The following is a 188,500-nucleotide window of genomic DNA, read 5'->3' on the forward strand; positions in this document are numbered from 1 at the left end:
GTCTACGTCCAGGACGAGGCGACCGGTCAGGCCGTCTACGAGGCGCCGGACAGCGACGCCGTGCCGGCCCTCGTGGACGCCTTGGCGGAGCGGCTCGACGCAGACCGCGGGACCGACCCGCTGGTGCGTGGCGCGATGGCGCATCTCAACCTCGTCATGGTCCATCCCTTCCGCGACGGCAACGGCCGGATGGCCCGCGCCCTGCAGACCCTCGTGCTCGCCCAGGACGACGTCCTCGAACCGAGCTTCTCGAGCATCGAGGAGTGGCTCGGCCGCAACACCGAGGACTACTACCGCGTGCTCGCCGCCACGGGCCATGGCGCGTGGCGGCCTGAGCGCGACGCCCACCTCTGGGTCAAGTTCTGTCTGCGCGCGCACCACATGCAGGCGCAGACGCAGGCGCGGCGCTTCCGCGAGGCTGAGGAACTCTGGAGTGCCATCGACGCGCTCGTCACCGACCACGGGTTGCCGGAGCGCACCGCCGACCTGCTCTTCGACGCCGTCCGGGGTGCGCGCATCCAGCGACCGTCGTACGCCCGTCGCGCCGGCCTCGAGGACCGGACGGCCACCCGCGACCTCGGACGGCTGGTCGACGCCGGCCTGCTCCACCCGTACGGGCAGACCCGAGGCCGCTACTACGAGGCGACCGAGCGGCTGATGCACCCGTTTCTCGCTATGCGCTCCGGACGACGGCCACTCGAGGACCCGTTCCCCGAGCTCATGGACGAGATCCGGCGAGCATCGCCACCGGTCACCGAAGCACGGACCGTCTGACTGCCCGAGCCGGCCAGTACGGTCCGCGCGTGATCACCACCGGGGTCGACCTGGCGACGGAGCCCGTGAAGACGGGGATGGCGACGATCCGGTGGGGCACCGACGGCGCGGTGCTGACAGACCTTCGTCTCGGCGTGGACGACGGTGCGATTGTCGACGCGGCGGCGACGTCGACGAAGCTCGGCCTCGACTGCCCGCTCGGCTGGCCCGACGTGTTCGTCGAGATGCTGACGAGGCACCACACCGACCACCTCGAGCCCCACGCGCTGGACGACGCCGACTGGCGCCGTGGTCTGGCCAACCGCGCCACCGACGTGGCGGTCACGCAGACGACGGGGCTGCGACCGCTCAGCGTGGCCGCGGACCGTATCGGCCTGACCGCGATGCGGGCGGCCAACCTCCTCGGCCGGCTCGCCGCCGCGGGCTCGCCTGTCGACCGTGCGGGCACGGGCGTCGTCGTCGAGGTCTACCCCGCGGCGTCTCTTGCGGTCTGGGGTCTCGGCTCCCGCGGGTACAAGGGCAGTTCTCGGACGGCGGCGCTCGGGGCGCTCGTCGACGGCCTCCTGGAGGCCGCGCCGTGGCTGTGGCTCGGTGAGCACGAGGACCTCTGCCGGCGGCGTGACGACGCCTTCGACGCGCTGGTCGCTGCACTGACCGCCCGCGCGGCCGCGCTCGGGCTCACGTCCGCGCCGACAGACACGCCTGCGAGGGCCCGCGCCCGGCGCGAGGGCTGGATCGCCGTGCCGACGTCCGCGCTCAGGGACCTCAGCTCCTAAAGTCTTTGAGGGAGCCTCGTCAGGCGTAGGGCGAGCGTGGTACGGACGATCAGTTGTGCCGGGGGCTACCAATGTCACGTCACCACACCGGCCAGGGAGGGTGCAGGCGGAGACGACCGTGACGCTGCACCGCCTCGACGAAGACTTCTCAGAGACGTTGTGACCGCCGACCACGGAGACGAGGGTCCAGGACCCCCTCCTGATCCGCTCAGGTCGTGCGGACGAGCCTGAGCCCTTGTCGACCCACCTGCGGCGACGGCTGGCCCTCCGGCGCGAGTGACGGCGCCACCGTCGTCATCGCCAGCCCGAAGGTGAGGTCGTGCACGTCCTCAGGGCGGAGGCCGAGCGCATCGGCGACGTCGCGCGTCGTCGTCCCGCTCTCCCGGAGAGCGTCGAAGACGATACGCAGGACCTTGGACCGCTCGCGGGCGATGCCCGCCGGCTCACCTGCCCTGTACCCCATCTGGGTCAGGCGTACGCAGTTCTGACGGTAGGTCCAGTCGCTCATCCGCCCCGCCGCGTGAAGGCTCCGGTTGAGCGCCATAGCTGAGACCCCGAAATACGCCTTGCTGCGGACGACCTGCGGCGCGGCGACCTCCCGACCGACGCGGGTGCGGAGCTCCTCCACCGGCATGAGCAGTGCCGCGGCGAACTGGTCCGCCTCGCGCTCGAGGTCACCACCCCCGGAGCGTGAGTGCAGCACGAGGTGCCCCAGCTCGTGCGCGAGGTCGAAGCGGGCCCGCTCCGGCGTCTTCGACGTCGTCAGGAAGACGTACGGCGCCCCGTCGTGCCACACGCTGAAGGCGTCGACCTCCGCCGCGCCGGCGGGCAGGGTCAGGACCCGTACGCCATGGGCCTCGGCGAGGTGGACGAGGTTCGGCACCGGTCCCGTCGGCCGGCCCCACCGCCCCCGTAGTGCCGACGCAGCACGCACCGGGTCGTCGTGGTCGAGCTCCGGCAGATCGACGTCCGGCACCGTGAAGCGCTCGAGCAACCAGGCGTAGAGCTCGATCCCGATGCGCCCCGCCGCGGTGGCCGCGGCACGCTGCCCGGCGGAGGTCCGCCGGCGGGCGCGGAAGGCGACGCGCTCGTCGTCGACGAGGTCCAGGGCGGGACGCCGGAGGAACTCGCTCGGCACGTCCAGGGCCTCGGCCAGGGCCTCGCCGGCCTTGGCAGGGGCGCCCTCCCGCTCGTACGTGCTGACGGTGCGCGGGGTGACACCCAACGTCCGGGCGAGCGAGGTCATCGTCAACCCGCGCCGCTGCCGCGCGATGGTGACGCGGGAGGGGTCGATGGGCTGCGACTCAGCGGCGCCCGACCCGGACCTCGACATCGCCGTCTCCCTCACCGTCGTCACCTGCATCCCGCGCCGACCCCACGTCGGGTCCGAAGGTCAGCGGCGGCAGGAGGATGCGCTCCACCCAGCCGGTGACGTGACCAGTCTCGTCGACGCGGACCGGCAGGGACAGCTCGGCCCTGAGCTGCTGCGGATCCTCGTCACTGAGGTAGTGCAGGAGGATCCACGTCTGCACGCCGTCGGTGCGCTCGGCGGAGGGATCCGCGACGACCCTGACGTCGAGGGGCAGCGCCATCTGCTCGTTGATGTTGACCGCCTGGACGGTCGACCGACCTCGAGCTCGAGCGGTCTGCGGCGTCACCTCGACCTCTCCCGTCCCCCGGTCGCCCCGTGCGACGAGGACCGCCGTGGTGCGGTCAGGGCTCAGCACACGCGGGGAGTTCCGGACGTCGTCGGGCACCCAGTCGAGCTGGACCTCCAACTCGCGTCGAAGCGTCTCGACGGTGGCCAGCCAGCGCAGGATGCCGGCGGCCGTCACGGGGTGGTGCTCGGTCGCCTGCTGTGCGGACGTCTGCCCCGCTTCGAGCGCCATGATGAGCACGCCCCGCGCGAGACCCAGCTCCTCGAGCCGACGGTCGACGTCGCGCCCGCTGACGACGCGGACGGCGCCCTCTCCCTGCGGCACTGCGGTCATGAGACCTCCCCGTGGTGTGGAGCCACAGCCTCTCACCAGAGTGCGCAGAACCAGAAGACCAGCAGGTCAGCGCGCGTGTCGCCGCACGATGTCTGCAGCCGTGAGGTGCCACGACGCCCCGCCTCGCCACCGACGGGGCGTCACGCAGGACCGCTGGCCGGTCGCCCCAAGGCATCCTTGATGTGCTGAACGGGCATGTTTCTCGAGGTATCGGCGGAGACGGACGGTCGGCAGCGACCGGCAGGATGCGCCCATGACCGACGCCCGCCGCCTCGTCGACAAGCTCTGGTCGTACTGCAATGTCCTGCGCGACGACGGCGTCGGCACCATCGAGTACACCGAGCAGCTGACGTACCTGCTCTTCCTCAAGATGGCCCACGAGCGCGACGAGCGGGCCAACCCCTTCGCCAGCCGCGACAGCGCGCCGAAGCAGCGCATCGTGCCGAAGGAGCTGTCCTGGCAGACGCTCCTCGACGCGGAGGGGCAGGACCTCGAGGACACCTACTCGCGCATCCTCCGGGAGCTGGGCCGCGAGCGCGGCGTCCTCGGAACCGTGTTCCGCAAGGCGCAGAACCGCATCCAGGACCCGGCGAAGCTGCGGCGCCTCGTCGTCGACCTCATCGACAAGGAGGCGTGGTCGGGCACCGGCACCGACATCAAGGGCGACGCGTACGAGGAGCTGCTCTCCCGTGGCGCCGAGGACGTGAAGTCCGGTGCTGGGCAGTACTTCACCCCACGGCCGCTCATCGAGGCCGTCGTCGACTGCGTCGACCCGACCGTCACCGACACGGTCATCGACCCTGCGGCCGGGACCGGCGGCTTCCTGCTCGCCGCCCACGAGCACGTCGCTCAGGCGCCGGCGTCCCGGGACTACACGCCGCCGCAGCGCAAGCATCTGGACGAGACACTCGTCTTCGGCACGGAGCTGGTCGACGGCACCGCACGCCTGGCGGCCATGAACCTGCTGCTGCACGGCATCGGCAAGCTCGGCGGAAAGAGCCCGGTCGACGTCCGCGACTCGCTCATCGCACCGCCGTCGAGACGCGCGACCGTCGTCCTCTCGAACCCGCCCTTCGGGCGGAAGTCGTCTCTGACCATGGTCGGCGCGGACGGCCGCGAGGTGCGGGAGGACCGGGAGATCGAGCGCCAGGACTTCGTGGCGACGACGTCGAACAAGCAGCTCAACTTCGTGCAGCACATCATGAGCCTGCTCGAGATCGACGGGCGTGCCGCCGTCGTCCTCCCCGACAACGTGCTCTTCGAGGGCGGCGCCGGCGAGGTGCTGCGACGACGCCTGGTGCGCGACTTCGACCTCCACACGATGCTGCGGCTGCCGACGGGCATCCGACGCGCAGGGCGTCAAGGCGAACGTGCTCTTCTTCGACAAGCGGCAGGCGCGCAGCGACGAGCGGCCGTGGACCGAGCGGCTGTGGGTCTACGACCTGCGGACCAACCAGCACTTCACGCTCAAGCAGAACCCGCTGCGGCGCCACCTCGACGACTTCGTCGAGTCCTACAAGCCCGGACGACCGCGGGCGGAGCGCGAGGAGAGCGCGCGCTTCCGCTCCTTCGCCCACGACGAGCTCGTGGCGCGCGACAAGGCCAACCTCGACATCACCTGGCTGCGCGACGCCTCGCTCGAGGACCTCGACGCGCTGCCCGCGCCCGAGGTCATCGCCCGCGAGATCGTCGAGGACCTCACCGCGGCGCTGGCCGAGTTCGAGGCGGTGGCAGCGGCTCTCGAGGCGTCGGCGGCCGAGCGCGAGGCCCCGTCACCTGTCGCTGACTGACCGCGAGGAGCGGTGTGCTGAGGACGCGGCCCACCGCGTCCTCAGCACACCGCTCCCCCGCCCGGGTGTCCGATCCACCCCGCCGACGCGCACGCGGGCGGACACGACCCCGCCGTCGCGCCGCGCGTGCGCCAAGATGCCCGCCGTGACCACCCCGGCCGGCGTGCGCGCGCCCGACCTGCGCATCCCCGCGGAGCTGCTGCCCGCCGACGGCCGCTTCGGGTCGGGGCCGAGCAAGGTCCGCCCGGCGCAGGTCGCGGCGCTCACCGGGATCGCGCGGACCGTCGTCGGCACCTCGCACCGGCAGGCGCCCGTCAAGGACCTCGTCCGCCGCGCCCGCGAGGGCCTCGCCGCGCTGCTGGGCGCCCCCGACGGGCACGAGGTCGTCCTCGGGAACGGCGGGTCGACGCTCTTCTGGGACGTCCTCACCGTCGGGCTCGTCCGCGAGCGCGCGCAGGCCTGCGTCTACGGCGAGTTCACGGCCAAGCTCGCCACCGCCCTCGCCGCCGCCCCGTTCCTCGCTGAGCCCGACGTCGTCCGGGCGCCCCACGGGTCGCTCGCCGTCCCGGAGGTCCGCGCGGGCGTCGACACGTACGCCTACGCCCACAACGAGACGTCCACCGGCGTCGTGGCCCCCGTGGTCCGGCCGGCGGGCGCCGACGACGACGCGCTCGTCGTCGTCGACGCGACGTCGGCCGCCGGCGGCGTGCCCGTCGACCTGGCCGAGACCGACGTCTACTACCTGGCCCCGCAGAAGACGCTGGCCTCCGACGGCGGGCTGTGGCTCGCCGTCTGCTCCCCCGCCGCGCTGGCGCGGGCCGAGGAGGTCGCGGCGCTCGGCCGCTGGACGCCGGCGTCCCTGTCCTTCCCGCTGGCCCTCGAGGCGAGCCGCAAGGAGCAGACGCTCAACACGCCGGCCGTCGTCACCCTCGCCCTCCTCGTCGACCAGCTCGAGTGGCTGCTCGAGCAGGGCGGCCTCGCCTGGGCCGCCGAGCGCACGGCGGCCTCCAGCGGCCACCTCTACGCGTGGGCGCAGGAGCGGGAGTGGGCCCGGCCCTTCGTGGCCGACCCGGCGCACCGCTCCCCGGTCGTCGGCACGGTCGACGTGGTCGCGCCGGTCGACGCCACGGCCGTGCGCGCGGTGCTGCGCGCCAACGGCGTCGTCGACGTCGACCCCTACCGCGCGCTCGGGCCCGACCAGCTGCGCGTCGGCATGTTCCCCGCCGTCGAGCCCGCCGACGTGCAGGCCCTCACGGCGTGCGTCGACTGGGTCGTGGAGGCCCTGTCGTGAGGGGCCCCGGCCCGAGCGGTCGCCACGGCCGACGTCGCAGCCCCGCCCCCGGCGGCGCCGCGCGGGCCCGCATGGCCGTGCGCCGCGCCGAGCGGGCCTCGCGCGCCGGAGCGGCCTGCGCCGAGCAGGGCTCGGCGCGGGGGGCGGCCGCGGCCCCGGTCCGTAGGCTGCCCGACATGTCCCGCACCGCAGCGTGGGCGGTGGACGGCGCCCGCTTCGTCCTCCAGCGCCTCGTCCTCCGCCCGCTCGTGCGGTCGGTGGTCTCCGTCGAGGTCGAGGGCGCCGAGCGGGTCCGCGACCTGCCGACGCCCTTCGTCGTCGTCGCCAACCACTCGAGCCACCTCGACGCGCCGCTCGTCCTCGGGGCGCTGCCGCCGCGCGTGAGCCAGCGGCTCGCCGTCGCCGCGGCGGCCGACTACTTCTTCGACGCGCGGTGGCGCGCGCGCATCACGGGCCTCGTCTTCAACGCCTTCCCCGTCGACCGCGGGGGCACGCGGGGCAGCCACCGCGGCCTCGCCGCCCAGCTGCTCGACGAGGGCGTGCCCCTGCTCCTCTTCCCCGAGGGCACCCGCTCGCGCGACGGCTCCATGGCCCCCTTCAAGGTCGGCGCCGCCGCCCTCGCCGTCACGCGCGGCGTCCCGGTCGTGCCGGTCGGCCTCGTGGGGGCCTACGCCGCGATGCCGCGCGGGCGCAGCTGGCCGCTGCCCGGGCGCCCGCCCGTGCGGGTCGTCGTCGGCGAGCCGCTGCACCCGCGCGAGGGCGAGAACGCCCGAGCCCTCACCCAGCGGGTGGCGCTCGCGGTCGAGCGGCTCGTGCACGGGCAGGACGAGGCCGACGGCGAGGGCGAGGGCGGCCCGGGCGTCGTCGCCGTCGTCGAGACCGAGGCGCGGCGAGCCGCCGACCCTGCGGAGGCGTCCCTCCCTCCGCAGGGTGAGGCCTCCGGTGACCCGGACGACGCCTCGACGGCGCCCGACCCGGGCCGCGACGAGGGGCGCCCCGGCGCGGGGGCATCATGAGCCCCATGGACGACGCGGCGCCGCAGACCACCCCCCTCGACGCCCCCGGGCGCTCGCCGCGCACCGACCAGGCCGCGCAGGACGCCCGGGAGGGCGACGGCGGCAGCGGCGTCCAGCACATGAAGTGGTGGGGCTGGGGCCGCGAGGGCGTCAGCTTCGACCACCGCGACAAGCCGAAGCTGCAGCCCTTCGTCCTCGAGAAGGTCGGCGTCGACCTCGACACCCCGGGCCGCCCCGCGCTCGACTTCGACGAGCTGCCGGTGCCGGACAGCCGCGCCCCCGAGGAGCTGCTCGCGGCGCTGCGGACGGCGGCCGGCGACGGCCACGTGCACACCGGCGCCATGGAGCGCGTCGTCCACACCTACGGCAAGAGCCTGCGCGACCTGCTGCGCCTGCGCGCGGGCGACCTGCCCCGCACGCCCGACGTCGTCGTCTACCCCGGGGACGAGGACGCCGTCCGCGCCGTCGTCGACGCCGTGGCGGACGCCGGCGCCGTGCTCATCCCCTTCGGCGGCGGCAGCAGCATCTCCGGCAGCCTGCACCCGCGCGCCGACGAGCAGCGCCCCGTCGTCTCCCTCGACCTGGGCCGGATGAACCGGGTGCTCGAGGTCGACGAGCACTCGCGCCTGGCGCGCGTGCAGGCCGGCGTCCTCGGCCCCGACCTCGAGGACCAGCTCGGCGCGCGCGGCTGGACGATGGGCCACGTCCCCGACTCCTTCACGCACTCGACGCTCGGCGGCTGGATCGCCACGCGCTCGTCCGGGGCGCAGTCCGACAAGTACGGCGACATCGCCGACCTCACCCGCGCGCTCCGCGTCGTCCAGCCGGGCCGCACCGTCGCCACCCGCCCGGTGCCGAGCGAGGCCACGGGCCCGAGCGTCCGCGACATGCTCATCGGCTCCGAGGGGCGCCTCGGCGTCATCACCGAGGCGTGGGTGCAGGTCCACCGACTGCCCGAGAACCGGCAGATCCTGGGCTACTTCTACCCCTCGTTCGAGGCGGGCCTGGCCGCCATGCGCGACATCGCCGCGAGCGACGCCTCCACCGTGCTCACGCGGGTGTCGGACGCGAACGAGACGGCGTTCTCCTTCGCCACCGGCAAGCGCAGCCGCGGCGTCTCCCACCTCGTCAGCTCCGGGCTCAAGACCGTGCTGAAGCGCCGCGGGTGGGACCTCGACGCGATCTGCCTGTCCTTCGTCGGCTTCGAGGGCGGCGCCGACGCGGTCAAGGCCAACCAGGCGATCGTGAAGAAGATCGTCAAGGCCCACGGCGGGATCGTCGTCGGCAAGGGCCCGGGCACGCTCTACGACCAGAAGAAGTTCGACACGCCCTACATCCGCGACTACATCCTCGACCGCGGCGCCCTCGCCGACGTCTCGGACACCGCGGCGTCCTGGTCGACCCTCCTGCCGCTGTACCGCCACGTGCGCGAGCAGGCCGACCGCGCCTTCGCCCGCGTGGGCGTCAAGGGCTGGATCATGTGCCACCTGTCGCACAGCTACCACGGCGGCGCGTGCCTGTACTTCACCTTCGCGTTCCAGCAGGTGAGCGAGACGCCGCTCGTGGAGTACGACGTCGTCAAGGGCGCCGTCCAGCAGGCCTTCGTCGACGCCGGCGGCACCCTCTCGCACCACCACGCCGTCGGCACCGAGCACGCGCAGTGGCTCGCGGAGGACATCTCCCCCGCCGGGCGCGCGATGCTCGGCGAGCTCTTCGCCGCGGTGGACCCGCAGGGGCAGATGAACCCCGGCGCGATCGTCGACTGACGCTCCGCCGCCTCGGACCCTCTCCTCGGACTTCGTAGCCCTTCTCCGCTCAAGAGGGCCTCCGGGACGGAGTTCGTAGCCTTTTTCCCCCGCCAGAGGCGCCGGAGACGGACTTCGTAGCCCTTCTTCGTCAGGGGAGGGCGGCCAGCGCCCCGGCGCCGAGGCGGTGGACGACGTCGACCCGGTCGAGCCCCTCGGGCCGGTGGGTGAGCAGCAGGACGCCGCGACCGGAGGCGGCGTCGAGCAGGTCGGCCACGAGGGCCTCGGCGGTCGGCTCGTCGAGGCCCTCGGTGGGCTCGTCGAGGACGAGCACCGCCGGGTCGACGAGGAGGGCCCGCGCCGCGGCGAGACGACGGCGCTCGCCCCCCGAGACGACGCCCTCGCCGAGCCACGTCCCGAGCCCCGCGGGCAGGCGGGAGAGCCACTCCCCCAGCCGGACCCGCTCGAGGACGGCGACGAGCTCGGCGTCCGTCGCGGCGGGGCGGGCGAGCCGGAGGTTCTCCCGCACGGTCGAGGCGAAGAGGTGGTCGCCGTGGTCGCCGACGACCGCGACGCGGCGGCGGACGTCGTCCCCGGCCAGCGCGCGGACGTCGACGCCGCCGAGCCGCACCGCGCCCGCGCGCGCGTCGAGCAGGCGGGTGAGGACGGCGACGAGCGTCGACTTGCCCGAGCCCGACGGGCCGAGGAGCGCGACGCGGCCGCCGTCGGGGACGTCGAGGTCGAGGCCGTCCAGTGCCGCGGGGCGCGCCGGGTCCCAGCCGGCGACGAGGCCCCGCACCTCCAGCGCGGACGAGACCGGCAGCGGGGCAGGTGACGTCGGTTCCGCGACGACGACGGGCGCCGTCGCGAGCGCGTCGAGCCGGGCCCGGGCCTGGCGCGCGCGCCGGGCCGCGAGCGCGGCGTCGACGAGCTGCTGGGCGGGCTCGGTGAGCGCGAGGACGACGAGCACGAGGACGGCGGCGGCCTCGACGCCGAGGGCGCCGTCGCGCAGCGCCGCGGCCACGGCGGCCGCGACGCCGACGACGGCCGCCCCCACGCCGGCGTGGCCGAGCGCCGTCGCGAGGCCCGCCTCCCGGGCGCTGCGGGCCTCGGCCGCGGCGAGCGCGGCGCTGCGGCGCGCGGGGAGCGCGAGCGCCGTGGCCTCGCCGCGGACGGCGAGCTCCTCGGCGCCGTCGAGCGTCTCGGTGACGGCGTCGACGACCTCGGCGCGCGCCCCGGCGACGGCGGCCTCGCGCCGACCCGCCATGCGGTCTGCCACGAGCGGTGAGACGACGGCGGCGAGCAGGATCCCGACGAGGACCGCGGCCCCCGCCGCGGGCGCGAGCGCCGTCGCGACGCCGACCACGACGACGAGCGGCACGGCCGCCGCGAGCGCCGGCAGCCGCCCGCGCAGGAGGCCGTCGACCCGGGCGTCGACGTCGTCGACCACGCGGGCGAGCAGCGCCCCCCGCCGCTGCGGCCCGGGCCCGGGCACGCGCGGCACGAGCGCCGCGTAGACCTGCGAGCGCCACGCGCCGAGGCGGGCGAAGGCGACCTCGTGGCTGACGAGACGCTCGAGGTAGCGCAGCAGCGGCCGCGCGACGGCGGACCCGCGGACGAGGACGACCGCCGTCGACAGGCTCAGCACGGGCGGCAGGTCCGACGCCCGGACGAGGAGCCACGCGGCCGCGCCGGTGAGCACGAGCCCGGACACCCACGACGACGCCCCGAGCGCGACGGCGGTGCCCGGCCGGCCCGAGGCCCAGCGCCAGACCCGCCCTGCGCGCCCACCGGCCGCAGCGGTCGTCCCCCGCACCTCGTCGACACCGTGTCGCCGGGACGGGGTCCCGGACGGCGAGGTGTCGACGAAGTGCCCGGAAGAGGCACCCCGCGAAGGCGAGGTGTCGACGAAGTGCCCGGAAGAGGCACCCCCCGAGGGCGATGTGTCGACAGAGTGCGGGGTGGGGGCGACGACGTCGACAGCGCGGTCGACGGCGGCGAGCAGGGCACGGCGGTGCGAGACGACGAGCACCGCGCAGCCGCGGGTGGCGGCCTCGTGCAGGCGCGCGACGACGACGGCCTCGGCGTCGGCGTCGAGGTGGGCGGTCGGCTCGTCGAGCAGCAGCACGACGGGGCGCCGGGCCGCGAGCGCCAGCGCGCGGGCGAGCGCCAGGCGCTGGCGCTGCCCGGACGACAGGCCCGCGCCGCCCTCGCCGAGCGGCGTCGCGAGGCCCTCCGGCAGGGCGGCGACCTCGGCGGCGAGGCGGACGTCGGCGAGGGCCGCCCAGCGCTCGTCGTCCGTGGCGAGGGGCGCGAGGGCGTCGGCGACGGTGCGCGCGTGCGGCAGCGTCGGCCGCTGCGGGACGTGGACGACCCCGCCCCCGACACCACCTCCGCCTCCGGCGGCAGGACCGCCGACGGCGACCGAGCCGGCGACCACCGGCTGGACCCCGGCGAGCACCCGCAGCGCCGTCGTCTTGCCGGCGCCCGAGGGGCCGCGCAGCGCGACGAGCTCGCCGGCACGCACGGCGAGGTGCGGCAGGTCGAGCGCGTCGACGACGGCGCCGGGGTGCCGCACGCGGACGCCCGCGGCGGCGAGCGACGGCTCGCCCGTCACCGGAGCGGGGCGTGCCAAGGCGGCGCCCCCGCCCGCGAGCACCGCATCCACCTCGTCGACGACGGCGGTCGCGTCGGCGGCGGCGTGGAAGCGGGCGCCCACCTCGCGCAGCGGCCGGTAGGCCTCCGGCGCGAGGAGGATGACGAGGAGGGCGGGCAGGAGGTCCATCGAGCCGGCGGCGACCCGCAGGCCCGCCTCGACGGCGACGAGGCCGACGGACAGCGTCCCGACGAGGTCGAGCGCCGTCGAGGACAGGAAGGCGAGGCGCAGCACCCGCGTCGTCTCGGCGGCCTGCCGGCGCGTCATGTCCGCGACGACGGCGACCTGGCGCTGCGCGCGACTGAAGAGCCGCAGCGTCGGCAGCCCCTGGACGACGTCGAGGAAGTGCCCGGCCAGGCGCTGCGTCGCCTCCCACCGCTGCTGCGCGCGCTCGGCGGTCGCCCACCCGACGAGGGCGGCGAACACCGGGACGAGCGGCAGCGTGACGAGCACGACGAGCGCGGACGCCGGGTCCACGAGCAGCATGGCGAGCACGACGAGCGGCGGCACGACGGCCGCGACGACGAGCGAGGGCAGGTACCCGTCGAACCACGGCCGCAGCGCGTCGACGCCGCCCGTGAGCAGCGCACCGAGCCGCGACGGCCCGTGCTGCGCCACCCACGCGGGGCCGCGCCGGACCACCGCCGCGAGGACGGCCCGCCGCACCTCGTCGACGGCGACCGCCCCGGTCCGCGTCGTCAGCACCCGCTCGGCCCAGGAGAGCACCGCCCGCAGCAGGAGCCCGGCGGCGAGCAGGGCGAGCCAGCCGTCGACGCCCAGGGCGGGCCGCTCCCCCGCTCGCCCCGGGTCCGCCAGGGCGACGAGCGCGGTGACGAGCCCCGCGAGGACGCCCGCCAGCGCGACCGTGACGAGCGCCTGCAGCGCCGACGCGACGACGACGGCCGCCACCCACGGACGGGCGCCCGGCGCCTGCCGCAGCAGCCGCGGGTCGACCGGGCCGCGCGGCCGACGACGGGCCGCGGGTCCGGCAGCGCCCTCGGCGCCGCCGCTCACGTCGCCACCCGCTCGCTGGCCACGCGCTGGCGGAGCACCCAGTACGAGAAGGCCTGGTAGGCCACGACTCCCGGCAGGACGAGCACCCCGGCCCAGCTGATGAGCCGGAGAGCCGAGTCCGTGGCCGACGCCGAGGCGAGGGTCAGCGACCACGCCGGGTCGAGCGTGCTGGCGAGGACGACGCCGTCGGCGATCTGCGCCGTCAGCGCCGCGATGACGCCGGCGGCGACGACGACGGCCGTGCCCGCGAAGGCGGCGGCCTCGCGGCGCCGGGCCACGAGCAGCGCGACCACGGCGAGCACCGCGGCGGCGCCGGTCTCGAGGACGGCAGGCCCGCTGCCGACGAGAGCCGTCACCAGGGCGACGACGGTCAGCGCACCCGCGCCGACGCCCGCGACGACGACCGCCGTGCGCCGCGCCCGCACCCGGAGCGGCCCCGTCGTCCGCAGGCCGATGAAGGTGGCGCCGAGCAGCAGCGCCGCGCTGACGGCGACCACGGCACCGGCCAGCGCCTCCCACGAGGCGAGCGGCGCGAGGGTCCGCGCGAAGCCCGCCCCGAGGCCCCCCGCGGACGTCACCTCGCCGTCGGCCCCGAGCGCGAGGCCGCGGGCGAGGACGGTGAGGAGCGCGCCGAAGAGGGCGACGACGCCGAGCGACGTCGCGGCGAGCCACGCGTCGCACCGCCGGCGCCACGCGGCGCCGGCGTGCTTGCCGCGGAACTCCAGCGCGACGCCGCGGCCCGCCAGCAGGAGCAGGACGAGCACGAAGGGCAGGAAGAGTCCGGACATGAGCGCCGCGTACCAGTCGGGGAAGGCGGCGAAGGTGACGCCGACGGCCGCGACGAGCCACACCTCGTTGCCGTCCCAGAACGGGCCGATGGTGCGGACGGCCGCCGAGCGCTCGTGGTCGTCCCGGCCCAGCAGGGGGGCGAGCGCGCCGACGCCGAAGTCGAAGCCCTCGAGGACGAAGAAGAGCACCCAGCACAGCACGACGAGGGCGAACCAGACGGTGACGAGGTCCACGGCGGTCTCCGAGCTCGAGGCGGGTCAGCGGTGAGGGGTCAGCAGGGGGGGTCAGTAGCTGGGCGCGAGGTCGCCCTGGCGGCGGCCGCCCGGCGCGCCCTCGCCGTCGGCGGCCGGCTCGTCGCCGCCGTGGCCGTCGCCGCCGTGGCCGTCGGCGTCGTCCCGCTCGCCGCCGGAGAGGGCGCCGGTGTCGAGGTCCTGCCGCGTGATGTGGAGCACGAGACGGGTCCACACGACGGCGATGACGCCGTAGACGACCGTGAAGGCAGCGAGCGCGGCGAGCGCCTCGCCGGCGGTGAGGCCCGGCGAGATCCCGTCCTCGGTGCGGGTGAGCCCGAAGGCGAGCCACGGCTGGCGGGCCGTCTCGGTGAAGACCCAGCCGAAGGTGCCGGCGGCGGCGGGCAGCAGGGGCAGCACCGGCAGGAGGCGCAGCGCGCGGCGCACCCATCGGTTCCCGACGGGGAGCTGGCGCCCGCGCCGGGTCGCCCAGAGGTAGGCGGCGGCGATCGCCGCGGCGGCCATCCCGATGCCGATCATGGCGCGGAAGGACCAGTAGGCCATCCACACGACGGGCGCGTAGTCGCCCGGGCCGAACTGCGCGGCGTACTGGGCCTGGAGGTCGTCGATGCCCTGGACGATCGCCGTCGGGTCGCCCACGGCGAGGACCGACAGCAGGTACGGGACGTCGAGGCTGAAGAACGGCTCGCCGCCCCCCGGCCGACCGATGGCGAAGATCGAGAAGGGGGCGCCGGCCGTCGTCGTGTAGAGGGCCTCGGCGGCCGCCATCTTCATGGGCTGCACCTGCGTCATGACCTTGCCGAGGACGTCGCCCGTCAGCGCCGTGAGGGCGCCGCCGGAGAGCGTGAGCCAGGCGCCGACCCGGGCGAGGGTGCCGAAGGCGAGCCGCTGCTCGTGGTCGTCGCCGTCCTCGGGCTCGCCCGGCTCGCCGAGGCCGGAGGCCGTCGGCACGTGCACCCAGCGGCGCCAGGCGCCGACGGCGAGGAGCAGGGCGCCGCCGAGCATGGCCGCGCCGGCGATCGTGTGCGGGAACGCCGCGAGGTTCACGGGGTTGGTCATGAGGCCGAGGAAGGAGTCGAGGCGGGCCCGGCCGCGCTCGGCGTCCCAGGTGTAGGCCACCGGGTTCTGCATGAAGGCGTTGGCCGCGAGGATGACGAACGCCGAGATGAGGGTCCCGACGGCGACGACCCAGATCGTCGCGAGGTGCAGGCGCCGCGGCAGGCGGTCCCAGCCGAAGTACCAGAGCCCGAGGAAGGTCGCCTCGAGGAAGAAGGCGAGCATCCCCTCGATGGCCAGCGTGGGCCCGAAGACGTCGCCGTAGGCGCGGGCGAAGTCGCTCCAGCCCAGGCCGAACTGGAACTCCTGCACGAGCCCCGTGACGACGCCGACCGCGAAGGTGACGAGGAGCAGCTTGCCGACGAGCAGCGTGAGGCGGCGGTACCGCTCGCGCCCCGTCCGGTGCCAGGCCGTGTGCAGCCCGGCCGTCACCGCGGCGAGCGTGATCGACAGCGGCACGAACAGGTAGTGGTAGATCGTCACGACCGCGAACTGCAGCCGCGTGATGTCGAGCACGTCGAGCGCCATGGCCGGTCCGTCCTGCCCGTCGGGGGAGTCCCGAGCGCCCTCTACGACGCTCGCCGTAGATACTACGCACCGTCGTACGTCGGCTTGCGTACGGGGTGCGGCGTACGACGAGCGGTCGTCGTCAGCCTCATGGCGGCGGTACGCTCGCCCGATGGCCGGGACGGGACTGGGAGACCTCGAGCGCGAGGTCATGGCGCAGCTGTGGGGCGCGCGCGAGCCGATGACGGTGCGCCAGGTGCACGAGAGCCTCAGCGCCGGACGCTCCCTCGCCTACACGACCGTGATGACGGTGCTCGACCGCCTGGCGAAGAAGGGCGTCGTCCGCCAGGAGCGAGCCGACCGCGCCTACCGCTACGCCCCCGTGCAGACCCGCGAGGAGATGACGGCGGCGCTCATGCTCGACGCTCTCGGGGCCGCGCCCGACGACGCCGCGCGCGACGCCGCGCTCGTGCACTTCGTCGGCCGGGTCGGGCCCGAGGGGGCCGCCGCGCTGCGCGCGGCCCTCGAGGCCTCCCGCCCCGCCTGAGCCCGGCCGCGCGCGCGTGACGTCGATCGCGCTGGGCGCCCTCGGCCTCGCGCTGTCGCTGCTCGTCCCCGAGGCCCTGGCGCGCGCCCGGTGGACGGCGAGGGTGCCGCGCGCGTCCGTCCTGCTGTGGCAGGCCGTGACCCTCGCCTCGGTCCTGTCGGCGGTCGGCGTCGTGCTCGTCGGCCCCGAGGAGCTCGTCCGGGCGCTCGACACCGGGCCGGACGTCGAGGCCTGGGCGCTCGTGGGAGCCCTGCTCGTCGCCGCGCTCATCACCGCCCGCCTGCTCGTGTCGCTGGCCGGCGTCATGGTGCACTCGCGGCGGCGGCGGGCGCGGCACGCCCAGCTCGTCGACCTCCTCGACCGCGCCGAGCAGCACGCCGACCTCGAGACCCCGGGCGCCGCGCCGCTCCGCGTCCTCGACGGGCCCCTGCCGCTCGCCTACTGCCTGCCGGGCCGCTCGCCGCGCGTCGTCGTCAGCGGGGCCGCGCTCGACGCCCTGAGCAGCGACCAGGTCCGCGCCGTCATCGCGCACGAGCAGGCGCACCTGCGCGCCCGGCACGACCTCGTCCTCGAGTCCTTCACGGCCGTCCACCGCGCCGTCCCCGCGCCGCTGCGCAGCCGCACCGCCCTCGACGCCGTCCACCTGCTGCTCGAGATGGCGGCGGACGACGTCGCGCGCGCCCGCTCCGGGGCGGGGCCGCTGCGCGAGGCGCTCGTGACGATGACGTCCACCGGCGACCTCGCGACCACCGCGACCGACGGCCCGCCCGCCGGGGAGGCCGCCGACCGCGACCGGCGGCTCGAGCGCCTGCGCGGGGCCGCGCCGACGTCGTCGCGCCTGCGCGCCGGCGTCCTGTCCCTCGCGGTCGCCGTGCTCGTGCTGCCGACGGTCTTCCTCGTCTGGCCCTGGCTCGTCGACGCCCTCGCCGCGGCGCCGCTCCTCGGCCGCTGAGCGCCCGGGGCCGCTCCCCCGGCGTCCTGCCGACGAAGCGCCCCGCAGCGCACCCCCTCACGGCGATGTCTCGACGACGTGCCCCCTCAGCACCCCTCCTCACGGCGTCGCGTCGACGACGTGCCGCCCTGAGCGTCCTCGGACGGCGATCTGTCGACGGAGTGCGGCGGCGGTGCGGTCAGTCGGAGGTGATGTCCCCGGCGGCCCGGCCCACGCGGGTCGTGCCCGGCCGGGCGGCGCCGATCCAGCCGACGGGCGCCTCCCCCGCTGCGGACGGCGCGTCGTCGGAGCCCGCCTCGGCCACGACGTCCGCGCTCGCCGGTGCGCCCGACGCGTCGTCGGCGGCGACCTCCGACGGCTCGGCACCTGCTCCGGTACCGCCGTCGCGCAGGTGGACGTCGAAGAAGGCGAGGATGCGGCGCCGCGCGTCGGCGGAGGCCTCGTGGTCGTGCGAGAGGCCCATGACCCGGCGCATGAGCGGCACGAGCGGCGAGGTGTCCGCCGTCCGCGTGATGAAGCCGTGCTGCGCGTCGGCGTACTCGTGCACGTCGTGCGGGACGCCGGCGCGGTCGAGCGCCGCGGCGACCCGGGCGGCGCCCCCTGCGAGCATCTTGTCCTTCCCGCCGAAGCTGGCGACGACCGGGCACGCCCCCTCGACGGCGCGGTCGAGGGCGGCGTCGTCGTCCGGGAGGATCCCGTAGTTGACCGACGCCGCCGACCACCCCGGGCGCCCGGCGAGCAGGAGCGCGAACCCGCCGCCCATGCAGAACCCGATGACGCCCACGGTGCCGGTGCAGTCCTCGCGCGCGGCGAGCGCGGCCCGCGCCGCCTCGATCCGCGCGAAGGCGGGCCCCTCGCCGCGGCTCACCTGCTGCAGCGTGCGCGCGACGCACGGCACCCGCCCCCAGCCCTGCGTGCGCCCGTCCTTCGCGTAGAGGTCGGGGAGCATCGCGACGTACCCGGCGGCGGCGAGCCAGTCGGCCTGGTCGCGCATGTCGTCGGACATGCCGAACGCGTCGTGGACGACGACGACGCCCGGCCACGGCCCCGGGTCGCGCCGCGTCGCCGGCGGCGTCGAGACGTACGCCGGCATGCCCGTGGCGCTGTCGCCGTCGGGGCCGGGGACCGTGGTCGTCGTCATGCGGGCACCCTCGTCCGCTCGTCCCCGCCGCGCACCCCAGGGCCGGCGCCGGCGCGTCGCCCCCACGCCCCCCGGCCCGGGAGGGCGACGTGTGGCCATATCGCCCTACACCCACCACCAGGAGGGCGACGTGTGGCCATATCGCCCCGCACCCGTCCCCCGTGAGGGCGATGTGTGGCCATATCGCTCTACGGGCCGGGCGCGAGGGCGACATGGCCACACGTCGCCCCTCCGGAGCGCCTCACCAGGGCGACATGGCCACACGTCGCCCTCGGGGGGTGCGCCGGAGCCGGCGGTTCAGGCGGCGCTGCGGGACGCGCGGCCGCCGGCGGCGTCGAGGGACTCGCGGGCCGCGGCGCCCTCGTCGGGGTGCAGCACCTGCAGGTGCGGCTGCTCGCGCAGCGAGTACCGGATGCGCAGGTGGTCGCGGCGCTGCACCCAGAGCACGGCGCCGGCGACGGCGACCAGCGCCGAGATGCCGCCGACGTAGATCGTCCACCGCGCGCCGAAGACGTCGCCGACGAGCCCGATGAGCGGCGACCCGATGGGCGTGCCGCCCATGAAGATCATCATGTAGAGCGCCATCACCCGGCCGCGCATGGCCGGGTCCGTCGTCGACTGCACGTAGGTGTTGGCGGCCGTCATCATCGTCAGGCTCGACAGGCCGACGGGGATGAGCGAGAGGGCGAAGGAGGTGTACGTCGGCATGCTCGCGGCCACGAGCGAGGCGACGCCGAAGGCGCCCGCCGCCCCGAAGACGAGCCGCAGGCGCGGCACGTCCCGCCGCGCGGCGAGCAGGGCGCCCGACAGCGATCCGATGGCGAGGATGGACCCCAGGACGCCGTACTCCGTGGCGCCCTTGTCGAAGACCTGCGTCGCGACGAGCCCCGTCGTCAGCTGGTAGTTCATGCCGAGGGTTCCGACGGTGCCGATGACGACGAGGATGACGACGACGTCGGGCCGTCGGCGCACGTACCGCAGCCCCTCGCGCACCTGCCCCTTGCCCTTGCGGGCCGCCGGGAAGGAGTGCAGCTCCGAGGTCCGCAGGCACCCGACGGCGACGACCGTCGCCGCGAACGACACGGCGTTGATGAGGAAGACCGGACCGGTGCCGAAGGCGGCGATGAGCAGGCCGGCGACGCCGGGGCCGATCAGCCGGGCGCCGTTGAAGGACGCGCTGTTGAGGCCGATGGCGTTGCCGAGGTGGTCGGGCGGCACGAGCGCCGCGACGAAGGTCTGCCGCGCCGGGGCGTCGAAGGCGGTCGTCAGCCCGAGGAGGGTCGCGAGGGCGTACACGTGCCACAGCTCAGCCTGCTGCGTGACGACGAGCAGGCCCAGCACGAGGCCCCACAGGCCGGAGAGGCCCTGGGTCCACATGAGCAGCTTCCGCTTGTCGAAGCGGTCGGCGACGACGCCGGCGTAGGGGCCCAGCAGGAGCATGGGCAGGAATTGCAGCCCGGTGGTGATGCCCACGGCCACACCGGAGCCCGCCGTCAGCACCTGGAGGACCAGCCAGTCCTGGGCGACGCGCTGCATCCAGGTGCCGACGTTGCTGACGAGGGCGCCGGCGGCCCAGATGCGGTAGTTGCGGATGTGCAGGGAGCGGAAGGTCGCGCTCACGGGGCCACCACCCGCCGCAGGATCTGCGCCGCCTCGGCGAGGACGGCGCGCTCGTGGGGGGTCAGCCCGGCGAGGCGCTTGGTCAGCCACTGGTCGCGACGTCGTCGGGTGGCCTGCAGGAGCTCCCTGCCCGCGGTCGTCGTCTCGACGAGCACCTGGCGGCGGTCGTCGGGGTGCGGGCGGCGGGCGACGAGGCCGGCCTCCACCAGGGCGGCGAGCGAGCGCGTCATCGACGGCGGCTGCACGTGCTCGGCCTCGGCGAGCGCGCTGGGCGTCATCGGCTCCAGGCGCTCCAAGAGCGCGAGGACGGAGTACTGGCTGTCGGGCAGGGCGTCGTCGGCGCGCTCGGCGCGGATGCGGCGCACCGAGCGCATGAGCGCGACGCGCAGGTCGGCCGCGAGGACGGAGGGGCCGGTGCCGGGGGCGCTTCGTCGCGCCGTCCCGCCGTCGCCCGCGGGGGCGCGCTCGGCGGGGCGGGTGCGGAGCTGCTGGGGCACGTCGTGAGCGTAGGTCATTACCCGGGCTAACGACATCCGGGACGACGGGCATTCCCGCCCGGCGGGCGGCTGCTCCACCGGCGCTACCGTCTCCCCGTGAGGTTCGCGCGCCTGCCCATGGAGGAGCGGCCGACGCCGCCCGCGCCGCGGACCGACGACCGGGTCGCCGCGCTCGCCGGGTCGGCGGTCTGGGCGGTCTCCCTCGTCGTCGTGCTCGTCCAGCGCGACGCGCTGCTCGCCGACGACCGCGGCTGGTGGGTGTGGTGCTGCGTCGCCGGCCTCGCCCTCGGGCTCGTCGGCCTCCTGCACCTGCAGCGCCGCGAGATCAAGCACCGCACCGCGGTCCGCCGGGCCCGACGCGAGGCGCGGGCGGCCGCCCGCGAGGTGCCCGCCGGTCCCGCGCGCCCGTCCACGACCGCCGCGCCCGCCTCCTCTCCCGCGCCCGCGGTCTCCGACGGCGAGGCCGCCCCCGCCCCCGAGCCGAGCAGCTGACCCGGCGGCTCCCGCCCGGCCGGCCCCGCCGTCCCTAGGGTGGGCCGCGTGACCGACCTCGGCGCCGTCTTCCTGCCCCAGCTCCCGCCCGAGCGCCTGCGCGAGGTCGCGCTGGCGGCCGACGCCTCCGGCCTCGACGAGCTGTGGCTGTGGGAGGACTGCTTCCGCGAGGCGGGCGTCTCCACCGCGGCCGCCGCCCTGGCGTGGACCGAGCGGGTGCGGGTCGGCGTCGGCCTGCTGCCCGTGCCGCTGCGCAACGTCGCGCTGGCCGCCATGGAGATGGCGGTGCTGCACCGCACCTTCCCCGGCCGCGCCGAGATGGTCGTCGGCCACGGCGTGCAGTCGTGGATGGGGCAGGTCGGCGCGAGGCCCGCCTCCCCGCTGACCCTCCTCGGCGAGCACCTCGACGCGCTGCGCCGCCTGCTCGCGGGCGAGGAGGTGACGACGTCGGGCCGCTACGTGCAGCTCGACGGCGTCCGCCTCGACTGGTCGCCGCTCGGCCCCGTGCGGGTCCTCGCCGGCGCCGAGGGGGCGAAGACGCTGGAGCTCTCCGGCCGCGCCGCCGACGGCACCGTCCTCGTGGCCGGCACGACCCCGGAGCGCCAGCGGGCCGCGCGCGAGCGCATCGACGCCGGCCGCGCCGCCGCGGGCCGCGAGGACCACCACCGCGTCGTCACCTACCTGCTCACCGCGACGGGCCCCGACGCCCACGAGCGGATGGCGCGCAGCCGCGCCGAGTGGGACCTCCCCGACGCCGACGACGTGGCCGCCGCCGGGACCGCCGAGCAGGTGGCCGACGCCGTCCGCCGCCTCGGCGACGCGGGCGCCGACGTCGTCGTCCTCCAGCCGACGGCCGACGACCCCGACCCCGCGGGCTTCGCCGCCTGGGCCGGGGAGCAGGTGCGCCCGCTCCTGCACTGACGGACGGGGCGGCGACTCGACCGGGCGGGCAGGCGGGGGAGCCGACTCGCACAGCCGGGCACACGCACCAGGAGCGCTTGGTGACGAGCGCCCGGAGCGGGTGGCGGCGCGGGCGCGGCAGGCACATCAGGCCGGCGCCCCGACCCCAGCACGCCCCAGCCGAAGCGCGCCGAGCCAGTGCCCGAGCGCCCGCGCCACCACCCGCGGACCCGATCCCGTGCGACCCCGCCCGCACCGGACCCACGCAGGAGCGGGTGGCGGCACGGGCTCCGCTGGCACGTCAGGCCGGCGCCCCGACCCCAGCGCGCCCCAGCCGAAGAGCGCCGGGCCAGTGCCCGAGCGCCCGCGGCGCCACCCGCGGACCCAGCCGAGGCGGATGACCGACGCGGCAGGCGAGGACGCCCGGACGAGGACAGCGCCGTCGTCGGGGAGGATGGGGGCGACCACCCACGACAGGACGAGTGATGAGCACCAGCGCCCCTGCCCTCGCCGAGCCCGAGGCCGCGATCCCCGCGGACGCGCCCGACGCGCCGAGCCGCCACGCGGCGGTGCGGCGGACCTTCGCCGTCATCAGCCACCCGGACGCCGGGAAGTCGACGCTGACGGAGGCGCTGGCGCTGCACACGGGCGCGGTGACGCGCGCGGGGCACGTGAAGGGCAAGGCCGGGCGCGCGGGCGTCGTCTCGGACTGGCAGGAGATGGAGCAGCAGCGCGGCATCTCGATCTCGTCGGCGGTCCTGCAGCTGGACCACCACGGGCACGTGCTGAACCTCGTGGACACCCCGGGGCACGCGGACTTCTCGGAGGACACCTACCGGGTCCTCGCGGCGGTCGACTGCGCGATCATGCTCGTGGACGCGGCGCGGGGCATGGAGCGGCAGACGCGCAAGCTCTTCGACGTCTGCAAGCACCGGGGCCTGCCGGTGCTCACGGTCATCAACAAGTGGGACCGCCCGGGGCGCGAAGCGCTCGAGCTCATGGACGAGGTCGCGCAGGTCACGGGCATGACGCCGACGCCGCTGACCTGGCCGGTGGGCGTCGCGGGCGACTTCCGCGGCGTCGTCGACCGGCGCACCGGCGGGTACACGCGCTACACGCGCACGCCGGGCGGGGCGACGATCGCCGAGCAGGAGCACCTGTCGCCGGAGCAGGCCCTCGAGCGCGAGGGCGAGACGTGGACGACCGCCGTCGAGGAGGCCGAGCTCCTCGCCGTCGAGAACGGCGACCACGACGAGGAGGCCTTCCTCGCCGGACGCACGACGCCGGTGCTCTTCGCCGCGGCGGTGCTGAACTTCGGCGTCGACCACCTGCTCGAGACGCTGCTCGAGCACGCGCCGGCGCCCGCCCCGCGACCCGACGTCGCCGGCGCCCCTCGGGCCCTCGACACGGGCTTCTCCGGCCAGGTGTTCAAGATCCAGTCGGGCACGGACCGCGCGCACCGCGACCGCGTGGCGCTCGTCCGCGTGTGCTCGGGGCACTTCGAGCGCGGGACGCCGCTGACGGTCGCGCGCACCGGCCGCACGCTGACGACGAAGCACGCGCAGCACCTGCAGGGGGCCTCGCGGACGAGCATCGAGGAGAGCTGGCCGGGCGACGTCGTCGGGCTCGTCGGCGCCTCCGGCATCGAGGTGGGCGACACGCTGCACGCGCGCGGGGCGGTGGAGTACCCGCCGATCCCCTCGTTCGCGCCGGAGCACTTCGTCGTCGCGCGGCCGGCGGACCTCTCGCGGAGCAAGCAGTTCCACAAGGGCATCGCCGAGCTCGACGCCGAGGGCGTCGTCCAGGTGCTGCGCTCGGACCTGCGGGGCGAGCAGGCGCCCGTGCTGGCGGCCGTCGGCCCGCTGCAGCTCGAGGTGGCCTCGCACCGGATGGCGGGCGACTTCAGCTGCCCCATCAGGACGGAGCCGCTGTCCTACAGCGTCGCCCGGCGGACGACGGGCGAGCACGTGCAGGCGCTCACCCAGCAGCGCGGCACGGAGGTGCTCGAGCGCCGCGACGGCGACCTGCTCGCCGTCTTCACCGACGTGTGGCGCATGAACGGCGTCGTGCGCGAGCTGCCCGGCGTCGTCCTCGAGCCCCTCGTCGCCGACACGACCGGCTGACCGCACACCGATCTGCGCGGCGCCGCCGCACGGCGGCGCCGAGGCTCCTGACCTCCGGCGATCTTGCACCAGGGGCGAGCAGCGGTCCGATGCGCAGGTAGCTGTGCGGCGACGCGGTCCTGCCACCGCCCCGACCACCAGCCCGACGACCGACCGGAGGGGACGTGGACGTGCTCGCCGGGCTCCTCGTCCTGGCCGTGACCGCCGCGGCGATCCTGCTCGTGCTGCGCCTCGTGCGCCCCGACGCGATCGAGCGGCGGGGGCGCAACGCGTGGGTCGGCATCCGCACGGGGACGACCCTGCGCTCGGAGGCGGCCTGGGTCGCGGCCCACCGCGCCGCCTGGCCGCTCGTGCGAGGGGGTTCCCTCGCGGCGCTCGCGGCGCTGGCGCTGCTCGGCGTCGCGTGGCTCGCGACGGGCCGCGGCGAGGACCTGCTGGGCCTCGGGAGCGTCGGCGTGATGCTCGTGTGGGTGGCACCCCTGCTCGCCTCGATCGGCCCGGCGCACGAGGCGGCCCGCGCCGCGGAGGACGACGAGCACTGACGCCCCGCCTCGGGCGCCGTCGGGGAGGACGGACCCCGCGGCTGCAGGAGCGCCGACCCGCTGACCTGCGGCGACGCTCCGTGACCGGAGGTTCGTCCTCCCCGGCGGCGGGCCGTCAGGCGCCGGGGCCGTCCAGCGCCACGTCGACGAGCAGCGTCCAGGGCTCTGGCGAGCCCACCGGTGCGGGCAGGCCCGCGGCGAGCAGCGCCTCGGCGAGCGCCGACCGCGCACCCCAGGCCCCGGCCGCCAGGGCGAGGACCCGCCCGGCGCCGCGGGCGTCGACCGCGTGCGCGGTGACGGCGCCGTCGGCGTCCTCGAGCCAGGCGTCGACCGCCTCGCCGTCGACGACGAGCCGGTCGTGCAGGGCGAGCCGCACCCGCTCGACGCCGGGCCCGCCGGCCAGCCGCAGGAGCGCGCGGACGTCGTCGGGCAGCGGCACCGCCCGCCCGTCGCCGTCGACGCGGCCCGGCACCTCCTCGGTCGCGAGCCCCAGCCCGAGGGCGTCCGCGACGGCCTCCGCCCCTCCGCGCGGGACGACGAGCGCCGGCCCGCACGCCGGGTGCGCCGCGCGGAGGGGGTCGTCGACGACGACGACGTCCTCGGCCGGGCGGCGCACGGCCCGTCCGCCGTCGACCGCGGCGAGGCGCTCGAGGTCGTCGGACGCACCCTCCAGCGGCGGCCCGTGGCCGACCCGGTGCGCCAGCGCCGCCCACGCGGTGAGCAGGTCGGCGGGCGCCGGGTCACCGAGCGGGTCGAGCACGGCCGCCCAGGCGCGCAGGTCCCCGAGGTCGGCCCAGTCGCGCGCCACGCCCGCGGCGGCGCCCCAGGCGGGCGGCAGCGCCCGGGCCGCCCCCGAGGCGGGCGCGAGGAGCGCCCGCAGGGCGGGGTCGGCGTCCGGCGCCGCCGTGGGGCCGGGAGCGCGGCCGTCCGAGGTGGCCGAGCGGTCGCCGACGAGGGCGGTCCCCACGGCGACGGCGGTGGGCGACGGCACCTCGAGGGTCTCCCCCGCCGGTCCGCGCAGCCGCAGCCTCGGGTGCAGCCGCCCGCCCGCACGAGGGTCGCCCAGGGCCGCGGCGAGCAGGGCGACGACGCCGTCGGCGGCGTCGAGCGGGACGTCCCCGGGGCCGACCGCAGCGCCGACCGCGGGGCCGACCACGAGGTCGAGGTCGCGCACCAGGGCCACCTCGTCGGCGACCCAGCCCCCCGCGCCGTCGAGCGCGTCGAGGACGAGGTCGAGCCACTCCGGGGCGGCGTCGGCCAGCGCCCCCGGCGGGTCGTCGAGGTCGACGTCGTCCCACACGAGGAGCCCGGCGGACGCCGTGACGCCGGCCGCCGCCAGCACGGCCGCCGGCCAGCGGTCGAGCAGGTCGGTGGCGACCGGCGCGACCTCTTCGGGGTCGAGCGCCGCCTCCGCCGGGGAGCCGGGCACCACGAGCGACGCCGCGGGCGCGAGCTCGTCGCCGTCGTCGCGCAGCGGGAGGTCGAGCAGCCAGGCACGGGCGCCCGCCACCACGCCCACGGGCCACGGGTCCGCCCCACCGTCACGAGGGCCGTCGCCGGGTGCGTCGTCGGGCAGGTCGTCGGCGAGCCAGCCGAGCACGACGTCGGCGAGCGCGTCGACGACGTCGTCCGGGTCGGCGTCGCCGGGCCCGCCGCCGTCCCCGTCGTGATCCTCGTCCGCGAGACCCAGGCCGAGCACGAGCGCGTCGAGGTCGTCCTCGGCGAGGGCGTCGGCGACGGCGAGGACGGCGCTCCCGGTCGCGGGGTCGTCGAGGAGCGTGCGGGCCCCCGCGGGCGCGGCGCCGAGCCGCTCCAGCAGCGCGGCCGCCGCCCGGTCCTCGGCGGCGCGGGGGTCGACGAGCCGCAGCCCGTGCTCGACGAGCAGGGCCCCGACCGCCCGGTCGGCCGGCTCGGGGCCCGCGAGGGCGTCGACGGCGGGGCCGGCCAGGAGCGCGCCCCGGCCCCCCCGTGCCCAGCGCCCGCCGACGAGCGGGACGGGCAGCGCCGACAGGGCCTCGCGGGCGCGCTGGTCGAGGGCCAGCGGCGCGAGGGCGCCGGCGACGGCGCGCCACCCGGGCAGCCCGCCGCCCTGCCCGTCCTCCGCGGTCGGCTCGGCGAGGCCGGCCTCGCCCGCGCCCGTGAGGTCCTCCCCCGGGGCCGGGAGGGGCCAGCCGTCCACGAGGTCGGCGAGCGGCAGCCGCCCGACGCCCATCGCCGTCAGGGCCTCGCGGTGCCGCCGCGGGGAGGCCACGAGCGCGGGCTCGGCCACGGCGAGGGCGGCCAGCGCCGCCGCGTCGGGCTCGACCCCGCCGTCCTCGAGCGCGAGGGCGCGGGCGCCCGGCAGCAGGCGGGTCCCGCCGGCCGCGGGCGCGAGCAGCGGGACGTCGGGCAGCACGCGCTCGAGCGCCCTCCGCAGCGCGGCGTCCACCCAGCCCGCCGACGGGCCGACGGGCACGAGGTCGAGCGGGTCGGGCAGCTCCGGCGGCGCCGGGGGCTCGTCGGCGCGCCCGGGCCGGTCGGCGGGGTCCTCGGCGGGGCGCGGCGGCTCCGCGACGTCGTCGCCCTCCCCCGCGCGCCCGCCGCCGGCGTCGGCCCGCTCGGCCGCGACGAGGGCGAGGAGGTCGGCGTAGGCCGCCCCGGCCGCGGCGAGGACGGCCTCCGCCGCCGGGCCGGGCTCGACGTGGCGCCGGGTCGGCTCGAGCGGCAGCCCGGCCACGAAGACGGCGGGCCAGGGCAGCGGCTCGTCGGTGGGCGTCGGCGCCAGGAGGACGCCCGCGCCGACCGAGGGGCCGGCGCCGCCGTCGAGCCGCCCCAGGGCCGCGGCGAGCGGGTCGGAGGGCGCGGGAGGACGCCGGGGCAGGGCCCACGCCAGCGCCCACCGGGGGTCGGCGCGCTCCTCGGCGGGACGCCCCGCGAGCGCCGCCGCCTCGTGGGTGCCGCTGCGGCGCAGCACGACCCAGCGGTCGGCCACGTCACGGAGCACCCGGTCGGCGACGCCGGGCCGCTCCACGCGGACCTCGCCCAGCGCCGGCAGCGCCAGCAGGAGGAGGTCGTCGACGGCGTCGAGCAGCGCGCCGACCGGGGCGACGGCGTCCGGGCGCAGCGGGAGGACGACGACGGTCGACCAGCCCCGGTCGAGCAGCGCGGCCGCCTCGTCGCCCCCGGGCACGTCGTCGGGGCCGACCGCGAAGGGGGTCCGCAGCACCGGCAGCGAGCCGCCCCGGCGCGCGACCTCGGCGGCGAGCTCACCGCCGGCGGCGGACGCGGCCCCGTGGACGGCGGCGTCCGCCCGGCGCCGGTCGAAGCCGACGCCGCCCGCCGCCGTCAGCAGCGCGGGCGCGTCGCTCACCCCTAGGACGGCCGTGAAGCCGACGCCGAAGCGCCCGACCACGCCCTCCAGCGGGGGGCCGTCGCCCGCGCCCGGCTCGGGGCGCTTGGTCGAGGCGCGCAGGCCCGACAGGGCCCGCACGCCGGCGGCGTCGAGCGGTGCGCCGCCGCTCGCCGCGAGCAGCACGGGGACCCCGTCAGCGGCGGAGGAGAGCCGCAGCAGCAGCCGCCCGCGCCCCGCCTCCCCGCCGCGGACGGCGGCGTCGGCGGCGTTCTGCGCCAGCTCGACGACGACGCGGTCGCGGTACCCGCCGAGCGCGAGCTCCTCCTCCGCGTTGGCGTCCTCCCGCAGCCGGTCGGGCGAGGCCGTCCAGGCCGCGAGCGTGCGCGACCGCAGTCGGGCGCAGCCGAAGGGGTCGTCCCGGTCCGCGGGTCCGGGGTCGCCCTCGGGGCGGGAGCCGTCGGGACGACCGGCGTCCTCGGAGGGACCGGCGTCGTCGGAGGACCCGGGCGAGCGCACCGCGCCGGTCAGGCGACCGGCACGACGTCGAGGACCTGGTCGTCGACGACGGGAGCCGGCACCTGCTCGCGCCGCACCTCGACGTCGGTCTCGCTGTGTGCGCCGCAGCCGTGGTCGACGCTGACGACCGTGCCGTCGGACGGCGACCACCCGTTGGCGCAGACGCCGAACACCTGGCGCATGGCCCCCGGCAGCGGCAGGAAGAACCCGCAACTGCCGCAGCCCGCGGCCGACGCCTTCGCGCTCTCCGCGCCGGGGCCGTGCTCGCCGTCGTACCAGCGCTGCGCCGCCTCGGCGCGCCCGTCGCGGGACAGCACCCGGCGCCGGCCGAGCCCGAGCTCGTGGAAGCCGACGGCGTCGACGTCCTCCTCGCCCGTGGCGGTGAAGCCCGGGACGAGCCGCTCGTCGTCCTCCACGCGCGGCAGGACGTCGGCCGGGCCCACGTCGCCGGGCTGGAGCCGCTCGGCCCAGGGCAGCCACGCCGGCGCGAGGACGGAGCCCTCGCCGGCGAGCAGCTCGGCCTCGCACACCGTGGCGACGCGGGCCCGCGGCGCCCGCGCGAGCGTCACCGCCCAGCGCCAGCCCTGGTAGCCCGCTGCGGTGCAGGCGAAGTCGTGCGTGAGGAGGCGGTCGTCCTCGACGCGGACGCCGAGGTGCTCGCCCACGAGGACCTCGCCGCGGGGGCCGCGGCCGGCCACGGCCTCGGCGGCCTCGCGCGCCAGGTCCACCGCCCCGGCGAGCACGGCGTCGGAGGCGGGGGCGCGGCGCCGGCGGGGAGGCACGCCTCAGCCCTCCAGGTCGTCGGCGACGCGGCGCAGCACGGTCGCGACCTTGCGACCCGCGCTGCGGTCGGGGTAGCGGCCGCGGTGCAGCTGGTTGGAGACGCCGTCGAGGAGGCGGATGAGGTCCTCGACGACGACGGCCATGTCCTCGGGGCCGCGGCGCGTGCCCGACGTCACGGTGGCGGGGGCCTGGAGCACCCGCACGGAGAGCGCCTGCTTGCCGCGGCGCCCGTCGGCCACGCCGAACTCGACTCTCGCGCCCGGGGAGACGGTCGTCCCCGCGGGCAGCGCCGAGGCGTGGAGGAAGACCTCGTCCCCGTCCTCGGCCGCGATGAAGCCGAACCCGCGCTCGGCGTCGAACCACTTGACCCTGCCTGTCGGCACCCTCGTCCGTCCTCGCGTCGTCCTGGGCCGGGCGGCTCCCCGCGGTGGGCGCCCGACCCCTGCCAGGGGCCGGCGACCCCGGCGCGGGCCCGCTCCGGCGTGCACCCGCCAGGCTAACCCTCCCGAGCGGCTAGCGTCGGGCCGCGCCGACCACGGCGCCCGCCACCGCTGCCCCGCCGACCCGAGCCCCGCCCCCGCGCCCCACCTGCCGAGCCCGTCCCTCCCGAGCCCCCGGAGCCCTGCGCATGCGCCGCCCGCCCCCGCCCGCCCCGTCGTCGCCCCCGGTGCAGCCGGTCGTCCTCGGCGGGGACATCGGCGCGTACAGCCTCGCGCGCGCGGCCCACGAGGCCTACGGCGTGCGCACGGTCGTCGTCTCGAGCGCCGCCACGGGCCCGGTGCGGCGCTCCCGCGTCGTCGACCACGTCGTCGTGCCGGGCGTGGACGCGCCCGAGGTCGCCGTCGCGGCGCTCCACCGGGTCGCCGACGAGCACGCCGCGTCCGGCTCCGGCGCGCCGCTGCTCCTGCTCGGCAGCGCCGACCGCGCCGTGCGGCTCCTCGTCGAGCAGCGCGCGCACCTCGAGGACCGCTTCGTCCTGCCCTACGTGGGCCGCGAGCTGCTCGACCGGATGACCGACAAGGAGGGCTTCGGCGCCGTCTGCGCCGAGCTGGGCATCCCCTCCCCCCGCACCGTCGTCGTCGACGTCCAGCGCGACGCGCGCGCCACGGGCGGGCCGGGCGTCGACGTCGGCCGCACCGTCGGCGGCGGGGCGCCGCTCACCTTCCCCGTCATCGCCAAGGCGGCGAGCACGACGGCGTACGCCGGCGTCTCCTTCCCCGGCAAGCAGAAGGTCTTCACCGTGCGCGACGCCGTGGAGCTCGACGACCTCGTCGACGTCCTGGCCCGCGCGGGCTACCGCGGCACCTTCCTCGTGCAGGACCTCGTGCCCGGCGACGACTCGGGGATGCGGATCCTCACCTGCTACAGCGACCGGTCGGCCCGGGTGCGGTTCTCCTCCTTCGGCCGCGTCCTGCTCGAGGAGCACACGCCCGGCGCGCTGGGCAACCCCGCCGGCATCGTCACGGGCGGGGGCGCGGAGGTGGCCGAGCAGGCCCGCCGCCTCCTCGAGCACGTGGGGTGGACGGGCTACGCGAACTTCGACCTCAAGGTCGACCCGCGCGACGGCCGCGCCGTCTTCTTCGAGCTCAACCCCCGCCTCGGGCGCAGCAACTACTACGTGACGGCGAGCGGCCGGAACCCCGTCGAGCTCTACGTGCGCGAGCACCTGCAGGGGCTCGACCCCCTGCCGCCCGGCGCACCGGAGCTGGCGGACGCCGAGCGCCTCTACACGGTGCTGCCCCCGGCGCTGCTGCTGCGCTACGTCGCCGACCCGGCGCTGCGGGCGCACGTCCGCGGGCTCGTGCGCTCCGGCCGCGCCGTCGACCCCCTGCGCTACGGCCCCGAGCGCGACCCGCGCCGGCTCGCCTACGTGGCGGCCGCGCACCTCAACCAGGTGCGCAAGTACCGCCGCCACTACCCGCTGGAGCGGGCGCGGGAGATCCGGGCCGAGGCCGAGGAGCTCGTGCGACGGGGCGCCGCGTGAGCCCCTCCCCGGACGACGCCGCCCCGCAGGACGCCGCCCCCGACGACACCGCCTCCGACCCCGCTTCGGGGACCTCGGCGGGCGAGCACCCGCTCGTCGGCGTCGTCGGCGGCGTCGGCCCGCTCGCGACGGTGAGCTTCCTCGACGCCGTCGTGCGGCTCACCGAGGCCGAGCGCGACCAGGACCACGTCGACCTCGTCGTCCTCCAGCACGCGACGATCCCCGACCGCACGGCCCACATCCTCGGCGCCTCCGCCGAGGACCCGGGGCCGGTCATGGCCGAGGACGCCCGGCGCCTGGAGCGCTGGGGCGCCGGCTTCGTCGTCGTGCCCTGCAACACCGCGCACCACTACACGGCGCAGATCGCCGCAGCCGTGGACGTCCCGGTCGTGAGCATCGTCGGCGAGACGACGGCGGCCGCCGTGGCGCGGCGGCCCGGGCTGCGCGCCGCCGCGGTGCTGGCGACCGAGGGCACCGTGGCGGCCGGGGTCTACCAGCGCGCCCTCGAGGCCGCCGGCGTGCGCGCCCTCGTGCCCGACGCCGCCGGGCAGGCCGTCGTCACGAGCGCCATCTACGACGGCGTGAAGGCGGGCGCGGCGGTGGACCTGCCGGCCCTGCTCGCCGTCGCCGAGGGGCTCCTCGCGCAGGGGGCGGAGGTGGTCCTCCTCGGCTGCACCGAGCTGTCCGTCGTCGCCGAGGGCGCGGGGCTGCTCGACGACCCGCGCTTCGTCGACTCCCTCGACGCCCTGGCCCGCAGCACGATCACGCGGGCCGGTCACCGGCTGCGCGAGCGACGCGCGCCCGACCCGGCCGCGGCCGGGCGCTAGGCGCTCCGGCGGCGGGCCGCCCAGGGCTCGAGCCACGCCGGGAAGGCCTCGAGGTCGGGCAGGACGACGTCGGCCCCGAGCGCCTCCAGCGCGGCGGGGCCGTGCGCGCCCGTCGCCACCGCCACGGCGGCCGCCCCGGCGGCCCGGGCGGCGTCGACGTCGGCCGGGTGGTCGCCGACGTAGACGACCGCCCCCTGCTCGAGGAGGGCGCCCGCCTTCGCGACGCCGAAGCGGTCCCCCGCCACCGCGTCCACGAGGTCGTCCAGACCCGCCCGCGCGAGCACCCGCCCGACGGCCTCGCCCCGCTTCGCGCTGACGACGACGGCCCGGCCGCCCCCGGCGACCACCGCCTCCAGGGCGGCGCGGGCGTGCGGCATCGGCCCGACGAGCGGGTGGCCGCCCTCGCCGTCGGGGCGCCGGTCCTGCGCGCGGTAGCGCGCGGCGAGGTCCTCGAGCAGCGCCGGGGTGGCCCGCCCGGGCGGCACGAGCGCGGCGAGCGTCCCCGCCAGCGGGAGGCCGCGCGCGGCCTCGGCGGCGGCCTCGTCGAAGGGGAGGCCGACCTCGCCGAGGGCGGCGCGCAGGCACGCGCTGATGCGGGGGCCGGAGTCGACGAGCGTCTGGTCGAGGTCGAAGCCGACGACGGGGCCCTCGCCCCGGCGCCGGCCCGCGGAGGGCTCCGGAGTCGCTGCGCGCACCGGCACCACCCTACGGAGGACGCCGAGGCCGACCCGGACGGGGCTGGGAGACGATCCGGACGTCAGCGGACACACCGGGCGACAGATCTCACGGACCGTCACCGCCGGGTGCGCAGCGCGGCTGAGGAGAACCTGCCAGCACCCTTGACGGACGCCGAGAGGTGGGGTCCCCTACGTCCGGAAGGGTGACGCAGCGCGACCGCGCGGTCACCCGCCGTGCTGGCCTGCGCCGGCGTCCCCACCGGCCCCCGGGCCGGACCGCTCCCACCAGGAGGCTCCCCCCGTGCACCCTCGCCCCTCCCCCGGCGCGCGCTCGCGCCGCGCCGCCGCGGTGCTGACCGGCCTCGGCCTGGTCGTCGCCACCGTCGGCAGCGTCGGCCCCGCCGTCGCCTCGCCGGTCGCGCCCGTCGGCGACGCCGCCGCGGCGGCGGCCGGCTTCACCGACGGCCGCTACGTCGTGACCCTGCTGCAGGAGCCCGCCGCCACCTACGAGGGTGGCGTCGCCGGCCTGGAGGCGACCAAGCCCGCCGAGGGCGAGAAGCTCGACGCCGAGAGCCCCGCCGTCCAGCGCTACCAGGAGCACCTCGAGACGGAGCAGGAGGAGGTCGCCGAGGTCGTCGACGCCGAGCCCGAGTACCAGTACACGGCGGCAGTCAACGGCTTCTCGGCCGACCTCACGGCCGAGCAGGCGGCCACTCTCGCGCTGCAGCGCGGCGTGGTGTCGGTCCAGCGCGACGAGGCGCGGTCGCTCGACACGATCGACAGCCCGGCGTTCCTCGGCCTGACCGGCGAGGACGGCGTCTGGGCCCAGCTCGGCGGCCCGGACGCCACGGGCGAGGGCGTCGTCGTCGGCGTCATCGACTCCGGGATCACGCCGGAGAACCCCTCCTTCGCCGGCGAGCCCGTCACGGCCACGCAGCCGGGCGAGGTCGGCAGCACGTTCCGCACGGCCGAGGGCAACATCGGTGTCGTCAAGGCTGACGGCGATGTCTTCGAGGGCGCGTGCGAAACAGGCCCGAGCTTCACGGCAGACCTCTGCAACGACAAGCTCGTCTCGGCGCGGTTCTTCGCCGACGGCTTCGTCACCAACGTCGAGCCCGAGGACTACGCCGAGTTCGAGACCCTCTCGCCGCGCGACGGCGACGGCCACGGCACGCACACGGCCAGCACCGCGGCCGGCAACGACGGCGTCGCGATGGCGGTGGGCGGTCGCCTCTTCGGCGAGGGGTCCGGCATGGCCCCGGGTGCGAAGCTGGCGACCTACAAGGTCTGCTTCGAGGACACCGACGAGGACACCGGAGGCTGCTACACCTCCGACTCCGTCGCGGCGATCGACCAGGCCGTCCTCGACGGGGTCGACGTCCTCAACTACTCGATCTCGGGCGCGCTCGACACGTCCTACGACGCGGTCGAGCTGGCGTTCCTCGGCGCCGCCTCCGCGGGCGTCTTCGTCGCCGCCTCGGCCGGCAACTCAGGTCCGACGACCTCCACCGTCGCTCACAACAGCCCCTGGCTGACGACCGTCGCCGCGAGCACGCACCACTACTTCTACGGCACCGTGCGGACCGGTGACGGCGAGCTGTACCGCGGCATCTCGGTGACCGACGAGCTGCCCGACGGCGCGCCCGCCCTTCTCGCCGCAGACGTGGCCGCCACGGGTGTTGCCACCGACCGGGCGCGCCTGTGCTACCCGGGCTCGCTCGACCCGGCGCAGGTCGGGGGCACCGTCGTCGTCTGCGACCGCGGCACCATCGCGCGCGTCGACAAGTCACTCGCCGTCGAGCAGGCCGGCGGCGTGGGCATGGTCCTCGCCAACACCTCGCCGTCGAGCCTCGACGCGGACGTGCACTACGTGCCGACCGTCCACGTCGACGAGGTCGTCGGCGCGGCCATCAAGGCCTATGTCCGCGAGGCGGACGCACCGACGATCTCCCTGCTCTCCGGCGACCAGACCGGTCAGGAGCCTCAGGAGGCGCCGGTCATCGCCGGCTTCTCGAGTCGCGGGCCCGCCCTCGCGCACGAGGGAGACCTCCTCAAGCCGGACATCTCAGCGCCCGGCGTCAGCGTCCTCGCCGCCGTCGCCCCTGGACCGAATGAGGGCCGGGACTTCGACTTCCTCTCGGGCACCTCGATGTCGAGCCCCCATGTCGCGGGGCTCGGCGCGCTGATCCTCGGCGAGAACCCCGAGTGGAGCCCCATGGCCGTCAAGTCGGCGATGATGACGACGGCCTACGACCTCAAGAACGAGGACGGCACGCCGGACACCAACCACTTCAACGGCGGTGCGGGGCACGTCGACCCGACCCGCTTCCTCGAGCCCGGGCTGGTCTACGAGTCCGACGTCGACGACTGGCTGTCCTTCCTCGAGAACACCGAGGAGATCGACTTCGGCATCCCGGGCATCGACCCCATCGACGACCCGAGCGACCTCAACCAGCCCTCCATCGCCGTCGGCACGCTGGCCGGTCGCCAGACCGTCGAGCGCACCGTGACCGCGACGACCCCCGGTCTGTACCGCGTGCAGGCCGACATGCCGGGCTTCGACGTCCGGGTGACCCCCCGCATCCTCAACTTCACCCGCGAAGGGCAGAGCAAGTCCTTCGAGGTGCGCATCACGCGCACCACGGCCCCGCTCGACGCCTACGGCCAGGGCAGCCTGACGTGGCAGGGCCGCGGTCTCTCGGTGCGCTCGCCGATCGTCGCCCGTCCCACCGGGGTCGCGGCCCCGACCGAGGTCTCCGCGTCGGTCGCGGACGGGGAGGTCTCCTACGACGTCCGGCCGTCCACGTCGGAGCCCGTCGGCGTCGAGGTCGACGGCTTCGTCCCGGCGACCCGCACCAGCGGCGACGTCGCCTCCGGCGTGCGCCTCACGCCGCTGCAGACGAACGCGTCGACGGACATCTACCCCGTCGACGTGCCGGAGGGCGCCTCGGTCGTCCGCTTCGACCTCACGGCGGGGGAGGGCGCCGACGACCTGGACCTCTACGTCACGAACACCGCCGGCGCGGGGATCGCCAGCAGCGCCACCGGCTCGGCCGACGAGCGGGTGACAGTGCGTGACCCCGCACCGGGCCGCTACCTGGTGCACGTCCACGCCTTCTCGACGGCGCGCTCAGGCGGGGCCTACGACCTCGACACGTTCGTCGTGGCCGGGCCGGAGGGCAACGCCTCGACGTCGCCCAACCCGTTCGTCAACCGCCCCTCGTACCCCCGCCCTCTGACCGTGAGCTGGGACGGTCTTGAGGTCGGCACGCGCTACCTCGGCGCCGTCCGCTACGAGGGCGCTTCGGTCGAGACGCTCGTCGCCCTCGACTGACCTCCCACCGGCCCCGCGCCGGGACCGCTGCACGCGGACGGCCCGTTCCGAGCTCGCGCTCGGGGCGGGCCGTCCGCGCGTCCGGGCCCGCCCGCCCCACCGGCGGGGGCGGCTGCCCGGGTGGCGGAGGGCCGGCTCGCCTAGCGTGGGGCGGATGCCTCCCCCGCCCCCTCCCGCCGCCGGACGCGCCCGCGAGCCGCGCAGCCTCGCGGACGACCTGCGCGGGCGCGGCGAGGACGCGCTCGTCGCGCTGCTGCGGGGCCGCCCCGACCTGGCGACGCCGGTGCCCGCGGACACCGGCGCGCTGGCGGTGCGGGCGAGCACCCGGCACAGCGTCCAGCGGGCCGTCGACGCGCGCAGCCGCGCCGAGCTCGACGTGCTCGCGGCCGTCGTCGTCCTCACCGCCGGCGGCGGGTCGACGGGCACCGCCGCGGTGGCCGCCGCGTGCGGGCTGCCGCAGACGCGCACCGCCCCCGTGCTGGCCCGTCTGCGCGAGCTCGCGCTGCTGTGGGGCACGCCCCGGTCGCACACCGGCGTCGGCGTCCTCGCGGACGCCCTCGGCCCGCACCCGGCGGGCCTCGGCCCCGCGCTGCTCGACCTGCTCGAGCAGACGCCCGCCGCCCGGCCGCGCGCCGAGGCGCTCGGGCGCCTCCTCGACGTCCCGGCGGTCGAGGGCGCGGCCGGCCTGTCGGCCCGGCTCGCCGACCCCGCCGGGCTCGCCGCCCTGCTCAGGGCGGCGCCCGAGGGGACCCGCGAGCTCCTCGGCCGCCTCGACGCGGGCGGACCCGTGGGGCAGGTCTCCCGCGCCCGCCGGGAGGTCGACGCCGCGGACGAGGCCGACGACGTCGCCCCCCTGGACTGGCTGCTCGCGCGGGCGCTGCTCGTGCCCGTGGGCGACAGCCGCGTCGTCCTGCCCCGCGAGGTCGGGCTGGCGCTCCGGGAAGGCCGCGTGCTGCGCGAGCCGGCCGCCCTCGAGCCGCCGCCCCTGCCGGGCCGGCCGGCACCCGCGGGGCGCCGCGACGCGCTCGCCGGCGGCGCCGCGGCCGAGGCCGTCCGCCTGGTCGACGCCCTCGGGCGCGCCTGGGAGCAGCGCCCGGCGCCGCTGCTGCGCGCCGGCGGCGTCGGCGTCCGCGAGCTCGCCCGCACGGCCGCCGAGCTGGAGGTCGACGCGGGCACGGCCGCTCTCGTCGTCGAGGTCGCCGCCGCGGCCGGGCTCGTCGCCGAGGACGGCGAGGCCGACCCCGCCTGGGCGCCGACGCCGCGCTACGACGCCTGGGCCGACGGCACCACCGGGGAGCGGTGGACGGCGCTCGCGTCCGCCTGGGCGGCGATGCCCCGCCTGCCCTCGCTCGTGGGCGACCGCGACGACCGCGGCAGCGCCCGCGCCGCTCTCTCCGACGCCGTCGCCCGCCCGCAGGCGCCCGTCGTCCGCGCGCTCCTCCTGTCCGCCCTGGCCGAGGTCCCGGACGGCGAGGGCGCCGACCCCGAGGACCTCGCCGGGCGCCTGGCGTGGCAGCGCCCGCGGTGGGCCCCGGCCCGCGACGCCGCCCTGCTGCGCGTGCTGCTCGAGGAGGCCGCCTGGCTGGGCGTCGTCGCCTCGGGCGCCCTCTCGGCCGCCGGGCGGGCGCTGCTCGGCGACGACGGCGCGCCCGGCCCGGACGACGAGGCCGCCGCCGCGCGGCGCCGCGCGGCGGCCGCCGTCCTCGACGAGGCCCTGCCCGCCCCGGTCACCGAGGTGCTCCTGCAGGCCGACCTCACCGCGGTGGCCCCCGGCCCCCTCGAGCGCGACCTCGAGCTCGAGCTGTCCCTCGCCGCCGACGTCGACTCCCGCGGCGGCGCGACGGTGTACCGCTTCGACGGCGGCACCGTGCGCCGCGCGCTCGACGCGGGGCGGACGGCCGACGACCTGCTCACCTTCCTCGCCCGCGTCTCGGCCACGCCCGTGCCGCAGCCGCTGGAGTACCTCGTGCGCGACGTGGCCCGCCGCCACGGGCGCGTGCGGGTCGGCTCGGCGGGCGCGTACCTGCGCAGCGACGACGAGGCCTCGCTCGCCGAGCTGCTCGCGGAGCGGCGCGCGGCCCCCCTCGGCCTCCGGCGGCTGGCTCCCACGGTGCTCGTCGCCCGCGCGGACGCCGCCGAGGTGCTGCGCGTGCTGCGCACCCTCGGCCTCGCGCCGGCCGCCGAGTCCGTCGACGGCGCCCTCGTGCTCGACCGTCCGACCGCCCGCCGCACGCCCCCGCGGCGGCCGCCCCGCCCGGCGCCCACGCAGGTCGCGCCCGACGAGGCGACCGCGCGCAGCGTCGTCGCCGCCCTGCGCGCCGGCGACGAGGCGGTGGCGGCGGCGCCCGCCCCGCCGCCGGGCGCGCCGCTGGTGCCGCCCGCCGACCCTGCCGTGTCGCTCTCCGAGCTGCGCCGCGCCGCGGCCGACCGGCGCCCGGTGTGGGTGGGCGTCGTCGACACGACCGGCGGGCCGAGCAAGGTCCACGCCCAGCCGCTGCAGGTCGAGGGCGGGCGCATCACCGTGCGCGACCTCACGACCGGCGCCGTGCGGGTGCTGTCGGTGCACCGGGTGACGGGGACGGCGCCGGGCTGAGGCCTCCGCCGGGCCGGCCGGCGGGCCGTCTCCGGCCCGCCGCCGGAGCGGGCGACGGCGGTAGCGTCACGGGCGTCCACCCCGTCGGGGCCGCAGGACCCGCGGCGGCCCCAGGAGCGAGGAGCAGCCGTGAGCCACCCGGACTACCCGTACGGCCCCGACGCGCCGGGGACGCCGCCGCGCAGCCCGTGGCCGGGCACCGGGGGCGGTGCGCCCGACGGCGACGACCGGCGCCCTGCACGGGAGGACGGCGCCCCGGATGGCGGCGCGGCGGCCGGCACGCCGCAGCAGGGAGGCGGTCAGGGCACCGGTGGAGGGGCCTCCGCGTGGGGCCGCGACGCCGGCGGCCCGCCCCCTCCCCCGCCGAGCCCGGACCCCTGGCGCTCGGACCCGCGCGGCTCGGAGGGGGGACGCACGTCCCCGGGAGCCTCCGACCCGAGGTCCTCCCAGCCGGGGTACTCCCAGCCGGGGTACTCCCAGCCGGGGTACTCCGGGCCGGGCTACTCCGACCCGGGGCGCTGGGGCGGGGGCTCCGACGTGGCGCGCTACGGCGGGGACCACGGCGACAGCCGGTACGACGGCGGCACGCCGCCCGGCGGCGGTCTGCCGACGTCGACGCTCGTCCTGCTCGTCGTCTCCGGCCTCGCCGTCTTCACCGGCGTCGCGACCCTCGCCGGGGTGCCGGCGCTCGTCATCGGCGTCGTCGCCGCCACGAGCGCGTCCACCGACCGGGCGCGCGCGGAGCGGCTCACGCGCACGGGCTGGCTCGTCTTCGTCGGCGTCATCGCGGCCGTCGTCGTGCTCGCCGTCCTGGCGCTCGTGCTCTTCCTCGTCATCGGCGGCGGGCTGATCAGCGCAGGGGCCGGGGGCTTCTAGCCCTCCCCGGGCCCGGACGTCCCGGGCCCGGACCTCCCGGGCCCAGACCTCTCGGGCGGACGCGCGCGACCGGTGCGGGAAGGACGGGCGGCGCGCGGCGGTTGGACCGTTCAGCCGCCGGCCCCCCGCACGCCGGCACGTCCAGCACCGTCCCCAGCAGCACCGGAAGGACGCCCGTGAGCGACGGCCCCCTCATCGTCCAGAGCGACAAGACCCTCCTGCTCGAGGTCGACCACCCCGACGCGCCCGCCTGCCGGAAGGCCATCGCGCCGTTCGCCGAGCTCGAGCGCGCCCCCGAGCACGTCCACACCTACCGGCTGACGCCGCTGGGCCTGTGGAACGCCCGGGCCGCGGGCCACGACGCCGAGCAGGTCGTCGACGTCCTGCTCGAGCACTCGCGCTACCCCGTGCCGCACGCGCTGCTCGTCGACGTCGCCGAGACGATGGACCGGTACGGCCGGCTCCAGCTCGTCGACGCCCCCGGCCACGGCCTCGTCCTGCACGCCACGGACGTGCCGGTGCTCGAGGAGGTGCTGCGGAGCAAGAAGGTGGCGCCGCTCGTCGGCGATCGCATCGACGAGGCGACCGTCGCCGTCCACCCCAGCGAGCGCGGCAACCTCAAGCAGGTGCTGCTCAAGCTGGGCTGGCCGGCCGAGGACCTGGCCGGGTACGTCGACGGCGAGGCGCACCCCATCGACCTCGACACGAGCGGCTGGGACCTGCGGCCGTACCAGGCCGAGGCCGTCGACGGGTTCTGGGACGGCGGCTCGGGCGTCGTCGTCCTCCCCTGCGGTGCGGGCAAGACCCTCGTCGGCGCGGGCGCCATGGCCAAGGCGCGCGCGACGACGCTCATCCTCGTGACGAACACCGTCTCCGCGCGGCAGTGGAAGGACGAGCTGGTCAAGCGGACGTCCCTCACCGAGGACGAGATCGGCGAGTACTCGGGCACCCGCAAGGAGGTGCGCCCGGTCACCATCGCCACCTACCAGGTGCTGACGACGCGCCGGAAGGGCGTCTACCCGCACCTGGAGCTGCTCGACGCCCGCGACTGGGGCCTCATCGTCTACGACGAGGTCCACCTCCTGCCGGCGCCGATCTTCCGCATGACGGCGGACCTGCAGGCCCGCCGCCGGCTCGGGCTGACGGCGACGCTCGTTCGCGAGGACGGCCGCGAGGGCGAGGTCTTCTCCCTCATCGGGCCCAAGCGCTACGACGCGCCGTGGAAGGACATCGAGTCGCAGGGCTACATCGCCCCGGCCGACTGCGTCGAGGTGCGGGTGACGCTGCCCGACAGCGAGCGCCTCCTCTACGCGACCGCGGAGCCGGACGAGCGCTACCGGCTGTGCGCGACGACGGAGTCCAAGACCCGCGTCGTCCAGCGCGTCGTCGAGGCGAGCAAGGGCGAGCAGGTGCTCGTCATCGGCCAGTACATCGACCAGCTCGACGACCTCGGCGAGCGCCTCGGCGCGCCCGTCATCAAGGGCGAGACGTCGGTGGCCGAGCGCCAGCGCCTCTTCCAGGCCTTCCGGGAGGGCGAGCTGCACGTCCTCGTCGTCTCCAAGGTGGCCAACTTCTCCATCGACCTGCCCGAGGCCTCCGTGGCCGTGCAGGTGAGCGGGTCCTTCGGCTCCCGGCAGGAGGAGGCGCAGCGCCTCGGCCGCCTCCTGCGCCCCAAGGGCGACGGGCGCACCGCCCGCTTCTACACCGTCGTCTCCCGCGACACCCTCGACCAGGACTTCGCCGCCCACCGGCAGCGCTTCCTCGCCGAGCAGGGCTACGCCTACCGGATCCTCGACGGCGACGACGTCCTCGCCGGCTCGCTGGAGGCCGACGGCGCCTGACGGGTCCGTCTCCCGACCTCGGTGGTGGACCTCGTGGGAGACGCCACCTCCGTGGTGGATCTCGTGGGACGACACGCCGTCGCGCGGCCCACGAGGTCCACCGCGGCGGGGGTGGTGGACCTCGTGGGCGCGGGCCGTCGCTCCGCCGGCGACCGGTGGTCGCCCAGCGACGACCTCCGCGGTCACAGGGCGCGCCGCACGAGGGCCGGGACCACCGACGGTGCGAGGGTGTCCCGCCAGGTGCACCGCACCACGTCGTGGCCGAGGGCGACGAGGGCGTTGGTGCGCCACCGGTCGCGGTAGACGGCCTCGGGCGTCGAGTGGGGGTCCGCGCCGTCCGCCTCCAGCAGCAGGAGTCCTCGACGCTCGCTCCGCCGACGGCGGAACGCCATGTCGCCGCGCGCCAGGAGCACTCCGTGCTCGTCGCGGACCTCGACCTGGAGGTCGTCCGGCGGGACGCCGCCGTCGTGGCACCGCAGGCGGACGCGGCTCTCGAGCACCGACTCCGCCCGGGCGTCCGCGAGCGCCCACAGGTCGCCGACGACGACGCAGCCGGGCCGGCCCGCGCAGAGGAGCGACGCCGCGACGAGCTCCTCGGCGTCGCCGCTGCGCAGGAGGCCGTCCAGGAGCGCGAGCGCGTCCGGGCGCTCGAGGCGCGGCACGAGGTCGGCCACGGTGCGGACCCGCGAGGTCGTCGGCAGCCCGCCCAGGTCGACCACGTGGTCGACCGGCGGGTCCCACCGGTGGACGACGAGGGGCCGTGACCCCACCTGGACGGGCGCACGCCGGGCGACGTGCACCCGGCTCGTCGGTGGTCCGGGCGGCAAGCCGTGCAGCACCGCCGCGGTGGGGCCCGCCACCACCGCTCCCTCGACCGCCAGCACGGCGGCGCGAGCCCACGACCGCTGGAGGGCGAGCCCCCGGCGGTGCGTCTCGACGAGCAGGACGCCGGGGAGGAGCCGGCGCCACTCCTGCCGGCGGACCATGGTCCGGACCGCCTCCACCGACGCGCCTGCCGCCACCACGTCGTGGCGGGTGACGACACCGTCCTGGCCGGCGGCGAGGCGCTCGAGCGCGGGGAGCGCCGTCCGGGCTGAGGGGTGCAGGGCACGGACGTCCACGACCGGGAGCGTCCCGGCCCACCGCTGCCGAGCGGCCCCGACCGCGTCACCGGTGGACGGCCGGCCTCGCGCGTCCGCCTGTGCGCGCCACCGCGACACCCCGCCCCACGAGGTCCACCACCGGCATCGCGGTCGACCTCGTGGGGCAGGCGACGGCGTGCCGCCCCACGAGGTCCACCTCCGAGAGCGTCAGGCCGGGACGACGTCCACGCCGACGACGCGGCGGTCGGCGGTGGTGACCGGGTGCGCGGCGCCGGTGAGCTCGACCTGCGCGGTGAGCTCGACGTCCGCGCACGACGGGCCGACGCGCAGCTCGAGGGCGCCGGGCTCGACGACGCGGGTCATCGAGCGGTCGGTGAAGGCCACGCGCGTCGTCGGCACGTCGAGGACGACCTCGGCGGCCTGCCCGGCCTCCAGCTCCACCCGCGCGTAGCCGAGCAGCTGGGTGATCGGCCGCGTGACGGACGCGACGGGGTCGCTCGCGTAGAGCTGGACGACGTCGGCGCCAGCGCGGTCCCCGGTGTTGCGGACCGTCACCGAGACCTGGAGGGCGCCGTCCGTGGGCACCTCGGTCTGCGCGACGCGCAGGTCGCTGCGCTCGAAGGTCGTGTACGAGAGCCCGAACCCGAAGGGCCGCACGGGCTTGGTGTCGATGTTGCTCACCGAGCTGGCCGCACCCAGCTTGGGGTGCAGGTAGGAGTACGGCTGCGCGCCGACCGAGCGGGGCAGCGAGACGGGCAGGCGCCCCGAGGGGTTGACCCGGCCGGACAGCACGCCCGCGACGGCGCCGGCGCCCTCCTGGCCGGGGAAGAAGGCCTGCACGACGGCGGCGCAGCGCTCCAGCGCCCAGTCGACGGCGTAAGGACGGCCGGTGAGCAGCACCGCGACCACGGGCCGGCCGGTGTCGAGCAGGGCCTCGAGCAGCTCGCGCTGGACGCCGGGCAGGTCGAGCGACTCGGCGTCGCACCCCTCCCCCGACGTGCCGCGGCCGAAGAGCCCGGCGCGGTCGCCGAGCACGGCGACGACGACGTCGGCCCCCTGCGCCTCCTCGACCGCCGCGGCGATCCCCGAGACGTCGGCCGTGTCGACGTCGCAGCCGCGGGCGTACGAGGTCGTCGCGCCGGTGAGCTCGCCGCGCAGCGCCGCGAGCAGCGACGGCGCGTCGAGCCCCAGCTCGACCCCCGGGTGCTGGGCCAGCACGTGGTTGGCGAAGCTGTAGCAGCCGAACAGCGCTGGCACCTCGTCGGCGTTCGGCCCGACGACGGCGACGCGGCGCTCCGCGGCCGGGTCGAGCGGCAGCACGCCGTCGTTGGAGAGGAGGACCACGCCCTCCTCGGCGATGCGGCGGGCGAGGTCGCGGTGGGCGGGCGGGTCGAGGTCGACCTCGCCGACCGCGTCGGGGTCGAAGGTCGCGTCGAGCAGGCCGAGGCGCTCCTTCTGCGCGAGGACGCGGCGCAACGCCCGGTCGACGAGCGCCTCGTCGGTGAGCCCGTCGCGGACCCGGGCCGCCAGCGGCTCGAGGTAGGCCGTGCCCGTGGGCAGCTCGACGTCGATGCCGGCCGCCAGCGCCTGCGCCGCAGCGTCGCCCGGGTCGCCGGCCACGCCGTGCAGCGACTGCAGGAAGGCGATCGCGAAGTAGTCGGCGACGACGGTGCCCGTGAAGCCCCACTCCCCGCGCAGCAGGTCGGTGAGCAGGGAGGCGTCCGCCGCGACGGGGACGCCGTCGACCTCCGCGTAGGAGTTCATGACCGAGTCGACGCCGCCGTCGAGGACGGCCATCTCGAAGGGCGGCAGCAGGACGTCGGCGACCTCGCGCGGCCCGGCGTGCACCGGCGCGAGGTTGCGGCCCGCGCGGCTGTTGGAGTACCCGACGAAGTGCTTGAGCGTCGCGACGACGCCGGTCGACTGCACGCCGCGCACGTACGCCGTCGCGACGGTGCCGACGACGTAGGGGTCCTCGGCGATGCACTCCTCGACGCGGCCCCACCGGGCGTCGCGGACGACGTCGAGCACCGGCGCGAGGCCCTGGTGGACCCCGAGGGAGCGCATGGACTCCCCGATGGCCGCGCCCATCTCCTCCACGAGCTCGGGGTGGAAGGTGGCCCCCCACGTCAGCGGCGCCGGGAAGGTGGTGGCCTTCCACGCCGCCAGGCCGGTGAGGCACTCCTCGTGGACCAGCGCGGGGATGCCGGGGCGGGTGCTCTCGACGAGCCACCGCTGGCGCGCCGCGAGCGTGCGGGCGCCGGCCACCGGGTCGACGGGCGCCGTGCCGAAGGGCCGCGTCAGCTGCCCGAGCCCGCGGGCGGCGAAGGACTCGAACTCGGCGTCCTCGGACTGCATGGCGTCCTGCATGGGGGCGACGTCGCCGCCCTCGCCGTCGCCGCCCTTGCCCTCCCAGAGGCCGACCAGCTGGGCGAGCTTCTCCTCGAGCGTCAGGGACGCCAGGAGCTCCTCCACGCGGGGCGACGCCGGGACGTCGGTGGTGCTGGCGGAGGGCGTGGTGTCGGTGCTCATGGGGTCCTTCCGGAAAGGGATGCGGGCGCGGGGCGCGACGGTACGGCTCCTCAGCCCTTCACGGCGCCCTGCAGGCCGTTGACGATGCGTCGCTGCATGGCCAGGAAGAAGACGAGGGCGGGGATCATCGCGAGGGACGTGAAGGCGAGGACCCCTGCAGTGTCCTGCGCGTACTGCGTGGAGAAGCTCGCCACGCCGAGGGGCAGCGTCTGGGACGCCGGGTCGGACAGCACGAGCAGCGGCAGCAGGTAGGCGTTCCACGACGCGACGAAGGCCAGGACGCCGACCGTCACGAGCCCCGGGCCCGACAGGGGCAAGAGGATGCGCCAGAAGAAGCCGATCCGCGAGGCGCCGTCGATGGCGGCCGCCTCCTCGAGCTCCTTCGGCAGCGCCGCGAGGAACGGCCGCAGGATGACGACCGTCAGCGGCAGCGCGAAGGCGGCCTGCGGGAGCGCGACGCCCCACACCGTGTTGGTGAGCTGGAGGTCCCGGACGAGCAGGAACAGCGGGATGATCGCCACGGTCAGGGGGAAGAGCAGCCCGAGGGTGAAGACGAGCGCCAGCGCCTCCCGCCCCTTGAACCGGTAGCGGGCCAGCGGGTAGGCCGCCATGACGCCGAGCACCGAGACGACGACCGTCGTGATGAGCGCGACGAGCGTCGAGTTCAGCGTGTAGCGCCAGAAGCTGCCCGACGTGAGCACGCGCACGTAGTTGTCGACGACCCACGGGCTCGGCAGGCCCACCGGGTCCGCCGCGAGCTGCGCGTTGGAGCGGAAGCCGCCCAGGAAGGCGTAGGCCACGGGCGCGACCGTCACGACGACCACGAGCGCGGCCACGGCGTAGACCAGGGGCCCGCCGCCGCCGAAGGAGCGACGGCGCCCGCGGCGGCGCGGCTCGGGCTGCAGCGGGACGGGCCGTCCGGGGGCTGGCGTCGTCGTGGGGGCGCTCATCGCGCGGCCCTCCTCGGCTTCGGCGCCGCCTCGTTGTCACGGCGCAGGACGAAGGTCTGGTACAGGACGGCGAGCACGAGCGAGATGACGAAGAGCAGGACGGCGACGGCTGAGGCGTAGCCGTACAGCCCGCGCTCGGTGCCCTGGTTGATGAGGTAGATCGCCATCGTCACCGTCGAGTTCGCGGGGCCGCCGCCGGTGAGGATCCACACCATGTCGAAGAGCTGGAGCGAGCCGATCATCGACAGGAAGCCCCAGGTGCGGATCGTCGGCCCGAGCAGCGGGATGGTGACCCGGCGCTGGACCTGCCACCACGAGGCGCCGTCGAGCTGCGCGGCCTCGTAGACGTCCTCGGGCACGCCCTGCAGGCCGGCGAGGAAGAGGATGACGGCGAGGCCGAGGTACTTCCACGTGAGGACGACCATCACGGTCCCGAGGGCGACGTCCGGGTCGCCCAGCCACAGCTGGGTCAGCCCGCCGAGGCCCACGCCCTCGACGACGGCGTCCACGAGGCCGTTCGGCTGCAGGAGCAGCACCCACACCACGCCGGCGACGACCTCGGCGAGGACGTACGGCATGAAGATGACGACGCGCAGGAAGCCGCGGCCGCGGATGTCCCGGTTGAGCAGGAGCGCGATCGCGAGGCCCAGGGGCAGCTGGATCGCGATGGACAGCGCGATGATGACGAAGTTGTTCACCACCGCGCCGGTGAAGACGGTGTCGCCGAGGGCCCGCGTGTAGTTGTCGAGCCCGACGAAGTCGTCGAGCGGCCCGAGGCCGTTCCAGTCGAAGACGGAGTAGCGCACGGCCTGCAGCACCGGGACCACGATGAACAGGCCCAGGAGGACGAGCGCCGGGCCGGTGAAGAAGGCGATCTCGAGGCGCGTGCGCGTCCTCGCGGACAGCCGCGAGGACGAGCGCCGCCGCCCGCCCCCCGACGGGCGCGCGGGCGCCGCCGACCGGTCGGACCGGTCGGCAGCGCCCGCGGCACCGCGGGAGGAGGCGGCGACGTGGGCGCCCGTGGGGCGGGGGGTCACGTCGTCCGCCTCCCGCTCAGTCGGTGCCGGCCGCGGCCTGGACCGCGTCGACGACGTCCTGCGGGCTCGCCTGCCCGGCGAAGAGCAGCGCGATCTCGTCGTTCATGGCTCCGCCGACGTTCTCGCCGAAGGCCGTGTCGAAGTACAGCTGCACGTAGGGCGCGCTGTCGCGGTACTCGAGCAGGTCGGCCAGGGCCGGGTCCGAGACGGCGTCGTTGGCGGCCGGGTTGGTCGGCAGCCCCATGTCGCGCTCGGCGAAGCCGATCTGCACCTCGTCGGACAGCAGGTACTCGAGGAAGTCGGTGCAGATGGCCGGCGCGTCGGCCGAGCACGCCCACGCGTCACCGCCGCCGAGGGCGGCCTCCGGGTCGCCCTCGCCGCCCGCGACCGCCGGGAAGGGGAACCAGCCGGTCTTCTCGCCCAGGCCCTCGTTGTCCTCGGTGAGGCCCTGCATGACGCCGGGCTCCCAGTGGCCGGCCAGCTCCATGGCCACCTGCTCGGTGGCGAGCAGGCCCGAGGCGCTCGCGGGTCCCTGCTGCGCCGGGGTGGCGAGGAAGCCCTCGTTGAAGGGCTCGGTCTCGATGAGGCCCTGGAGGTCCTCGCCCGCCGCGACGAAGCACGGGTCGGAGAAGTCGAGGGAGGTGACGGCGTCCTCGAGGACGTCCTGGCCGCACTCGCGCAGCGCCGTGTAGTACCAGTAGTGCGCCGCGGGCCACTTGTCGCCGGCGCCCACGGAGATGGGCTGGATCCCGGCGTCCTTGAGGGCCTGGACGGCGGCGTCCAGCTCCTCCATCGTCTGCGGCGGCTCCGTGATGCCCGCCTGCTCGAAGAGGTCGGTGTTGTACCAGAACCCGACGACGCCGACCGAGAACGGCAGGGCGTAGGTCTGGCCGTCGATCTGCCAGCCGTTGACCGAGCTGCCGATGGTCTCGATCGTCTCAGGCAGCTCGTCGGACAGGTCCATCGTCAGGCCCGCCTCGACGTGGTCGGCGAGCTCGCCGCCCCCGCGCTCCATGTAGACGTCGGGGGTGTCGCCGGTCTGGAAGGCGGCGTCGAGGCGCGTGAGCATGTCCTCGTGCGCCAGGGCGCTGATCTCGATCGTGGTGCCCGGGTTGGCGGCCTCGAAGTCCGCGGCGACCTGCTCGTAGTAGGCCTTGCCGGGGTCGGTGTTCGAGTTGTGCCACCAGGTGAGCGTGCTGCCGTCGGCGTCGCTGCCGCCGGAGTCGCCGCCGCCGCAGGCGGTCAGCGCGGTGGCGGTCGCCAGGAGCGCGACGGCCGTGAGGGCTCGGTTCCTCGCCATGGGGTGCATGTCCTTCGTCGTCGTCGACCGGTGGAGGAGCGCGGAGAGCATGCGACGCGCGCAGCGCGGGTGTCAAACGTTTTCGATAACGGTTTCAACGCAGAGGCGGAGCGCTACTGTGCGGCCGTGACCGACCTCTGGCAGCGCGCGACGGCGCCCGCTGACCCCCCGCGCGTGACGATCACGGACGTCGCGCGCCTCGCGGGCGTGTCCGTGGCGACGGTGTCCAAGGTGGTGAACGGCCGCTACGGCGTCGCCGCCGGCACGGTGGAGCGCGTCCGGGGCGTCATCGCCGAGGTCGGCTACGAGACGAGCCTCGTCGCGCGCAGCCTGCGCAGCCACCGCACGGGCGTGCTCGGCATCCTCGTCGCCGAGTTCGAGCCCTTCAGCACCGAGATCCTCAAGGGCGCGGCCCGGGCCCTCGCGGGCACGGGGTTCGAGGTGCTCGCCTACGCCGGCGGCGGGCGGGCCGAGGAGGACGCCGGCTGGGAGCGCCGCTCCCTGTCCCGGCTCGGCGGCACGCTCATCGACGGCGCCGTCCTCGTGACACCCACCGTGGTGGGCGCCCCCGGCGGCGTGCCCGTCGTCGCCATCGACCCCCACGCCGGGCCCAGCGACGTGCCGACGGTCGACGCCGACAACGTGCGCGGGGCGTGCCTCGCGACCGAGCACCTCCTGGAGCTCGGGCACCGGCGCATCGCCTTCCTCGGCGGCCGCCCCGGCCTGGAGTCCGCGCGGCTGCGCGAGGAGGGGTTCCGCTCCGCGATGGCCGAGGCCGGGGTGCCCGTCGACCCGGCGCTCGTGCGGGTCGCCGGCTACCGCCCGCAGACGACGCAGGGACCGGCCCGGGAGCTCCTCGCGGGGCCGGACCGCCCGACCGCCGTCTTCGCCGCCAACGACGTCTCCGCCATCGCCACCATGGAGGTCGCCCGTGACCTCGGGCTGTCGGTGCCGGACGACGTGTCCGTCGTCGGCTTCGACAACGTCCCCGAGGCGGCGCTGGCGCAGCCGCCCCTGACGACCGTGGCCCAGCCGATGCAGGCGATGGGCACGGCGGCCGTGGAGCTCCTCGTGCGCCGCCTGACGGGCTCGCCCGACGACGCGCCCGACGGCGGCACGCACGTCCGTCTGCCCACCGAGCTCGTCGTCCGCGGCTCGACGCGACCGCTCTGACTCCCCCGCGGGGGACGGCCCCGCCGCGACCTCGCGCCCCCGCCCCCCGCCCCTGCCGCACCGACGAGGAGGCCGCCGTGCCCGCCCCGCACCGCTCCCCCGCCCCGGACGCCTCGCTCGCCCACCGCCGCGCCGACGCCGTGCTCGCGGTGCGCGACGCGGAGGGCGCGCCGCTCGCCCACGCCGACGTCGTCGTCGAGCAGGTCCGCCCCGCGCTGGCGCTGGGGAACATCGGCTTCGACCTCGTCGGCTTCGCGAACGGCGAGGAGGAGGCCGACCCCGGCAGCCCCTTCGGCGGCGCCGCGCCGTCGCGGGGCGCGCACCTGGCCGAGCTCTTCCTCGGGCTCTACGACACCGCCACGCTGCCCTTCTACTGGGGCGGCTTCGAGCCGGTCCGCGGTCGACCGGACACCGCGCGGCTCCTCGCCACCGCCCGGTGGCTCGCCGACCGCGGGGTCCGGCTCAAGGGCCACCCGCTCGTCTGGCACACCGTGACCGCCGACTGGCTGCGCGACCTGCCGACCGACGAGGTCGAGGAGGCCCAGCGGGCGCGCATCCGCCGCGAGGTCGGCGACTTCGCCGGCCTCGTCGACACGTGGGACGCCATCAACGAGGTGGTGATCATGCCGGTGTTCGCCAACGAGGAGCACACGAACGGCATCACCCGCCTGTGCCGCGAGCGCGGGCGCATCGCGACGGTGCGGATGGCCTTCGAGGAGGCGCGGGGGGTGAACCCGCGGGCGACCCTGCTGCTCAACGACTTCGACATGTCGACGGCCTACGAGTGCCTGGTCGAGGGCGTGCTCGAGGCGGGCGTGCAGGTGGACGCGCTCGGCCTGCAGAGCCACATGCACCAGGGGTACTGGGGCGAGGAGCGCACGCTCGAGGTCCTCGAGCGCTTCTCCCGGTACGGCCTGCCGATCCACATGACCGAGTCCACCCTGCTGTCCGGCGACCTCATGCCCCCCGAGGTCGAGGACCTCAACGACTTCCGACCCGCCGCCTGGCCCTCGACGCCCGAGGGCGAGGAGCGGCAGGCGGACGAGCTGGTGCGCCACTACCGCACCCTCGCCTCCCACCCCTCCGTCGAGGCCATCACCTACTGGGGACTGACGGACGAGGGCGCCTGGCTCGGCGCCCCCGTCGGGCTCGTGCGCGCGGACGGGACGACGAAGCCGTCCTACGACGCCCTGCGCGACCTCGTGCGGGGCGAGTGGTGGCTGCCGCCCACGACGCTGCGCACCGACGGCGAGGGTCGCGTCGGCGTCGCGGGGCACCTCGGCGACTACCGGCTGACGCACCGGGGCGCCGGCGCCGACCTCGCGCTGGCGGAGGCGGGCGCGACGACGGTCGAGGTCGCGCTCCCGCGCTGACGCCCGGGGCCCCGCCCGGCGCGACCCGCAGCGGACGCACAGGCGACTCCCAGGCGAGGGGGAGGCACCCGCCAGGCCGGGCGCGCACACTGGCGGGCATGAGCACAGGACCGGCCGAGGCGCGGCTCCTCGTCGTCGACGACGAGCCGAACATCCGCGAGCTGCTGTCCACCTCGCTCCGCTTCGCCGGGTTCGAGGTTCACACGGCGGAGGACGGGCACGAGGCGCTGCGCCAGGCCGAGCGCGTGCGCCCGGACCTGCTCGTCCTCGACGTGATGATGCCGGACCTCGACGGGTTCGCCGTCACCAAGCGGCTGCGCGAGCGCGGGCGCGACACCCCCGTCCTCTTCCTCACCGCGAAGGACGACCTCGCCGACCGGGTGCAAGGCCTCACCGTCGGCGGCGACGACTACGTCACCAAGCCCTTCAGCCTCGAGGAGGTCGTGGCCCGCATCCGCGCCATCCTGCGGCGGACGGGCGGCGGCGCCGCCGCGGCGCCGGGGCGGCTCGTCTTCGCCGACCTGGAGATGGACGAGGACAGCCACGAGGTGCGCCGCGGCGGGCGCGACGTCGAGCTCTCCCCCACCGAGTTCAAGCTGCTGCGCTACCTCATGCTCAACCCGAACCGGGTGCTGTCGAAGTCGCAGATCCTCGACCACGTGTGGAACTACGACTTCAACGGCGAGGCGGGCATCGTCGAGTCCTACATCTCCTACCTGCGCCGCAAGGTCGACACCGGCACAGGCCTCGACGGCCAGCCCGTGCACCCGCTGATCCACACCCGTCGCGGCGTCGGGTACGTGCTGCGCCTGCCGCCCGAGGCGGCGTGAGCCCCACCCGGTACGCCCAGCTGGCCGGGCGCCTGCCCGAGCCGGTGCGCCGCCGGCTCCCCGCCGAGCCGCCGCAGCCGGTCGTCGACGACGACGGCGTCGAGCGTCGCCCGCCGGCCGCGCGCTGGGCCGACCAGTTCCCGCTGAGTACCAAGCTCGTCGTGCTCGTCGCGGCGCTCCTCCTGCTCGCGCTGCTCATCACCGGCGTCGCGACGACGTCCCTCCTGCGCGCCGTCCTCGTCGGCAACGTCGACGACCAGCTGCGCGCGCAGAGCGCCACGACCCTCGACCTGCAGACGCTCGTCGCGCGGCAGCGCGCCGGCGAGGAGTCCGCCGTGCCCACGGACTACGCGCTCCTGCTGTCCACGGGGGTGCCGGGCCAGGTGACCGTCCTCGCCGCCCCGGCCGTGGGCAGCCCCGAGGTCGGCGACGTCGACCTCGAGGAGGCCCGCGAGCGCGACCGGCAGCCGTACCGGGCCGAGGGCACGGACGGTAGCGACTGGCGCGTCGTCTCGGTGCCCGTGACGTGGCGGCCGACGGGCGAGGACCTCGTGCTCTCCATCGGCTACCCGCTGCGCAGCGTCGACGCCGCCGTGGCCCGCACCCGGGCGCTCTTCTGGCTCGTCGCCCTCGCCGTGCTCGTCGCCGCGGCGCTCGCCGGGAGGGTGGCGGTCCGCCGCTCGCTGCGGCCGCTGCGCGAGGTCGAGGCCGTCGCGGTGGCCTACGGCGCCGGCGACACGAGCCGGCGCGTGCCCGACGCGTGGCCGGGCACGGAGGTGGGCCGCCTCGGCGGCGCCGTCAACGCCATGCTCGAGCGGATCGAGAGCGCGCTCGCCGCGCGCGAGGCCTCCGAGGCGCGCATGCGCCGCTTCGTCGCGGACGCCAGCCACGAGCTGCGGACGCCGCTCGCGACCATCCGCGGCTTCGCCGAGCTCCACCGGCAGGGCGCCGTCCGCGACCCCGAGCAGGTCGGGGCCGCCTTCGGCCGCATCGAGACGGAGTCCGCGCGCCTCGGGTCGCTCGTCGAGGACCTCCTGGCCCTCACCCGCCTCGACGAGCAGCGGCCCCTGCGCCGCGACCCCGTCGACCTCCTCGTCATCGCGGGCGACGCCGTGCACGACCTGCGCGCGCTCGCTCCGGACCGGCCGGCGCGCCTCGTCGGGCTGGACGGCTCGCCCGCGCCCGCCCCGGCGCCGGTGACGGGCGACGACGCCCGTCTGCGGCAGGTCCTCACCAACCTCGTCGGCAACGCCGTCCGGCACACGCCCGCCGGCACGCCGCTGGAGATCGGGGTGGGCGTGCGCCGCCACGAGGGCGGCGCCTGGGCCACCTGGCAGGTCGTCGACCACGGCGCCGGCATCCCGCCCGAGGAGGCCGAGCGCGTCTTCGAGCGCTTCTACCGCTCGGACGCCTCGCGCACGCGCGGCACCGGGGGCGGCAGCGGGCTCGGCCTCGCCATCGTGGCCGCGCTCGTGCGGGCGCACGGCGGCGCCGCCCGCGTCGTCGCGACGCCGGGCGGGGGGACGACCGTCGAGGTCGCCCTGCCCGCTGAGGAGCCGGCCGACGAGCTCCCCGAGGCCGAGGACCACGAGGCCCTCGACCTCGACGGCCCCGACGTCCCTGACCAGGCCGACCGGACGCCCCGGGGTTCATAGGGAACGTCCAGGCTGCGTCCTGGGTGCGTGCACCCTCGGGGTCTCTACTGGGTCCATCGCCCGGGGCGCCCTGCCGCCGGGCCGCGCTCCAGCCGCAGGAGGACGACGTGACCCACTCGACCCAGCACCGCAACGGCACCGACGACGGCGCCTCGGGGCCCTACGGCCGACCGACCTCCGGCCACGACGCCCACGACGCCTACGGCCGCGACCCGTACGGCCGCGCCCCCTACGACGGCGCCCCCCACGACGGCGCCGGAGCCCCCTCCGACCGCTACGCGGGGACGCCGACCGGCGGCCGCCCGAGCGACCGGGGCGCCGGCAGCCCCTGGCCGGGCGGGGCCGACGACCGCGGCGCGGCCGGCCGCCCCGGCCAGGGCGAGGGCCCCGCCTGGTACGGCGGCGCGACGCCCCCGCCCGCCGCCCCCGGTGACGGGTCCCCCTCCGGCGGGCGGGCGCCCCGCGACCGCCGCCGCCCGGGCTGGGGCGCGCTCGTGGCGGTCGGGGTCGTGGCCGCGCTCGTCGGCGGCGGGGCGGCCGTGGGCGTCGGCGCCCTCGCGGGCCCCTCGAGCACCTCGAGCACGACGGCCGCCCTGGCCCCCTCCTCGAGCTCCTCGTCCTCGGGGAGCAGCAGCGCGCCGGCGACGACGGACGCGGTCGACTGGCAGGCCGTGTCGCGCCGGGTGGCGCCGAGCGTCGTCGCCATCCAGGTGGCGAGCCAGACCGCCCAGGGCGAGGGCTCCGGCGTCGTGCTCGACGACCAGGGCCACGTCCTCACGAACTACCACGTCGTCAACGGCGCGGGCAGCGGCGCGCAGATGCGCGTCGTCCTCCCGGACGGACGCGTGTACGACGACGTCACCGTGGTGGGCCAGGACGCGGCGACCGACCTCGCCGTCATCCAGATCGCGAACCCGCCCTCGGACCTCCGGCCGGCCACCCTGGGCGACTCCTCCGCCGTCGAGGTCGGGCAGCCCGTCATGGCCGTCGGCAACCCGCTGGGCCTGTCCGACACCGTGACCACGGGCATCGTCTCGGCGCTCGACCGCCCCGTGACGACGACGCAGGAGAGCACCGGCCAGCAGTCGCAGCAGCAGCTGCCCTTCGGCTTCCAGCAGCAGCAGCAGGCCCCGCCGGAGCAGGTCGTCACCAACGCCATCCAGACCGACGCGGCGATCAACCCGGGCAACTCCGGCGGCGCTCTCGTGGACGCCGCGGGCGACGTCATCGGCATCAACTCGTCCATCGCCAGCACGGGCCAGCAGGCCGGCTCCATCGGCCTGGGCTTCGCCATCCCGTCGAACGAGGCGAAGCGCATCGCGACCGAGCTGATCCAGGACGGCGCGGCCGACCACGCCTGGCTGGGCGTGACCCTCACGGACACGACGGCCACCGCCGACGGCACCACCCGCCTCGCCGCCGGCATCCAGTCGGTCACCGACGGGACGCCCGCGGCGGACGCCGGCCTGCGGGCGGGCGACGCCGTCACCGCCATCGACGGCCAGCCCGTCGAGGGCGCCGAGTCCCTCACGGCGCAGCTGCGCGAGCGGGCCCCCGGCACGACGGTGACGCTCGCCGTCGTCCGCGACGGCGCGCAGAGCTCCGTGCAGGCGACGCTCGGCACCCGCGAGGACTGACGGGTCCGGACGGGTCGCCGCGCGGCCCGCGCGACGACGAGGAGCCCCCGGTGCACGCCGCCGGGGGCTCCTCGGCGTCCGGGGCTCCTCGGCGTCCGGGGCTCCTCGGCGTCCGGGGCTCCCCGGGCGTCGGTCACTGGCCCCGGGGGGCCTGTGGACGACGCCTGCGGGGCCCCGACGGGCGCCCCTAGCGTCCCGGCGCAGCGGGACCGCACCGGTCCCCCGAGCCCAGGAGGCGCCGTGAGCAGGTTCGAGGTCGACAGCAGCCAGGTGCAGCAGGCGAGCGCGGCGGTCCGCGCGTCGTCGTCCGCGCTGGCCGGGGAGGTGGACCGGATGATGCGGTCCCTCCTCGACCTGCAGGGCAGCTGGAAGGGGCAGGCGTCCAGCCAGTTCCAGGCCGTCGTGGCGGACTGGCGGGGCACCCAGGAGCGGGTCCGCGCCTCGCTGGACCAGGTGAACGCGGCCCTGGCCGCGGCGGGCACCTCCTACGCCGAGGTCGAGGAGCGCAACGCCCGGATGTTCGCGCTCTGACCGACGCGCCTCCGACCGCGCGGCCCGGGCCCGGCGGCCCGGGCCGGGCGGGTCGGGGCCGGGCGGGTCGGGGCCGGGCGGTTCGGGGCGGGTCGGGGCCGGGCGGCTCGGGGCGGGTCGGGGCCGGGCGGGTCGACACTGGACGGGCCGGGGCCGGACGGGTCGGCTCGGGCCGACCCGTGCCCCGGGGCGGACGTATCCTGGCGGGCGATGAGCCCCTCCGCCGCACCGACCGCCCGCACGGGCGCCGTCGCGCTCGGCATGCCCCCGGTGCGCCGGCCGCCGCGCGACGCCCGCGACCCGGCCGCCCGGGCGGCCGCCACGGCGGGGCGCCCCGCCGTCCCCGGGCTGGTGGACCCCTCGGGCCGCACGGCGGTCGACCTGCGGGTCTCCCTCACCGACCGCTGCAACCTGCGCTGCGGGTACTGCATGCCGCCGGAGGGCCTGGAGTGGATGCCGTCCGGTGACCTGCTCACCGACGACGAGGTCGTCCGGCTCGTGCGCCTGGCCGTGGAGCGGCTGGGCGTGCGGGAGGTGCGGTACACCGGGGGCGAGCCGCTGCTGCGCCGCGGCCTCGAGCGGGTGGTGGCTGCGACCACGGCGCTCCGCACGGCCGACGGCGAGCCCGTCGAGGCGTCGCTGACGACCAACGCCCTGGGCCTCGAGCGCCGCGCCGCCGGGCTGGCCGCCGCGGGCCTGCGGCGCGTCAACGTCTCGCTCGACACGCTGCGGCCCGAGCGCTTCGCTCAGATCACCCGGCGCGACCGGCACGCCGACGTCCTGGCGGGCGCAGCCGCGGCGGCGGCCGCGGGCATCAGCCCCGTCAAGGTCAACGCCGTCCTGCTGCCGGGGGTCAACGACGACGAGGCGCCCGAGCTGCTGGCCTGGTGCCTCGCCTCCGGCTACGAGCTGCGCGTCATCGAGCAGATGCCGCTCGACGCCCAGGGCGCCTGGACGCGCGAGGGTCTCGTGACGGCCGACGACGTCCTCGCGAGCCTGCGCACGGCCTACGACCTCGAGGCCGACGACCCCGCCGCGCGCGGCGGCTCCCCCGCCCAGACCTGGTGGGTGCGGGCGCGGGGCGCCGACCCGTCGACGGCTCCGCTGGGGCGCGTCGGGGTCATCGCGTCCGTCACCCGGCAGTTCTGCGGCGCCTGCGACCGCACCCGCCTCACCGCCGACGGCCAGGTGCGCAGCTGCCTGTTCTCCACCTCGGAGACCGACCTGCGGGGCCTGCTGCGCGCGGGCGCCGACGACGACGAGGTCGCCGACGTCTGGCGTGCCGCCATGTGGGGCAAGGCGCCGGCCCACGGCATCGGCGAGGCCGAGCCCCTGACGACCAGCGGCTTCGCGCGCGCGTCCCGGCCCATGAGCGCGATCGGCGGGTGAGGCGGACGTGACCTCGCCGACCCCCGGGCACGCACCCGTCGCCAGCCCCTCCGGCGGCCCCGCCGCGGACGGCGTGCGGCTCCGCGTGCGCCTGTACGCCGGCGCCGCCGCGGCCGCGGGCACGGAGGAGGACGTCGTCGACGTCCTCGCCGGCGAGGCCGGCGCGGTGCCCGACGTCGACGACCTGCGCCGCGCCCTGGCCCGCCGCCACCCCGCCCTCGCCCCCGTGCTCGAGGTGGCCACCGTGCTCGTCGGCGAGGTCGCCGCCGGGCCGCACGACCCGGTCGTCGTCGGCCCGCAGCTCGCGGGGGCCCCACTCCCCGTCGTCGACGTGCTGCCGCCCTTCGCCGGTGGCTGAGGCGCCGTCCGGGGGCGCCCGCGGGCAGGTCGTCGAGGTCGTCGTCGTCGCGGCCGACGACCCCCGGCACCGCGCGCTCGTGCGCGACGCGGAGGTCGAGCTGCAGCGGCGCTACGGGGAGGGGGCGCTCGAGCCGCCCGAGGGGGCCTCGCACCCGGACCCGGCCGACGTCGTCCACCTGCTCGCGGTCGCGGGGGACGTGGCGCTGGGCTGCGCCGTCGTCGCGCCGCTGGCCGTGGTGGGCCCGGGCGTCGGCGAGGTCAAGCGCCTCTTCGTCCCCGCCACGGCGCGGCGCCGCGGGGTCGCCACGGCCCTGCTGCGCGCGGCGGAGGAGGCCGCGCGCGGCCGCGGGCTGCGCGCGCTGCACCTCGTGACGGGCACCCTGCAGCCGGAGGCGATCGCCCTCTACGAGCGGGAGGGGTGGTCGCCCGTCCCCCCGTACGCCTGGGCCGACGACCCGATGACGCGGACCTTCGGCAAGAGCCTCACCGCCGGACCGGGCTGACGGGCGGGAGCCGGCGCGGGGGCGGTCGTCCCGGCGCTCAGGGCATGCCCACCCACTCGGCCCCGCCGTCGGCGAGCACCTGGCGCTTCCACACCGGCAGGCGCGCCTTCACCTCCTCGACGACCTCCTCGCAGGCGGCGAAGGCCTCGCGCCGGTGCGCGGCGGCCACCGCGACGGCGAAGGCGACGTCGCCGACCTCGAGCGCCCCGGTGCGGTGGCTGACGGCGAGGGCGTCGACGGGGTGGGCGGCGAGCACCTCGCGAGCCACCTCCTCGACCACGCGCCCCGCGCTCGGGTGGGCCGAGTACTCCAGGCGCGCGACGCGGGCGCCGTGGTCGTGGTCGCGCACGACGCCCCCGAAGGTCACGACGGCGCCCGCGGCGGGGTCCTCGACGGCGTCCGCGTGCTCGGCGACGGACAGCGCGTCCTCGGTGACGACGGCCCGGGCCAGGCGCCGGGCCGGCGGCGCGACCCGCGAGGAGTCCCGCGGCGCCCTGGCGCCGCCCGCGGCCCGGGGGTCGCCGACCGGCGGCCCGGCGACGTCAGCGGCGACGTCGGCGGCGGCGTGGGCGTCGGCGTGGGCGTCGGCGGTGCTGGCGACGGAGCCGGCGGCGGGGGTCTCGGGCGTGCTCACCCCTCCACGGTAGGCGCGCGGCGGACGGCCGACCCGACCCCGCCGTCGCCCGGGCCCGGGCCCACCACGGCTCGACCGGTGGAGGGCTCGCTCAGCGGCCGCCGCCGAGCGCGGCCGCCTCGAGGCCGTGGACGACGAGGGGCCACCACGGCGGGGCGCCGCACGCGCGCCCGGCGTCCGTCGCCGCGACGAGGCGCGCCTCGTCGCCGTCGGCCAGGACGACGTCGTCCGGGGTCCCGGCCACCAGGGCGATGTGGCGCCACCGCGAGGCCGGGGCGCGGCGCCCGCCGGCCGCCACGGGCCGGTGCCGGGAGAAGCCGAGCGGACGGCCACGGCCGACGACCGGCAGCGCCCACCGGTCCGGCCCGGCGCCGGCCGGCCCGGCGCCGTCCTGCCCGGCGCCGTCCTGCCCGGCGCCGCCCTGCCCGCCGACGCGAGGCCGCCGCAGCAGGACGCGGCGCTCGCCGTCGACGACGAGGCCGCGGACGCCCCGCGTCGTCGCGGCCGGCGAGGGCTCGACGCTGACCACGAGGTCGACGTGGACCTCGTCGCCTCCCGGGCGCACCTCCACCCAGCTGCCGAGCACCTGCTGGCCGCGCCGCTTCGGCACCCGCAGGCCGCTGGCGACGAGCCGCCGCAGCAACTCCCCGGCCGGCACGAGCGTCGCCCCCGCGGCCTGCAGGTCCGCCAGCCGCTCCGACGGCACGTCGTAGTGGTCGCCCTCGAAGCCGCGCGCGGGGATGCCGACGCGCCGGGCGAAGGCGTGCAGCTCGTCGAGCGAGACGTCGCTGACGAGGTGGGACCACTCGCGCCCGTGCGCCGGCCAGCGCGGGGGGTCGACGAGCACGGCCACCGGCCGACCTTACGTCCACCCCTCGCGGGCGCCCCCCGCCGTCCGCCGCCCCCACAGGGCGATGTGTGGCCATGTCGCCCTTCCACCACCCCTGCCAGCGGCGACGTGTGGCCATGTCGCCCCCGCAGGCGGCCCGAGGGCGACATGGCCACACGTCGCCTCCCGGACGGCCAGCCGAGGGCCACATGGCCACACGTCGCCTCCCGGACGGCGAGCCGAGGGCCACATGGCCACACATCGCCCCCTGGTCGGGGGAAGAGCGGGGGACGGGACGCCGCGAGGGCGGCACCCCGGTGGGGTGCCGCCCTCGTGGGACGTGCTGCTGCTCGCGCAGCGGTGCCGGGCGGGGCCCGGCGGGCGGGATCAGAAGTCCATGCCGCCCATGCCGCCGTCGGCCCCGGCGCCGGCGCCGGCCGACGCCTTCTCGGGCTTGTCGGCGATGACCGCCTCGGTGGTGAGGAACAGGGCCGCGATGGAGGCCGCGTTCTGCAGCGCCGAGCGGGTGACCTTCACCGGGTCGTTGATGCCCGTGGCGAGCATGTCGACGTACTCGCCGGTGGCGGCGTTGAGGCCGTGGCCGACCTCGAGGTTGCGCACCTTCTCCGCCACGACGCCGCCCTCGAGACCGGCGTTGATCGCGATCTGCTTGAGCGGGGCCTCGACGGCCACCTTGACGATGTTCGCGCCGGTCGCCTCGTCGCCCGTGAGCGAGAGGGTCTCGAACGCGCCCTTGCCCGCCTGAATGAGGGCGACGCCGCCGCCGGCGACGATGCCCTCCTCGACGGCCGCCTTCGCGTTGCGGACGGCGTCCTCGATGCGGTGCTTGCGCTCCTTGAGCTCGACCTCGGTGGCCGCGCCCGCCTTGATGACGGCGACGCCGCCGGCGAGCTTGGCGAGGCGCTCCTGAAGCTTCTCGCGGTCGTAGTCGGAGTCGCTGCGCTCGATCTCGGCGCGGATCTCGTTGACCCGGCCCTGGATCTGGTCGGTGTCGCCCGCACCCTCGACGATGGTGGTCTCGTCCTTGGTGATGGTGACCTTGCGCGCCTGGCCGAGGAGCTCGAGGCCGGTGCTCTCGAGCTTGAGGCCCACCGTCTCGGAGATGACCTGGCCGCCGGTGAGGATGGCCATGTCCTGCAGCATCGCCTTGCGGCGGTCGCCGAAGCCCGGCGCCTTGACGGCGGCGGAGCGGAAGATGCCGCGGATCTTGTTGACGACCAGCGTGGCCAGGGCCTCGCCGTCGACGTCCTCGGAGATGATGACGAGCGGCTTGCCCGACTGCGTGACCTTCTCCAGCAGCGGGAGCAGGTCCTTGATCGAGGAGATCTTGCCCTCGTTGAAGAGGATGTACGGGTCCTCGAGCACGGCCTCCATGCGCTCGGAGTCCGTGACGAAGTAGGGCGAGATGTAGCCCTTGTCGAAGCGCATGCCCTCGGTGAGCTCGAGCTCCAGGCCGAAGGTGTTGCTCTCCTCGACCGTGATCACGCCCTCCTTGCCGACCTTGTCCATGGCCTCGGCGATGAGCTCGCCGATGGACGCGTCGCCGGCGGAGATGCCCGCGGTCGCCGCGATCTGCTCGCGGGTCTCGACCTCGGTGGCGGAGGAGAGGAGCTGCTGCGAGACGGCCTCGACGGCGCGCTCGATGCCCTTCTTCAGCGCCATCGGGTTGGCGCCGGCGGCGACGTTGCGCAGGCCCTCGCGGACCATGGCCTGGGCCAGGACGGTGGCGGTGGTGGTGCCGTCGCCCGCGACGTCGTCCGTCTTCTTGGCGACCTCCTTGACGAGCTCGGCCCCGATCTTCTCGTACGGGTCCTCGAGCTCGATCTCCTTGGCGATGGAGACGCCGTCGTTCGTGATGGTGGGGGCGCCCCACTTCTTCTCGAGCACCACGTTGCGGCCCTTGGGGCCGAGCGTGACCTTCACGGCGTCGGCGAGCTGGTTCATGCCGCGCTCGAGACCGCGACGGGCGTCCTCGTCGAACGAGATGATCTTGGCCATGCTGGGGGTTTCCTCCCGGTGACGGGTGGGGCGGCCGGCCGGTGCCCGCGACGGACGGGTCGCGCGCGCGCCGGTCACGTCCCGGCGCGCCCACGGCCCTCACCTGACGACCGAGGTCCGTTGTCACTCTCGTGCGAGAGTGCCAGCCCCCATGATGAGCACTCTCCCCCCTCGAGTGCAAACGACCGGGGCGCGCGGACGACGTCGACGGGCGGACGACGCGAGCACCCCGGACGCGACGACGCCGCCGCCCCGGTGGGGCGACGGCGTCGGAGCGGCGGCCCTGCTCGGGCGCCGGAGGGGTGCGGGGTGCCTCAGGAGGCGGGGCGGACGGCCTCGGCCTGCGGGCCCTTCTGGCCCTGCCCGACCTCGAACTCGACCTGCTGGCCCTCCTCGAGGGAGCGGTAGCCGTCCATCTGGATGGCCGACCAGTGCACGAAGACGTCGGGGCCGCCGCCGTCGACGGTGATGAAGCCGTACCCCTTCTCGGCGTTGAACCACTTCACGGTGCCCTGAGCCATGGTGCTACTCCTGTGTCGCTGTGTGCGGGTTCGAGGCCCGGGGAGGGCATCGGGTCTCACGCTCGCGTGGCTCGCGATGGTTCCGACGTGCGGGCCGTCCGTACGGGTGCGCGGTGGACCGGTGCTCATCGAACTGCTCGACCGGCGCCGAGAGTAGCGGCTGGCCCTGGCCGTGGCGAGGGTCGAGAGGCGCCTACCCGCCGAGCGAGAACCACGCGCTGACGGCGAGCGCGGCGAGCGCCGCGAGCACGACGACGACGAGCACGGGGGCGGCGCGGCGCCAGGGCCCGGTCCGGGCCCGGTGGGCTCCCTGGCGGCGGGGCTCGCCCGCCGGCTCGTCGAGCTCGTCGCGGGGCGGCCCGGGGACAGCCACGCCCGTCAGCTCCGCGCGCCCAGCCGGCGCTCGGTGCGCGAGCGCTGGCGCTGGCTGCGCATGCGGCGCAGCCGCTTGACGAGCATCGGGTCGTGGGCGAGCGCCTCCGGGGAGTCCAGCAGCGCGTTGAGCACCTGGTAGTAGTGCGTGGCCGACAGGTCGAAGAGCTCGCGGACCGCCTGCTCCTTCGCGCCCGCGTAGCGCCACCACTGGCGCTCGAAGGCGAGGATCTCCGCGTCCCGCGGCGAGAGCCCGCCGGCGGTCGCGCCGGGGGCGGACGTCTCGGCGGTCGCGCCCGCGCCGGTGGCTGCCTCGTCCACTCCGGTCTCCTCCCGCGCTCCCCGACGTCGCTCGTCGGCGCCGAGCCCGCACCCTACGCCGCGAACCACACCGGTGTGGTTCTCCCGGCCGTCCAGGAACCCGCCCGCCCGGGGCCGGCCCGGCGCGCCGCCTGCCCCGCCCCTACCGTGGCCGCGTGCTGGAGACGGACGGGACGTCGGAGCCCGGCCCGACGGCCGGTCAGCAGGAGCAGCCCGGCCCGCCGCCCGCGGCGCTCGCGCCCGCGCGGCGGGCCGGCGTCGACCTGGCGGTGGTCCACCCCGCCTGGTGGTCGGCGCTGGCCCCGGCGGGGGCGGACCTCGTGCGCGCCCTCGAGGCCGTGGCGGACGACGTCGCGGCCGGCCGGGAGGTCCTCCCCCGCGGCGACCGGGTGCTGCGCGCGCTCGCGCAGGCCCCGCAGGCCGTGCGCGTCCTCGTCGTCGGCCAGGACCCCTACCCCACCCCGGGCCACGCCGTCGGGCTGTCCTTCTCGGTGGAGCCGGACGTGCGCCCGCTGCCCCCGACGCTGCGGAACCTCCTCGCCGAGCGGGACGCCGACACGGGCCTGCCGCCCGCGTCCACCGGCGACCTCACGGCCTGGGCGGGGCGCGGCGTCCTCCTGCTCAACCGCGTCCTCACCGTCGAGGCCGGCCGGTCGGGCTCCCACCGCGGGCGGGGCTGGGAGCGGGTGACCGAGGAGGTGGTCCGCGCCCTCGCGGCGCGCGGCGGCCCGCTCGTCGCCGTCCTCTGGGGCCGGGACGCTCAGGCGCTGCGCCCGGCCCTGGGCGGCACCGCCGTCGTGGAGAGCGCGCACCCGAGCCCGCTGTCCGCGCGGCGCGGCTTCACGGGCTCGCGGCCCTTCTCCGCCGTCGACGCCGCCCTGGCGGCGCAGGGCGCCGGGCCGGTGGACTGGTCCCTGCCGGCCTGACCCGTCCGCGCACCGCCCGAGCCCTCACCCGCCCGAGCCCTCGCCCGCCAGGGCCCTCACCCGGCAGGGCCCGCCCCGGGGCGGGGGACGGCGAGGCAGTGGACGGCGAGCGACAGGGGGCACCGGGACGGCCGCGGCCGGGCCTGAGCGGGGCGCTCAGCTGCGCAGCGGCGTCTCCCGGCGGCGCCGGGAAGCCTGGTCCAGGCCCCGCTCGACGGGGGCGGCGACCGAGTCCCCGAGCGACGCGCCGGCCCCGATGGCGAGGGCGATGGCCCCGGCCTGGCCGAGCAGCACGAGCCCGGAGATGACGGTGCCGCCGGTGAGCTCGACGAGGGCGGTGTAGATCGTCAGCCCCGGCAGCAGCATGATCGTCCCGGGCACGACGACGGCGAGCGGGGTGGCGCGGCGGCGCAGCGCGGCGACGCGCCCGACGGCGCCGACGACGAGCGCCGCCACGAGGGTGCCGAGGGCCCGCGGGCCGCCCGGGTCGCTGGCCGCGAGCAGCGCCACCTGCCCGGCCGCCGCCGCCACCGCCGTCACGAGGAGCAGGCGCGGGGGCGTGCGGTAGGCCACCGCCGCGGCGCCCGCGCCCAGGGCGGTCGAGACCAGCACGACGGGCAGCGGGGTGAGCGCGCCGCCGACGGCCGCCCCCACGGCGTCGGGGTCGACGCCCGGCACGCCCGCGCGGCGGGCGACGTCGAGGGCGAGGACGACGCCGCCGAGGACGGCCGCCGTCGTCATGAGGACTGTGACGAGCCGCGCGGCCGCCGTCACGGGGAAGCCGCGCAGCGCGTCCTCGACGGCCGCCACGAAGGTGCCGCCGGGCAGGAGCACCACGATGCCGCTGGCCACGACGAGCGCCGAGGGCGGCACCTGGCCCGCCAGCGAGGGGGGCAGGGCCTCGGCCGCGAGGGTGAGCAGCGAGGACAGCGACCCGGCGATGAACGCCCCGGCGCCGACGGTGAAGAAGGCCGGCGCCCCGGCGCGCGACATGGCCCGCGCGCCCGCGTCGACGGCGAGCGCCATGACGAAGCCCGTCAGGAGGGCCAGCGGTCCGCCGCCGAGCCGCGCGACGACGGCGACGGCGAGCAGGCCCCACGCCACCTGCACCATCCAGCGCCGGTAGGGGCGGGGGCTGCTCTCGACCTCGGCGAGGCGGACGGCGACGTCGGCGCGCTCGAGGCGGCCCTCGACCAGGTCGAGGACGAGGGCGTGGGCGGCCGACAGGCGGGCGTACTCCGTGCCGGTGGAGCGGACGACCTGCAGGCGCACCACGGCCGGGGCGTCGGCGGGCGCGTAGGCGACCGTGATGGACGAGTAGGTGATGTCGAGGTCGAGGTGCTGCTCGGACAGCCCGAGCGCGACCGCGGCGGCGACGACGCTGGACTCCACCTCGGCCGTGCCGGAGCCCGAGCGCAGGAGCAGCACGGCGAGGCGCAGCAGCAGGTCGACCTGGCGGTTCGGGTCCGCCGGCGCGGCCATCCGGTAGGGCGAGGCGAAGGGGGTGCCGCGCAGCCGGTCGACGATGAGGACGGGACGGGTCTGCTCCTCCTCGCCGATGACCCGCCTGCGCCACCCGGCCGTGCGCGCCTGCCCGCCGCCGCGCGGGACACCGCTGCCGGTCGCCGTGGGCCCGGTGGTCGGCCCGGTGAGGGGCCCCGTGGCGGACCCGGTCGTCGGCACGCTCGTCGGCCCGGTGGCGGGTCCGGCGGAGGGCGCCTCGCGGCGCCGTCGGCGGCCGGCGGGGTGGGGAGCTCCGGTCACTGGGAGATCCTCCCGAACCACAGCAGGGAGCCGAGCGCCGACAGCACGACGAGCACGAGCGCGAGGCCGGTCCAGCGCGCCGTCGTCTCCTCCTCCTGCCGGACCGTCCCGATCGAGGAGCCGATGTCCTCGTAGACGGCGTCGAGCTCGCCGGCGGACTCGGCCTCGTAGGCCTGCCCGCCGGTGGTCTCGGCGATGTCGGCGAGCTCGCCCTCGTTGACGGGCACGGGCGTGCGCACCCCCTCCTGCGTGATGGTGCCGCCCGGCGTGCCGAAGGCGATGGTCGAGACGGGGACGCCGGCCTCGGCGGCGGCGCGCGCGGCGTCGTCGTTGGTGCGCCCGACCGTCGTCTCGCCGTCGGACAGGAGCACGACGGCCGCGGGCACCGGCGCCGTCGGGTCGTCCGGGTCGGGCGGCGCCTGCTGGACCGCCGCGAGCGCGGCGTACAGGCCCTCGCCGATGCCGGTGTAGGAGGCCAGCTCGAGGCCGTCGATCCCCCGCTCGACGAGGGAGCGGTCCGTGGTCGGCGGCACGAGCACCTGCCCGGCCCCGGCGAAGGCGACGAGGCCGACGTTGAAGCGCGGCGGCAGCTCGGCGACGAAGGCGCGCGCCGAGCGCTGCGCGGCGGTGAGCCGGTCGGGCTCGACGTCGGTGGCCCGCATGGAGATCGAGACGTCGACGGCGAGGACGACGGTGGCGCGCTCGCGCGGCACCTCGACCTCCCCGAGGGGGCGGGCGAAGCCCACGGCCGCGGCCGCGACGCCCGCGACGAGCCCGGCCGCGACGACGTGGCGGCGCCACGCGCGGCGGCGCGGCGCGACGGCCGCGAGCACCGGCAGCGCCGAGAAGCGCAGGGCGTTGGTGCGGCGACGGCGCTGCGCCAGCACGTGGGCCGCCACGAGGGCGGGCACGAGCAGCAGCAGCCACAGCCGCTGGGGGGCGAGGAAGCCGGTGACGAGCCCGTCCAGCGGCCCGCCCGCGGCGGGGGCCGCGGCGAGCGCCGGGAGGGCGGCGAGCAGCGCGGCGCTCACGCCCGGCCCGCCATCCGGTCGACGGCGCGGGCGGTGCGCCGCTGGGCCAGCACGAAGCGCGCCGTGGCCGCCACCCAGTCCTCGTCGGTGGACAGGCGCAGGTGCGCGGCCCCGCACCGGCGCAGCGCGGCGGCGACGCGCGCCCGGTGCTCGGCCCCGGCGGCGCCGAAGGCGGCCCGGACCTCGGCGCGCCCGGTGTCCACCTCGAGCACCTCCCCGCTCTCGGGGTCGACGAGCTCGACGACGCCGACGTCGGGCAGCTCGCTCTCGCGCCGGTCGACGACCTCGACGGCGAGCACCTGGTGGCGCGCGGCGAGGCGGCGCAGGGCCCGCTCCCACGGCGGCGGGCCGTCCGCGGCACCCTCGCCGTCGAGGAAGTCGGACACGACGACGCGCAGCCCGCGGCGGCGGTGGGCGGCGCCGAGGCGCTCGACCGCCGCGGCCAGGTCGACGACGGGGGCGGGGCCGGCGGCCCCGCCGACGGGGGCGGCGCCCCGCCCGGCCCGGCGGGCCCGACGCGGCCGCGGCGGCAGCGGCGCGGGCTCGGCCAGCGAGCGCCCGAGCAGCTCGCGCAGCGCGGCGTGCAGGGCCGTGCGGCCGGTGCGCGACGGGCGGCGCACGACCCCGCCCTCGTCGAGCACCCAGGCGCCGAAGCGGTCCCCGAGCCGCGTCGTCAGGTGCCCGACGACGGCGGCGGCCGTCACCGCGAGGTGGCGCTTGTCGCTGCGCGCCGTCCCGAAGGCCATGGAGGGCGACAGGTCGACGAGGACCCAGGTCTCGAGCTCGCGGTCGGCGACGACCTCCCGCACGTGCGGCTCGCCCGTGCGCGCCGTCAGGGGCCAGTCCATCCAGCGGACGTCGTCCTCGCCCGCGCGGTACGGGCGGCTGTCGGCGGGCTCGCTGCCCGGCCCGGTGCGCACGCCGAGGTGCTCCCCGCGCAGGAAGCCCTCGAGGCGGCGCACCACGGCGAGCTCGAGGCCCCGCAGCGCCCGCGCCCGGCCCAGCACCGCGGCCGCACCGGCGGCCGCCCGCGCGTCGCCGTCGTCGCCCGGGCGGCCCAGCCCCGTCCCGAGCCCCGTCCCGAGCCCCGTCCCGAGCCCCGTCCCGAGCCCCGTCCCGAGCCCCGTCCCGAGCCCCTCGGCGCCCGCCCGCCCGGTGGGGCGCAGCACGGCCGTCACCGCGACGGGGCCCCGACGGGCACCGGTGGCGCGACCGCCGCGACGAGGCGGGCGACGACCTGCTGGGCGGCGACGCCGTCGGCCAGCGCGTCGAGGGAGAGCACGAGGCGGTGGGCCACGACCTCGACGGCGAGCTCGCGCACGTCCTCGGGCAGCACGTGGTCGCGCCCGCGGACGAGGGCGAGGCCCCGCGCGGCCGCGAGGAGGCCGAGGGTGGCGCGCGGGCTGGCGCCCGCCTCGAGCAGGGGGGCGACGTCGGGCGCGCCGTAGGCGGCCGGGTCGCGCGTGGCCATGACGAGCCGCACGACGTAGTCGCTCACCAGCGGGTGGACGTAGACGGCGTCCGCCGCCTCCTGCAGCCGCAGGACGCGCCCGGGGTCGAGGACGCGCCGGGCGCGCGGCGGGGCCACGCCCATGCGCCGGAGGATCTCGGCCTCGTCGGCCGCCCCGGGCAGCGGCACGTCGACCTGCAGGAGGAAGCGGTCGCGCTGGGCCTCGGGGAGCGGGTAGACGCCCTCGGACTCGACGGGGTTCTGCGTCGCGATGACGGTGAAGGGCTCGGGCACGGCGTGCGTGGCGCCGGCCAGCGACACCTGCCGCTCGCCCATGAGCTCGAGCATCGCGGCCTGGACCTTGGCCGGGGCGCGGTTGACCTCGTCGGCGAGGACGACGTTGGTGAAGACGGGGCCGAGCTCGACGCTGAAGCGCTCGGTGGCGGGTGACCAGATCCGCGTCCCGACGATGTCGGAGGGCACGAGGTCGGGCGTGAACTGGACGCGGGCGAAGCTGCCGCCGAGGACGGTGGCGAAGGAGCGGGCCGCCAGGGTCTTCGCCGTCCCGGGCACGCCCTCGAGGAGCACGTGCCCGCGGGCCAGGACGGCGACGGCGAGCCGCTCGACCATGCCCTGCTGCCCCACGACGACGCGGCGCGCCTCGGCCACGGCCTCGGCGACCTCTTCGGCCGCACCGCGCGCCGGGGCCGGTGGCTCCGGCGGGTGGGCGGGAGCCGCGCCAGCGGTCGCGTCGGGGTCCTCGGTCGCCACGCGCCCATCACACCACCCCGGCTCCCGGCGCGGGCCGACGCCCACGGGTCGGCCGCCGGCCCGCGCGACGGTCGCCGGCCTGTTCACCGGTCGTCGCAGGCGCCGCCCGACGTCGTCGGCGGAGGAGGCCGGGGGCGGGCCGGACGGGCGGAGGCGGGGGCGGGGAGCGGGTGACCCCGGACCGGCGCCGCGGCGCTGTGGTGTCATGAGCGCGTGAGCGCGGAGCCGGGCCTCGGAGAGGACCGCCCGGACCCGGCCGCGGGCACCCAGGAGCGGGCCCAGGAGCGCGTCGAGGAGCCCGCTCGGGAGACCGCCCGGGGCGCGGGCGAGCCGCACGGCGACCCGGGCCAGGTCCTCCCGCTGCGCCCCGGCGACCCGGGCCGGCTCGGCCCGTGGTCCGTCGTCGGGCGCCTGGACCCCGACGAGGGCGCCCCCGCCCCGGCCGACGGCGCCCGTCGGGGCCCCGCGCTCGTGGCGGCGGCGTCCGACCCGGGCGAGGCGGCCGCCGTCCTGGCCGCGCACGGCCCCGACGGCGCGCCCGCGCGCGTGGTCGTGCTCGGGCCCGGACCCGCCGGCGACGCGGCGGCGCGCGACCGCTTCGGGGCGGCCGTGGCCGAGCTCGGCGCCGGCGGACGGATCGTCGGGGCCTCGCTCGACGGGCCGTGGCCGTGGGCGGCCACCGCCGCCTCCGACGCCCGCACCGCGCGGCTCCTGGCCCGCTCCCCCGTCGTCGACGGCGCGGCCGGCGTGGCGACGCGCGGTCCCGCCTTCTCCCCGCACTGGGTCGGCGCGCCCCGACCGGTCGCCCCCGCCGCCGCGGCGCCCGCCGCGGCCACGGCGCCGCGGCGCGACCGGCGACCGTGGCTGCTGTCCGCGCTCCTCGGGCTGCTGCTCCTCGCGGCGCTCGTGCTGCTGCTGACGGGCGCGTGCCAGCCGACGGCCGGCGGCCCCGCGCCCCAGCCGAGCAGCTCGCAGCCCTCGCCCCAGCCGTCGCCGCAGCCCTCCCCCCAGCCCTCCCCGGGGCCCTCGCCCTCCCCCGGCGCCGAGCCGTCCCCGGGCGACGGCGACCCGGGCCCCGGCGAGGAGGGCTCCCCGCTGCTGCTGGGCCCCGGCGTCGTCGGGCCCTCCTTCGGCCCCGGCGACGACACCGAGGTCCTCACGCTCGAGGACCTGCCCTTCTCCTTCCGCGTGCCCGCCGGCTGGACGTGCGAGCGCGCCCCGATCTCCTCGCCCGTCGTGCGCTACGACTGCACCTCGCCCGACGCGACCTCCGGAGGCGCCGTGCAGCTGCAGCCGTGCCCGCAGCCCTGCGGCCAGCAGGCCTGGTGGTCGCTGCAGGACCTGCTCGCGCCGGGCGCCACGTGGTTCGAGGTCGACGCGACGACGGTGGCGGCCGAGGACTCCGCCCCCGGCCGCGAGGCGTCCTACCGGCTGCGGATGAGCCACCTGCTCGTCGCGGGCGAGCGCGAGGAGTCCGACCTCGACGCCCTCGACAGCCACCTCTACGCCGAGTTCTGGTCGCCCGAGGACGAGCGCCGGGCGGTCCAGGGCATCGTCAACGACCTGCGCGCCAACACCCCCTGATCGCGGGCGACGTCCGCGGCGCCCGGGACCACCCCGGCGCCGAGCGGGCCCCCGCCGGGCGCCGTGGGCGGCTGGCCCTTCCGGGGCCCGCCCCGGCGGTCGGGCCCGGAGCGCTCCGGCGCCGGGCCCTACCGCCCTACGCTGGCCCCATGGGCGCGGGGGGACGGGCGCCGGCCGCGCGGCCCCGGGCCGCCGCCTCCGGCGCCGCCGCCCTGTCCGGCGCCGCCCTGCTGGCGACGTCCGCAGCCCTGCCCGGCCCCGCGCGCGGCTGGCTCGTGCTCGCCGTCCTCCTCGCCGCCGGGCCGCTCGTCGCGCTGGCCGTGCGCCGCTTCGCGCCGGAGCGGCGCGCCCAGTGGCTGCTCGTGGCGGCCGCGGGCGCCGCCCTCGCCCTCGCCTGGGTCGGGCACCTGGTCGACTCGTGGCTGCTCGCCTGCCTCGCGCTCCTCGCCGCCTACGCGTGCCTGGCGACGTCGGCGCAGCTCGCCCTCGGCCTCTCGGGGCGCCGGCGCTGGGTGCTCGTCGTCGACCTGGCCGCGGTGGCCGTCGTCGGCGCCGCGGGGGCGCTGTGGCTCGTCGCCGTCGTCGGCGGCCCCCCGCCCGCGGCCGCCGCCCTCGTCGCGGCCGGCGACCTCGTCCTCCTCGGCCACCTCGTGGCGCTGCTGCACTCGCGGGCCCGCGTCACGGTCTCCGTCCTGGCGCTGGTCGCCGCGCTGCTGGCGCTCGTCCTGCACCACGTGGGCTCGTGGGCGGACACGGTGCCCGTCGCCTCCTCGCCCTGGGCCAGCGCGCTCGTCGCCGTCGCCGCCCTCGCCGTCACCGCGGCGTGGCACCCGAGCATGGCGGCCTTCGGCGACGTCGTCAGCCCGCTCGTGGCGCCGCGCCGCCAGGTCCTCGTGACGGTGCCGGCGGTCGTGGGGCTGCTCGCGGCGCTCGCCCTCGCCGCGGCCGGCGCGCTCCCGGAGCCGCCGCCGGGCACCGGCGCCGTCGTGGCGGTCGCCGCGCTCGCCGCCGTCCTGCTCATGACGACGAGCTCGAGCCTGCAGTCCGCCGTCGACCGCGAGCTCCTCGAGACCGACCCGCTGACCCGGGCGGGCAGCCGGCTCGCGCTGGAGCGCCTCCTCGCCACGCAGATCCACCAGGGGACCGAGCCGGTGCGCCTCGTCGTCGTCGAGCTCGACGACGTGGCCGTGCTCGCCCGCCGGCAGGGCCGCCAGGCGGCCGACGACCTCCTCGTGCGGCGCGTGCGCGCCCTCGAGGACGGCCTGCCCGACGCGGTCGTGTGCCGGACCGGCCCGCAGACGCTCGCCGTCGTCGTGCCCACCGCCTCGCGGGCCCGCCGCCAGGAGACGCCGCTCGGCCTCGTCGCCGCCGTCCGCGCGCAGCTCGAGGCTCCCGGGGCGGCCGGGCCGGACGGGCCGACGGCGCCCGGGGCCGCGACGTCGACCGCGGCGGTCCTCACCGTGCCCCCGCGCGCCGACCTGCCCGCCGAGGGCCTCTCCACGCGCGAGATCGTCGCCGCCCTCCTGCGCCACGCCGAGGTGTCCCTGCTCGCGGCGCGCGACCGGCGCGTGCCCGTCGAGGCCGACGTCGCCCGCGACGGCGCCTACGAGCGCGCGCGCCGGCTCGACAACGATCTCGCCGCCGCCCTGGAGGGAGCGGAGCAGATCGCGGTCCACTACCAGCCGCTCGTGGACCCGCGGACCGGCGCGGTGCGCTCCCTCGAGGCGCTCGTGCGCTGGGAGCACCCTCAGCTCGGCTCGGTCTCGCCCGACGACTTCCTCACCGCCGCGTCCCTGCAGGGGCGCGCCCGCGACCTCGACGACCTCGCGCGGCGTCGGGCGCTCGCCGACTTCCGGCTCTGGAGGGCCGCCGGCGTCGAGCCCGAGCACGTCGCCGTCAACCTCTCCGCGCAGAGCCTCGAGTCGCCCGACCTCGTCGAGCGCGTCCTCGCCGACCTCACCGCCGCCGGCGTCGAGCCGCGCCACCTCGTCGTCGAGGTCGTCGAGCAGGAGGAGCTGCGCGACCTGCGGGCCGTCGCCGAGCGCCTGCACCGCCTGCACGCCACGGGCGTGGGCGTCGCGGTCGACGACTTCGGCGTCGGCCACGCCGCCCTGCAGTACCTGCTGCACCTGCCGGTGACGACGGTGAAGCTCGACCGCAGCCTCGTCGCGGAGGTGCTCACCCCGGGCGGGCGGGCCCTGCTCGGGTCGGCGGTGGCGCTCGCCACGTCGCTGCGGGCCGAGGCCGTCGCCGAGGGCGTGGAGTCGGCCGAGCAGATGCGCGCCGTGGCCGAGCTCGGCTTCGCCCTGGCCCAGGGCTGGTACGGCGGGCGCCCGCGCCCGGCCGAGGAGACCGGTGCCCTGCTCGCGCAGCGCGGGACGCGGCGCCCGGCGCCGGCCGGCGAGGTCGCCGGGACGGGGGCCGCCGTCGGCCTCCCCGGCTGGCCGCGCTAGGGGCTGCCCCGCGCGGGCAGGGCCGCCGGGGGCTCAGGCCGGCCGAGCTGGCCGCCGCCACGCGCCGCCGCTCCCCCAGCGCTCGGCGCGAGATGGAGCGTGCGGTCACTCGCGGAGCCGGGACGTGGCGACGACGTCCATCTCGCCGACGACATCGAGGTCGCAGCCACGGAGCGGCCCCGCCGTGGCGACGACCTCGATGTCGCGACCGCCTCGACGGCGACGGCCGCCGGCGCGCCCCTCGGGCCCCCGCCGCCGGGGCGAGCGGGGGCCGGACTAGGACAGGTCGTAGGCGGCGGTCGAGCGCACGAGCTCCACGCGCGCCGCGTCGTCGTCCCACGGACCGCGGGCCAGGGCGTCGGTGACGGCGCGCACCACCGCCTCGCGGGCCTCGACGTCGGTCTCCGCCTCGACGAGCAGCACGAGGTCGGCGCCCTCGCCGTCCTCGTCGACCCGCACGTCGCGCGCCCCCGGGTCGGGCTCGCCCGTGGCCAGCCGCGGCAGGGGGAGCTCGAGGTCGGCGCAGAGGCGCTCGACCTCCTCGACGGCGACGGGCGCCGAGAACGAGAGGACGACGTCGACGCGGTGCAGCACGGGCATGCCCGCCAGCATGTCCCGACCCTGGCGACCGCGCCCGTCGTCCGGCTCCGATGGCTACGCTGGGTGGCACTTGGTGGCCCGCTGCACTCGCGCGGGTCGCGGCGCGGCGACGACGGGCGAGGTGGCGGGATGACCGGGGGCACCAGCGAGGGCGGCACGACCGCGGAGGGCGCCGGCGCGGCCCCGGCAGCGCTCACCGGCTACCGCGAGGGGGGCTCCCGCCGCATCGACCGGGTGCTCTCGCCGTCGTTCGTCGAGGGCCTGGCCGAGCTGGGGGACGCCGAGCTGCGCGAGCGGCGCGAGATGGCCATCGCCGAGGAGGCCGACCTCGCCTACACGCGGCGCCTCGTCGACGGCCGGCTCGCCCTCCTCCTCTCCGAGCGGGCGCGCCGCGAGCGCTCCGAGCGCAGCGCCGGGCTGGGCGAGCGCAGCGACGACGAGATCGTCGCCGGGCTCGTCGCCGCCCTGCTGCGCCCGGCGCCGGAGGACGCACCCGGGAGCCAGGACGACGCGGCGCGCGAGGTCGTCGACGCGCGCGACATGCCGGTCGTCCCGAGCAACGCGGGCATCTACCACCGCGACGCCGAGCGGGCCTTCGCCGACATCCGCTTCAGCGACCTCGGCTCCCTGGACGACGCCGACCTCGAGGAGCACGCCGCTCTGCTCTCCACGCTCGAGCAGCGCCTCACCGGCGACCGCGGCCGGGTGCTCGAGGTGCTGCGCCTGCTGCGCCGCGAGGCCGACGCCCGCTCCTCCGCCGCCTGACCCCTCCTGGCGCCTGGCTCCTCCTGGCGCCCGGCCCTCCTCCGACGCCCGGCCTGGCGCCCCGCCGCGGGCGGCTCCCCGGCTCAGCGCACCCGTCCGGCGCCCACGTGACGGGACCGGCAGAGCCGCTGCTCGCTCGGCGCTTGCCGCAGCAAGCACGAGCGCGCACCATGACGTCGTGACCAAGGTGCTGGGCGTCGAGGTGGGCCGCGTCGGCGGGGCCGTGGGAGCCGTCGGGGACCTCGGGGGGTTCCTGCGCGAGCAGCGCGAGTCCGCGCAGCTGTCGCTGCGCCAGCTCGCCGCCGCGGCGGGCGTGAGCAACCCCTACCTCAGCCAGGTCGAGCGCGGGCTGCGCCGCCCCAGCGCCGAGGTGCTGCAGCAGATCGCCCGCGGCCTGCGGATCTCGGCCGAGGCGCTCTACGTCCGCGCCGGACTCCTCGACGAGCACCGCCCCGGCGACGACGGCGAGGTGCGCGCCGCCGTCCTCGCCGACCCGTACCTCTCGGAGCGCCAGCGCGAGGTCCTGCTCGAGATCTACGCGACCTTCCGGTCCGAGAACTCCCGCTCCGAGGTGCCGGCGGGAAGCTCCCCCGGGAGTCCGGGCGCGGCGTCGCAGGCGGAGCCGCGCGCGGGCACCGAGCCGGACGACGCGGTGGAGGCGCCCGCCCGCACCGCGCGGCGGCGCGCCCCGTCCTCCCGCCCCGCCGCCCGGTCGACCGGCGGCACGACGCGTCGCCCGTCCGCCCGTGCGGGGCGTCAGGGACAGGGTGCGAGCGCCGAGGGCGGCGCCGAGGGGTCGGACGACGGCCCGCCGGCCCGCACGGCAGACACCTCCGGACGCCCGAGCGGACGCACCGCCGGACGGACCACCGGGCGCAGCACCGGCCGCCGCGCTCCGACGCCGAGGGCCGTGGCCGAGGACGCGTCGCTCGTCGTCCCCGAGGAGCCGCCGGCCGAGGACCTGGCCGCCTCGCACCCCCCGCCCGTCGACGGCGGCTCGACCCGCTGAGCCACCGGGGCTCTGCCACCGCGGCGCGGTGACCGACCGTCCGACCCCCCGCACCCGACCGCCTGACGCCGACCGGTGGGACCACCGGTCACCGAGGAGGAACCCATGGCCCTGACGCCGGACCTGCGCCGCAGCGCGCTCGACCTCGGCTACGTCCTGGCGGGCGTCGCCGACGTGGCCGCCGAGCAGGCCAAGGGCCTGCACGAGCGCGCGCGCAGCCGCCGCGAGGAGATCCTCACCCGCGACTACGCGGGCGAGGCCCGCGCCGTCGCCGAGCGGCTCCAGGGCGCCCCCGCGGTCGTCGTGGCGCGCGGGCTGGAGGTGGCGAGCCGCACGCAGGTCGTCGTCGACGACCTCGGCAGCCGCGGCCGTCGGCTCGTCGAGCGGGCGCAGGGGCACGAGGACGTCGACGGCGTCGCCGAGCGGGCCGGCGAGGCCACGGACGCGGCGGGCCGGTCGGCACGGGAGGGGGTCCGGGCCGCGCGGGCGGGCGTCGCCGAGGCCGCGGAGGCGGTCGCCGACCGGGCCGCGCCCGAGACGGCGGCCTCCGGCCAGGACGACGCGGCGGCCGGACCCCGCGCGACCCGCGCCGGAGCGGCGGCGGGGCGGCGCAGCGGCTCGGCGCGGCGCACGACGACGACCCGCTCCACCACCGGGCCGGCCGCAGAGGCGCCCGACGCGGAGCCCGCAGCCGCCCCCCGCCGACGCCGCACGGGCACCGGCACCGGCACCGGCACCGGCACCGGCACCGGCACCGGCACCGGCACCGGCGAGGAGACCAGGAGCACGACCGGGGGCACGCGCCGCGCCACCGGCTCGACACGGCGCCGCACCGGCGCGACGGCCGACGAGACCGCGACGGCGACCACCGGCACCGCCGAGACCGAGGGGACGGCCACCACCCCGCGCACCGGGAGCGTGCGGACCGCCGGCCGGCGCAGCGCCGCCTCGACCCGCGCGCACGACGCGCCGGCGGCGGGGGACGGCCAGGGAGCCACGGCGGGCGCCGGCCGGTCCCGGACCTCGGGCGCGGGGCGCGGTCGCACCGCCGGCACTCGCTCAAGCACCAGCGGCTCGGACACCACCGGCGGGACCACGACCGACGCGACGACGGGCGGGACGACGACGGGCGGGACGACGTCGGGCGGGACGACGACGGGCGGGACGGGCACGGGCACGTCGACGCCGGCGCGCGCCCGGCGCCGGGCCTCGGCCGACGGCCCCCGGGCGACCACCAGCGTGGCGCGCCGGCGCGCCGAGGCGGCCCGGGTGGCCGCCCAGGAGGCGACCGGCGCGGCCGCCGCGGCGGCCGGGTCCGCCGGGTCCGCGGTCCGCGCGGGGATCGAGGAGGCCGGCTCCCCGTCGTCGGCGCCGTCCTCGTCGGACGGGGCCCCGACGGCCGGCGACGCCGGCCCGCGGGACGGGGCCTGACCCGTCCCGCCGCTCGGTCCCGTCCGAGAGCCGACCGGCGCGGACCGTGACAGCCGCTGCGGACCGTGAGAGCCGCCCCACCATCCGACCCGGCCGGCGCTCTCGTGAGGCGGGTCGCGGCCGTCGGCCGGCCGGCTCAGCGGCCGGCCACCCCCTCGACGGCCCGGTCCAGCAGACCGCCCACGTCGGGCAGGTCCTCCCGGCCCGGCAGGTCGTCGAGCCCCGGCAGGTCGTCGGTCTCGGGCAGGTCGTCGAGCCCCGGCAGGTCGCCCACGCCGGGCAGGTCGTCCACGCTGGGCAGGTCGTCGGCACTGGGCGGGTCGTCGGCGCCGGGGAGCCGGTCGAGCCAGGAGGCCGCGCCGTCGTCCCCCGCGAGGCCGGCCAGCAGCCCGGCGCCAGGCAGGTCCAGGCCGCCGATCAGCTCCTGGGCGCGGGCGCCGAGGTCCAGCTGCGCCTGCAGGTCGTCCCGGGCCGCCCGCACCTCCGGGAGCAGGTGGTCGCCCTGGATCTCCCCCAGGCGCTCTCGCGCCGCGTCGGACGCGGCGGTGACGTCGCCCAGGCCGTCGAGGGCCCCGCGCAGGGCCGGCAGGTCGAGGCCCTCGCCGCTCGTGAGGGAGGAGCGGGCCTCGTCGACGCCGCCGACGACCCGCTGCAGCCCGGGGAGGCCGTCGTCGGCGAGCCGGTCGACGGCGACGGACGCCGTCGACAGCGCCGCGAGGTTCTCCCCCAGCGGCAGCCGGCTGGCCAGGCGCCAGAGGGGGTCGTCGGTGGCCTCGACGGCGCGGTCGGCGTCCGCCTGCACCCGCCGGGTCGAGGCGGCCAGGGCCTCCGGGTCGGCCCGGACGACCGCCGCGGTGATGGCGGGCACCTCGTCCCGCACCCGCTGCAGCGCCGACCAGGCGACCCAGCCGCGGGACGCCGTCCAGGCGGCCGCCCCGAGCACCAGCACGAGGCCGACGAGGAGCACCCAGCCGACGACGCGGCGCATCAGACCTTCTTCAGCCTCGCGGAGGCGTACGACCGCATCGCGGTGGTGGGGGTCGCGACGTCCAGCGCCCACAGCAGGTCGCCCTCGACGGCGCCGTAGAGGCGCTGGGCGGCCGTGTAGGTGCCCGTGGAGGTGGAGGTCCGCGCCACGAGGTCGGTGCTCAGCTCGACCTTCGTGCCCGTGGCGCGGCCGAGGTAGATCTCGACGGCGCCGTCCGGCTGCGCCAGGAGCAGCTCGACCTGCACGCCGCCGCTGCCGTCGTCACCCGTCCGCCACACCCCGGACTCCGAGGACATCGGCCCGACCGGCTGGCCCTCGTCGTCGAGGTACCAGCTCTGGGCGCGGTAGGCGAGGCCCCCGAGCCCGTCGTGCGCCATGAGGACCTCCTGCCCGAAGCGGCGCTCGGGGACGTCGTCGTAGCCGACGACGCCGGCGCCCTCCCAGCGGCCCTCCATCCAGGCGAGGGGGACGAGCGAGGCGGGCAGGTCGGCGCGGATCTCGAACGGCATGCGGCTCCTCGGTCTCGGGCCCCGCCGGTGGCGGGGCGAGGGTCAGCGCTGGCCGGTGAAGAGCTTGTAGACGACGTAGACGGCGAACCAGCCGATCACGACGGCGGACAGCACCAGCAGGGACGTGTAGAAGACCTCCAGCGCGTGGAGGTCGGACTCGGTCAGGTCCATGGGCGGAGGGTAGCCCGGGGCGGGCGCTCGCTCCCCCGCGGGCGCCGCCGCGCGAGCACCAGCGCCAGGGCCGCGGCGGCGACCAGCGGCGGGACGAGCAGGTCGGCGACCGTCAGGCCGTGGCGCGGTGCGACCTCGACGAGCACGGCCCCCTCGACGGGGCCGTTGACGAGCCACCAGGCCAGACCGGCGGCCACGACGAGCCCGAGGGCCGCCACCGAGGGCCGCACGACGGCGAGGACGGTCGCCGCGAGGAGCGACACGAGCACGGCACCGACGACCACCGGCCGACCTTACGACCGCCCGGCGCGGCGGGGTCGCGGCTCCGGGGCGTCAGGGCGCGACCACGACCTCCTGGGCCGCCGTCACGACCCCGCCGGAGGGCAGGGCGACGTGCAGGACGGCGTCGGGGGGCGTCGAGCGCTTGACGACGGCGAGCGCCACGGGTCCGAGCTCGTGGTGACGCGCCGACGTCGTCACGGCGCCCACGGCCCGGCCGGGGGCCCCGTCCGCCGCGGGCAGGGAGAGGGCGCTCCCCGCGGGCGGCAGGTCGTGGCCGGACCCGTCGAGGTGCAGCGCCACGAGGCGCCGCGGGGGCCGCCCGAGGTTGTGGACGCGGGCGACCGTCTCCTGGCCGCGGTAGCAGCCCTTGCGCAGGTGCACCGCCGTCCGCAGCCAGTCCAGCTCGTGCGGGATGGTGCGGTGGTCGGTCTCGGCGCCGGCGCGGGGTCGCCAGGCCTCGACCCGCAGGGCCTCCGCCGCCCAGCTGCCCGCGAGGTCGCGGTCGGCCGTGAAGGCCGCGAGCCCCCCGCGGGGCACGAGCACCTCGCGCCAGGCGCGTCCCGCCGCCGGGTGCCGGTCGTCGGGGACGGCCGCGTAGGCGGTCCCGCCCGGGGCCGTGGTGGGCCACGGGTCGACCCAGGCGACGGGCTCGCCCGGGGCGCCCTCGCGCCCGACCGGCTCGCCGACGACCGCGACGCGGTCGGTCACGTCCTCCACCTCGACGCGCAGCAGGAACCGCATCCGGTCGAGGAAGGCCACGAGCTCGCCCTGGCGGCCGGGCTCGACGGTGATCCAGGTGGCCTCGCCGTCGTCGACGACGTGCAGGGCCTGCTCGACGTGCCCCTTGGGGCTGAGCAGGAGCGCCTCGGTGCTCCTGCGCGGCGGGAGGTCGGCGAGGGCCTGCGTCGTCAGCGAGTGCAGCCACGTGAGGCGGTCGGGCCCGGAGACGCGGACCACGCCCCGGTTCGAGAGGTCCACGAGGGCGAGACCCTGCTGCAGCAGCCGCTGCTCGCGCACCGGGTCCCCGTAGTGCCAGGCCGTGCCGGCGTCCTGCCCCTCCGCCGGCACCGCGCCGGGCAGGGCGAGCAGGGGGGACGCCGGCGCTCCGGCAGCCGCGCCGCCCTCGGGTCCCGCGAGGGACGGGGCGTCCGCCGGCGTCGTGGTCCCGGTCGTGGAGGTGCTCGCCGTCATGACCGGGCCAGCGCCCGGGCGGGCCCGCGTGTTCCCCGCCCCCGTGCGTCCGTCAGCCCCGCCCGGCGCGGGGCGCCTCGGGCCGGTCGGCGTCGAGGTCCTCGGCCCACCCGTCGCGCTGGCCCACCTCGTACCAGTCGATGCGGCCCTCGATGCGCTCGCCGCGCTCGGCGTACTTGCGCCGCGCGCGCTGCAGGTAGGTGCGCACGGTGGCCTCGCCGACGCCCATCTGGCGCGCGACCGTCCGCAGCAGCAGCCCCGACCCGAAGAGCACGAGCGCACGGCTCTCCTGGGGGCTGAGGGCGGGCCGCCAGTCCTGGCCCGCCGCCAGCACCTCGGCGAGGGCGGGCGTGACGTAGCTCTCGCCGGCCGCGGCGGCGCGCACCGCGGCGAGCAGCTCGTCGCGCCCGCTGACCTTGGGGACGTAGGCGAGGGCGCCCGCCTCCACCGCGCGCTGCACCGACGCCGGCTCGGCGTCGGCGCTGATGACGACGACGGCGCAGCCCTCCTCGACGAGGCCCGCGACGGACGCCGCGGGCGAGGAGCCGTCGTCGAGCACGAGGTCGAGCACGACGACGTCCGCGGGGTGCGCCGGGGACGCCCGCAGCGACGCGAGCCCGGGGTGGGTGCCGACGAGCTCGACCTCGTCCGGGGCGGCGCCGACCCAGGCGGCGATGCCGTCGAGGATGACGGGGTGGTCGTCGACGACGGCCACGCGCACCCGCCCCGGCACCCCGCTCACGGCAGCTCCACCCCGTCGGCCGCGCCGACCTCGAGGACGAGCAGGTCCTCGCCCTCGGCGATCCACCCCGCCGCGCCGAGCCGGGCGAGGAGGTCGACCGCGACGCCGTCGTGGGCGAGCGAGCGGGCGCCGCGCACCGCCACGACGGCGCCACCGCCCAGGAGGACCACGGACACCTCACCGCCCAGGGCCCGCGCCCGCCGCACGAGGGCGACGAGGGGTCCGCGCAGGTCCTCGTCGACGTCCTGGCCGTCGTCTCCGGCCCGCACCACCACCTCCGGGCCCCCGCCGCTCGCCGGCTCGGGGTGCCGCCCGTCCCTGACCCCCTCCGCGGCGTCCAGGGCGTCGTCCAGCCAGGTGCGGGCGTCGACGCGCAGCAGGCGGGAGCGCAGCCGCCGGCTGCTGGCCGCGGCGAGCGCGGCGTCGTCCGGCTCGAGCGGGACGGGTGCGCCGGCGACGACCCGCTCGAGCAGGGGGCCCACCTCGGTCCGCACGACCGCGAGGCGCTCGGCCGCCTCGCGGCCGGCGGCGGAGGCGGCTCGGCGCTCGGCCTCCTCGCGGGAGGCGTCGCGGTCGGACGCGCGCCGCTCGGCCGCGAGGCGGGCGACGAGCAGGAGGTAGGTGGCACCGGCGACCACGGGCACGAGGCCGGCGGCCGCGACCTCCGTGCCGCGGGCGAGCGCGAGAGCGGGTGCGCCGGGCTCGTGGACCAGCGACCCGCCGACCATGACCAGGGCGTGGAGCCCGCCGGCGGCGGCCACGGCGCCCAGCGGCCGCACGGCCAGCAGGCACAGGCAGCCCAGTCCCACCCCCGTGGCCACGAAGAGCCCCTCGCCGTACACGGCGCGGTGGGAGGTGGCGCCGACGACGACGAGGTCGACCACCAGGAGGGCGGCGACCGCCGCCACCGCGACGGCCGGGGAAGCGCCCGCGCGGCGGTGGTGGAGGGCCACCAGCCCCGCCTCCACGGCGACGAGCAGCACGACGGCGCCGACGACGACGCCGAGGTCCCGGTAGGTCCCCGGCGGCGAGACGACGACGCGCAGGGACGACTGCAGCGCCGTCAGGCCGACGAGGACGAGGAGGAGCGGCACGGGCGAGGGGAGCGCGTCGTCCAGCCGGACCCGCCACCAGGGGTCCTGGACGGGTCCTTCGCCGACCGGCCGGGCCGTGGTCGCGGCACCGGAGCCGGTCACGAGCAGGCCCCCCGGGGCTCACCGGCGGCACCCGAGAGGGGCACGGCCATCTGGACCACGGTGCCGCGACCGACGCGCGAGCGCACCCGCGCCACCCCGCCCACGTCCTCCAGCCGGGCGTGCACCGACCGCGAGAGACCGATGGCCTCGGGACGCACCTCCACCGGGTCGAAGCCCACGCCCGCGTCCGCGACGAGCGCGCGCGCCGCGGTGGAGGACGTCGAGCAGACCAGGAGCGCCGACGTCGTCCCGGCGTGGCGCTGGACGTTGCGCAGGCACTCCCCCACCGCGTCGAGCAGCGCGTCGACCGCGACGGCGTCCTCGGCCGTCAGGGCGGCGGCGCTCCGGGCGCCGGCAGCGGTCGGCGCCGCGAGCAGGCAGGGGTCGGGACGACCCCGGGCGTCCTCCCAGCGGACCTCGACGACCAGCCCCGAGCGCTGGGCGCGGTCCGCCAGGCGCCGCGCCCCTTCCTGGAGCCGGGCGCCCGGCGGGACGGCGCGCTGCACCGCGGGCCGGCCGGCCTCCGCCGTCGTGGCCGCGGTCACCGCGGGCGGAGGGAGGCGGACCGGACCGGCGGCACCGGCGTCCGCGTCGGCGGCCACGAGGAGCGCGAGCGCCTCCGCGGCGAGCTCACGCACGGCGGGCCCACGCGACGCGTCGGCCGTCACCATGGTGGCGAGCGCGCCCAGCACGACGTCGTGCAGGCGCCCGTCGAGGCGCCGCCTCGAGGTCGTGAGGTCGCTCGCCACGAGGAGGTCGACGGCGGCGGCGCGCCGCGCCGCGAGGGAGCGCTCGGCTCGAGCCGCGCAGTCGCGGGCGACGACCAGCGTGGCGACGGCGAGCAGCGCGGTGACGAGGGGGCCCACCGCGTCCAGTCGGCCGAGGCCCGTGAGCGCTGCCGACCCCGAGGCGAGGCCGAGGGCGACGGCGCCGACGACGAGCGCGCGGACCAGCACCGGGCCGAGGCGGCCCGGAACACCCGCCAGGACCCACAGGACGGCGGAGGCCGTCGTGGGCAGGACCCGTAGCGCCCCGTCCGCCTCGACAGCCGTCCCGCCCGCGACGAGGGCCGGCAGCACCGCGGCGCAGCCGAGGCCGACCACCACGAGCAGCAGCACGGGCAGTCCCCGCAGGAGGTGCACGACGGCGAGCGCCGACCAGCCGGCCGCCAGCGCGGTGGCGACGAGGACCGAGGCGGAGCCGCCGCCGGCCGACAGGGCCGCCGCGGCGAGGGCCGCGGTCACGCCGAGCAGCTGCAGCACCACGACGACGCCCGTGTAGACGCGGCGGCCCCGCTCGAGCACCTCCTGCAGGTGGGCGGAGCCGACGTCCGGGTCCTGCTCGACCCCGGCCCGTCGCCGCCCCGCGCGGCCGACGGCAGGCGTCGTCGCATCCCCGACCAGGCCGGGACCCGCCTCGCCGAGGACCACGACGGTCTCAGCCCTCGTCGGCGCCGGGACGCCGTCGAAGGCCGGCGGGCTGGTCCGCACCCGGGCCGAGCGCGCGGGCGAGGGCGTCGACGGCGGCGGCCACGACCGCGGCCGTGTCGGCGAAGCCGCCCGCCGGGCCGGCCAGGGGGTCCAGGACGTCGTCGTCCTCGGGACGCCGGGGTGGGGGCGCCGCCGCACGCCGCCGCGCGGCGGTGGTGGCCGCCGCGCGCACGCGCGCCGCCGGGTCGCGGCCGGGCACGCGCTCGCCGTCGAGCAGGCGGGCGAGCTCGCGCAGCGTGAAGGTCCAGCGGGCGGCCCGCGGAGCCAGGCGCGCGGCGTCGGCGGCGTGGGCGCGCGTGAGGGCGAGGACGAGGTCGGCGCCCAGCAGGGTGCTCGCCTCGGCGCGGCGCGCGGAGAAGCCGACGACGGACCCGCCGTGCTCGAGGACGGGACCCACGGCGCCCGGGGCCATCGGCGCGCCGGGGGCGGCGCGCAGGCCGGCGCTCACGACCTCCGCGCCGGGGCCCAGGGCCGGGGCGAGCAGCCGCTCGACCATGGGCGAGCGGCACGTGCCCTCCCCGCACACGGCGACGACGCGCGCCGGCCCGGTCAGCGTGGGGCTCACGGCCCGACCACCGCCGCGAGCAGCTGCACCGGGACGGCGGCCAGGCCCGCGGAGACGAGCCCGATCGTGCCGGACAGGCGCCGCGAGGTCGCCCGCGGCAGGGCCACGAGCAGGCGGTCGACGGCCCCCACGACGACGGCGAGGGCGACGCCGAGGACGGCGGCCTCCACGGCGCGCACGTCGGGCAGCAGGCCCGCCACGGCGGCGGCCGCCGCGCCGGCGGCCACGAGCGCGAGCGCCCCGGTGAGCCGCTGCGGCCAGGGCAGCGCAGTGACGAGCAGCGCGGCGGCGAGGCCGCCGGCCCCCACGAGCACGACGTCGGGCTGGAGCGCGGCGGCGGACAGCCAGCCGGTGGCGAGGCCCGCGACGGCCGCACCCGCGACGGTGCCGGCCACCGACTCGGCGAGCCGCGGGCGACCGTCGCGACGCAGGATCTGGTGGAGGAAGGCGAGGACCACGGAGAGCCCGAGCGCCGCGAGCACGGCCTCCGCGGCGCCGGCGGCGCTCGGGTCCGCCAGGGGCCGGGCGCGGCCCTGGGTGCCCCCGAGCACGAGGGCGGCCGTGGCGCCCACCCCCGCGACCGCGACGACGGCGCTCGTGCCCGACGGCGAGGGCAGCGCGAGCAGGCGGGGCCAGCCGAGGCCCACGAGGACGGCCAGCAGGGCGACCAGCGGCGCCACGGCCACGGGGGCCCAGAGCACGGCGGCGGCGAGGGCCGCGGCGCAGGCGGCGCCGGCGGCGGCGGGCAGGACGCGGATCACCGCCCGGAGCTCCTCACGGCGGGCATCCTCGCAGACGCCCGGGGCCCGGCCCCTATCCTCGCCGGTGACCGGGGTCGCCTGGGCGGCGCCCCGCGCCCCCGCCGGGCGCCGCACGCCGCACGGTGAGGAGGGGGTCGTGGCTCAGCTCCTCATGCTCACCAACGCCCTCGCCCCCTCGGCCGAGGTGCTGCCCGCCCTCGGGCTCCTCGCCCACCACGTCCGGGTGCTGCCCGCGGAGCCGTCCGTCCTCGTCGACGCGCCGTCGGCCGACGCCGTCCTCGTCGACGGCCGCCGCGAGCTGGCGGCCGCCCGATCCCTGACCCGCCTGCTGCGCACCACGGGGGTCTCCTGCCCCCTGCTGCTCGTCCTCACCGAGGGCGGCCTCGCCGCCGTCGCCGCCGACTGGGGCATGGACGACGTCCTCCTCGACTCCGCCGGCCCGGCCGAGGTCGAGGCACGGCTCCGCCTGGCGACGGGCCGCGCCCGTCTCGCCGACGACGAGGGCGAGGCGAGCGACGAGATCCGCGCGGGCGACGTCGTCGTCGAGGAGTCCACCTACACGGCGCGCGTGCGGGGCCGCGTCCTCGACCTCACCTACAAGGAGTTCGAGCTCCTCAAGCACCTCGCGCAGCACCCGGGCCGCGTCTTCACGCGCGCCCAGCTGCTCCAGGAGGTCTGGGGCTACGACTACTTCGGCGGCACGCGGACGGTCGACGTCCACGTCCGCCGCCTGCGCGCCAAGCTCGGCGCCGACCACGAGCAGCTCATCGGCACCGTCCGCAACGTCGGCTACCGCTTCGTCCCGCCGGCCCGCGACCGCCGCGACGCCGAGCCGCTCGACGCCTGAGGTCCGCCGCCGGGCGGCCCCGCCCCGGCTCCCTCGACCCTCCCCGCCGGCGCCCGCCCTCCTGCGGCCCCGCCCCCTCCCGCAGCGCCACCCGCCCGGGTGACCCACGCGAATCCCGGTTCGACGGAACAGTTGCCCGGGGCATATCGTTGCTTCTAGCACGCAACATGGGGAGACGCGATGATCACGGCGAGGACCGCCGCGGACCTGCTGGAGGAGGCCCGGGGGCTGCACCGCAGCACCCGGGCGCTCCTGCGCCGACCCGCCTCCGACCGGACGGGGGCCGCCGCCGAGGCCGTGCTCGCCCTCCTCGCCGAGGCCGGCGAGGTGCGCCCCGGCGCCCTCGCCTGCCGGGTCGGCGCCTCGCCGTCCGTGCTGAGCCGCCAGCTGGCGGACCTGGAGGAGGCCGGCCTCGTCGAGCGTCGCGCGGACCCCGACGACGGCCGCGCGCACCTCGTGCGCACCTCCCCCGACGGGGACGCCCTGCTCGCCGCGACGGCGAGCGCCCGCGCGGAGCGGCTGCGCGGCGTCCTCGATGCGTGGAGCGAGCACGACGCCCGCGCGGCGCTCGCCTCCCTGGCGCGGCTCCGCCACGACCTCGAGACGGCGGCGGGCGGCACCCGCTCCGACGCCTCCGCGGCCGCCCGTGCGACTCCCGACCACCGGACCCCCGACCACGGGACCTCCTCCGACGAGGCCCCCGACCACCGGCACCCGCCGGAGCCCGGACGACGACGTCCTGCGGTGCACCACCCCGACCCGACGACCGCAGCGACCGGCCACCGCGCCGTCCGCGCAGACCAGGAGGTGGGCGCGTGAGCGTCCTGTCCGCCCCGAGGACCACGGGCGAGGGCCCCGACGACCGCCCGGAGGAGCAGCGCCCCGACGGCGCCGCCCCGGCGTCCTCCTCGGCGCCGCCCGCGGCCCCCGGCCCGGGCGGCAGCCCCGCCGGGCCGACGGGCGAGGCGCCCGGCATGACCCACCGGCAGGTGCTCGAGGTCCTGGCGGGCCTCCTCGCCGGCCTCTTCACGGCCCTGCTGTCGACGACCATCGTCGCGACGGCCCTGCCGACGATCATCGGCGACCTCGGCGGCACCCAGACCGCCTACACGTGGGTGGTCACGGCGGCGCTGCTCGCCAACGCCGTCTCCACGCCCCTGTGGGGCAAGCTCGCCGACCTCTTCAGCAAGAAGCTCCTCGTCCAGCTCTCGCTCGTCGTGTTCGTCGTCGGCTCGGTGATCGCCGGCGTCTCGCAGGACGTGTCCCAGCTCATCGCGGCCCGGGTCGTCCAGGGCGTCGGCATGGGCGGCCTCACGGCGCTGGTCGTCGCCATCATCGGGTCGGTCATCCCGCCCCGGCAGCGCGGCCGCTACTCCGGCTACATGGGCGCCGTCATGGCCGTCGCCATGTCCGGCGGGCCGCTCGCCGGCGGCGCCATCGTCGGCGTCGTCAGCTGGCGCTGGACCTTCTTCGCCTGCGTGCCCCTCGCCGTCGTCGCCCTCGTGCTCATCCAGCGCACGCTCGTCCTGGTCGAGAGCAAGCGCCGCCCCCGCATCGACTGGCCGGGCGCCGTCCTGCTCTCCACGGGCGTGAGCCTGCTGCTCGTCTGGGTCTCCTTCGTCGGCGACTCCTTCGCGTGGGCCTCCTGGCAGACCGCCGCGATGGTGGGCGGCGGGCTGGCGCTCTGCGCCGCCCTCGTGCTCGTCGAGCAGCGGGCCGCCGAGCCGATCATCCCGCTCGGCGTCCTCAAGGAGCGCACGACGGCCCTGGCCGTCGTCGCGAGCGTCGCCGTCGGCATCGCCCTCTTCGGGTCGAGCGTCTTCCTCGGGCAGTACTTCCAGACCGCCCGCGGCTACAGCGCCTTCGACGCCGGCCTGCTCACGCTGCCCAACGTCGCCGGGTCCCTCGTGGGCACGATCGTCTCCGGGCGCCTCATCACGCGCTACGGCCGCTGGAAGCGCTTCCTCGTCGGCGGCGCGCTCATCATGATCACCGGGCTGTCGCTCATGGGCACCGTGGACCACCTCACGCCGCTGTGGCACGTGGGCGTCTTCATCTCCCTCATCGGCCTCGGCACCGGCTGCCTCATGCAGAACACCGTCCTCGCGGTGCAGAACACCGTGGCGCTGAAGGACATCGGCTCGGCCTCGAGCTCGGTCGCCTTCTTCCGCACCCTCGGCGGCACCATCGGCGTCTCCGTGCTCGGCTCGGTGCTCGCCACCCGCGTCGCCGACCTCACCAGCCAGGGCCTCGCCGACCTCGGCGTCGTCACGGGCAGCGGCGGCGGCTCCGGCGGCGGCAGCCTCGACATCGCCGCGCTCCCGGCCCCGGTCGCCGAGGTCGTCCGCGCCTCTTACGGCGACGCCACCGGGCGGATCTTCCTCATCGCCGCGGCGGTCGCCGTCGTCACCCTCGTGGCGGTCAGCCTCATCCGCGAGGTGCCGCTGCGCACCACCGTGGACGTCGTGTCGAAGGAGGGGGGGCCTGCAGCCGACGCGTCGACCGCCGGCGCCACCACCGAGGCCCCCGCCGACGGCGGGACGCCGCTCGGCCGCCACGCCGATCTCGGGGCGCCGGTCGACGCCGCCGCCGAGGCCCCGGCCGCGGCGGACGGCGCCCCCGGCCCGCGGGGACGCCACGCGGCGCCGACGGCCGCGGACCCTGACCCTGATGGGGACGCCGACGCGGCGGACCGGCGGCCGAGCACGACCGGCGCCTGAGCGGCGCCGCCCGTCGGGCGGCCCCGACGGGCGGCCCGTCCCTAGGGTGGCTGGCCGTGAGCGACTCCCCGCCCGTCCCTCCCCGCGACGCCCCTCCCCGCGAGGCCCCCGACGGCGTCCACCTCGTCCCGGCCCTCGCGCCGGGCGAGGTGGACGCCGTCCTCGCGCTCGTGGCGGCCGCCGCCCGCGCCGACGGGACGCCGCCGGTCTCCGAGCAGGGCCTGCTGCAGCTGCGCGCGGGCGAGCCGCACCTGCAGCACCTGCTCGCCCGCCGCGACGGGCGCCTCGTCGGCTACGGCCTCCTCGTGCCGGAGCCCGGCGGGGAGGGCGCCGGGTCGGCGGGCGCCCTCGTCGGCGAGCTCGTCGTCGACCCGGCCGCCCGCGGCCGCGGGACCGGGCGGGCGCTGCTCGAGGCGGCCCTCGCGGCGCGCGGCGAGCGGGCGCTGCGCCTGTGGATGCACGGCGACCTGCCCGCCGCCGCGGCGCTGGCCCGGGGGGCGGGTCTCACCCGCGTGCGCGAGCTCCTCACGATGGAGGCCGACCTCTCCGCGCCCCTGCCCCCGCTCCCGGAGGTCGACGGTGTGCGCCTGCGCTCCTTCGAGCCCGGGCGCGACGAGGAGGCCTGGCTCGCCGTCAACGCACGGGCCTTCGCCGACCACCCCGAGCAGGGCGCCTGGACCCTCGAGGACGTCCGCGCCCGCGAGGCCGAGCCCTGGTTCGACGCCGCCGGGCTCCTGCTGGCCGAGGACGAGCGCACCGGTGCGCTGCTCGGCTCGCACTGGACGAAGACGACGCCCGCGGAGGACGGGGCCGACGAGGGGAGCGCGCCGGTCGGCGAGGTCTACGTCGTCGGCGTCGACCCCTCCGCGCAGGGCCGGGGCGTAGGGCGCCTCGTCACCCTCGCCGGGCTGCACCACCTGCGGGACCGGGGCGTGCGCCGCGTCGAGCTGTACGTCGAGGCCGACAACGCGGCGGCGCTCGCCGTCTACCGCCGGCTCGGCTTCGAGCGCTCCGGCGCGGACATCGTCGTCGAGGCGCCGGCGACCGCGGCGACCGGGGGGCGCCCGTGAGCGCGGGCCGCCGCGAGCGCCGCCGTCGACGGCAGCAGCGCGCCGGGTCGCCCGCCGCACCAGCCCGGCCGGCCGCCGCACCCTCTCGACCGGCCCCCTCGCCGCCGTCCTCGCCGCCGTCCGCGGAGGCGCCGACCGGGGCGGCCGGTGGCACCATGAGGGAGGTGACCACGTCGACCGACAAGGGCCCCGGCGCGACCGCCACCAGCGGCGAGGGCCTCGCCGCCCGACCCGACGCCGCGGTGGAGCTCGACGACGGCGCCCGCGCGGGCGGGGCCTCCCGGACGCTCGACACGGAGACGGCCGCCCACCTCGGCGACGCGGCGCCCATGCCCGTGCCAGGGGCCGCCGCCGGCGACGACGAGCCGCTGCCCGACGACCGGTTCCTCGACCGCGAGCTGTCGTGGCTCGCCTTCAACGACCGGGTGCTGCAGCTCGCGGAGGACGACGACCTCCCCCTGCTGGAGCGGGCCCGCTTCCTCGCCATCTTCGCCTCGAACCTCGACGAGTTCTTCATGGTCCGCGTGGCCGGCCTCAAGCGCCGCATCGCCACGGGCCTCGCCGTCACGGCCGCCTCGGGGCTCCAGCCGCGCGAGGTGCTCTCGCAGGTCTCCCGCCGCGCCCACGAGCTCATGGAGCGCCACGCGCGCGTGCACTCCGAGGTCGTCCGCCCCCGGCTCGTCGACGCCGGGATCCGCATCGTGCGCTGGGAGGAGCTCGAGGACGAGGAGCGCGCCGGCCTCGGGACCTTCTTCTCCCGACAGGTCTTCCCCGTTCTCACGCCGCTGGCGGTCGACCCGGCGCACCCCTTCCCCTACATCTCGGGGCTCTCGCTCAACCTCGCCGTCGTCGCGCGCAACCCCTCCACGGGCACCGAGCACTTCGCGCGCATCAAGGTGCCGCCGCTGCTGCCCCGGCTGGTGCCGGTGGACGACGACGACGACGCCGGCGCGCGCGGGGCACCGGCCTCCGTGCGCTTCCTGCCCCTCGAGGAGCTCGTCGGCGCCCACCTCGACCAGCTCTTCCCCGGCATGACCGTGGTGGCCAGCTCGGCGTTCCGCGTCACCCGCAACGAGGACCTCGAGGTCGAGGAGGACGACGCCGAGAACATCCTCCAGGCCCTGGAGAAGGAGCTGCTGCGGCGGCGCTTCGGCCCGCCCGTCCGCCTCGAGGTCGCCGACGACACCGACGAGCACGTGCGCGAGCTCCTCGTGCGCGAGCTGGGGGTGCGCGGCAGCGAGGTCTACGAGCTGCCCGCCCCGCTCGACCTGCGGTGCCTCAACGCCGTCGCCGACCTCGACCGGCCGGAGCTGCACTACCCCAAGGCCGTCTCCCGCACGCACCACCTGCTCACGGACGGCCGTGAGACCGCCTCTCCCGGCGACGTCTTCACGGCCGTGCGCAAGCACGACATCCTCCTGCACCACCCCTACGACGCCTTCTCGACGAGCGTCCAGGAGTTCCTGCAGCAGGCGGCGGCCGACCCGGACGTCCTCGCCATCAAGCAGACGCTCTACCGCACGAGCGGGGACTCCCCGATCGTCGACGCGCTCATCGACGCCGCCGACGCCGGCAAGCAGGTCGTCGCCCTCGTGGAGATCAAGGCGCGGTTCGACGAGCAGGCCAACATCTCGTGGGCCCGCAAGCTCGAGCAGGCCGGCGTCCACGTCGTCTACGGCATCGTGGGCCTCAAGACGCACGCCAAGCTGTGCCTCGTCGTGCGCCAGGAGCGCGACGGGCTGCGCCGGTACTGCCACATCGGCACGGGCAACTACAACCCGAAGACGGCGCGGCTCTACGAGGACATGGGCCTGCTCACCGCCGACGAGACCGTCGGCGAGGACGTCACCAAGCTCTTCAACCAGCTCTCCGGCTACGCCCCGCGCACGACGTTCTCCCGGCTGCTCGTGGCGCCCCGCTCCCTGCGGGCCGGCCTCGTCGAGCGCATCGAGCGGGAGGTCGAGCACCACCGCGCCGGCCGGCCGGCGGAGGTGATGGTCAAGGTCAACTCGATGGTCGACGAGACGATCATCGACGCGCTCTACCGGGCCTCGCGCGCCGGGGTGCCGGTCACCGTCGTCGTCCGCGGCATCTGCGCCCTGCGACCGGGCATCCCCGGGCTCTCGGAGACGGTGCGCGTGCGCTCGGTCCTCGGGCGCTACCTCGAGCACAGCCGCATCTTCGCCTTCGCGGCCGGCGGCACCCCCGAGGTGTGGATCGGCAGCGCCGACATGATGCACCGCAACCTCGACCGCCGCGTCGAGGCGCTGGTGAAGATCGACGACGGCGCCGAGGTCGCCGAGCTGCTCGAGTACCTCGAGCTCCAGGCCGACGACGGCACGGCCTCCTGGCACCTCGGGCCCGACGGCACCTGGGAGCGCCACAGCCACGACGCCGACGGGAAGCGCCTGCTGGACGTGCAGCAGCACCTGCTGGAGCGGCGGCACGCCCCCGCCGGGCGGTCCTGAGCCCGGAGGGCGCACCGGCCTCCGGCGGGGGGAGGGACGCGCCCTGCCCGTCCCCCCGCCCCGGCCCGCGTCCTTCCCCGCCGCCCGCCCCGCCGCCCGGCCGGCGGGCCGCCCCCCGGCCGCCGACGCCCCTCGGGGCCACGGGCTCGCCGCGCCCGCCCTCGGCCCCGGCGGGAGCCGGGCCGCCGGGGTGGCAGCATCGGCGGATGGACCCCGCGCCCCGACCCCGCCCGGGACCCGACCGAGGACGAGCCCCCCTCGCGGCGGTGCCCCCGCCCGCACCGCGGACGAGCCCGCCCCCGGCGACCAGAAGCGCTGCGCCGCAGCCGCAGCCGCTGCGGAGCAGCACCGAGGACACGGCCTCCGCCGAGCCCGACGGGCCCCTGGCCGGCCGCACGGACCCGGTGCGCGCCGCGGGCGCCCTCGTGTGGCGGCTCCGCTCGGGGCGCCTGCAGGTGGCGCTCGTGCACCGGCCGGCCTACGACGACTGGTCCTTCCCCAAGGGCAAGCTCGACCCGGGCGAGTCCGCCGTGGGCGCGGCCGTCCGCGAGGTGGCCGAGGAGACCGGGCTGCGCGTGGTGCTCGGGCAGCCGCTGCCCGCGGCGCGGTACGTCCTCGGCGGCAGCGGCGACCGCGTCGTCAAGCACGTGGCGTACTGGGCCGCACCGGCTCCCGCGGGCGGCCTGCCGCGCCCGCCCCGGCCCCGGGAGGTCGACCGGACCGAGTGGGTGGACGTCGACGAGGCGCACCGCCGGCTCACGCGCCGGGGCGACCAGGTGCAGCTGCGCGCGCTCGCGGCGCTGCACGAGGACGGCTGCCTCGACACGTGGGCGCTCGTCGTCGTGCGCCACGGGCACGCCCGCCCCACCACCGTGTGGGCCCACGACGAGGCCGACCGCCCCCTCGTGGCCTCCGGCCGCCGCGAGGCGCAGCAGCTCGTGCCGCTGCTCGCCGCCCGCGGTCCGGCGCGCGTCGTCTCGAGCCCCTGGGAGCGGTGCCTGCAGACCGTGCGGCCGTTCGTCGAGGACTCCGGGGTCGGCCTGCGCACCAAGGGCCGGCTCACGGAGTCGGCGCACCGCCGCGACCCCGACAAGGTGGCGCGCTACGTCGGCCACCTCGTCGACAAGGGCCGGCCCGTCGTCGTCTGCACGCACCGCCCCGTCCTCGGCACGCTGCTCGGGGCCCTGGCCGGGCGCGCGGCGGCCGGCAGCGGGGCGGGCGCCGCCATCCCCGCCACGGACCCCTTCCTGGCCCCCGGGGAGGCGCTGGTGGCGCACGTCTCGCGGCGGTCGGGGCGCGTCGTCGCCGTCGAGCGGCACGCCCCGCAGCCGTAGCGCGCGGCCCTTCCCGCCCGGCCCGCCCCGTGGGAGGCTCGGCCACCCCGCGCTTCCGGTCGCGCAGAGTGCCGGCGACCGCGGAGCGTGGCCGATCGGCGGCATCCCGCGGACCCGGCCACGCGCCGTTCACCCCTGGTTCACCGACGCCCAGGGGTCCTGACACCTGCCCTCCCTACCGTCCAGGACGTCGGCGGGACACCCCGCCGCCCGACGGCCCACCCGGCCGCCCTTCGACGAGAGGCCCTTCCCTGATGCGCAGCTCCACCACGCGCGCGGCGCGCGCCGCCCTCGCGACCACCTCGGCCGCGGCCCTCGCGCTCACCCTCGCCGCCTGCGGCGCCAGCAACGAGACGGGCGGCGGCTCCGGCGGCGGCTCGACCGGCGGCAGCACCTCCGGCGGCGAGATGGCCGGCGGGGACATGGCGAGCACCATCAACGGCGCGGGCGCGAGCACCCAGCAGGCCGCCTTCCAGGCCTGGTCGGTGAACTTCCAGCAGGCGGACGGCACGACGGTCAACTACGACCCGGTCGGCTCCGGCTCGGGCCGCGAGCAGTTCCTCTCCGGCGGCGTGGACTTCGCCGGCTCGGACGCCTACATGGACGAGGACGAGCTCGCCCAGGCCGACGAGCGCTGCACCGACGGCGCCATCGACCTGCCGGTGTACGTCTCCCCCATCGCCATCGCCTACAACCTCGAGGGCGTCGACGACCTGCAGCTGACGGCCGACGTGCTCGCCGGGATCATGGCGCAGCAGATCACCACCTGGGACGACCCGGCGATCGCCGAGCTCAACCCGGACGCCGACCTGCCGAGCCAGCCGATCGTCCCGGTCAACCGCTCGGACGACTCCGGCACCACGGAGAACTTCACCGAGTACCTCGACGCCGCGGCGCCCGACGCCTGGACCTTCGGCGTCGTCGAGACGTGGCCGGTCCCCGGCGGCGAGGCCGCCCAGGGCACGTCCGGCGTCGTCCAGGCCATCTCCAACGGCCAGGGCACGATCGGCTACGCGGACGCCAGCCAGGTCGAGGCCAGCGACCTCTCCGCCGCCTCTGTCCAGGTGGGCGGGGAGTACGTCGGCCCGACCCCCGAGGCGGCGGCCGCCATCCTCGACAACTCCACGCGCGTCGAGGGCCGCCCCGAGGGCGACATCGCCATCGACCTCGACCGCACGACGGAGGAGGCGGGCACCTACCCGATCGTCCTCGTCAGCTACCAGATCGCCTGCAAGGGCTACGAGGACCCGGCCGTCGGCGAGGCCGTCGCCGCCTTCATCGGCTACGTCGCCTCCGAGGAGGGCCAGCAGGCCGCCGCCGACCAGGCCGGCAGCGCCCCGATCTCCGAGACGCTGCGCTCCGACATCATGAGCTCGCTCGAGCTCGTCACCGGCAGCTGAGAGGCACCACCCAGGTGACCACCACCACTCCCGCCCTCACGGGCAGCCGCCGCCGACCCGGGGACAAGGTCTTCTCCGGGTCGGCGGCGGCGAGCGCCGTCCTCATCCTGGTCATCCTCGCCGGCGTCGGCCTCTTCCTGCTGGCCGAGGCCTACCCCGCGCTCGTCGCCCCCGCGGACCAGATCGAGGGCGGCGAGGGGCTGGTGGTCTACCTCTGGCCCATCCTCTTCGGCACGGTCCTGACATCGGTCATCGCCATGCTCGTCGCGGTGCCCGTGGCCGTCGGCATCGCACTCTTCATCTCGCACTACGCGCCCCGCCGGCTGTCCCAGACGCTCGGGTACGTCGTCGACCTGCTGGCGGCGGTGCCGAGCATCGTCTACGGGTTCTGGGGCTTCCAGGTCTTCGCCCTGGCGCTCGTGCCGCTCTACCAGTGGCTGGCCGAGAACGTCGGCTGGATCCCTCTCTTCGCCGGACCGGCCTCCACGACGGGGAAGACGATCCTCACCGCCTCCCTGGTCCTCGCGGTCATGATCCTGCCGATCATCTCGGCGCTCTCGCGCGAGGTCTTCCTGCAGACGCCGCGCCTCCACGAGGAGGCCGCCCTGGCGCTCGGCGCCACGCGGTGGGAGATGATCAAGTACGCCGTCATCCCCTACGGCCGCTCGGGCGTCATCAGCGCCTCGATGCTCGGCCTGGGACGAGCCCTCGGCGAGACGATGGCCGTCACGCTGGTCCTCTCGGCGTCGACGAGCGCCATCACGTTCAACCTCATCAACACGGCGAACCCGCCCACCATCGCCGCGGAGATCGCGCTCAACTTCCCCGAGGCGACGGGCCTCCGGCTGTCGACGCTCATCGCGGCCGGACTCGTGCTCTTCGTCCTGACGTTCGCCGTGAACTTCGCCGCCCGCGCCCTCGTCACCCGCCAGAAGGGCGGTTCGACCTGATGAGCTCCCCGAACGACACGGGCACCCGGACCGAGGACCGGCCCGGCGACGGGCGCACGAGCCCCGAGGACCCGGGCGCCGCGGTCCTGACCCGCTACCAGCCGCCGTCCCTCGCCGCGTCGATGCACGCCTCCCTGCCGCGCTGGGCCGGCGCCGCCGCCTCGGCCCTCGGCGTCCTCGTCGCGGCCGCGCTCGTGGCGGTCACCGACGTCCACGTCGCGCTCGCCGTCGTCGTCGGGGCCGTGGTGGGCGTCGCGGCCTTCGTCGTCGCCTCCCGCGTCGTCGAGGGCGAGCGCGCGGCGACGGACCGCTTCGTCACCGCGCTCGTGACGATGGCCTTCGTCGTCGCCCTGCTCCCGCTCGTGTCGGTGGTGTGGACGACCGTCAGCCGCGGCCTGGCGCGCTTCGACGGCGCCTTCTTCACGCAGTCGATGTACAACGTCATCGGCGAGGGCGGCGGCGCCTACCACGCGATCATGGGCACGCTCATCATCACCGGCGTCGCCACCCTGATCTCCGTGCCGATCGGGACGCTGACGGCGATCTACCTCGTCGAGTACGGGGGCGACAACCGGCTGTCGAAGGTCATCACCTTCCTCGTCGACGTCATGACGGGCATCCCGTCCATCGTCGCGGGCCTGTTCTCCCTGGCGCTCTTCACGCTGGTCCTCGGCCCGGGCTACCGCCTCGGGGTCATGGGCTCCGTCGCGCTGTCGGTCCTCATGATCCCGATCGTCGTCCGGGCCGTCGAGGAGATGCTGCGCATCGTCCCGGCGCGCCTGCGGGAGTCGAGCTACGCGCTCGGCGTCCCGAAGTGGCTCACCATCGTCAAGGTCGTCCTGCCGACCGCCGCCTCCGGCATCGCCAGCGGCGTCGTCATCGCCATCGCCCGCGTCATGGGCGAGACGGCCCCGCTGCTCGTCACCGTGGGCCTCACCGCGTCGACGAACTTCAACCCCTTCGAGGGCCGGATGGCCGTGCTCCCGGTCTTCGCGTACTACCAGATCATCACGCCGGGCATCCCGCCGCAGGCCTTCATCGACCGGGCCTGGACGAGCGCGCTCCTGCTCATCCTCTTCGTGATGGTCCTCAACGTCGGCGCACGCGTCCTCGCCAGGGCCCTGGCGCCCAAGACCCGCTGAGAGGCAGCATGAGCATCTTCACGAGGCCCGCCCGCACCGAGCAGCGCGACGCCGCTGGCCGCGACCGGCCCGCCCCCCGATCCGCAGGAGCAGTCATGAGCCGCCAGATCGACGTCTCCGACCTCGACATCTACTACGGCTCCTTCCTCGCGGTCGAGAAGGTCACGATGGAGATCAAGCCGCGGAGCATCACGGCGCTCATCGGGCCCTCCGGCTGTGGCAAGTCGACCTTCCTGCGCTCGCTCAACCGCATGCACGAGGTCATCCCCGGCGCCCGCGTCGAGGGCAAGGTCGTCCTCGACGGCCAGGACCTCTACGGGCCCGGCGTCGACCCGGTGGCGGTCCGGCGCTCCGTCGGCATGGTCTTCCAGAACCCCAACCCGTTCCCGACGATGTCGATCTACGACAACGTGCTCGCGGGCATGCGCCTCAACAACAAGCGCCTCAAGCGCTCCGAGGCCGACGCGGTCGTCGAGCACTCGCTGCGGGGCGCCAACCTCTGGAAGGAGGTCCAGGACCGCCTGGACCGCCCCGGCGCCGGCCTGTCCGGCGGCCAGCAGCAGCGCCTGTGCATCGCCCGCGCCATCGCGGTGCAGCCCCAGGTGCTCCTCATGGACGAGCCCTGCTCCGCGCTCGACCCCATCTCGACCCTCGCGATCGAGGACCTCATGGGGGAGCTGAAGAAGGAGTACACGATCGTCATCGTGACCCACAACATGCAGCAGGCCTCGCGCGTCTCCGACCGCACCGGCTTCTTCAACATCGAGGGCACCGGCAAGCCCGGCAAGCTCGTCGAGATGGACGCCACCGACACGATCTTCTCCAACCCGTCGGTCAAGGCGACCGAGGACTACGTGAGCGGCCGCTTCGGCTGAGCCGCCCTCCCGCCCCACCCCCCAGTCACCCGAGCAGGGCCCGACGCCTCGCGCGTCGGGCCCTGCTCGCGTCGGAGGCCACGTCCGCCGCTCACGAGCGGAGGCGCGTCCGGCCGGGGCCGTCAGAGGCGGGAGAGGAGCAGCAGCGCCTCGTGCGCGAGCCACGCCAGGGCGCCCGCCGCCGGCACGGTGGCCACCCAGGCGGCGACGACGCGGCCCAGCACGCGCCAGCGCACCCGCCGCACGCCGGGCACCGCCCCCGCGCCCACGACGGCGGAGGTGATGGACAGCGACGTCGACACCGGCGCCCGCAGGACCACGGCGGCGGAGTGGAGCAGCAGCGCCGTCGTCGCCTGGGCGGCGAGCGCGGCCGTCGGCGACAGGGGCACGAGGCGCTCCCCCACGGTGCGGACGATCCGCCGCCCGCCCACGAGCACGCCCGCGGCCAGGGCGAGCGCCACGACGACGACCGTCCAGGCGGGCCGCCCGCCGGGGGCGTCGGCGGGGACGCCGACGCCGGACGCCACGAGACCGGTGACGACGACGGCGGCCGTCCGCTGGGCGTCGAGGACGCCGGATCCCACCGCCGTCGCCGCGGCCGCCACGACCTGCGCCGTCCGGAGGCGGCGGTGCGCGCGCGCCGGCATGACCCCGCGCAGCAGCCACAGCAGCGCCAGCACGAGGGCCGCCGCGACGAGGGCGCCGGCCACGACGACGCCGAGGCCGGGCAGGACGACGCCGTCGAGGAGGGCGCCCCAGCGCACGGCGCCGTCCGGCGCGGCGAGCGCGGCGCCCGCCAGCCCGCCGAAGAGCGCCTGCGTCGTCGAGGTCGGCATGCCCCAGCGCCACGTGAGGAGGTTCCAGGCCACCGCCCCGAGGAGGGTGGCGAGCACGAGGCGCAGGCCGTCGTCGCCCGTCGGCACGACGGCGGCGTCGGGGACGCCGACGACGAGGAACCAGCTGCCGAGCAGCCCGCCCACCAGGACGAAGGAGGCGGCCACGCCGAGCGCCACCCGCGGCGGCAGGGCGCGGGTCGCGACCGAGGTGGCGACGACGCCCGCCGCGCTGTGGACGCCGTTCGTCACGGCGAAGGCGAGCGCGGCCGCGACGACGGCGACGAGGAGGACGGCCACCGGCTCAGGGGTCCACGAGGGCGATGACCTCGACGACGTGCGCGAGCCGCTCGAACGCCCCGGCGGAGCGCTGGAGCGCGTCGGCCACGTCGCGCAGGCGCAGCGCCCGGCGCAGGTCGCCGTCGTCGAGGAGCTCCGAGCGCAGGCGCAGCAGGAGGGCGCACGCGCGGTTCTCGAGGCGGTTGACCTCGACCCAGTACTCCGCGAGGCGGTCCGCGGCGTCGACGTCCGCCATCGCCCGCCGGGTCAGCTCGGCGAGGCGCACGAGCAGCGGGGCCACGTCGAGGAAGGCCGGCGGCAGGGGCGCCGGACCCTGGGCGGCGACGAGCTGCCCGGCCAGCGCCATCTCGTCGAGGCAGGTGTCGAGGGCCTGCGCCAGCGCGTGCACGTCACGGCGGGCGAAGGGCGGGGAGAAGGTCGACGTGAGGCGCCGGGAGACGAGGTGCACCTGGTCGTCGGCGGCCCGCTCGGCCTCCTGGAGCGCCTCGAGCGCCCCGTCGCGCTCCGGGGGCGCCGACGCCAGCACCTCCGCGAGGCGCTCCGCGCCGCGGTGGACGTGCTCGGCCAGACCGACGAAGAGGGCGGTGAAGTCGGGCTCGCGCGGGAGGAGGCGCAGTCGCACGTGCCACCCCTCCCGGTCCGAGCCGGACGGACGCCCGACGAGCGGGCGTCAGGCTAGGGCACCGGGCGGGGGGCTCCGGCGCCCCGCTCACCCGGTCCGCTCACCGCTCCGGTCGTCGGCCTCCGTCGTGCGGGAGCCGCCGCGGCGCACGGGCGGGACGCCGAGCGCCGCGTCGATCTCGGCGTCGGTGAGGGAGCCGTCCTTCTCGGAGGCGGCGACGACGACGGCGCCGTAGAGCTCGATCTCGTCGGCGAGGGCCGCGTCGCCCAAGCTGCCGGTCCCCGGGGTCGGGTCGGGGGCGCCCGACCGCGCGGACCGGCCCACCGCCGCCCGCACCTGCGCCGGTGCCGATGCCGGTGCTGGGTGCTGCTCCACGTCCCTCTCCCGCTCTCCCCCGTACCGCCTCGGTGCCGGGTGCGGCGTCGGACGACGGCGCACCCTGGGGCCGGCGGGTCCCCCCGGTCCGCCGGGCGCGCGCCGCCCCGGCGGACCGGGGCGTCGAGCGCTGGCGGAACCGTACGCCGCAGCGGCTGGCGCCGTGGCCGTCTCGGCGCACCTCACCCCGCTCGGACCCCGCCCGCACCGGTGGTGTGACTACTCACTGCGTACCTGTACGTGGTGTAGACAGTCCCCGTGCCCGTCGCCGACGTCCCCGCCGCCCGATCGAGCCGCCGGCCGGGCCCCCACGGGGGCGCGAGCGAGGTGCGCCGGTGCGGCGTCCGCGGGTGCTCGTGCGCCGACCCGCGCCTGCTGGCCTCCGTCCCGAACGCCGTCACGCTCGCCCGCACGGCCCTGTCGCTCGGCCTCGTCGCGGCCGCCGCCGCCGAGCGCTCCTGGCCGCTGCTGCTCGCCGCCTACCTCGCCTACTGGGTCGGCGACGTGGCCGACGGCGCGCTCGCCCGCCGCCTCGGCCAGGAGACCCGCCTCGGCGCCGTCCTCGACGTCGTCTGCGACCGCCTGAACTGCAGCAGCTGCGCGCTCACCCTGCTGCTCTTCGTGCCCTCCCCCGCGCCCGTGACGGTGTTCCTCGTGCAGTTCGTCCTCGTCGACCTCGTGCTGTCCCTGCTGCCGCTGCGCTGGCCGGTGCTGTCGCCCAACTACTTCGGCCTCGTCGACCCGCTCGTCCACGCCGCCAACTGGCACCCCCTCGCCAAGGCCACCAACACCGGGCTGCTGGTCGTCCTGCTCGTGGGCGTCCCCGACCACCGCGTCGCCCTCACCGCCGCCGTCGCCGTCCTCGTCGCCAAGACGGCCTCCCTCGTCCGCGTCCTGCGCCTGCCCCGCCCCACCAGCGCCCACGTCGTCCCCGTCGGCCCCGTCGGCCCCGTCGGCTCGGCCCGTGCCACCCGCCCCGCCCGCGCCGCCCGTGCCTGACGCCGACGTCCTCGCCCTCCTCGCCAGCGGCCTCGCCGTCGGCGCCGTCTCCGCCGTCTCCCCCGTCCTGCCCGTCGAGGCCTACGTCGCCGCCGTCGCCCTCGCCCGGCCGACCCCCACCGCCCTGGCCGCCGCCGTCGCGGCCGGCATCGGTCAGACCCTCGGCAAGACCGCCCTGCTCGCCGCGACCCGCAGCGCCGGACGCTCGCGCTGGACCCGTCGGCTGCGCGAGCGCGCCCACCGACGTGCCGCGGCCGCCGGACCACCCGACGCGCCGAGCGCCACGACGACCCACCGGGCGCGCCTGCGGGCCCGCGCCGCCCGGCTCAGCCGCGTCGCCCTCGACCACCTCGGCGGCCGCGCCGGCCCCCTCGTCGTCCTGCTCAGCGCCGCCCTCGGCGTCCCACCGCTCCTGCTCGTGACCGTCGTCGCCGGCGCATCCCCCATGACCTACCGCGCCTTCGTGCCCGCGTGCCTCCTCGGACGCACCGTCCGCTTCTGCGCCCTGGCCCTCCTACCGGGCCTGACGACCGGTCGGGCCACCGGCTGAGCGGCTCGCGGGTCCGGGGACCCCGGCGCCCGCCCGCTCGGCGGACGGCGACCACCGGGGCAGGAGCACCCGGAAGGCGGTGCGCCCCGGCGCGGACTCGACGTCGACGGTCCCGCCGTGCGCGCTCACGACGGCGCGGGTGATGGCGAGCCCCAGGCCGGTGCTGCCGGCGGCGCGCGAGCGGGAGGTGTCCGCTCGGGCGAAGCGCTCGAACACCTCCGGGAGGACGGCCGGGTCGACGCCCGGGCCGTCGTCCTCGACGACGACCTCGACCTGCCCGGGCCGCGCGCGCACGCGTGCGGTGACGGTGGTGCCCGGCGGGGTGTGCGTGCGCGCGTTGGCGAGCAGGGCGGCGAGCACCTGCTGCAGCCGGGCGGCGTCGCCGCTGACCGCCAGGGACGCCGCCCCGCCGGCGTCCTCGTCCGCGGCCCCCTCCTGCTCGTCGGCCCCCTCCTCCTCGGCCGGCCCCGGCAGGTCCAGCCGCCAGCGGTGGTCGGGGGAGGTGACGCGCGCGTCGCTCACGGCGTCGACGACGAGCAGGGGCAGCTCGACGACCTCGCGCTCGAGGGGGCGACCGGCGTCGAGGCGCGCGAGGAGCAGCAGGTCCTCGACGAGCCCGGACATGCGGGTCGCCTGGCTCTCCACGCGCTCGAGGGCGTGGGCCACCTCGGGGGGCAGCTCGGCCTCGTGGCGGCGGGCCAGCTCGGCGTACCCGCGGACGGAGGCCAGCGGCGTGCGCAGCTCGTGGCTGGCGTCGGCGACGAACTGGCGCACCTGCGTCTCGCTGCGGTGCCGGGCCGAGAGCGCGGCGGCGACGTGCACGAGCAGCCGGTCGAGGGCGGCGCCGACCTGGCCCACCTCGGTGCGCGGATCGGTGTCGCGCTCCGGCACGCGCACCGCGAGGTCGACCTCGCCGCGGTCCAGCGGCAGGCCGGACACGCGGGTCGCCGTGGCCGCGACGCGCCGCAGCGGCGCGAGCCCGCGGGAGAGGACGGCGCGGCTCGCGAGGACGGCGACCGCGATGCCGAGGGCGGCCAGCAGCAGCGCCGCCACGGCGAGCTGGCCGACCACCGTCGTCGTCTCGGCCAGCGGCTGCCCCACGACGACGCCGTCGTCGCCCGCGCTCGCGGCGACCACCCGGTAGTCGCCGCGGCCCGGCACGTCCACGGTGGACGGCTCCGGGCCCGCCCGCCCGAGCGCGGCGGCCTGCTCGTCGGTCCAGACGTCGAGCCGCGGGAAGCCGCCCGACGTGCCCGCGAGGGAGGCCGCCCGCACCGCGCCGTCCTCGACGCGGGCTCCCACCGAGCCGACGGGCAGCCCGAAGAGCAGGAAGTTGAGCCCCTCCCGCGCCTGCTCGCCGTCGAGCCCGCGCTCGCCCGCGCCGCCGCCGGGGCCGCCGCCAGGGCCGCCGCCGGGCGGTCCACCGGGACGCGCGCCGAGGACCCCGGCGGACTGCGCGGCCTGGCGGACCACCTGGGCGTCCACCCGGTCGACGAGGACGTGGTGGACGACCAGCAGCGTGAGCCCGCCCGTCGCGACCAGGACGACGGCGAGGACGGCGCCGACGCCGGCCAGCAGCCGGGCGCGCAGCGAGCGGGTGCGGCGCACCGGGCGGCCCGCCGCCTCAGGCCCCGGCCGGGGCGGGCGGTGCCGCCGCCGCGGGCTTGAGCACGTAGCCCGCGCCGCGCAGGGTGTGGATCATCGGCGCCCGGCCGGCGTCGATCTTGCGCCGCAGGTAGGAGACGTACAGCTCGACCACGTTGGCCTGGCCGCCGAAGTCGTAGCGCCACACGCGGTCGAGGATCTGCGCCTTCGACAGCACGCGACGGGGGTTGCGCATGAGGTAGCGCAGCAGCTCGAACTCCGTCGCCGTGAGCCGCACCTCGGCGCCGGCGCGGGTGACCTCGTGGCTGTCCTCGTCGAGCACGAGGTCCCCCACGACGAGCACCCCGTCGGCGGCGGAGGCGTGCGCCGCGGTGCGGCGCAGGAGCCCCCGCAGCCGCGCCACGAGCTCCTCGAGGCTGAACGGCTTGGTGACGTAGTCGTCGCCGCCCGCCGTCAGCCCCGCGACGCGGTCCTCGACGGCGTCCTTCGCGGTGAGGAAGAGCACCGGCACGTCGTCGCCCGCGTCCGCCCGCAGGCGGCGGAGCACCTCGAGGCCGTCGAGGTCGGGGAGCATGACGTCGAGCACGACGGCGTCGGGGCGCCAGCTGCGCGCCTCGCTCAGCGCCCGGGCGCCGTCGGCCGCCGTCCGCACCTGCCACCCCTCGTACTTCAGCGCCATCGCCAGCAGCTCGGTGAGGTTCTGCTCGTCGTCGACGACGAGGACGCGCAGCGGGCTGCCGTCGAGGCGCTGCATCGGCCGGTGGGCGGGGGCGGTGGTCATGGGGCGAGCCTGCTCCTCCGGGCTCGCCCGCAGCCGGGTGCTGCCTGTGAGCCTCCTGTGCGTGCTGCCGTGAGGACGGGTGCCGAGCCCGACGTCGGGGCTCGAGTCCGACGTCCGGCCGGGACGTCAGGGCGCCGGGCCGTCGCGACGTCGGACTCGGCGTGCGACGTCGGAGTCGGCGGGCCCCCGGCCGGGACGCGGGGCCGTGGACCGGTGCGGGCCGCGTCGGAGCGGGCCCCAGGGCCCGCCCCGACGCTCCCGACCCACCTCAGGCGGCGTAGCTCCAGCTCGACGGGGTCGCGCTGGTCCCGTCCGGCGTCGGCGTGGCTCCGTCGTCGGCGGGGTCCTGCGGCGCCGTCGCGCCGTCGGCCGGGTCCTCCTCGGCCGGACCGCCGGGCCCGCCGGGGCCGTGCCCGCCGGGGCCGTGGCCGCCCGGGCCGAGGGGCCGGTCGCCGACCTCGGTCGTCACGAGCTCGCCGATCCGGGTCTCGAGGTCGGCGGCGCGCTCGTCGGCCTGCTCCTGCGTGGCCCGGCCGTCGGCGACCTCCTCGTCGAGGTGGGCCCTCGCGGCGTCGACGAGGGCGGCGACGAGGTCGTCGGTGCTCACGCCCTGCTCCTGCGCGACCGACGCCAGGGTGGCGCCGTCCTGCGCCAGGGCGTCCCGGAGCTCCTCGGGCGTGAGGTCGAGCACGTCGGCCGCGGCGTCGAGGCCCGCGGGCCCCGGCCCGAGGCCCAGCCCGCCGGGCCCGCCCGGACCGCCCGGACCGCCCGGGCCGGGCAGCGCGTCGGCGAGCGTCGAGGCGACCTCGTCGGCCTGGTCCTGGGTCAGCGTCCCGTCCGAGACGAGGCCCGCGAGGGCCTCGGTGATGCGGTCGACCCGGTCCGCCACGGCGTCGACCGCCCCCCGGGCGGCCTCCTGGGTCGACCCCGTGACCGCGTCGGGCGCCGCGTCCGCGATCGCCGGCCCGGCGAGGGCCGCCCCGCCGAGGGCGATCGCGCCCGCGACGGTGATGGTGGCCAGCTTCCTGCGCATGGTGTCCTCCTCCGACGGGCGGCCGTTCCGCCCGAGGACCACGACGCTGCGGGCCGCGCCTGTCAGGACGCTGTCACGCCCTCATGGCTCACCTGCGGATCGACGTCCGTCGCCCCCGGAGGGCCCGCAGGGCGCTCGGGACGGCGCGGACCGGCGCCCGGCCGGCCCACGCCCTACCGTCGGCGCGTGAGCGCGAGCGACGACCGCCCGGCGGGCGGCGGCCCCGGCGCCGACGACGCGGAGGACCTGCACGCCCGGGTCCTGGCGGCGCTGCGGCGCACGGCCTTCCTCCTGGAGCGGGAGCTGGCGAGCACCCACCGGGTCAAGGCGTTCCGCGCGGCGGCCACCACGGTCACGCGCACGCCCGCGGACGACCTGGCCCGCCGCGTCGCCGACGGCTCCCTCGAGCAGCTGCCCGGCGTCGGCCGCACGACGGCGGCCCTCGTCGTCGACGTCGCCGCCGGACGGCGGCCCGCCTACCTCGTCGACCTCGAGGAGCGCCAGGAGCCCCTCGTCGACCCGGCCGACGAGGGCGCCGCCGGGGGCGCCGCGCTGCGAGCGGCCCTGCGCGGGGACCTGCACCTGCACTCGGACTGGAGCGACGGCGGCAGCCCCGTCGAGGACATGGCCGTCACGGCCGTCGAGATCGGCCACGAGTACGCGGCCCTCACCGACCACTCGCCGCGCCTCAAGGTCGCCCGGGGCCTCAGCCCCGCGCGGCTGCGCCGCCAGCTGGCCCTGCTCGAGGAGCTCGCCGCGCCGCTCGCGCCCTTCCGGCTCCTGTCCGGGATCGAGTGCGACGTCCTCGCCGACGGGTCCCTCGACCAGGAGCCCGAGCTGCTCGACGCGCTCGACGTCGTCGTCGCCTCCGTCCACTCCGACCTGCGGATGGAGCGGCGCGCCATGACCCGGCGCATGGTGCGCGCGGTGCGCGACCCGCGCACCGACGTGCTCGGGCACTGCACGGGGCGGTACGTGCAGCCCCGCGAGGGGGTGGGACGGGCGCGGCCGGAGAGCGAGTTCGACGCCGAGGAGGTCTTCGCCGCGTGCGCGGAGGCCGGCGTCGCCGTCGAGGTCAACGCCCGCCCCGAGCGCCTCGACCCGCCCCTGCGGCTGCTGCGGCTCGCCGTCGAGGCCGGCTGCCTGTTCAGCGTCGACACCGACGCCCACGCGCCCGGCCAGCTCGACTGGCAGGAGCGCGGGTGCGCCCGGGCGGCGCGGTGCGGCGTCCCCCCCGAGCGCGTGGTCAACACGTGGCCGGTCGAGGACCTCCTGGCCTGGACGGCCGACCACGCGCACCGACCGGGCTGAGGGGCCGCGCACGACCGCCGGGCCCGCGCGGGTCACCCGTCGGCGCCGACCTCCCGCACGCGCAGCAGCAGCAGCTGCTCGGGGTCCATGGCGGGCGCCCGGACGCCCGCCGCGGCGAGCACCGCGCCCGGGAGGACGACGCCCTCGTCCAGCCACGGCGGGCGCCCGCCGCGCAGGCGGGGCGCGTCCCCAGGGGCCTGCGCGCTGACGCGGTACAGAGCGTCCGGCCGGAGTCCCGGGAGCCGGACGGCGCCGGGCACGGACGTGAGCGGGGCGTCCAGCTGCACGAGCGCGAAGAGCGCGTCCGCGCCGTCCGCGGCCACGACGCCGTGGAGCGCGACGGCGGGGTCCACCGGGTCGGCGCGGACGACGGCGCCGGTGTGCAGCAGGCCGCGGAGCTCGCGGTAGAGCGCCACCCACCGGGCCAGCTCCGCGCGCTCGCCGGAGGTGGCGCGGCTGATGTCCCACTCGACGCCGAGGGACCCGAACAGCGCCGTGCCCGCGCGGAAGGACAGGTCGTGCGTGCGGCCGGTCGTGTGGGAGCGGGGGGAGGCGACGTGGCCGCCGACGAGCTCCGGCGGCAGCAGCTGGGCGGTCCAGCGCTGGATCTGCTGGCGCTCGAGCGGGTCGTTGCAGTCGCTGCCCCACACCCGGTCGGTGCGCTCGAGGACGCCGAGGTCCACGCGCAGGCCCCCCGAGCTGCACGACTCGACCTCCACGCCCGGGTGGCGGCGCCGCAGCTCGTCGAGGAGCGCGTAGACGGCGGCGGTCTGCGCGTGGACGCCGGCCGCCCGGGCCGGCCCCGACCCGGCGTCGAGGACGTCGCGGTTGTGGTCCCACTTCACGTAGGCGATGTCGTGCTCGGACAGCAGGGCGTCGAGGCGCCCGAGGACGTGCGCGTGGGCGTCGGGGTGGCCGAGGTCGAGCACCTGCTGCCCGCGCGAGAGCACGGGTTCGCGGCCGCCGACCCGCAGCAGCCAGTCCGGGTGCGCGCGGGCCAGGTCGGAGTCGGGGTTGACCATCTCCGGCTCGAACCAGAGCCCGAAGTCCATGCCGTGCGCGTGCACGGCCTCGACCAGCGGCCCGAGCCCGTCGGGCCACACGTCCTCGTCGACGTACCAGTCGCCCAGGCCGGCGGTGTCGTCGCGCCGACCGCGGAACCAGCCGTCGTCGAGCACGAAGCGCTCGGCGCCGACCTCGGCGCCCAGCCGCGCCAGCTCGGTGAGGCGCTCGAGGTCGTGGTCGAAGTAGACGGCCTCCCACACGTTGAGGACCACCGGCCGCGGGGAGCGTGGGTGCTCGGGGCGCGCGCGCAGGTGGGTGTGGAAGCGCGACGCGACGCCGTCGAGCCCGTCGGGGGCGTAGGAGCCGTACAGCCACGGGCTGACGTGCTCCTCCTCCGGACGGAGCCGGACCTCGCCGGGCAGCAGGAGCTCGCCGCCCGCGAGCACCCGGGCTCCCTCGGCCGTGCGCTCGGCGCGGACGACGTGGTTGCCGCTCCAGGCGACGTGCACGCCCCACGCCTCGCCGGAGCGGAAGCCGAGGCCCGCCGTCCCGGCCGTCATGACGAGCGGCGCGTCCGGGCCCGTGCGCCCCCGCCGGTTCTCCCGCGCGTGGGCGCCGACGGCGAAGGGCACGCGCTGCGGGGCCCGCTCGCGCGCCCAGCGCCCGGCGAGGTCGACGACCTCGGTCGCCGCCTCCGGTACCGGCAGTGAGGGCAGGACGCCGTCGACGACGTAGCCGCCCGCGGCCGACAGGTCCCGCACGGCGGCGCGGACCCGCACGAGCCCGGCGGGCAGGAGCTCGACCTCCACCCGCACGCCCAGCTCGGCGTCCGCGTCCTCCCCCGTCGCGACGGCGCGCCCGCCGCCGGCGTCGTCCGTCTCGACGTCCCAGGAGACCAGGCGCGGGGACGGCGACCAGCCACCCCCGTCCTCGCGGTGGCCGGTGAGCCCCGGTCGGCCCCGCCAGCCCGTCGCCGTCTCGGGCAGCAGCCCGAGGGGCAGGGCGACGTCGAGGTCGTTGGGCGCCACCCCCGGCTCCGCGGCGCGCCGCAGCGCCCGCAGGTGCTCGTCGGGGAGGTCGCCGAGGTCGGCGCCCCAGTGGACGACGGAGGGCAGGCGCCCGCCGTCGGCGGAGAGGACGAGGCTGGTGCCGGCCGCGCGCAGGTGTACGAGGTCCACGCGCGCGCACGCTAGGGCAGCCGGCGACCCGCCCCGCGCCACCGCCCGCGACGCGCCCGGCGGGAGGTCACGGGTAGGGCGTCGGATGAGGGGTCACGGGCAAGGGGTCACGGGCGGGGCGTCACGGTCATCCGCGGGAGTCGTCCCGGCCCGACGCCAGCTGGTCGCGCCAGCTGGGCGGCTCCTGCTCGGCGGGGGCCTCGACGACCTCGACCTCACCGGAGCGGGCCTCGCCGGCGCGGCGGCGCTCCTCCATCTCCTCCTCGCTCGGGCCGGAGAAGCGCTGCGCGCGCGCGACGGCCTCGAGGCTGCCGGTGAAGAGCCCGGTCTCGTACCGCCGCGCGGGCGTGTCCTGCTCCGGGTCGGCGTCCTGGACGGGGGCGCGCTCCGCGCGGGCGCCGTCGCGCGGGGCCGGTGCGCCCGTCCGCGCCCGGGGGGCCGCCCCCGCCTCCGCGGCCGTCGTGATGCGGGTCCGCGGCAGCGCGTCCGGGGCCGAGCGCTGCAGCCAGACCACGAGCGCCTCGCGCAGCCCGGTGCGCAGGTCCCAGAGCGTGGCGCCGTCCTTCGCGCTGACGACCGCGCGCAGCGTGACGACGCCGCCGACCGCCTCGACGACGACGAGGTTGGCCACGCGCCCGTCCCAGTTGGGCGTGGACTCGAGGTAGCAGTGCATCTCCTCGCGCAGCCCGTCGATCGGCACCTCCCAGTCGACGTCGAGCATGACGGCGCCCATGACCTCGGAGTCCTTGCGGGTCCAGTTCTCGATGGGGGTCGTCGTGAAGTACGTCGACGGGAGCACGAGCCGGCGGTCGTCCCAGATGTGGAGGACGACGTAGGTCAGCGTGATCTCCTCGATGCGCCCGAACTCGCCCTCGATGACGACGACGTCGTCCACGCGGATCGCGTCGGTGAAGGTGATCTGGAGACCGGCGAAGAGGTTGGCCAGCGACGTCTGCGCGGCGAGGCCGGCCACGACGCCGACGACGCCGGCCGAGGCGAAGATCGTCGCGCCCCACTCGCGGGCGGCGGGGATGGTGAGGAGCATCGCGCCGACGGCGAGCACCACGACGACGGCGACGGTCAGGCGGCGCAGCAGGGAGACCTGGGTGCGGACGCGGCGCGCGCGGCGGTTGTCGGGCCCGTCGAGGCGGTACTTGTCGAGCGCGACGTCCTCGAGCACGAAGGCGACGACGGCGGCCAGCCAGGCGAGCATGGCGATGATCGCGAGGTTGACGACGTAGGCGACCGGGTCGGCCCACGAGGACTGCAGCGTGGCGGACTCGAGCACGACGCGGGCGGCGACGAGCACGAGCACGATGCGGAAGGGCCGCCGTCCCCGCGCCTCGACGTCGCGCACCACGGACGAGCGGCGGCCGATGCGGCGCAGCACGGCGGTGACGAGGAGGCCGAGCACGAAGGCGGCGGCCACGCCGATCGCCAGGTACAGGAGGACCGTCGTCGCCGAGGCGTAGACGATGTCCTCGGGCAGCGCCTCGGCGGCGGCGCTCCCCTCCTCGTTCGGGGACAGCAGGGCGAGCACGGGGGGACCTCCGAGGGGTGCTTCGAGGGGCGGGGAGCGGGCACGCGGCGACGTCAGCGGCGCTCGACCAGCCGTCAACACTGACCGGCGGGGCAGACCGGTGCAAGCCGCTCACCCCCCTGCAGACCTGGGAGGTCCCTGGGAGCCGAGGAGGCCGCTGGGCACGCCGGCACGGACCCGGACGGACCGGGCGCGCGTCTCCGCGGCTCCGCGTGAGCGGCCCCGGCGGGCGCCCGCCGGGCGCCCCCGTAGGGTCGCCGGTCGTGCCCCCTGCGAGCGCCGCCGCCCCCTCCGCCGACGCCGCCGGCGCCGCCCCGTCGCCGGACGGTCCGACGACCAGCGGGGCGCCCGGGAGGACGGGCGGTCCCAGGCCGTCGGCCGACCCGCGCCTCGCCGTCGTCGTCATCACCCACCGCCGCCGCGCAGAGGTCCTGCGCGCGCTCGAGCGGCTGCGGGACCTGCCCGAGCGGCCGGCCGTCGCCGTCGTCGACAACGGCTCGGACGACGGCACCGCGGAGGCCGTCGCGGCCGAGCACCCGTGGGCGCTGCTCGTGGCGAGCCCGGAGAACCTCGGCGCCCTCGGGCGCGACGTCGGCGTCGCGGCGCTCGAGCGGGCGCTCGACCCGCCGCCGGAGCTCATCGCCTTCTGCGACGACGACACGTGGTGGGAGCCGGGCTCGCTGGCCCGCGCCGCGGACGTCCTCGAGGCCCACCCCGCGCTGGCGTGCGTGACGGCGCAGATCCTCGTCGAGCCGGGCGGGCGCCAGGACGCCATCAACGTCGAGCTCCGCGAGTCCCCCGTGGAAGGCCCGTCGTGGCTGCCGGGCCCGGCGCTCGGCTCCTTCCTCGCCGGCGCCTCCGTCGTGCGGCGCAGCGCGTTCCGCGAGGTCGGCGGCTTCTCGCGGCGCCTGTGGCTCGGCGGGGAGGAGGAGCTCATGGCCTCCGACCTCGCCGCGGCGGGCTGGGAGCTGTGCCACCTGCCCGAGCTCGTGCTGCACCACCAGCCCTCCCCCGCGCGCGAGCGGCTGCGGCGGCGCCGCGACGGCGTCCGCAACACCCTGTGGTTCACGTGGCTGCGCCGCCCGGTGCCGGCGGCGGCGCGGCGCACGGCGCACCTGCTCGCGAGCATCCCGCGCGACCGCACGAGCGCGGCCGGGGTGGCGCTGGCGATCGCGGGGCTACCTTGGGTCGTCCGCGAGCGGCGGCGGCTGCCCGCCTACGCCGAGGCCCGGTTCGCGGCCCTCGAGGAGAGCCAGCGCCGCTCCACGGCGCGCCACTACGGCTGAGGCGCCGTCCGCCGTCTACGGCCGACCGACCTCGCCCCGCAGCAGCTCGTCCGGACCGACCTCGGGACCCGCCTCGGGCGGGCGCGGCCGGTCGCGCGGGTGGGCGCGGACGGCCAGGAGGGCGACGTCGTCCTCCACGTCCGGCCCCACCTCGGCGAGCAGCCCGTCGAGGAGCTCCTCCACGGTCGCGCCCGCCCGCGCGAGGCGCTCGACCGTGCCGCGCAGCCACGCGAGCCCCTCGGACAGGTGCGCCCCGCGGCGCTCCACGAGCCCGTCGGTGACGAGCAGGAAGGTGGCACCGGGGGGCAGCGCGACGTCGTGGTCTCGGCGCGCGGCGCCGGTCGACAGGCCGAGGAGCAGGTCGCTGCGCCGCTGCAGGAGCTCGACCCGCCCGTCGGGGTGCACGAGGACGGGCGGCAGGTGCCCCGCGTTGGCCCAGCGGACGCGGTGCCCGCCCCTCCCCTCGTCGGCGTGCTCGTCGTCCTCGAGCCGAGCGAGGACGGCCGTGGCGAGGGCCCCGACGGCGAGGTCGCGCATCGCCCGGTCCAGCGCGTCGAGGACGGCGGCCGGCGGCTCGCCGAGCGCGTGCCCGACCCCGCGCAGCACGTTGCGCACCTGCGCCATGGCGACGGCCGCGCCCGCGTCGTGGCCGCTGACGTCCCCGACGACGAAGGACGTGCCGCCGTCGGCCGTGGTGAAGGCGTCGTACCAGTCGCCGCCGACCGCCAGCTCGGACGCCGCGGGCTGGTAGCGCGCCGCGAGCTGGACGTGGTCTGGCTGCGGCAGCGGGGTGAGGAGGTCGCGCTGGAGGGCCTCCGACATCGAGCGCGCCAGCTGGCCGGAGGCGCGCTCGACGGCGTGCGCCCGGGCGCGCTCGAGGGCGGTGCCGAGCACGCCGGCGACGAGCACGAGGAACTCCAGCAGCACCCGGTCCACGGGCACCTCGGGGTCGACGCCGGCGACGAGCACCGGTCGCTGCGCCCGCGGCAGCACGCCCGGCAGCCGCACCAGCACGCGGTGGCGCCGGGCCGACCCCTCGCCGACCTCCTCCACGACGAGGTCGCGGTCGAGGGGCGCCAGGCCGTCGTCCGGGCCGAGCAGCGCCGGGTCGACCAGGTCGTGGCGCGCGCTGCGGAGCACCGGCAGGGCCGCGGCGGGCAGGCCCTCGGCGTCCTCGAGGTCCGAGAGCCGGTCGGTGAGCTGGGCGAGCAGCGCCAGGCGCCGGCGGTCGACGACCTGCCGGGTCGTCTCGGCCGTGATGTCGAGGACGCCGGCGACGCGCCCGTCCGGGGTCGCGACGGGCGAGTAGGAGAACGTGAAGTAGCACTCCTCCGAGCGGCCCCCGCGCCGGACCAGGGGCATGCGGACGTCCTCGGTCCACGTCGGCCCCCCGCCGGCCATGACGTCCGCCAGCATCGGGCCGATGACCGGCCACGCCTCGGGGAAGACGTCGGCGCACCGCCGGCCGAGGGCGTCGGGGTGCTTGTCCTCGATGATCTCCGCGTACGCCGCGTTGTAGACGAGCACGTGCTCCGGGCCCCACAGAAGCGTGACGGGGAACCGGGTCGTCAGGGCCAGGGCGAGGGCGCCGCGGAGCGTCCCGTCCCAGTCCTCCGGCGGGCCGAGCGGCCCGGCGGCCCAGTCGACGGCGTCGTAGAGCGGGGCCAGGGACCCGGCGTCCTCCCACGGACGACGGCCCGGACCGGCCCCGCCGGGGCCCGCGGGGCTCGTCACCGCGCCCCGCGGGCGGAGCGGCTCACGACGACGCGCGGGCGGCCGCCGGGCTCGGCGACCCGGTGCGGGCGACCGCGCGCTTCTGCAGGGTCAGCACGGCCGAGGCGGCGAGCGCCGAGACGAGGGAGCCGACGAGGACGGCCAGCCGGGCGCCGTCCCGCACCTCGCCGGGCTCGAAGGCGAGCTCGGTGATGAGCAGCGACACCGTGAAGCCGATGCCCGCGAGGAAGGCGACGCCGAGCAGGTCCGGCGTGCGCAGGCCCTCCGGCAGCTGCAGCGGCGTGAGCCGCATGACCAGCGCCGTGAGGCCCAGCACGCCCAGCACCTTGCCGAGCACCAGGCCGAGGACCACGGCGATCGCGATCGGCTGGCCCAGCACCGCGCCGAGGCCGCCGGCGTCGACGACGGAGACGCCCGCGGCGAAGAAGGCGAAGACCGGCAGGGCGAAGGCCGCGGAGAAGGGCCGGACGGCGTGCTCGTAGCGCTCGGCGACGGAGAGGTCCTCGCCGCGCCGCGCCAGCGCGGGTACCGAGAAGCCGAGGACGACGCCCGCGACGGTGGCGTGGACGCCGGACTCGTGGACGAAGACCCACGCCACGGCGGCGGCGACGAGCATGGCGACCACGAGGAGGGCGCGCAGGCCCTGCCCGCCCGGTCGCACGCGGGACAGCAGCGCGAAGACGACGACGGCGGGCACGGCCGCGAGCAGCCACACGACGGCGAGGTCGGCCGTGTAGAAGACGGCGATGATCGTGATGGCGAGCAGGTCGTCGACGACGGCGAGGGTGAGCAGGAAGGTGCGCAGCCCGACGGGCAGCCCCTTGCCGACCACCGCGAGCACGGCCACCGCGAAGGCGATGTCGGTGGCCGTCGGCACCGCCCAGCCCTGCAGGCCCTCGGACCCGGTGGTGAGCAGGACGACGACGAACACGAGGGCCGGCAGGGCCATGCCGCCGACGGCGGCGATGGCCGGCACCGCCGCGGTGCGCGGGTCGCGCAGCGAGCCGGCGACGATCTCCCGCTTGAGCTCGAGCCCGACGACGAAGAAGAACACCGCCAGCAGGCCGTCCGCCGCCCACGTCGACAGCGACAGGTCGAGGTGGAGGGACGCCGGCCCGACGACGGTCTCGGACAGCCCGGCGTAGGTCTCCCGCCAGGGCGAGTTCGCCCAGACGAGCCCGACGGCGGCGCCGACGAGCAGGAGGACGCCGCCGAGCCGCTCGCCCGAGAGGAGGTCGGAGAGCCCGCGCGCGTGCGCGGGCAGCTCGTGCGCACCGAGGTCGGTCGGGCTCTGCGGCGACTGCTCGCCGGAGGGCGACGTCGGCGCGCCCTCGCGCTCCCGGAGGTCGCGCGGGTCGGCGCCGGAGGGCGGGTTCACGGGGTCTCCCTGGGGTCGACGGCACGGGACGCCGACCAGACTTCCCGGCACACCAGCCCGCGCAGCGGCGGGCATCCGGCCAGGGTACGGGGCGCGGACGCCGACGGCGCGTCCCGAGCGGGAGGCGCGGGCCGAGCAGGAGGTGCGGGCCGAGCAGGAGGTGCGGGCCGAGCAGGAGGTGCGGGCCGAGCAGGAGGTGCGGACAGGGCGGACCCCCGCCGACGTCAGTGCACGAGCACGTCCCGCCCGCCCCAGACGGCGCGCTGCTCGCCCTCGGGGTCGTCGACGACGCGGTCCTCCAGGTCGAGGACGAGCGTGGAGCGCCGCTCGGCGTCGTAGCGCGGCCACGGGCCCACGGCCGAGTCGGGCTCGCCGTGGCGGACGAAGTGGAGCCAGTGCCGCTGGACGCGGTCGGCGAGGTCGGCCACGCGCCCGTCGCGGTCGAGGCGCTGCAGGGCCCGGCGCACGGGCGCGTACGGCCACAGCAGGTACAGCTCGACGCCGTGCGTGGCCCCGAGACCGAAGGCGGCGGGCCCCCAGTCGACGCGGTAGCGCCACGTCGGGCTCGTGCGGGCGTGCGCCTCGCTGTGGTGGATGCCCGGGACGGTGAAGAGCAGGTGGGAGCCCAGGTCGGTGAGGCCCCGCTCGTCGCGCGGGTAGGCGCTGAGGATGCGGTCGGTCTCCTCGGGACCCGCGGCCGCGTCCAGCGCCTGCGCCAGGCGGGCCCGCGTCTCGGGGAGGACGTCGCGGGCGAAGCGCCGGAAGAGCGTGTGCTCGTCGCGGTTGCTGCCCGACAGGAGCGGGACGGGCGGCGTCGACGTGGCGTGCGCGGCCGTGAGGCTCGCCGGCAGGAGGTCGCCGTCGAACCAGGGACGGGTGGCGAGGCCCTCCGGGCGCGTGGCCGAGACGGCCGCCGCGGCCCGCAGCACCTCCCGCGTCGACGCCCGCCAGAGCCCCTCGGGCTCCTCGCGGCTGACGCCGAGCTGGGCGCACAGCTCCCGCGCCAGCCGCGTGGCGTCCTCGCGGTCGGTGGCGATGGACAGCGCGCCGCTCTGGCAGATCGCCCCGGCGAACAGGCCCCGCGCGGCGGGGCTCGTCATGAGCAGGGCGACCGACGCCGACCCGGCGGACTCCCCCGCCAGGGTGACGCGCGCCGGGTCGCCGCCGAAGGCATCGACGGCGTCGCGCACCCACTCGAGCGCCAGCACCTGGTCGCGCAGACCGACGTTGCTGGGGACGCGCTCCGGGTCGACGCCCCGGCGGCCCGGGCCGGGCCGGGCGACGACGTCGGCCAGGTCGGCGAAGCCCAGCATCCCCAGGCGGTAGTTGACGCACACGACGACGACGTCGCCCCGGGCCGCGAGGTGGGAGCCGTCGTACTCCCCGGCGCTCCCGCTGGAGAAGGCGCCGCCGTGGACCCAGACGAGGACGGGACGGCGCCGTCCGTCCTCCGCCGCGCCCGCGGGGGCGTGGACGTCGACCGTGAGGCAGTCCTCGGTGCGCCGACCGGTGGTGCCGAGCACGAGCCCGAGCGGGGCGGGCACCACGGGCACCCGCTGCGCGCACGCCGGGCCGGGCGCCGTGGCGTCGCGCACGCCCGTCCACGGCTCGTGGGGGACGGACGCGGCGAAGCGGTGCTCGCCCACGGGCGGGCGGGCGTAGGGGACGCCGCGCCAGGAGTCGGCCGCGCCGTGCGGCGTGCTGCGCCGCACCCCGCGCACCGCGCCGCCCGGGGGACGGGCGACGACCTCCGGCACGGCCCGGGCGACCGCGCGACGCGCTCCGCCCGGCAGGCCCGGCAGGCCCGGGCGGCGCCCGGCCGCCGGGACGCCCGCCCCACCGCCGGCGTCGGGGTCCGGCTCGGTGGCCCGGGAGGCCTCGGCGGCCGGTGCGGCGGCGGGGCCGCCCGGCGCGGCGGCGGGGTGCTCGGTCACCGTCCCAGCGTCGCGGTCCGTGCCCGTGGCCACCATCCGGAGGGAGGGCGCCGGGGTGCGCGCCGGGTCGGGCGCGGGCGCTGGGACGATGGGGAGGTGCCCGCGATCCCCGCGCCCCCGTCGTCGCCCGCCGCCCGCGCCCGCATCCGCACGGCCTTCCGCGTGCTGGCGGTGGTCGAGGCGCTGACGTGGGCCGGGCTCCTCGCCTCCATGGGATGGCACTACCTGCTCGACGGGAGCCGTCACGGCATCGAGGTCTTCGGCGCCCTCCACGGCGGCGCCTTCCTGCTCTACGGCGCCGTCGCGCTCCTGACGTGGGGGGTGCAGCGGTGGCGCTGGTGGGTCGGCCTCCTCGCGCTGGGCGCGGCGCTCCCGCCCTTCGGGACGGTCGTCTTCGAGATGCTCGCGCAGCGCCGCGGCCTCCTCGACGACCGCCCCGGCGCCGCCGCGGGCGGCGGCCGGACGCACGCCGTCCGCGGCGCCTGACGCGGCGCACCACGCGGAGGCGACGCCTCCTCCACCTCCCGGGGCTGCCACGACGCGAAGCTGACGCCTCCTCCACCCCCCGGGCCCCCCACGACGCGAAGGTGACGCCTCCCTCACCCCCAGGGTCTCTCCCGGCGCGGAGGTGACGCCCCTTCGCCGGGGAGGGGACGTACGAGGGCCCCGCCGACGTCGTCGACGGGGCCCTCGTGGGGAGCGGGTCAGCGGCCGGGCTGGTCCCGGTCGCGGCGCACCATGGCCTTGCGGCCCTTGATCGTGCTGCCGCGCAGCGCCGCCACGACGTCGTCGGCGGCGAACTCGGGCACCTCGACGAGCGAGAAGCGCTCGGTGATCTCGATGGCGCCGATGTCGCGGCCGCTCACGGGCGACTCGTTGGCGATGGCGCCCACGAGGTCGCCGGGGCGGACGCCGGCCGCGCGGCCGACGCCGACGAAGAGGCGGGCGTTGCCGGCCGACGGGCCGCTGCGGGGGCCGGAGCGGCCGCCACGGGCCGCGGGGCCCCGGCTGTCGCGCCCGTCCCGGCCGCGGGGGCCGCTGTCGCGACCGGCGCGGGGGCGCAGGTCGGGCGCCGGGATCTCCTGGTCGTCCACCGCGCCCTGGGCGGCGTGCGCCAGCTGGAGGGCCGCGAGCGCGACCTCCTCGGCGCTGTGGTGCTCCATGAGCGCGTCGAGGACCCCGCGGACCTCCTCGAGCCCGCTGCGGTCTCCGTCGAGCACCTCCGCGACCGAGCGACGCGTCTCCTGCAGGCGGTGCGCCTTCAGGTCGGCGACGGTCGGCAGCGGCGCCACCGCGATCGGCGCGCCGCTGACGCGCTCGATGACCGAGAGCTGACGACGCTCGCGCGGCTCGGCGAGCGTCAGGGCGACGCCCTCGCGTCCGGCGCGGCCGACGCGCCCGATGCGGTGCACGTAGGACTCGGGTGCCGACGGCACGTCGAAGTTGACGACGTGGCTCAGCTGCTCGACGTCGAGGCCGCGCGCGGCCACGTCGGTGGCGATGAGGAGCTGGGCGGCGCCGGCGCGGAGCCGGGAGACCACCTTGTCGCGCTGCTCCTGGCCCATGCCGCCGTGCAGCGCCTCGGCGCGGTAGCCGCGGGCGCCGAGCCGCTCGGTGATCGTGTCGACCTCCTCGCGCGTGCGGCAGAAGACGATGGCCGCCGTCGGCTGCTCGAGGTCGAGGATGCGGCCGAGGGCCGCGACCTTGTGCGGGCGGCCGACGACGTACGCCGTCTGGCGCACGAGCGGCGCCTCGCCCTCGGCCGCGCGCTTCCTCGCGATCCGGATGCGGACGGGCTCGCGCAGGTGCTGGCGGGCGATCCGGTCGATGCGCGGCGGCATCGTGGCGGAGAAGAGCACGGTCTGACGCTCCGCCGGGGCCGCCGAGAGGATCTCCTCGATGTCCTCGGCGAAGCCCATGTCGAGCATCTCGTCGGCCTCGTCGAGGACGACGGTCTGCAGGTGGGCCAGCGGCAGGGTGCCGCGGCCGATGTGGTCGAGCGCACGGCCCGGCGTCGCGACGACGACGTCGACGCCCCGCTCGAGCTCGCGCAGCTGGCGGCCGATCGGCGTGCCGCCGTAGACGGCGAGGACGCGGGCGCCCAGCTGCTTGCCGTAGGTGCTGATGGCCTCGGAGACCTGGAGCGCGAGCTCGCGGGTGGGCACGAGGACGAGGCCGACAGGGCGGCGCCCGCCGCCGACGGGGACCTTCTCCAGCAGCGGAAGCGCGAAGGCGGCCGTCTTGCCGGTGCCCGTGGCGGCCTGGCCGAGCAGGTCGTGGCCGGCGAGGAGGGGGCGGATCGACTCCGCCTGGATGGGCGTGGGCTCCTCGTAGCCGAGGCCGTCGAGGGCGCGCAGCACCTCGGCGCGCAGGCCGAGGTCGGCGAAGGTCGGGCCGGCGGGCTCGTCGACGTCGTCCTCGGAAGCGGCGTCGTCCGCGCGGTCGGCCGCCGCCGCAGGGGCGTCCTCGCCGCGGCCCTGGGCGGGGACGTCGGCGCGGGGCGAACCCGTGTCGGTGTCGGTCTCGAGGTCGGTGGTGCGGTCCTCGGCGTCCGCGGTCTCGCGGTCGAGGGCAGGGGCGGTCACGGCAGGGGTCTCCTCGCGGTGGGGTCGGCGCGGCGTCGCGCCTGTCGGCAGGTCGCAGCCGGACTCGGTGGCTGCTGCGGAGGGGACCTGTCGGCCGTGGACCCTGTGGAGATCGCCAGCGGTTGTCACGTGCTCCTGCCCGCTCGTCGCGGGCTCACCTGCGCTGCTCGACCTGCGTCGGCCCCGTCCGGGCGCCCAGGGCGCCCGCTCCTCCGTCAGGCACAAGTGTGACGCACGCGCGGGCATTCCCCGACCACGGGCCACTCCCCCACCCGGTCGGCCCGTCGCCGTCCCGGGGAGCCCCTGCGCGCACCTCGTCGGCACATCGCCGTCCTGAGGGCGCCCCTCCGGCACTCTGACGACGACGTGCCGTCGAGACACCGTGAGGGGGGCACATCGACGACGGGGTGCCGTCGAGGAGGCCTGGTAGACGGCGATGTGACGACGAGGTGCGCTGGAGAGGCGGGCTCAGGTCGCCGGGGTGGCGTCCCGGGTCTCGGCCGGGCCGGCGGGCGCGCCGTACCGGGCGACGAGCTCGCGCTTGAGGACCTTGCCGCTCGGGCCGAGGGGCAGGTCGTCGACCACCTCGATGCGGCGCGGGTACTTGTACGCCGCGATCTGGTCGGCGGCGTACTCGCGCAGCGCGTCGGCCGTCGTCGTCGCGCCCTCGACGAGGACGACGGCGGCCGCGACCTCCTCGCCGTGCCGCTCGTCGGCGACGCCGAACACCGCCACCCGGGCGACGTCGGGGTGCGCGGCGAGCACCTCCTCGACCTCGCGCGGGTACACGTTGTAGCCGTTGCGCAGGATCATGTCCTTGGTGCGGTCGACGATCGTCACGTAGTCGTCCTCGTCCTTGGTGCCGAGGTCGCCCGTGCGGAACCAGCCGTCGACGACGGCGGCCGCGGTGTCGTCCGGCCGCCCGAGGTAGCCCTTCATGAGGTTGTGCCCGCGGACGACGAGCTCGCCCATCTCCCCGCGCGGCAGCAGCTCGACCCGGTCGGGCACGTCGTGGCGGGCGACCTCGACCTCGACGCCCCAGATCGGCACGCCCACCGTGCCGGGGCGCGGCGGGCGGCCCACGGGGTTGAACGTCGCGACGGGCGAGGTCTCGGTGAGCCCGTACCCCTCGTGGATCTCCACGCCGAAGACGTCGCGGAACCGGTCGATGACCGCCACCGGGATGGCCGCGCCCCCCGAGACGCCGTAGGCCAGCGGGGGCCGGCGCTCGTCCTTGGCCGCGGCCTCGAGGAACGCCATGTACATGGTCGGCACGCCCATGACGACGGTGCAGCCGTGCTCGACCATGAGCGACAGCGCCGTCGCCCCGTCGAACTTCGGCACGAGGACGAGCGTCGCGCCCGCGCGGAAGGTGATGTTCATGGCGCAGGTCTGCCCGAAGGTGTGGAACAGCGGCAGGCACCCGAGGACGACGTCGTCCACGCCCATGCGGAAGGTGTCGAGCAGCGAGGTCTCCACCTGCGACACCAGCGACAGGTGGCAGCCCTCGGCGCCCTTGGGACGGCCGGTGGTGCCGCTCGTGTAGAGGATCGTCGCGGTGTCGTCGGGCCGGCGCGGCTCGACGGCGGTGATCGGCTCCGCCGCCGCGGCCAGCTCCTCGAGCCGCTCGACGCCGTGCTCGGCGGCCAGCTCGGCCGGCGCCAGGACGGTGACGACGTCGACCCCGGCGGCGCGCGCGCCGCGCAGGCCCTGGGCCATGAGGGGGGCGGCGCACACGAGCAGCGAGGCCTCGCTGTCCTCGAGGACGTACTGGATCTCCGGCCCCTGGAGCAGGGCGTGCACGGGCACGACGACGCCGCCCAGCGCCAGGACGGCGTAGTAGGCCCGCGGGAAGTCGGCGACGTTGGGCAGCAGCAGCGCCACCCGCGTCCCCGGGCCGACGCCCTTGGCGCGCAGGGCGCCGGCGACGGCGCGCGTCTGGTCCCAGAGCTCGCGGTAGGTGATCCGCTGGTCGCCCACGACGACGGCCGTGCGGTCGGCGTGCCGGACCGCGGACTCGGCGAGGATGGTGGCGACGGACAGCGTGGCGAAGCCCTGCATGGGTGTGCTCCCGGGTCCCGGGACCGCGCCGTCGCGGCCCCCCGTGCCCGGCACAGTAGGCGCGCCCCCGGGCGGCGGCCAGGGCGTGCCGCCCGCCTCCCCCGGTCGTGGCAGCACGTCGTCGCGACGGGGTGCGCGGCCCGTGCTGGGCTGCTGCCCGTGAGCCCGCCCCCGCCGACCGGACGCCCGCGGCCGCCGTCGCCGCAGCGGCGGCTCGCCCTCGCGGCGGGCGCGCTGGCCGCCGGGCTCGTGGCGCTGGTCGTGATCGCCAGGGCCGACGGGCGTCCCTCCCTGGCGGGCGTGGTCCTCGTCGGCGTCGGGCTGGTGAGCGGCGTCCCCGCGCTGGCCGACCTGCGCCGGTCGCGCCGACGCTGAGGGCACCGCGCTCCCGGCGGGGAGGACGAACCGCACCGCACGGAGCGTCACCGCAGGTCAGGGGGCCGCGGCCGCTCGTCCGCGGGACCTGGTCCTCCCCGTCGGCGTCCCACCCGGCGGGCTCGCGTCTCGACGACCGTGCATCGGTGGTCGGCGGCCTCGTGGCCGGCGCCCTCGTGGTCGATCTAGCGTGCGGGCATGAGCGACCCCGGCGCGGCCCCGCAGAACACGACCTTCCCCCGCCCCGGCGGCGAGGAGGGGCACGGCTACCTCGAGCTGCCGCCGTCGGGCCGCGGCCCGGGCCTCGTCGTCGTGCAGGAGTGGTGGGGCCTCACCGAGCACATCGCCGACCTCGTGCGCCGCTTCGCCACCGAGGGGTTCGTCGCCCTGGCGCCCGACCTCTACGGCGGGCGCACGACGCACGACGGCGAGGAGGCGATGCGCCTCATGCAGGAGCTGCCCGTCGACCGGGCGGCCCGGGACCTCGCCGGGGCGGTCGACCTGCTCCTGGGCCACGAGGCCGTGACCAGCAGCACGGTCGGCGTCGCGGGCTTCTGCATGGGCGGGTCCTTCGCGCTGACGCTGGCCGCCCAGCAGGGCGAGCGCGTCGGGGCGGTGACGCCCTTCTACGGGCTGCCCGACCCCGAGGGCACCGACTGGTCGGGCGTGCGCGCCGCCGTGCAGGGCCACTACGCGCGGGAGGACCGCATCGACCTCGACGTCGTCGGGCGGGTCTTCGACGACCTGCGCGATCGGCTCGACGTCCCCGTCGAGCTGCACGTCTACGAGGCGCAGCACGCCTTCGTCAACGACACCGGCCCCGCCTACGACGCCGACGCGGCCGCGCTGGCGTGGGGGCGCGCCACGGCCTTCCTGCGCGAGCACGTGCGCTGACCGGCCCGCGACGGCGGGGCGGTGCCGCGACGGCGCGGCGAGGAGGCACAGTGGAGGGGTGAGCGCCCCGTCCGTCGTCCGCCCCGACGCCGACCCCGGTGCCCCGGACGGCGTCGAGGACGGCGTCGCGGCGCTGCGGGCGGCGGGCCTGCTCGGCGCGCAGCACGATGGCGCGGCGGAGGAGGAGACGGCCGAGGGCGTCGCGCCCGACGCCCCGCTCCTGCTCGCCGTCGACGGCAACAGCCTCCTGCACCGCGCGCACCACGCCCACGCCGCGGGCCAGCACCGCGACGCCGCCGGCCGACCGGTCTGGGCGCTGCGGGGCGTCGTCTCGCTCATCGCGAGCGCCGCGGCCCGCCTCACGCCGGACGCGCTCGTGGTCGGCTTCGACTGCGCGCGGACGTCGGTGCGCCGCGCCGAGCATCCGGCGTACAAGGCGCACCGCCCCGAGAAGCACCCCGACCTGCGCGCCCAGCTCGACGACGCCCCGGCGCTGCTCGCCGAGGCCGGGCTGCCCGTCGTCGTCGCCGAGGGGTTCGAGGCCGACGACGTCCTGTGCTCGGCGGCCGAGCTCGCCCGGCGCAGCGGCTGGCGGTGCACGGCCGTGACGAGCGACCGCGACTCCTTCGCCCTCGTCGACGCCTCGACGTCGGTGCTGCGGGTGCTCAACGGCGGGATCGGGGGCTCGCCGGTCCTCACCCCGCGGACGCTGCCGCTCGTCACCGGCGTGCGCGCCGGCCAGTACCGCTGCCTGGCGGCCCTGCGCGGCGACACCTCGGACAACCTCCCCGGCGCACTCGGTATCGGCCCGAAGACGGCCGCCCGCCTGCTCGCCGCCTTCGAGAGCGTCGACGACGTCTACGCCGCGCTCGACGACGGCCGCGAGGCCGAGGTGCGGGACGTCGTCGGCCCGGGCGTCGTGGCCCGGCTGCGCGCACCCGAGGCGCGGGCCAACGTCGCCCGCAACCAGCGGCTCATGGCGATGCGCGACGACCTCGCCCTGCCCGACCTCGACGCGCTGCGCCTGCCCCTCGACGTCGCCCGGGTGCAGGCCGCGCTCGGGGCGCGCGACGTCCGCCTCGGCCCGTCGCTCTGGGCGCTCGTCGGCGGCGCCCCGCCCGCCGACCGGTGGTCCCCCCTGCCGTCGTGGGTCGACGAGGCGCCGCTGCCCGACGGGCCGCCGGACGACGGCGCCGGGGCGCCCGAGGACACCGCCGCCGGGGCGCCCGAGGGCACCGCCGCCCGCAGCGACCCTCGGGGCGTCTCGCGCCCGGCGCCCGCGGCCCCGCCCCCGCCGCGCGAGCCCCTCGGCGCCCGCGGCCTCGCCCGCGCCCGCAAGGAGCCGGGCGAGGACCAGCTCGACCTCTTCGGCTGACCCGACGCACCCACGCCCCTCCGGGGCGATGTGTGGCCATGTCGCCCTCCCCACCCACCCCCAGGGCGATGTGTGGCCATGTCGCCCCACCCACCTCCCCGGCAGGGCCTTGTGTGGCCATGTCGCCCTGCGAGGGCTCGCGGGAGGGGCGACATGGCCACACGTCGCCGTGGGGCGACGCTGGGCGCCCCAGAGCCTTGCGGCCGCAGACCGCTCTGCGCTACAAAGTGGCCACCTGCTCTGCACCGCAGACCACTCTGGGGGTCCCCGATGGGCACGACGACGCAGCACGACCAGGACGACGCGGGCCTCGACCCGCGGGAGGCGCTCGCCCTCCTCGACGCCGAGCGCACGAGGACGCAGCAGCGGCTGGTCCCCGACCTCCGGCTGCTCTACGGCACCTGGGGCGTCGCCTGGCTCGTGGGCTTCCTCGTGCTGTGGAGCTCGACGACGGGGCGGGGCCCGCTCGCGCTGCCGCCGGTCGCGGGCGGCGCGGTGTTCACGGGCCTGCTCGTGGCCGCCGTCGTCGTCACGGGCGTCCACATCGCCCGCCGCACGGCCGGGGTGCGCGGCGCCTCGAGCACGCAGGGCGCCATGTACGGGTGGGCGTGGCTGCTCGGCTTCGGCTGCATGGCCTCCGTCATGGCGTCGGCCGCCGGCGCCGGCGCGTCGCCCGACGTCCTCGGGGTCCTCGGCCCCGCCGTGTCCGGGCTCGTCGTCGGCCTGCTCTACCTGGGCGGCGGGGCCATGTGGCAGGACCGCGCCCAGTACTCGCTCGGCGTCTGGATCCTGCTGTCGAGCGCCGTCGGGGCGCTCGCCGGCTACCCGAGCAACCACCTCGTCATGGGCCTGCTGGGCGGGGGCGGCTTCCTCGTCGCCGCGCTCGTCGTCGCGGCCCGCGGCCCCCGCGCCGGGGCGCCGGCGTGAGCGACCCCCAGCCCGACCTCGACCCGGTCATCCACGCCCCGGCGCGGCTGCGCCTCGTGGCCGCCCTCGCGGCGCTCGACGACGGCGACCGCATCGCCTTCCCCCGGCTGCAGCAGCTGCAGGGGCTCACCGCGGGCAACCTCGGAGCCCACCTGCGCAAGCTCGAGGACGCCGGCTACGTCGCCGTCGAGAAGACCCACCGCGGCCGCACCCCGACGACGTACGTGCAGCTGACCCGCCGCGGCCGCCAGGCGCTGGAGGACCACACGGCCGCCCTGCGCGCCCTCCTCGAGCCCGTCACCGCCCGTGCGGCGGCCGGCCGGTCCGAGGGCGCCGCGTGAGCGCCCCGCTGGTCCGCCTCGCCGGGGCGACCCGCCGCTACGGCGACGTGACGGCGCTGGACGGCGTCACGCTCGCCGTCCCCGCCGGGCAGCTGCTCGGGCTCCTCGGCCCCAACGGGGCCGGCAAGTCGACCCTCCTGCAGCTCGTGAGCGGCCTGCGCCGGCCGACGTCCGGCGTCGTCGAGCTCTTCGGCCGCCCGCCCTGGGAGCCCGCGGCGCGGGCCGGTCTCGGGATGACGCCCCAGGAGACCGGCCTGCCGCCGACGCTGCGCGTGCGCGAGGTCGTCGACGTCGTCGCCGGCCACTTCCCCGACCCGGTGCCCACGGCGGAGGTGCTCGAGCGCTTCGGCCTCGGCGACCTCGCCCGCCGGCAGACCGGGGGCCTGTCGGGCGGGCAGAAGCGGCGGCTGGCCGTGGCGCTGGCCTTCGTCGGCCGCCCGCGCCTCGTGCTCCTCGACGAGCCCACGACGGGCCTGGACGTCGACGCCCGTCACGACCTGTGGGACGCCGTGCGCGCCTACCACCGCGGCGGCGGGACGGTCGTGCTGACGAGCCACTACCTCGAGGAGGTGGAGGCCCTGGCCGAGCGCGTCGTCGTCGTCGACCGCGGCCGCGTGCTCGTCGACGGCTCGCTCGAGGAGGTCCGCTCGGCCGTGCCGGCCCGCCGGGTGCGCGTGCGCGCCGCGGCGCTGCCGGACCTCGGCGCCGACCGCGCGCTCATCGACGGCGACCGGCACGAGCTGTGGACGAGCGACGCCGACGCGCTCGTCCGCCGGCTCGTCCGCTCCGGGGCGCCCTTCGCCGACCTCGAGGTGGCCTCCGCCTCGCTCGAGGAGGCCTTCCTCGCGGTGACGGCCGCCGCCGACGCCGAGCACCCGGCGGGGAGGCGGACCTCGACGAGCACCTCCCGGACCCGCACCCCCGAGACGGGAGCCCCCGAGACGAGCACCCCCGAGGTGGCGCGATGATCAGCACTCCCACGACGGCGACGGCGAGCGAGGTCACCCCCGCCCGCGGGGGCCGCACCGGCGGCCTGCGCCTGACGGCGCTGCACACCCGCGCCCAGCTCCTCGAGACGGTCCGGGTGCCCATCGCCGTCATCGGCACGGTGGTGTTCCCGACGCTGACGATGCTCTTCTTCGTCGTCCCGCAGCCCTTCGCCGACGACCCCGCGCAGGCGACGGCGGCGACGGCGCAGATCTCGCTCTTCGCCGTCATGAGCGTGTGCCTGTTCACCTACGGCGTCGGCGTGGCCGAGGACCGGGCCCTGCCGTGGGACTCCTACCTGCGGACCCTGCCGGTGGGCGCGGGCCCGCGGCTGGCGGGGCGCCTGCTCAACGGGCTGGCGTTCGCGCTCGTCAGCCTCGTGCCGCTCGTCGTCGTGGCGTGGCTGCTGACCGCCGCCGCGCTGCCCGCGGACCGCCTGGTGCTCACGGCCGGCGCCCTCGCGGTCGCGGCCCTGCCGATGCTCGGGCTCGGGCTGTGGATCGGCTACGGCATGTCGACGAAGGCGGCCCTCGCCGTCGCGCAGGTGCTGCTGCTGCCGCTGGCGTTCGGCGGCGGGCTCTTCCTGCCGCCGGAGATGTTCCCCGGCTGGCTGGACGCCGTCAGCACGTGGCTGCCGACGCGGGCGGGCCGCGACCTCGTCGTCAGCGCGACGACGGGCGCCGACCTGCCGGGCACGACCTGGCCCGTGCTCGCCGTGTGGACGCTGCTCACCGCCGTCCTGGCCGTCCGCGCCTACCGGCGCGACGAAGGACGGCGCTTCCGCTGAGGACGCCCCGCGAGAAGGGCCTCGACGGCCTCACCTCCCACCCCCTCCGCACCTCTTGTCCAGGTGCGTCCACGCCCCTACCGTCGGCCGCCTCACCCGAGCGGGTGAACCGACCCTCGGAGGACCGCCGTGGACCGCACCTCGTCAGCCGCCGCTCCCACCGCCCGCCGGGGACGTCCGCGCCGCTCGGCCCTCGCCGTCGGCCTCGCGGGCGCGCTGGTCGCCGGCCTCGTCGGCGCGGCCCCCGCGTCGGCCGAGCGCCCGGGCGGCCGGGGCGGCGCACCGCTCCCCCTGCCGCCGCGCGCCCCGGTGGCGACCGGCACCGGGGGCGCCGTGAGCTCGGTCGACCCCTACGCCACGCAGATCGGCCTCGACGTGCTCGCCGACGGCGGCACGGCCGTCGACGCGGCCGTGGCGACGGCGGCGGCCCTCGGCGTCACCGAGCCCTACTCCGCCGGCATCGGCGGGGGCGGCTTCCTCGTGCACTACGACGCCGAGACGGGTGACGTCACCGCCTACGACAGCCGCGAGACGGCGCCCACGACCTTCACCGAGGACGTCTTGCGCGGGGACGACGGGGCGCCGCTGCCCTTCCGCGACGTCGTCAGCTCGGGCCTGTCCGTCGGGGTGCCCGGCACCGCCGCGCTGTGGGAGCGCCTCGCGGAGACGGAGGGCACCCGGCCCCTGGCCGAGCTGCTCGCCCCGGCGCGCGACCTCGCCCGCCGGGGCTTCGTCGTCGACGAGACCTTCAGCGAGCAGACCGCTGCCAACGCAGAGCGCTTCTCCCTCTTCCCGGCCACCGCGCAGGTCTTCCTGCCGGGCGGTGCGGTGCCCGAGCCGGGCGACGTCTTCCGCAACCCCGGCCTCGCCCGCGCCTACGACGAGATCAGCCGCCGCGGCACGCACACCCTCTACGACGGCCGCATGGGGCGCGCCGTCGTCCGCGCCGCCCGGTACCCGCGCACCGCCCCGGGCGTCGAGGTCTTCCCCGGGCAGATCACCGCCGCCGACCTGGCGGCCTACGAGGTGCTCGAGCCGGAGCCGGTGCGCTCGGACTACCGCGGCCTGGAGGTGGTCGGCATGCCCGTGCCGTCCTCGGGCGGCACGACGGTCGCCGAGGCGCTCAACCTCCTCGAGGCCTACGACGACCTCACGGGCGAGCAGCTCGCCGTCGTGCCCGAGGACGCCTACCTGCACCGCTTCGCGGAGGCCACGGCGACGGCCTTCGCCGACCGCAACCGCTACGTCGGCGACGTGCCGGGCGTCCCGGTCGAGGAGCTCGTCTCCCAGGGCTTCGCCGACGAGCGCGCCTGCGGGCTCTTCGACCCCGACGTCGCCGCGGCCCGGCCCATCCCCTTCGGCTCGCCGGACGGCGACTACGCGACCTGCGACGCGGCGGCCGGCGTCCAGGAGGCCCCGCGCGACGACCACGGGACGACGCACCTCACCGTCGCCGACGCGAGCGGAGACGTCGTCGCCTACACGCTGACCATCGAGCAGACCGGCGGCTCGGGCATCACGGTGCCGGGCTACGGCTTCCTGCTGAACAACGAGCTGACCGACTTCTCGTTCGCGCCGACGACGCCGGGGGTGCCCGACCCGAACCTGCCGGGCCCGGGCAAGCGGCCCCGCTCGTCGATGGCGCCGACGGTCGTCCTCCAGGACGGCGTCGCGGTCGGCGGCCTCGGCTCCCCGGGCGGCTCGACGATCATCACGACGGTCGCGCAGGTGCTCACGGGGTACGTCGACCGCGGCCTGCCCCTCGTCGACGCGATCGCGGCGCCGCGCGTCTCCTCGCGCAACGGCGCGACGACGACGGTCGAACCGGTCGTCGCCGACGGACCGCTCGGCGAGGCGCTGCGGGCGCGCGGCCACGCGCTGTCGACGTCCTCGGAGATCGGCGCGGCGACGGCGGTGCGGGTGCTTCCCGACGGGCGCTTCGAGGCCGCCGCCGAGACGGTGCGGCGCGGCGGAGGGGACGCGGGGGTCGTCAACCCGGGCTGACCGGGCGAGCAGGCGACGACTCGCCCCCGACGACGTCCCTCCCAGGGCGAGCAGGCGACGACTCGCCCTGGGGGCCTCAGGCCCCGGCGGGGCGCTGGCTGTAGGCGATCTCGGGGTACTCGACGCCGCAGCCGGTGCAGCGGTACCAGTCCATGCCGCTGACGACGACGCGCAGCTCGGCCGGGGCGCCGCAGTGCGGCAGGTAGCAGGAGCGCTGCACGGGCGCGGCGGCGCGCTGGGCGGGCACCCGGGCGGTGCGGACGACGTGGAGGGTGCTGCTGGTCATGGCGGGTCCTTCAGGGGGCTGGGGAGGGCTGGTGGCGGAGCGGGCCGGGCGGCGGGTGCCGCCGGCGACCCCTCCGTCATCGGCACGACCACGCCCGTCCTGCAGTCCCCTCGCGCGAGGATCCCTACGCGCGTGGAGCCTGGGCCTGCTCCGACGGCCCGGCCGGACGCCCGGACCCGCCCGTCGCCACGCCCGCGGCCCCGCGCCCCCGTAGCGTCGCGCCCGTGAGCGACGAGGGGCAGCGCGCGTGGTGGGGCCTGACGGGGGCGGTCGCGGCGGTCTGCGTGGTGCTGCAGGTGGCGCTCGCGGCGACGTCGGGCGCCCCCGAGGTGGGGGCCCGCGTCGTGCGCTCGCTCAGCTACTTCACCATCGACACCAACGCCCTCGTCGCCGTCCTCGGGCTGCTCGTGGCGGCCCGGCCCGACCGGACGGGCCCGTGGTGGCGGGCGCTGCGGCTGGGCGCGCCGCTGTGCATCGTCGTCGTCGGCGTCATCTACCACGTCGAGCTGCGCCAGCAGGGCCTCACCGGGATCGACCTCGTGCTCGACACCGGCCTGCACTACGTCGTGCCCGCGCTGGCGCTCGTCGGCTGGCTCCTCGCCACCCCGCGGGGGCTCGCCGACGTCGGCGCCGCCCTGCGCGCGCTCGTCTACCCGGTGGTCTGGCTCGTGTGGACCTTCGCCCACGGCGCCGTCACGGGCTGGTACCCCTACCCCTTCCTCGACGTCACCGAGGTCGGCGCGGGCGGGGCGGCCGTGGGCGTCGCGCTGGTCGCGCCGCTGCTGGGCGTCCTCGCGGTCGCCGCCGTGACCGGGGACCGGGCGGTCGCCCGCCGACGCTCGCCCGCCCCGCGGGGCTGACTGAAGCCCCTCACCGCCGAGCCCCCCGCACCGCCGAGTCCCTCACCGCCGAGCCCCCCGCACCGCCGAGTCCCGCACCGGCGAGCCCCCGGCCGCCGGGACGCCTCACTCTCGGACGGCGCCCTCGAGCATCCCGCGGATGAAGTGCCGCTGCAGCACCAGGTAGACCACGACGACGGGCAGCGCCACGAGCACCGCGCCCGCGGCGAGCAGCGAGGTGCCCTGGGTGTACTGGCCCTGGAAGAGCGCGAGGCCGAGCGGCGCCGTCCTCAGCCGCCCGGCGGGGGCCATGACCAGGGGGATGAGGAACTCGTTCCACGTCCACATGAAGACGAGCAGCACGAGCGTGGTGATGGCTGGGCGCCCGATCGGCACGAGCACCGACCACAGCACGCGGTGGGGGCCGGCGCCGTCGAGGCGCGCCGCCTCGATGAGCGAGCGGTTCGTCGTCCGGAAGTACGCCCGCATCCAGTACGTGCCGAAGGCGACCGACTGGGCGACCTGCGGCAGGGCGATGCCCCAGACGGTGTCGGTGAGCCCGAGCGTGCGCAGGTCGAAGAAGAGCGGCACGACGACGACCTCGGTCGGCACCATGATCCCGAGCAGGAAGAGGTAGAAGAGCACCTCGCGGCCGCGGAACTCCATGGTGCCGAAGGCGTAGCCGCTCATGATCGACAGCAGCGTCGCCGCCACGACGACGACGAGCGCCACGAGGGCGGACGTCGCCATGTAGTCCCCGAAGCGGCCCTGCACCCAGGCGTCGGCGAAGTTCTGCGGGCGCAGCCCCGTGCCGTCCGCGGCCCGCTCGGGGCTCAGCGCCTCGGCGACCACCGTCACGACGGGGCCGAGGGCCAGCAGCGCGAAACCGACGAGGACGACGTAGCTGAGGGCGCGGTGCGCGGCCGAGCCGCGCGAGGGACCCCGCGCCGGCCCGGCCTCGGGGGCTGCGTCCCGCCGGCGGGCCGCCGTCGCCGCGCTCACCGCTGCCGGTCCGCGACGCGGTTGACGACGAGGTTGACGGCGAAGACGAGGACGGTGAGCACGACGCCGACCGCGGCGGCCGCACCGACCTCGCCGAGCTCGAACGCCCGGCGGTAGACCTCGTAGCTCGGCACCGTCGTCGAGGTCCCCGGGCCGCCCCCGGTGGTGACGTAGACGAGGTCGAAGGTCTTCAGCGCCGAGATGATCGTCAGGGTCAGCGCGACGGCGATCTCGGGCCGGATCGCGGGCAGCGTGAGCACGCGCAGCTGGCGCGCCGGGCTCGCGCCGTCGAGGGAGGCCGCCTCGTACAGCTCCTTCGGCACCCGCGCCATGCCCGCCATGAGGAGCACGGTGACGAGCCCGGTGGAGACCCACGTGCCGATGAGGCCGACGGCGGGCAGCGCCGTCGCGTAGTCGCCGAGCCAGGTGCGCGTCAGCGCGTCGAGGCCGACGGCGCGCAGGAGGTCGTTGAGCGTGCCGTCGGGCGCGTAGATCCGCCGCCACGCGACGGCGAGGACGACCATCGCGATGACCTGCGGCAGGAAGACGACGGTGCGGAAGAGCGGCAGCCCCCGCACGCGGGCCCGCACGAGCAGCGCGGCGAGCACGAGGCCGACCGCCAGCGGCAGCAGCGAGAAGAAGACGACGAGGACGAGCGCGTGGCCGAACGCCGCCCGCAGGCCCGTGTCGGTGAGGACGGCGGCGTAGTTCGCGAGGCCGACCGGCGTGCCGACGGTGAGCCCGTCGAAGTCGTAGAAGGAGAACTGCACGGCCCGCAGCAGCGGGTAGAGCAGGAAGGCGCCGTAGACGGCGAGCGCCGGGGCGACGAAAAGGTACGGCGTGGCCCGCCCCCGCGGCGCCCGCCCCCGCACGGGGGCGGACGCCGCGCTCGCCGGGGCGGCGGCGGCCTCAGCCGCCGCTGGAGGTGAAGTCGGCATAGTCGGCCTCGAGCGCGTCCGCCGCCTGCTCGGGGGTGAGCTCGCCGGCCAGCAGCCCCTGCAGCGTCTGGTTGAGCGTCTCGCCGAAGGTCGGCGTCGCGTAGTCGAGGTAGGGCAGCAGCGCGCCCTGCGAGCTCACGTCGCCGAAGGCCGTGTAGACGTCGGCGAGCAGGCCGCTCTCCGGCGCGTAGGAGGCCGTGTCGACGACGGGGAGGTTGCCCGTGTCCGCCAGCACCTGCATGGCGTCGTCGCTCGTGAGGAAGTCGATGTACGCGGCCGCGACGTCGGGCTCCTCGGCCGCCGTCGTGATGGAGAAGGGGATGCCGGTGCCACCGGTGGTGGCGAGCTCGCCGCCGTCGGCGGGCGGCGGCGCGAAGAAGCCCGCGTCCTCGCCCATGGCGTCCTGCAGGTCGGGCGCGAGCCACGACCCCGCGACGAGGAAGACGCCCTGCCCGTCGGCCAGCTGCTGCCACGCGGCGTCGTAGTCGGTGCCGTTGACGCCCTCGTTGAACCAGCCCTGCTCCTGCCACTGCTGCAGCTGGCCGAGCGCCTCGAGGTTCTCCGGGGTCGTCCAGCTGGCGCCCGCGTTGCCGAGGCCGAGGTCGCGGATCTGCGCCGGGTCCACATGCGCCCCCTGCACGGCGCCGAAGACGTGCCCGGCGGGCCAGCCCTCGATGTTGCCGAGGAGCAGCGGCGTGCGCCCGGCGTCGGCCGCGGTCTGCAGGGCGGCCTCGAAGTCGGCCCACGTCTGCGGGACCTCGAGGCCGAGCTCGTCGAGCGCGCTGCGGCTGTAGTAGACGCCGACGACCTCGCCGACCTGCGGCAGCCCGTAGAGGGAGCCCTCGCCGAAGACCGTGCCGTCCTCGGAGTAGGTCGAGTACTGCAGGACGCTCTCGGGGTAGCGGTCGCGCCACCCGTACGCGTCGGCGTAGGCGTCGAGCGCCACGAGCTGGCCGGCGGCGACGAACTGGCCCATGGTCGCGCGGGCGTTGTTCGTCTGGACGACGTCGGGGGCGTCCTCGCCGGTGAGGGCCAGCCGCAGCGTCGTCGCGAGGTCGTCGAAGGACTGCGACACCCGCTCGACGGTGACGTTCGGGTACGCCTCCTCGAAGGCGGCGTTGAGCTGGGTGATCTGCTCGTCCTGCCCGCCGCGGACCTCCTGGTCCCACACCGTCAGCGTCACGTCGCCCGCGTCCGCCACGTCGGTCGAGACCGGTCCGGTGGGCTGCGGCGGCGTCCCGCCGTCGTCGCTGCCGGACCCGGGGGCGCACGCCGTCAGCGCCAGGGCCGCGGCGGCCCCGAGCCCGACGGCGCGGGCGACCGCCCTCCCCGCCGCGCTCCTCGTCGATGCCATCGCCGGTCCTCCTGTCGTGGCTGCTGCTGGGTGCCGTGGCGCGCGTGCTGCGACACGCCGGTGGGGGGAGCCTGCCTCAGAGGTCCGACGCCAGCGCGAAGGTGGCCTCCGCGCGCCGCACGGCGCCCACCGGGTCGGTCGGCAGCAGGTCGACGAGGAAGCCGTACCGCCGCTCGAGCTCCTCCCCCCGCGGGTCCCCCGCGCGGGCCCGCGTCGTCGTCGCGGCCCACCAGTCGGCGATGTCGCCCCAGCCGGGCGCCGCGAGCGAGCCCCCGAACTGCTGGACGGCGAGGGAGGCGCACAGCGCGGCGAAGGCGAGCCGCTCCTCCAGCGGCCAGCCCGCCAGCGTGCCGAGGACGACGGACGCGCCGAAGACGTCGCCGGCGCCCGTCGGGTCCACGGCCTCGACGGCGACGCCCGGCACGCGCGCGGACTCCCCCGTGGTCGCGTCGACCGCCATCGCCCCGTCGGCGCCGCACGTCACGACGGCGAGCGGCACCCGCTCGGCCAGGGCGGCGAGCGCCCGCTCGGCGGTCGGGGTGCGGGTGTAGGCCATGGCCTCGACCTCGTTGGGCAGGAACGCGTGGCAGCTGCCCAGCCGCTCCAGCACCGCCGGGTCCCACGCGCCGCTCGGGTCCCACCCGACGTCGGCGAAGACGGCGGCGCCCTGGTCGCGGGCCGCGAGCCACCACGGCGCGTCGGCCGCGCCGTCGGCGGCCCCGACGGACGTGCCGGCGGCCGGGTCCGCGTCGTGCGGCAGCGCGAGCTCGGTGATGACGGCGCGCGAGCGCGGCGGCGGTGAGCCCACGAGGTCGGCCGGCGGCACCGGCGGCGGGTGCCCGTGGGTGACCATGCTGCGGTCGCCGTCGTGCGCCATCGAGACGGTGACGGCCGAGTGCCAGCCGGGGAAGACGCGCGAGCGCGAGAGGTCGACGCCCTCCTGCTCGCGGAGCACCTGCCAGCAGAAGCGCCCGTAGACGTCGTCGCCGAAGCCGGCGGCCAGGCCCGTGCGCAGGCCCAGCCGGCTCGTGGCCACGGCCAGGTTCGCGATGCCGCCGGGCAGCGAGCCCATGCCCGTGGTCCACACCTCGGTGCCGGGCGCCGGCGCCGCCTCGAGGCCGGTGAAGACCATGTCGAAGAAGAGCTGGCCGGAGAGGAAGACGTCGAGGGGGGCCTGCGCGGCGTCGTCCCCCGGCGGGCGCGCGGGCCGCAGCGGGTCGTGGCGGGGAGGACCGGCGGGGGTCATGCGCGCCTCCTCCTGCTCGTCGGCCGTCGCCCGGCGGGGGCGCCGCCGGGGCGGCGCCGTGCGGGGCGGCGCCGTGCGGGGCGACGGTAGCCCCTCGCGGGGAGGGCCCGTGGGGCGCGCGCCGCCCGCCGGGGCGGGCAGGATCAGGGGCATGAAGCTCGTGCTGGTCGGTGGTGGCGGCTTCCGCGTGCCCCAGGTCGTCGAGGCCGTCGGCGCCGCGGACGCCGCGGTGCGGGTCGACGAGGTGCACCTGCTCGACCCCTCCCCCGAGCGGCTCGGGGTCGTGCGGTCGGTGCTCGACCAGCTGGCGCAGCGCCTGCCCCACCCCCCGCGCGTGAGCGTCGGCAGCGACCTCGACGAGGGGCTCCGGGGCGCGGACTTCGTCTTCTCCGCCATGCGCGTGGGCGGCACGGCCGGCCGCGTGCTCGACGAGCGGGTGGCCCTCGACCTCGGCGTCCTCGGCCAGGAGACGGTCGGCCCGGGCGGCCTGTCGTACGCCCTGCGGACCCTGCCGCACGCGCGCCACCTCGCCGAGCGCGTCCGCGCGGTCGCCCCCGACGCCTGGACCATCAGCTTCACCAACCCCGCCGGCGTCGTCACCGAGGCCATGCGCGCCGTGCTCGGCGAGCGCGTCGTCGGCATCTGCGACACCCCCATCGGGCTCGTGCGCAAGGCCGTGCGCGCCGTGGGCGCGCCCGCCGGGGCGGACGTGACCTTCGACTACGCCGGGCTCAACCACCTCGGCTGGCTGCGCTCGCTGCGGGTGGACGGCGAGGACCGGCTGCCCGCCCTGCTGGCCGACGACGACGCCCTCGACGGCGTGGAGGAGGCGCGGCTCCTCGGCCCCGACTGGGTGCGAGCCACCGGGGCCCTGCCGAACGAGTACCTCTACTACTACTCCTTCCCGCGCGAGGCGACGGAGACGCTCCGCACGGCGACGCAGACGCGCGGGCAGGTGCTCGACGCCCAGCAGGGCGACTTCTACGCCCGCGCCGCCGCGCACCCCGAGCGCGCGCTCGAGACCTGGGAGCAGGTGCACGCGGCGCGCGAGGCCGGCTACATGGCCGAGTCGCGCGGCGCGGACGAGGAGCGCCGCGCCGAGGACGTCACCGGCGGCGGCTACCAGCGGGTGGCCCTCGACCTCATGGCCGCGCTCGTCACCGGCCGCCCGGCGACGATGGTCCTCGACGTCGGGAACGGCGGCGCCCTGCCGGGGCTGCCGGACGAGGCCGTCGTCGAGGTGCCGTGCACGGTCGACGCCGACGGCGTGCACCCGCACCCCGTGGCGCCGCTCGCCGGCGACATGCTCGGGCTCGTCCAGCAGGTGAAGGCCTCCGAGCAGCTGCTGCTCGAGGCCTCGCGGACCCGCTCGCGCGAGGTGGCGTGGCGGGCCTTCGCCGCGCACCCGCTCGTCGACTCCGTCGCCGTCGCGCGCCGTCTCGTCGACAGCTACCGCGCGGCGATCCCCGAGGTGGGGCGCGCGCTCGACTGAGGGCGTCGCCGCCGTGGTCGGACGGCCGGGGGGTCAGCCCCGCGGCACGAGGTCGACGGCGCCGAGCTGCGCCCGCACCGCCAGCTCGGCGGCCTTGAAGGCGTGCGCCTGCGTCATGGCCGTCTCGGTCCGGTCGAGGCAGTCGCGCACGAGCTGCCCGAAGAAGGGGTAGCCCACCTCGCCCCGCACCTGGACGTGCCGCTCCCCCTCGCCGTTCGCGAGGAACAGGTGGCCCGGGCCGTCCTGCGTGCCGATGTTCATGTACTTGCGCTGCTCGATGAAGCCCTCGGTCCCGAGGACCAGGCTGCGCCCGTCGCCCCAGGTCTGCAGGCCGTCGGGGGTGAACCAGTCGCAGCGGAAGTACCCGGTCGCGCCCGTGCTCGTGACGAGCATCGCCTCGCCGAAGTCGTCGAGCCCGGGGTGCTCGGGGTGCGCGTGGTTGGCGACGTGGCTGCGCACGACCGTCGCGTCGTCGGCCCCCGTGTAGTGGAGGACCTGCTCGACCTGGTGCGAGCCGATGTCGGTGAGGATGCCGCCGTAGCGGCTCTTGTCGAAGAACCAGTCGGGGCGGGTCGCGGCGGACAGGCGGTGCGGGCCGGTGCCGATGACCTGCAGCACGCGGCCGATCGCCCCGGACTCGACGAGCTGCCCCGCGAGGACGGCCGTCTCGACGTGGACGCGCTCGGAGTAGTAGACGGCGTACATGCGCCCCGTGCGCTCGACGGCGGCCTCCGCCTCGGCGAGCTGCTCGAGCGTCGTCAGCGGCGCCTTGTCGGTGAAGTAGTCCTTCCCGGCGTCCATGACCCGGACGCCGAGGGCGCACCGGTCGGCGGGGACGGCGGCCCCGGCGACGAGGCGGACGGCGTCGTCGCCGAGGACCTCGGCCTCCTCGCGGGCCACGCGCGCCTCGGGGAAGCGACGGCGGAAGGCCTCGACCTTCGCCGGGTCGGGGTCGTAGACCCACGACACCAAGGCTCCTGCTCCCACGAGCCCCTCGCACATCCCGTAGACGTGCCCGTGGTCCAGGCCGACGGCCGCGACGGGGAACTCCCCCGGCCCGACGACCGGGGCGTGGACGGCCTGCGGGGCGTAGGTGCCCCCGTCGCTCGCGGTCATGGCGCTCCTCTCCGGGCGTGCCGGGGGCGGCTCCTCGTCGGGCCGCCCGGCCGTGATCACCGCGAGGCTAGTCCGCGCGCCCGCCGGGTGGAAAGCGCATCCCCAGCCACAGCCCGCCGCCCGCGCGCGTCAGGCCGACTCGTCGAGCGCGCGGCGCCAGAGACCGGCCATCCGGTGGCCGCGCGCCACGAGGACCACCCGCTCGACGTCGCTCGTCGCCCCGCGCAGCGCGGCGACGGAGACGAGCGCCGCCTCCTCGTCCGGGTAGCCGTAGACGCCGGTCGAGATCGACGGGAAGGCGACCGAGCGCGCCCCCACCTCGTCCGCGCGCGCCAGGGCGGAGGTGTAGGCCGAGGCGAGCAGCTCGGCGTCCTGCGGCCGGCCGCGGTAGCGCGGCCCGACGGCGTGGACGACCCACCGCACGGGCGCGAGGTCGAAGGCGGGCGTGACGGCGGCCGACCCGGTCGGGCAGGGCGCCAGCGCCCGCGACGCGCGCACGAGCTCGGGGCCCGCCGCGCGGTGGACCGCGGCGTCGACCCCGCCCCCGCCCTTGAGCGCCTGGTTCGCCGCCGTGACGACGGCGTCGACCGGCTGCTGCGTGACGTCCCCCTCGACCACCTCGATGCGCACGCCGCCATGGTGGCTCCTCAACGCCCGACGGCCACCGGAGGTGGCTGCACCAGGACGGCGTAGAGGCCGTCCTCGTGCAGCCACCTCCGGCCGGACCCTCCGCGCGGCGCCGGCCTCCGCGTACGGTTGCCCCGCCTCGCCGTCCCGGCGGGCCGGGCCTCTAGCTCAACTGGCAGAGCAGCGGACTTTTAATCCGCGGGTTGTGGGTTCGAGCCCCACGGGGCCCACCGACCGCGGGCCCACCGACCGCGGCCGACGACGACGCCCGGCCGCCCACCACGCCAGCCCGGCGCCCTCCGCAGGCCTGGACCGCTCCGTGGCCCCGGGCTACTCTCCGCACGCTCCGCCCGGCCACGAGAGGTCCGCAGGTGTCCACTGACGAGAACGGCGCTCGACCGGACGACGCCCCGAGGGGGAGGGGCGGCGCCCTCCGCCGGTCGGTGCGGCGGACCGAGGGGGCGCTGTCCAGCCTCGACTACCGGGTGCCGAAGTACCCGCACGACACCCACCCGGCCCTCGTGCCCGGGATCAGCATCGACGAGCAGCGACGCCGCTACCGCGTCTCGCGGTTCGTGCTCGCCGTCGCGGGCACCCTCACCGTCGCCTTCGTCGTCTGGGGGGTCACCTCGCCCGAGACGGTGGCGAGCGCCGCGCAGGCCGCCTACGACTGGGCGACCACCAACCTCGGGTGGATGTTCAACCTCGTCGCGGTGGTCGTCCTCGTGGCGCTCCTCGGCATCGCCCTGTCGCCGTACGGGAAGATCCCGCTGGGCAAGGAGGGCGAGGAGCCCGAGTTCGGCACCTTCTCCTGGACCGCGATGCTCTTCGCGGCCGGCCTGGGCGTCGCCGTCCTCTTCTGGGGCCCCGCGGAGCCGCTGACGTACTTCATCACGCCGCCGCCGCTGACCAACGACGCCGAGACCGTCGACGCCCTGCACTACGCCTTCGCGCAGACCTACTTCCACTGGGGCTTCCACGCGTGGGCGATCTACGCCGTCATCGGCGGGGCCGTGGGCTACGTCGCCTACCGCCGCGGGCGCCCGCTGCTCGTGTCGTCCGTATTCCGCTCGCTGTTCGGCGCGAGGGCCACCGACGGCGTCGCGGGCAAGCTCGTCGACGTCTTCGCCATCGTCGCGACGCTCTTCGGCACCGCCGCGGCGCTCGGGATCGCCGCGCTGCAGATCGGCTCCGGCGTCAGCATCGTGTCCGGCAGCGGCCCGGTGACGAACACCGTGCTCGTCGCGATCATCGCCGTCCTCACGGCGTGCTTCATCGTCTCGGCCGTCTCGGGCGTCGCCCGGGGCATCCGCTACCTGTCGAACACGAACATCCTGCTGACGGTCGGGATGCTCCTGGTCGTGGTGGTCCTCGGCCCCACGCTCTTCCTGCTCAACCTCGTGCCGTCGGCGATCATGGAGTACCTCGGGTCCCTGTTCGACCTCATGGGGCGCTCGCTGTCCTGGGGCGAGGAGACGCAGGCCTTCCAGTCGACGTGGACCGTCTACTACTGGGCCTGGTGGATCTCCTGGGCGCCGTTCGTCGGGATCTTCATCGCGCGCATCTCCCGCGGCCGCAGCATCCGCCAGTTCCTCCTCGGCACGATCTTCATCCCCTCCGCGCTGATCTTCGTCGCGTACGGCGTCATGGGCGGCACGGCCATCTCGATGTACCGGAGCGGCGCCCCCGGCTTCTCCGACGACATGGCGGCGCCGGAGGTGCTCTTCGCCCTGCTCGACAACCTGCCCGCGGTGGCGGGCTGGATTCCCTTCGTCGCCATGGCGATCCTCGCCATCTTCTTCATCACCGCGGCGGACTCCGCCTCGATCGTCATGGGCATGCTCAGCACCGGCGGCTCGCAGACCCCGCCGCGGCCGCTGGTGATCTTCTGGGGCCTCGTCATGGCCGGCATCGCGGTGGTGATGCTCACGCTCGGCGAGGGCGTGGCGCTGCAGGGCCTGCAGCAGCTCGTCATCGTCACGGCCGTGCCGTTCGCCCTGGTGCTCCTCCTGGCCGTCGTCGCCTGGTTCAAGGAGCTGCGGACCGACCCCATCGCCCTGCGCCAGCAGTACACGCGCTCGGCGCTCGACAACGCCGTGACCGACGGCATCGAGCGCTACGGCGACGACTTCGCGGTGCAGGTCACCCGCAGCGAGCACGACCGCGGGGCGGGCGCGGACGTCGACTCCACCAGCGCCGAGTACACCGAGTGGTACCAGCGGCGCGACGAGGACGGCGAGCCCGTGGGCTACGACTTCTCCACGGGCGAGTGGGCCGACGGCTACCGCGATCGCGCGGAGGCGGACGGGTCCTCCACGGCGGACGGCTCCTCTCCCGACGGGGCCTACGGCGAGGTGCCGGACGGGGCACGGGGCGGCGACGGAGCTGCGCCGCGGCCGGAGGTACGGCGGTCCTGACGTCGCCGCGACCGTCCTGAGGACCTTGCCGCCGGCTCCCCGTCGGTGCGACGCTCGTCCTCCCCGGACGAGGAGCCTGCGCCGTGCCCGCGACGGAGACAGGACCCCCTGACCGGCTCCTCAGCGCGCCCTTCGTGGCGCTGTCCGCCTCGGAGCTGGCCTACTTCAGCGCGCAGGGAGCGCTCCTCCCCGTCGTGCCCCTCTTCGTCGTCGACCGCCTCGACGCCGGGGTGGCGTCGGTGGGAGCCGTCGTCGCGGTGCTCAGCGTCACGGCGCTCGCCCTCCGGCCCCTCGCCGGCGCCGCCTCCGACCGGTGGGGCCCCGGCGCCCTCCTGGTGGCGGGGGCGCTCGTGGCCGCCGCCGCGGCGGCGGGGCACGGCGCCGTCGACGCGCTGCCCGCCCTCGTCGCCCTCCGGGTCGCCCTCGGGGCGGCCGAGGCCGCCTACCTCGTGGCCGCGGTGGCCGCGCTGGCCGACCTCGCGCCGCCCCACCGGCGCGGCGAGGCCATGAGCTACAGCTCGCTGGGCCTCTACGTCGGCATCGGCCTGGGTCCGCTGCTCGGCGAGGCGCTGCTGCGCCGCGCGGGCTTCGGCGCGGTCTGGGCGGCCGTCGCCCTGCTGGCGGGCGCCGCCGCCCTCCTCGCGCTCGTCGTCGGGGCCCGGGCCCCCCGAGACCCAGGGCCGCCAGCGGCGACCCGACCCTCCCGCTCCCGCGGCCGGGACGTGCGACGGCTCGTCCGCCCCGCCGCGGCCCTCACCGCCGGCGTGGTGGCGGCCGCCGGCTTCCTCGCCTTCGCCGCCCTGCACGCCCGGGGGGTGGGGCTGCCCGGCGCCGGGACGGTGCTCCTCACCTACGGAGGCGTCGTCGTGGCGACCCGGCTCGCCGCCGCACGCCTCGTCGACCGGGGGTCCCCCGTGCGCCTGGTGGCGCTGGCCCTCCTCCTCGGCTCCGCGGGGCTGGCGCTCATGGCCGCGGTCCCCTCCGCCGCGGGGCTGCACGCCGGTGCGGCGGTCCTGGCGGTCGGCGTCGCCCTCCTCACGCCCTCCGTCTACCGCCTCATGGTCGAGGCGGCGCCGGACGCCCCGTCCGGCACGGTCGCCGCGACCTTCACCGTGGCCCTCGACGTGGGCCTCGGGGCGGGGCCGCTCGTCTTCGGCCTCGTCGCCGCCGGAGGGGGCGGCACGACGAGCGCCCTCGCCGTGGGCGTCGGCGTCGCCCTCGCCGGCGCGCTGGTCGCCGCATCCGCGGGGCCGGCCGGCCACCGTCGACGCCGGGCCTGAACGGCCGGCGTCGTCCGCTCGTGGCTGCTCGACCAGCGGGGACCGACCACGGGCCGGGCGGCTGCACCCGCGGTCAAGACCGGCGCCGGTCGTGCCGACTCCTCGAGCATGCGCTCCGCCACCACCCGTCCGGCCGCCGCGGTGCGGCGGCTGCTCGGTCCCGTGCTCGTGCTCGGGATGCTCACGGCGGCGCTCGCGCTGCTCCACCGCACCTTCCGCGGCTACGACTGGTCGGACCTCGGCCGCGACCTGGTCGGCCTGGGGCCGGGCACGGCGCTGGCGGCCCTGCTCGCCACCGCGGCCTCCTACGTCGCGATGACGGGCTACGACACGCTGGCGCTGCGCTACGTCGGCCACCCTCTGCCCTACCGCCGGTACGGCCTCGCGTCCTTCGTGGCCACGGCCTTCGGCAACAACCTCGGCGCCTCGGCCGTGGTGGGGGCGGCGCTGCGCGCCCGCGTGTACTCGAGCTGGCAGGTGCCGCGCTCCGCCGTCGCGCGCATCGTCGGCCTCAACACCGTGACGCTCGCGCTCGGCGCGGCCGTCCTCGCCGGCGCCGGCGTGCTGCACGACCCGACGACCGCCGCCCGCGCGCTGCGCCTGTCGCCGCCGGTCGTGGTGGCCCTGGGCGCCGTCCTGCTCGCGGGGGTGCTCGGGTACCTCGTGTGGGCCCTCGTCGGACGTGCGGTGGGCCGCGGCCGCTGGCGCCTCGAGCGCCCCTCGCCCCGCCTCGCGCTCACCCAGGTCGCGCTCTCGACGCTCGAGTGGCTCTCCATGGCCGCCGTCCTCCACGTCCTGCTGCCCGCCGACGACCGGATGGCCTTCCTCCCCTTCGCCGCCGCCTTCGCCGTCGCGACCGTCGCCGGGCTCGTGAGCAACGTGCCCGGAGGCCTCGGGGTCTTCGAGACGGCGCTCGTCGTCCTCCTCGGCGGGACGACGTCGCCCGCGGACCTCGCCGTGGCCCTCGTCGCCTACCGCCTCGTCTACTTCGTGCTGCCGCTGCTCCTCGCGGCGGTGCTCCTCGTCCGCCACGAGATCCGCACAGGCGCCGCGACGGCCACCGCCCCGGCCCCCGCGCCGGTCGCCGGCGCCGGCGCGCTGCGCGTGCCCGCGATGCGCGCCCCCTCGGCCGCGGAGCAGACCCGCCCGGCTGGCACCGGGACGACGGCGGGACGCCTGCCCACCGTGCTCACGTCGTCCGTGCTCGCCCTCGTCGTCGCGGGCGCCGGCACCTTCGTGGCCGTGCGCGGCGACCTCCCCGGCAGCCGCGGGCTCGACGTGCCGGCCATGGCCACGAGCCTCGTCGGCTGGTCCGCGCTGCTCCTCGGGCTCGGCCTGCACCGCCGGCTGCGCACCGCCTGGGCCGCCACGCTCGCCCTCCTCGCGGGCACGGCGGCCCTCGCCGTGACGCACGGCGACGTCGTGCTCGGCGCCGTCACCGCCACCCTCGCGCTGCTCCTCGTTCCCGCGCGAGCGGTGTTCTCCCGCGGCACGCGCTCCTGGCGCCCGCGCGACCTCGTGCGCCCGGCCGTCGCGGTCGCCCTCGTCGTCGGGGCGGTCGCCCGGCAGGAGGTCGCCGGCTCCGTCGACGCCCCCGTCCTCGCGACGGCCCTGTCCGGCGCCCCGCTCGCCGACCGGCTCGCCGCCGCCGCGGGCGTGGCCGGCGTCGTCCTCGCGGGCACCTGGGTCTTGCGCCGCCGGCGGCCCGCCCGGCCGACCGTGGACGACGACGAGCTGGCCCGCGTCGAGGACCTCGTCGCCCGCTCCGGGCGCTGCGCCGCCCAGCTCGCCTTCACCGGCGACAAGCGCTTCTTCTTCGCCCCCTGCGGGGCCGCCTTCCTCATGTACCAGGTGGAGGGCCGCAGCTGGGTCGTCATGGGCGACCCGGTGGGCGACCCGGCCGCCGTGCCGGGGCTGCTCCGCAGCTTCCTCGCCGAGGTGGACCGGCACGCCGGCCGCCCCGTCCTCTACAGCGTCCTCGACGACCACGCCGACCTCTACCGCGCCTCCGGCCTGGCGGTCACGAAGTTCGGCGAGGAGGCCGTCGTGCCCCTCCAGGGCTACACGCTCTCGGGCAAGGCGAAGACGAACCTGCGCACGTGCCGGAACAAGTCCCAGCGGCTCGGCATGGCGGTCGAGGTCGTGGCGCCCGAGGACGTCGCCCCGCTCGTGCCCGAGCTGCGCGCGGTCTCCGACGCCTGGCTCGCGGAGCGCCGGGGCGGCGAGAAGCGCTTCTCCCTCGGCGCCTTCGACGACGACTACGTCCGCCGGTCCCCCGTCGCCGTCGTGCGCCAGGAGGGGCGCGTCATCGCCTTCGCGACGCTCTGGGTGGGCGGGGACGGCGAGGAGGTCCAGGTGGACCTCATGCGCCGCCTCCCCGACGGACCGAGCACCGTGATGACGTACCTCTTCGTCGAGAGCCTCCTCTGGGCGCAGGAGCAGGGCTTCTCCGCCTTCAACCTCGGCACGGCCCCGCTCTCAGGGCTGCGCACGGGCACCGGCGCCCCCGCCTGGGAGCGGCTCGGGCACCTCGTGTGGACCCACGGCGGGCCTCTCTACAACTTCCAAGGGCTCCGGGCCTTCAAGCAGGGCTTCGGCCCCCAGTGGCGTCCCTGCTACGTGGCAGCCCCGCGGGGGCTCGTCCTGCCGGGCGCGCTGGTCGACGTCGCCACCCTCGTCGGCGGCGGCGTCCGCGGCGTCGTCCGAGGATGAGCACGTGACCTCCCGACGCGCGGGCGCCCCGCGCCGCGGCGCGCGCACCGTCGCCGCCGTCCTCGGCGCCCTCGTCCTCGCGGCGTGCGGCGCCGGACCCACCGGGGCGCCGGCGGCGACGGCCACGACGGCCTCCCCCGCCGCGAGCGCCGCCCGCCCCGCGCCCCCGCCCGCGGGCGGGGTGCTCGACTACCAGCTCGGCGGCGCCTACCCGCCCGCCGCGGACGTCGACGTCGTCGTGCGCGACCGGACGGCCGCTCCCGTCCGCGGCGGGTACTCGGTCTGCTACGTCAACGCCTTCCAGACCCAGCCGGGCGAGACCGCCTGGTGGCGCCGCGCGCACCCCGACCTCCTCCTGCGCGACGCCCGCGGCCGGCTCGTCGAGGACGAGGACTGGCCCGGCGAGGTGCTCCTCGACACCTCGACGTCGGCCAGGCGGACGGCGGCCGCCCGGGTCGTCGGGCGCTGGGTCGACGGCTGCGCCGCCGCCGGCTACCGGGCGGTCGAGCTCGACAACCTCGACGCCTTCACCCGCTCCGGCGGACGGCTCACGCAGGGGCAGGCGGTGGCCTTCGCCGGCCTGCTGGCCCGGCGCGCCCACGCGGCCGGCCTCGCCGTGGCGCAGAAGAACACCGCCGAGCTGACGCGCCGCCAGGTCCGCGCGGTCGGGTTCGACTTCGCCGTCGCCGAGGAGTGCCAGGTGTGGGACGAGTGCGACGTCTACACCGGCCACTACGGGCGCCACGTCCTCGAGGTCGAGTACACCGACACCGGCCGGCGGCCCTTCCGCGAGGCCTGCGCGGCCCGCGGCGACCGCGTGTCCGTCCTGCTCCGCGACCGGGACGTCGTCCCCCGCGGCACCCCCGGCTACGTCTCCGAGCACTGCTGACGCGCCCGACCCAACCGCCCGCCGCCCGGGTCCGAACCACCGGCACGGCCCACGACGACGAGAGGACGCCCGTGACGAGCACCGCCACCCGCGCGCCCCACCGGCCCGGCGGCCCCTGCGCCGCGGGTGCGAGCATGGGACGTCCCACCCCCTCGCCCTCCCAGGAGGACGCCGTGATCCGGACCGCCCGCGCCGCTCGACGCCCGCACGGGCGGGGCTGACCGCCGTGGCCGGGAGCAGGGGCCGTCGCGGCGGCCGGGCGGCCACCGCCGCGTCGATCGCGTGCCTCGTCGTCGGCGCGGGGCTCGTGGGCTCCGCGCTGGCCCAGCAGGGGGAGGCCCCGGTCGAGCCGCCGCGCACGACCTCCGACGTCGCCGACGCGCCCTACGCCGCCCCCGGCGGGGACGCACCGGACGGCGACGACGCCACCTCGCTGCCCGCACCGGAGACCGCCGAGCCCTCGCCGTCGAGCACGCGCGTCACCGACGCGACGAAGGGCGACGTCCTGCCCACCGAGGCCCTCGCGCCGGAGGGCGACATCCCGGGGCTCGTGCGCATCCCCGCGCCCGAGACGCCGGCTCCCGAGCCCCCCGCGGAGCCCGAGGCGCCCGAGGTGGCCGAGCCGGTGCGCCTGCGGGTGCCCGCCATCGGCGTGGACACCGACCTGCTGCACCTCGGCCTCAACGACGACGGGTCGCTCGCCGTCCCGCCGCGCGAGGGCCCCGACAACCTCAAGGCGTCCTGGTACGACGGGTCGCCGCGCGCCGGGGAGGTCGGCCCGACGGTCCTGGCCGGCCACATCGACTCCAAGGCCGGGCCGTCGGTCTTCTACCGCCTGGGCGAGCTCGCGCCGGGAGACGAGATCCTCGTCGACCGCGCCGACGGCACGACGGCGACCTTCGTCGTCGACACCTCCGAGCGCTACCCCAAGGACGACTTCCCCACGCGGCGCGTGTACGGGCAGACGCCGGACGCGCAGATCCGGCTCATCACCTGCGGCGGCGTCTTCGACCGCTCCGTCGGGCACTACGAGGACAACACCGTCGTCTACGGGCACCTCGTCGACGGCTGACGCGCCCTAGGCCTCCCCGCCTCAGGCGCCCCCGCCGAGCTCGCGGTCCAGGTGGACCGCCGCGCTGATGAGCGCGAGGTGCGAGAGCGCCTGGGGGAAGTTGCCCGTCTGGTGCCCCGTGGCGCTCACCTCCTCGGCGAACAGGCCCAGGTGGTTGGAGAAGCGCAGCGTCTTCTCGAAGACCTCCTCGGCCTCCTGCGACCGGCCGGCGCTGGAGAGCGCCTCGGCGTACCAGAACGAGCACGCGACGAAGTAGCCCTCGCCGCCGTCGAGCCCGTCCGTCCCGTCGGTCGGGTAGCGGCGCACGAGGCAGTCGACGACGAGCTCGGAGCGCAGCGCCTCGAGCGTCGCCGCGAAGCGCGGGTCCGTGGGGCCGGCGAACTTCACGAGCGGCAGCATGAGGAGGCTCGCGTCGAGCTGGTCGCTGCCCGCGCTGACGCGGTAGCCGCCGGTGCGGGGGTCGAGGCCCTCCTCCTGCACGCGCCGGTAGGCGGCGTCGGCGCAGGCCTCCCACTTCTGGCGCGGGGCCGGCAGCCCGCGCTGGCGGGACACGCGCAGCGCCCGCTCGAAGGCGACCCACACCATGACCTGCGAGTAGGTGTTGCGCCGGGGCTCGCCCCGGCTCTCCCAGAGGCCGGCGTCGGGGTCGGCGGCGTGGTCGGCCAGCCAGTCGAGCATGTCGACGACCTGGGTCCAGATGTCCCAGCTGATGGGCCGGACCTTGTTGTAGAGGTAGATGGAGTCCATCACCTCGCCGTAGCTGTCGAGCTGGCGCTGGGCGTAGGCGGCGTTGCCGGTGCGCACCGGGCGCGAGCCCGCGTAGCCGCCGAGGTGCTCGAGCACCTCCTCGTCCGGCGGGCGCTCCCCGCGGACGGTGTAGACGGGCAGCAGCCCCTCGTCGCCCGCCGCCGCCATCCGCTCCTCGAGCCACGCGAGGAAGGCGTCCGTCTCGTCGGGGAAGCCCAGGGTCATGAGCGCGAAGGTCGTGAAGGCGGCGTCGCGCAGCCAGGCGTAGCGGTAGTCCCAGTTGCGCGCGCCGCCGACCTCCTCGGGGAGGCTCGTCGTGCCGGCCGCGACGACGGCGCCCGTCGGGGCGTACGTCAGGAGCTTGAGGGTGATGGCCGAGCGGTGCACGATCTCGCGCCAGCGGCCGCGGTAGCTCGAGCGGCGCACCCACTCGCGCCAGTAGGCGTGCGTGGCGTCGAGGAGGCGCTGGGCCTCCGCGCGGCCCACCTCGCCCCCCTCCTCCGGCGCGAGCGCGCCCCAGTGCAGCACCAGGGCCAGGGCGTCGCCCCGGCGCAGCAGGACGCGCCCGCGGGCCGCGCCGTCCTCGACGTCGAGCGGGTGGGAGGACCGCAGGACCAGCTGCTCCTCCCCCGCGCGGAAGCGGACGCCGCCGTCGACGGCCTCCGCCTCGTGCGGCGCCCGGCCCCAGTCGAAGCCGGGGCGGCAGTCGACGACGACCTCCTGCTCGCCGTCGAGCACCCGCACGAGGCGCACGAGCAGGGGGCGGCGCCCCGGGCCGGCCTCCGCGTCGTCGTCGGGCAGCGCCTCCTCGGGGACCATGCCGTCGAGCACCTCGAGGCACCCGCGGCGGCTGCTGAAGCGCGTCGCCAGGACGGCCGAGCTCGGCAGGTAGTACTGGTGCGTGGTGTCCCACGCGGTGGGGCGCACGGAGAAGCCGCCGCCGCCCTCGCCGAGCAGGCCGGCGAAGATGCCGGGGCTGTCGAAGTCGGGGGCGCACGCGAAGTCGACCTCGCCGTCCTTCGTGACGAGCATGATCGAGCGGAGGTCGCCGACGACCCCGTGGTCCTCGACGGCGCAGGGCCGCTGCACCGGCTGGTCCCCGCCCTCCTCGCCCCGGTCGGCGGTCGACGGCTGCTGGGGCTGGCGCGGGGTCTGCACGGGCGCAAGCCTCCCCGACGGCGCCCGCGACGGCACCCAGGGGCCCCCGGCCGGTCGGCGGGGGCCGCGGGAGACGCACCGGAGGCGCGCCCAGGGGCGCGGACGGGCGCCTCGCCGGGCATGATCACGGGCGGAGGCCCGCGCACCGGGGCGCGGGCCGGTCACCGGAGGCAGACGTGAGCACGCACGACGACCGCACCCTCGCCGCCACCCCGTCCGCCACCCCGGCGGACGAGCAGGTCGACCTGTCCCTGCGCCTCGACGGCCGGACGGCGCTGGTCACGGGCGGCGCGTCGGGCATCGGCAGCGCCGTCTGCGGGCTCCTCGCCGACCGCGGCGCCCGCGTCGTCGTCGTCGACGTGGCCGAGGAGGCCGCACGTGCGCGGGCCGGCGAGCTCGGGGGCCCCGCGGCGGGCCAGCACCTCGCCGTGGCCTGCGACGTCACCGACGCCGCGTCGGTGGAGGCGGCCGTCGAGGAGGCCGTCGCGGCCACCGGGCGGGTCGACGTCCTCGTCACGTGCGCGGGCATCGCCGTCCTCGACCCGGCGGAGGACCTCTCGGACGAGGCGTGGTCGCGGACGCTCGCCGTCAACCTCACCGGCACGTTCCTCGTCGCCCGGGCGGTGGGCCGGCGGATGCTCGCCGCCGGGTACGGGCGGGTGGTGACCATGGCGTCGCAGGCCGCGACGGTGGCGCTCGAGGGCCACGCGGCCTACTGCGCGAGCAAGGCCGGTGTCGTGGGCCTCACCCGCGTGCTCGCGCTGGAGTGGGCCGGCCGCGGCGTGACGGCCAACTCGGTCTCCCCCACCGTCGTCCTCACCGCGCTGGGGCGGTCGGCGTGGAGCGGCCAGAAGGGCGAGGACGCGAAGGCGCAGATCCCGACGGGCCGCTTCGCGCTGCCCGACGAGGTGGCCGCCGCCGTCCTCTACCTCTCCAGCGGCGCCGCCGGGATGGTCAACGGGCACGACCTCGTCGTCGACGGCGGGTACACGATCCGCTGACGCCCCTCGCGGGCCGCCGCGGGGCGGCCCGCGGGAGAGGTCGGGCGAGCGCTCAGGCCGGGACGGCGGCGACGGCCTGCGCCGTCAGGTCCACCGACCGCACGCGCGCCGCGGCGGTGGGCGCCGAGTGGGCGGTGATGAGCTCGTCAGCGTCGGCCAGCGCGGCGAAGGCGTCGAGCTGGTCGCGCACCTCGTCGGGGGTGCCCAGCGCCGTGTGGACCATCATCGAGTCGATCTGCGCGCCGGCCCCGGACTCCAGCAGCAGGTCGGCCTCGGCGTCGGTCAGCGTGCGGCCGCGGGCGAAGAAGGCGAGCGCCCGGGCGCGGCGGACCACGGCGCGGTGGTGCTCGGCCTCCTCGCGGGTGTCGGCGGCGAGGACGTTGACGCCGGCGACGACGTACGGCTCCGCCTGCTGCGCCGACGGCTGGAACTCCCGGCGGTAGGTCGCGACGGCGGCCTCGAGGGCCTGGGGGGAGAAGTGCGAGGCGAAGGCGTACGGCAGGCCCAGCGCGGCGGCCAGCTTCGCCCCGAAGAGGGACGACCCGAGGATCCACAGCGGCACGTCGACGCCCGCCGCCGGCACGCCCTTCACGCCGGGCACGAGGCTCTGGCCCGTGAGGTAGCCCTGCAGCTCCTGCACGTCGCGCGGGAAGGTGTCCGCCGACGACGGGTCGCGCCGCAGGGCGTACATCGTCGCCTGGTCCGAGCCCGGGGCTCGGCCGAGCCCGAGGTCGATGCGCCCGGGGTGCACCGAGGCGAGCGTGCCGAACTGCTCGGCGATGGTCAGCGGGGCGTGGTTCGGCAGCATGACGCCGCCCGCGCCCAGACGGATGGTCGAGGTGTGCGCCGCCACGTGGGCGATGAGCACCGCCGTCGCCGACGACGCGATCATCGGCATGTTGTGGTGCTCGGCGTACCAGACCCGCCGGTACCCGCCGCGCTCCGCGGCCTGCGCGAGCGCCACGCTGCCGGCGACGCTCTCGCCGACGCTCGTCCCCTCGTCGACGGGGGCCAGGTCGAGGACGGACAGCGGGACGGTCATGGCGGGTCACCTCGGTGCTCGGACGGCTCCCGGCGCCGGGTGGTGACGTCGGGCACCGGTCCCAACCGCCGTCGCCGCCGGGGTAGTCCCGACGCGAGGTGTGCGCCCAGGACGCGGTGCACCGCGTCCTGGGCGCACCGCTCGGCCCCGGGCGCGGCCCGTCCCCCGCTCAGGCCGCTGCGGCCCGCACGTGCTCGGCCAGCAGCTCCGCCGTCGCGGCGGGCGCGTCCTCGTTCGGCGAGTGGCCGCCCGGCAGGACGGCGTACGCCGCGCCGACCCGCTCGGCCATGGCCCGCTGGTCCTCCTGCGGCCAGGCGGCGTCGGTCTCGCCGTGGGCGACGAGCACCGGCAGGCCGGTGGCGCGCAGGGCGTCCGAGCGGTCCTCGTGCGTGCCCAGCACGCGCGCGGCGGCGAGCAGCTGCCCCGGTGAGGTGCCGAGCACCCGCTCGCGCCACGCCGCGGCGGCCTCGTCCGGCGGCGGCTCGAGCCCCTCGGGCGCCGCCAGATAGGCCCACAGCGCTGCGGCGGTGCCCTCGCGCTCGAGGACGGCGACCTGGTCGTCCGTCCGCCCCGGCCAGCCGTGCGGGCCGGAGCACAGGAGCACCAGGCCGCGCCAGCGCGACGGGTCGAGCAGCGCGGCCTCGCCGGCGACGACGCCGCCGAAGCTGTGGCCCAGCAGGTGCACCGGCGCCGCCCACCCGTCGTCGAGCGCCGCGAGCGCGGCCGCGGCGTCGTGGACGTCCCGGACCAGCAGCGGCAGCGCGTAGGAGCGGGCGGCGACACGGACGTCGGCCTCGTCGCCCTCGGGCCGCACGGCGCCCGGCTGTCCGCGCTGGGTCAGCGCCACGGCGTCGACCCCGCGCGCGGCCAGCTCGGGGACCAGGAGCCGGTGGTCGACCCGGCCGCCGGTGTAGCCGGGCACGAGGAGCAGGCGGCCGACGACGTCGCCCGCCGGCCGCGACCGCAGGACGGGGACCGGCCCGACGGGCAGGTCCAGGACCACGTCCTCGGGCGCGGGCAGCGGTCCCTCGGCAGGGGCTCCCTCGGGGCGGGCCTCAGCCACGACGCACCTCCAGGCGGCCGTCCCTCGGGACGACGGGCACCTCGCCCGGCCCGTCGCCGACGCGGACGGGCAGCGCCTCGGGGTAGATGATCCCGGCGCCGGTGTTGAGCACGACGACCTCCTCGTCGGGGCCGATCCACCCCGAGCCGCGCAGGCGCCGGACGGCGGAGACGACGGCCGCGCCCTCCGGGCACAGCACGAGGCCCTCGAGGGAGCCGACGTGCTGCAGCTCGGCGAGCAGCTCGTCGTCGTCGACGGCGAGCGCTGTCCCGCCCGTCTCGCGGACGGCCCGCAGCACGAGGAAGTCCCCGAGCGCCTTCGGCACCGTGATGCCGAAGGCGACGGTGGACGCGTCGACCCAGGGCTCGGACACCTCGGCGCCCTCGTCGAAGGCCCGGACGATCGGCGCGCACCCCGTCGACTGGACGGCGACGAGCCGCGGCATCCGGCCGGTCACCCACCCGAGCTCGAGCAGCTCGTGCAGCGCCTTCCAGATGCCGATGAGCCCCACGCCGCCGCCGGTCGGGTAGACGACGACGTCGGGCATCCGCCAGCCGAGCTGCTCGGCGATCTCGAAGCCCATCGTCTTCTTGCCCTCGATGCGGTACGGCTCCTTGAGGGTGGCCATGTCGGTCCAGCGGTCCGGGTCCTCCGCGACGGCCGCCGCGACGAGCTTCCCGGCGTCGCTGATGAGCCCGTCGACGAGGTGGAGCTGCGCCCCGGCGGCGACGCACTCGGCGCGCGTGATGGCCGGCGCGCCGACCGGCATCGCCACGAGGAGCGGCAGCCCGGCGCGCGCGGCGTACGCGGCCCACGCCGCGCCGGCGTTGCCGTTGGTCGGCATGGCGAGGCCGCGGACGCCGAGCTCGCGGGCCCGCGAGACGCCGACCGCGGCACCCCGCGCCTTGAAGGACCCGGTGGGCAGCAGCCCCTCGTCCTTGACGAGCAGCCGGCCGACGCCGAGGTCCGCGGCCAGGCGGGGCGCGTCGAGCAGCGGCGTCATGCCCTCCCCCAGCGTGACGACGCCCTCGGGCCCCTGGACGGGGAGGAGCTCGTGGTAGCGCCACAGGTCCGGCGCCCGCCGCTCGACCTCCTCACGGGTCACCGCCGCGCGCGCCAGGTGGTAGCGGGCGAGCAGCGGCGAGCCGTCCCGCGGGCACAGGCCCTGGTGCACCGAGGCGTCGAGGTGGTCCCCGCACCGCGGGCACTCCAGGTGGGACAGGGTGCTCCAGGCGGGCCCCTCCGTGGTTACGGCGTCACGTCCGGCGTCGTCGCTCACCCGGCCATCCTGGCCCGGAGGGCGCCCGGGCGCCGGGCGCCGTCCGGGGCGCCCGCTGCCGGCGGGCAGGATGGCCGGGTGGCGGCGCGCGAGACGACGGAGAGCACGGCGGGGGGCACGGCGCGGGCCGCGACGTCGGGGGCGCCGGGCCGGGCCTCCCTCGCCGCACCGAGGACCGCGCTCGTCGTCGCCGCCGTCCTCGTCGTCGCCCTGAGCCTGCGCGGGCCGATCGTCGCGGTCGCCCCGGTGCTCGGGCGGCTCACCGAGGACCTTGGCCTCGACCCCGCCGCGGCCGGCCTGCTCACGACGATCCCCGTCGTCTGCTTCGCCGTCGCGGCACCGCTCGCCTCGGCGCTCATCGCGCGCGTCGGCCCCGCCGCCGCGGTCTGGTGGTGCCTCGCCGGCGTCACGGCCGGCACGGTGCTGCGCGCGTCGGGCGGCACGGAGCTCGTGCTCGCGGGCACGGCCGTCATCGGCACGGCCATCACGGTCGGCAACATCGTCGTCCCCGTCATCATCCGGCGGTCCGTCCCGCCGTCGCGGGCCGGCGCGGTGACGGGCGCCTACACGGCGGCGCTCAACGTGGGCTCGATGCTCACCTCCCTCGGCACCGAGCCGCTCGCCCAGCTCCTCGGGTGGCGGGCGGCGACGACGTCGTGGGTGGTGCTCGCCGTCCTCGGCGCGCTGCTCTGGGGCGCGGCGACGCTGCGGCGGGCGCCCCTGCCCGTCGACCCGCCGCGCGAGCGCGGCGCCGGCGACGAGCCCGCGCCCCTCGTCGCGGTGCACCGGCCGGCGTGGGCCCCCGCCGTCCTCACGGTCGGCTTCGGCGCACAGGCCTTCTCCTACTACGGGCTCACGGCCTGGCTGCCGACGCTCCTCGCCGACCGCCTCGGCCAGAGCCCGGCCGCGGCCGGGGCGGCCTCCTCGGTGTTCCAGGTCCTCGCCGTCGTCGGCGCCCTCGGCGTGCCGGCGCTGCTGTCGCGCGTGGCCCCCGACCGGGTGCTGGCCCTCGTCGGCGCCTGCTGGGTGGCCTTCCCGGTGGGCCTGCTCCTCGCGCCGCAGTGGTGGTCGCTGTGGGCCGCGCTCGGCGGCGCGGCCCAGGGCGGCGTCTTCACCATCGTCTTCGTCCTCGTCGTCCGGCTGTCCGGCGACGACCGGCAGGCGCGGCGCACGTCGGCCCTCGTCCAGGGCGGCGGCTACGCGCTGGCCTCGCTCGGCCCCCTCGCGCTCGGCGCGGTGCACGACGCGACCGGCGGGTGGACGGCGCCGCTGCTCGTCGTCGTCGGGGCGCTCGTCGTGCTCGTGCTGGGGGTCGGCGCCGTCGCCGTCAGCAGCGGCCGCGCCGCCCGCGCCTCCGCACTCTGACGACACAACGCCGGGCGGGGCGCCTCTGCACGGCGATCTGCCGACGAAGTGCGAGGGAAGGGCGCCCTCGGACGGCGATCTGACGACGACGTGCGGGGAAGGGCGGATCAGGAGGTCAGGGGGTGGCGGGGACGGGCTTGGTGAAGCAGACGCTCACGGGCAGGACGTCGTACGGCGCGAAGACGGGGACCTGCTCCCAGCCCTCGCGCTCGTAGAGGGCGATCGCCTCGGGCTGCAGGCTCCCCGTGTGCAGGTGCAGCCGGTCGACGCCGAGGGACCGGGCCGTGGCCTCGACCTGGCGCAGCGCCTGCGACGCCAGGCCGCGGCGGCGCCCCGCGGGCGCGACGTAGACCTTCTTCACCTCGGCGAGGCGGCCCGCCCCCTCGCCGAGCCACCGCAGCGTCGCCGTCGCGACGGGCTCCTCGCCGACGAGGGCGACCCACGTCGTGAGCCACGCGGTGCCGGGCGGCATGACGAGCGTCGAGAAGACGTCCTCGACGTCGGCGTACCGCACGCCCATCTCGGCGTCCATGGCGTCGCGGAGGGCCTCCGCGCGCGGGTCCTCCCACGCGGTCTCGACCCAGCGCACCTCGCCGGCGCCCCGAGCGGCGGGAGCCCCGGACGGCTCGGTGGCGGCTCGCGTCGTCGTCACGCGCCCGAGCATGCCCCCACCGGCGCGCAGGCCCAGCAGGGGGTGGACGCGCCGCAGGCCGCGCCGGGGGTCCGGCGCGGCCTGCGGGTGGTGCTGGTGGTGCGGGAGCTGCGGCCCCGAGGGCCGCGGCGGGTCAGCGCTCGACGCGCTCGTTCGGCACGGCGTGCGTCATCGTCAGGCCCGCGACGTCGCGCGGGCCGTTCTTGCCGAGGTTGCGGGCCCGCTCGAGCTCGTCCTCGGTGAGCGTCTGCGTGGCGAGCGGCTCGAGGCCGCGGACGTCGTCGGCCGTGATGCCGACGCCCTCGCCGACCCGGTTGCCCAGCTCGTCGTCGCACATGAGCAGGTGCCAGACCATGCGCTCGGCGATCGGCCGGTCGCAGGCGGAGAGGCCGTCGACGAGGTTCGCGACGAGCTCGTCCTTCTCCCACTGCTCGGACAACTGGTAGCGCTGGCCCGCCTGCAGGTAGTCGTTCGTGCGGTTGATGCGCTTGCGGGTGAGGCGCCCGGTGATCTCGGGGCCCTGCTCGTCGTGCGTCGGGTAGGTGCCCTCGCGCAGGCCCCCGATGATCGACGGCTCGTAGTTCACCGTCGGGTTGACGCCCTCGGGGCGGTCGACGACGTACGCCATGGCGCCGTCGCGCTGGTTGGTGGCCGCGCGGGCGCCCTTGGGCGAGTTGACCGGCAGCTGCAGGTAGTTCGGCCCGACGCGGTAGCGCTGGGTGTCGCTGTAGGAGAACGTGCGCCCCACGAGCATCTTGTCGTCGGAGAAGTCGAGCCCGTCGACGAGGACGCCCGTGCCGAAGGCGATCTGCTCGCTCTCGGTGAAGAAGTCCTGGGGGACGCCGGTGAGCGTCATCGTGCCGACCTTGCCCAGCGGGAAGCGGTTCTCGTCCCAGACCTTGGTGTCGTCCAGCGGGTCGAAGTCGAGCTCCGGGTGGTCGTGGTCGTCCATCATCTGGACGTACAGGTCCCACTTCGGGTGGTCGCCGCGGTTGATGGCGTCGTACAGGTCGCGCGTGTGCGAGCCGAGGTCGGAGCCCTGCACCACCGCGGCGTCGGCCCCGGTGTAGGACTTCACGCCCTGCTGCGGGATCCAGTGGTACTTGACGAGCTTGGTCTCGCCCTGGGCGTTGACCCACTTGTAGGTGTTGACGCCGAAGCCCTGCATCTCGCGGTAGGACGCGGGGATGCCGCGCGGGCCGAAGACCAGCGTGACCATGTGCATGGCCTCGGGGGTCTGCGAGATGAAGTCGAAGACGCGGTTGGGCACCTGGCGCTCGAAGGAGACCGGGTCCGGCTTCTGGCTGTGGATGAAGTCGGGGAACTTGATGGCGTCGCGGATGAAGAAGACCGCGAGGTTGTTGCCGACGAGGTCCCAGTTGCCGTCCTCGGTGTAGAACTTCACCGCGAAGCCGCGGGGGTCGCGGGCCACCTCGGAGGAGTCGCGGCCGCCGGCCACCGTGGAGAACCGGATCGCCAGGTCGGTCTTCTTGCCGGCCTCGCTGAAGAGCTTGGCGCGCGTGTACCGCTCGATCGGCTCGTCGCCCCAGGTGCCGGTCGCCTCGAAGTGGCCGAAGGCCGTGGTGCCGCGGGCGTGGACCACGCGCTCGGGGATCCGCTCGCGGTCGAAGTGGCTGATCTTCTCGAGGAACTGGTAGTTCTCGAGCGTCGCCGGGCCGCGGGAGCCCACGGTGCGCTGGTTCTGGTTGTCGTAGACCGGGTGGCCCTGGCGGTTGGTCAGCACGGGCTGCTCGCCCTGCGCGGTGCGGTCGCTCGTCGTCGTCATCGCTGTCCTCTCCTCGGACCTCGCCCGCCGGCCGCGCCTCGCGGCGCCGACCCGGTGGGTGGCTCGTGCCACCCGGGCTGTTGTCTGGACTCGTTCCAACCTAGCCCACCGGACGCCGTCGCGGCACCCCCTCCGCACCCCGTCCCGGCCGTCGGGCGGGAGGGGCTCGCGCCGTCGCGTCAGGGACGCAGGGCGGGGTCCTGCAGCAGCGCCAGCATCTCGGGGAGCTCGAAGACCCGCGCCGTCTCGACGGCCGACTTCGGCCCCCGCTCCGGGTCGGCCCCCGCCGCGAGCAGCGTGCGCACGACCGCCTCGTCCTGGCGGAAGACCGCCGCCGCGAGCGCCGACTGCCCGCGGTCGTTGGTGCGCTCGACGTCGGCCCCCCGCTCGAGGAGCACGCGCACGGCGTCGTGCTGCTGGTGGTAGGCGGCGAGCACGAGCAGCGTGTCGCCGGAGGAGTTGGTGAGGTCGACGGGGACGCCCTTGTCGACGACCTCGGCGAGCTCGGCCGCGCGGCCCTCGCGGGCGGCGTCGAAGACGCCGTGGAGGAAGGCGAGCTCCTCGGGCGTGAGGTCGGCCACCGCCGACGCGCTCCTCCCCTCGGCCTCCTGCGGCCCGGTGGGGCTGGTGCCGGGCGTCGGGGGCGCGGCGCCGTGCCCGTGTCCGGCCAGGGCCTCGGCCTCCGGGGTGGCGGCCTCGGCGGTCGGCGCGGCGTCGCTGGGGTCGTGGCTCATGCCCCGACGGTAGGACGCCCCGGTGACGGTGCGCGCGTCGTCACCGGGGCGTCGGCGGGAGCTGGGGCGGTGGCGGGGGCCGCGCCGCGGCGCGCCCGGTCAGCCGAGCGCGGTGCTCACAGGCCCGCGGGGAGGTTGTCGGCGTGCACCTGGTCGCGGGCGCTGGGACCGGTCTGCGCGGCCCGCACCTGCGGGAGGGCGTCGAAGGGGCGCCGGTCGGCCTCGCAGGTCGCCCCCTCGGCGGGCACGGCGCCGTCGACGAGGTAGGACGCCACCGCCGCGTCGACGCACGAGCTGGCGCCGAGCGAGGTGTGCCCCCACCCCTCGAGGGTCAGCAGCCGGGAGGAGGGCAGCAGGTCGGCGACGGCCTGCGCGCCCTCGTAGCGCGTCGCGGGGTCGAAGCGGGTGCCGACGACGAGGACGGGCGCGGCCGTCTCGGCGTCCCAGGGCCCGGCGTAGCGGTCGTCGCTGCGCCCCGGCCAGGTGGCGCAGGCGAGGGACCTCCAGGTCCACAGCCGCCCGAAGTACGGGGCGCGCTCCTCGGCCGCCTCGCCGGCGGCCTCCCACGCCCGCTGGCGCAGCGGGTCGTCGCTGTCGAGGCAGGCCACCCCGTCGAAGCCCTCGACGAGCTGGACCGCCTCGTCCTCCTCCGCGGGGGCCTCCCGGCCCGACGGCGACGTCTCGCGCAGCAGGGCCCAGGCGGCCCCCGCCCGATCGCGGGCGTCGCCCAGGGCCACCTGGTCGCTCTCGCCCCCGGCGGCCACCAGCTCCTCGAGCAGCACGACGACCTGGGCGAGCAGCGGCCAGGCGGTGGGGTCGTAGAGGACCGAGAGGGTGAGCCCGACCACGTCCTGGTAGGTGAGCGGCACCAGGGTGCCGTCCCCCGCGTCGACCTGGACGGGCTCCTCGCGCAGGGCGTCGACGACGGCGGCGTAGCGCTGCGCGGGGTCGCCGTCGGCGAGCGCGCAGGCCTGCGGGCCGGCAGCCGAGCACTCCGCGAAGAAGGCGCCGAGCGTGTCGTCCGCACCCTCGGCGCTGGCGATGCGCGTCGAGAAGGGCAGGGTCGCGGCCTCCGCCGGGCTCTCCCCGGTCGTCCACGCCACCGGGTCCAGCACGCCGTCGACGACGAGGGCCCGCACGCGGTCGGGGAAGAGGTTGGCGTAGGTGGTGCCCAGCTGGCTGCCGTAGGAGTACCCGGCGTACGTGAGCCGCTCGTCGCCGACGGCGGCGCGCAGCAGGTCCAGGTCGCGCGCCACGTCGGCGGTCGACATGTGGTCCAGCACGACGTCGGTGTCCTGCGCGCAGGCACTGGTGTAGCCCCGGTAGGCCCGCGTGACCGCGACCTCCTCCTGCGTCGTCAGCGGGAAGGCCGGCACCGACAGCAGCGCCAGGGCGTCCTCGGGGTCGGAGAAGCACGTCAGCGGGGTGCTGCGGGCGACCCCCCGCGGGTCGAAGCCCACGAGGTCGAAGCGCTGGACGACCTCCGGGTCGTACGCCAGCTCCGCCGCCTCGACGAAGTCGTACCCCGAGCCGCCCGGGCCGCCGGGGTTGAGGAACAGCGAGCCGATGCGCGCCCCGGGGTCGGCCGCGGGCAGCCGCCGCAGGGCGAGGTCGATCGTCGGGCCACCGGGGTCGTCGTGGTCCAGCGGCACCGCCGCGGTCGCGCACTCGAACCGGGGGTCCACCGGCACCGGCGGCAGCCCCGGCACCTCGGCCGGCGGCGGGCACACACCCCAGGTGAGGTCCGGCACGGCCGCGGCCCCGCGGTCGGCGGACGCGCTCGGGGCCGACCCCGGCGCGGTGGCGGGCCCGCCACCACGCGCCGAGGCCGCGGTGGCCACCGGCGCACCGAGGGTCGCCACCAGCGCTGCGGCCGTCGCCGCCGCCCCCAGCGCCACCGGCCGACGACCGTGGGCGCGCCGACCCCGGTCCTGTCGCTGCCTCGTGTCCCGCACGTGTCGGCCCCCCTGCCACCACCGCGCCGCCGACGGCGGCTGTCCGGACCCCGCACGCTAGGGGCTCGGACGGGCGGATCGGGCGATCGGGACGAGCGGGACGAGGGCGGTCGTCTTCGGGGCGCAGCACGGCCCGGTGACGACGGGGGCGTCGTCACCGGGCCGGCGGGGAAGGGCGCGTCAGCGCCGCTTGATCGCCTGCACGACGCCGGGCCGCGGCACGCGGACCTCGCCGTCGTAGGGGAAGCGCGAGACCTGGTTCTCGATGCTCGCGCCGTCGACCTCGCCCGGGTGCTGGACGCAGACCATGACGCTGCCCTCGACCGAGTCCACGACGGGCCCGCACGTCTCGGCGCCGACGGGGACGGTGAGGAAGGTCCGCACCCTGCCGCGCTCGGGGCCGTCGGTGGCGACGTGGTGGAGGGCGTCGGCGAGGTCGAGGGAGCCGGGCTGGCCGTCGGTCGAGACCCACAGCCCGCCGTGGGCGTCGAAGGCCACGTTGTCCGGGCACGCGATGGGCATGACCTCGGACGCCGGCAGGCCCGAGAAGTACGTGCTGGGGTCGCCCGGGTCGCCGCAGACCACGGGCAGCGCCCAGGTGAAGGTCGTCGAGGTCTGGTCCTCGGCCTCGGTGATCTCGACGACGTGGCCGTAGCGGTTGCGCACGCGGGGGTTCGCGGCGCCCGGCTCGCGGCGGCCCGAGTTGTTCGTGCAGGCCATGTAGACCTTGCCGGTGACGGGGTTGCGCTCGACGTCCTCGGGGCGGTCCATCGGCGTGGCGCCGACGGCGGCCGCGGCGACGCGCGTGAAGACGAGCACCTCCTCGAGCGTCATGCCCGGGACCGTGGAGCGGCCGCCGCGCGTCAGCGGCACCCACTCGCCGGTGCCGTCGTAGTCGCTCGTGGGGTCGCCCTCGACGGCGAAGCGCGCGACGGAGAGGTCGCCGTGCTCGAGGACGTCGTTCTCCCGCCCCTGGCGCGGGTTCCTCGCCACCCGGTCGCGGGAGACGAACTTGTACAGGTGCTGGCCGCCCGTGTCGTCGCCCATGTAGCAGACGACGCGCCCGTCGGGGGCGACGGACGCCGTCGCACCCTCGTGGCGGAAACGACCCATCGCCGTGTGCTTGCGCGGGGTCGAGAAGGGGTCGTAGGGGTTCAGCTCGACGATCCAGCCGAAGCGGTTGACCTCGTTGGGCTCCTCCGTGAGGTCGAAGCGCTCGTCGGCGAGGTCCCAGCCGCGCCCGGTGTCGCTGATGCCGTAGACGGCGTTGCGCTCGTCCGGGGTCGCGGTGTTGCGGAAGTAGCCCTGGAAGTTCTCCTCCCCGGACAGGACGGTGCCCCACGGCGTCGTGCCGCCGGCGCAGTTGTTGAGCGTCCCGACGACCGTGGTGCCCCCGGGGTCGCGGCTCGTGCGCACGAGGTCGCTGCCGGCGGCGGGCCCGGTGAGGGCGAACTCCGTCGTCGAGGCCGTGATGCGGCGCCCGTAGCGGGAGGGGACGGCGCGCCACGGGCTGCCGGGGCCGTCGCGGCGGACCTCGACGACCGACATGCCGTGCGCCGCCATCGAGGTCATCCGCTGCTCGACGGTGAGGCTCTCGTCGTCCGCGTACCCCGGGTACATGATGTTCTCGTTCGTGTACTCGTGGTTGGCCACGAGCAGCGCCCGCTTCCCCGAGCCACCGAGCGGCAGCACGGTGAGGTAGTCGCAGTTGTAGCCGAACTGCTTCGCCTGGGCCTCGGGCGTCTGCGCGTCGAGGTCGAAGGCCGGCGCGTCGCGCTCCACCGGGTCGCCCCACGCGATGATCGAGTGCCAGTCCCAGCCGTCGGGGACGACGACGTCGTCCACGTCGGCGGCCACCGGGCCCACCGGCGCGAAGCCGGCCAGGGCGCCCGCCGGCGCGAGGGCGCCCGGGGCGGACGCCGCGGCGTCGGCGCGCGAGCCCCGGCCCCGCCCACGACCGGAGCCCGCCGCGCGGGCCTCGTCGGGCGCGAGCGCCGCGCCCGCGACGACGGCCGCCCCCAGGCCCGCGAGCAGCGAGCGCCGGGCGATCGCCTGCCGCGCCAGCTGCTCGAACGCCGGGGCGCTGGACGTGCTCGGGCTCTCCGTGAGGCAGGCGTCGCCGCAGCGGAAGTGGCACGTCTGCGCCGAGCGCGAGCCGCGGGTGTGGCCGAGCATCGGCAGGGCGAGCCGCGGGCCCCGCGCGGGGGCGGCCGAGGACGTCTCGTGCGAGCAGTTCGTCGTCATGCGCCCCACCCTGGGAGGCCGTGACGACGGGCAGACGGGGCCGACGGGACGACCACGTGAACGCGCGGTGACGACTGGTCGCTGCGCGTGGCCCTCCACGCTGCCCCGGGCGTCCCGGTGCGGAAGACCCCGGCGGCGCGCACCTTGTCGGCGTGAGCAGCCGCGGCACCGCCGACCCCGTCCACCACCATCGCCTCCAGCGGGAGTCCCGACGAGGCTCCCGGCGCGGCGGGCGCCCGGACCGGCCGGTCGTCCCCGACCTGCTGCGGGCCGCCTGGGGCGCCACGTGCCTGCTGGCGCCCGACGCCGTCCAGCGGGCGATGTCCGGCCACGACCCGGACGTGCGCGGGCGGCGGGTCCTGCGCGTCCTCGGCGCCCGCCACCTCGTCCAGGCGGCGGGCGGCCGGGTGCTCCCGCCGCGCCTGGCCGTGGGGGGCGGCGCGGCGGTGGACGGCATCCACTCGGCCACGGCGCTCGCGCTCGGCCTGCTCGACGTCCGGCGCCGGCGGGCCGCGCTCGTCGACGCGGTGGTCGCCGGCGCCTGGTGCGCGTGGGGCGCGGCCCGCTACCGCCGGGCGTTCAGCGGCTGACGGCCGCCGCGGCCCGCGAGGCGGCGTCCCGGGCCGCGCGCCGGGCGCGGCGCACGCCCGAGCGCTCCTCGGAGCGCCGGACCAGCAGCGCCCCCACGACGGCGCCCGCCCCGGCGAGGGCCGTCGTGGCGACCGCCCCCCGGTGCATCGACGCCGCGGACCACGGGTCTCGACCCCAGCTGCGGTCGCCGAAGGGCCCCTGCGCGCCCCGGTCGGCGTCCTCGTCGCGGGGCTCGAAGACGTTGGAGCCGTAGCGGGGGAGGTCCTGGTGCACCTGCTGGCCGCTGATGCCCGTGCGGGCCAGGTAGCGGTCGAGGAACCACGGGGCCACCCGCTCGCCGAGGATCGTGTACGCCGTCGACACGCCGACCCACATCGTGCGCCGGGGGTGCTCGGCCACGAAGGCGACCGCCCGCCCGGCGACCTCGGGGGCGAAGATCGGCGCCACCGGCTGGGGGTGCCCCTCGACGCGGCTGAGGTTCCAGTCGAACTGCGGCGTGTCGAGGCCCGGCAGCATGACCTGGCACACCTGGACCCGGCTGCCCTCGGCCATGAGCTCCACCCGCACCGACTCGCTGAAGCCCTTCACCGCGTGCTTCGCGGCGCAGTAGGCCGACTGCAGCGGGATGGCGCGGTGGGACAGGGCCGAGCCGACGTTGACGACGACGCCCCGGTCGCGCGGGCGCATGTGCCGCAGCGCCGCGCGCGTGCCGTTGACCTGGCCGCCGAAGGTGACGTCCGTCATGCGCTGGAACTCCTCCGGCGTGGTGTCCCAGAAGCTCGCGAGCGAGCCGGCGAAGGCGCAGTTGACCCACACGTCGACGGCGCCGAGCTCGGACTCCACGCGCTCGGCCGCGGCGTCCACCGCCGCGTGGTCGGCGACGTCGCACTCGACGGCGAGCCCGCGGCGCCCGGCCGCCTCGACGTCGGCGACCGCGCCGTCGAGGCCGGCGCGACCGCGCGCCAGGACGGCGACGTCGAAGCCGCGCCGGGCGAGCTCGCGGACGGTCGCCCGCCCCACCCCCGCGGTGCCCCCGGTGACGACGGCGGTCCTCGTGCTCGTGCTCATGCGGCCCTCCAGCCCGGCCGGCGCGGCCGACCCGACCGGCCGCCCCGTCCTCGGTCTTGTCCTGGGCGCGAGCGTGCCCCCGCGGGCGCCCGGCCGCGACCGCACCGCGCGCCGGCTCCCGGGCCGGCGCAGGAGGAGCTCGCGGAGCGGCGCGCCGGGCGGACCGGGGCGCGCGCGGCGCTCCCGCCGTGCTGGACTCTGCCCGTGGCCGTCGCCTTCACGCCCTCGCCGCGGCCGACCGTCGGCGTCGAGTGGGAGCTCGCGCTCGTCGACCGGACGTCGCGCGACCTCGTCAACGCGGCGGACGCCGTCCTCGCGGGCGTGCGCTCCGCGGGCTCGCTCGCCCCGGGCCGGGTGACCGGCGAGCTGCTGCGCAACACCGTCGAGGTCGTCAGCGGCGTCTGCGAGAACGCCGACGCGGTGGCCGCGGACCTCGGCGAGGCCGTCGCGGCCGTGCGGGCCGCGGCCGAGCCCCTCGGCGTCGAGCTCGCCTGCGCCGGCACCCACCCCTTCGGCCAGTGGTCCACCGACCAGCTGGCCGACGGCGAGCGCTACGCCGAGCTCATCGAGCGCACGCAGTGGTGGGGCCGGCAGATGCTCATCTGGGGCCTGCACGTGCACGTGGGCCTCGACTCCGCGGACAAGGTCTTCCCGGTGCTCGGCGCGCTGCTGCACAAGGCGCCGCACCTGCAGGCGCTGACGGCGTCCTCGCCCTTCTGGACGGGCGTCGACACGGGCTACGCGAGCAACCGGGCCATGATGTTCCAGCAGCTGCCGACGGCGGGCCTGCCCTTCGCCTTCGAGCGGTGGGAGGAGTACGAGGGATTCGTCGACGACCAGCTGCGCACCGGCGTCATCGACGGCCTCTCCGACGTGCGCTGGGACATCCGCCCCGCCCCGCACCTCGGCACCCTCGAGGTGCGCGTGTGCGACGGCGTCCCGACCCTCGCCGAGCTGCGCGCGGTGACGGCGCTCGTGCACTGCCTCGTCGTCGACCTCGACCGGCGGCTCGTCGCCGGCGAGCGGCTGCCCTCGATGCCGCCGTGGCACGTGCAGGAGAACAAGTGGCGCGCCGCCCGCTACGGCCTCGACGCGGAGGTCGTCCTCGACGCGGCGGGGCGCGAGCGGCTCGTCACCGACGACCTCGCCGACCTGCTCGAGGACCTGCAGCCCGTGGCGCGCGACCTCGGGTGCGTCGACGCGCTCGGCGCCGTCGAGCAGATCACCCGCACCGGAGCCAGCTACCAGCGCCAGCGCGCCGTCGCGGAGCGCTCCGGCGGGGACCTCGTGGCCGTCGTCGACGCGCTCGTCGGCGAGCTCCGCACCGGGGAGCCGGCCAGCGCCTGAGGGCCGGGCGCCCGCGACGGGCGACGTACCGTGGTCGGTCGACGGCGCCCGCGCCCGGGCGCCTCCCCCGAGCACGAGACCCCCACGGGAGAGGACGGGCAGACGTGCAGGACCTCGAGCGCACCCGGCCGGCAGGACGCCGCCCGCGGGCCGCCTGGCGGCGTCGTGCGGCGACCGCGGCCCTGGCCGGCACCCTCGTGGCGGGCCTCGCCGGCTGCGCCGCCGGGACGACGCCCGGCGCCGCCGGAGCGCAGGCTCCCGCGACGCCCGCGTCCGGCGCGGACGTGGCCGCCACCACCGCGCCGCCCGCCGCCGCCGCTGCCACCGAGCCGGCGCTGACCGCGCCGGAGCCCGACGCACCCGCCCCCACCTCGGACGCCACCTCGGACGCCACCAGCACGCCCGGCCTCACCGCCTCCGCCCCGCCGGCGGAGCCGGAGCCCACCCAGGAGCCGGAGCCGACGCCGCCCGCGACGAGCCCCGCACCGAGCACAGCCCCGAGCCCGACCGCCTCGACGTCCCCGGCGCCCGCGCCGAGCGACAGCGCGCCGGTGGCGCTGCGCAGCGGCGACCGCGGGGAGCGCGTGCGCGCCGCCCAGGAGCACCTCTCCGACCTCGGGTACTGGCTCGGCGACGCCGACGGCTCGTACGGCGAGCTCACCCGCCAGGCCGTCCTCGCCCTGCAGGGCGCCGCCGGGCTCCAGCGGGACGGCGTCCTCGGCCCGCGGACGAGCGCTGCGCTCGCCGACGGGGTGCGGCCGCAGGCGTCGACGTCGTCGGGGCGCGCCCTCGAGATCGTCCGGGACGCCGGCCTGGCGCTCTTCGTCGTCGACGGCGAGGTGCAGCTGGCGCTGCACACCTCCACGGGGACGTTCGAGACGTACGTGCGCGACGACGGCGCCGAGCGCCTCGCCGACACCCCCGCGGGGACCTTCGCCGTCACCTGGGCCGAGCGCGGGTGGACCGACGCCGCGCTCGGGCGCCTGTACAGCCCCCGCTACTTCCACCCCGACGGCATCGCGCTGCACGGCTCGGCCTCGGTGCCCGGCTACCCCGCCTCGCACGGCTGCGCCCGCGTGACCACGGCGGCGATGGACATGGTGTGGGCGCGCGACCTCATGCCGGTGGGCTCGACCGTCGTCGTGCGCTGAGCCGCCCCACCGGTCCCGTCGGCCCGCCTCGACGACGGGCCGGCGAGCTTCGCGGGGCCGACGCCGGTGGGCGTGCCGGCAGGCGTCCCGGCGCCCGTCGGGCGACGATGGGCAGATGACCGACGTCGACCCCGATGCCCTGCGCGCCGGGCTCGCGCGGCTGCAGCAGCTGGCCTCCGCCGCCGAGAGCGCGGACGCCGGCGCCGCCGACACCCTCGGCGAGCTGCTGTCCGCCCTGAGCGCCGCCCTGCCCCTCGCCTCCGCCGGCCTGATGCTCCGCGACGCCGACGGGCGGCTGTCCTGCGTCGCCTGGACGGGCTCCGCCACCCGCTCCCTCGAGCGCGCCGAGGACGAGACGACCTCCGGGCCCGCCACGGACGCCCAGGTGCTGGGGCGCTCCCGCGCCACCACGGACGTGCTCGTCGACCCGCGGTGGCCCTCGCTCGGGCCGGCGATCGCCGCCCGGCCGGTGGAGGGCGCGCTCGGCGAGCAGTCCCCCGACGGGGTGGGCAGCGGGCTCGAGGGCGGCGTCGCCGCCGGCTCCGGCCGCGCCGTGCCCACCGACGACGCCGCTCCCGGCTCGCCGCCCCCCGTGGACGGCTCCGGGTCGCCCCGCGCCGTCGCCACCGTCCCGGTGTCCGTCGCCGGCGGCCCCGTCGGCTGCCTCGTGGCGGTGCGCGAGGAGGCGGTCGCCTGGGAGCCCGAGCAGCTCGACGTCCTCGAGTCCGCCGCCCGCGTGGCCGCGGGCCTGCTCGCGAGCGCCGCGGCGGCGGAGAGCACGAGCCGGCTCGCCGAGCAGCTCCAGCACGCCCTCGACCACCGCGTCGTCGTCGAGCGCGCCGTCGGCTACCTCATGGCCCAGCAGCAGGTCGACGCCACGGACGCCTTCGGGGCGCTGCGGCGCACGGCCCGCTCCGCGCGGCGGCGCGTCGCCGACGTCGCCGAGTCGGTGCTCGCCCTCGGGGGCCTCGAGGCGGCGGCCGACGCCGTCCGGAGCACGCCGGCCTGAGGACCCCGGCCCCCGCCGCGCGGCCCGCTCGTCCCTCCCGACGGGCGGGCGCCGCGGCGGGCCGACGGGGGCCTCGGGCAGGATCGAGCGCGTGGACGACCCTGACGACGCCCCCAGCGCCCCCGTCGACCCCTCCTCCGGCGACCTGCCGCCCGTGGACCTGAGGGGCCGCAGCTTCCTCAAGGAGCTCGACCACTCCCCCGAGGAGTGGGCGGCGCTGCTCGAGCTCGCCGCCCGGCTCAAGGCCGAGCGCCGCGAGGGCCGCGCACGCCGGCGTCTCGAGGGCCGCGCCGTGGCCCTGCTCTTCGAGAAGACGAGCACGCGCACCCGCGCGGCCTTCGAGCTGGCGGCCGCGGCGCAGGGCGCGCACACGACGTACCTCGACCCCGCGGGCTCCCACCTCGGCCACAAGGAGTCGGTGGAGGACACCGGTCGGGTCCTCGGGCGCCTCTACGACGGCATCGAGTACCGCGGCGCCGCGCAGGCCACCGTCGAGCTGCTCGCGGAGGTCGCCGGCGTCCCCGTCTGGAACGGGCTGACGGACGAGTGGCACCCGACCCAGTCGCTCTGCGACGCGCTGACGATGGCCGAGCACTCGCCCCGCCCGCTGGCCGAGACGTCCTTCGCCTTCCTCGGCGACGGGCGCGGCAACGTCGCGGCGTCCCTGCTCGCGATGGCGGCGCTGACGGGCATGGACGCCCGCGTGGTGGCCCCCGAGCCGCTCCAGCCGTCACCGGAGGTGCTCGCGGCCGTCCGGGAGACCGCACGCGCCACCGGCGCGCGCCTCACCGTCACGGACGACGTCGCCGCCGGCGTGCGGGGCGCCGACTTCGTCCACACCGACGTGTGGGTCTCCCTCGGCGAGCCCGAGAGCGCGTGGGACGAGCGCATCCCCCTGCTGGCGCCGTACCGCGTCGACGCCGGCGTGCTCGCCGCGACGGGCGTCGACGACGTCCGCTTCATGCACTGCCTGCCCGCCTTCCACGACCTCGGGACGTCGCTCGGCCGCGCCGTCCACGCCCGCCACGGCCTGGCGGAGATGGAGGTCACCGACGAGGTCTTCCGCGGCCCCGCGTCGGTCGTGTGGGACCAGGCGGAGAACCGCCGGCACACCATCGAGGCGGTCATGGTGGCCACCCTGGCGGGCACCGGCGCCTGACGACGCGCCCGGCGGCGCGGGCCGCGTCCGCCCCCGGCGCCCCGGCAGCGCGTAGGGTCGCCGCCGAGCACTCAGCGTGCACCGGGTCGACGGGGCTCCCCGCCGACCCAGCTCGACCGGCACCACCGCACCGACCGACACCACCCGACGAGGCGCGCCGCTCCCGGCGGGCGCCGAGAGACCGGCCGGCCCACCGGCCCGACCTGGAGGTCCCGCGTGTCCATCAACCGCAACGAGCTCGTCCAGAAGATCGCCGACAAGCTCGACGGCGACGTGTCCAAGGGCGACGTCGACAAGGTCATCGGCGGCTTCGCCGACGTCCTCACCGAGGCCGTGTCGCAGGGCGACAGCGTCTCGATCCAGGGCCTCATGAGCGTCGAGACCGTCGAGCGCGCCGCCCGCCAGGGCCGCAACCCGCGCACCGGCGAGTCCATCGAGATCGCCGCCACCACCGGCGTCAGCATCAAGGCCGGCAGCAAGCTCAAGGCCGCCGCCAAGGGCTGAGCCCCCCGCTCGCACCCGAGCGCTCCGACGGCGCCCGCCACCACCGCAGGTGGCGGGCGCCGTCTGCGTCCGACTCACGTCCGGTGCGCGCGGAGGCTGCTCAGGCGCGCGGCCGACAGCGGCGTGTCACCGGCCACGGCCGGGCCGGCGCCGTCATGCTGGACCACGGCCGGTGATCACCGGTGACCGACGATGACCGAGGAGCTGGGCGCCGTGCCTCCTCCCCCCGCGGCGACGACGCCGGTGCTGCGCGTGCGCCCGGCCGTGCCGTCGGACCTGGCGCGGACGGCCCGCTGGCAGTGCCGCCACCTGCCGCACGGCTTCTTCCCGTCCCTCGGCCGTCGCTTCGTCGCCCGCTGGCACGGCGCCCACCTCGACGCCCCCCACGGCGTCGCGCTCGTCGCCGAGCTCGTCGGGGGGCCCGAGGCCGTCCCCGTCGGCTTCCTCGTCGGCGCCACCGACCAGCGCGCCCTCGTCGCCGAGGTCGTCGCCCGCCACCGCTGGTCGCTCACGGCCACCGGGATGCTGGCGCTGGCGCGGCGGCCCCGCGTCGCCCTCCGCTTCGTGCGCACGCGGGCTCGCCCGTACGCCCGCCGGCTCTGGGGGGCCGGGGGCCGCGGCCCCGCGGACGCCACCGCCGCACCGTCGAGGAGCGCCGACGCCGGCGCGCCGGTCGCCGTGGTCGCCGCCGTCGTCGTGACGCCGGCGGCCCGCGGCGCCGGGGTGGGAGAGGCCCTGCTCGAGGCCTTCGCCGCCCGCGCCCGCGCGGCCGGCACGACGACGGCCGAGCTCGTCACCCGCGCCGACGGCGGCGCCGTCGCCTTCTACGAGCGCCTCGGGTGGGAGCGGGTGGCCGACCGGTCGAGCAAGGACGGCGCCCGCATGCTCACCTACCGGTGCGACCTCACGCCCCCGGGCGCCCAGGCCCGTCACTCCTCGGCCCCTCACGCCGCTGCGGGCGGCGTCGGGGCCCGCGACGCCGGAGCCGGGCGCGCGCCCGCTCCGGGGCGTGGCGCGGCCCCCGAGCCGCGCCACGCCGGCGACGCGGGAGCACCTGACGCGGCGGGCTCGCCGCGAGTCCACGCGGCCGGCGCAGGAGCTGTGCGCCGCAGCGCGGCGTGACCCCGCCGACGCCCCTCCCTCCTCCACCCGTCCGTGCCGACCCACGGGGCGGCACGGGCCGGCACCCGGGACTCCCCTGCGCTGTCGCCGCCCTCGCGGCCGTCGTCGTCCTCACGTCCTGCTCGGGCGCGCCGGCCCCGGCCGGCCCGTCGGCTCCCGCGTCGCCCGCCCGGACGGCCGCCCCGGAGCCGAGCGCCGCCCTGCCCTCGCTCGAGGTCGCGCCGGTGGATCCTCTGCCGGCGCCGACCCCGTGGCGCGCGGGGCCCGGCGAGGTGCGGCCGGAGGTCAAGGAGGCCGCGGCGCGGGCCGTCGAGGTCGCGGGGACGTGGGCTGCCACGGCGCCGCAGAACGGGCGGGGACCGGAGGACCGCGTCGGGCTGGAGGGCGCGGGCGAGGCGCTCGTCGAGCGCCTCGCGGCGGCGGACCTGCTCGCGCCGGGCGCCGACCGCACCGCCCTGGCCGCGGCCCTGGGGCCGCTCGTCGCCCCCGAGGCCCTCACCGCGGCCACCGCGGTCGTGTACCCGCAGTACGGCGGCCTGACGGCCGACGCGGCGAGCGTCATGGTCGTCGCCCGCCAGGAGCGGCGCGGACGGCAGGGCGAGGCGTCCCGGCGCGGCGCGACCCTCGACGTCCGGCTGTCGCCGTCGCCCGACGGGACGTGGCGCGTCACGGCGGTGCAGCCGCCCCCGCCCCGGCCGGCGGGCGCGGCGCCGAGCCCGCTGGCCCGCGAGGTGCTCGCCTCGCCGCGGGTCGAGCTGCCGGAGGACGCGGCCGCCGACGTCCGCGCCGGGGTGGTGGGCGACGAGGCGCTCGCCGTGCTGCTGGGCCTCGCGGCCGCGCACGAGGTGGCCGTCTCCGTGGCGCGCACCGGCCACCCGGCGGAGGTCTTCGGCACCGACCGGCTCTCGAACCACACCCGGGGCCGAGCGCTCGACGTGTGGCGGGTCGACGGCCGGCTCGTCGTCGACCCGGCGTCCCTCGACGTCGTCGAGGCGGCCATGCGCGCCGCCGGCGCCGCCGGGGCCACCGAGGTCGGCGGCCCCGTAGACCTCGACGGCCCCGCCGGGCCGGCCTTCTTCAGCGACGACCTGCACGCGGACCACCTGCACCTCGGGCTCACCGAGGGCGAGGAGCCCATCGGCCCGACACGCTGAACCGGTCCGCCGCGGGCGGGGCTGCCCGGCTCAGAGCCGGACGACCAGCCGCACCTCGTCGCGGTCGTCGCCCGGGCCGACGCGGAGGGCCCCGGGGTGGCGCCCGACGACGACGTAGCCGGCGCGCTCGTAGAAGGGCTGCAGGCCCTGGCCGTCGCGGACGGTGAGGGACAGCTGCTCCAGGCCGAGGTCGCGCGCCGCCGCGTGCACCGCCGCGAGCAGCCGGCGCCCCGCGCCCCGGCCCTGCAGGTGCGGCGCCACCATGAGGCGGACCACCGTGCGCCAGTGGGCGGTGATGGGCGTGCTCCCGGCGAGCAGGACCCCCATGCCGACGGCGCGGAGCCGCTCCGCCCCGTCCTCCGCCTGCTCGAGGACGACGAGCACGTCGCGCCCCTCGCGCACCCGGGCCAACGTGCCGTCGAGCGCGGCGGCGACCGCCGCCGGGTCGACCGGGGGGACGAAGCCGACGCTGCCCCCGGCCTCGGAGACGTCGACCCAGGTGCGCAGGAGGTCCTCGCGCAGCGCCGGGTCCTCGGCGGAGCCCGGCCCGCCCGAGGGCGGGACGACGCGGGTGCGGAGCGGGCCGGCCGGAGCCGTGGCGCGCTCGGAGGAGGTGCTCGACGTGCTCACGCCGCGATCGTCGCAGGGACGACCGACGACCCCGGGCCGAGCCCGGGGCCCTGCGACGGCGTCAGGGCGTCAGGGCCTGTGGGGGTCAGGGCATCTGCGCGTCAGAGCCACGCCATGGGGTCGGTGGGCGCGCCGTCCACGCGCACCTCGAAGTGCAGGTGGCAGCCCGTCGAGCCGCCCGTCGTGCCCTCGTAGCCGATGACCTGTCCGCGGGAGACCGACCCGGAGCGGACGGCGAAGCCCTGCAGGTGGGCGTAGGCCGTGGCCACCGAGCGCCCGTCCACGAGCCCGTGGCTGATGACGACGATGTTGCCGTAGCTGCCGTTGTAGCCGGCCGACACGACGGTCCCGTCCTCGGCGGCCCGCACGGGCGTCCCGCAGCCGGCGGCGAAGTCCTGACCGTTGTGCATGCGCATGTAGCCGCGGATGGGGTGCATGCGCATGCCGAAGGGCGACGACAGGCGACCCTCGGGGCGCAGCAGCCGTCCGCCGCGGTCCGACGACGACCCGCGGCTCACCGCGCTGGGCGGGGCCGGGGCGGCCGCGGGCGGGGCCGCCGCGGCGCGGGGTGCGGACGAGGACCCGGACGACTGCTGCTGCGACGCCTGCTGGGCCGCCTGCTCCTGGGCCGCCCGCTCCTCGGCCTCGCGCGCGGCGCGCTCCTCCGCCTCGCGAGCCGCCTGACGCTCCGCCTCGCGCGCGGCCTCCTGCTCGGCGGCGACGCGGCGCTCCTCCTCGGCGATGGCGCGCAGCTGCGCGCCCAGGGCGTCGGACTCCGCCTGGAGCGCGTCGAGGCGCTCCTCCTCCTCGGCCTGGCGCGCCTCGATGACGGCGACGGCCCGGTCCTGGCGCGCCACGAGGTCCTCGACCTCGCGCTGGCGCGCCTCGGCGGCCTGCTCGGCGGCCTGGGCGCGCACGAGCTGGCGCTCGGCCTCGGCCTCGAGGTCGGCGACCTGCTCGGTGACGGCCTCCAGCCGCGCGCGGGCGCTCGTGCGCACGGCCTGCTCCGAGGACAGGTCGGCGAGGACGGCGGACTGGGTGGTGCTCAACCCGGCGAGGGCCGCCGAGCGCGACGCGAGATCGTCGGTGCTGGCCGAGCCCATGGCGAGCGCGAGCATCTCGGGCATCCCGTTGCCGCGGTAGGACGACGCCGCGATCCGGCCGACCGAGGTCCGGTGCTCCGCCATCGCCTCCTCCGTGCCCGCCACGGCCTCGGCGGCCGCCTCCTGGGCGGCGGTCGAGGACGCGAGCCGCTGGGCGAGCTCGTCGGCCTCGGCCCGCGCCCGGCTGCGCTCGGAGCGGGCGGCGTCCGCGGCGGAGCGGGCGCCGGGCAGCTGCTGCTGCACCGCGGCGTACTCGGCGTAGGCGCCCTGCAGCTCCTCGGACGTGCCCACGAGGTCCTGCTGGAGCGTGGAGAGGGCCGAGTCGACCGCGGCCTTCCGCTCCTGGGGCTGGCTGGCTTCCGGCGCGGCGGCCGCCGGGACGGCGAGCAGGCTCGTCGTCAGCGCCAGGGCCGACGCCGCGAGCACGGCCCGCGACGCCCGGCGCGGGGGTCGCGCACGGCGCACGGCGAGGGGCCGCGCGGGTCGGGTCGCTCGTGCGGCGGCGGGCAGAGGTCGGCCGGGGTGCTCCACAGCAGGCTGCGCCTTCGCGGTCGGGGGTGGAGGACAGCGCCGTCGGCACCTGGGTGGCACCTCGTGCTGGCACACCGTAGCCAGCCATGAGCGTCCTGTGAACACCCTGCGACGCCCGATTCGCCCGGGCTTGGTGGTCTTCCGTCGACCGAGCCGATGTGGACAGCTGTGATCGAGGAGCTGTTCGTCGGAGGTGACCGTGCCCGGTCACCTCCGACGAAGAGGTCCGACGGACGCCGGGGAGGGGCGCCCCGCTGGTGGGAGGGTTCGGGACGTGCCCTCGTCCGGAGACGACGTCGTCACCGCACGTCCGCGGCGGCTGCTGCTGCTCACGGCCGGCTCGCGCGGAGACCTCGAGCCCTTCGTCGCGCTGGCCCGCGAGGCCGCGCGCCGGGGCCACGAGGTCGTGCTCGGCGCCACGCGGAGCATGACGACGGGGACGGTCAGGGAGCCGGCGGCCGAGCCCTTCCGCGTCGTCGTCCTCGACGGCGACCTCGGGGGCCTCGTCGCCCGCCAGGGCGTCTCGCCCGCGGCGGCGCTGCGCGCGTGGCGGTCGACGGTGCACCCGGCCCTGCGGGCGCTGCTGGCCTCGGCGGTGGGCACGGCCCGCGACGTCCGGCCCGACGTCGTCGCCCACCCCAAGGTGCTCTCCGCGCCCCTCGCCGCGGCGGTGCTCGACGTCCCGCACGTCCTCGTCGAGACCGTGCCCGCGCTGACGCCCACCGGCGCGTTCCCGGCCGCGGGCGTCGCGGCGGGCGACCTGGGCCGGCGCCTCAACCGGCTCACCTACCGCGCCACCGCCGCCGCGGGGGCGGCCCTGGGTCCGGACCTGCGCCGGCTGCGGGTCGCGCACGGGCTGCCCGCGGGCGCCCTGGCTCCCCCGGCGGCCGTGCTGTGCCCGGTGAGCCCGGTCCTCGTGCCGCGGCCGGCCGACTGGCCGGGCACCGCCCACCTCACGGGGCCGTGGCACGACGACGACGTCGACGCCGTCGCGGACCCTCAGGTCGAGGCCTTCCTCACCGCCGCCCGGGCGGCCGGCGCCCCGGTGGTCGTGGCCGGCTTCGGGTCGATGGCCACGGGGCCCGCCGACGCCGAGGCCCGCAGCCGGGCGGTCGTCGCCGCGGCGCGCGCCCACGGCGCCCACCTCCTCGTCCTCACGGGCTGGGGCGGCCTGGACGCCCGCGCGGCGCGGGAGGCCGCCGGGACCTCCGGCGACGTGCTCGTCGCCTCGTCCGCACCCCACGCCGCGGTGCTGCCGCGCGCCGACGTCGTCGTCCACCACGGGGGCGCCGGCACCGTCCACGCCGTCGCTCGCGCCGGGGCCGTCTCCGTCGTCGTCCCCTTCGTCGCGGACCAGCCCTGGTGGGCGCGGCGCCTGCACCACCTCGACCTGGCCCCGGCGCCGCTGCCGGCGCGCAGGCTCACCGCCGACGGGCTCGCTCGACGCCTCGCCGCCGCCCCCGCGCACCGGCGGGCCGCGCGCGCGGCGGCCGGGGCGATGGCGGGTGAGCGGGGATCGGCCCGTGCCGTCGACCTTCTCGAGGGACTGACCTGACGGCGCACCGAGCGGCTGCTGCCCGCGGTGGCGCGCACGGTCCGTCCCGTACGGTCCCCTGGTGAGCACGCCTCCCCGCCGCTCCCGGGGCGAGCGGTCGTCCTCGACCCCGCCGCGCCGCGGCAGCGCCGTCGAGGGTCTCGTCGCCGCGGTGGCCGTCGTGCTCCTCGTGCTCGTCCTGGGCCCGCTCCTGCCGGGCCCGAGCTACGTCGCCCCGGTGGTCGCGGCCGTGCTCGTCACCGCCGGCCTGCTGCTCGTCCGTCGCCGGCGCCGGTAGGTCGCGGCCCGCGCCGGCGGCGGCCCTCCGCCGTGACCGACGACGTCGACCTCGCGGCCCCGCACGGCGTCCGTGGTGGCCGCGAGCTCGACGTCGGCGGGCGGGCTCAGTGCGCGGCGTCGTAGGCCTCGAGGACCTTGTTCGAGACGCGGCCGCGGTCGGAGACCTCGTGCCCGTTCTCGCGGGCCCAGGCGCGGACGGCGTCGAGGTCGGTGCGCTTGGGCCCCGAGCTCGCGCGGCCGCCGCTCGAGCGCGCGGGCGCCGCGCCGGCGGCCCCACGACCGGTGACCTTGCGGGCGTTGGCGATCCACTCGGCGAAGGACTCCTCGATGGAGGCCGCGTGCTCGTCGTTGAGGTCGATCTCGTAGCTCGTGCCCTGGAAGGAGAACGTCACCGTCTGGGTGGCGTCCCCGCCGTCGATGTCGTCGGTGAGGATGGTCTGGGTCTTCTGCGCCATGGCCACATCCTGGCCGACGCCGCGCACCCGGGCGCACCGCGACGCAGCCGGGATGTCGGTCCCCGCCTCTACGGTCCGCCGGCATGACGAGCCCCGCCCCCGCTCCACCGCCGCACGAGCACCTCTTCCACCCCGGGGTCGCCGACGCCGGGAGGGCGGCGCGGCGGGCGGGGCGCCCCCACCTCGTGGGCTGCGCGGTCTGCGGCAGGTCGGTGCAGCTCGGGGTGCCGGACGAGGCGCCGCGGCGTCCGTGGCCCGGCCCGCCGACGACGGCCGACGCGGCGCTCGAGCCGGGCGACGTCCGCCGGGGGTGAGGCCCCCGGCGGTCACGGGCGGCGGGCGCACCGGGACCCACAGGCGGCGCACAGCGGGGGCAGACGGTCCGGACACCGGCGGCTCCGACGCTCCCGGCATGGACGAGACGAAGCCCACCGCCCCCACGGCCGACCGGCAGCCCACCGGTCGGCGGCTGCGCACCTTCCGCGGGCGCACCCTCCCCCGCCAGCACGAGGACGTCGACGACCAGGGCCTGGCCTTCGACGTGACGACGATGCTCGACCGGCGCCGCGTGCTCGGCCTGCTCGGGCTGGGAGCGGCGACCGCCGGCCTCGTCGCCTGCGGCGGCGACGGCACCGCGTCGACGTCGGCGGCCACGTCGTCGGACCTGACGGAGATCCCCGACGAGACCGCCGGGCCCTACCCCGGCGACGGGTCCAACGGCGCGAACGTCCTCACCGCCGCCGGTGTCGTCCGCTCCGACATCCGCTCGTCCTTCGGCACCTCGACCACGACCGCCGAGGGCGTCCCCATGACCCTGGTGCTCGACGTGGTGGACATGGCTGGCGGCGACGTCCCCTTCGAGGGCGCCGCCGTCTACGTCTGGCACTGCGACCGGGAGGGCCGGTACTCCCTGTACTCCTCCGGCGTGGAGGACGAGGACTACCTGCGCGGCGTCCAGGTCGTCGGCGCCGACGGCACCGTCACCTTCACGAGCGTCGTCCCGGCCTGCTACTCCGGGCGGTGGCCGCACGTCCACCTCGAGGTCTACCCCGACGTCGACTCGATCACCGACGCCGCGAACGCCGTCGCCACCTCCCAGGTCGCCCTGCCGCAGGACGTCTGCGAAGCCGTCTACGCCACCGCCGGGTACGAGGCGTCCGTCACGAACCTGTCCCAGGTCAGCCTCGCCAGCGACACCGTCTTCGGCGACGACGCGGGCGCCACCCAGCTGGCCACCGTCACCGGCGACACCAGCAGCGGCTACCGCGTCTCGCTCACCGTCGGCGTGGACACGACGACGACGCCGACGAGCGGCGGAGCGTCGGGCCCGGGCGGCGGTCCCGGCGGCCCGGGAGGGGCGCCGCCCGCGCGGCCCGCGTCCGCGTGAGGCGCGCGCCGGCGTCGCCCGCGGGGGCGGGTCAGCTGAGGACGTCCTTGCGGCCGAAGGACCAGAAGGCGAGGCGGATCGCCACGACGGCCCACAGCAGCGCCCAGAGGCTGCCGGTGAGCATGTCGTCCCACGCGGGGTCGGGCTGGAAGAGGCCCACGTAGGCGTACTGGAAGTGCGTCGGCAGGGCCTCGCGCAGGTCGCCGAGGGCCTGGATCTGGTCGAGCACCGTCGAGACGACGACGAGCAGGACGGCGCTGCCGACCGCCGCGAGCGGGGCGTCGGAGCGCGTGCCGACGAGGAAGGCGAACCCGCCGAAGGCCGCCGTCGTGACGAGGACGTACCCCGTCGCGGCGGCCAGGCGCCACAGGCCGCCGGAGAGGTCGAACGCCTCGCCGCTGGGGCTGACGAGCGGCTCGGGCCCGTACGCCAGCGTCCCCACGAGGTAGGCGACAGCCATGAGCAGGGCCACCGCGAGCACCGAGGAGACGAGCGCGACGACGAGCTTGCTGCGCAGCAGCCGCCGCCGTGGCACGGGCGAGACGAGCAGGTAGCGCAGGCTCGACCAGCTGGCCTCGGAGGCCAGCGGGTCGCCGCACAGCAGCGAGACGACGAGGGGGACGAGGAAGCCCGTCGCCACGAACAGCGTGAAGAGCGCGAGGTTCGCCCCGCCCTCGGTGGCGAGCTCGACGAAGTCCGGGGCGCCGGAGGTGTCGCCGTCGCCGAGGGCGAAGGCGCCGACGAGCACGAGCGGCAGCACCGCGAGGAGCACGGCCGTGACGACGGTCCGGCGACGGCGCAGCTGGCGCGCGGCCTCGGCGCGCACGGTGAGGGTCCGGCGCGGCGCGTAGCCCGGGGCCGCGCCGTCGTCGCCCCGGCGGCGGCCGTGGCGCGCGACTGCGGCCTCGCCCTCCCGGGCGTCGTCCTGCGCGGCGGTGCGCTCGCCGGCCGGCTCCTCCGCGCGCAGGGCGCGGTCGAGCTCGTCGGTGCCCTGCCCTGCGTGCTGGGCGGACCCGTCCGAGGGGCTGTCGTCGCTCACGTGCCGGTCACCTCCAGGAAGACCTCCTCCAGCCGGCGCCGCGGCGCCACGCGGTGCACCGCCACGCCGGCGGTGACGAGCGCGCGGACGACGTCCTCGGGCTCGGCGCCCGTGACGGTGAGCTCGCCGTCGCCGGGGACGGGGCGGTCCTCGGCGTCGGCGTGCTCGGCCGCGGCGTCCACGCGGGCGCCCGGCAGGTCGGCGAGGGCCGCGCGGGCGCGCTCGACGTCGTCGACGACGACGGCCGTGCCCCCGTGCCCGTCACCGGTGCCACCGCTCGTCAGCTCCTCGAGCGAGCCGCCGGCGACGACCTGGCCGCGCCGCATGATGACGGCGTGCGTGCAGGTCATCTCGACCTCCGCGAGCAGGTGGCTCGAGACGAGCACGGCCCGGCCCGAGGCGGCGTACCCGCGCAGCACGTCGCGCAGCGCGCGGATCTGCGGCGGGTCGAGGCCGTTGGTCGGCTCGTCGAGCACGAGGACGTCGGGCAGGCCGAGCATCGCCTGCGCGATGGCGATGCGGGCGCGCATGCCCTGGCTGTAGCCCCGGACGGGCCGGTGGACGGCGTCGCCGAGCGCAGCGATCTCGAGCACCTCGTCGATCCGCGCGTCCTCGAGCGGGCGGCCCGTGGCCTGCCAGGCGAGGCGGAGGTTGGCGATGCCGGTGGCGTGCGGCAGCAGGCCCGGGCCCTCGACGAAGGCGCCCACCTGGGAGAGCACGGCCGCGCCCGGCACGACCTCGTGGCCCAGCACGAGCGTGCGGCCCTCGGTCGGGTGCACGAGCCCGAGGACCATGCGCAGCGTCGAGGTCTTGCCGGCGCCGTTGGGGCCGAGGAGGCCGACGACCTGCCCGCGCCCGACGGTGAAGCTCACGCCGTCGACGGCGCGCAGGCCGGAGGCGTAGACGAGCGCGAGCCCGTCGACGACCAGCGGCGGCGGCGGCCCGTCGCCCTCGAGCGAGGCGGCGCCGGCGAGGACGCCACCGCCCAGCGCGGGGACGGTGGCGGGCGCGGCGCGGCGGGCGTCGACGCGCCGGCTCACCGGGCCGAGCAGCGCTGCGAGGAGCAGCACGACGGCCAGGGCGACGACGAGGCCCCAGGGGACCTCGACGCCCCCGCCGTCGTCCGTGCTCGCCGCGACCGTGGCGACGTCGTCGCCCGGCGCCACGGGCACGCGCACCGCCGGCTCGGCGTCCTCGGACGCGAGCGCGACGCCGTAGACCCGGCCGTCCTGCGGCACCGCGTAGCCCTGGTCGGTGCTCGAGACGAGCAGCCGCATCGTGGAGCCGGCGGCGTAGCGCTGGAGCACGGCGGGCAGGGCGACGTCGACGCGCGTCGGCTCCCCGGGCACCAGGCCCGTGAGCCGCACCGGCGCGACGAGCTGGCGCGGCAGCACGGCCCGGCCGTCGGAGGGCACCTCGAGCAGGCCCGTGAAGAGGGTGGCGTCGCTCGCCGTCGAGGTGACGACGAGGCGGACGGTCGGCGCGCCAGCCACGAGGACGTCGTCCTCGAGCTCGGCGGAGTCGAAGGTCGCGCTCTGGCCGGGCAGGACGGCGAGCGCGGAGCCCAGGGCGGCGAGCCCCCCGCCGAGCGCGCCGGCCGCGGCGCCGGCGCCGGGGAGCGTCGTCAGCGCGGACGGCGTGCCGCCCGCCGGCGAGAGCACCTGCTGGGGGTCGCCGACGAGCGGGACGGCGCGGACCTCGAGCGCGGGCGCGCCCCCGTCGGCCCCCTCGTCGGCCCCGTCGCCGCCGGAGATCGTGAGGCCCGGGTAGCCGGGGAGCTCGAGGACCTCGCGGTCGTCGTCCTCCTCGGCGAGGCCCGCCACCGGCGGGGCGCCGGGCTGCTGGGCCGCCGCACCGAGGGCGGCGCCCAGGTCGTCGTCCTCCACCACGTCGGCGCGGAAGGTGGCGGCGCCGTCGGCGGCGGGGTCGCCGGCGAGCACCTCGCGCAGGAAGGGCGCGAGCTCGTCCTCGGCGGACCCGAAGCCGCCACCGGCGCCGGCGCCGGCGTCGTGGCCGCCGGCGATCCAGCGCACCCGCACGTCGCTGCCGGCGGCGGCCAGCTGCCGGGCGTTCGCGTCGGCCTCGGTGAGCGGGAAGAGGCTGTCCTGCTGGCCCTGGACGAGGAGGACGGGCGCGTCGACGTCGTCGAGCACGCTCGCCGGGCTCGACGCGCGCAGCAGCGCGGCGAGGTCGTCCCCGACCTCGCCGGTGGCGATGGCGTCGAGGTAGCCGGCGCACAGGTCGGGCGCGAGGCTGCCGCACGCACCCGGCCCGGGGCCGCCACCGGCCGTCGCGGCGCCGCCGTCGCCCGCCCCCTGCGGGGTCCCGACCGGCAGGGCGCCGCGGCTGGCGGCGAGCTGGGTGGCCCAGGCGCGCTTGAGGACGCCGGGCTGGGTGCTCGTCACCGCCGCCGGCGTGCTCGCTCCCCCGTTCGCCGTCGTCGGGGCCGCCGTCGTCGAGGGCGCCAGGGAGCTCATGAGGTCGTGCCACGTGATGGCCGCGGCCGCGGCGTCGACGCGGTCGTCGGTGCCCGCCAGCAGCAGCGCGAGCGCCCCGCCGTAGGAGCCGCCGACGACGCCGACGCGCGGGTCGCCGGTCTCGTCGAGGAGGACGTCGCGCCGTTCCGCGAGGACGTCGACGAGCGCGCGGGCGTCGGCGACCTCGAAGTCGGGGGCGTCGAGGTGCACGAGGCCGCCCGAGTCGCCGAAGCCCCGGGCCGACCACGTGAGGACGACGAAGCCCTCGGCGGCGAGCTCGCGCGCCTGCCCGTCGCGGTCGGCGCGGGTGCTGAGGAAGCCGTGGGCGAGGAGGACGGCGGGGCGCCGGTCGGTGCCGCCCGCCGTCCGGTACACGGCGGCGTCGAGGGCCACGGGCTCGTCCGGGGCGGAGGGCTCCGCGCCGACGGGGACGGAGAGCTGCTCGACCTCGACGTCGGCGCCGACGTCGGGCGTCGCGCTCGGGGAGGGGGACGGCGAGGCGCTCGCGCCCGGCGCGGCGGGCGGGACGGCGGCGGCCGAGGAGGGCGCGACGGCGGGAGCGGCGAGCACCAGGAGGGCCACCGCGGCCGCCGAGACCGCTGCCGCGGTGCGTCGTCCCACGACGCCATCGTCACACCCGCGCCCGGGGCGCGGGGACGCGCCCCGGCGCCTAGCGTCGGGAGGACCCGGCGGGCCGCGGGTCAGCCCCTCGCCGGGACGTGACGGCAGCAGACGAGAGCGACGACGCGAGGTGAGCGGACGGTGAAGGCGGTCCAGTACCGGGAGATCGGCGGACGGCCCGAGGTGGTCGAGGTCGAGGACCCGCAGCCCGGGCCGGGGCAGGTGCTCCTCGACGTGACGGCGGCGGGGCTGTGCCACTCCGACGAGTACGTCATGGGCCTGCCCGAGGAGGAGTACGTCTACGGGCTGCCCCTGACCCTCGGCCACGAGGGCGCGGGCACCGTGGCGGCGCTCGGCGAGGGCGTGACGGGCGTGGAGGTCGGCGACAGCGTCGTCGTCTACGGCCCGTGGGGCTGCGGGCGGTGCGTGCGCTGCTCCGCCGGCCAGGAGAACTACTGCGAGCGGGCGGCCGAGCTCGGCATCGCCCCGCCCGGGCTCGGCGCCCCCGGCGCCATGGCCGAGCGGATGCTCGTCGACGACGCGCGCCACCTCGTGCCCATCGGGGACCTCGACCCCGTGGCGGCCGCGCCGCTCACGGACGCCGGGCTCACGCCGTACCACGCGATCAAGCGGTCGCTGCCGAAGCTCGGCGCCGGCTCCACGGCCGTCGTCATCGGCGTCGGCGGGCTCGGCCACGTCGCCGTGCAGATCCTCTCGGCGCTGTCCGGCGCGCGGGTGGTGGCGCTCGACATCGGCGACGACAAGCTCGAGCTGGCCCGCCGGGTCGGCGCCGCGGAGGCCCTCAAGTCCTCCCCCGAGGCCGTGGAGCCGGTGAAGGAGATGACGCGCGGTCGCGGGGCGGACGTCGTCCTCGACTTCGTCGGCGCGCAGGCGACCCTCGACCTGGCGCCGCAGCTCGTCCGCGTGGGCGGCGACCTCACCGTCGTCGGCATCACCGCCGGGGCACCGACGCTCAAGGTCGGGTTCGGGACGGTGCCCTTCGAGGTGAGCACGCTGGTGCCGTACTGGGGCTCGCGCGACGAGCTCGTCGAGGTGGTCGAGCTGGCGCAGCGCGGGCAGATCTCCGTGCACACCGAGCGCTTCTCCCTCGACGAGGCGCCGGAGGCCTACCGCCGCCTGCACGAGGGCTCGCTCACCGGCCGCGGCGTGGTGGTGCCGTGAGCGGTCCGGCCGTGCGCGGTCTGGCCGGGGGAGCCGTCCCCGCGGAGGGGGCGGCGCCCGGCCGGGCGGCGGGCGACACGGCGGCCGGTGACACCGCGGCCGGCCACCAGGGCGCCGGTGACGCGGCGGAGCGCGTGCGCGCCGTCGCCGTCCGCCTCGCCGCGGTGGCCCAGAGCGGTCTCGCCTTCTCCCCCACCGCGTACGACGTCGAGCGCTTCGAGACGACGCGCGAGCTGGCCGCCGAGCTCCTGTCGGTGCTGTCGGGCGACGACGCCGCCGAGCTGGCCCTCGAGCTGGAGCGGCGCGACACCGGCTACGCGACGCCGAAGGTCGACGTCCGCGGCGTCCTCGTCGACGCCTCGGAGCGCGTGCTGCTCATGCGCGAGCGCAGCGACGGCCGCTGGTCGGCGCCGGGCGGGTGGGCCGACCCGGGCGACACCCCGGTGTCCGCCGCGCTGCGCGAGGTGCGGGAGGAGACCGGCTACGCCGCCGACGTCGTCACGCTCGTCGGCTGCTGGGACCGCGACGCCCGCGGCCACCGCCCGCCGATGACCGTCGGCGTCGTCAAGCTCTTCTTCCTGTGCCGCGCGACGGGGGACGTCCGCCCGCCCGACGAGCTCGAGACGCTCGACGTCGGCTGGTTCGGCCTCGACGAGCTGCCCGAGCTGAGCCAGGGCCGCACGACGCGCTGGGAGCTCGAGCGCTGCGTCGCCCACCACCGCGACCCGTCGCTGCCGACCGAGCTCGACTGACCGGCGCCCTGCCCCGCACGTCGTCGACACTTCGCCCTCTCAGCGGCGTCCCTCACCGCACGTCGTCGACACATCGCCGTGAGGCACTGCCCTGGAGGGCGATGTGTCGACGACGTGCGGCAGAGGGCCGCGCGGACGGGACCGTGCGGACGGGGAGTGCGGGACGGGTCATCCGGCGGCGGGGACGGCGGCCGCGAGGTCGCCGAGGTCGTCGAGCGAGACGCCCTCGCGCTGCTCGACGGGGCCGAGCACCGTCGCCGTCGCCCAGCCCTGCGCGAGGAGCACGGTGTCGCTGCCCGGGTCCTCCGGCTCGTCGTCCTCGGGCGGCGTCGACGCCGTGAGGCGCACGTAGCCCTCCCCCGCCTCGAAGGCGTGGCCCTGCGCGACGCCGACGGCCGCGAGCGTCGCCGGGCGCAGGCCCTGCAGGCGCTCGCCCACCTCGAGGTGCGGCACGTTGAGGTTGAGCGTCCCGGTGGGCTCGTGGTCGAGGACCCACCGCAGCGCGGGGCGCACGGCCTCGAGGACGGCGGCCCACGTCGTCGGCGCGACCTCGAGCGTCGTCGTCGAGGCGACGCCCGCGGACGCCGCGAGGGCGCGGACGCCGAAGACCGTCGCCGTCAGCGCGGCGCCGACGGTTCCCGAGTGGAGCACCGCCTCACCGGTGTTCATGCCGTGGTTGACCCCCGACAGGACGACGTCGGGCACCCGCCCGCCGAAGGCGCCGCGCAGGCCGACGCGGGTGCAGAAGGCCGGGCTCGCGCCGACGGCGAGCACGCGCAGCCGGTCGGTGCCCTCGAGCGCGCGGGCCTCCGCGGACCACGCCCGCGGGTCCTCGTGCCCCTCCCCCGCGAGGTCCGGCCAGGGCAGGGCGACCTCGGTGACGGGCAGGCGGTCGTCCTCGAGCTCGGCGTCGACCGCCGCGCTCGCCCCGCTGCGGTCGCGCGAGGGCGCCGCGACGACGACGTCGAACCCCGCCTCGACCGCCGCGACGGCCAGCAGCGCGAGGCCGCGGCCCTCCACGCCGTCGTCGTTGGTCACCAGGGCCAGGGGGCGCGTCTGCTCGGGCACGGGACCCATGCTCCCGGGCGGCGCGCGCGACGGCGACACCGCCCCCGCGGCGAGAGCGGGAGCAGACCGCCGCACGAGACCGACGGACGCCGTCCCCCGTGGCGCCGGAGGACGTCGTCCGTCGGTCTCGGCGCGGCCGACCCGCCGTCCGTCGGTCCCGGCGGGTGGCGCCGCGTCAGCCCGCGGCCGCGCGCTCCGGGGCGGGGCCGTACGTCGTCGTCCGCTCGCGCACCGGCCGGCCGATGCCGTCGGCGATCTCGGTGATCTCCGCCACCGACTTCGCCGACCCGTGCTCGGAGCCCGCCATGCGGCTGATGGTCTCCTCCATGAGCGTGCCGCCGAGGTCGTCGGCGCCCCCGGTGAGCATCGCGCGGGTGCCCTCGACGCCGAGCTTCACCCACGACGTCTGCACGTGGTCGACCCTCCCGTGCAGCATGATCCGCGCGAGCGCGTGGACGGCGCGGTTGTCGCGCAGCGTCGGCCCCGGCCGCGCGATGCCGGCGAGGTACACCGGCGAGCTCGTGTGCACGAAGGGCAGCGGCACGAACTCGGTGAAGCCGCCCGTGCGGTCCTGCACCCCGGCGAGGGTGCGCAGGTGGGCCACCCAGTGCCGCGGGTCGTCGACGTGGCCGTACATCATCGTGCTCGAGCTGCGCAGGCCCAGGGAGTGCGCCGTCTCGACGACGTCGACCCACGCCGCGGCGGGCAGCTTGCCCTTGGTCAGCACCCAGCGGACGTCGTCGTCGAGGATCTCCGCCGCCGTGCCGGGGATGGACCCGAGGCCGGCCGCCCGCACCTCCTCGAGCCACGCCCGCACCGAGATGCCGCGCTTGGCCGACGCCGTCGCGATCTCCATGGGCGAGAAGGCGTGCACGTGCATGTCCGGCACGGCGTCCTTCACGGCGCGGACGATGTCGACGTACGCCGTCGGCCCGAGGTCGGGCGAGATGCCGCCCTGCAGGCACACCTCCGTGGCGCCCCAGACGTCGCGCGCCTCGCGGGTGCGCTCGGAGATCTGCTCGAGCGAGAGCGTGTACGCGTCGGCGTCGGTCTTGCGCTGGGCGAAGGCGCAGAAGCGGCAGCCGACGTAGCAGACGTTGGTGAAGTTGATGTTCCGGTTCACCACGTAGGTGACGTCGTCGCCCACGACGTCGCGGCGCAGGCCGTCCGCGAGCGCGGTGACGGCGTCGAGCGCCGGGCCGTCGGCCGTCATGAGCGCGAGGTACTGCGCGTCCGAGAGCCCCGCCGGGTCGGCCTCCGCCGCGCGCAGGGCGGCGGCGACGCCCGAGTCCACCCGCGGGCCCGAGGGCGCGGGGCGGGCGCCGCCCCGCCGGTCCTGCGCCGGCACCCGCTCGGCGACGGCGTCCCAGTCGCCGTAGACCTCGTCGAAGTCGCTGCGGCGGTCGGCGCTGCGGCCGGTGGTGTCGACCTCGACGTGCAGCTCGGTGCGACCGGTGCCGCCGCCGCTCGCGACGAGCCCGCCGTCGGGCTCCTGCCACGGCAGCCCGACGGGCTGCGTGCTCGGGTCCGCCAGCCCGGTGGCCGGGTCGACGAGGGCGCGCACGTGCGGGTGCAGCCGGGGGTCGACCCACGCCTCGTCGCGCTCGAGCGAGCCGAGGACGTACCGGGGGTGCGTCGTGAGCCGCTGCGCCAGGCCGAGGCCGGCGTCCGCCGTCCACCGCTCGAGGTCGGCCAGGTGCGGCCAGGGCCGCTCGGGGTTGACGTGGTCGGGCGTCACGGGCGAGACGCCGCCCCAGTCGTCGACGCCGGAGGCGAGCAGCGCCGCGACGTCCTCGGGGTCCGAGAGGTTCGGCGGCGCCTGCAGGCTCACCGTCGGGCCGAGCAGCACGCGCGCGACGGCGAGGGTCGCCAGGTAGGTCTCGCGGTCGAGGTCGGGCGCCGCCTGCATCGCGGTGGCGTCCTTCGCCCGGAAGTTCTGGACGATGACCTCCTGGATCCCGCCGTACTCCCGGGCGACCCGGCGGATCGCGAGCAGGGAGTCGACCCGCTCGGCCGGCGTCTCGCCGATGCCGACGAGGATCCCCGTCGTGAAGGGAACGCCGACGCGCCCGGCGTCCTCGAGCACGCGCAGGCGCAGCGCCGGGTCCTTGTCGGGGCTGCCGTAGTGGGGGCCGCCGGGCTCGGACCACAGCCGGGTCGCCGTCGTCTCGAGCATCATCCCCATCGACGGGGCGACGGGCTTGAGCCGCTGGAGCTCCGACCAGCTCATGACTCCGGGGTTGAGGTGCGGCAGGAGCCCCGTCTCCTCGAGCACCCGGACCGCCATGGCGCGCACGTAGGAGAGCGTGTCGTCGTAGCCGTGGGCGTCGAGCCACTCGCGGGCGGCCGGCCAGCGGTCCTCGGGGCGGTCGCCGAGGGTGAAGAGCGCCTCGCGGCAGCCCTGCGCGGCGCCCTCGCGGGCGATCTCGAGCACCTCGTCGGGGCTGAGGTAGGCCGCGGGCAGCCGGTGCGGCACCGTGACGAAGGTGCAGTAGTGGCACCGGTCGCGGCACAGCCTCGTCAGGGGGATGAAGACCTTGCGCGAGTACGTGACGACGCCGGGCCGCCCCTCCCGCGCCATGGCGGCGTCGCGCACGCGCACCGCGACGTCCTGCAGCGCGGCGAGGTCCTCGCCGCGGGCGTGCAGCAGCACCTCGGCCTCGGCGGCGTCGAGCGACTTCCCGTCACGGGCGCGGGCCAGCGAGCGCCGCACCTGCGCGGCGGTGGGCGGGACGACCTCGGGCTGGGCGGCCGCCGACCCGGGGGCGCCGGGACGGGCGGACGGCGGGGGCAGCAGCGTCACCGCAGCACTCTCGCACGGGCCGGCGCCCGCACGTCCCCGCCGCCGGAGGGCGAGCCCGAGGGCCGGGGCCGCGCCCGTCAGGCGCCCGGCAGGTGCCGGACGGGCCCTCGGCGCGGGAGGACGGCCAGGACGGGCACGACGGCGAGCAGCGCGAGGACGCCGACGACCGCCACGACCCCGCTGAGGACCCCGGCCGGGGCCGCGCCCGTGCCGTCGAGGTCGCCCGCCAGCGGGGCGAGCAGGACCACCAGGGCGCCGACGAGGGCCCCGGCCCGCCGCCCGGCGCCGAGGGCGGCGGCGGCCTCCCGCTCGGAGCCCTCGGGGCAGAGGATCGAGACGACGAGGCCCGTCGCCTGCACGGCCGCACCGAGGCCGACGCCGACGAGCACGAGCGGCAGCAGCGCCAGCGGCGGCCCCTCGACCAGGAGCCAGCCGACGAGGTAGGTGCCGACCGCGGCCACCAGGGCGCCCGCCGTGCCCACCTGCGCGAGGCGGGGCTGCCGGCCCACCCGGGCGATCGCCGTCGTCGCGCCGACCACGCCGACCACCCCCGCGACGACCCCGCCGGCGACGAGCAGCCCGCGCAGCAGCGGCCGCTCGAGGTCGAGGGAGAGGACGGCGTCGACGAGCACGAGGACGGTGACGGCGCCGACGACGACGCCCACCACCGCGCCGAGGAGGACGACGCGGTGGCGCAGGACGGCCCACGACGACGGGCCCGCGGCGGCCGGGGCCGGCGCCTCCCCGCGGGGCAGCGCCCGCACCGAGCGCAGCAGCACGAGCGCGACGACGGCGAGGACGGGCGCGAGCAGCGGCACCGAGCGCCAGCCGCCGGGCACGTCGGCGAGCAGCCCCCCGACGAGCGCGCCGAGCAGCGCGCCCACCCCGGTGACGAGCACGAGCGCGGCCTGGACCCGCACCTGCAGGGCGGCGGGCACGCCGCGCACGAGGGCGGCCCCCGCGCCGACGACGAGCGCGCCGACGCCGGCGCCCTGCGCGAGGCGCCCGAGGCCGACGGCGAGCAGCGAGCCCGGGGCGTCCCCCGCCGCCCCGGTCGGCAGCGGCGCCAGCGCCGTCGCGACGCCGCCCACGACGACGAGCGCCGTCGCCGCCCCGAGCAGGACCGGCTGCGGGCCGTGCCGCGACAGCCGCGCCGCCAGCGGGACCGCGAGGACGAGGCCGACCACCCCGGCGCCGACGGGCAGCGCGAGCGCGCGCTCCAGCTCGAGGTCGAGGGCCAGCTCGGGCAGCGCGACGGCGACGGCGAGGAGGTCGAGGGCCGCGAGCAGCGTCGCGACGAGCACGCCGGCGAGCACCGAGCGGGCCTGCTGCGGGGAGGGTCCCGCGGGGGTCGACGGGCTGACGGGGTCGCTCACGGGGAGCGAGGGTAGGTCCCGACGCGGCCCCAGGACGCCGGCGGCGACCCGCCGGCCGGGGACCGGCGGCACGAGGTCGCGGTGGAGCAGGTGGACGTGCCGCCGGTCGCCGGGGGCGTCGCCCTCAGCCGCCGCAGGGGCGGGCGGCGGCCGCGCGCGCCGTCGGGTCGCCCCACTCGGGCCACGGCCGCGGGTCGTCGACGGGCGCCCAGCGGCCCTCGACGAGCGCGTACTCCCACCCGGGGCCGTCCGAGACGAGCGCGCGGAGCGCGGCGACCAGCCGGTCGACGTCCTCGGCCCGCGACCCGACGCCGACGCTCGCCCGTACGGCGCCCTCGCGCAGGCCCAGGCGCTCGAGGAGCGGGTGCGCGCAGAAGCGCCCGTCACGGACCCCGATCCCGTGCTCGGCGGACAGGACGGCCGCCACGAGGCCGGGGGCGACGCCGTCGACGGTGAAGGTGACGACGCCGATGGCCGAGGGCGCCCCCTCGAGCGCGCGGTGCACCCGCACGCCCGGCACGCCCGCCAGGCCGTCCACGAGGCGCTCCCGCAGGGCCCGCTCGTGCGCCTCGAGCGCGCCGCCGGCGAGCGCCTGCAGCGCGTCGCAGGCCGCGGCGAGAGCGGCGACGCCGAGGACGTTGGGCGTCCCGCCCTCGTGGCGGGCGGGCGCGGCCGCCCAGCGGACGTCGTCCAGGCCCACCTCGGCGACCGCCCCGCCGCCGGCGAGGTAGGGGGTGCCCTCGTCGAGCCAGTCGCGGCGCCCGACGAGCGCGCCCGCGCCGAAGGGCGCGTACAGCTTGTGGCCGGAGAGGGCCACCCAGTCGACGCCGTCGCGGGCCACGTCGACCGCCCGGTGGGGCGCGAGCTGGGCGGCGTCGACGGCGAGGCGGGCCCCGGCGGTGTGCGCGAGGTCGGCCACGCGGCGCAGCGGCAGCTCCTCCCCCGTGACGTTGCTCGCGCCGGTGACGGCGACGAGCGCCGTCGGCTCGGCGGCCAGGGCGTCCGCGAGGACGGCCAGCGTCCCCTCGAGGGTCGGCGCGGCCTCGACGACGCGCGAGGTCACGCCCCGGTGGCCCTGCGTGCGCCACGGCAGGAGGTTGGCGTGGTGCTCGAGGTCGAGGACGAGCACCGAGCCGCCGTCGGGCACGCAGCCGGCGAGGACGGCCAGGGCGTCGGTCGTGCTCCGCGTCCAGACGACGACGTCGTCCGCGCGGGCCCCGACGAAGCCGCCGACGACGTCGCGCGCCCCCTCGAGGACGGCCGTGCTCACCTGCGAGGCGTACCCGGCGCCGCGGTGGACGCTGGCGTACAGCGGCAGGACCCGCTCGACGTGGTCGGCGACCCAGCACAGGGCGGGCGCGCTGGCCGCGACGTCGAGGTTGGCGTAGCGCGCGGTGCCGCCGGTCACGAGGGGCACCTGCTCCTCGCCGCCGACGACGGGCAGCAGCGGCTCCTCGCCCGGCGCAGGCGCGGTCCGGGCCCGGGACGGCGCCGGGCCCTCCGGCTGCGCCGGGACGCCCTGGGACACGGACCGCACGGTGCTGGACGGCGAGGCGGGGGGCGGCACGACGGCGAGGCGCCGGGCGGGCGGGGCCGCTGCCGGAGCTCGGTCGACGGCCCGGTCGAGGGCCCGGTCGAGGGCGCGGTCAGCGACGACGGGGTGCGTGCTCATAGGGGTCTCCTGCGGCGTCCACCGGACCCGGAGGTCCGCGCTTGCCGCACCAGGGCCGGTGCGGCCAGGTCCTCACCCGGGGCACCCCACCGCGGAGGAGGGTTGCCGGCCAGCGAGCCGGGGCTTGTCGCTGGCGCTCTTGACCTGCCGACGACGCTAGGGCACCCACCGCCGGCCGCACCACCCCTCGGGACGGGCGTCCCGCCATCCGGGACGCCGCACCGCGCCGTCACCCGGTCGGCCCCGTCGGAGGCGGCCTCCTATGCGCTGCGCGGGGTGAGCCCCACCTCCCCCCCGGGCCCCCTGCGAAGGTGACGCCCCCTTCACCCCTGAGCCCCCTCACGACGCGAAGGTGACGCCCCCTTCACCCCAGGGTCCCCTCGAGGGCGAGTCGTCGCCTGCTCGCCCTCCGAGGACGGGCACAGGGGGCGAGTCGTCGCCTCTTCGCCCTCCTGCGCACCCCGGAGGGCGCCGTCTCAGCCCTGATCCACCGGTGGTGGGCGGCTTGGCGGGGGTGATGTAGGCCGGGGTGCCCCGGTGACCAGGAAGGATGTCGAGTGCGACGTCCACACCCCGCCGGTTA

Annotated in this window: 155 protein-coding genes, 1 tRNA gene, 1 pseudogene and 1 riboswitch (1 of these 158 only partly in view); of the genes and pseudogenes, 80 read left to right on the plus strand and 77 right to left on the minus strand. The window is 77.5% G+C overall.

What is annotated here, in order from left to right; translation table 11 throughout:
* Both Q0789_RS02800 and Q0789_RS02805 read left to right on the plus strand, forming a co-directional pair.
* Nucleotides 1–774 carry the 3' portion of a Fic family protein gene (locus tag Q0789_RS02800; RefSeq protein WP_298801897.1) on the plus strand. Its footprint begins 438 nt before the window's first position, so only the last 774 of its 1,212 coding nucleotides appear in the window; its start codon lies off the left edge, out of view; the stop codon is at nt 772–774.
* A 29-nt stretch (nt 775–803) separates the two neighbouring features.
* On the plus strand, nt 804–1,550 hold the full coding sequence (locus Q0789_RS02805; RefSeq protein WP_298801898.1) for a DUF429 domain-containing protein: 747 nt from the start codon (nt 804–806) through the stop codon (nt 1,548–1,550).
* Between the two features lie 208 nt (nt 1,551–1,758).
* Here the strand turns inward: Q0789_RS02805 and Q0789_RS02810 are convergent, their stop codons facing one another.
* Together Q0789_RS02810 and Q0789_RS02815 are read right to left on the minus strand one after the other, a co-directional pair.
* Nucleotides 1,759–2,898: an XRE family transcriptional regulator gene (locus Q0789_RS02810; RefSeq protein WP_298801899.1), complete on the minus strand. Its 1,140-nt coding sequence runs from the start codon at nt 2,896–2,898 to the stop codon at nt 1,759–1,761.
* Nucleotides 2,855–3,541, minus strand: a complete 687-nt coding sequence (locus tag Q0789_RS02815; RefSeq protein WP_298801900.1) for a hypothetical protein — start codon at nt 3,539–3,541, stop codon at nt 2,855–2,857. The genes Q0789_RS02810 and Q0789_RS02815 overlap by 44 nt, the downstream gene beginning before the upstream one ends.
* A gap of 253 nt (nt 3,542–3,794) precedes the next feature.
* Between Q0789_RS02815 and Q0789_RS02820 the strand changes: the two are divergent.
* From Q0789_RS02820 to Q0789_RS02835, 4 genes and pseudogenes are all read left to right on the plus strand, one after another.
* Nucleotides 3,795–5,331, plus strand: a pseudogene (locus Q0789_RS02820) (class I SAM-dependent DNA methyltransferase).
* 145 nt (nt 5,332–5,476) lie between these two features.
* Entirely contained in the window at nt 5,477–6,622 is a 1,146-nt protein-coding gene (gene serC / locus Q0789_RS02825) for a phosphoserine transaminase (protein ID WP_298801902.1), read from the plus strand.
* A 176-nt stretch (nt 6,623–6,798) separates the two neighbouring features.
* Nucleotides 6,799–7,638: a 1-acyl-sn-glycerol-3-phosphate acyltransferase gene (locus tag Q0789_RS02830; RefSeq protein WP_298801903.1), complete on the plus strand. Its 840-nt coding sequence runs from the start codon at nt 6,799–6,801 to the stop codon at nt 7,636–7,638.
* Between the two features lie 5 nt (nt 7,639–7,643).
* The gene (locus Q0789_RS02835; RefSeq protein ID WP_298801904.1) at nt 7,644–9,404 is read left to right on the plus strand and encodes an FAD-binding oxidoreductase; all 1,761 of its coding nucleotides are present in this window, start codon (nt 7,644–7,646) and stop codon (nt 9,402–9,404) included.
* Nucleotides 9,405–9,534: 130 nt separating this feature from the next.
* Here the strand turns inward: Q0789_RS02835 and cydD are convergent, their stop codons facing one another.
* Genes cydD through Q0789_RS02850 form a run of 3 tightly spaced genes read right to left on the minus strand, consistent with a single transcriptional unit; the run spans nt 9,535 to nt 15,677 of the window.
* Nucleotides 9,535–13,053 carry a thiol reductant ABC exporter subunit CydD gene (gene cydD, locus Q0789_RS02840; protein WP_298801905.1) on the minus strand — a complete coding sequence of 1,173 codons (3,519 nt, stop codon included), beginning with the start codon at nt 13,051–13,053 and terminating at the stop codon, nt 9,535–9,537.
* The gene (cydB, locus tag Q0789_RS02845) at nt 13,050–14,075 is read right to left on the minus strand and encodes a cytochrome d ubiquinol oxidase subunit II (protein ID WP_298801907.1); all 1,026 of its coding nucleotides are present in this window, start codon (nt 14,073–14,075) and stop codon (nt 13,050–13,052) included. Before cydB ends, cydD begins: the two co-directional genes overlap by 4 nt.
* Nucleotides 14,076–14,126: 51 nt before the next feature.
* Nucleotides 14,127–15,677, minus strand: a complete 1,551-nt coding sequence (locus Q0789_RS02850; protein WP_298801909.1) for a cytochrome ubiquinol oxidase subunit I — start codon at nt 15,675–15,677, stop codon at nt 14,127–14,129.
* Between the two features lie 151 nt (nt 15,678–15,828).
* Between Q0789_RS02850 and Q0789_RS02855 the strand changes: the two genes are divergently transcribed.
* Both Q0789_RS02855 and Q0789_RS02860 read left to right on the plus strand, forming a co-directional pair.
* Nucleotides 15,829–16,203, plus strand: a complete 375-nt coding sequence (locus Q0789_RS02855; RefSeq protein ID WP_171202443.1) for a BlaI/MecI/CopY family transcriptional regulator — start codon at nt 15,829–15,831, stop codon at nt 16,201–16,203.
* A gap of 16 nt (nt 16,204–16,219) precedes the next feature.
* Nucleotides 16,220–17,155 carry a M56 family metallopeptidase gene (locus Q0789_RS02860; protein ID WP_298801914.1) on the plus strand — a complete coding sequence of 312 codons (936 nt, stop codon included), beginning with the start codon at nt 16,220–16,222 and terminating at the stop codon, nt 17,153–17,155.
* Between the two features lie 178 nt (nt 17,156–17,333).
* Here Q0789_RS02860 and Q0789_RS02865 read toward each other — a convergent pair whose 3' ends face one another.
* The 3 genes from Q0789_RS02865 to Q0789_RS02875 all read right to left on the minus strand — a co-directional run bounded on the left by Q0789_RS02865 (nt 17,334) and on the right by Q0789_RS02875 (nt 20,413).
* Nucleotides 17,334–18,296: a dienelactone hydrolase family protein gene (locus Q0789_RS02865; protein ID WP_298801916.1), complete on the minus strand. Its 963-nt coding sequence runs from the start codon at nt 18,294–18,296 to the stop codon at nt 17,334–17,336.
* 297 nt (nt 18,297–18,593) lie between these two features.
* Complete coding sequence (locus Q0789_RS02870; protein ID WP_298801918.1) at nt 18,594–19,916, minus strand: MFS transporter; 1,323 nt, start codon at nt 19,914–19,916, stop codon at nt 18,594–18,596.
* Complete coding sequence (locus tag Q0789_RS02875; protein ID WP_298801920.1) at nt 19,913–20,413, minus strand: MarR family winged helix-turn-helix transcriptional regulator; 501 nt, start codon at nt 20,411–20,413, stop codon at nt 19,913–19,915. The genes Q0789_RS02870 and Q0789_RS02875 overlap by 4 nt, the downstream gene beginning before the upstream one ends.
* Nucleotides 20,414–20,509: 96 nt before the next feature.
* Here Q0789_RS02875 and Q0789_RS02880 point away from each other — a divergent pair, with 96 nt between their 5' ends.
* The 4 genes from Q0789_RS02880 (at nt 20,510) to Q0789_RS02895 (ending at nt 24,470) form a co-directional block, all read left to right on the plus strand.
* Nucleotides 20,510–20,905, plus strand: a complete 396-nt coding sequence (locus tag Q0789_RS02880; RefSeq protein WP_298801922.1) for a DUF2530 domain-containing protein — start codon at nt 20,510–20,512, stop codon at nt 20,903–20,905.
* Between the two features lie 48 nt (nt 20,906–20,953).
* A complete protein-coding gene (locus Q0789_RS02885) occupies nt 20,954–21,826 on the plus strand; it encodes an LLM class flavin-dependent oxidoreductase (RefSeq protein ID WP_298801923.1) in 873 nt (290 codons plus the stop codon).
* A 464-nt stretch (nt 21,827–22,290) separates the two neighbouring features.
* Nucleotides 22,291–23,928 carry a peptide chain release factor 3 gene (locus Q0789_RS02890; RefSeq protein WP_298801925.1) on the plus strand — a complete coding sequence of 546 codons (1,638 nt, stop codon included), beginning with the start codon at nt 22,291–22,293 and terminating at the stop codon, nt 23,926–23,928.
* 164 nt (nt 23,929–24,092) lie between these two features.
* Nucleotides 24,093–24,470 carry an SdpI family protein gene (locus tag Q0789_RS02895; RefSeq protein WP_298801926.1) on the plus strand — a complete coding sequence of 126 codons (378 nt, stop codon included), beginning with the start codon at nt 24,093–24,095 and terminating at the stop codon, nt 24,468–24,470.
* A gap of 115 nt (nt 24,471–24,585) precedes the next feature.
* Here the strand turns inward: Q0789_RS02895 and Q0789_RS02900 are convergent, their stop codons facing one another.
* Genes Q0789_RS02900 through Q0789_RS16690 form a run of 3 tightly spaced genes read right to left on the minus strand, consistent with a single transcriptional unit; the run spans nt 24,586 to nt 29,483 of the window.
* A complete protein-coding gene (locus tag Q0789_RS02900) occupies nt 24,586–28,317 on the minus strand; it encodes a hypothetical protein (protein ID WP_298801928.1) in 3,732 nt (1,243 codons plus the stop codon).
* Between the two features lie 8 nt (nt 28,318–28,325).
* On the minus strand, nt 28,326–29,099 hold the full coding sequence (locus Q0789_RS02905; RefSeq protein WP_298801930.1) for a DUF3027 domain-containing protein: 774 nt from the start codon (nt 29,097–29,099) through the stop codon (nt 28,326–28,328).
* Between the two features lie 3 nt (nt 29,100–29,102).
* The gene (locus tag Q0789_RS16690; protein WP_363326168.1) at nt 29,103–29,483 is read right to left on the minus strand and encodes a cold shock domain-containing protein; all 381 of its coding nucleotides are present in this window, start codon (nt 29,481–29,483) and stop codon (nt 29,103–29,105) included.
* 245 nt (nt 29,484–29,728) lie between these two features.
* Here Q0789_RS16690 and Q0789_RS02915 point away from each other — a divergent pair, with 245 nt between their 5' ends.
* Nucleotides 29,729–31,084: a hypothetical protein gene (locus Q0789_RS02915; protein WP_298801932.1), complete on the plus strand. Its 1,356-nt coding sequence runs from the start codon at nt 29,729–29,731 to the stop codon at nt 31,082–31,084.
* Nucleotides 31,081–31,911, plus strand: coding sequence for an aspartate/glutamate racemase family protein (locus Q0789_RS02920; protein WP_298801934.1), 831 nt, complete (start codon nt 31,081–31,083; stop codon nt 31,909–31,911). The genes Q0789_RS02915 and Q0789_RS02920 overlap by 4 nt, the downstream gene beginning before the upstream one ends.
* On the opposite strand, the gene Q0789_RS02925 is transcribed toward Q0789_RS02920, so the two are convergent.
* Nucleotides 31,908–32,606, minus strand: a complete 699-nt coding sequence (locus Q0789_RS02925) for an HAD family hydrolase (protein WP_298801936.1) — start codon at nt 32,604–32,606, stop codon at nt 31,908–31,910. The genes Q0789_RS02920 and Q0789_RS02925 overlap by 4 nt on opposite strands.
* Nucleotides 32,607–32,889: 283 nt before the next feature.
* On the opposite strand from Q0789_RS02925, the gene Q0789_RS02930 reads away from it, so the two are divergent.
* From Q0789_RS02930 to Q0789_RS02945, 4 genes are all read left to right on the plus strand, one after another.
* Entirely contained in the window at nt 32,890–35,922 is a 3,033-nt protein-coding gene (locus Q0789_RS02930) for a S8 family serine peptidase (protein ID WP_298801938.1), read from the plus strand.
* A 154-nt stretch (nt 35,923–36,076) separates the two neighbouring features.
* Nucleotides 36,077–38,515: a helicase-associated domain-containing protein gene (locus Q0789_RS02935; RefSeq protein WP_298801939.1), complete on the plus strand. Its 2,439-nt coding sequence runs from the start codon at nt 36,077–36,079 to the stop codon at nt 38,513–38,515.
* A gap of 129 nt (nt 38,516–38,644) precedes the next feature.
* Complete coding sequence (locus tag Q0789_RS02940) at nt 38,645–39,391, plus strand: hypothetical protein (RefSeq protein WP_298801941.1); 747 nt, start codon at nt 38,645–38,647, stop codon at nt 39,389–39,391.
* Nucleotides 39,392–39,567: 176 nt separating this feature from the next.
* Nucleotides 39,568–41,232 carry a DNA repair helicase XPB gene (locus tag Q0789_RS02945; protein WP_298801943.1) on the plus strand — a complete coding sequence of 555 codons (1,665 nt, stop codon included), beginning with the start codon at nt 39,568–39,570 and terminating at the stop codon, nt 41,230–41,232.
* A gap of 182 nt (nt 41,233–41,414) precedes the next feature.
* Here Q0789_RS02945 and Q0789_RS02950 read toward each other — a convergent pair whose 3' ends face one another.
* The 5 genes from Q0789_RS02950 to Q0789_RS02970 form a co-directional block, all read right to left on the minus strand.
* Nucleotides 41,415–42,353 carry a type IV toxin-antitoxin system AbiEi family antitoxin domain-containing protein gene (locus Q0789_RS02950; RefSeq protein ID WP_298801945.1) on the minus strand — a complete coding sequence of 313 codons (939 nt, stop codon included), beginning with the start codon at nt 42,351–42,353 and terminating at the stop codon, nt 41,415–41,417.
* 189 nt (nt 42,354–42,542) lie between these two features.
* Nucleotides 42,543–44,867 carry a glycoside hydrolase family 3 N-terminal domain-containing protein gene (locus tag Q0789_RS02955; protein ID WP_298801947.1) on the minus strand — a complete coding sequence of 775 codons (2,325 nt, stop codon included), beginning with the start codon at nt 44,865–44,867 and terminating at the stop codon, nt 42,543–42,545.
* Between the two features lie 50 nt (nt 44,868–44,917).
* Complete coding sequence (locus tag Q0789_RS02960) at nt 44,918–45,817, minus strand: carbohydrate ABC transporter permease (protein ID WP_298801950.1); 900 nt, start codon at nt 45,815–45,817, stop codon at nt 44,918–44,920.
* On the minus strand, nt 45,814–46,854 hold the full coding sequence (locus Q0789_RS02965) for a carbohydrate ABC transporter permease (protein ID WP_298801953.1): 1,041 nt from the start codon (nt 46,852–46,854) through the stop codon (nt 45,814–45,816). The genes Q0789_RS02960 and Q0789_RS02965 overlap by 4 nt, the downstream gene beginning before the upstream one ends.
* A 16-nt stretch (nt 46,855–46,870) precedes the next feature.
* Entirely contained in the window at nt 46,871–48,154 is a 1,284-nt protein-coding gene (locus Q0789_RS02970; protein ID WP_298801956.1) for an extracellular solute-binding protein, read from the minus strand.
* 126 nt (nt 48,155–48,280) lie between these two features.
* Between Q0789_RS02970 and Q0789_RS02975 the strand changes: the two genes are divergently transcribed.
* The 9 genes from Q0789_RS02975 to Q0789_RS03015 all read left to right on the plus strand — a co-directional run bounded on the left by Q0789_RS02975 (nt 48,281) and on the right by Q0789_RS03015 (nt 57,605).
* Entirely contained in the window at nt 48,281–49,327 is a 1,047-nt protein-coding gene (locus Q0789_RS02975) for a LacI family DNA-binding transcriptional regulator (protein WP_298801958.1), read from the plus strand.
* A 77-nt stretch (nt 49,328–49,404) separates the two neighbouring features.
* A complete protein-coding gene (locus Q0789_RS02980) occupies nt 49,405–50,700 on the plus strand; it encodes an endo-1,4-beta-xylanase (protein WP_298801960.1) in 1,296 nt (431 codons plus the stop codon).
* Nucleotides 50,701–50,798: 98 nt separating this feature from the next.
* A complete protein-coding gene (locus Q0789_RS02985; protein ID WP_171202321.1) occupies nt 50,799–51,530 on the plus strand; it encodes a response regulator transcription factor in 732 nt (243 codons plus the stop codon).
* A complete protein-coding gene (locus tag Q0789_RS02990; RefSeq protein ID WP_298801962.1) occupies nt 51,527–53,185 on the plus strand; it encodes a HAMP domain-containing sensor histidine kinase in 1,659 nt (552 codons plus the stop codon). The genes Q0789_RS02985 and Q0789_RS02990 overlap by 4 nt, the downstream gene beginning before the upstream one ends.
* A 107-nt stretch (nt 53,186–53,292) precedes the next feature.
* Nucleotides 53,293–54,822, plus strand: a complete 1,530-nt coding sequence (locus Q0789_RS02995) for a trypsin-like peptidase domain-containing protein (RefSeq protein ID WP_298801964.1) — start codon at nt 53,293–53,295, stop codon at nt 54,820–54,822.
* A 240-nt stretch (nt 54,823–55,062) separates the two neighbouring features.
* Nucleotides 55,063–55,353: a WXG100 family type VII secretion target gene (locus tag Q0789_RS03000; RefSeq protein ID WP_298801966.1), complete on the plus strand. Its 291-nt coding sequence runs from the start codon at nt 55,063–55,065 to the stop codon at nt 55,351–55,353.
* 210 nt (nt 55,354–55,563) lie between these two features.
* Nucleotides 55,564–56,742: a GTP 3',8-cyclase MoaA gene (gene moaA, locus Q0789_RS03005; RefSeq protein ID WP_298801968.1), complete on the plus strand. Its 1,179-nt coding sequence runs from the start codon at nt 55,564–55,566 to the stop codon at nt 56,740–56,742.
* Between the two features lie 7 nt (nt 56,743–56,749).
* Entirely contained in the window at nt 56,750–57,100 is a 351-nt protein-coding gene (locus Q0789_RS03010) for a MoaD/ThiS family protein (protein ID WP_298801970.1), read from the plus strand.
* Nucleotides 57,093–57,605: a GNAT family N-acetyltransferase gene (locus tag Q0789_RS03015; protein WP_298801972.1), complete on the plus strand. Its 513-nt coding sequence runs from the start codon at nt 57,093–57,095 to the stop codon at nt 57,603–57,605. The genes Q0789_RS03010 and Q0789_RS03015 overlap by 8 nt, the downstream gene beginning before the upstream one ends.
* A 37-nt stretch (nt 57,606–57,642) precedes the next feature.
* Here the strand turns inward: Q0789_RS03015 and Q0789_RS03020 are convergent, their stop codons facing one another.
* The 6 genes from Q0789_RS03020 to Q0789_RS03045 form a co-directional block, all read right to left on the minus strand.
* Nucleotides 57,643–58,239, minus strand: a complete 597-nt coding sequence (locus Q0789_RS03020) for a molybdenum cofactor biosynthesis protein MoaE (protein ID WP_298801973.1) — start codon at nt 58,237–58,239, stop codon at nt 57,643–57,645.
* 91 nt (nt 58,240–58,330) lie between these two features.
* On the minus strand, nt 58,331–59,092 hold the full coding sequence (locus tag Q0789_RS03025; protein ID WP_298801976.1) for a DUF4031 domain-containing protein: 762 nt from the start codon (nt 59,090–59,092) through the stop codon (nt 58,331–58,333).
* Nucleotides 59,093–59,455: 363 nt separating this feature from the next.
* A complete protein-coding gene (gene groL, locus Q0789_RS03030; RefSeq protein WP_298801978.1) occupies nt 59,456–61,087 on the minus strand; it encodes a chaperonin GroEL in 1,632 nt (543 codons plus the stop codon).
* Nucleotides 61,088–61,401: 314 nt separating this feature from the next.
* Nucleotides 61,402–61,608, minus strand: a complete 207-nt coding sequence (locus Q0789_RS03035) for a cold-shock protein (RefSeq protein ID WP_171203256.1) — start codon at nt 61,606–61,608, stop codon at nt 61,402–61,404.
* A gap of 193 nt (nt 61,609–61,801) precedes the next feature.
* The gene (locus Q0789_RS03040) at nt 61,802–61,981 is read right to left on the minus strand and encodes a hypothetical protein (RefSeq protein WP_298801981.1); all 180 of its coding nucleotides are present in this window, start codon (nt 61,979–61,981) and stop codon (nt 61,802–61,804) included.
* A gap of 5 nt (nt 61,982–61,986) precedes the next feature.
* Nucleotides 61,987–62,301 carry a DUF3263 domain-containing protein gene (locus Q0789_RS03045; protein ID WP_298801983.1) on the minus strand — a complete coding sequence of 105 codons (315 nt, stop codon included), beginning with the start codon at nt 62,299–62,301 and terminating at the stop codon, nt 61,987–61,989.
* Between the two features lie 263 nt (nt 62,302–62,564).
* Between Q0789_RS03045 and Q0789_RS03050 the strand changes: the two genes are divergently transcribed.
* Nucleotides 62,565–63,227, plus strand: coding sequence for a uracil-DNA glycosylase (locus tag Q0789_RS03050; RefSeq protein ID WP_363325949.1), 663 nt, complete (start codon nt 62,565–62,567; stop codon nt 63,225–63,227).
* 156 nt (nt 63,228–63,383) lie between these two features.
* Here Q0789_RS03050 and Q0789_RS03055 read toward each other — a convergent pair whose 3' ends face one another.
* From Q0789_RS03055 to Q0789_RS03070, 4 genes are all read right to left on the minus strand, one after another.
* Entirely contained in the window at nt 63,384–64,991 is a 1,608-nt protein-coding gene (locus Q0789_RS03055; protein WP_298801987.1) for a threonine/serine exporter family protein, read from the minus strand.
* Nucleotides 64,988–66,022 (minus strand): VWA domain-containing protein, encoded by a 1,035-nt coding sequence (locus Q0789_RS03060; protein WP_298801989.1) that lies wholly within the window; start codon nt 66,020–66,022, stop codon nt 64,988–64,990. The genes Q0789_RS03055 and Q0789_RS03060 overlap by 4 nt, the downstream gene beginning before the upstream one ends.
* Complete coding sequence (locus Q0789_RS03065) at nt 66,019–67,029, minus strand: DUF58 domain-containing protein (RefSeq protein WP_363325948.1); 1,011 nt, start codon at nt 67,027–67,029, stop codon at nt 66,019–66,021. Before Q0789_RS03065 ends, Q0789_RS03060 begins: the two co-directional genes overlap by 4 nt.
* 167 nt (nt 67,030–67,196) lie before the next feature.
* Entirely contained in the window at nt 67,197–68,243 is a 1,047-nt protein-coding gene (locus Q0789_RS03070) for a MoxR family ATPase (RefSeq protein ID WP_298801993.1), read from the minus strand.
* Between the two features lie 213 nt (nt 68,244–68,456).
* Here Q0789_RS03070 and Q0789_RS03075 point away from each other — a divergent pair, with 213 nt between their 5' ends.
* Together Q0789_RS03075 and Q0789_RS03080 are read left to right on the plus strand one after the other, a co-directional pair.
* Nucleotides 68,457–69,827, plus strand: coding sequence for a hypothetical protein (locus Q0789_RS03075; RefSeq protein WP_298801995.1), 1,371 nt, complete (start codon nt 68,457–68,459; stop codon nt 69,825–69,827).
* A 149-nt stretch (nt 69,828–69,976) separates the two neighbouring features.
* Nucleotides 69,977–72,280: an EAL domain-containing protein gene (locus tag Q0789_RS03080; RefSeq protein WP_298801997.1), complete on the plus strand. Its 2,304-nt coding sequence runs from the start codon at nt 69,977–69,979 to the stop codon at nt 72,278–72,280.
* A 276-nt stretch (nt 72,281–72,556) separates the two neighbouring features.
* Here the strand turns inward: Q0789_RS03080 and Q0789_RS03085 are convergent, their stop codons facing one another.
* On the minus strand, nt 72,557–72,892 hold the full coding sequence (locus Q0789_RS03085) for a hypothetical protein (protein WP_298801999.1): 336 nt from the start codon (nt 72,890–72,892) through the stop codon (nt 72,557–72,559).
* Nucleotides 72,893–73,009: 117 nt separating this feature from the next.
* Here Q0789_RS03085 and Q0789_RS03090 point away from each other — a divergent pair, with 117 nt between their 5' ends.
* From Q0789_RS03090 to Q0789_RS03100, 3 genes are all read left to right on the plus strand, one after another.
* Nucleotides 73,010–73,645 carry a hypothetical protein gene (locus Q0789_RS03090; protein ID WP_298802001.1) on the plus strand — a complete coding sequence of 212 codons (636 nt, stop codon included), beginning with the start codon at nt 73,010–73,012 and terminating at the stop codon, nt 73,643–73,645.
* A 178-nt stretch (nt 73,646–73,823) separates the two neighbouring features.
* Nucleotides 73,824–74,654 carry a helix-turn-helix domain-containing protein gene (locus tag Q0789_RS03095; RefSeq protein ID WP_298802003.1) on the plus strand — a complete coding sequence of 277 codons (831 nt, stop codon included), beginning with the start codon at nt 73,824–73,826 and terminating at the stop codon, nt 74,652–74,654.
* Between the two features lie 105 nt (nt 74,655–74,759).
* Nucleotides 74,760–76,085, plus strand: coding sequence for a hypothetical protein (locus Q0789_RS03100; RefSeq protein WP_298802005.1), 1,326 nt, complete (start codon nt 74,760–74,762; stop codon nt 76,083–76,085).
* Nucleotides 76,086–76,221: 136 nt separating this feature from the next.
* On the opposite strand, the gene Q0789_RS03105 is transcribed toward Q0789_RS03100, so the two are convergent.
* The 10 genes from Q0789_RS03105 to Q0789_RS03150 are packed head-to-tail and all read right to left on the minus strand — an operon-like array spanning nt 76,222 to nt 83,980.
* On the minus strand, nt 76,222–77,073 hold the full coding sequence (locus Q0789_RS03105) for a hypothetical protein (protein WP_298802006.1): 852 nt from the start codon (nt 77,071–77,073) through the stop codon (nt 76,222–76,224).
* On the minus strand, nt 77,073–77,582 hold the full coding sequence (locus Q0789_RS03110) for an FABP family protein (RefSeq protein WP_298802008.1): 510 nt from the start codon (nt 77,580–77,582) through the stop codon (nt 77,073–77,075). The genes Q0789_RS03105 and Q0789_RS03110 overlap by 1 nt, the downstream gene beginning before the upstream one ends.
* 42 nt (nt 77,583–77,624) lie before the next feature.
* Entirely contained in the window at nt 77,625–77,753 is a 129-nt protein-coding gene (locus tag Q0789_RS03115) for a hypothetical protein (protein ID WP_281359443.1), read from the minus strand.
* Nucleotides 77,744–78,037, minus strand: a complete 294-nt coding sequence (locus Q0789_RS03120) for a hypothetical protein (RefSeq protein WP_298802011.1) — start codon at nt 78,035–78,037, stop codon at nt 77,744–77,746. Before Q0789_RS03120 ends, Q0789_RS03115 begins: the two co-directional genes overlap by 10 nt.
* 49 nt (nt 78,038–78,086) lie before the next feature.
* The gene (locus Q0789_RS03125) at nt 78,087–79,226 is read right to left on the minus strand and encodes a folate-binding protein (RefSeq protein WP_298802013.1); all 1,140 of its coding nucleotides are present in this window, start codon (nt 79,224–79,226) and stop codon (nt 78,087–78,089) included.
* Between the two features lie 52 nt (nt 79,227–79,278).
* On the minus strand, nt 79,279–79,968 hold the full coding sequence (locus tag Q0789_RS03130) for a response regulator (RefSeq protein ID WP_298802015.1): 690 nt from the start codon (nt 79,966–79,968) through the stop codon (nt 79,279–79,281).
* Nucleotides 79,965–81,164 carry a hypothetical protein gene (locus tag Q0789_RS03135; protein ID WP_298802017.1) on the minus strand — a complete coding sequence of 400 codons (1,200 nt, stop codon included), beginning with the start codon at nt 81,162–81,164 and terminating at the stop codon, nt 79,965–79,967. The genes Q0789_RS03130 and Q0789_RS03135 overlap by 4 nt, the downstream gene beginning before the upstream one ends.
* Nucleotides 81,161–82,594 (minus strand): hypothetical protein, encoded by a 1,434-nt coding sequence (locus tag Q0789_RS03140; protein ID WP_298802019.1) that lies wholly within the window; start codon nt 82,592–82,594, stop codon nt 81,161–81,163. Before Q0789_RS03140 ends, Q0789_RS03135 begins: the two co-directional genes overlap by 4 nt.
* 7 nt (nt 82,595–82,601) lie before the next feature.
* Nucleotides 82,602–83,219 carry a hypothetical protein gene (locus Q0789_RS03145; RefSeq protein ID WP_298802021.1) on the minus strand — a complete coding sequence of 206 codons (618 nt, stop codon included), beginning with the start codon at nt 83,217–83,219 and terminating at the stop codon, nt 82,602–82,604.
* Nucleotides 83,216–83,980 carry a hypothetical protein gene (locus Q0789_RS03150; RefSeq protein ID WP_298802023.1) on the minus strand — a complete coding sequence of 255 codons (765 nt, stop codon included), beginning with the start codon at nt 83,978–83,980 and terminating at the stop codon, nt 83,216–83,218. Before Q0789_RS03150 ends, Q0789_RS03145 begins: the two co-directional genes overlap by 4 nt.
* Nucleotides 83,981–84,116: 136 nt before the next feature.
* Here Q0789_RS03150 and Q0789_RS03155 point away from each other — a divergent pair, with 136 nt between their 5' ends.
* From Q0789_RS03155 to pstB, 10 genes are all read left to right on the plus strand, one after another.
* Nucleotides 84,117–84,827, plus strand: coding sequence for a response regulator transcription factor (locus tag Q0789_RS03155; RefSeq protein ID WP_298802025.1), 711 nt, complete (start codon nt 84,117–84,119; stop codon nt 84,825–84,827).
* 180 nt (nt 84,828–85,007) lie between these two features.
* The gene (locus tag Q0789_RS03160) at nt 85,008–85,646 is read left to right on the plus strand and encodes a MarR family winged helix-turn-helix transcriptional regulator (RefSeq protein ID WP_298802027.1); all 639 of its coding nucleotides are present in this window, start codon (nt 85,008–85,010) and stop codon (nt 85,644–85,646) included.
* A 155-nt stretch (nt 85,647–85,801) separates the two neighbouring features.
* Entirely contained in the window at nt 85,802–87,547 is a 1,746-nt protein-coding gene (locus Q0789_RS03165; protein ID WP_366917620.1) for an MDR family MFS transporter, read from the plus strand.
* A gap of 56 nt (nt 87,548–87,603) precedes the next feature.
* Nucleotides 87,604–88,617, plus strand: a complete 1,014-nt coding sequence (gene mshD, locus Q0789_RS03170) for a mycothiol synthase (RefSeq protein ID WP_298802031.1) — start codon at nt 87,604–87,606, stop codon at nt 88,615–88,617.
* A 329-nt stretch (nt 88,618–88,946) separates the two neighbouring features.
* Nucleotides 88,947–91,085 (plus strand): RNA degradosome polyphosphate kinase, encoded by a 2,139-nt coding sequence (locus tag Q0789_RS03175; protein ID WP_366917621.1) that lies wholly within the window; start codon nt 88,947–88,949, stop codon nt 91,083–91,085.
* 266 nt (nt 91,086–91,351) lie between these two features.
* Nucleotides 91,352–92,419, plus strand: coding sequence for an NUDIX domain-containing protein (locus Q0789_RS03180; protein WP_298802034.1), 1,068 nt, complete (start codon nt 91,352–91,354; stop codon nt 92,417–92,419).
* Between the two features lie 254 nt (nt 92,420–92,673).
* Complete coding sequence (pstS, locus tag Q0789_RS03185) at nt 92,674–93,819, plus strand: phosphate ABC transporter substrate-binding protein PstS (protein ID WP_298802036.1); 1,146 nt, start codon at nt 92,674–92,676, stop codon at nt 93,817–93,819.
* A gap of 14 nt (nt 93,820–93,833) precedes the next feature.
* Nucleotides 93,834–94,769, plus strand: a complete 936-nt coding sequence (pstC, locus tag Q0789_RS03190) for a phosphate ABC transporter permease subunit PstC (RefSeq protein ID WP_298802038.1) — start codon at nt 93,834–93,836, stop codon at nt 94,767–94,769.
* Between the two features lie 122 nt (nt 94,770–94,891).
* Complete coding sequence (gene pstA, locus Q0789_RS03195) at nt 94,892–95,911, plus strand: phosphate ABC transporter permease PstA (RefSeq protein ID WP_366917622.1); 1,020 nt, start codon at nt 94,892–94,894, stop codon at nt 95,909–95,911.
* Between the two features lie 95 nt (nt 95,912–96,006).
* A complete protein-coding gene (gene pstB, locus Q0789_RS03200) occupies nt 96,007–96,786 on the plus strand; it encodes a phosphate ABC transporter ATP-binding protein PstB (protein WP_171202746.1) in 780 nt (259 codons plus the stop codon).
* A gap of 122 nt (nt 96,787–96,908) precedes the next feature.
* On the opposite strand, the gene Q0789_RS03205 is transcribed toward pstB, so the two are convergent.
* The 3 genes from Q0789_RS03205 to Q0789_RS03215 all read right to left on the minus strand — a co-directional run bounded on the left by Q0789_RS03205 (nt 96,909) and on the right by Q0789_RS03215 (nt 98,811).
* Entirely contained in the window at nt 96,909–97,919 is a 1,011-nt protein-coding gene (locus Q0789_RS03205) for an inorganic phosphate transporter (RefSeq protein ID WP_298802044.1), read from the minus strand.
* Between the two features lie 4 nt (nt 97,920–97,923).
* On the minus strand, nt 97,924–98,541 hold the full coding sequence (locus Q0789_RS03210) for a DUF47 domain-containing protein (RefSeq protein WP_298802046.1): 618 nt from the start codon (nt 98,539–98,541) through the stop codon (nt 97,924–97,926).
* Between the two features lie 87 nt (nt 98,542–98,628).
* Entirely contained in the window at nt 98,629–98,811 is a 183-nt protein-coding gene (locus tag Q0789_RS03215) for a hypothetical protein (RefSeq protein WP_298802048.1), read from the minus strand.
* Between the two features lie 363 nt (nt 98,812–99,174).
* Between Q0789_RS03215 and Q0789_RS03220 the strand changes: the two genes are divergently transcribed.
* Complete coding sequence (locus Q0789_RS03220; protein ID WP_298802050.1) at nt 99,175–99,915, plus strand: CDP-alcohol phosphatidyltransferase family protein; 741 nt, start codon at nt 99,175–99,177, stop codon at nt 99,913–99,915.
* Nucleotides 99,908–100,465: a hypothetical protein gene (locus Q0789_RS03225; protein WP_298802052.1), complete on the plus strand. Its 558-nt coding sequence runs from the start codon at nt 99,908–99,910 to the stop codon at nt 100,463–100,465. The genes Q0789_RS03220 and Q0789_RS03225 overlap by 8 nt, the downstream gene beginning before the upstream one ends.
* Here the strand turns inward: Q0789_RS03225 and Q0789_RS03230 are convergent.
* From Q0789_RS03230 to Q0789_RS03240, 3 genes are all read right to left on the minus strand, one after another.
* Entirely contained in the window at nt 100,430–102,073 is a 1,644-nt protein-coding gene (locus Q0789_RS03230; RefSeq protein WP_298802054.1) for an ATP-binding protein, read from the minus strand. The two genes, Q0789_RS03225 and Q0789_RS03230, sit on opposite strands and share 36 nt — an antisense overlap.
* A 16-nt stretch (nt 102,074–102,089) precedes the next feature.
* Nucleotides 102,090–102,851 carry a response regulator transcription factor gene (locus Q0789_RS03235; protein ID WP_298802056.1) on the minus strand — a complete coding sequence of 254 codons (762 nt, stop codon included), beginning with the start codon at nt 102,849–102,851 and terminating at the stop codon, nt 102,090–102,092.
* Nucleotides 102,852–103,119: 268 nt separating this feature from the next.
* Nucleotides 103,120–103,884 carry a hypothetical protein gene (locus tag Q0789_RS03240; RefSeq protein ID WP_298802058.1) on the minus strand — a complete coding sequence of 255 codons (765 nt, stop codon included), beginning with the start codon at nt 103,882–103,884 and terminating at the stop codon, nt 103,120–103,122.
* A 246-nt stretch (nt 103,885–104,130) separates the two neighbouring features.
* On the opposite strand from Q0789_RS03240, the gene Q0789_RS03245 reads away from it, so the two are divergent.
* Complete coding sequence (locus tag Q0789_RS03245) at nt 104,131–105,195, plus strand: PHP domain-containing protein (RefSeq protein ID WP_366917623.1); 1,065 nt, start codon at nt 104,131–104,133, stop codon at nt 105,193–105,195.
* 32 nt (nt 105,196–105,227) lie between these two features.
* On the opposite strand, the gene Q0789_RS03250 is transcribed toward Q0789_RS03245, so the two are convergent.
* Nucleotides 105,228–107,378, minus strand: a complete 2,151-nt coding sequence (locus Q0789_RS03250; RefSeq protein WP_298802062.1) for an alpha-galactosidase — start codon at nt 107,376–107,378, stop codon at nt 105,228–105,230.
* Nucleotides 107,379–107,505: 127 nt separating this feature from the next.
* Entirely contained in the window at nt 107,506–108,918 is a 1,413-nt protein-coding gene (locus tag Q0789_RS03255; RefSeq protein ID WP_298802064.1) for a mechanosensitive ion channel domain-containing protein, read from the minus strand.
* 263 nt (nt 108,919–109,181) lie between these two features.
* Between Q0789_RS03255 and Q0789_RS03260 the strand changes: the two genes are divergently transcribed.
* The gene (locus tag Q0789_RS03260; protein ID WP_298802065.1) at nt 109,182–110,204 is read left to right on the plus strand and encodes a glycosyltransferase; all 1,023 of its coding nucleotides are present in this window, start codon (nt 109,182–109,184) and stop codon (nt 110,202–110,204) included.
* A 15-nt stretch (nt 110,205–110,219) separates the two neighbouring features.
* Here the strand turns inward: Q0789_RS03260 and Q0789_RS03265 are convergent, their stop codons facing one another.
* The 3 genes from Q0789_RS03265 to Q0789_RS03275 form a co-directional block, all read right to left on the minus strand.
* The gene (locus Q0789_RS03265; protein ID WP_298802067.1) at nt 110,220–111,938 is read right to left on the minus strand and encodes a SpoIIE family protein phosphatase; all 1,719 of its coding nucleotides are present in this window, start codon (nt 111,936–111,938) and stop codon (nt 110,220–110,222) included.
* Between the two features lie 22 nt (nt 111,939–111,960).
* The gene (gene nhaA / locus Q0789_RS03270; RefSeq protein ID WP_298802069.1) at nt 111,961–113,316 is read right to left on the minus strand and encodes a Na+/H+ antiporter NhaA; all 1,356 of its coding nucleotides are present in this window, start codon (nt 113,314–113,316) and stop codon (nt 111,961–111,963) included.
* A 224-nt stretch (nt 113,317–113,540) separates the two neighbouring features.
* On the minus strand, nt 113,541–115,250 hold the full coding sequence (locus Q0789_RS03275) for a carboxylesterase family protein (RefSeq protein WP_298802071.1): 1,710 nt from the start codon (nt 115,248–115,250) through the stop codon (nt 113,541–113,543).
* A gap of 96 nt (nt 115,251–115,346) precedes the next feature.
* Here Q0789_RS03275 and Q0789_RS03280 point away from each other — a divergent pair, with 96 nt between their 5' ends.
* The gene (locus tag Q0789_RS03280; protein WP_298802073.1) at nt 115,347–115,736 is read left to right on the plus strand and encodes a DUF3817 domain-containing protein; all 390 of its coding nucleotides are present in this window, start codon (nt 115,347–115,349) and stop codon (nt 115,734–115,736) included.
* A gap of 218 nt (nt 115,737–115,954) precedes the next feature.
* Here the strand turns inward: Q0789_RS03280 and Q0789_RS03285 are convergent, their stop codons facing one another.
* Complete coding sequence (locus tag Q0789_RS03285) at nt 115,955–117,610, minus strand: DEAD/DEAH box helicase (protein ID WP_366917624.1); 1,656 nt, start codon at nt 117,608–117,610, stop codon at nt 115,955–115,957.
* A gap of 693 nt (nt 117,611–118,303) precedes the next feature.
* Nucleotides 118,304–119,896: a long-chain fatty acid--CoA ligase gene (locus Q0789_RS03290; RefSeq protein ID WP_298802077.1), complete on the minus strand. Its 1,593-nt coding sequence runs from the start codon at nt 119,894–119,896 to the stop codon at nt 118,304–118,306.
* Between the two features lie 159 nt (nt 119,897–120,055).
* On the opposite strand from Q0789_RS03290, the gene Q0789_RS03295 reads away from it, so the two are divergent.
* The 8 genes from Q0789_RS03295 to ggt all read left to right on the plus strand — a co-directional run bounded on the left by Q0789_RS03295 (nt 120,056) and on the right by ggt (nt 127,586).
* Complete coding sequence (locus tag Q0789_RS03295) at nt 120,056–120,271, plus strand: hypothetical protein (RefSeq protein WP_298802079.1); 216 nt, start codon at nt 120,056–120,058, stop codon at nt 120,269–120,271.
* Nucleotides 120,272–120,469: 198 nt separating this feature from the next.
* Nucleotides 120,470–121,165 carry a dienelactone hydrolase family protein gene (locus tag Q0789_RS03300; RefSeq protein ID WP_298802081.1) on the plus strand — a complete coding sequence of 232 codons (696 nt, stop codon included), beginning with the start codon at nt 120,470–120,472 and terminating at the stop codon, nt 121,163–121,165.
* A 58-nt stretch (nt 121,166–121,223) separates the two neighbouring features.
* Nucleotides 121,224–122,540: a 5'-3' exonuclease H3TH domain-containing protein gene (locus Q0789_RS03305; protein ID WP_298802083.1), complete on the plus strand. Its 1,317-nt coding sequence runs from the start codon at nt 121,224–121,226 to the stop codon at nt 122,538–122,540.
* A gap of 270 nt (nt 122,541–122,810) precedes the next feature.
* Nucleotides 122,811–123,467 (plus strand): hypothetical protein, encoded by a 657-nt coding sequence (locus Q0789_RS03310; protein WP_298802085.1) that lies wholly within the window; start codon nt 122,811–122,813, stop codon nt 123,465–123,467.
* Nucleotides 123,464–123,808, plus strand: coding sequence for a transcriptional regulator (locus Q0789_RS03315; protein ID WP_298802087.1), 345 nt, complete (start codon nt 123,464–123,466; stop codon nt 123,806–123,808). The genes Q0789_RS03310 and Q0789_RS03315 overlap by 4 nt, the downstream gene beginning before the upstream one ends.
* Complete coding sequence (locus Q0789_RS03320) at nt 123,805–124,776, plus strand: ABC transporter ATP-binding protein (protein ID WP_298802089.1); 972 nt, start codon at nt 123,805–123,807, stop codon at nt 124,774–124,776. The genes Q0789_RS03315 and Q0789_RS03320 overlap by 4 nt, the downstream gene beginning before the upstream one ends.
* Nucleotides 124,773–125,582: an ABC transporter permease gene (locus Q0789_RS03325; protein WP_298802091.1), complete on the plus strand. Its 810-nt coding sequence runs from the start codon at nt 124,773–124,775 to the stop codon at nt 125,580–125,582. Before Q0789_RS03320 ends, Q0789_RS03325 begins: the two co-directional genes overlap by 4 nt.
* A 309-nt stretch (nt 125,583–125,891) precedes the next feature.
* Nucleotides 125,892–127,586: a gamma-glutamyltransferase gene (ggt, locus tag Q0789_RS03330; protein ID WP_366917625.1), complete on the plus strand. Its 1,695-nt coding sequence runs from the start codon at nt 125,892–125,894 to the stop codon at nt 127,584–127,586.
* A gap of 76 nt (nt 127,587–127,662) precedes the next feature.
* Here ggt and Q0789_RS03335 read toward each other — a convergent pair whose 3' ends face one another.
* On the minus strand, nt 127,663–127,872 hold the full coding sequence (locus Q0789_RS03335) for a hypothetical protein (RefSeq protein WP_298802095.1): 210 nt from the start codon (nt 127,870–127,872) through the stop codon (nt 127,663–127,665).
* Nucleotides 127,873–128,096: 224 nt separating this feature from the next.
* Between Q0789_RS03335 and Q0789_RS03340 the strand changes: the two genes are divergently transcribed.
* Nucleotides 128,097–128,732, plus strand: coding sequence for a Pr6Pr family membrane protein (locus Q0789_RS03340; protein ID WP_298802097.1), 636 nt, complete (start codon nt 128,097–128,099; stop codon nt 128,730–128,732).
* A 105-nt stretch (nt 128,733–128,837) separates the two neighbouring features.
* On the opposite strand, the gene Q0789_RS03345 is transcribed toward Q0789_RS03340, so the two are convergent.
* The 4 genes from Q0789_RS03345 to Q0789_RS03360 all read right to left on the minus strand — a co-directional run bounded on the left by Q0789_RS03345 (nt 128,838) and on the right by Q0789_RS03360 (nt 133,251).
* Nucleotides 128,838–129,590: a carbohydrate ABC transporter permease gene (locus Q0789_RS03345; RefSeq protein ID WP_366917626.1), complete on the minus strand. Its 753-nt coding sequence runs from the start codon at nt 129,588–129,590 to the stop codon at nt 128,838–128,840.
* Nucleotides 129,591–129,709: 119 nt separating this feature from the next.
* Entirely contained in the window at nt 129,710–130,585 is an 876-nt protein-coding gene (locus Q0789_RS03350) for a carbohydrate ABC transporter permease (RefSeq protein ID WP_298802101.1), read from the minus strand.
* 37 nt (nt 130,586–130,622) lie between these two features.
* The gene (locus Q0789_RS03355; protein ID WP_298802103.1) at nt 130,623–132,005 is read right to left on the minus strand and encodes an extracellular solute-binding protein; all 1,383 of its coding nucleotides are present in this window, start codon (nt 132,003–132,005) and stop codon (nt 130,623–130,625) included.
* Nucleotides 132,006–132,081: 76 nt separating this feature from the next.
* Nucleotides 132,082–133,251, minus strand: a complete 1,170-nt coding sequence (locus Q0789_RS03360) for a PfkB family carbohydrate kinase (RefSeq protein ID WP_298802106.1) — start codon at nt 133,249–133,251, stop codon at nt 132,082–132,084.
* 151 nt (nt 133,252–133,402) lie between these two features.
* On the opposite strand from Q0789_RS03360, the gene Q0789_RS03365 reads away from it, so the two are divergent.
* Nucleotides 133,403–134,743, plus strand: coding sequence for a 6-phospho-beta-glucosidase (locus Q0789_RS03365; protein ID WP_298802108.1), 1,341 nt, complete (start codon nt 133,403–133,405; stop codon nt 134,741–134,743).
* A 33-nt stretch (nt 134,744–134,776) separates the two neighbouring features.
* On the opposite strand, the gene Q0789_RS03370 is transcribed toward Q0789_RS03365, so the two are convergent.
* Together Q0789_RS03370 and Q0789_RS03375 are read right to left on the minus strand one after the other, a co-directional pair.
* Nucleotides 134,777–135,859 (minus strand): Gfo/Idh/MocA family oxidoreductase, encoded by a 1,083-nt coding sequence (locus tag Q0789_RS03370; protein WP_298802110.1) that lies wholly within the window; start codon nt 135,857–135,859, stop codon nt 134,777–134,779.
* 129 nt (nt 135,860–135,988) lie between these two features.
* Complete coding sequence (locus Q0789_RS03375) at nt 135,989–136,489, minus strand: macro domain-containing protein (RefSeq protein ID WP_298802112.1); 501 nt, start codon at nt 136,487–136,489, stop codon at nt 135,989–135,991.
* A 154-nt stretch (nt 136,490–136,643) separates the two neighbouring features.
* Between Q0789_RS03375 and Q0789_RS03380 the strand changes: the two genes are divergently transcribed.
* The 6 genes from Q0789_RS03380 to Q0789_RS03405 all read left to right on the plus strand — a co-directional run bounded on the left by Q0789_RS03380 (nt 136,644) and on the right by Q0789_RS03405 (nt 144,856).
* A tRNA-Lys gene (locus Q0789_RS03380) sits at nt 136,644–136,716 on the plus strand.
* A 213-nt stretch (nt 136,717–136,929) separates the two neighbouring features.
* Nucleotides 136,930–138,903 carry a BCCT family transporter gene (locus tag Q0789_RS03385; RefSeq protein WP_363325941.1) on the plus strand — a complete coding sequence of 658 codons (1,974 nt, stop codon included), beginning with the start codon at nt 136,930–136,932 and terminating at the stop codon, nt 138,901–138,903.
* 83 nt (nt 138,904–138,986) lie between these two features.
* Nucleotides 138,987–140,183, plus strand: coding sequence for an MFS transporter (locus Q0789_RS03390; RefSeq protein WP_298802117.1), 1,197 nt, complete (start codon nt 138,987–138,989; stop codon nt 140,181–140,183).
* 108 nt (nt 140,184–140,291) lie between these two features.
* Complete coding sequence (gene mprF / locus Q0789_RS03395) at nt 140,292–142,895, plus strand: bifunctional lysylphosphatidylglycerol flippase/synthetase MprF (RefSeq protein WP_298802119.1); 2,604 nt, start codon at nt 140,292–140,294, stop codon at nt 142,893–142,895.
* A 4-nt stretch (nt 142,896–142,899) separates the two neighbouring features.
* Nucleotides 142,900–143,784 (plus strand): endo alpha-1,4 polygalactosaminidase, encoded by an 885-nt coding sequence (locus tag Q0789_RS03400; RefSeq protein WP_298802121.1) that lies wholly within the window; start codon nt 142,900–142,902, stop codon nt 143,782–143,784.
* Nucleotides 143,785–144,010: 226 nt separating this feature from the next.
* Nucleotides 144,011–144,856 (plus strand): class F sortase, encoded by an 846-nt coding sequence (locus Q0789_RS03405; protein ID WP_298802123.1) that lies wholly within the window; start codon nt 144,011–144,013, stop codon nt 144,854–144,856.
* A gap of 21 nt (nt 144,857–144,877) precedes the next feature.
* Here Q0789_RS03405 and Q0789_RS03410 read toward each other — a convergent pair whose 3' ends face one another.
* Nucleotides 144,878–146,761, minus strand: coding sequence for a glycoside hydrolase family 15 protein (locus tag Q0789_RS03410; RefSeq protein ID WP_298802125.1), 1,884 nt, complete (start codon nt 146,759–146,761; stop codon nt 144,878–144,880).
* Nucleotides 146,762–146,937: 176 nt separating this feature from the next.
* Between Q0789_RS03410 and Q0789_RS03415 the strand changes: the two genes are divergently transcribed.
* Complete coding sequence (locus Q0789_RS03415; protein ID WP_298802126.1) at nt 146,938–147,762, plus strand: GolD/DthD family dehydrogenase; 825 nt, start codon at nt 146,938–146,940, stop codon at nt 147,760–147,762.
* Nucleotides 147,763–147,814: 52 nt separating this feature from the next.
* Here Q0789_RS03415 and Q0789_RS03420 read toward each other — a convergent pair whose 3' ends face one another.
* The 3 genes from Q0789_RS03420 to Q0789_RS03430 form a co-directional block, all read right to left on the minus strand.
* On the minus strand, nt 147,815–148,804 hold the full coding sequence (locus Q0789_RS03420; protein ID WP_298802128.1) for an LLM class flavin-dependent oxidoreductase: 990 nt from the start codon (nt 148,802–148,804) through the stop codon (nt 147,815–147,817).
* A gap of 169 nt (nt 148,805–148,973) precedes the next feature.
* Entirely contained in the window at nt 148,974–149,867 is an 894-nt protein-coding gene (locus Q0789_RS03425) for an alpha/beta hydrolase (protein ID WP_298802130.1), read from the minus strand.
* The gene (locus Q0789_RS03430; RefSeq protein WP_298802132.1) at nt 149,860–151,146 is read right to left on the minus strand and encodes a threonine synthase; all 1,287 of its coding nucleotides are present in this window, start codon (nt 151,144–151,146) and stop codon (nt 149,860–149,862) included. The genes Q0789_RS03425 and Q0789_RS03430 overlap by 8 nt, the downstream gene beginning before the upstream one ends.
* Nucleotides 151,147–151,224: 78 nt before the next feature.
* Here Q0789_RS03430 and Q0789_RS03435 point away from each other — a divergent pair, with 78 nt between their 5' ends.
* Nucleotides 151,225–152,511, plus strand: a complete 1,287-nt coding sequence (locus Q0789_RS03435; RefSeq protein ID WP_298802134.1) for a CynX/NimT family MFS transporter — start codon at nt 151,225–151,227, stop codon at nt 152,509–152,511.
* 115 nt (nt 152,512–152,626) lie between these two features.
* Here the strand turns inward: Q0789_RS03435 and Q0789_RS03440 are convergent, their stop codons facing one another.
* From Q0789_RS03440 to Q0789_RS03460, 5 genes are all read right to left on the minus strand, one after another.
* On the minus strand, nt 152,627–153,163 hold the full coding sequence (locus Q0789_RS03440) for a GNAT family N-acetyltransferase (protein ID WP_298802136.1): 537 nt from the start codon (nt 153,161–153,163) through the stop codon (nt 152,627–152,629).
* Between the two features lie 133 nt (nt 153,164–153,296).
* Nucleotides 153,297–154,949 (minus strand): catalase, encoded by a 1,653-nt coding sequence (locus Q0789_RS03445; RefSeq protein ID WP_298802138.1) that lies wholly within the window; start codon nt 154,947–154,949, stop codon nt 153,297–153,299.
* A 179-nt stretch (nt 154,950–155,128) separates the two neighbouring features.
* Nucleotides 155,129–155,530, minus strand: coding sequence for an ankyrin repeat domain-containing protein (locus tag Q0789_RS03450; protein ID WP_363325940.1), 402 nt, complete (start codon nt 155,528–155,530; stop codon nt 155,129–155,131).
* A gap of 269 nt (nt 155,531–155,799) precedes the next feature.
* Complete coding sequence (locus Q0789_RS03455; protein ID WP_298802142.1) at nt 155,800–157,581, minus strand: alpha/beta fold hydrolase; 1,782 nt, start codon at nt 157,579–157,581, stop codon at nt 155,800–155,802.
* A gap of 237 nt (nt 157,582–157,818) precedes the next feature.
* A complete protein-coding gene (locus Q0789_RS03460) occupies nt 157,819–159,882 on the minus strand; it encodes a PhoX family phosphatase (protein WP_298802144.1) in 2,064 nt (687 codons plus the stop codon).
* Between the two features lie 152 nt (nt 159,883–160,034).
* On the opposite strand from Q0789_RS03460, the gene Q0789_RS03465 reads away from it, so the two are divergent.
* Nucleotides 160,035–160,472, plus strand: a complete 438-nt coding sequence (locus tag Q0789_RS03465) for a hypothetical protein (protein ID WP_298802146.1) — start codon at nt 160,035–160,037, stop codon at nt 160,470–160,472.
* Here the strand turns inward: Q0789_RS03465 and Q0789_RS03470 are convergent.
* Nucleotides 160,462–161,541, minus strand: a complete 1,080-nt coding sequence (locus tag Q0789_RS03470) for an SDR family oxidoreductase (RefSeq protein ID WP_298802148.1) — start codon at nt 161,539–161,541, stop codon at nt 160,462–160,464. The two genes, Q0789_RS03465 and Q0789_RS03470, sit on opposite strands and share 11 nt — an antisense overlap.
* 204 nt (nt 161,542–161,745) lie before the next feature.
* Here Q0789_RS03470 and Q0789_RS03475 point away from each other — a divergent pair, with 204 nt between their 5' ends.
* The 7 genes from Q0789_RS03475 (at nt 161,746) to Q0789_RS03505 (ending at nt 168,987) form a co-directional block, all read left to right on the plus strand.
* Nucleotides 161,746–162,888, plus strand: coding sequence for a glutamate--cysteine ligase (locus tag Q0789_RS03475; protein WP_298802150.1), 1,143 nt, complete (start codon nt 161,746–161,748; stop codon nt 162,886–162,888).
* 104 nt (nt 162,889–162,992) lie between these two features.
* Complete coding sequence (locus tag Q0789_RS03480; RefSeq protein WP_298802152.1) at nt 162,993–164,039, plus strand: L,D-transpeptidase family protein; 1,047 nt, start codon at nt 162,993–162,995, stop codon at nt 164,037–164,039.
* Between the two features lie 115 nt (nt 164,040–164,154).
* Nucleotides 164,155–165,048, plus strand: a complete 894-nt coding sequence (locus Q0789_RS03485; protein WP_298802153.1) for an ANTAR domain-containing protein — start codon at nt 164,155–164,157, stop codon at nt 165,046–165,048.
* A gap of 145 nt (nt 165,049–165,193) precedes the next feature.
* Nucleotides 165,194–166,207, plus strand: a complete 1,014-nt coding sequence (gene argF, locus Q0789_RS03490; RefSeq protein ID WP_366917627.1) for an ornithine carbamoyltransferase — start codon at nt 165,194–165,196, stop codon at nt 166,205–166,207.
* Between the two features lie 216 nt (nt 166,208–166,423).
* The gene (locus tag Q0789_RS03495) at nt 166,424–166,711 is read left to right on the plus strand and encodes an HU family DNA-binding protein (RefSeq protein WP_171203726.1); all 288 of its coding nucleotides are present in this window, start codon (nt 166,424–166,426) and stop codon (nt 166,709–166,711) included.
* Between the two features lie 213 nt (nt 166,712–166,924).
* Nucleotides 166,925–167,833, plus strand: a complete 909-nt coding sequence (locus Q0789_RS03500; RefSeq protein ID WP_298802155.1) for a GNAT family N-acetyltransferase — start codon at nt 166,925–166,927, stop codon at nt 167,831–167,833.
* 224 nt (nt 167,834–168,057) lie between these two features.
* The gene (locus tag Q0789_RS03505; RefSeq protein WP_298802157.1) at nt 168,058–168,987 is read left to right on the plus strand and encodes a hypothetical protein; all 930 of its coding nucleotides are present in this window, start codon (nt 168,058–168,060) and stop codon (nt 168,985–168,987) included.
* Nucleotides 168,988–169,017: 30 nt separating this feature from the next.
* On the opposite strand, the gene Q0789_RS03510 is transcribed toward Q0789_RS03505, so the two are convergent.
* Complete coding sequence (locus Q0789_RS03510; RefSeq protein WP_298802159.1) at nt 169,018–169,617, minus strand: N-acetyltransferase; 600 nt, start codon at nt 169,615–169,617, stop codon at nt 169,018–169,020.
* Between the two features lie 101 nt (nt 169,618–169,718).
* Nucleotides 169,719–171,146 (minus strand): M23 family metallopeptidase, encoded by a 1,428-nt coding sequence (locus Q0789_RS03515; protein WP_298802161.1) that lies wholly within the window; start codon nt 171,144–171,146, stop codon nt 169,719–169,721.
* Nucleotides 171,147–171,525: 379 nt separating this feature from the next.
* Here Q0789_RS03515 and Q0789_RS03520 point away from each other — a divergent pair, with 379 nt between their 5' ends.
* Complete coding sequence (locus Q0789_RS03520; protein ID WP_298802163.1) at nt 171,526–172,806, plus strand: glycosyltransferase; 1,281 nt, start codon at nt 171,526–171,528, stop codon at nt 172,804–172,806.
* Nucleotides 172,807–172,867: 61 nt separating this feature from the next.
* A complete protein-coding gene (locus tag Q0789_RS03525; RefSeq protein WP_298802165.1) occupies nt 172,868–173,083 on the plus strand; it encodes a hypothetical protein in 216 nt (71 codons plus the stop codon).
* Nucleotides 173,084–173,189: 106 nt separating this feature from the next.
* Here Q0789_RS03525 and Q0789_RS03530 read toward each other — a convergent pair whose 3' ends face one another.
* Nucleotides 173,190–173,540 carry an Lsr2 family protein gene (locus Q0789_RS03530; protein ID WP_298802167.1) on the minus strand — a complete coding sequence of 117 codons (351 nt, stop codon included), beginning with the start codon at nt 173,538–173,540 and terminating at the stop codon, nt 173,190–173,192.
* Nucleotides 173,541–173,623: 83 nt separating this feature from the next.
* Here Q0789_RS03530 and Q0789_RS03535 point away from each other — a divergent pair, with 83 nt between their 5' ends.
* Both Q0789_RS03535 and Q0789_RS03540 read left to right on the plus strand, forming a co-directional pair.
* A complete protein-coding gene (locus Q0789_RS03535) occupies nt 173,624–173,854 on the plus strand; it encodes a hypothetical protein (protein ID WP_298802168.1) in 231 nt (76 codons plus the stop codon).
* A gap of 98 nt (nt 173,855–173,952) precedes the next feature.
* Entirely contained in the window at nt 173,953–174,927 is a 975-nt protein-coding gene (locus Q0789_RS03540; RefSeq protein ID WP_298802169.1) for an intradiol ring-cleavage dioxygenase, read from the plus strand.
* Nucleotides 174,928–174,958: 31 nt separating this feature from the next.
* On the opposite strand, the gene Q0789_RS03545 is transcribed toward Q0789_RS03540, so the two are convergent.
* Entirely contained in the window at nt 174,959–175,966 is a 1,008-nt protein-coding gene (locus Q0789_RS03545; RefSeq protein ID WP_298802171.1) for an ABC transporter permease, read from the minus strand.
* A complete protein-coding gene (locus tag Q0789_RS03550) occupies nt 175,963–179,064 on the minus strand; it encodes an alpha/beta fold hydrolase (RefSeq protein WP_298802173.1) in 3,102 nt (1,033 codons plus the stop codon). Before Q0789_RS03550 ends, Q0789_RS03545 begins: the two co-directional genes overlap by 4 nt.
* 141 nt (nt 179,065–179,205) lie before the next feature.
* Here Q0789_RS03550 and Q0789_RS03555 point away from each other — a divergent pair, with 141 nt between their 5' ends.
* Both Q0789_RS03555 and Q0789_RS03560 read left to right on the plus strand, forming a co-directional pair.
* Complete coding sequence (locus tag Q0789_RS03555) at nt 179,206–180,246, plus strand: NAD(P)-dependent alcohol dehydrogenase (RefSeq protein ID WP_298802175.1); 1,041 nt, start codon at nt 179,206–179,208, stop codon at nt 180,244–180,246.
* On the plus strand, nt 180,243–180,998 hold the full coding sequence (locus Q0789_RS03560; RefSeq protein WP_298802177.1) for an NUDIX hydrolase N-terminal domain-containing protein: 756 nt from the start codon (nt 180,243–180,245) through the stop codon (nt 180,996–180,998). The genes Q0789_RS03555 and Q0789_RS03560 overlap by 4 nt, the downstream gene beginning before the upstream one ends.
* Nucleotides 180,999–181,166: 168 nt before the next feature.
* On the opposite strand, the gene Q0789_RS03565 is transcribed toward Q0789_RS03560, so the two are convergent.
* From Q0789_RS03565 to Q0789_RS03580, 4 genes are all read right to left on the minus strand, one after another.
* A complete protein-coding gene (locus Q0789_RS03565) occupies nt 181,167–182,066 on the minus strand; it encodes a 5'/3'-nucleotidase SurE (RefSeq protein ID WP_298802179.1) in 900 nt (299 codons plus the stop codon).
* A gap of 175 nt (nt 182,067–182,241) precedes the next feature.
* Entirely contained in the window at nt 182,242–184,869 is a 2,628-nt protein-coding gene (locus tag Q0789_RS03570) for a bifunctional FO biosynthesis protein CofGH (RefSeq protein WP_298802181.1), read from the minus strand.
* A gap of 77 nt (nt 184,870–184,946) precedes the next feature.
* Complete coding sequence (locus Q0789_RS03575) at nt 184,947–186,245, minus strand: MFS transporter (protein ID WP_298802183.1); 1,299 nt, start codon at nt 186,243–186,245, stop codon at nt 184,947–184,949.
* A gap of 124 nt (nt 186,246–186,369) precedes the next feature.
* On the minus strand, nt 186,370–187,917 hold the full coding sequence (locus Q0789_RS03580; protein WP_298802185.1) for an aminotransferase class V-fold PLP-dependent enzyme: 1,548 nt from the start codon (nt 187,915–187,917) through the stop codon (nt 186,370–186,372).
* Nucleotides 187,918–187,949: 32 nt separating this feature from the next.
* Nucleotides 187,950–188,062, minus strand: a riboswitch (SAM riboswitch).
* Nucleotides 188,063–188,500: the final 438 nt, after the last annotated feature.

This window comes from uncultured Pseudokineococcus sp. (assembly GCF_947499845.1).
GTDB lineage: Bacteria > Actinomycetota > Actinomycetes > Actinomycetales > Quadrisphaeraceae > Pseudokineococcus.

Coding starts and splice junctions, on each gene's coding strand:
- Q0789_RS02815 (WP_298801900.1), bottom strand. CDS start 3,541: ATGACCGCAGTGCCGCAGGGAGAGGGCGCCGTCCGCGTCGTCAGCGGG.
- Q0789_RS02830 (WP_298801903.1), top strand. CDS start 6,799: ATGTCCCGCACCGCAGCGTGGGCGGTGGACGGCGCCCGCTTCGTCCTC.
- Q0789_RS02835 (WP_298801904.1), top strand. CDS start 7,644: ATGGACGACGCGGCGCCGCAGACCACCCCCCTCGACGCCCCCGGGCGC.
- Q0789_RS02850 (WP_298801909.1), bottom strand. CDS start 15,677: ATGGCGCTCGACGTGCTCGACATCACGCGGCTGCAGTTCGCGGTCGTG.
- Q0789_RS02855 (WP_171202443.1), top strand. CDS start 15,829: ATGGCCGGGACGGGACTGGGAGACCTCGAGCGCGAGGTCATGGCGCAG.
- Q0789_RS02865 (WP_298801916.1), bottom strand. CDS start 18,296: ATGACGACGACCACGGTCCCCGGCCCCGACGGCGACAGCGCCACGGGC.
- Q0789_RS02890 (WP_298801925.1), top strand. CDS start 22,291: ATGAGCACCAGCGCCCCTGCCCTCGCCGAGCCCGAGGCCGCGATCCCC.
- Q0789_RS02915 (WP_298801932.1), top strand. CDS start 29,729: ATGCGCCGCCCGCCCCCGCCCGCCCCGTCGTCGCCCCCGGTGCAGCCG.
- Q0789_RS02935 (WP_298801939.1), top strand. CDS start 36,077: ATGCCTCCCCCGCCCCCTCCCGCCGCCGGACGCGCCCGCGAGCCGCGC.
- Q0789_RS02955 (WP_298801947.1), bottom strand. CDS start 44,867: ATGAGCACCGACACCACGCCCTCCGCCAGCACCACCGACGTCCCGGCG.
- Q0789_RS02960 (WP_298801950.1), bottom strand. CDS start 45,817: ATGAGCGCCCCCACGACGACGCCAGCCCCCGGACGGCCCGTCCCGCTG.
- Q0789_RS02970 (WP_298801956.1), bottom strand. CDS start 48,154: ATGGCGAGGAACCGAGCCCTCACGGCCGTCGCGCTCCTGGCGACCGCC.
- Q0789_RS02985 (WP_171202321.1), top strand. CDS start 50,799: ATGAGCACAGGACCGGCCGAGGCGCGGCTCCTCGTCGTCGACGACGAG.
- moaA (WP_298801968.1), top strand. CDS start 55,564: ATGAGCCCCTCCGCCGCACCGACCGCCCGCACGGGCGCCGTCGCGCTC.
- groL (WP_298801978.1), bottom strand. CDS start 61,087: ATGGCCAAGATCATCTCGTTCGACGAGGACGCCCGTCGCGGTCTCGAG.
- Q0789_RS03035 (WP_171203256.1), bottom strand. CDS start 61,608: ATGGCTCAGGGCACCGTGAAGTGGTTCAACGCCGAGAAGGGGTACGGC.
- Q0789_RS03080 (WP_298801997.1), top strand. CDS start 69,977: ATGGGCGCGGGGGGACGGGCGCCGGCCGCGCGGCCCCGGGCCGCCGCC.
- Q0789_RS03085 (WP_298801999.1), bottom strand. CDS start 72,892: ATGCTGGCGGGCATGCCCGTGCTGCACCGCGTCGACGTCGTCCTCTCG.
- Q0789_RS03090 (WP_298802001.1), top strand. CDS start 73,010: ATGACCGGGGGCACCAGCGAGGGCGGCACGACCGCGGAGGGCGCCGGC.
- Q0789_RS03100 (WP_298802005.1), top strand. CDS start 74,760: ATGGCCCTGACGCCGGACCTGCGCCGCAGCGCGCTCGACCTCGGCTAC.
- Q0789_RS03105 (WP_298802006.1), bottom strand. CDS start 77,073: ATGCGCCGCGTCGTCGGCTGGGTGCTCCTCGTCGGCCTCGTGCTGGTG.
- Q0789_RS03110 (WP_298802008.1), bottom strand. CDS start 77,582: ATGCCGTTCGAGATCCGCGCCGACCTGCCCGCCTCGCTCGTCCCCCTC.
- Q0789_RS03115 (WP_281359443.1), bottom strand. CDS start 77,753: ATGGACCTGACCGAGTCCGACCTCCACGCGCTGGAGGTCTTCTACACG.
- Q0789_RS03125 (WP_298802013.1), bottom strand. CDS start 79,226: ATGACGGCGAGCACCTCCACGACCGGGACCACGACGCCGGCGGACGCC.
- Q0789_RS03160 (WP_298802027.1), top strand. CDS start 85,008: ATGATCACGGCGAGGACCGCCGCGGACCTGCTGGAGGAGGCCCGGGGG.
- Q0789_RS03165 (WP_366917620.1), top strand. CDS start 85,802: ATGACCCACCGGCAGGTGCTCGAGGTCCTGGCGGGCCTCCTCGCCGGC.
- Q0789_RS03175 (WP_366917621.1), top strand. CDS start 88,947: ATGCCCGTGCCAGGGGCCGCCGCCGGCGACGACGAGCCGCTGCCCGAC.
- pstS (WP_298802036.1), top strand. CDS start 92,674: ATGCGCAGCTCCACCACGCGCGCGGCGCGCGCCGCCCTCGCGACCACC.
- pstA (WP_366917622.1), top strand. CDS start 94,892: ATGCACGCCTCCCTGCCGCGCTGGGCCGGCGCCGCCGCCTCGGCCCTC.
- pstB (WP_171202746.1), top strand. CDS start 96,007: ATGAGCCGCCAGATCGACGTCTCCGACCTCGACATCTACTACGGCTCC.
- Q0789_RS03235 (WP_298802056.1), bottom strand. CDS start 102,851: ATGACCACCGCCCCCGCCCACCGGCCGATGCAGCGCCTCGACGGCAGC.
- Q0789_RS03240 (WP_298802058.1), bottom strand. CDS start 103,884: ATGCGCAGGAAGCTGGCCACCATCACCGTCGCGGGCGCGATCGCCCTC.
- Q0789_RS03290 (WP_298802077.1), bottom strand. CDS start 119,896: ATGCAGGGCTTCGCCACGCTGTCCGTCGCCACCATCCTCGCCGAGTCC.
- Q0789_RS03300 (WP_298802081.1), top strand. CDS start 120,470: ATGAGCGACCCCGGCGCGGCCCCGCAGAACACGACCTTCCCCCGCCCC.
- Q0789_RS03310 (WP_298802085.1), top strand. CDS start 122,811: ATGGGCACGACGACGCAGCACGACCAGGACGACGCGGGCCTCGACCCG.
- Q0789_RS03325 (WP_298802091.1), top strand. CDS start 124,773: ATGATCAGCACTCCCACGACGGCGACGGCGAGCGAGGTCACCCCCGCC.
- Q0789_RS03335 (WP_298802095.1), bottom strand. CDS start 127,872: ATGACCAGCAGCACCCTCCACGTCGTCCGCACCGCCCGGGTGCCCGCC.
- Q0789_RS03355 (WP_298802103.1), bottom strand. CDS start 132,005: ATGGCATCGACGAGGAGCGCGGCGGGGAGGGCGGTCGCCCGCGCCGTC.
- Q0789_RS03360 (WP_298802106.1), bottom strand. CDS start 133,251: ATGACCCCCGCCGGTCCTCCCCGCCACGACCCGCTGCGGCCCGCGCGC.
- Q0789_RS03365 (WP_298802108.1), top strand. CDS start 133,403: ATGAAGCTCGTGCTGGTCGGTGGTGGCGGCTTCCGCGTGCCCCAGGTC.
- Q0789_RS03370 (WP_298802110.1), bottom strand. CDS start 135,859: ATGACCGCGAGCGACGGGGGCACCTACGCCCCGCAGGCCGTCCACGCC.
- mprF (WP_298802119.1), top strand. CDS start 140,292: ATGCGCTCCGCCACCACCCGTCCGGCCGCCGCGGTGCGGCGGCTGCTC.
- Q0789_RS03420 (WP_298802128.1), bottom strand. CDS start 148,804: ATGACCGTCCCGCTGTCCGTCCTCGACCTGGCCCCCGTCGACGAGGGG.
- Q0789_RS03445 (WP_298802138.1), bottom strand. CDS start 154,949: ATGACGACGACGAGCGACCGCACCGCGCAGGGCGAGCAGCCCGTGCTG.
- Q0789_RS03460 (WP_298802144.1), bottom strand. CDS start 159,882: ATGACGACGAACTGCTCGCACGAGACGTCCTCGGCCGCCCCCGCGCGG.
- Q0789_RS03470 (WP_298802148.1), bottom strand. CDS start 161,541: ATGAGCACGAGCACGAGGACCGCCGTCGTCACCGGGGGCACCGCGGGG.
- Q0789_RS03485 (WP_298802153.1), top strand. CDS start 164,155: ATGACCGACGTCGACCCCGATGCCCTGCGCGCCGGGCTCGCGCGGCTG.
- Q0789_RS03530 (WP_298802167.1), bottom strand. CDS start 173,540: ATGGCGCAGAAGACCCAGACCATCCTCACCGACGACATCGACGGCGGG.
- Q0789_RS03535 (WP_298802168.1), top strand. CDS start 173,624: ATGACGAGCCCCGCCCCCGCTCCACCGCCGCACGAGCACCTCTTCCAC.
- Q0789_RS03540 (WP_298802169.1), top strand. CDS start 173,953: ATGGACGAGACGAAGCCCACCGCCCCCACGGCCGACCGGCAGCCCACC.
- Q0789_RS03580 (WP_298802185.1), bottom strand. CDS start 187,917: ATGAGCACGCACCCCGTCGTCGCTGACCGCGCCCTCGACCGGGCCCTC.